The 223,218-nt window shown below is 61.9% G+C and carries 216 protein-coding genes, 3 tRNA genes, 1 other RNA gene and 2 pseudogenes (2 of these 222 running past the window's edge); 129 read left to right on the forward strand and 93 right to left on the reverse strand.

All coding sequences use genetic code 11. The features are described from left to right. Positions 1-144 carry the beginning of a pyrimidine/purine nucleoside phosphorylase gene (gene ppnP, locus ACXJKE_RS07185; protein WP_457279904.1) on the reverse strand. It extends 183 nt beyond the left edge of the window, so only the first 144 of its 327 coding nucleotides appear in the window; it begins with the start codon at positions 142-144; the stop codon falls past the left edge of the window. Between the two features lie 230 nt (positions 145-374). Here ppnP and ACXJKE_RS07190 point away from each other — a divergent pair, with 230 nt between their 5' ends. Both ACXJKE_RS07190 and ACXJKE_RS07195 read left to right on the forward strand, forming a co-directional pair. Further along, complete coding sequence (locus ACXJKE_RS07190; protein ID WP_457279905.1) at positions 375-950, forward strand: RNA polymerase sigma factor; 576 nt, start codon at positions 375-377, stop codon at positions 948-950. Beyond that, positions 950-1,720 (forward strand): anti-sigma factor, encoded by a 771-nt coding sequence (locus ACXJKE_RS07195; protein WP_457279906.1) that lies wholly within the window; start codon positions 950-952, stop codon positions 1,718-1,720. Before ACXJKE_RS07190 ends, ACXJKE_RS07195 begins: the two co-directional genes overlap by 1 nt. A 75-nt stretch (positions 1,721-1,795) precedes the next feature. Here the strand turns inward: ACXJKE_RS07195 and ACXJKE_RS07200 are convergent, their stop codons facing one another. Together ACXJKE_RS07200 and ACXJKE_RS07205 are read right to left on the reverse strand one after the other, a co-directional pair. Next, a complete protein-coding gene (locus ACXJKE_RS07200; RefSeq protein WP_457279907.1) occupies positions 1,796-2,503 on the reverse strand; it encodes a glycine zipper 2TM domain-containing protein in 708 nt (235 codons plus the stop codon). 216 nt (positions 2,504-2,719) lie between these two features. Then, entirely contained in the window at positions 2,720-3,064 is a 345-nt protein-coding gene (locus ACXJKE_RS07205) for an ArsC family reductase (RefSeq protein ID WP_457279908.1), read from the reverse strand. A gap of 190 nt (positions 3,065-3,254) precedes the next feature. Between ACXJKE_RS07205 and pip the strand changes: the two genes are divergently transcribed. From pip to ACXJKE_RS07255, 10 genes are all read left to right on the forward strand, one after another. Next, positions 3,255-4,226 (forward strand): prolyl aminopeptidase, encoded by a 972-nt coding sequence (gene pip, locus ACXJKE_RS07210; protein ID WP_457279909.1) that lies wholly within the window; start codon positions 3,255-3,257, stop codon positions 4,224-4,226. Between the two features lie 133 nt (positions 4,227-4,359). Further along, on the forward strand, positions 4,360-5,670 hold the full coding sequence (gene folC / locus ACXJKE_RS07215) for a bifunctional tetrahydrofolate synthase/dihydrofolate synthase (protein WP_457279910.1): 1,311 nt from the start codon (positions 4,360-4,362) through the stop codon (positions 5,668-5,670). 91 nt (positions 5,671-5,761) lie between these two features. Continuing rightward, positions 5,762-6,553: an SPOR domain-containing protein gene (locus ACXJKE_RS07220; protein ID WP_457279911.1), complete on the forward strand. Its 792-nt coding sequence runs from the start codon at positions 5,762-5,764 to the stop codon at positions 6,551-6,553. A gap of 22 nt (positions 6,554-6,575) precedes the next feature. Further along, entirely contained in the window at positions 6,576-7,061 is a 486-nt protein-coding gene (locus ACXJKE_RS07225) for a CvpA family protein (RefSeq protein WP_457279912.1), read from the forward strand. Positions 7,062-7,095: 34 nt separating this feature from the next. Next, positions 7,096-8,616 carry an amidophosphoribosyltransferase gene (gene purF / locus ACXJKE_RS07230; protein ID WP_457279913.1) on the forward strand — a complete coding sequence of 507 codons (1,521 nt, stop codon included), beginning with the start codon at positions 7,096-7,098 and terminating at the stop codon, positions 8,614-8,616. 2 nt (positions 8,617-8,618) lie between these two features. Further along, positions 8,619-9,833 carry an O-succinylhomoserine sulfhydrylase gene (locus ACXJKE_RS07235; RefSeq protein WP_457279914.1) on the forward strand — a complete coding sequence of 405 codons (1,215 nt, stop codon included), beginning with the start codon at positions 8,619-8,621 and terminating at the stop codon, positions 9,831-9,833. 16 nt (positions 9,834-9,849) lie between these two features. Next, the gene (gltX, locus tag ACXJKE_RS07240; protein WP_457279915.1) at positions 9,850-11,244 is read left to right on the forward strand and encodes a glutamate--tRNA ligase; all 1,395 of its coding nucleotides are present in this window, start codon (positions 9,850-9,852) and stop codon (positions 11,242-11,244) included. A gap of 74 nt (positions 11,245-11,318) precedes the next feature. Beyond that, positions 11,319-11,394, forward strand: a tRNA-Ala gene (locus ACXJKE_RS07245). Positions 11,395-11,477: 83 nt separating this feature from the next. Next, a tRNA-Glu gene (locus ACXJKE_RS07250) sits at positions 11,478-11,553 on the forward strand. Positions 11,554-11,657: 104 nt separating this feature from the next. Then, positions 11,658-11,734, forward strand: a tRNA-Asp gene (locus ACXJKE_RS07255). Between the two features lie 122 nt (positions 11,735-11,856). Here ACXJKE_RS07255 and ACXJKE_RS07260 read toward each other — a convergent pair. Both ACXJKE_RS07260 and ACXJKE_RS07265 read right to left on the reverse strand, forming a co-directional pair. Continuing rightward, the gene (locus ACXJKE_RS07260) at positions 11,857-12,987 is read right to left on the reverse strand and encodes an ABC transporter substrate-binding protein (RefSeq protein ID WP_457279916.1); all 1,131 of its coding nucleotides are present in this window, start codon (positions 12,985-12,987) and stop codon (positions 11,857-11,859) included. Positions 12,988-13,124: 137 nt separating this feature from the next. Next, the gene (locus ACXJKE_RS07265; protein WP_457280958.1) at positions 13,125-14,111 is read right to left on the reverse strand and encodes a Bug family tripartite tricarboxylate transporter substrate binding protein; all 987 of its coding nucleotides are present in this window, start codon (positions 14,109-14,111) and stop codon (positions 13,125-13,127) included. A 270-nt stretch (positions 14,112-14,381) separates the two neighbouring features. Between ACXJKE_RS07265 and ACXJKE_RS07270 the strand changes: the two genes are divergently transcribed. The 11 genes from ACXJKE_RS07270 to ACXJKE_RS07320 all read left to right on the forward strand — a co-directional run bounded on the left by ACXJKE_RS07270 (position 14,382) and on the right by ACXJKE_RS07320 (position 27,370). Next, complete coding sequence (locus tag ACXJKE_RS07270) at positions 14,382-14,876, forward strand: Lrp/AsnC family transcriptional regulator (RefSeq protein ID WP_457279917.1); 495 nt, start codon at positions 14,382-14,384, stop codon at positions 14,874-14,876. A gap of 295 nt (positions 14,877-15,171) precedes the next feature. After that, positions 15,172-15,750 (forward strand): sigma-70 family RNA polymerase sigma factor, encoded by a 579-nt coding sequence (locus tag ACXJKE_RS07275; protein WP_457279918.1) that lies wholly within the window; start codon positions 15,172-15,174, stop codon positions 15,748-15,750. Between the two features lie 99 nt (positions 15,751-15,849). Then, entirely contained in the window at positions 15,850-16,917 is a 1,068-nt protein-coding gene (locus tag ACXJKE_RS07280) for a FecR family protein (RefSeq protein WP_457279919.1), read from the forward strand. A 175-nt stretch (positions 16,918-17,092) separates the two neighbouring features. Beyond that, positions 17,093-19,486 carry a TonB-dependent siderophore receptor gene (locus ACXJKE_RS07285; protein ID WP_457279920.1) on the forward strand — a complete coding sequence of 798 codons (2,394 nt, stop codon included), beginning with the start codon at positions 17,093-17,095 and terminating at the stop codon, positions 19,484-19,486. 92 nt (positions 19,487-19,578) lie between these two features. Beyond that, positions 19,579-20,892 carry a lysine N(6)-hydroxylase/L-ornithine N(5)-oxygenase family protein gene (locus tag ACXJKE_RS07290; protein ID WP_457279921.1) on the forward strand — a complete coding sequence of 438 codons (1,314 nt, stop codon included), beginning with the start codon at positions 19,579-19,581 and terminating at the stop codon, positions 20,890-20,892. Positions 20,893-20,913: 21 nt separating this feature from the next. Beyond that, on the forward strand, positions 20,914-22,152 hold the full coding sequence (locus ACXJKE_RS07295) for an MFS transporter (protein WP_457279922.1): 1,239 nt from the start codon (positions 20,914-20,916) through the stop codon (positions 22,150-22,152). Beyond that, positions 22,142-22,747 (forward strand): GNAT family N-acetyltransferase, encoded by a 606-nt coding sequence (locus tag ACXJKE_RS07300; protein WP_457279923.1) that lies wholly within the window; start codon positions 22,142-22,144, stop codon positions 22,745-22,747. Before ACXJKE_RS07295 ends, ACXJKE_RS07300 begins: the two co-directional genes overlap by 11 nt. Further along, positions 22,744-24,627, forward strand: a complete 1,884-nt coding sequence (locus ACXJKE_RS07305; protein ID WP_457279924.1) for an IucA/IucC family protein — start codon at positions 22,744-22,746, stop codon at positions 24,625-24,627. The genes ACXJKE_RS07300 and ACXJKE_RS07305 overlap by 4 nt, the downstream gene beginning before the upstream one ends. Further along, positions 24,624-25,448 carry a siderophore ferric iron reductase gene (locus ACXJKE_RS07310; protein ID WP_457279925.1) on the forward strand — a complete coding sequence of 275 codons (825 nt, stop codon included), beginning with the start codon at positions 24,624-24,626 and terminating at the stop codon, positions 25,446-25,448. Before ACXJKE_RS07305 ends, ACXJKE_RS07310 begins: the two co-directional genes overlap by 4 nt. A gap of 75 nt (positions 25,449-25,523) precedes the next feature. Further along, entirely contained in the window at positions 25,524-26,678 is a 1,155-nt protein-coding gene (locus ACXJKE_RS07315; protein WP_457279926.1) for an aromatic ring-hydroxylating oxygenase subunit alpha, read from the forward strand. A 32-nt stretch (positions 26,679-26,710) separates the two neighbouring features. After that, complete coding sequence (locus ACXJKE_RS07320; protein ID WP_457279927.1) at positions 26,711-27,370, forward strand: DUF1345 domain-containing protein; 660 nt, start codon at positions 26,711-26,713, stop codon at positions 27,368-27,370. Positions 27,371-27,420: 50 nt separating this feature from the next. On the opposite strand, the gene ACXJKE_RS07325 is transcribed toward ACXJKE_RS07320, so the two are convergent. The 4 genes from ACXJKE_RS07325 to ACXJKE_RS07340 form a co-directional block, all read right to left on the reverse strand. Beyond that, positions 27,421-27,591, reverse strand: a complete 171-nt coding sequence (locus ACXJKE_RS07325; RefSeq protein ID WP_457279928.1) for a hypothetical protein — start codon at positions 27,589-27,591, stop codon at positions 27,421-27,423. Further along, positions 27,588-28,541 carry a DMT family transporter gene (locus ACXJKE_RS07330; RefSeq protein ID WP_457279929.1) on the reverse strand — a complete coding sequence of 318 codons (954 nt, stop codon included), beginning with the start codon at positions 28,539-28,541 and terminating at the stop codon, positions 27,588-27,590. The genes ACXJKE_RS07325 and ACXJKE_RS07330 overlap by 4 nt, the downstream gene beginning before the upstream one ends. Beyond that, entirely contained in the window at positions 28,538-29,059 is a 522-nt protein-coding gene (locus ACXJKE_RS07335) for a methylated-DNA--[protein]-cysteine S-methyltransferase (RefSeq protein WP_457279930.1), read from the reverse strand. The genes ACXJKE_RS07330 and ACXJKE_RS07335 overlap by 4 nt, the downstream gene beginning before the upstream one ends. A gap of 215 nt (positions 29,060-29,274) precedes the next feature. Next, on the reverse strand, positions 29,275-30,783 hold the full coding sequence (locus ACXJKE_RS07340) for a DNA-3-methyladenine glycosylase 2 family protein (protein WP_457279931.1): 1,509 nt from the start codon (positions 30,781-30,783) through the stop codon (positions 29,275-29,277). A 243-nt stretch (positions 30,784-31,026) separates the two neighbouring features. On the opposite strand from ACXJKE_RS07340, the gene ACXJKE_RS07345 reads away from it, so the two are divergent. The 3 genes from ACXJKE_RS07345 to ACXJKE_RS07355 all read left to right on the forward strand — a co-directional run bounded on the left by ACXJKE_RS07345 (position 31,027) and on the right by ACXJKE_RS07355 (position 35,171). Next, positions 31,027-32,412 (forward strand): phosphomannomutase/phosphoglucomutase, encoded by a 1,386-nt coding sequence (locus ACXJKE_RS07345; RefSeq protein ID WP_457279932.1) that lies wholly within the window; start codon positions 31,027-31,029, stop codon positions 32,410-32,412. A gap of 324 nt (positions 32,413-32,736) precedes the next feature. After that, the gene (gene waaC / locus ACXJKE_RS07350; RefSeq protein ID WP_457279933.1) at positions 32,737-33,795 is read left to right on the forward strand and encodes a lipopolysaccharide heptosyltransferase I; all 1,059 of its coding nucleotides are present in this window, start codon (positions 32,737-32,739) and stop codon (positions 33,793-33,795) included. Continuing rightward, positions 33,792-35,171: a 3-deoxy-D-manno-octulosonic acid transferase gene (locus ACXJKE_RS07355; protein ID WP_457279934.1), complete on the forward strand. Its 1,380-nt coding sequence runs from the start codon at positions 33,792-33,794 to the stop codon at positions 35,169-35,171. Before waaC ends, ACXJKE_RS07355 begins: the two co-directional genes overlap by 4 nt. Here the strand turns inward: ACXJKE_RS07355 and ACXJKE_RS07360 are convergent. The 10 genes from ACXJKE_RS07360 to ACXJKE_RS07405 all read right to left on the reverse strand — a co-directional run bounded on the left by ACXJKE_RS07360 (position 35,168) and on the right by ACXJKE_RS07405 (position 46,723). Further along, on the reverse strand, positions 35,168-35,611 hold the full coding sequence (locus ACXJKE_RS07360; protein ID WP_457279935.1) for a hypothetical protein: 444 nt from the start codon (positions 35,609-35,611) through the stop codon (positions 35,168-35,170). The two genes, ACXJKE_RS07355 and ACXJKE_RS07360, sit on opposite strands and share 4 nt — an antisense overlap. A gap of 77 nt (positions 35,612-35,688) precedes the next feature. After that, positions 35,689-36,711 carry a cupin-like domain-containing protein gene (locus ACXJKE_RS07365; RefSeq protein ID WP_457279936.1) on the reverse strand — a complete coding sequence of 341 codons (1,023 nt, stop codon included), beginning with the start codon at positions 36,709-36,711 and terminating at the stop codon, positions 35,689-35,691. Between the two features lie 56 nt (positions 36,712-36,767). Next, positions 36,768-38,129, reverse strand: coding sequence for a TolC family outer membrane protein (locus ACXJKE_RS07370; RefSeq protein WP_457279937.1), 1,362 nt, complete (start codon positions 38,127-38,129; stop codon positions 36,768-36,770). A 66-nt stretch (positions 38,130-38,195) separates the two neighbouring features. Further along, positions 38,196-38,558 carry a rhodanese-like domain-containing protein gene (locus tag ACXJKE_RS07375; RefSeq protein WP_457279938.1) on the reverse strand — a complete coding sequence of 121 codons (363 nt, stop codon included), beginning with the start codon at positions 38,556-38,558 and terminating at the stop codon, positions 38,196-38,198. Positions 38,559-38,621: 63 nt separating this feature from the next. Continuing rightward, positions 38,622-39,305 (reverse strand): protein-L-isoaspartate O-methyltransferase family protein, encoded by a 684-nt coding sequence (locus ACXJKE_RS07380; RefSeq protein ID WP_457279939.1) that lies wholly within the window; start codon positions 39,303-39,305, stop codon positions 38,622-38,624. A 62-nt stretch (positions 39,306-39,367) separates the two neighbouring features. Next, entirely contained in the window at positions 39,368-42,598 is a 3,231-nt protein-coding gene (locus tag ACXJKE_RS07385) for an efflux RND transporter permease subunit (protein ID WP_457279940.1), read from the reverse strand. Positions 42,599-42,610: 12 nt separating this feature from the next. Then, a complete protein-coding gene (locus ACXJKE_RS07390; RefSeq protein ID WP_457279941.1) occupies positions 42,611-43,804 on the reverse strand; it encodes an efflux RND transporter periplasmic adaptor subunit in 1,194 nt (397 codons plus the stop codon). After that, the gene (locus ACXJKE_RS07395) at positions 43,801-44,502 is read right to left on the reverse strand and encodes a TetR/AcrR family transcriptional regulator (protein WP_457279942.1); all 702 of its coding nucleotides are present in this window, start codon (positions 44,500-44,502) and stop codon (positions 43,801-43,803) included. Before ACXJKE_RS07395 ends, ACXJKE_RS07390 begins: the two co-directional genes overlap by 4 nt. Positions 44,503-44,675: 173 nt before the next feature. Beyond that, on the reverse strand, positions 44,676-45,452 hold the full coding sequence (locus ACXJKE_RS07400; RefSeq protein ID WP_457279943.1) for a YdcF family protein: 777 nt from the start codon (positions 45,450-45,452) through the stop codon (positions 44,676-44,678). Between the two features lie 74 nt (positions 45,453-45,526). Beyond that, positions 45,527-46,723, reverse strand: coding sequence for an acyl-CoA dehydrogenase (locus ACXJKE_RS07405; protein WP_457279944.1), 1,197 nt, complete (start codon positions 46,721-46,723; stop codon positions 45,527-45,529). 138 nt (positions 46,724-46,861) lie between these two features. Here ACXJKE_RS07405 and ACXJKE_RS07410 point away from each other — a divergent pair, with 138 nt between their 5' ends. The 3 genes from ACXJKE_RS07410 to msrA all read left to right on the forward strand — a co-directional run bounded on the left by ACXJKE_RS07410 (position 46,862) and on the right by msrA (position 48,830). Further along, on the forward strand, positions 46,862-47,755 hold the full coding sequence (locus tag ACXJKE_RS07410) for a LysR substrate-binding domain-containing protein (RefSeq protein WP_457279945.1): 894 nt from the start codon (positions 46,862-46,864) through the stop codon (positions 47,753-47,755). A 135-nt stretch (positions 47,756-47,890) separates the two neighbouring features. After that, positions 47,891-48,169 (forward strand): hypothetical protein, encoded by a 279-nt coding sequence (locus tag ACXJKE_RS07415; RefSeq protein WP_457279946.1) that lies wholly within the window; start codon positions 47,891-47,893, stop codon positions 48,167-48,169. A 118-nt stretch (positions 48,170-48,287) separates the two neighbouring features. Further along, positions 48,288-48,830 carry a peptide-methionine (S)-S-oxide reductase MsrA gene (gene msrA, locus ACXJKE_RS07420; protein WP_457279947.1) on the forward strand — a complete coding sequence of 181 codons (543 nt, stop codon included), beginning with the start codon at positions 48,288-48,290 and terminating at the stop codon, positions 48,828-48,830. Positions 48,831-49,130: 300 nt separating this feature from the next. Here the strand turns inward: msrA and ACXJKE_RS07425 are convergent, their stop codons facing one another. Then, positions 49,131-50,114, reverse strand: a complete 984-nt coding sequence (locus tag ACXJKE_RS07425) for a succinylglutamate desuccinylase (RefSeq protein WP_457279948.1) — start codon at positions 50,112-50,114, stop codon at positions 49,131-49,133. A gap of 181 nt (positions 50,115-50,295) precedes the next feature. Here ACXJKE_RS07425 and ACXJKE_RS07430 point away from each other — a divergent pair, with 181 nt between their 5' ends. Continuing rightward, positions 50,296-50,565 carry a hypothetical protein gene (locus ACXJKE_RS07430; protein ID WP_457279949.1) on the forward strand — a complete coding sequence of 90 codons (270 nt, stop codon included), beginning with the start codon at positions 50,296-50,298 and terminating at the stop codon, positions 50,563-50,565. Between the two features lie 69 nt (positions 50,566-50,634). Here the strand turns inward: ACXJKE_RS07430 and ACXJKE_RS07435 are convergent, their stop codons facing one another. Genes ACXJKE_RS07435 through ACXJKE_RS07445 form a run of 3 tightly spaced genes read right to left on the reverse strand, consistent with a single transcriptional unit; the run spans position 50,635 to position 53,282 of the window. After that, positions 50,635-51,549, reverse strand: a complete 915-nt coding sequence (locus ACXJKE_RS07435) for a metal ABC transporter substrate-binding protein (protein WP_457279950.1) — start codon at positions 51,547-51,549, stop codon at positions 50,635-50,637. 36 nt (positions 51,550-51,585) lie between these two features. Then, complete coding sequence (locus ACXJKE_RS07440) at positions 51,586-52,488, reverse strand: metal ABC transporter permease (RefSeq protein ID WP_457279951.1); 903 nt, start codon at positions 52,486-52,488, stop codon at positions 51,586-51,588. Further along, a complete protein-coding gene (locus ACXJKE_RS07445) occupies positions 52,488-53,282 on the reverse strand; it encodes a metal ABC transporter ATP-binding protein (protein ID WP_457280959.1) in 795 nt (264 codons plus the stop codon). The genes ACXJKE_RS07440 and ACXJKE_RS07445 overlap by 1 nt, the downstream gene beginning before the upstream one ends. Positions 53,283-53,608: 326 nt before the next feature. Here ACXJKE_RS07445 and ACXJKE_RS07450 point away from each other — a divergent pair, with 326 nt between their 5' ends. The 11 genes from ACXJKE_RS07450 to ACXJKE_RS07500 all read left to right on the forward strand — a co-directional run bounded on the left by ACXJKE_RS07450 (position 53,609) and on the right by ACXJKE_RS07500 (position 63,179). Beyond that, entirely contained in the window at positions 53,609-54,169 is a 561-nt protein-coding gene (locus ACXJKE_RS07450; RefSeq protein ID WP_457279952.1) for a Fur family transcriptional regulator, read from the forward strand. Beyond that, positions 54,166-54,822, forward strand: coding sequence for an ATP-binding cassette domain-containing protein (locus ACXJKE_RS07455; protein ID WP_457279953.1), 657 nt, complete (start codon positions 54,166-54,168; stop codon positions 54,820-54,822). Before ACXJKE_RS07450 ends, ACXJKE_RS07455 begins: the two co-directional genes overlap by 4 nt. Beyond that, complete coding sequence (locus ACXJKE_RS07460) at positions 54,819-56,036, forward strand: ABC transporter permease (RefSeq protein WP_457279954.1); 1,218 nt, start codon at positions 54,819-54,821, stop codon at positions 56,034-56,036. Before ACXJKE_RS07455 ends, ACXJKE_RS07460 begins: the two co-directional genes overlap by 4 nt. A 7-nt stretch (positions 56,037-56,043) precedes the next feature. Further along, positions 56,044-56,328 (forward strand): hypothetical protein, encoded by a 285-nt coding sequence (locus ACXJKE_RS07465; protein ID WP_457279955.1) that lies wholly within the window; start codon positions 56,044-56,046, stop codon positions 56,326-56,328. 79 nt (positions 56,329-56,407) lie between these two features. Next, positions 56,408-56,989, forward strand: coding sequence for a DUF3299 domain-containing protein (locus tag ACXJKE_RS07470; protein WP_457279956.1), 582 nt, complete (start codon positions 56,408-56,410; stop codon positions 56,987-56,989). Further along, on the forward strand, positions 56,970-57,401 hold the full coding sequence (locus ACXJKE_RS07475; RefSeq protein WP_457279957.1) for a hypothetical protein: 432 nt from the start codon (positions 56,970-56,972) through the stop codon (positions 57,399-57,401). Before ACXJKE_RS07470 ends, ACXJKE_RS07475 begins: the two co-directional genes overlap by 20 nt. A 79-nt stretch (positions 57,402-57,480) precedes the next feature. Beyond that, positions 57,481-59,571, forward strand: coding sequence for a TonB-dependent receptor (locus ACXJKE_RS07480; protein WP_457279958.1), 2,091 nt, complete (start codon positions 57,481-57,483; stop codon positions 59,569-59,571). Positions 59,572-59,631: 60 nt separating this feature from the next. Beyond that, positions 59,632-60,594, forward strand: a complete 963-nt coding sequence (locus ACXJKE_RS07485) for an AEC family transporter (RefSeq protein WP_457279959.1) — start codon at positions 59,632-59,634, stop codon at positions 60,592-60,594. Between the two features lie 21 nt (positions 60,595-60,615). Continuing rightward, positions 60,616-60,978 (forward strand): DMT family protein, encoded by a 363-nt coding sequence (locus ACXJKE_RS07490; protein ID WP_457279960.1) that lies wholly within the window; start codon positions 60,616-60,618, stop codon positions 60,976-60,978. Between the two features lie 388 nt (positions 60,979-61,366). Continuing rightward, a complete protein-coding gene (locus ACXJKE_RS07495) occupies positions 61,367-62,014 on the forward strand; it encodes a DUF47 domain-containing protein (protein ID WP_457279961.1) in 648 nt (215 codons plus the stop codon). A gap of 127 nt (positions 62,015-62,141) precedes the next feature. After that, positions 62,142-63,179 carry an anion permease gene (locus tag ACXJKE_RS07500; RefSeq protein WP_457279962.1) on the forward strand — a complete coding sequence of 346 codons (1,038 nt, stop codon included), beginning with the start codon at positions 62,142-62,144 and terminating at the stop codon, positions 63,177-63,179. A gap of 140 nt (positions 63,180-63,319) precedes the next feature. On the opposite strand, the gene ACXJKE_RS07505 is transcribed toward ACXJKE_RS07500, so the two are convergent. After that, a complete protein-coding gene (locus tag ACXJKE_RS07505; protein WP_457279963.1) occupies positions 63,320-63,796 on the reverse strand; it encodes a hypothetical protein in 477 nt (158 codons plus the stop codon). Between the two features lie 7 nt (positions 63,797-63,803). Further along, entirely contained in the window at positions 63,804-64,340 is a 537-nt protein-coding gene (locus ACXJKE_RS07510; protein ID WP_457279964.1) for an N-acetyltransferase family protein, read from the reverse strand. Positions 64,341-64,550: 210 nt separating this feature from the next. Here ACXJKE_RS07510 and rpsP point away from each other — a divergent pair, with 210 nt between their 5' ends. The 7 genes from rpsP (at position 64,551) to hisC (ending at position 69,989) form a co-directional block, all read left to right on the forward strand. Beyond that, on the forward strand, positions 64,551-64,811 hold the full coding sequence (gene rpsP / locus ACXJKE_RS07515) for a 30S ribosomal protein S16 (RefSeq protein WP_457279965.1): 261 nt from the start codon (positions 64,551-64,553) through the stop codon (positions 64,809-64,811). Between the two features lie 35 nt (positions 64,812-64,846). After that, positions 64,847-65,455: a ribosome maturation factor RimM gene (gene rimM / locus ACXJKE_RS07520; protein WP_457279966.1), complete on the forward strand. Its 609-nt coding sequence runs from the start codon at positions 64,847-64,849 to the stop codon at positions 65,453-65,455. A gap of 58 nt (positions 65,456-65,513) precedes the next feature. Next, a complete protein-coding gene (gene trmD / locus ACXJKE_RS07525; RefSeq protein WP_457279967.1) occupies positions 65,514-66,293 on the forward strand; it encodes a tRNA (guanosine(37)-N1)-methyltransferase TrmD in 780 nt (259 codons plus the stop codon). A gap of 142 nt (positions 66,294-66,435) precedes the next feature. Beyond that, complete coding sequence (gene rplS, locus ACXJKE_RS07530; RefSeq protein WP_077595343.1) at positions 66,436-66,801, forward strand: 50S ribosomal protein L19; 366 nt, start codon at positions 66,436-66,438, stop codon at positions 66,799-66,801. 66 nt (positions 66,802-66,867) lie between these two features. Then, entirely contained in the window at positions 66,868-67,575 is a 708-nt protein-coding gene (locus tag ACXJKE_RS07535; RefSeq protein WP_457279968.1) for a CoA pyrophosphatase, read from the forward strand. Positions 67,576-67,869: 294 nt separating this feature from the next. After that, a complete protein-coding gene (locus ACXJKE_RS07540; RefSeq protein WP_457279969.1) occupies positions 67,870-68,898 on the forward strand; it encodes a CobD/CbiB family protein in 1,029 nt (342 codons plus the stop codon). Next, positions 68,895-69,989: a histidinol-phosphate transaminase gene (hisC, locus tag ACXJKE_RS07545; protein WP_457279970.1), complete on the forward strand. Its 1,095-nt coding sequence runs from the start codon at positions 68,895-68,897 to the stop codon at positions 69,987-69,989. The genes ACXJKE_RS07540 and hisC overlap by 4 nt, the downstream gene beginning before the upstream one ends. A gap of 37 nt (positions 69,990-70,026) precedes the next feature. On the opposite strand, the gene rsgA is transcribed toward hisC, so the two are convergent. From rsgA to ACXJKE_RS07560, 3 genes are read right to left on the reverse strand one after another with little or no spacing between them, the layout of a single operon-like run. Further along, on the reverse strand, positions 70,027-71,010 hold the full coding sequence (gene rsgA, locus ACXJKE_RS07550; RefSeq protein ID WP_457279971.1) for a ribosome small subunit-dependent GTPase A: 984 nt from the start codon (positions 71,008-71,010) through the stop codon (positions 70,027-70,029). Then, positions 71,007-71,327, reverse strand: a complete 321-nt coding sequence (locus ACXJKE_RS07555) for a 4a-hydroxytetrahydrobiopterin dehydratase (RefSeq protein ID WP_457279972.1) — start codon at positions 71,325-71,327, stop codon at positions 71,007-71,009. The genes rsgA and ACXJKE_RS07555 overlap by 4 nt, the downstream gene beginning before the upstream one ends. Next, positions 71,324-72,613 carry a M48 family metallopeptidase gene (locus ACXJKE_RS07560; RefSeq protein ID WP_457279973.1) on the reverse strand — a complete coding sequence of 430 codons (1,290 nt, stop codon included), beginning with the start codon at positions 72,611-72,613 and terminating at the stop codon, positions 71,324-71,326. Before ACXJKE_RS07560 ends, ACXJKE_RS07555 begins: the two co-directional genes overlap by 4 nt. Positions 72,614-72,648: 35 nt before the next feature. On the opposite strand from ACXJKE_RS07560, the gene orn reads away from it, so the two are divergent. Together orn and ACXJKE_RS07570 are read left to right on the forward strand one after the other, a co-directional pair. Continuing rightward, positions 72,649-73,212, forward strand: coding sequence for an oligoribonuclease (gene orn / locus ACXJKE_RS07565; RefSeq protein ID WP_457279974.1), 564 nt, complete (start codon positions 72,649-72,651; stop codon positions 73,210-73,212). Between the two features lie 380 nt (positions 73,213-73,592). Next, the gene (locus ACXJKE_RS07570) at positions 73,593-75,536 is read left to right on the forward strand and encodes a DEAD/DEAH box helicase (protein ID WP_457279975.1); all 1,944 of its coding nucleotides are present in this window, start codon (positions 73,593-73,595) and stop codon (positions 75,534-75,536) included. A 204-nt stretch (positions 75,537-75,740) separates the two neighbouring features. On the opposite strand, the gene ACXJKE_RS07575 is transcribed toward ACXJKE_RS07570, so the two are convergent. The 5 genes from ACXJKE_RS07575 to ACXJKE_RS07595 form a co-directional block, all read right to left on the reverse strand. Further along, entirely contained in the window at positions 75,741-76,637 is an 897-nt protein-coding gene (locus ACXJKE_RS07575) for an NAD(P)-dependent oxidoreductase (RefSeq protein ID WP_457279976.1), read from the reverse strand. Positions 76,638-76,706: 69 nt separating this feature from the next. Next, positions 76,707-78,065 carry an NAD(P)H-dependent oxidoreductase gene (locus tag ACXJKE_RS07580; protein ID WP_457279977.1) on the reverse strand — a complete coding sequence of 453 codons (1,359 nt, stop codon included), beginning with the start codon at positions 78,063-78,065 and terminating at the stop codon, positions 76,707-76,709. 19 nt (positions 78,066-78,084) lie between these two features. Then, entirely contained in the window at positions 78,085-78,660 is a 576-nt protein-coding gene (locus ACXJKE_RS07585; protein ID WP_457279978.1) for a hypothetical protein, read from the reverse strand. A 15-nt stretch (positions 78,661-78,675) separates the two neighbouring features. Next, complete coding sequence (locus tag ACXJKE_RS07590) at positions 78,676-79,548, reverse strand: phytanoyl-CoA dioxygenase family protein (RefSeq protein WP_457279979.1); 873 nt, start codon at positions 79,546-79,548, stop codon at positions 78,676-78,678. A gap of 30 nt (positions 79,549-79,578) precedes the next feature. After that, positions 79,579-80,265, reverse strand: coding sequence for a GntR family transcriptional regulator (locus tag ACXJKE_RS07595; protein WP_457279980.1), 687 nt, complete (start codon positions 80,263-80,265; stop codon positions 79,579-79,581). A gap of 136 nt (positions 80,266-80,401) precedes the next feature. Between ACXJKE_RS07595 and ACXJKE_RS07600 the strand changes: the two genes are divergently transcribed. Next, a complete protein-coding gene (locus tag ACXJKE_RS07600) occupies positions 80,402-81,292 on the forward strand; it encodes an alpha/beta hydrolase (RefSeq protein WP_457279981.1) in 891 nt (296 codons plus the stop codon). Here the strand turns inward: ACXJKE_RS07600 and ACXJKE_RS07605 are convergent. From ACXJKE_RS07605 to ACXJKE_RS07620, 4 genes are all read right to left on the reverse strand, one after another. Then, complete coding sequence (locus ACXJKE_RS07605; RefSeq protein ID WP_457279982.1) at positions 81,289-81,678, reverse strand: tautomerase family protein; 390 nt, start codon at positions 81,676-81,678, stop codon at positions 81,289-81,291. The two genes, ACXJKE_RS07600 and ACXJKE_RS07605, sit on opposite strands and share 4 nt — an antisense overlap. A gap of 73 nt (positions 81,679-81,751) precedes the next feature. Further along, on the reverse strand, positions 81,752-82,729 hold the full coding sequence (locus ACXJKE_RS07610) for a GMP reductase (RefSeq protein ID WP_457279983.1): 978 nt from the start codon (positions 82,727-82,729) through the stop codon (positions 81,752-81,754). A 226-nt stretch (positions 82,730-82,955) separates the two neighbouring features. Continuing rightward, on the reverse strand, positions 82,956-85,970 hold the full coding sequence (locus ACXJKE_RS07615; RefSeq protein WP_457279984.1) for a VIT domain-containing protein: 3,015 nt from the start codon (positions 85,968-85,970) through the stop codon (positions 82,956-82,958). Positions 85,971-86,048: 78 nt separating this feature from the next. Continuing rightward, the gene (locus ACXJKE_RS07620; RefSeq protein ID WP_457279985.1) at positions 86,049-86,774 is read right to left on the reverse strand and encodes a hypothetical protein; all 726 of its coding nucleotides are present in this window, start codon (positions 86,772-86,774) and stop codon (positions 86,049-86,051) included. A 233-nt stretch (positions 86,775-87,007) separates the two neighbouring features. Between ACXJKE_RS07620 and ACXJKE_RS07625 the strand changes: the two genes are divergently transcribed. The 3 genes from ACXJKE_RS07625 to ACXJKE_RS07635 all read left to right on the forward strand — a co-directional run bounded on the left by ACXJKE_RS07625 (position 87,008) and on the right by ACXJKE_RS07635 (position 91,407). Beyond that, complete coding sequence (locus tag ACXJKE_RS07625; protein WP_457279986.1) at positions 87,008-88,357, forward strand: NAD(P)/FAD-dependent oxidoreductase; 1,350 nt, start codon at positions 87,008-87,010, stop codon at positions 88,355-88,357. Between the two features lie 154 nt (positions 88,358-88,511). Next, positions 88,512-90,956 (forward strand): UvrD-helicase domain-containing protein, encoded by a 2,445-nt coding sequence (locus ACXJKE_RS07630; RefSeq protein ID WP_457279987.1) that lies wholly within the window; start codon positions 88,512-88,514, stop codon positions 90,954-90,956. Positions 90,957-91,005: 49 nt separating this feature from the next. Next, complete coding sequence (locus tag ACXJKE_RS07635) at positions 91,006-91,407, forward strand: hypothetical protein (protein WP_457279988.1); 402 nt, start codon at positions 91,006-91,008, stop codon at positions 91,405-91,407. On the opposite strand, the gene ACXJKE_RS07640 is transcribed toward ACXJKE_RS07635, so the two are convergent. Continuing rightward, positions 91,400-92,557 (reverse strand): ABC transporter substrate-binding protein, encoded by a 1,158-nt coding sequence (locus tag ACXJKE_RS07640; RefSeq protein WP_457279989.1) that lies wholly within the window; start codon positions 92,555-92,557, stop codon positions 91,400-91,402. The genes ACXJKE_RS07635 and ACXJKE_RS07640 overlap by 8 nt on opposite strands. A gap of 185 nt (positions 92,558-92,742) precedes the next feature. Between ACXJKE_RS07640 and ACXJKE_RS07645 the strand changes: the two genes are divergently transcribed. Then, complete coding sequence (locus tag ACXJKE_RS07645) at positions 92,743-93,579, forward strand: IclR family transcriptional regulator (protein WP_457279990.1); 837 nt, start codon at positions 92,743-92,745, stop codon at positions 93,577-93,579. Positions 93,580-93,600: 21 nt separating this feature from the next. On the opposite strand, the gene ACXJKE_RS07650 is transcribed toward ACXJKE_RS07645, so the two are convergent. The 4 genes from ACXJKE_RS07650 to ACXJKE_RS07665 form a co-directional block, all read right to left on the reverse strand. Continuing rightward, complete coding sequence (locus ACXJKE_RS07650) at positions 93,601-94,320, reverse strand: iron dicitrate transport regulator FecR (protein ID WP_457279991.1); 720 nt, start codon at positions 94,318-94,320, stop codon at positions 93,601-93,603. After that, the gene (locus ACXJKE_RS07655; RefSeq protein ID WP_457279992.1) at positions 94,317-95,153 is read right to left on the reverse strand and encodes a BPSS1780 family membrane protein; all 837 of its coding nucleotides are present in this window, start codon (positions 95,151-95,153) and stop codon (positions 94,317-94,319) included. The genes ACXJKE_RS07650 and ACXJKE_RS07655 overlap by 4 nt, the downstream gene beginning before the upstream one ends. Positions 95,154-95,290: 137 nt before the next feature. Continuing rightward, the gene (locus ACXJKE_RS07660; protein ID WP_457279993.1) at positions 95,291-96,241 is read right to left on the reverse strand and encodes a homoserine kinase; all 951 of its coding nucleotides are present in this window, start codon (positions 96,239-96,241) and stop codon (positions 95,291-95,293) included. A gap of 48 nt (positions 96,242-96,289) precedes the next feature. Further along, positions 96,290-96,637, reverse strand: a complete 348-nt coding sequence (locus ACXJKE_RS07665) for a hypothetical protein (protein WP_457279994.1) — start codon at positions 96,635-96,637, stop codon at positions 96,290-96,292. Positions 96,638-96,790: 153 nt separating this feature from the next. Between ACXJKE_RS07665 and polA the strand changes: the two genes are divergently transcribed. Together polA and ACXJKE_RS07675 are read left to right on the forward strand one after the other, a co-directional pair. Continuing rightward, positions 96,791-99,622, forward strand: a complete 2,832-nt coding sequence (gene polA, locus ACXJKE_RS07670) for a DNA polymerase I (protein WP_457279995.1) — start codon at positions 96,791-96,793, stop codon at positions 99,620-99,622. 33 nt (positions 99,623-99,655) lie between these two features. Beyond that, positions 99,656-100,669 (forward strand): M28 family peptidase, encoded by a 1,014-nt coding sequence (locus tag ACXJKE_RS07675; protein ID WP_457279996.1) that lies wholly within the window; start codon positions 99,656-99,658, stop codon positions 100,667-100,669. Positions 100,670-100,724: 55 nt separating this feature from the next. On the opposite strand, the gene ACXJKE_RS07680 is transcribed toward ACXJKE_RS07675, so the two are convergent. The 4 genes from ACXJKE_RS07680 to ACXJKE_RS07695 all read right to left on the reverse strand — a co-directional run bounded on the left by ACXJKE_RS07680 (position 100,725) and on the right by ACXJKE_RS07695 (position 103,337). Continuing rightward, positions 100,725-101,663 (reverse strand): methyltransferase domain-containing protein, encoded by a 939-nt coding sequence (locus ACXJKE_RS07680; protein ID WP_457279997.1) that lies wholly within the window; start codon positions 101,661-101,663, stop codon positions 100,725-100,727. A gap of 25 nt (positions 101,664-101,688) precedes the next feature. After that, positions 101,689-102,111, reverse strand: coding sequence for a hypothetical protein (locus ACXJKE_RS07685; protein ID WP_457279998.1), 423 nt, complete (start codon positions 102,109-102,111; stop codon positions 101,689-101,691). 52 nt (positions 102,112-102,163) lie between these two features. Next, on the reverse strand, positions 102,164-102,685 hold the full coding sequence (locus tag ACXJKE_RS07690; protein WP_457279999.1) for a thiol-disulfide oxidoreductase DCC family protein: 522 nt from the start codon (positions 102,683-102,685) through the stop codon (positions 102,164-102,166). Between the two features lie 79 nt (positions 102,686-102,764). Further along, positions 102,765-103,337, reverse strand: a complete 573-nt coding sequence (locus ACXJKE_RS07695; RefSeq protein WP_457280000.1) for a GbsR/MarR family transcriptional regulator — start codon at positions 103,335-103,337, stop codon at positions 102,765-102,767. 97 nt (positions 103,338-103,434) lie between these two features. Between ACXJKE_RS07695 and ACXJKE_RS07700 the strand changes: the two genes are divergently transcribed. From ACXJKE_RS07700 to ACXJKE_RS07730, 7 genes are all read left to right on the forward strand, one after another. Further along, positions 103,435-104,340 carry an AraC family transcriptional regulator gene (locus ACXJKE_RS07700; protein WP_457280001.1) on the forward strand — a complete coding sequence of 302 codons (906 nt, stop codon included), beginning with the start codon at positions 103,435-103,437 and terminating at the stop codon, positions 104,338-104,340. A gap of 158 nt (positions 104,341-104,498) precedes the next feature. After that, positions 104,499-105,299, forward strand: coding sequence for a fumarylacetoacetate hydrolase family protein (locus ACXJKE_RS07705; protein ID WP_457280002.1), 801 nt, complete (start codon positions 104,499-104,501; stop codon positions 105,297-105,299). 139 nt (positions 105,300-105,438) lie between these two features. Beyond that, complete coding sequence (locus ACXJKE_RS07710; RefSeq protein WP_457280003.1) at positions 105,439-106,350, forward strand: dienelactone hydrolase family protein; 912 nt, start codon at positions 105,439-105,441, stop codon at positions 106,348-106,350. A gap of 511 nt (positions 106,351-106,861) precedes the next feature. After that, the gene (locus tag ACXJKE_RS07715) at positions 106,862-107,698 is read left to right on the forward strand and encodes a ZIP family metal transporter (RefSeq protein ID WP_457280004.1); all 837 of its coding nucleotides are present in this window, start codon (positions 106,862-106,864) and stop codon (positions 107,696-107,698) included. A 165-nt stretch (positions 107,699-107,863) separates the two neighbouring features. Next, on the forward strand, positions 107,864-108,088 hold the full coding sequence (locus ACXJKE_RS07720; protein ID WP_457280005.1) for a hypothetical protein: 225 nt from the start codon (positions 107,864-107,866) through the stop codon (positions 108,086-108,088). Between the two features lie 418 nt (positions 108,089-108,506). Further along, the gene (locus ACXJKE_RS07725; RefSeq protein WP_457280006.1) at positions 108,507-109,769 is read left to right on the forward strand and encodes an FAD-dependent oxidoreductase; all 1,263 of its coding nucleotides are present in this window, start codon (positions 108,507-108,509) and stop codon (positions 109,767-109,769) included. A gap of 379 nt (positions 109,770-110,148) precedes the next feature. Beyond that, positions 110,149-110,331 carry a hypothetical protein gene (locus ACXJKE_RS07730; protein WP_457280007.1) on the forward strand — a complete coding sequence of 61 codons (183 nt, stop codon included), beginning with the start codon at positions 110,149-110,151 and terminating at the stop codon, positions 110,329-110,331. Between the two features lie 128 nt (positions 110,332-110,459). Here ACXJKE_RS07730 and ACXJKE_RS07735 read toward each other — a convergent pair whose 3' ends face one another. The 4 genes from ACXJKE_RS07735 to ACXJKE_RS07750 all read right to left on the reverse strand — a co-directional run bounded on the left by ACXJKE_RS07735 (position 110,460) and on the right by ACXJKE_RS07750 (position 114,045). Continuing rightward, positions 110,460-110,852 carry a hypothetical protein gene (locus ACXJKE_RS07735; protein WP_457280008.1) on the reverse strand — a complete coding sequence of 131 codons (393 nt, stop codon included), beginning with the start codon at positions 110,850-110,852 and terminating at the stop codon, positions 110,460-110,462. Positions 110,853-110,923: 71 nt separating this feature from the next. Further along, complete coding sequence (locus tag ACXJKE_RS07740; RefSeq protein WP_457280009.1) at positions 110,924-111,823, reverse strand: sulfurtransferase; 900 nt, start codon at positions 111,821-111,823, stop codon at positions 110,924-110,926. Positions 111,824-111,833: 10 nt separating this feature from the next. Further along, complete coding sequence (locus ACXJKE_RS07745; RefSeq protein ID WP_457280010.1) at positions 111,834-112,829, reverse strand: DMT family transporter; 996 nt, start codon at positions 112,827-112,829, stop codon at positions 111,834-111,836. Between the two features lie 97 nt (positions 112,830-112,926). Further along, positions 112,927-114,045 carry an aromatic ring-hydroxylating oxygenase subunit alpha gene (locus tag ACXJKE_RS07750; protein ID WP_457280011.1) on the reverse strand — a complete coding sequence of 373 codons (1,119 nt, stop codon included), beginning with the start codon at positions 114,043-114,045 and terminating at the stop codon, positions 112,927-112,929. 278 nt (positions 114,046-114,323) lie between these two features. Between ACXJKE_RS07750 and ACXJKE_RS07755 the strand changes: the two genes are divergently transcribed. From ACXJKE_RS07755 to ACXJKE_RS07780, 6 genes are all read left to right on the forward strand, one after another. Continuing rightward, complete coding sequence (locus ACXJKE_RS07755; RefSeq protein ID WP_457280012.1) at positions 114,324-114,584, forward strand: exodeoxyribonuclease VII small subunit; 261 nt, start codon at positions 114,324-114,326, stop codon at positions 114,582-114,584. 53 nt (positions 114,585-114,637) lie between these two features. Beyond that, on the forward strand, positions 114,638-115,558 hold the full coding sequence (locus ACXJKE_RS07760; protein ID WP_457280013.1) for a polyprenyl synthetase family protein: 921 nt from the start codon (positions 114,638-114,640) through the stop codon (positions 115,556-115,558). 65 nt (positions 115,559-115,623) lie between these two features. Further along, positions 115,624-117,525: a 1-deoxy-D-xylulose-5-phosphate synthase gene (gene dxs, locus ACXJKE_RS07765; RefSeq protein WP_457280014.1), complete on the forward strand. Its 1,902-nt coding sequence runs from the start codon at positions 115,624-115,626 to the stop codon at positions 117,523-117,525. Positions 117,526-117,784: 259 nt separating this feature from the next. After that, entirely contained in the window at positions 117,785-118,864 is a 1,080-nt protein-coding gene (locus tag ACXJKE_RS07770; RefSeq protein ID WP_457280015.1) for a TRAP transporter substrate-binding protein, read from the forward strand. Between the two features lie 261 nt (positions 118,865-119,125). Continuing rightward, entirely contained in the window at positions 119,126-120,205 is a 1,080-nt protein-coding gene (locus tag ACXJKE_RS07775) for a TRAP transporter substrate-binding protein (protein ID WP_457280016.1), read from the forward strand. 224 nt (positions 120,206-120,429) lie between these two features. Continuing rightward, positions 120,430-121,509, forward strand: coding sequence for a TRAP transporter substrate-binding protein (locus tag ACXJKE_RS07780; protein ID WP_457280017.1), 1,080 nt, complete (start codon positions 120,430-120,432; stop codon positions 121,507-121,509). A 205-nt stretch (positions 121,510-121,714) separates the two neighbouring features. Here the strand turns inward: ACXJKE_RS07780 and ACXJKE_RS07785 are convergent, their stop codons facing one another. The 5 genes from ACXJKE_RS07785 to ACXJKE_RS07805 all read right to left on the reverse strand — a co-directional run bounded on the left by ACXJKE_RS07785 (position 121,715) and on the right by ACXJKE_RS07805 (position 127,565). Beyond that, positions 121,715-122,212 carry a hypothetical protein gene (locus tag ACXJKE_RS07785; protein WP_457280018.1) on the reverse strand — a complete coding sequence of 166 codons (498 nt, stop codon included), beginning with the start codon at positions 122,210-122,212 and terminating at the stop codon, positions 121,715-121,717. A gap of 104 nt (positions 122,213-122,316) precedes the next feature. Further along, a complete protein-coding gene (locus ACXJKE_RS07790; protein ID WP_457280019.1) occupies positions 122,317-123,858 on the reverse strand; it encodes a TRAP transporter large permease in 1,542 nt (513 codons plus the stop codon). A gap of 47 nt (positions 123,859-123,905) precedes the next feature. After that, positions 123,906-124,445, reverse strand: a complete 540-nt coding sequence (locus ACXJKE_RS07795) for a TRAP transporter small permease subunit (RefSeq protein WP_457280020.1) — start codon at positions 124,443-124,445, stop codon at positions 123,906-123,908. 165 nt (positions 124,446-124,610) lie between these two features. After that, positions 124,611-125,672 (reverse strand): selenide, water dikinase SelD, encoded by a 1,062-nt coding sequence (selD, locus tag ACXJKE_RS07800; protein ID WP_457280021.1) that lies wholly within the window; start codon positions 125,670-125,672, stop codon positions 124,611-124,613. A gap of 126 nt (positions 125,673-125,798) precedes the next feature. Further along, positions 125,799-127,565, reverse strand: coding sequence for a hypothetical protein (locus ACXJKE_RS07805; RefSeq protein ID WP_457280022.1), 1,767 nt, complete (start codon positions 127,563-127,565; stop codon positions 125,799-125,801). Between the two features lie 393 nt (positions 127,566-127,958). Between ACXJKE_RS07805 and senA the strand changes: the two genes are divergently transcribed. Next, the gene (senA, locus tag ACXJKE_RS07810) at positions 127,959-129,215 is read left to right on the forward strand and encodes a selenoneine synthase SenA (protein ID WP_457280023.1); all 1,257 of its coding nucleotides are present in this window, start codon (positions 127,959-127,961) and stop codon (positions 129,213-129,215) included. 35 nt (positions 129,216-129,250) lie between these two features. Here senA and ACXJKE_RS07815 read toward each other — a convergent pair whose 3' ends face one another. Continuing rightward, complete coding sequence (locus ACXJKE_RS07815) at positions 129,251-130,363, reverse strand: substrate-binding domain-containing protein (RefSeq protein ID WP_457280024.1); 1,113 nt, start codon at positions 130,361-130,363, stop codon at positions 129,251-129,253. A gap of 333 nt (positions 130,364-130,696) precedes the next feature. Here ACXJKE_RS07815 and ACXJKE_RS07820 point away from each other — a divergent pair, with 333 nt between their 5' ends. The 7 genes from ACXJKE_RS07820 to ACXJKE_RS07850 all read left to right on the forward strand — a co-directional run bounded on the left by ACXJKE_RS07820 (position 130,697) and on the right by ACXJKE_RS07850 (position 135,812). Continuing rightward, positions 130,697-131,443 carry an ABC transporter permease gene (locus ACXJKE_RS07820; RefSeq protein WP_457280025.1) on the forward strand — a complete coding sequence of 249 codons (747 nt, stop codon included), beginning with the start codon at positions 130,697-130,699 and terminating at the stop codon, positions 131,441-131,443. Beyond that, positions 131,440-132,129 carry an ABC transporter ATP-binding protein gene (locus ACXJKE_RS07825; RefSeq protein WP_457280026.1) on the forward strand — a complete coding sequence of 230 codons (690 nt, stop codon included), beginning with the start codon at positions 131,440-131,442 and terminating at the stop codon, positions 132,127-132,129. Before ACXJKE_RS07820 ends, ACXJKE_RS07825 begins: the two co-directional genes overlap by 4 nt. Then, positions 132,126-132,971: an extracellular solute-binding protein gene (locus ACXJKE_RS07830; RefSeq protein WP_457280027.1), complete on the forward strand. Its 846-nt coding sequence runs from the start codon at positions 132,126-132,128 to the stop codon at positions 132,969-132,971. Before ACXJKE_RS07825 ends, ACXJKE_RS07830 begins: the two co-directional genes overlap by 4 nt. Before the next feature lie 137 nt (positions 132,972-133,108). Then, positions 133,109-133,882: a molybdate ABC transporter substrate-binding protein gene (locus ACXJKE_RS07835; RefSeq protein WP_457280028.1), complete on the forward strand. Its 774-nt coding sequence runs from the start codon at positions 133,109-133,111 to the stop codon at positions 133,880-133,882. A gap of 224 nt (positions 133,883-134,106) precedes the next feature. Then, the gene (locus ACXJKE_RS07840; protein ID WP_457280029.1) at positions 134,107-134,487 is read left to right on the forward strand and encodes a DUF2946 family protein; all 381 of its coding nucleotides are present in this window, start codon (positions 134,107-134,109) and stop codon (positions 134,485-134,487) included. A 209-nt stretch (positions 134,488-134,696) separates the two neighbouring features. Next, on the forward strand, positions 134,697-135,269 hold the full coding sequence (locus ACXJKE_RS07845) for a YcnI family copper-binding membrane protein (protein ID WP_457280030.1): 573 nt from the start codon (positions 134,697-134,699) through the stop codon (positions 135,267-135,269). A 57-nt stretch (positions 135,270-135,326) separates the two neighbouring features. Then, positions 135,327-135,812: a copper chaperone PCu(A)C gene (locus ACXJKE_RS07850; protein WP_457280031.1), complete on the forward strand. Its 486-nt coding sequence runs from the start codon at positions 135,327-135,329 to the stop codon at positions 135,810-135,812. A 15-nt stretch (positions 135,813-135,827) separates the two neighbouring features. On the opposite strand, the gene ACXJKE_RS07855 is transcribed toward ACXJKE_RS07850, so the two are convergent. Together ACXJKE_RS07855 and crcB are read right to left on the reverse strand one after the other, a co-directional pair. Continuing rightward, positions 135,828-136,991: a helix-turn-helix domain-containing protein gene (locus ACXJKE_RS07855; protein ID WP_457280032.1), complete on the reverse strand. Its 1,164-nt coding sequence runs from the start codon at positions 136,989-136,991 to the stop codon at positions 135,828-135,830. A gap of 127 nt (positions 136,992-137,118) precedes the next feature. Further along, positions 137,119-137,505: a fluoride efflux transporter CrcB gene (crcB, locus tag ACXJKE_RS07860; RefSeq protein ID WP_457280033.1), complete on the reverse strand. Its 387-nt coding sequence runs from the start codon at positions 137,503-137,505 to the stop codon at positions 137,119-137,121. A gap of 48 nt (positions 137,506-137,553) precedes the next feature. Here crcB and ACXJKE_RS07865 point away from each other — a divergent pair, with 48 nt between their 5' ends. Further along, positions 137,554-138,270 (forward strand): aspartate/glutamate racemase family protein, encoded by a 717-nt coding sequence (locus tag ACXJKE_RS07865; RefSeq protein WP_457280034.1) that lies wholly within the window; start codon positions 137,554-137,556, stop codon positions 138,268-138,270. A 12-nt stretch (positions 138,271-138,282) separates the two neighbouring features. On the opposite strand, the gene ACXJKE_RS07870 is transcribed toward ACXJKE_RS07865, so the two are convergent. The 3 genes from ACXJKE_RS07870 to ACXJKE_RS07880 are packed head-to-tail and all read right to left on the reverse strand — an operon-like array spanning position 138,283 to position 141,094. Then, entirely contained in the window at positions 138,283-139,578 is a 1,296-nt protein-coding gene (locus ACXJKE_RS07870; RefSeq protein ID WP_457280035.1) for a TRAP transporter large permease, read from the reverse strand. Positions 139,579-139,598: 20 nt separating this feature from the next. Next, positions 139,599-140,108 carry a TRAP transporter small permease gene (locus ACXJKE_RS07875; protein ID WP_457280036.1) on the reverse strand — a complete coding sequence of 170 codons (510 nt, stop codon included), beginning with the start codon at positions 140,106-140,108 and terminating at the stop codon, positions 139,599-139,601. A gap of 2 nt (positions 140,109-140,110) precedes the next feature. Continuing rightward, complete coding sequence (locus ACXJKE_RS07880; RefSeq protein WP_457280037.1) at positions 140,111-141,094, reverse strand: TRAP transporter substrate-binding protein; 984 nt, start codon at positions 141,092-141,094, stop codon at positions 140,111-140,113. Positions 141,095-141,215: 121 nt separating this feature from the next. Here ACXJKE_RS07880 and ACXJKE_RS07885 point away from each other — a divergent pair, with 121 nt between their 5' ends. The 11 genes from ACXJKE_RS07885 (at position 141,216) to ACXJKE_RS07935 (ending at position 153,999) form a co-directional block, all read left to right on the forward strand. Continuing rightward, the gene (locus ACXJKE_RS07885) at positions 141,216-142,169 is read left to right on the forward strand and encodes a LysR family transcriptional regulator (protein ID WP_457280038.1); all 954 of its coding nucleotides are present in this window, start codon (positions 141,216-141,218) and stop codon (positions 142,167-142,169) included. A 121-nt stretch (positions 142,170-142,290) separates the two neighbouring features. Beyond that, positions 142,291-143,556 (forward strand): ABC transporter substrate-binding protein, encoded by a 1,266-nt coding sequence (locus ACXJKE_RS07890; protein WP_457280039.1) that lies wholly within the window; start codon positions 142,291-142,293, stop codon positions 143,554-143,556. Positions 143,557-143,591: 35 nt separating this feature from the next. Further along, positions 143,592-144,458: a branched-chain amino acid ABC transporter permease gene (locus tag ACXJKE_RS07895; RefSeq protein ID WP_457280040.1), complete on the forward strand. Its 867-nt coding sequence runs from the start codon at positions 143,592-143,594 to the stop codon at positions 144,456-144,458. A gap of 2 nt (positions 144,459-144,460) precedes the next feature. Continuing rightward, positions 144,461-145,477, forward strand: coding sequence for a branched-chain amino acid ABC transporter permease (locus ACXJKE_RS07900; protein ID WP_457280041.1), 1,017 nt, complete (start codon positions 144,461-144,463; stop codon positions 145,475-145,477). Further along, complete coding sequence (locus ACXJKE_RS07905) at positions 145,474-146,184, forward strand: ABC transporter ATP-binding protein (protein WP_457280042.1); 711 nt, start codon at positions 145,474-145,476, stop codon at positions 146,182-146,184. Before ACXJKE_RS07900 ends, ACXJKE_RS07905 begins: the two co-directional genes overlap by 4 nt. Positions 146,185-146,186: 2 nt before the next feature. Next, entirely contained in the window at positions 146,187-146,891 is a 705-nt protein-coding gene (locus ACXJKE_RS07910) for an ABC transporter ATP-binding protein (protein ID WP_457280043.1), read from the forward strand. Positions 146,892-146,941: 50 nt separating this feature from the next. Next, a complete protein-coding gene (locus tag ACXJKE_RS07915; protein WP_457280044.1) occupies positions 146,942-147,709 on the forward strand; it encodes a putative hydro-lyase in 768 nt (255 codons plus the stop codon). Positions 147,710-147,758: 49 nt separating this feature from the next. Beyond that, on the forward strand, positions 147,759-148,721 hold the full coding sequence (locus tag ACXJKE_RS07920; protein ID WP_457280045.1) for a TRAP transporter substrate-binding protein: 963 nt from the start codon (positions 147,759-147,761) through the stop codon (positions 148,719-148,721). A gap of 18 nt (positions 148,722-148,739) precedes the next feature. Further along, entirely contained in the window at positions 148,740-149,342 is a 603-nt protein-coding gene (locus ACXJKE_RS07925) for a hypothetical protein (protein ID WP_457280046.1), read from the forward strand. Between the two features lie 68 nt (positions 149,343-149,410). Then, a complete protein-coding gene (locus ACXJKE_RS07930; protein WP_457280047.1) occupies positions 149,411-153,043 on the forward strand; it encodes a hydantoinase B/oxoprolinase family protein in 3,633 nt (1,210 codons plus the stop codon). A 410-nt stretch (positions 153,044-153,453) separates the two neighbouring features. Continuing rightward, entirely contained in the window at positions 153,454-153,999 is a 546-nt protein-coding gene (locus tag ACXJKE_RS07935) for a DinB family protein (RefSeq protein WP_457280048.1), read from the forward strand. A gap of 117 nt (positions 154,000-154,116) precedes the next feature. Here the strand turns inward: ACXJKE_RS07935 and ACXJKE_RS07940 are convergent, their stop codons facing one another. The 13 genes from ACXJKE_RS07940 to gyrA form a co-directional block, all read right to left on the reverse strand. Then, positions 154,117-154,677 carry a ComEA family DNA-binding protein gene (locus tag ACXJKE_RS07940; RefSeq protein WP_457280049.1) on the reverse strand — a complete coding sequence of 187 codons (561 nt, stop codon included), beginning with the start codon at positions 154,675-154,677 and terminating at the stop codon, positions 154,117-154,119. A 129-nt stretch (positions 154,678-154,806) separates the two neighbouring features. Continuing rightward, complete coding sequence (rfaD, locus tag ACXJKE_RS07945; protein ID WP_457280050.1) at positions 154,807-155,811, reverse strand: ADP-glyceromanno-heptose 6-epimerase; 1,005 nt, start codon at positions 155,809-155,811, stop codon at positions 154,807-154,809. A gap of 27 nt (positions 155,812-155,838) precedes the next feature. Continuing rightward, positions 155,839-156,786: a D-glycero-beta-D-manno-heptose-7-phosphate kinase gene (gene rfaE1, locus ACXJKE_RS07950; protein ID WP_457280051.1), complete on the reverse strand. Its 948-nt coding sequence runs from the start codon at positions 156,784-156,786 to the stop codon at positions 155,839-155,841. Positions 156,787-156,887: 101 nt separating this feature from the next. Continuing rightward, positions 156,888-158,033, reverse strand: a complete 1,146-nt coding sequence (lapB, locus tag ACXJKE_RS07955; protein ID WP_457280052.1) for a lipopolysaccharide assembly protein LapB — start codon at positions 158,031-158,033, stop codon at positions 156,888-156,890. Beyond that, the gene (locus tag ACXJKE_RS07960; RefSeq protein WP_457280053.1) at positions 158,023-158,307 is read right to left on the reverse strand and encodes a LapA family protein; all 285 of its coding nucleotides are present in this window, start codon (positions 158,305-158,307) and stop codon (positions 158,023-158,025) included. Before ACXJKE_RS07960 ends, lapB begins: the two co-directional genes overlap by 11 nt. Before the next feature lie 63 nt (positions 158,308-158,370). Continuing rightward, positions 158,371-158,685: an integration host factor subunit beta gene (locus ACXJKE_RS07965; protein ID WP_348043247.1), complete on the reverse strand. Its 315-nt coding sequence runs from the start codon at positions 158,683-158,685 to the stop codon at positions 158,371-158,373. Positions 158,686-158,748: 63 nt separating this feature from the next. Beyond that, positions 158,749-160,434, reverse strand: coding sequence for a 30S ribosomal protein S1 (gene rpsA, locus ACXJKE_RS07970; RefSeq protein WP_457280054.1), 1,686 nt, complete (start codon positions 160,432-160,434; stop codon positions 158,749-158,751). Between the two features lie 150 nt (positions 160,435-160,584). Beyond that, complete coding sequence (locus ACXJKE_RS07975; RefSeq protein ID WP_457280055.1) at positions 160,585-162,573, reverse strand: bifunctional 3-phosphoshikimate 1-carboxyvinyltransferase/cytidylate kinase; 1,989 nt, start codon at positions 162,571-162,573, stop codon at positions 160,585-160,587. A gap of 11 nt (positions 162,574-162,584) precedes the next feature. Continuing rightward, positions 162,585-163,463: a prephenate dehydrogenase gene (locus ACXJKE_RS07980; RefSeq protein WP_457280056.1), complete on the reverse strand. Its 879-nt coding sequence runs from the start codon at positions 163,461-163,463 to the stop codon at positions 162,585-162,587. 33 nt (positions 163,464-163,496) lie between these two features. Next, positions 163,497-164,579: a prephenate dehydratase gene (pheA, locus tag ACXJKE_RS07985; RefSeq protein ID WP_457280057.1), complete on the reverse strand. Its 1,083-nt coding sequence runs from the start codon at positions 164,577-164,579 to the stop codon at positions 163,497-163,499. 83 nt (positions 164,580-164,662) lie between these two features. Next, on the reverse strand, positions 164,663-165,769 hold the full coding sequence (gene serC, locus ACXJKE_RS07990; protein WP_457280058.1) for a 3-phosphoserine/phosphohydroxythreonine transaminase: 1,107 nt from the start codon (positions 165,767-165,769) through the stop codon (positions 164,663-164,665). After that, complete coding sequence (locus tag ACXJKE_RS07995; protein WP_457280059.1) at positions 165,766-166,341, reverse strand: DUF2059 domain-containing protein; 576 nt, start codon at positions 166,339-166,341, stop codon at positions 165,766-165,768. Before ACXJKE_RS07995 ends, serC begins: the two co-directional genes overlap by 4 nt. Then, positions 166,341-168,989 carry a DNA gyrase subunit A gene (gyrA, locus tag ACXJKE_RS08000; RefSeq protein ID WP_457280060.1) on the reverse strand — a complete coding sequence of 883 codons (2,649 nt, stop codon included), beginning with the start codon at positions 168,987-168,989 and terminating at the stop codon, positions 166,341-166,343. The genes ACXJKE_RS07995 and gyrA overlap by 1 nt, the downstream gene beginning before the upstream one ends. Positions 168,990-169,241: 252 nt before the next feature. Between gyrA and ompA the strand changes: the two genes are divergently transcribed. The 7 genes and pseudogenes from ompA to ACXJKE_RS08035 all read left to right on the forward strand — a co-directional run. Continuing rightward, positions 169,242-169,880: an outer membrane protein OmpA gene (gene ompA, locus ACXJKE_RS08005; protein WP_457280061.1), complete on the forward strand. Its 639-nt coding sequence runs from the start codon at positions 169,242-169,244 to the stop codon at positions 169,878-169,880. A gap of 66 nt (positions 169,881-169,946) precedes the next feature. Beyond that, a complete protein-coding gene (gene ubiG / locus ACXJKE_RS08010; protein WP_457280062.1) occupies positions 169,947-170,654 on the forward strand; it encodes a bifunctional 2-polyprenyl-6-hydroxyphenol methylase/3-demethylubiquinol 3-O-methyltransferase UbiG in 708 nt (235 codons plus the stop codon). Between the two features lie 81 nt (positions 170,655-170,735). Beyond that, entirely contained in the window at positions 170,736-171,401 is a 666-nt protein-coding gene (gene gph, locus ACXJKE_RS08015) for a phosphoglycolate phosphatase (RefSeq protein ID WP_457280063.1), read from the forward strand. Positions 171,402-171,413: 12 nt separating this feature from the next. Next, positions 171,414-171,800: a transfer-messenger RNA gene (ssrA, locus tag ACXJKE_RS08020) on the forward strand. A 173-nt stretch (positions 171,801-171,973) separates the two neighbouring features. Further along, the gene (locus ACXJKE_RS08025) at positions 171,974-173,212 is read left to right on the forward strand and encodes a tyrosine-type recombinase/integrase (protein ID WP_457280064.1); all 1,239 of its coding nucleotides are present in this window, start codon (positions 171,974-171,976) and stop codon (positions 173,210-173,212) included. Positions 173,213-173,439: 227 nt separating this feature from the next. Further along, positions 173,440-175,335 (forward strand): sensor histidine kinase, encoded by a 1,896-nt coding sequence (locus ACXJKE_RS08030; protein WP_457280065.1) that lies wholly within the window; start codon positions 173,440-173,442, stop codon positions 175,333-175,335. 67 nt (positions 175,336-175,402) lie between these two features. Beyond that, positions 175,403-175,695, forward strand: a pseudogene (locus tag ACXJKE_RS08035) (16S rRNA pseudouridine(516) synthase); the annotation flags it as partial. 96 nt (positions 175,696-175,791) lie between these two features. Here the strand turns inward: ACXJKE_RS08035 and ACXJKE_RS08040 are convergent. Next, the gene (locus ACXJKE_RS08040) at positions 175,792-176,469 is read right to left on the reverse strand and encodes a hypothetical protein (protein ID WP_457280066.1); all 678 of its coding nucleotides are present in this window, start codon (positions 176,467-176,469) and stop codon (positions 175,792-175,794) included. 176 nt (positions 176,470-176,645) lie between these two features. Here ACXJKE_RS08040 and ACXJKE_RS08045 point away from each other — a divergent pair, with 176 nt between their 5' ends. Beyond that, positions 176,646-177,188 (forward strand): molybdopterin-dependent oxidoreductase, encoded by a 543-nt coding sequence (locus tag ACXJKE_RS08045; RefSeq protein WP_457280067.1) that lies wholly within the window; start codon positions 176,646-176,648, stop codon positions 177,186-177,188. A 797-nt stretch (positions 177,189-177,985) separates the two neighbouring features. On the opposite strand, the gene ACXJKE_RS08050 is transcribed toward ACXJKE_RS08045, so the two are convergent. After that, positions 177,986-178,696, reverse strand: a complete 711-nt coding sequence (locus ACXJKE_RS08050; RefSeq protein ID WP_457280068.1) for an alpha/beta hydrolase — start codon at positions 178,694-178,696, stop codon at positions 177,986-177,988. A 9-nt stretch (positions 178,697-178,705) separates the two neighbouring features. Continuing rightward, positions 178,706-180,346 (reverse strand): AAA family ATPase, encoded by a 1,641-nt coding sequence (locus ACXJKE_RS08055; RefSeq protein ID WP_457280069.1) that lies wholly within the window; start codon positions 180,344-180,346, stop codon positions 178,706-178,708. A 268-nt stretch (positions 180,347-180,614) separates the two neighbouring features. Between ACXJKE_RS08055 and ACXJKE_RS08060 the strand changes: the two genes are divergently transcribed. Beyond that, positions 180,615-181,361, forward strand: coding sequence for a pseudouridine synthase (locus tag ACXJKE_RS08060; protein WP_457280070.1), 747 nt, complete (start codon positions 180,615-180,617; stop codon positions 181,359-181,361). A 79-nt stretch (positions 181,362-181,440) separates the two neighbouring features. Continuing rightward, on the forward strand, positions 181,441-182,034 hold the full coding sequence (locus tag ACXJKE_RS08065) for a molybdopterin-dependent oxidoreductase (protein WP_457280071.1): 594 nt from the start codon (positions 181,441-181,443) through the stop codon (positions 182,032-182,034). Positions 182,035-182,152: 118 nt separating this feature from the next. Here the strand turns inward: ACXJKE_RS08065 and ACXJKE_RS08070 are convergent, their stop codons facing one another. After that, on the reverse strand, positions 182,153-182,959 hold the full coding sequence (locus tag ACXJKE_RS08070; RefSeq protein WP_457280072.1) for an alpha/beta fold hydrolase: 807 nt from the start codon (positions 182,957-182,959) through the stop codon (positions 182,153-182,155). 141 nt (positions 182,960-183,100) lie between these two features. Between ACXJKE_RS08070 and ACXJKE_RS08075 the strand changes: the two genes are divergently transcribed. From ACXJKE_RS08075 to ntrC, 9 genes are all read left to right on the forward strand, one after another. After that, positions 183,101-184,117 (forward strand): YVTN family beta-propeller repeat protein, encoded by a 1,017-nt coding sequence (locus tag ACXJKE_RS08075; protein ID WP_457280073.1) that lies wholly within the window; start codon positions 183,101-183,103, stop codon positions 184,115-184,117. 226 nt (positions 184,118-184,343) lie between these two features. Beyond that, positions 184,344-185,201 carry a polysaccharide deacetylase family protein gene (locus ACXJKE_RS08080; RefSeq protein WP_457280074.1) on the forward strand — a complete coding sequence of 286 codons (858 nt, stop codon included), beginning with the start codon at positions 184,344-184,346 and terminating at the stop codon, positions 185,199-185,201. 5 nt (positions 185,202-185,206) lie between these two features. Beyond that, positions 185,207-186,163: a sterol desaturase family protein gene (locus ACXJKE_RS08085; protein WP_457280075.1), complete on the forward strand. Its 957-nt coding sequence runs from the start codon at positions 185,207-185,209 to the stop codon at positions 186,161-186,163. A 123-nt stretch (positions 186,164-186,286) separates the two neighbouring features. Next, a complete protein-coding gene (locus ACXJKE_RS08090) occupies positions 186,287-187,213 on the forward strand; it encodes an EI24 domain-containing protein (RefSeq protein ID WP_457280076.1) in 927 nt (308 codons plus the stop codon). A 24-nt stretch (positions 187,214-187,237) separates the two neighbouring features. Next, a complete protein-coding gene (locus ACXJKE_RS08095) occupies positions 187,238-188,062 on the forward strand; it encodes a competence/damage-inducible protein A (RefSeq protein ID WP_457280077.1) in 825 nt (274 codons plus the stop codon). Between the two features lie 224 nt (positions 188,063-188,286). Continuing rightward, positions 188,287-189,702 (forward strand): type I glutamate--ammonia ligase, encoded by a 1,416-nt coding sequence (glnA, locus tag ACXJKE_RS08100; protein WP_431097519.1) that lies wholly within the window; start codon positions 188,287-188,289, stop codon positions 189,700-189,702. Positions 189,703-189,884: 182 nt separating this feature from the next. After that, positions 189,885-190,418, forward strand: coding sequence for a hypothetical protein (locus ACXJKE_RS08105; protein WP_457280078.1), 534 nt, complete (start codon positions 189,885-189,887; stop codon positions 190,416-190,418). A gap of 41 nt (positions 190,419-190,459) precedes the next feature. After that, complete coding sequence (gene glnL, locus ACXJKE_RS08110) at positions 190,460-191,569, forward strand: nitrogen regulation protein NR(II) (RefSeq protein ID WP_457280079.1); 1,110 nt, start codon at positions 190,460-190,462, stop codon at positions 191,567-191,569. Between the two features lie 94 nt (positions 191,570-191,663). Beyond that, the gene (gene ntrC / locus ACXJKE_RS08115; protein WP_457280080.1) at positions 191,664-193,187 is read left to right on the forward strand and encodes a nitrogen regulation protein NR(I); all 1,524 of its coding nucleotides are present in this window, start codon (positions 191,664-191,666) and stop codon (positions 193,185-193,187) included. Between the two features lie 229 nt (positions 193,188-193,416). Here ntrC and xth read toward each other — a convergent pair whose 3' ends face one another. The 7 genes from xth to ACXJKE_RS08150 all read right to left on the reverse strand — a co-directional run bounded on the left by xth (position 193,417) and on the right by ACXJKE_RS08150 (position 199,976). Beyond that, positions 193,417-194,193 (reverse strand): exodeoxyribonuclease III, encoded by a 777-nt coding sequence (gene xth / locus ACXJKE_RS08120; RefSeq protein WP_457280081.1) that lies wholly within the window; start codon positions 194,191-194,193, stop codon positions 193,417-193,419. A gap of 42 nt (positions 194,194-194,235) precedes the next feature. Further along, a complete protein-coding gene (locus ACXJKE_RS08125) occupies positions 194,236-194,826 on the reverse strand; it encodes a DUF4337 domain-containing protein (protein WP_457280082.1) in 591 nt (196 codons plus the stop codon). A 44-nt stretch (positions 194,827-194,870) separates the two neighbouring features. Next, entirely contained in the window at positions 194,871-195,353 is a 483-nt protein-coding gene (locus ACXJKE_RS08130) for a dihydrofolate reductase (RefSeq protein ID WP_457280083.1), read from the reverse strand. 5 nt (positions 195,354-195,358) lie between these two features. Continuing rightward, positions 195,359-197,248 carry a M48 family metallopeptidase gene (locus ACXJKE_RS08135; RefSeq protein ID WP_457280084.1) on the reverse strand — a complete coding sequence of 630 codons (1,890 nt, stop codon included), beginning with the start codon at positions 197,246-197,248 and terminating at the stop codon, positions 195,359-195,361. Beyond that, positions 197,245-198,075 (reverse strand): thymidylate synthase, encoded by an 831-nt coding sequence (locus tag ACXJKE_RS08140; RefSeq protein WP_457280085.1) that lies wholly within the window; start codon positions 198,073-198,075, stop codon positions 197,245-197,247. Before ACXJKE_RS08140 ends, ACXJKE_RS08135 begins: the two co-directional genes overlap by 4 nt. 70 nt (positions 198,076-198,145) lie before the next feature. Continuing rightward, the gene (locus tag ACXJKE_RS08145) at positions 198,146-199,567 is read right to left on the reverse strand and encodes an FAD-binding oxidoreductase (protein WP_457280086.1); all 1,422 of its coding nucleotides are present in this window, start codon (positions 199,565-199,567) and stop codon (positions 198,146-198,148) included. Positions 199,568-199,583: 16 nt separating this feature from the next. Then, positions 199,584-199,976, reverse strand: a complete 393-nt coding sequence (locus ACXJKE_RS08150; RefSeq protein WP_457280087.1) for a DUF2069 domain-containing protein — start codon at positions 199,974-199,976, stop codon at positions 199,584-199,586. A 58-nt stretch (positions 199,977-200,034) separates the two neighbouring features. Here ACXJKE_RS08150 and ACXJKE_RS08155 point away from each other — a divergent pair, with 58 nt between their 5' ends. The 4 genes from ACXJKE_RS08155 (at position 200,035) to ACXJKE_RS08170 (ending at position 202,385) form a co-directional block, all read left to right on the forward strand. Beyond that, the gene (locus ACXJKE_RS08155; protein WP_457280088.1) at positions 200,035-201,249 is read left to right on the forward strand and encodes a YihY family inner membrane protein; all 1,215 of its coding nucleotides are present in this window, start codon (positions 200,035-200,037) and stop codon (positions 201,247-201,249) included. Between the two features lie 145 nt (positions 201,250-201,394). Continuing rightward, positions 201,395-201,631 carry a hypothetical protein gene (locus tag ACXJKE_RS08160; protein WP_457280089.1) on the forward strand — a complete coding sequence of 79 codons (237 nt, stop codon included), beginning with the start codon at positions 201,395-201,397 and terminating at the stop codon, positions 201,629-201,631. 338 nt (positions 201,632-201,969) lie between these two features. Beyond that, on the forward strand, positions 201,970-202,158 hold the full coding sequence (locus ACXJKE_RS08165; protein WP_457280090.1) for a DUF3606 domain-containing protein: 189 nt from the start codon (positions 201,970-201,972) through the stop codon (positions 202,156-202,158). Further along, positions 202,155-202,385: a hypothetical protein gene (locus tag ACXJKE_RS08170; protein ID WP_457280091.1), complete on the forward strand. Its 231-nt coding sequence runs from the start codon at positions 202,155-202,157 to the stop codon at positions 202,383-202,385. The genes ACXJKE_RS08165 and ACXJKE_RS08170 overlap by 4 nt, the downstream gene beginning before the upstream one ends. A gap of 63 nt (positions 202,386-202,448) precedes the next feature. On the opposite strand, the gene ACXJKE_RS08175 is transcribed toward ACXJKE_RS08170, so the two are convergent. Next, positions 202,449-202,817, reverse strand: a complete 369-nt coding sequence (locus ACXJKE_RS08175) for an Mpo1-like protein (protein ID WP_457280092.1) — start codon at positions 202,815-202,817, stop codon at positions 202,449-202,451. Positions 202,818-202,976: 159 nt separating this feature from the next. On the opposite strand from ACXJKE_RS08175, the gene ACXJKE_RS08180 reads away from it, so the two are divergent. After that, positions 202,977-203,354: a thioredoxin family protein gene (locus ACXJKE_RS08180; protein WP_457280093.1), complete on the forward strand. Its 378-nt coding sequence runs from the start codon at positions 202,977-202,979 to the stop codon at positions 203,352-203,354. On the opposite strand, the gene ACXJKE_RS08185 is transcribed toward ACXJKE_RS08180, so the two are convergent. The 3 genes from ACXJKE_RS08185 to ACXJKE_RS08195 are packed head-to-tail and all read right to left on the reverse strand — an operon-like array spanning position 203,347 to position 206,759. Further along, entirely contained in the window at positions 203,347-204,639 is a 1,293-nt protein-coding gene (locus tag ACXJKE_RS08185) for a cytochrome P450 (RefSeq protein ID WP_457280094.1), read from the reverse strand. The two genes, ACXJKE_RS08180 and ACXJKE_RS08185, sit on opposite strands and share 8 nt — an antisense overlap. Further along, the gene (locus ACXJKE_RS08190; protein WP_457280095.1) at positions 204,636-205,442 is read right to left on the reverse strand and encodes an alpha/beta fold hydrolase; all 807 of its coding nucleotides are present in this window, start codon (positions 205,440-205,442) and stop codon (positions 204,636-204,638) included. The genes ACXJKE_RS08185 and ACXJKE_RS08190 overlap by 4 nt, the downstream gene beginning before the upstream one ends. A gap of 3 nt (positions 205,443-205,445) precedes the next feature. Beyond that, positions 205,446-206,759, reverse strand: coding sequence for an O-acetylhomoserine aminocarboxypropyltransferase (locus ACXJKE_RS08195; RefSeq protein WP_457280096.1), 1,314 nt, complete (start codon positions 206,757-206,759; stop codon positions 205,446-205,448). A 171-nt stretch (positions 206,760-206,930) separates the two neighbouring features. On the opposite strand from ACXJKE_RS08195, the gene ACXJKE_RS08200 reads away from it, so the two are divergent. The 5 genes from ACXJKE_RS08200 to ACXJKE_RS08220 all read left to right on the forward strand — a co-directional run bounded on the left by ACXJKE_RS08200 (position 206,931) and on the right by ACXJKE_RS08220 (position 210,459). Next, a complete protein-coding gene (locus ACXJKE_RS08200) occupies positions 206,931-207,386 on the forward strand; it encodes a CBS domain-containing protein (RefSeq protein ID WP_457280097.1) in 456 nt (151 codons plus the stop codon). A gap of 161 nt (positions 207,387-207,547) precedes the next feature. Next, positions 207,548-208,738: an MFS transporter gene (locus ACXJKE_RS08205; protein WP_457280098.1), complete on the forward strand. Its 1,191-nt coding sequence runs from the start codon at positions 207,548-207,550 to the stop codon at positions 208,736-208,738. Positions 208,739-208,804: 66 nt separating this feature from the next. Then, the gene (locus tag ACXJKE_RS08210; protein WP_457280099.1) at positions 208,805-209,572 is read left to right on the forward strand and encodes a hypothetical protein; all 768 of its coding nucleotides are present in this window, start codon (positions 208,805-208,807) and stop codon (positions 209,570-209,572) included. Between the two features lie 75 nt (positions 209,573-209,647). After that, positions 209,648-210,043 carry a hypothetical protein gene (locus ACXJKE_RS08215; RefSeq protein ID WP_457280100.1) on the forward strand — a complete coding sequence of 132 codons (396 nt, stop codon included), beginning with the start codon at positions 209,648-209,650 and terminating at the stop codon, positions 210,041-210,043. After that, positions 210,040-210,459, forward strand: a complete 420-nt coding sequence (locus tag ACXJKE_RS08220) for a hypothetical protein (protein WP_457280101.1) — start codon at positions 210,040-210,042, stop codon at positions 210,457-210,459. Before ACXJKE_RS08215 ends, ACXJKE_RS08220 begins: the two co-directional genes overlap by 4 nt. Before the next feature lie 114 nt (positions 210,460-210,573). Here ACXJKE_RS08220 and ACXJKE_RS08225 read toward each other — a convergent pair whose 3' ends face one another. Continuing rightward, positions 210,574-211,794 (reverse strand): polyhydroxyalkanoate depolymerase, encoded by a 1,221-nt coding sequence (locus ACXJKE_RS08225; protein ID WP_457280102.1) that lies wholly within the window; start codon positions 211,792-211,794, stop codon positions 210,574-210,576. Positions 211,795-211,963: 169 nt separating this feature from the next. Here ACXJKE_RS08225 and ACXJKE_RS08230 point away from each other — a divergent pair, with 169 nt between their 5' ends. Continuing rightward, entirely contained in the window at positions 211,964-212,620 is a 657-nt protein-coding gene (locus ACXJKE_RS08230; protein ID WP_457280103.1) for a glutathione S-transferase, read from the forward strand. A 327-nt stretch (positions 212,621-212,947) separates the two neighbouring features. Here the strand turns inward: ACXJKE_RS08230 and ACXJKE_RS08235 are convergent, their stop codons facing one another. Continuing rightward, on the reverse strand, positions 212,948-213,370 hold the full coding sequence (locus ACXJKE_RS08235; protein ID WP_092130677.1) for a cupin domain-containing protein: 423 nt from the start codon (positions 213,368-213,370) through the stop codon (positions 212,948-212,950). A 309-nt stretch (positions 213,371-213,679) separates the two neighbouring features. Between ACXJKE_RS08235 and ACXJKE_RS08240 the strand changes: the two genes are divergently transcribed. The 3 genes from ACXJKE_RS08240 (at position 213,680) to aroC (ending at position 215,974) form a co-directional block, all read left to right on the forward strand. Further along, positions 213,680-214,126 (forward strand): hypothetical protein, encoded by a 447-nt coding sequence (locus ACXJKE_RS08240; protein ID WP_457280104.1) that lies wholly within the window; start codon positions 213,680-213,682, stop codon positions 214,124-214,126. A gap of 34 nt (positions 214,127-214,160) precedes the next feature. Next, on the forward strand, positions 214,161-214,763 hold the full coding sequence (locus tag ACXJKE_RS08245; RefSeq protein WP_457280105.1) for a hypothetical protein: 603 nt from the start codon (positions 214,161-214,163) through the stop codon (positions 214,761-214,763). 113 nt (positions 214,764-214,876) lie between these two features. Beyond that, positions 214,877-215,974: a chorismate synthase gene (aroC, locus tag ACXJKE_RS08250; protein ID WP_457280106.1), complete on the forward strand. Its 1,098-nt coding sequence runs from the start codon at positions 214,877-214,879 to the stop codon at positions 215,972-215,974. Between the two features lie 130 nt (positions 215,975-216,104). On the opposite strand, the gene ACXJKE_RS08255 is transcribed toward aroC, so the two are convergent. Next, the gene (locus ACXJKE_RS08255; protein WP_457280107.1) at positions 216,105-216,989 is read right to left on the reverse strand and encodes a DMT family transporter; all 885 of its coding nucleotides are present in this window, start codon (positions 216,987-216,989) and stop codon (positions 216,105-216,107) included. Between the two features lie 144 nt (positions 216,990-217,133). Between ACXJKE_RS08255 and ACXJKE_RS08260 the strand changes: the two are divergent. Beyond that, positions 217,134-217,292: pseudogene (locus ACXJKE_RS08260) on the forward strand (short-chain dehydrogenase); the annotation flags it as partial. A 271-nt stretch (positions 217,293-217,563) separates the two neighbouring features. On the opposite strand, the gene ACXJKE_RS08265 reads toward ACXJKE_RS08260, so the two are convergent. Then, the gene (locus tag ACXJKE_RS08265) at positions 217,564-218,376 is read right to left on the reverse strand and encodes an IclR family transcriptional regulator domain-containing protein (RefSeq protein WP_457280108.1); all 813 of its coding nucleotides are present in this window, start codon (positions 218,374-218,376) and stop codon (positions 217,564-217,566) included. Positions 218,377-218,569: 193 nt separating this feature from the next. Between ACXJKE_RS08265 and ACXJKE_RS08270 the strand changes: the two genes are divergently transcribed. The 5 genes from ACXJKE_RS08270 to ACXJKE_RS08290 form a co-directional block, all read left to right on the forward strand. Further along, on the forward strand, positions 218,570-219,538 hold the full coding sequence (locus ACXJKE_RS08270) for a shikimate dehydrogenase family protein (RefSeq protein ID WP_457280109.1): 969 nt from the start codon (positions 218,570-218,572) through the stop codon (positions 219,536-219,538). Between the two features lie 27 nt (positions 219,539-219,565). Beyond that, positions 219,566-220,777 carry an ABC transporter substrate-binding protein gene (locus tag ACXJKE_RS08275; RefSeq protein WP_457280110.1) on the forward strand — a complete coding sequence of 404 codons (1,212 nt, stop codon included), beginning with the start codon at positions 219,566-219,568 and terminating at the stop codon, positions 220,775-220,777. 117 nt (positions 220,778-220,894) lie between these two features. After that, positions 220,895-221,770: a branched-chain amino acid ABC transporter permease gene (locus ACXJKE_RS08280; protein WP_457280111.1), complete on the forward strand. Its 876-nt coding sequence runs from the start codon at positions 220,895-220,897 to the stop codon at positions 221,768-221,770. Beyond that, complete coding sequence (locus ACXJKE_RS08285) at positions 221,767-222,774, forward strand: branched-chain amino acid ABC transporter permease (RefSeq protein ID WP_457280112.1); 1,008 nt, start codon at positions 221,767-221,769, stop codon at positions 222,772-222,774. The genes ACXJKE_RS08280 and ACXJKE_RS08285 overlap by 4 nt, the downstream gene beginning before the upstream one ends. Beyond that, a protein-coding gene (locus ACXJKE_RS08290) for an ABC transporter ATP-binding protein (protein WP_457280113.1) crosses the window boundary here: on the forward strand, positions 222,771-223,218 show its 5' portion. The gene runs 311 nt beyond the window's last position; only the first 448 of its 759 coding nucleotides appear in the window; the start codon lies at positions 222,771-222,773; its stop codon lies beyond the right edge, outside the window. The genes ACXJKE_RS08285 and ACXJKE_RS08290 overlap by 4 nt, the downstream gene beginning before the upstream one ends.

The raw sequence follows: 223,218 nt of genomic DNA on the forward strand, positions 1-223,218 counted from the left end.
GAAGGTCAGGGTGGCCGGCAGGATCACGCCCACCGACTTTTTGGTGCCGTCGGCCAGCGTGATGCCGTGGCTCACGCATTTGCCGTCAAAGTAGACGTTGGCCTTGGTGGTCACGCTGATGTTGTCGATTTTTTCGGTAGGCATGGGAAGGTGCTGAAAAGAGACTGAAAGAGGCGAAAAGAGACGAAAAGAGACGAAAGGGGCTGTTCCGGGCTGCGGAAAAGCACCGCGTGGCGCCAAAACCGTTGATTTTAGGTCACCCGGAGCCTTTCGCCGGGCCCGCGGTGAATCCGGTTGGCCCTTTGTGGCGTATCCCCAATGCCAGCCGCCTGCCGGTGTTTCCCGATAGCCACCAATACCTGACAATGTTCTTCATGAAGCCAGAAAGCCCGGACAGACAATTGATCGCGCTGATTGACCGCGTGGCCCAGGCCGATGAGTCGGCCCTGCGGGAGCTGTATGAGCTGACTTCGTCCAAGCTCTACGGTGTCGCGATTCGTGTGGTGACCAACCGTGAATGGGCCGAAGACGTGTTGCAGGAGGCCTTCTTCAACATCTGGCGCATTGCTGGCGACTACAAGGCGACCCTGTCACCGCCCATGGCCTGGATGGCGCTGGTGGTGCGCAGCCGCGGCCTGGATTTTTTGCGGCGCCGGGCTTCGGACCGGGCCGACCTGATGCAGGAACTCGACGACGTGATTTCCGACACGGTGGCGGGCGACTCGCCCAACCCGATGGACACGACCCAGGCCAGCGAACAGGCCTGGGCTTTGCATCAGTGCCTTGGCAAGCTGGAGCACAAGCAGCGCGAAGTGGTGAGCCTGGCGTATTTGCGGGATTTGAGCCATGGTGAGCTGGCCGAGCAGCTCAAACTGCCTTTGGGTACTGTCAAAACATGGATCCGGCGCGGGCTGGAGCAGCTTCGCGGTTGCATGGCGAGGTTTGCCTGATGAATTTACAAAGTAATCCCGCCCTGATGGAGCAACTGGCGGCCAGCTACGCGCTGGGCACCTTGCGCGGCGGCGCGCGTCGCCGGTTTGAGACGTTGGCACGCGACAACGCCACTTTGCGCGCGGCGGCGCTGGTCTGGCAAAGCCGGCTGTCGTCGGTGGCTGAGCTGCAGCCGCGGGCGGCGCCCAGCCCCGCCGTGTGGAAACGCATTGAAAATCTGGTCAGGGCCGACAAGGAGGCGCGGGCCATGCAGGCGGCGCGGGCCGCTCCGGGTGCCATGGGTTGGTGGTCCAGCCTGGGCCTGTGGCGCGGCGGGGCCGTGGCGGGCGCACTCGCGACTGCGGCGGCGGTTGTCGTGGGGCTGAACGTGAACGGCCGGCTGAGCGGGCAGGTGAGCGAACTAACCGCCAAACTGACAGCCACGCCCGAGATCGAATACGTGGCCGTGCTGACCGATGACAAGGCTTCGGCGTCGCTGCTGGTGACGTTTGACCCGAAGAACAAAACACTTTCGCTCAAGCGTGTGGGCAGCTTCAGGGAGCAGCCCGACAAGTCCCTGGAACTCTGGGCCTTGCCGCCCGGCGCGGCGCCCAAATCACTGGGCGTGATGGGCGCAGACCCTGTGGTTCGGCTGACCGCCGCAGGCACTGACATGCGCCAGGTACCGACGCTGGCGATCACCCTGGAGCCCAAGGGTGGTGTGCCGCCTGGCAGCGGGCCGACCGGGCCGGTGCTGTTCAAGGGCGCGCTGATTGAAACGCCCAAATAGCAACAGTCGAATATTCGCGGACAGCAAAAAGGGGCGTTGCAAACGCCCCTTTTTTTGGTTCTGCCGGACCGCGATTTAACGCCAGTGACGGTGGCCACCGTAGCCCCGGCTGTAGCCGAAGTTCAGCGACAGGCCGATAGGTGCGTAGTACGGCTGGTAGTAGGGGCGGGGGTAGTAAGCCGGGTAAACCACCGGCTGCTCCACGTAAGTCACGGCAGGCTGGACATACACCGGCTGGGGCGCCGGTTGCACATAGGTCTGGGGCTGCTGCGGCGCGGACTGGAAGGTCTGCGGCGCAGGGGCCATGGCGCCGACCGGCGTGACCTGCAGGCGCACATACTGGCCCGGGTCGGTGGCCATTTGCGTGCTGTACTGCGTGCCCTGGTATTCGTACACCACGTTGTAGTGGCTGGGGCGGTTTTCGTAATAGGTTTGCGTTGTGCACTGCTGCACGTTTTGAACCTGGTTGTTTGAGCCTTCGATGCGGTCGCCAACGATGGCGCCGCCCACCAGCCCGATCATGGTGGCAACCGCACGGCCGCCGCCATTGCCGATGGCGTTACCGGCTGCACCGCCCGCGAGGGCACCCATCAGCGCACCTGCGCCCGAGTTCGGTTGCTGGACAACGACGGGTTGGTTGCTGCAGACCTGGCGCGGTACGGCCACTTGCTGCACCACCGGCGTGCTGGAAATCACCCGGGCCAGGATGTCCATGGCGGAGGCGGGTACAGCTGCCAACCCGGAGGCGGCGGCCAGAGCAGAGAGAACAAGCGCTTTTTTCATGATTCGACCCTTTTCAGCACGTGGCTGAAGTTGCACCGCCAAAGGGCTCACCCTGGTCGGGTGATGGCTCGGGTGGCAAGCGTAATTTTAGTAAGTCAGAGTCATTTTGGGGCGCGGAGTTCGGTAAATCGACGGTAAAGCTGCCCTTTTAACCCCTTTAAGGTCCTCTGGAGGCAAAACAGGCTGCAAAACGTAACCGATCGGCCTGCTGTGCGTTCAAACCCTCGCAGCCCAGCCTGGTGCGTCAAAACCGACTGTGATGTCCTTGCCCCAGTCCACCACGGGCCGCTTGATGACGCTGGGATTGGCCAGCATCAGCGCTTGGGCGCTGGCGCTGTCATGCACGTTGGCCTGTAGCGCCGGCTCCAGCTTTCGCCAGGTGGTGCCCTGGCGGTTTAGCAGCTTTTCCCAGCCTGCCGCCTGGGCCCATCGCGCCAACTGGTCGGGCGGCACGCCCTGCTTCTTGAAGTCGTGAAACCGGTAGTCAACACCTTGTTCGCCGAGCCATGCGCGGGCCTTTTTGACGGTGTCGCAGTTGGGGATGCCGTAAAGAATGATCATGGCCCGATTTTCGCAGATTTAAGAGAAATAGGCCTTTCGGCCAAGCGGGACTTGCGCCAGCAGCTATCAAAATGGTAGCGTTTCTGCGAAGGCAGGCAAGGGCCCGGGCGCGTAAGCGGGCCTTTTGGCAAGGCTGGAATAATGAAGAGCGCCGACCGGCCCAACCTTTTTTGTATGGATGCCTTGCCTCATGACCGCTGCTTCAGCCACGCGCACTGCCCCCGCCGTTCTTTACCCGCCCCTCGAACCCTTCCGCACGGGCATTCTTGAAACGGGTGACGGCCATTGGGTGTATTGGGAGTTGTGCGGCAACCCCAAAGGAAAGCCGGCGGTGTTTTTGCATGGTGGTCCGGGCGCGGGCTGCTCGCCAGAACATCGCCGCCTGTTTGATCCCGAACGCTATTGCGTGCTGCTGTTCGACCAGCGCGGCTGCGGCCGCTCCCGCCCCAGTGCCTCGCTGGACAACAACAGGACCTGGCACCTGGTGGCCGACATCGAGCGCTTGCGCACCCTGCTGGGTGTGGAGCGCTGGCTGGTGTTCGGCGGCTCCTGGGGTAGCGCACTGGCGCTGGCTTATGCGCAGGCCCATCCGGCCCGGGTGTCGGCGCTCATCGTGCGGGGCATTTTTGCGCTGCGCCGCGCCGAGCTGCTCTGGTACTACCAGGAGGGTGCGTCCTGGTTGTTCCCTGATTTGTGGGAAGAGTTCGTCAAACCCATTCCGCAGGCGGAGCGCGGCGACCTGATTGCCGCCTACCGCAAACGCCTGGTGGGCGCCGACCGGGCTGCGCAACTGGCGGCTGCCCGCGCCTGGAGCCTCTGGGAAGGCCAGACGATTACGCTGTTGCCCGACCCGTCTTTTACCGCCCAGCACGGCGACGACGCCTTTGCCCTGGCGTTCGCGCGCATCGAAAACCATTATTTTGTGCATGCCGGCTGGCTCGAGGAAGGCCAGCTGATTCGCGATGCGCACAAGCTGGCCGGGATTCCCGGCGTCATCGTGCAGGGCCGCTACGACGTGGCCACGCCGGCCAAAACCGCGTGGGACCTGCACCGCGCATGGCCCGAGGCTGAATTCCATATGGTGGACAACGCCGGGCACGCCTTCAACGAGCCCGGCATCCTGCGCCAGCTGATCGCCGCGACGGACCGTTTCGCCAAATAGCTCGAACACCCCCGTTGACGCTCACTGCGTGTAGCGTCCTCCCCCCTTGCAGGGGGCGGCGCCTGCGACCGGCAAAGCCGGATCGCGGCCCCTGCTGAAAGGAAAGGCCAGCTACGCGACAATGCTGGGCTGTATGCAAAATTTGAAAACACTTGAAGATTGGCTGGCTTACTGCGAGCACCTGCACCCTGTCGGCATCGACATGGGCCTGACGCGCATCAGCGCTGTGGCCAGGCGCATGGGCCTGGCCTTTGACTGCCCCATCATCACGGTGGCCGGCACCAACGGCAAAGGCTCGACCTGCGCGATGCTTGAAGCCATCTTGCTGCAGGCCGGCTACCGCACCGGCGTCTTCACTTCGCCGCACCTGGTGCATTTTGAAGAGCGTTGCCGGGTGCGCGGCGATATCGTGAAGGCTGACGAGCTGGTTGCGCAATTCGCGCGCGTCGAGGCGGCGCGCACGCAGGGCGGTGACGCGATTTCGCTGACCTACTTTGAATTCACCACCCTGGCCATCCTGCAGCTGCTGGCCGACGCAAAGCTGGATGTCGTCATCCTCGAAGTCGGCCTGGGCGGGCGTCTGGACGCCGTGAACATGCTGGACGCGGACTGCGCGGTGATCACCAGCATCGACCTGGACCACATGGAATACCTGGGCCCTGACCGTGAAAGCATTGGCCGCGAAAAGGCCGGCATCATGCGCGCCGGCAAGCCGGTCATCGTGAGCGATCCGGTGCCGCCGCAAAGCATCATTGACTACGCCGCCGCAGTGGGTGCTGACTTGTGGCGTTTCGGCACCGACTTCAATTTTTCGGGCGACAAGCAGCAATGGGGCTGGGCAGGGCGTGGGCGCCGCTATGCCGGCCTGGCGTATCCGGCCTTGCGCGGCGCCAACCAGCTTGTCAATGCTTCAGGCGTGCTGGCGGCGCTGACGGCCTTGCGTGAGCGCCTGCCGGTGACGGCCCAGGCGGTGCGCAACGGCTTGTCAATGGTCGAACTGCCGGGGCGCTTTCAGATCGTGCCCGGCCAGCCCAYGCTGGTGCTGGATGTGGCGCACAACCCCCATTCGGTGGCCGCGCTGGCTGAAAACCTCGATGCCATGGGCTTTTACCCCTGCACGCACGCGGTGTTCGGTGCCATGGCCGACAAGGACCTGGCGCCCATGCTGGCACGGGTGGCGCCGCTTATCGACAAGTGGTATTTCACCGATTTGCCGACGCCGCGGGCCGCTTCTGCCGAGGATTTGCAGGCCAGGTGGACGGCGGCCAATACCCGGCCTGATGCAAGCGCCGGCACTTACAAATCCCCCGAAGCGGCGCTGCAGGCGGCGGTCGGGGCCGCAACCCCCGCTGATAGAATTGTCGTGTTCGGCTCCTTCTACACGGTGGGCGGCATTTTGAAGGACGGTGTGCCGCGTCTTTCGGCCCCGCACCTGGCCGCCTGAGACCTGACAAGCGGCCCGCAACGCGTTCAAAAAAGGGCCGTCAGCCCGCGTTCACCGTTAACGTCACCCCTTATCGGATCCAAGCCACACCATGCCGTTTTTCAACTTCCGCCGGGGCGGCTCCAACGCTGCCTCCAATGCCGGGTCAGCCGCTCAAACGGAAAGCGTGGAAGTGATTCGCAAGCGCGCCAAACACCGGCTGATCGGTTCTGCCGTGCTGGTGCTGATCGGCGTGTTGGGTTTCCCGCTGCTGTTTGACACCCAGCCCAGGCCCATTCCGGTCGATATCCCGATTGAAATTCCCGGCAAAGGCACGGTCAAGCCCCTGGTGATTCCCGGGCCCGGTGCCCCGGCAGCCACTTCCGCGTCCGCCCCCAAGGTGGCCGACAAGCCCGCCGAAAAAGTAACCGCTGACGCCAGCCTGGCGCCCAGGGAAGAAATTCTTTCATCAAAACCGGCCCCAGCCCTTGCTGCATCTGCGCTAGCAGCTATCAAAAATGAAGCAAAACCGGAAGCCAAACCTGAGGTGAAGCCCCCGGTCAAACCGGAACCCAAGCCGGCCAAGCCCGCTGCGAACGACGACGCCACACGTGCCGCCGCACTGCTGAACGGCACCGCCGCGCCGGCCGCCAAACCGTCTGCCAGCGAGGCGGATGGCCGTTTTGTGGTTCAGGTCGGCGCGTTTGCCGATGTGGCCAAGGCCCGCGAAGCGCGCCTGAAGGTGGAAAAGGCGGGCCTCAAAACCTATACACAAGTGGCGGAAACCAAAGACGGCAAGCGCATCCGGGTCCGCGTGGGCCCGTTTGCCACCAAGGCCGAGGCCGACAAGGCGGCGACCAAGATCAAGGGCCTTGATTTACCCGCTGCCATCCTGACCTTGTAATGGGTACTGCCCCGGTGGTGTCGTGACGGCTGTTGACTGGATTTTGCTGGGAGTGCTGGGTTTTTCCATGCTGTTGGGCGCATGGCGCGGGCTGGTGTATGAGGTGTTGTCGGTGCTGGGCTGGGTGGTGTCGTTTTTTGTGGCGCAATGGTTTGCGCCCGACCTGGCCACCCGCTTGCCGGTGCAGTCTGCTTCTGACCCGGTGCGTTATGCGGCGGCGTTTGTGCTGATCTTTATCGCCGCCGTGTTCGCAGCAGGGCTGCTGGCCTTTGTGGTGAAGAAGCTGGTAGCTGCCGTCGGCCTGGCGCCTGTGGACAGAGTATTCGGAGCCGCTTTTGGTGTGTTGCGCGGAATTGTTTTGCTGCTGGCGGCGACCGTTGTGATCGACATGACGGCGCTGAAGTCCAGCAGTTGGTGGCGGGAATCAAAGGGCGCGCCGGTGTTGACGGCCACGCTCAAAGCCCTGAAGCCGGTATTGCCCGAACAGTTTGCCAAGTATTTAATTTAACTTTGAAGAGTCAACTCATCATGATCGGAACACCATGTGCGGGATAGTCGGCGTCGTCAGCAAAGCCCCGGTCAATCAGCTGATTTATGACGGACTGCTGCTTTTGCAGCATCGCGGCCAGGATGCCGCAGGCATCGTCACGCAGCAGGGGCGCAAGTTCTACATGCACAAGGCCAAGGGCATGGTGCGCGACGTGTTCCGCACCCGCAACATGCGCGCGCTGCCGGGCACGGTGGGCCTGGGCCAGGTGCGCTACCCCACAGCAGGCAACGCCTACAGCGAAGACGAAGCCCAGCCGTTTTACGTCAATGCGCCCTTCGGCCTCGTGCTGTCGCACAACGGCAACCTGACCAATGCGGCCGAGCTGAAGGCCGAGCTCTTCAACACTGACCACCGTCACATCAACACCGACAGCGATTCTGAAGTGCTGCTCAACGTGCTGGCGCATGAGCTAGAAAAAACCACACGCGGCCTGCCGCTCAAGCCGGTTGATGTGTTCGCCGCAGTGCGCGGTGTGCACAAGCGCGTGAAGGGCTCTTATGCCGTCGTCGCGCTGATCGCCGGCCACGGCCTGCTGGCGTTTCGCGACCCCTTCGGCATCCGCCCGCTGTGCATCGGCCGCGGCGAGAATGAAAACGGCACGACCGTCATGGTGGCCAGCGAATCGGTGGCGCTCGAAGGCACTTCGCACCAGTTCGAGCGCGACATCGCCCCGGGCGAAGCCGTGTATGTAGACATGGAAGGCGTGGTGCACGCCGAGCAGTGCGCACCCAACGCCAAACTCAACCCCTGCATCTTCGAATTTGTGTACCTGGCGCGTCCTGACTCCGTGCTGGACGGTATTTCGGTCTATCAGGCCCGCCTGAACCTGGGCGAGACGCTGGCCAAACGCGTGGTCTCTACCGTGCCACCCAGCGAGATCGATGTGATCATCCCGATCCCCGAATCCAGCCGACCGAGTGCCACGCAGCTCGCACACTTGCTGGGCATTCCTTACCGCGAAGGTTTCGTCAAGAACCGTTACGTGGGCCGCACCTTCATCATGCCGGGGCAGGGCGTGCGCAAGAAGTCCGTGCGCCAGAAGCTCAACGTGATTGCCAGCGAGTTCAAGGGCCGTAACGTGCTGCTGGTCGACGATTCCATCGTGCGCGGCACCACCAGCCGCGAGATCGTGCAAATGGCGCGTGACGCCGGTGCGCGCAAGGTCTACCTTGCCAGCGCTGCGCCGCCCGTGCGCTTTCCCAACGTGTACGGCATTGACATGCCTACGCCTGATGAGCTGGTGGCCCACGGCCGCACGATTGAAGAAATCCGTGAAGTCATTGGCTGCGACGCGCTGATTTACCAGGACGTGGAAGGCATGAAGCGCGCCATTGGCTCACTCAACGGCAAGCTCGACGGCTTTGACGCCTCCTGCTTTGACGGCGTTTACATCACGGGCGACGTGACTGCAGAGACCATCGCCGCGATGAATTCCCAGCGCGCCGACACCGCCGGCGAAGAAGGCGACGTGGACGTGTCCCGCCTGGCATTGCCCAATCCGCAAGAAGCCTGAGCATGACGAAAAGAAAACTGCCTGACAACCTGCACCGCGATACGCTGGCCGTGCGCGTGGCGTTGGAGCCCAGCCAGCACGGCGAAAACTCCGAAGCGCTGTACCTGACCAGCGGCTTTGTGCAACCCGATGCCGAGACCTCGGCACGGCGCTTTGCCGACCCGACAGAAGGCTACACCTACGGCCGCACGTCCAACCCGACGGTCACAAGCTTTGAACGCCGCCTCGCCGCGATGGAGGGCACCGAAGCCGCCATCGGCGCCTCGACCGGCATGGGCGCGATCCTGATGATGTGCATGGGATTGCTGAAGTCTGGCGACCACGTCATTTGCTCGCGTTCGATGTTTGGCTCGACGATCGCCCTGATAGGCCGCGAGTTCGGGAAGTTCGGCGTTGAAACCACGTTTGTGTCGCAGACCGACGTGAGCGAGTGGAAGGCCGCATTGCGACCCGGCACCAAGCTGCTGTTTGCTGAAACCCCGACCAATCCGCTGACCGAAGTCTGCGACATCCGGGCGCTGGCTGATCTGGCGCACAGCGTGGGCGCCTTGCTCGCGGTGGACAACTGCTTTTGCTCACCGGCCCTGCAACGCCCGGTGGAATTCGGCGCTGACCTCATCATGCATTCGGGCACCAAATACCTGGACGGCCAGGGCCGTGTGATGGCGGGTGCGCTCTGCGGCTCGTCCAAACTCATCGTTGATGTGTTTGGCCCGATCGTGCGCACCGCCGGCATGACGCTCGCGCCCTTCAACGCCTGGGTCGTGCTCAAGGGCCTGGAGACATTGAACATCCGCATGCAGGCACAGAGCGCCAACGCGCTGGCCGTTGCCAGGTGGCTTGAAACGCAGCCTGCGGTGGCGCGCGTTTATTACCCTGGTCTTGAATCGCATCCCCAGCATGAGCTGGCCATGCGTCAGCAATCGGGACTGGGTGGCGCAGTGCTGTCGTTTGACGTGCTTGGCGACACACCGGAAGCGGCACGCGCCAATGCCTTCAAGGTGATCAACAGCACGCAGGTGCTCAGCATTGCGACCAACCTGGGCGACACCAAGACCATCATCAGCCATTCAGCCACCACCTCGCACGGGCGCCTCAGCGAAGAGCAGCGCCAGGCCGCCGGCATAGGCCAGGGCCTGGTTCGCGTGGCCGTTGGGCTGGACCACGTAGACGACATCAAGGCCGACCTGTCCCGCGGCCTGAGCCTTATCGTATGACTGCATGACTGCCCCAATGACCCAAAAGACAAGAACCCGTTTCGCCCCTTCCCCGACCGGATTCATCCACCTCGGCAATATCCGCTCAGCGCTTTACCCCTGGGCTTTTGCCCGTGCCACCGGCGGCGACTTCATCCTGCGCATCGAAGACACCGATGTCGAACGTTCCAGCCAGGAAGCCGTCGACGTGATCATCGAAGGCATGCGCTGGCTGGGCCTGAACCACGACGAAGGCCCGTTTTTCCAGATGCAGCGCATGGACCGCTACAAGGCTGTGCTTGCGCAGATGCAGGTTGATGGCCTGGTCTACCCCTGCTACATGAGCGTGGCCGAGCTCGACGCCCTGCGTGAAAAGCAGATGGCCGCCAAGGAAAAACCACGCTACGACGGCACCTGGCGTCCTGCGCCCGGCAAGACCCTGCCGCCCGTGCCCGAAGGCGTGCAGCCCGTGCTGCGCTTCAAGAACCCGCAGGGCGGCAGCGTGGTGTGGGACGACAAGGTCAAGGGCCGCATCGAGATCAGCAACGACGAACTCGACGACCTGGTGATCGCGCGGCCCGATGGCACGCCGACTTACAACTTCTGCGTGGTGGTCGATGACATCGACATGGCCATGACCCACGTGATTCGCGGCGACGACCACGTGAACAACACGCCGCGCCAGATCAACATCTTCAAGGCCCTGGGTAAAGAGCCGCCGGTGTACGCCCACCTGCCGACCGTGCTCAACGAGCAGGGCGAAAAGCTCAGCAAGCGCAACGGCGCCAAGCCGGTGACTCAGTACGCCGCCGAAGGCTATTTGCCGGACGCCATGGTCAATTACCTGGCGCGCCTGGGCTGGAGCCACGGCGACGACGAAATCTTCAGCCGCGAGCAGTTCATTGAGTGGTTCAACCTCGATCACCTTGGCAAGAGCGCCGCGCAGTTCGATGAAGCCAAGCTGCGCTGGGTCAATGCCCAGCACCTGAAGGCCACTGCAGATGACACGCTGGCAACGCTGGTGCAGCCTTTCCTGGCAGCCCAGGGCATTACCGGCGTGGACCCGGTATGGGTGACGCGCGGCTGCGGGCTTTTTAAAGACCGCTGCAGCACGCTGGTAGAGCTGGCCGGCTGGCTGCAACTGCTGGTGACCGGGGGCAAACCGAGCGCTGAAGACATCAGCACGCACGTCACGGAGGCGGTGCGTCCGGCCATTGCAAAACTGAGCAGTTCGCTGGTGGCCTGCGAGTGGACCAAGGCCGCGATCTCGGCCGCCATCAAACAGGTGCTGGCCGACACGGGCCTGAAGATGCCGCAGTTGGCAATGCCCGTGCGCGTGTTGGTCATGGGCACGCCGCAAACCCCGTCGCTCGACGCGATTCTGGAGCTCATGAAACGCGAAGATGTGGTCTCCCGGTTGAAGCTTGTTTGAGGATTTGAAATAGGCCAATTTTTCGGGCTATAATTCAAGGCTCGACAATTGCAGGGAAACCTCAATAACTTGACGGGGGTATAGCTCAGCTGGGAGAGCGCTTGCATGGCATGCAAGAGGTCAGCGGTTCGATCCCGCTTACCTCCACCAAAAGTTAAAAGTTAGTCGGGAAGAATTTGAAGTTTTGTGGGTCCGTGTGAAAGCAGGGGCTCATCCGGAAGTTCCAAGGTTTTGACCCTATCGTCTAGAGGCCTAGGACACCACCCTTTCACGGTGGCTACAGGGGTTCGAATCCCCTTAGGGTCGCCAGAATTCATCACACCTTGCGTGTGATGCCCAAGGCGCAAGTTGACAACCGCCGGCCCGCAAGGGCCAAGCGACTTGGCTCGAAAGAGCGAATGTTGTCACTACCAGGAGTGGTAGTTCAGTTGGTTAGAATACCGGCCTGTCACGCCGGGGGTCGCGGGTTCGAGTCCCGTCCACTCCGCCAATATTGATAAGGGTTAGCAGGTAAGTATCTGCTAACCCTTTTCTCTTTTCCGGCCCTTGTTTCCTGACTGCGTCCTCAAGATTTGGTGAGTGGCGCAAAGCAGCGGTATCGACCCTGCCTTTCTATTGCCGGATTCTTCCGTTTCCGCTGACGATCGTCATCTCCACGAAGCGCGAACCATTGCGCATCCCCGGGCGAAATCCGATGACATATCCTCCCAGGTCAAAGCTGTCCAGTCCATCCAGAGCGGAAGCAAAACCTTCACGGGTCACACGCGAGCCTTGCCGTCGGGCCGCTTCAACAATCACCTTGGCCGCGATGAAGCCTTCCATCATTGCGTAGCTGATCGGGACATCCTGCGCTCCGGCCGTTGCCGCGATGTCGTTGAACTCCTTGGAAAGCCGATTTGTCAGTTTGTAGGGACTGGGCGTGACCTGAGCGATCGCGATGCCTTGCATTTGCTCGTCAGAAAGCCGTTTCGCCATCTGCTCAATGTCCGCGCCCGAGTGTGCAAACAGCTGAGCCGTTCCTCCGGCCGAGCGGTACTTCTCAATAAAACCGGAAGCTGCGCCTCCACTTGCAATCATGATGATCGCCTGCGGCGAGGCTTGCAGCATGGCGTCAGCGGCGGCAGTCACGCGGCTGGTCCCGGCGTCATAACCCGCCGTTTGCACGATCCTGGCCTTGGCATTCGCCGCTGCTTCCTGTGCGGCGGCGATGAGTGGCGCAGCACCGGGGCCGTTTTCGTAAACCAAGCCAAGCCTGGTGATTCCGACTGTCGCCAGGTGCGCCGTGATTCTCGCAAGTTCGTCCCGCAATGTGGCGCGCACGCCATAAAGTTGCGGAACGTCCAGATTCAGTTCGGTCGCGCGGAAGCCGACCAGCACGATGTGCTCGCGCTCAAATATGCCCGCGCTGACCAGCTGGGCGATATTGCGGCTTCCAAAATAGCCGGCAAGCACCACGGGCTTGTCCTCGGCCAGAAGCGCGCGCGTTTGGGTGAGTGTTTCATCGGGGCGTCCAGCGTCGTCGCGGCGCGCCAGGATGAAGGTGTTTCCGTTGACCCCGCCCGCCTTGTTCACGGCGTTGAAATGCAACTGCATTCCAGCTGCATAGGCGCGGCCCTGGCTCGCGTCAATGCCGGTCAACGGCGCCACCTGACCGACTACAAGCTGCGCGGCCAGTACGGACGACGCTATACCGCTTGCGATAACCAGGCCCGCCAGGCGGGAAATCAACTGACCAGTTCTCATTTCCAGTTTCCTTAACGCGGTCCAACTCGCACGTGCAACGCTTTCACCTGTCAAGCCTGAGGCTGTAGATAGTGAATCCAGCCCCACGGGTAACAATCAATCGGAGAAGGCCACGAGGTCCTTGCCGGCCGCCACTTTCAATCGATCCGGATGTTGGAACGCAGGGCGATCACGCGCATGCGGGGCAGCTCGTTTTCGATGCGCGCAGCAACCGTGGCAGCGGGCTCCCAGGCGTATTCGAGTCCGTTCGCGACGAGTTTTTCGCGAAGCTCGGGATCCTTCATCGTCTCGGCCAGCGCCTTCTGCAGCTTGGCTTTTACATCCGCCGGCACCCCCTTGGGCGTGGCAATGGCCAGCCAGGAATCGGCCGAGAAACCTTTGAAACCGCTCTCCGCCACAGTCGCCACCGTGGGCATTTGCGTCGCGCGGCTTTCGCCGGTGACGGCGATGGCTTTGATCCTCGGCTTCGCCGCCTTCAGTTGCGGCAGCGCCGCCGCGACGGTGTCAATCGAGAAGGGGATTTGGCCGGCCATCAGGTCGGTCATCGCTGGTGCGCTGCCTTTGTAAGCGATGTGCTGCAGCTTGATGCCAGCGGCGCTCCAGAGCATTTCACCGGCGAAGTGCCCTGTGGTGCCGTTGCCGAACGAGCCGTACACGTACTTGTCCGGTGCGCGTTGCACCGCTGCGATCAGCTGCTTCAGGTCGTTGACCGGGACATCGGAGTTGGCCAGAAGAACAAGGGGAACGCGCGCCACCATCCCGACAGGCTCGAAACTCTTGATCGGGTCGTAAGGCAGCTTGGGCATGAGTGCCGGGTTGACCGTGAAAGTGGATCCCGAGCTGATAAGCAGCGTGTAGCCGTCCGGCGCCGCCTTGGCGACGAATGCGGCACCGACGATGGTGCCGGCGCCCGGCCGGTTGTCGATGACCACAGGTTGCCCCAGGCGCTCACCCAGCTTCTTGGCGACCAGCCGTCCGGCGATGTCGGTGGCGCCGCCCGGCGGAAAAGGAATGACCAGTTGGACCGGCTTGGACGGATAGCCCTGCGCGTGAACGCTGGCCCATGGGGCCAGCAAGACCAGCGCCATGGCCAGGAAGAAGCGCTTCTCATACCTTGGGTTCATCATCGTATTGCTCCTCTTTGATACGGCATGGGCCGCGTTGATCAACCGTTGCGAAACAGGAAACTGCAGGCATTGCGTTTCGACGTATCCAGAATCCCAAGCGGCAAAGTTGGAGGGCATGTCGGAAATCCGCTTGAGGAGTCAAGGAAAGTCTATCGCTGAGGCCGCGCAACAGGGTTGCAACATAATTGACTTTTAAGATCAGTTATTCGAATAATTAGATTTGAAAACTTGGAGAAGTGTGTGATTAAAGAAAAAAGAGAAATAAAAGTGCGTTTACAGAATGAAACAACTGCCCCGCGGCCTGACCTGGACCGGGTTGATCGCGTGATCCTGCGCCTGCTCCAGCGCGATGCATCGATCTCCAATGTGGCACTGGCGGCCAAGGTGCACCTGAGCCCCGCAGCCTGCCTGCGTCGGGTGGAGCGCCTGAAATCGATGGGCCTGGTACAGCGCATCGTCGCGCTGCTCAATCCTGCTTCGCTGAACCTTGGCATGCTGGTCGTGATCGGCGTGGTGTTGGACCGGTCCACACCGCAGTCCTTCGCCGACTTCGAAAAAGCGGTGCAGAAGGTGCCGGGTTGCCTGGAATGCGTGGTGGTGACGGGCGAGTTCGACTACTTCGTCACCGTCCGCACGCAGGACAACGAATCGTTTAACCGCCTGCATGCCGCGGAGCTGCTCTACCTCCCGGGGGTGCGGCAGATCCGCACCTTCGTCGTGCTGAAGCAGGTGCTCTCAACGACGGAACTGCCTGTTATGTAGTTTTCAGGGTGTTGACAATCCCGATGAAGGTTGAAGCACACCCGACCATAGACAACGCGCATTTCCTCGCTTCCTTCTTGCGATGTCTCGGGTCCTTGAGACTCGCATGTGATTCAAGAGCTGCTGTTCAATAAGGCCGTGTGGCATCAAGGTAATGGTGCTCCACGATGAAGCCGGTAGCGCGCTTCGGTCATAATGAGAATAATTCCCATCTACGACGCGCGCCTGGTCAGCCACCGCCACATCTCGTCTGCCGCTTGAAGGGATCCGTCACCTCCATGGCAATGACCGACCTGTGCTTGAGCGCTATTACCAAGAACTGCTGAACTTCTGTTCCCGCACGGTGCGAAACCGCGATGCTGCGGCTGATGTCGTGCAGGAGAGCTATGCGCGCGTCCTGGCGGTGCAGCATTCCGGCCAGGCGGTGCCCGAGCCGCGCGCACTGCTCTACCGCACAGCACGCAACCTGCAGATCGACCAGCACCGCCGCAGTGAAGTGCGCGGCGATGCGCTGCATCCCGATGCCGAGGCCTCGGCCGCCGAGCTCGAGAATCTCGCGGCGCCGCTGGCCTGCGAGCCCGATGCTGCGGCGTCTTCCGCGCAGGGGGTGAACGCCCTGCTGGCCACGATTGATGCCCTGCCTTTGCGCTGCCGCGAGGCTTTTATCCTGCACAAGTTTGACGGCCTGCCGCATGCGGAGGTGGCCGAGCAGATGGGCATCTCGCGCAAGATGGTCGAGCAGCACATCAAGCTGGCCATGGACGCCTGCAGGCGTTGCAAAGACGCGCTCGACGGGGCACCCGCCACCGCCGGCCCAACTTCTACCCCCATCTCTACCCCGGTGCTCCGACGAAGAAAACCCGCCCGCGAATGACTTTCGGCTTTCGAATGAATTTTTATTTGTATTCTTGCTTTCCCGGCATAGGGTTTCGGCTTGTTCGTGCGTCTACATCCAAGAGCCGATAAGCACACCATGAACATCCCGCCGCCAGCCCACCCGCCAGCCGCACCGTCCACAGAGCCCGACGAAGCGGCGCTGGACTGGTTCGTGCGGCATACCGGTGGGCAGCTTGGGGCGGCGGACGAGGCTGCGTTCCTGGCCTGGCTGGCGGCGGACAGCGCCCACGGCGCGTCCTTTGCGCGCCACCAGCGTGACTGGCGTTTGCTCGACGCGCTGCCGGCAGATGGCTTGCGCACGCTGAGGCAGAACCTCGCCGACGACAAAGCCGCTGCCGCCGTCCGTACCGCGCCACGCCGGCGCGCCTGGTGGCAGGGGCTGTCTGCCTGGGTGCCGCAGGGCGCACTGGCCGCCGTGGCATTGATGGTTTCCTGCGGGGGCTATATGGCCTGGAGCCTCTGGCAGCAGCAACCGGTGTTCGAGCAGAGTTTTGCCACCACGCGAGGCCAGCAGCTGGAGGTGGTCTTGCCGGAAGGCAGCCGCCTGAGGCTGGACACCCTGACCACCGCCGACGTCACGCTTTACCGTGAGCGCCGTGAAGTGCGCCTGCCGCAGGGAGAGGCAATGTTCCAGGTCAAGGGTGACCCGGCGCGTCCTTTCGATGTGCTGGCCGGGCCTTTGCGCATCACGGTGGTCGGCACGCGGTTTTCTGTGCGCTACACGCCCGGTGTGCCGGGCCGTGCGGGTGTGCAGGTTGCGGTGGAAGAAGGGCGTGTGCGCGTGGCGCGCGCCGAACGGTCCGCTACCGATGCGGCGGTTGAGCTGGTCGCCGGCCAGCAGATCGCGAGCGACATGTCGGGATTGCTGGGCGCGGTGTCTGCCTTGCCCGCAGCCGGGATTGCGCCCTGGCGTGAAAGCCGCGTCAGTTTTGACAACACGCCTCTGAACCAGGCTCTGGCCGAGTTCGAGCGTTACGGCCCGGTGCATCTGACGGTGCGGGAGCCGGCCGTGGCCGCGCTGCGCGTGACGGGCACGTTCGACCCGCGGCGGCCGGGCAACTTCGCCCGCATCCTGCAGCAGGTCTTGCCCGTGAAGCTGCGCGAGCAGGGCGGCGAGGCCGAGATCGTCTCTGCCGGTCATTAGTCATTCGCCGTTAGCCACTAACTATTAGTTATCGGCTTGAGCTGCCTGGCCTGCTGGCCGAAGCAGGTGACATCAGGACACAAAAAAACTTTTGTGCCCGACCTAGGGTTTCCCAGAGCCCACGCGTCTACATGAGAAGGATTCTTATTTAAACCTTCTCCCGGAGATTGCACGCATGCCTCGTTCCCGCTTCCATCTACCCCCGTTGGCCCTGGCTTTGGCCCTCGGAAGTACGGTGGCTTTTTCCCAAAACACCGGCAGCACGCGTGCCGCCATACCGGTACAGGTCAGCATTGCGGTGCAGCCCCTGGCCCAGGCGCTGAACGACCTGGCGCAGCAGGCCCGGCTTGAGTTGATGGTGCAGCCCGCATTGGTGGCGGGCAAGACGGCGCCGGCTGTGTCTGGCCGTTTGACGCCGCAACAGGCGCTGGACAGGCTGTTGGCCGGCAGCGGCCTGGCGGCGACCATCGACGGCAATGTGTTTGTGGTCAAGCCTGTTTCAACGTCATCGGGCGCGGCAACCTTGCCGCTGGTGACCGTGACGGCCGGCGCGGAGCAGGAAACGGCCACCAGCGGCGGCAATGGCTACGTCGCCAAGCGCAGTGCCTCGGGTTCCAAGACCGACACGCCCATCATCGAGACGCCGCAGTCGATCTCGGTGGTGACCAAGCAGCAGCTGGAAGACCAGAAACCGCGCAGCGTTTCCGAGGCCTTGAATTACTCGCCGGGCGCCTTCACAGGGCTGGTGGGCGCGTCCAATCGCTACGACTACGTGGCGCTGCGCGGCTTCAAGGACAGCAGCGTAGACAGCACCCTGCTTGACGGGCTGCGTATGTTGAGTGACCAGGGCAGCTATACCTCGATGCAGGTGGATCCTTATTTCCTGGAGCGCATTGACGTGGTGCGGGGCCCTGCGTCTGTGCTGTACGGACGCGCGTCGCCGGGCGGCCTGGTGGCGCTGACCAGCATGACACCGCAGTACCAGCCTTACCGGGAAGTACAAGTCACCATCGGTAACCGCAACCGCCGGGAAGCGGCTGTCGATCTTTCGGGGCCCATCGACAAAGACGGTGTGATGGCCTTTCGCCTGTCGGCACTGACGCGCTCGCTCGACTCGCAGTTCAGCACAGTCAAGGAAGAGCGCCAGGCGATTGCTGCATCCCTGGCGATCAACCCGTCAAACGACACGCGCCTGTTGCTGCAGGCTTATCTCCAGGATGACCCGGAGGGCAGCTATCACAGCGGGGTTCCGGCGGACGCCAGTCTCAATGCCAATCACAACGGCCGCCTGATTTCGCGTTATTTCTTCGATGGAGATTCCAGTGTCGAGAAATACCAGCGCAAGCAACGCTTCCTCGGCTACCAGTTCGAGCATGCCTTTAACGATGCGTGGAAGTTCCGGCAGAACTTCCGCCACGTGACGGCGAATACCACGCTGCGCCAGATCTACGGTTATGGCTGGGCCAGCGCCAACGAGTTGACGCGCTACTATTCCGGCGCCACGGAGTCGACACGCGGCAACACCATCGACAACCAGCTTGAAGGCCACTTCCAGACGGGCGCGCTCAAGCACACCCTGCTGACCGGGCTGGACTACCAGAAGCGCCGCGTCAGCGGGAGCTGGGAGTCGGGCAGCGCGCTGCCGATCAACGTGTTCAATCCAGGCTACGGCGCACCGGGCCTGACCGGCGTGACCAGCGACCCTATCGATCGCCAGCTCGAGCAAACCGGCCTCTACCTGCAAAACCAGACGGAGCTGGACCGCTGGCGCTTCACGCTGGGCGGCCGCATGGACTGGGCCAAGGCCTCCAACCAGTATGGCTCGGGAAATCCGGCGCAGTGGAGCGGCTCCAAATTCACCAAGCGGGCCGGCATTGTCTATCTGTTTGACAACGGCGTTGCGCCCTACGTGGGTTATTCGGACGGCTTTAATCCCAGCCTGCGCAATGACCGGCAAGGCAACAACCTGCCGCCCGCGGAGACCAAACAGCTGGAAGTCGGCATACGCTACCAGCCCAAGGACTCCAACACCTTGCTGTCGGCGGCGGTGTACGACCTGTCGCAGAAAAATGTCGCCACACGCCCGGTAGGCGCCACCTACTTTGAACCTACCGGGAAGGTGCGCTCGCGCGGCCTGGAACTGGAGGCCCGTTCGCAGCTGAGCCGCAAGGTCTCGGTGATGGCGAGCTACACCTATACCGACATGAAGTTCACCGAATCGTCGGACGGCTTCACCGGCAACACGCCGTACCAGGCGCCGCGCCATATGGCCTCGGTCTGGGGCGACTGGAACTTCTCGCAGGGCTACACCATGGGTGCGGGCGTGCGCCATGTGGGCTCGAGCTGGGTCGACAACGCCAACAGCATGAAGGTGCCGCCCTACACGCTGGTGGACCTGATGCTGCGCGTCGATCTGGCCCAGCTGAATCCGTCGCTCAAGGGCGCCAACCTTCGCCTGAGCGTCAATAACCTCCTCGACAAGACCTATGTGGCGTCGTGCCTGAGCCAGCAGTACTGCTACTGGGGCGACGCGCGCAGCGTCAACGCGACCGTGACGTATCAGTGGTAGGAACGCGGCCCGGTGCGGTAGTCAGCGGCGGGCATTCTTTTGATCACCATGCGCCACCGGATGGCGCACCAGAAATCAGGGAGTTCAGTGCAATGAAAAATGATGTCTATGACTTTATTGCGATCGGGCTTGGACCCTTCAATCTGAGTCTGGCCTGTCTGGCGGAGCCGATCACCGGGGTGAACGCGGTTTTTCTGGAGCGCAATGCGGAGTTCAACTGGCACCCCGGGATGCTGATTGACAACACCACACTGCAAAACCCCTTCCTGGCCGACCTGGTGAGCCTGGCGGACCCCACCAGCTGCTTCAGCTTTCTCAACTACTGCAAGGAAGAAGGGAAAATCTATTCGTACTACTTCCGCGAGAGCTTCTACCTGACGCGGGCTGAGTACAACGCCTACTGCCGCTGGGCGGCGGCGCGCCTGTCCAACGCGCGCTTCGAATATGACGTGCAGGAGATCGTCCACGACATCGAGAACGGCTGCTATGTCGTGACCGGTGTGCAAGGCCCGCAGCGCGAGCCTTTTGTCATGCGCTGCCGCAAGCTGGTGCTGGGCGTTGGCTCCAAGCCCCGTTTCCCACAATGTTGCGCGCCGGGCGGGCATCGCTACCTGCATACCGCCGACTACATCACCCGCAAGGCCGAGCTGCAGAAGAAGCGCTCCATCACCATCGTCGGCAGCGGCCAGAGCGCGGCCGAGGTCTACCACGACCTGCTCAAGGACGCCGACGGGCACGACTACAGCCTGACCTGGATCACCCGCTCTTCGCGCTTCTTCCAGATGGAGACCACCAAGCTCACGCTGGAGATGTTCTCCCCGGACTACATCGATTACTTCTACAACCTGGCCGATGGGAAGAAGGAGCGCATCGTGCGCGCGCAGGACAGCCTGTACAAGGGCGTCAATGCCAGCCTGATCAACCAGATCTATGACCTGCTGGACGACAGGCGAAAGCAGGGGCCGCTGCGCACGCACCTCATTACCAATTGCGAGTTGCAGGGGTGTCGCTACGACGCCGGAAGCGACAGCTACGAGATCGAATTCCGCCAGCTTGACTGCGACGCACGTTATGCGCATCGCAGCGAGGGGCTGGTCTTCGCCACGGGCTACCGCGAGAACATCCCGCCTTTCGTTGACGGCATCCGCCACCGCCTGCGTTGGGACGAACAAGGCCGCTATCGCCTCGCGCGCAATTACGCCGCCGATTTCAACGGCAACGAGATATTCGTGCAGAACGCCGGCCAGCACACCCACGGCATGACCAACCAGGACCTGGGCATGAGCTGCTACCGCAACTCCTACATCCTGCGCGAACTCACGGGCGTGGAGCACTACAAGATTGAGCGTCGCGTCGCGATCCAGGATTTCACTATTCCGTCCACAGCGGACTTCGTCCTGCTCTGAGGCCTGAGGCGCACAACAAACATGAACCTGAGATTTCACATCATTACGATGACGGTACTGGCCGTTATCAGCGACGCCATCCTGATTCCCTTCTACCCGCAGTTTTTCAGCGCGCGCTACGGTATCGACAGCCCTGTTCACGTGGGCGCCTACGTGGCGGCGATCTCCATCGCCGTGATGTGCACCCTGCCATTGTGGGCACGCGTGGCACGCCGCGTCGAACCGCTGCACCTGCTGGTCTACACGCAGTTTGCCGCCGGCACCTTCAGCCTGCTGAGCGACTGGGCGCCTACCGTGGAGATCTACTGGATACTGTCGATGCTGATGTTCATGTGCAAGAGCAGCTACCTGCTGATGTACCCGTACATGATGCGCCTGACCCCCAAAGAGCAGCATGCGGCCACCATTGGCATTCTGTCGGTGGTAGTCCACTTCGGCGCCATCTTCGGCGCGGTGGTGGGCGGCTTTGTGCTACAGACCTGGGGGCCGCGCGCCAGCATTTTTGCCATGGCGGCCGGCGACTATTTTCAGATGGCCGTCTGCTTCTACCTGATCCGCAGCGGAAAGATCATTCGCGTCAACACCGGGGAGCAGGCAATGGCCGAAGCCACCGAAGCGCGCCGCGTCGGGCTGCTGGCCCGCCTGCCCATCCTGAAGCTGGCGCTGGTGATGCTGATGTTCGACTTCAGCGCCTACCTGATCCGCCCCTTCTTCGCGCTGTACTGGCAGAAGATCACTGGCAACGACAGCGAGCTGCTGTCGGGCATGGCCTTCGCCATACCAGGTGTGGTGGCCATCGTCGCGCTGCGGCTGCACGCCTGGATAAGGGCGCGCGGCGGCGACCTGCCCGACCACACGGTAGGCAACCTGCTGCTGGGCGCGGCCGGTCTGTTGCTGCATGCTGCGCCCGATCCTTTTCTGGTCGTGCTGGGGCGCGTGCTGTATGGCTGGGCCTTCTTCCAGATCATCGTCAAGCTGGAGGTCAACCTGTTCCGCCTGTCCACGCCGCAGCGCTATGCGCAGGACTACAGCATCACCAATTTCTTCCAGAACATGGGCGTGTTGCTGTCCTCGTTTGCGGGGGGCGCGATTGTCAATCGCTATGGGCTGCATGTGCCCTTTCTGCTGGCGGCCGGCGGCTTTGTCCTCACCGCACTACTGGATCGCCTGATCCTCAAAGTGCCCAGCGCCGGACATCTGGATGAAACCGGAAGCGTCACAAATTCTTCATCTTTAAAGGAGCCCGCCCATGCCAACTGACACGCTGCACCGCCGCGCCGACGCCGTGCAAAGGCCGTACTGCGACGAGACGGGTTTTGTGTTCCGCCCGTTGCGGATACCGGAGGACATCCCGACTTTGCACCGCTGGTTCATCCAGGAGCGTGCCGCCTTCTGGCTGATGCAGGACAAGACCGAGGACGAAGTTCGTGAGGCCTACCAGCGCATGATGGATTCCGGCACCGCCACACCCTACATCGGCTGGCACGAAGGGCGACCGGCTTTCCTGGCTGAGTGCTACGACCCCGCGCAGGACCGCATCAAGGCCTTCTACACGGTGCGGCCCGGCGACCTGGGCATGCACATCTTTATCGGCCCGCCCCAGCAGCGCATCGCCGGGCACTCGCGCACTGTGTTTTACGCGCTGATGCGCTTCATGTTCGAGCACCTGGGTGCGCAGCGCATCGTCGTGGAGCCCGACGCCACCAATCACAAGGTCCATGCCTTGAACCGGTCGGCAGGCTTTGCCTACGACCGTGATGTGGTCTTCCCCGAGAAGATCGCCAGCCTCGCCTTTTGCACACGGCGGGATTTTGAACAGGCTACGGCCGCCACCTTAGAGGAAGTCCATTCATGAACGTCACCATCGCCCACCAGATCGCGCACGACCCGGCCCAGTTCGCCGCCCACCTGACGCCGGAGGTCTGGGCTCAGGCCAACCGCCTGCTGTTGCGCAAAGCCATTGCCGAATATGCCCATGAGATCATCATTGAACCGGAGCAACTGCGTGCAGGGAAGGGTGGCTTCGCGTTGTACCAGGTTTGCTCCGACGACGGCGCCGTGTGCTACCAGTTCGAGGCCCAGCGCCTGGCCTTGCGCCATTGGTACATCAAACCGGAATCCATCCGCAAGCTGGTGAACGGCGCAGACCAGTCGCTGGACGCGCTCCAGTTCATCATCGAATGCCGCCAACGTCTGGGCATACGTGATGAGCTGCTGCCCATCTACCTCGACGAGATCAGCAGCACGCTCTTCGGTAGTGCCTACAAGCGCATGAAGGCAGACGCACCCAGCAGCGCCCAGCTGGCCGACGCCACCGACTTCCAGACCATTGAGGTCGCCATGACCGAAGGCCATCCGGGTTTTGTCGCCAACAACGGGCGGCTGGGCTTCACCGCGGCCGACTATCAGGCCTACGCGCCTGAGGCCGGCTCGGAGATTCGAGTCATCTGGCTGGCCGTGCACAAGGACCATGCGGCTTTCTCCAGCATCTCCACGCTCAGCTACGAACAGCTGCTGGCCGAAGAGCTGGGGCAGGAGACCGTGGACGGCTTTACCCGTGAAGTGGCAGCGCTGGGCGTCGATCCAGTCGACTACAACTTTATGCCGGCCCACCCGTGGCAGTGGTTCAACAAGCTGTCGATCGCCTTCGCCGGCTATGTTGCCCAGCGCAAGATCATCTGCCTGGCTTATGGCCGCGACAACTACATCGCCCAGCAGTCGATCCGCACCTTCTTCAACACCAGCGACCGCAGCAAGCGTTATGTGAAGACTTCGCTCTCCATCCTGAACATGGGCTTTATGCGCGGCTTGTCGCCTTATTACATGTCGGGCACACCGGCTATCAATGAGTTCATCAAGGACCTGGTGTCGGGCGATGCCTTCCTGCGCGCGAACGGCTTCACCATCCTGCGAGAGGTCGCGTCAATCGGCTTTCGCAACCACTATTACGAAGCCGCGATACCGGTCGACACCCCCTACAAGAAGATGTTCTCGGCGCTGTGGCGCGAGAGCCCGCTGCCTTTGCTCAAACCGGGCGAACGCCTGATGACCATGGCCGCGCTGCTGCATGTCGACAAAGACGGCCATGCCCTGCTACCCGAGTTGATTCGCCGTTCCGGCCTGAGCACAAAGGCCTGGCTGAAAAGCTATCTGGCGTCCTACCTGACGCCGCTGCTACATTGCTTCTACAAGCACGACCTGACCTTCATGCCGCATGGCGAGAACCTGATCCTGGTGCTCGACAAGCATGTGCCGGTGCGCGCCATCATGAAAGACATCGCCGAGGAATGCGCCATCCTCAATATCGAAGCGAAGGCGCTGCTGCCGGAGCGCGTCAACCGACTGGCGGTCGATGTGCCCGACCACTTCAAGCTGCTGGGTATCTTTATCGACGTGTTCGACGGCGTGCTGCGCCATATCAACCAGGTGCTGGTGGAAAACGCCTGCTGCAACGAGGACGACTTCTGGCAATCGGTGGCCGACTGCGTGTCTGACTACGAAGACGCCCATCCCGGGATGGCCGAAAAGTTCGCGCACTATGACATGTTTGTGCCCGAGTTCCTGCATTCCTGCCTGAACCGCCTGCAACTCGGCAACAACGTGCAGATGGTCAACCTGGCCGATCCCGCTTCCAGCCTGAAGATGGCCGGCAATCTCGTGAACCCGATTGCCGGGCTCCGCCGCCGCGCCGCGCACCGGGCCGAGGCAGAACCGGTTGCGGAAAGCGTTGCATGAGCTTTGACATGCGGGCGGAGGACACGGTGCGCGACGGCGCGCCGCTGCAGGCGTGGGCGTCCGCGCCCAACGCTGACCTCGCCCGCGTGTTGCAACTGGCCGGGCGCATCGCACCCTCGCTGCGCGGCGAGCAGGGCGATGCACCGCTGCCCAGCGCACTGCGTCATGGCGACGACGCAGCGGCCAGGCCGGGTCCGTTGCGGGCGCTGTGCGGGCACTGGGCAGAGGCCTACCCCGAAGCCGGCGCGCACTATGTGGCGCTGCGTTGTTGGGGCCTGGCGATCTGGCAGCCGGTCTACTTGAGCGTGATCGCCGCGCATCTTGATACGCATGTCCCGCGGCTGGCTGGCCTGGCACAACCCGTGGTGGACGGGTTTCCCAGCGGCTTTCAATTGCCGGTGCACGCGCCCATGAAGGCCGCGACGCTGCCTTCACGCATCCACCTGGCATCAGGCGAGCTGCGCGAACTGTGCCAATCCACGCGCGCGGCACTGATGCCGTTGGTGACCCTGCATGCCCGCGCCGCTGACCGGTTGCAGGCCGAGTGTGTGTTGGGCGCGCTGCTGCTGGTCCATCGCAGCACCCCCGCCTTGGGGGATGCCGAAGTTGCGGCGCTCGGAGAGGAATGGCTGGTGCAGCTGGGTATTGCCGGCGGCTGCGGCTTTTTTGCCTACCGGGCGCGTGACGGGACGCCCGCGCTCGCCCTCGACCGCAAGGTGTGCTGCCACTACTTTCGCCGCCATGACGGCGAGAAATGCAGCACCTGCCCCAAGCTCCCGCTCGACAAGCGTATCGCCCGATTGCTGGCTGATCCTTCGTAGTCCGGGCCATTGATTCCGCGATGCGGCTGTGCCTTTCTCAAGGCCGGTATGCTTCGCCACGCCCTGGAGAGTTCCATGAACGATATCGCACGCCTGGTGCATGTCATGCCGGCCGATCCGCAGCTGCCCGTAGGCGCGTATTTCGACGAAGCCCTGTTCGCGCGAGAACAGGCCTTGATCTTCAACCAGTCCGCCCGCTACCTCGGCCATGAAAAAGCCGTGCCGCAGGTCGGCGACTGGCACCGGCTCGCGCAGGAAGGCGGAGGCCGCGTGCTGGTGCGTAATCCGCAGGGCGTGGAGCTGTTGTCCAACGTCTGCCGGCACCGGCAGGCGCTGATCCTGGGCGGTGAAACCGGCAACGTCAGCGGGCCGGCCAACCCCAAAGGCAACCTGTCGGCTGCCGGCGGGAACATCGTCTGCCCGCTGCATCGCTGGACTTACAACAGCAGCGGCGAGTTGCTGGGCGCGCCGCAGTTCGAGCAAAAACCCTGCAAGAACCTGCAGCGTTTTCCCTTGCGGAACTGTCACGGCCAGCTGTTCGAAGGCCCGCGCGACCCGGCTCAGGATATGGCGCCGCTGTTCGAGCGGCCCGAGTTCGATTTTTCGGATTACCTGCTCGACCACGTGGAAATTCACCAATGCAACTACAACTGGAAGACCTTTATCGAGGTCTATCTGGAGGACTACCACGTCGCGCCTTTCCATCCCGGCCTGGGCAGCTTCGTCAGTTGCGACGACCTGAGCTGGGACTTTGCCGACTGGTACAGCATGCAGCGTGTCGGTGTGCATGAGTCGCTTGGTGCGCCGGGCTCTGATATTTACAGTACCTGGCACGACCGTCTGCTGAATTACCGCACCGGCACCCCGCCCGACTTCGGCGCGGTTTGGGTGACTTACTTCCCCACTCACATGATCGAGCTGTACCCGCATGTATTAGTCCTCTCCACGCTTTATCCCAAAGGGCCGCAGGACACGGTCAATGTGGTGGAGTTTTACTATCCCGAAGAGATCGCCGCCTTCGAACGGGAGTTCATCGAAGCGCACCGCGCCGCCTACATGGAAACCGCCCGGGAAGACGACGAGATCGGCGAGCGCATGGATGCGGGCCGGCGCGCGCTGCTGGCGCGCGGCGTCTCGGACACCGGGCCCTACCAGTCGCCGCTGGAAGAGGGCATGCAGCATTTCCACGAGTGGTACCGGCGGACCATGGGTGCCTCATCTCCCCCTTGAAGCCGGGATGCCGCTAGCCTCACAATGCAGCCATGCGCAAACATTTCTCCGAAACCACGGGCCCGCAGCGGCTCACCCTGGGCCTGGTGGCCGGGCTGATTGTGGCGGCGCTGCCGCTGCCCCTGGGCTGGCAGTTTTGCGGCTTGCTGGGCTGGTGTGCCGGCGTCGGCGTTTATCTGTGGCTGGCCTGGTGGCTGTGCGTGCGCTTTGACGCCAAACGAACGCGCGAACGTGCACAGGCTCAGGACGAACCCAGCGTGGTGCTGTTTTTACTGATGCTGCTGGCCACCATGGCCTGCGTCGCCGCCATTACGTTGATGATGCAACAGGCAAAAAACCTGTCGGGTATGGAGCGCACGCTGCACATCGTGCTCTCCGTTGCGGCGCTGGCTGCCTCCTGGCTGTTCATGCAGACGATTTACGCGTTTCGCTATGCCCATCGCTATTACCACGAAGAAAAACTCGGAGAGCCCGATGGACCCGGTCTGTGTTTTCCCGGCGGGCTGGATCCGGACTATTTCGATTTTTTGTACTACGCCCACGTGGTCGGCATGACCTCACAGGTCTCCGACGTGCAGGTCACCTCGCGCGAGATGCGCCGGCTGACGCTGGTGCACAGCGTGCTGTCGTTCGGCTTCAACATGCTGATCCTGGCGCTCAGCATCAATGTGGTGGCGGGCGCGCTGCAATAAGCGGCCGCAACGCCCATGTACTCAGGCCCGGCGCACAGGTTCCTGGCTTCCTATATTCGAAGCAACTGCTTCTTCAGCGCCATCTTTTCCTTCTTGCGAAGGCTCGCTTCAGACTTGCGGTGTGAGCCGGCCTTACGCTGCGCCGCCGGGGCAACCAGCGGGTTGCGCGGCTTGGGCGCGGTCAGCTTGATCTTCAGCTTGGTCTTGCGGGCCGACGTCATGCCTTCTGCTGTTCAGGTTTGCGGCCCAGCTTGAGCAAGCCGGTTGACAGCGCGGTGCCGATCACAATCACCACGGCGCAGATCACCATCCACGCCGTCACATGCTCACCGAGGAAGATCACGCCGTAGATCACCGCAAACACCGGCACCAGGAAGGTGACCGACAGCGCGCGCGGCGGGCCGGCGTTTTCGATCAGGCGAAAAAACAGGATGTAGGCCAGCCCGGTGCAGACCACGCCTACGGCCAGCAGCGCCAGCCAGGCATGCGCGCCCGGCATCTGCGCCGGCCACAGCCAGGCGGCGGGCAGGGCCAGGCCGAGGGTTGCGCCAATCTGGCTGCCCGCCGCGGTGACCAGCGGCGGCATGCCTGACAGATAACGCTTGGTGTAGCTGGCGGATATGCCGTAGCAAATGCAGGCAAAGAGGCAGGCCAGCACGGCCCACCCTGGCGCTACGCCTGAAGCATCGGGCTTGAAGGTGGCTTTGTCCCAGGCCAGCATGGCTACGCCGGCAAAACCCACGAAGAGGCCCAGCACGCGTGAGGCATTGGGTTTGTCTTTCAGCCAGAGCCAGGCCACCAGGGCGCCGAACATCGGCACCGTGGCATTGAGGATGGCCGACAAGCCGGTGGTGATGGACAGCAGGGCAAACGAAAAGCACGCAAACGGGATGCCCGAATTCAGTATGCCGATGAAGAAAATCCGTTTCCAGTTTTTCTTCAGGTCAGGCAACAGGCCGCGCAACCATACGATGGGCAGCAGGAACAGCGCCGCAATGCCCACGCGCACTGCGGCGGTGGGCAGGGGACCGAACTCCACCGTGCTGATGCGCATGAAGAGAAAGGAAGAGCCCCAGATGGCCGCCAGCATCACAAAATCGGCAGCCCAGTTTTTGGGCTTGGTGAGGGCCGCACCCACCGGCGCGGCGATACCGGAGGGACTGGAACTCACAGCGTGCTCTCCTGAAGTGCGCCTTCGAGTTTAAGCAAGGCGGTTTTGCGGTGCAGGCCGCCTGCGTAGCCTGTGAGTGAGCCATCGGAGCCCAGCACCCGGTGGCAGGGCACGATCACGCTGACCGGGTTGCGCCCGACTGCTGCGCCCACGGCGCGCACGGCTTCCGGCTTGCCGATACGCTGGCTCACCTGGCCATAGCTGAGGGTGCCGCCCTGCGGGATGGCCAGCAGCGCTTGCCACACCGACTGCTGGAAGGCCGTTCCGTGCCCCAGGTCCAACGGCAGGTCAAATTCGGTGCGTGTGCCGGCATAGTATTCCGTGAGTTGCTTGATGGTCTGCTTGAGCACCGGGTGGTCCGGGTCTTCGCGCCACACATAAGGTTTCACGAGTTGCGGCGGCAGGTGACGCTGGCCGGCAAACCAGGTGCCGGCCAGGCCTTTGTCAGTCGCGGCAATGATCATTTCCCCCAAGGGGCTGTGGAAGGTCGTCTGGACGATGGAGTTGTCGAATTTCATCTTGTTCACCTTTGAATGGTTTCGAGTTTCTGCCTTATGAGGTCCTTTTTGGGCCTGAATAGGCGGCTTAAGCTGACTTGTCTCTTTTGCGGGCAAAGACTGGCTCGATCATTCACCGGCGATGTTCGCGCCAAGGCGCTGGACCGTCCAATGAAATCGAGGCGCTGCATTCATTCCCCGAACGCATGAATCGCCATGTTGTCGCTGTTGCGCCGTCAGCCGGGACGCTCCAGTGTGCCGCTCCAGGCGCGGATCACCGCGTAGCTGCGCCAGGGTTTCCATGCATCCGAGGCCAGTTCAGCCTCCCGTGCCGGGTTCTTTTTTTCCTGCACACCCAGTGCCTTGTGCAGCGCCACATCGCCTGAAGGAAACGCATCGGGCCAGCGCAATGCCCGCATGGCAATGTATTGCGCCGTCCAGTCACCGATGCCGGGCAACCCTTTCAGCGTAGTCACCGTCGTGTTGATGTCGGCGCCACTGTGCAATTGAAGGCGTTTTTCTGCCACTGCTTGCGCGATTCCCACGATGGCGGCCTGGCGCTGCCTGACGATGCCCAGTTGCCCGAGCGCGTCGCCGCTGACCGCGGCCAGCACGGCCGGTGCGGGGAAAAGGCGCGTTAGCTGCGGCCACGGTGTTTCCACCCGTTCGCCAAAACGGTCCACCATGCGCTGCGCCAGCGTGCGTGCGGCGGCCACGGTGATCTGCTGGCCCAGCACGGCGCGCACCGCCAGCTCGTAGCCATCCAGCGCGCCTGGCACTCGCAGGCCGTCGCCTTCGGGGAAACTATCGTGCAGTACGCTGTTGATGGTGGCCGGATCAGCGTCCAGGTCAAAGGTGGTGCGCACGCGGCGTATCACCAGCGGCAACACTTCGCGCAGCGAATCGCTGACGCGCAGCACCAGCTGCGAACGGCTTTCGTCAAAGCTTGCGAGCAGCCAGCCGGCATGCAGCTTGCCGCCCGACTCGATGCTGAAAGTCCGGCGCAGAGCGGGCTGCGCAGCGTCCGCGTCAATGAATTCAATGGCGCTGATGCAGCGCTTGCTGAAGAAGGCCAGCATGGCCTGCACGTCATAGGGGGGGCGGTAGCCCAGCCGCACGATGACGCCTTCACCCACCTCGCCGACCCGGGCCGGGCCCTGGCGTCGCAACTGCGTGGGGTTGAGTTTGTAGTGCTCCACAAAGGCAGCATTAAAGCGCCGCACGCTGGCAAAACCGCTGATCAGCGCAATCTGCGTGATGGGCAGATTGGTGTCGGCCAGCAATTGTTTGGCGGTGTGCAGCCGGTGCGTCTGCAGGTATTGCATGGGCGAGACCCCGAACTGTGCCTCGAAAATCCGCCGTACGTGGCGGTCGCTCACGCCCAGCTTGGCAGCCAGCTTTTCTACAGAAGGTGCTTCCTCGGTCCACACCTCGGGCTCATCCAGCAGGCGCGCCGCCTGGTGCGCCAGGATGTAGGACGCATCCTGTATTGACCACACCACTGAATGCGGCGCCAGCTCGGGCCGGCAGCGCAGGCAGGGACGAAAGCCCGCGCTCTCGGCCTGGGCCGCGTGGTGAAAGAAGCGGCAGTTTTCGCGTTTGGGGGTTTTCACGCTGCAGACCGGACGGCAATAGATGCCGGTGGAGGTCACACCGGTGAAAAAACTGCCGTCAAACCGGGCGTCCCGCGCCTTGAGGGCGAGGTAGCAGTCGTTGTCGGCAAGAGGGGTGGTTTCGCGGTTCATGAGGGAAATGATACGCCGCAGCAGGCTGTTGACTAGCCGTTTTCGGACATGTCCCTTTGGCCGAAAAAGCCTTCAAAATTCTTGTCCAGGCTAGCCGTTTTTCGCCTCGTTGGAGACCGGTTAGATACCACTTTGCCGAAGCTTTCCATAGTCTGAACGGGCCCCCTGGAAACGGTGGCGGCCTACAGTTCGCGAAAGGACCGCCCCCTACAATCAAACCCATCAAATTGAAGGATCTCGCCGATGCAAATCAACCCGTCCATCTTCAAGGCCTACGACATCCGCGGTGTCGTGCCCTCCACCATCCATGAGGAAATGGCCGAGGCGCTGGGCAAGGCTTTTGGCATGGCGGCGCTGGCCGAAGGTGAGAAATCCGTGGCGGTAGGCCGTGACGGGCGCCTCAGCGGGCCATCGCTCAGTGCGGCGCTGATGCGCGGCCTGGCCGCGGTGGGGCTGGAAGTGATCGACGTCGGCATGGTGACCACCCCCATGCTGTACTTTGCGGCCAGCACCCTCACGGCTTCCGGTATCCAGGTCACAGGCAGCCACAACCCCAAGGACTACAACGGCTTCAAGATGGTGCTGGCAGGCCGCGCCATTTATGGCGAAGAAATCCAGGCGCTGCGCCGCGCGATGGAAGGCGAGACATGGGTGTTGCCGTCCCAGGCCGGTGCCATTCGCCAGGTCGATGTCGAAACGGCCTACCGCGACCGCATCGTGTCCGGCATCAAGCTCGAGCGTCCGCTCAAAATCGTTATCGACTCTGGCAACGGCATAGCCGGCGCTTCGGCGCCTGCGATCTTTCGTGCGCTCGGCTGCGAGGTGACCGAACTCTTCAGCGAGGTGGACGGCAATTTCCCCAACCACCACCCCGACCCCAGCAAGCCCGAAAACCTGCAGGATTTGATCAAGGCCCTGCAAAGCGGCAAGGCCGAACTGGGCCTGGCCTTTGACGGTGACGGCGACCGCCTCGGCATCGTGACCAAAGACGGCCAGAACATTTACCCCGACCGGCAGATGATGCTGTTTGCCCGCGACGTGCTCTCGCGCGTGCCGGGCGGCACCATCTTGTTCGACGTGAAATGCTCGCAGCGCCTGGCGCCCGAGATCGAGGCAGCCGGCGGTGTGCCGCTGATGTACAAGACCGGCCATTCGCTGATCAAGGCGAAGATGAAAGAAGTCGATTCGCCGCTGGGCGGCGAAATGAGCGGCCATATCTTCTTCAAGGAACGCTGGTACGGCTTTGACGACGGCACTTACGCCGGCGCGCGCCTGCTGGAAATTTTGAGCCGCGTGCCCGACGCCGGCATCGTGCTCAATGCCCTGCCTACCAGCTTCAGCACGCCCGAACTTAACGTGGCCTGCAAGGAAGGCGAGCCGCACACGGTGGTGGAGGCCTTGATCAAATCCGCGAAATTCGCGGCGCCCGCAAAAATCTCGACCATCGATGGCGTACGCGTTGACTGGCCCGACGGCTTTGGATTGATCCGTGCGTCCAACACCACGCCGGTGCTGGTGCTGCGCTTTGAGGGCCACACCCAGCAGGCACTGGAGCGCATCGAGGCCGACATGCTGACCTTGTTACGGAGCGTGAAGCCCGGCGCCAGCTTCGCTGCCGCCGCTCACTAGGCCCACCCCCGTCCAAGCTCACTACGTGTAGCTTGTTCCCCCCTCAAGGGGGCGGCGCCTGGGGCCGGCAAAGCCGGACCCTCGGCCCCACTGGTGAAATACCCCCCGTTAGTTACGCCCATCGGACTCTTCAAGCCAGCGGGTGCCGCGGAACCGGCTTTGCCGGGCCGCAGGCGCAGTCCCCTGCAAGGGGAAAAGGGCTACACGCAGTGAGCCCGATAGGGGTGTGCCAATTTCTCGGCTTTGCCAGACCGCAGGCGGGCGGCCCCCTCGGGGGGCAGCGACCCCCACGAAGTGGGGGAGCGTGGGGGTCTAAAATGCTTCATGAAAATTTTGCTGGTCAAGCTGTCCTCCCTCGGCGATGTGGTGCACACCCTGCCGGTGGTGCGGGACATCCATGCCGCGCTCCCGGACGCGCAGATTGACTGGGTAGTGGAAAAGGCCTTTGCCCCCTTGCTGGCGCGCCACAAAGGTCTGCACCGGGTGATTCCCTGTGAGATCCGGCGCTGGCGCAAATCATTCTGGACGCTGGCCACGCGAAACGAATGGCGTGCCTTCCAGCGCGACCTTCAACGTGAAGCCTATGACGCCGTCATCGACCTGCAGGGCTTGACCAAGTCGGCGCTGGTGGCGCGGCTTGCCACGGTGGCGCCCGGCGGCAAGCGCTATGCCCTGGCCAACCAGACCGAGGGCTCGGGCTATGAGGCGCCTACCCGCTGGATGGCCGACGTGGCCATCACCCTCCCACCGCATATTCACGCGGTGCAGCGCTCGCGCGAGCTGGCGGCGCGTGCGCTGGGCTACACCCTGAAAGGCGCACCGGATTTTGGATTAAAAATGCCTGCAGCCAATGAGGGACGGGCGCAAGCAGCTCCTGAAAAGATAGCGCCTGCAGCTTCGAAAGGCCGGGTGGTGCTGGTCCACGGCACCTCGCGCGCCGACAAGGAGTGGCCGCTGGATCACTGGATCACTCTGGGGCGGCGCCTCCATGCGGCCGGCTACCCGGTGGCACTGGCGCACGGCAACGCACACGAGCTGGCCACCAGCCAGGCCATTGCGCAGGCGCTGGCCAAAACCGCCGCGGACATCGCCCTGGTGCTGCCGCTGCTGCCGCTTGACGCGCTCACTGAAGCGCTGGCGCAGTGCGCCGGTGTCATTGGTGTCGATAGCGGTGTCAGCCACATTGCCGTGGCACTGGATTTGCCGCATGTTCAGATCTACAACTTCGACACGGCGTGGCGCACCGGCCCCGGCACCCTCGGCCACGGGGGGCGGCAGGTCAGCGTGTTTGCGCGCCCGGCACCCACGGTGGAAACCGTCTGGCAGGCCTGGCTGGCTTGCTGGGCGGTGAGCAGCCCCGCAAGCGCCGGCGGGGCGAAATGAGCGCGCTGGCCCTGAAACTTTATTCGCTGCTGATGTGGCTGGGCCAGCCGCTGCTGCGCCGCAAGCTGGCGCGCCGCGGCAGGCAGGAGCCCGGCTACCTTCAGGCGGTGCAGGAACGGTTTGGCCACTATACCCAGCCGGTGGAAACCGCCTCTGAGCTGGTCTGGCTGCATGCCGTTTCGCTCGGCGAAACACGCACTGCGGCCATGCTGCTCAAGGCGCTGCGCGCGCAACACCCCGGCTTGCGTATTTTGCTGACGCACGGTACGGCCACGGGGCGCGCCGAGGGCGTGGCCCTGCTGCAGCCCGGCGACGTGCAGGTGTGGCAGCCCTGGGACAGCCCAGGCGCAGTGGCGCGGTTTTTTGATCACTTCAAACCACGCCTGGGCTTGCTGATGGAAACCGAGATCTGGCCCAACATGGTGGCCGCAGCCCAGACGCGTGCCATGCCGCTGGTGCTGGTCAATGGCAGGCTGTCTGAAAAGTCCCTGCAGCAGGCGTTGAAAATGTCGCCGCTGTCGTTTCCGGCCTACGCGGCGTTGTCTGCGGTGTATGCCCAGACCGATGACGACGCCCGGCGCTTTCGCCAGGCGGGTGCTGCGGTGAGTGGCGTGTTTGGCAACCTGAAGTTTGATGCCTCTCCTGACGACGCCCAGCTGGAAAAAGGCAAGGTCTGGCGCCGGGCGCTCGGGCTGCCGGTGCTCATGTTTGCCAGCTCGCGTGAAGGCGAAGAGCAGGAGTTTTTAAAGCAATTAAGTGCTGCAGCCCAATCTGAACAAGCGCAGACAGCTATCAATTTTGTAGCATATGAATCGCGGGAAGAAGCGCACAAGGAGGGGCCGGGAAGCCAGTTCAGGGTGTTGCTGGTGCCGCGCCACCCGCAACGGGTCAACGAGGTGGAGGCGCTGGTGCAGCAACACGGCCTGCGTGTCTCGCGCCGCTCGCACTGGCCCGAGGCGGCAAGCGGCCCGGCCGTGAACGACGATGCCTTGCAGGCGGATGTATGGCTGGGCGACTCACTGGGTGAAATGGCGCTGTATTACGCGATGAGCGATGTCGCGCTGCTGGGCGGCAGCTTCGCGCCGCTGGGCGGGCAAAACCTGATCGAGGCGGCTGCCTGCGGCTGCCCGGTCGTGATGGGCCCCCATACCTTCAACTTCACCGAAGCCGCCGAGCTGGCCATCGAGGCCGGTGCAGCCCGGCGCGTGGTGGACATGGAGCAAGGCGTGCGCGCCGCGAGAAAGCTCATCGATAAACCCGAAGCACGCGCTGCCGCGGTGGCCGCCGGGCTGGCTTTCGCCGACAGCAACCGCGGTGCGACGGTGAAGACGGTGGATGCGCTCCAGACCTATTTAAGTGGCTTTAACGGCACCTAGGCCGCCTGGTCGTCAATGAGCTCCAACAGCTCAATTGCACTTTTGGCGCGCGCATCCGTGCCGTTAGCGAGTGGTGCAATGCGGTGGCGCATTGAGTGGATGAACGCATTGAGTGTTGCTTTGACCGAGGCTCCAAGATATGTGTCGTAACCTTTTTCAGGGACGAATGAGCCACCAAGATCTATTAATGACTCCATAACTGCTCGCTGCGCCCACTCTTTCCCCTTCATGAGAATCTGTTCAATCTCCGGAAGGACACCCAAGACGACCGGATAGTACGTACCCCTGTGGTTGTTTCCAGTTGCCCAGAGAAGCGCATCGTAGGCGTCATTTGCGGTCGATTCGTCGTATGCATTCCAGAGCGCGTCGAGCGCGGCTTCCACGCTACCGGCAGCGTTGGAGTCCGGCTGGGGAAAGTGATCGAGATCGAGCGGCTTCATGGCTGTTTTGGTGGTCCAGCGATTGACATCAACACGGGGGCAAGTGACGTTTTGCTGAAAGGCGTTCGTTCGATGGCCTAGCGCTTGCCCAGCACCTGATGACAAGTGCAATTTCCCCACGCATAAAGGCGCAGGTGATGCGCCCAGTCGCGCAGCGTGGCCCAGGTGCCGCCGGTCGCCACTTCATACGGCGTCAGGCCAAACATGCCCAGGCTGATGGAGGGCTCCACTGACACCACCGAGTGCCAGGTTCGCTTGGGGATGAACAGGGCATCGCCGGCTTCAACGCGGGCGTGGTAGCCATGGGCTTTTTCGAAGGAGGCGAGTTCGCGGACTTGTTCGGGCAGGCGCGAGACGTTGACGTCGCTCAGCGTGGCACCCCAGTCGTATTTGGCGGCCGGGCACATGTGCTGGCGCTGGTCGGGTGAGAAAAGGATGAACTCCTTGACGCCCTGGAGCTGCACAAACCAGTTGTGCGGGAAGTCGTTGTGCAGTCCGGTCACGGTATTGGCCGGGCCCATGAACACATATTCCCAGGTCATGCGGCCGGGCCACAGGCTCTTGATGAGCAGGTCGCGCCGCAGCTCGGGGTATTTTTCGAGAATGTCCCACTGCGCCAGGTACAAGGTCGTCGGCTTGAACGACTGCATGTGGGCCCAGTTCAGGTGAAAGCGCTCGCCGGGTTTGTAGCTGTCCCGCACCGGCTTGGGCAGCAGGCCGGCCATGGGGTCCGGCGTGCGTTGCGCCGACTTGCCGAGTTCCCGCAGGTAGGGCGCGACCGGAAGGAAGGGGCGGCCCTTGGTCACGCCCTGTTCGACCAGGCCATCGGTGAACTTGACCGGCACCTCGGCGCCCTTGCCGGCACAGACGTCGGCGAGGAATTCAAACGACCATTTTTTCCAGGCCGGCCAGTGATGGATGCCGCCCTTGACCAGCACGGGTTTGTCAAACGGTTGCTGGCGGCCCGCGCGCTTGAGTTCTTCCCAGGTGGTTTCCTCGATCAGCTCGAAGCTGGGGCCTTTGGGGATGTGTACCGGCGCATCGGTCACGCGTTCAGCCTCTATCGGCAAGGGCAGGGGATTGTGTGCGGGCATCAACATGGAAATTCTGGCCCCGGGCCGGGCCTTTGTTGGAGTGTTGTGAAGCGTACCGCGATTTACCTGGCCAGCAGTGCGTTGATTTTTTGCAGGTCTTCCGGTGTCAGCGTGCCATTGGCCTGGCGCAGTTTCAGGTCGCCCAGCAGCACGTCGTAGCGCGCTTTGGCCAGGTCGCGTTTGGTCTGGAACAGCTGGCTCTGCGAGTTGAGCACGTCGATGTTGATGCGAACGCCGACCTGGTAACCCAGCTTGTTCGCATCCAGTGCGCTCTGGCTTGACAGCTCGGCGGCTTCCAGCGCTTTCACCTGGCCCTGGCCCGACTGCACGCCGAAAAACGCGGTGCGCGTGGCCTGGGCCACGGTGCGGCGCGCACCTTCAAGGTCGCTTTGCGCCTTGTCTTTCAGCGAGAGTGTTTCGCGCACGCGGTTTTGCGTCGCAAAACCGGCGAACAGCGGCACGTTCAGCACCACACCGATGGTGGTTGTGTTGGTGCGAAAGGCAAACGGCGGGATGGTGGTGGCCGTGCCCGACGGGTTGCGCGTCACGTTATAGCTGGCCGTCGCGTCCAGCGTCGGCTTGTGGCCGGCTTCGGCTTTTTGGACTTCCAGATCGGCGATCTCCAGCCCGCTTTGGGCCAGGCGGATATTCGGGTGCACTGCTTCGGATTGCTGCACCCAGGTATTCACATCGGCGGGTTCTACGGCCGGCAAATTGACGGGCGCGAGCAAGGGCTTGGGTTGCGTTTCGGGTTTCCCGACCAGCGTGTCCAGCGCGATCTTCTTGACGCGCAAATCGTTTTCGGCGGCGATCTCCTGGGCGATGACCAGGTCGTAGCGTGCCTGCGCCTCGCGGGTGTCGGTAATGGTGGAGGTACCCACTTCAAAGTTGCGCTTGGCCGACGCCAGTTGCTCGGCCACTGCGGCTTTTTGCGCCCGGACAAACGTCAGCGTGTCCTGCGCGGCCAGCACGTCGAAGTACGCCTGGCTGGTGCGCACGATCAGGTCCTGGTTGGCGGTTTCGAGTTGCGCCTGGGACTGCTCGACCTGCCGGGATGCCTGCTGGTAGGTGGCCCAGTTGGCCGGGCGGTACAGCGGCTGCGAAAGGTTGAGCGTGGCGTTTTGCGTATTGAAGCTGCGGTCTATCACCGGTGCGGTGTTTTCAAAACTGGTACGCGACGCGCCCGCCGAGATGCCGGCTGTCGGCAAGATGCCGGCCTTGGCCTGGGCGGCCCTGGCGAGGTTGGCGTCGTACTGGAGTTTGGCGGACTGGTAGGCAGCGTCGAAGGCGCGGGCCGAATCATACAGCTCCACCAGGCTCTGGGCCTGCGCGGCCGGGGCCGCCATCATCAGCGCCGCAGTGACGGCGATCGACAGGGGCAACATCGACAGGCGTAGCGCCGGCGGTTTCTTGGGCGTGGTCATAAAGGTCCTGAGGAATGAGTGAATCGGCGATGTGGAGGTGAATACGGTGTGCAGCGGCGGCAAAGGTCAGTACACAGGGACCGACGGGTCCACCTGCTGCGACCAGGCGTCAATGCCGCCCTGCAGATTGACGACCTCGGTGAAGCCGCTTTGCGTCAAAAAGTTGGCCACCTGCAGGCTGCGCATGCCGTGGTGGCAGAGGCAGGCGATCGGCTGGCCGGTGCCGGCTCCGATTTCCTGCAGCTCAGCCAGGCGCGTGGGTATTTCCCGCATCGGGATGTGCACCAGCCTGAAGCCGTCCTCCCTGACCGAGGCCGTCTGCAGTTCCCAGGGCTCGCGCACGTCCAGCACCACAGGCAGGGCGGGCGCGCCTTCCCCGGCGTTGTTGCGCCACTCGGCGAAGTTGGCGGGGCTCAGTTGGGGAATCATGGTCGGCTGTCCTGCGTTGGAATGCGTGCTTGGCGTTGGTGAAGTCGTGTACGGCGCCCAGGCTCAGAAGCTGAATTTCGAAGGTTCAGGGAAATTCAGCAGGCGCGGCGCCACGGTGTCCCAGGCCTGGGTGGTGCGCCAGGCGTCTTCGGCCACGCGTGTGACCAGGGTGGCGCGCATCATCGGCTCAAAGCCCACGATGGCGCTCAGGCGGCCGCCCACCTTGAGCAGGGACAGCAGCGAAGCCGGTACTTCGGCGACCGAGCCGCTGAGCACGATCACGTCAAACGGTCCACGAAGCGGGTCGTTGCTGGAAACGGCCTGGGCGATTTTTGCGGCGCCGTCGCCGGTGCGCACTTCGGCGTTGTAAAGGCCCGCCCTTTGCAGGTTGTCGCGTGCGGTCTGCGCCAGCTTGGGGTCGATCTCCAGCGTGATCACCTGCTGCGCGCGGTGGGCCAGCAGTGCGGCCATGTAGCCGGAGCCGGCGCCGATTTCCAACACCTTTTCATGCTTTTGCACGGCCAGTTCCTGCAGGATGCGGGCTTCCACCTTGGGCGCCAGCATGCACTGGCCGAGCCCGCTGCCCAGCGGGATTTCCATGTCGACAAAGGCCAGTGCCTTTTGGGCGGCCGGCACAAAGTCTTCGCGCTTGACCACGGCCAGCAGGGAAAGGACCTGGTTGTCCAGCACTTCCCAGGGGCGGATTTGCTGCTCAATCATGTTGAATCGGGCTTGTTCGTAGTTCATGGCGGACCTGTAAGTTGGCGAAATGGGGGAGGGTGAGCTGTACACGAGATAAACCTTTGATTTTAACGGTCGCCCATGACGGCGGCCGGCGTTGCAGCAGGCATGTCCGCGGGGTCTTGCGGCGGTGTTTTGGGGCCGAATTTGCGCTTGAACCACTGGCCCAGGTCGTCCAGGTAGCAATACGTCACCGGCACCACCACCAGGGTCAGCAGCGAAGAGGTGATGACACCGCCGATCACGGCCTGGCCCATGGGCGCACGCTGCTCCGAGCCCTCGGTCAGGGCAAAAGCCAGCGGCACCATGCCGAAAATCATCGCCAGCGTGGTCATCAGGATGGGGCGCAGCCGCACCTTGGCGGCGTGCAGCAGCGCATCGCTGCGGTTCATGCCCGGAACGCGGTGGCCATCCACGTCGACCTGGTCGGCACGCATACGAATGGCAAAGTCCACCAGCAAAATGGCGTTCTTGGTCACCAGCCCCATCAGCATCACCACGCCGATGATGGAAAACATCGAGAGCGTGGAGCGGAACAGCAGCAGGGCCAGCACCACACCGATCAGGGTCAGCGGCAGCGAGGTCATCAGCGCCATCGGCTGCAAAAAACTCTTGAACTGGCTGGCCAGGATCATGTAGATGAACAAAATGGCCATCACCAGTGCCGACACCGCGTAGCCAAAGGATTCGGCCATGTTCTTGGTGGAGCCGCTGAACTGATAGCGATAGCCGGGCGGAAAGCTGAAGTTTTCCAGCGCGGCCTTGATGTCGTTCGACACCTCGCCGGCCGAGCGGTTGTAGACGTTGGCGTTGATGGCGACTTCGCGTGCCATGTCGCGCCGGTTGATCTGGTTGGGCCCGGTGGATTCCTTCACGGTGGCCACCTGGTTGAGCCGGACCATGTGCGCGGCGCCGTCGGCACTGCTGCCGGGCGTGCTCATGAAAGGCAGGCGCTCCAGGTCTTGCGGCGCGTTGCGCGCATCGGGTGCCAGGCGCACGTTCACGTCGTAGGTCTGGTCGTCGGGCGCGCGCCAGTTGCCCACCGTCTGCCCGGCCACCAGTGTGCGCAATGAGGCAGCGATCTGCGACACCGACAGGCCCAGGTCGGAGGCTGCGTCGCGCCGCACATCAATTTCAATCACCGGCTTGTCGGCCTTGACGCTGGAGTCCAGGTCCACCAGGCCGGGGATGCCGCGGATCTTGTCGTTGATGGCGCGCGTGAGGCGTTCCAGCTCTTTCAAATCCGTCCCCTGCAGCGAGAACTCCACCTGCTTGTTGCCGCCCACCGCGTCGAGCAGCCCGACGTGCGTCACGGTGATGCCTGGCACCTGCTTGAGGCGTTCGCGCAACACGCCCGACATTTCGTCGACGCTGCGGGTGCGTGCCTTGCGGTCCACCAGGCGCACGTAAATGCTGGCGTACATCTTGCCCTGGGCGTTGCCGGTGTTCAGGGTGGCCAGCGTGTACTTCACTTCGGGGAATTCGCGGATGATGGCTTCCACCTGCCGCGCCTTGGCTTCGGTGGTTTCCAGCGACGAGCCCACCGGCGTGTAGAAGTTGAGTGAGGTTTCCGAGAAGTCGGCCTTGGGCACGAACTCGGTGCCCAGCAACGGCACCATGAAAATGCTGGTGATAAAAATCACCAGTGCCAGTGCCAGGGTGGCCAGCTTGTGTCCCAGCGACCAGCGCAGGATGCCCTGGTAACTGTTGCTCAGCGAGTCGGTGGCGTGGTCGAACCAGCCGGTGACGCGGCCTATGGTCTTGTCGTAGAAAGTGACGGGCGCATGGCGTTTGCCGTGCGCTTCGATGGAAGGGTCGTGCCAGATGCTGGAGAGCATCGGGTCCAGCGTGAAACTCACGAACATCGAGATCAGCACCGCCGCCACGATGGTCACGCCGAACTCGTGGAAGAACTTGCCGATGATGCCGCCCATGAAGCCGATAGGCAGGAACACGGCGACGATGGAGAACGTGGTGGCCAGCACGGCCAGGCCGATCTCCTGCGTGCCGTCCAGCGAGGCCTGGTAGGGGCCCTTGCCCATCTGCACATGCCTCACGATGTTCTCGCGCACCACAATCGCGTCGTCGATCAGCAGGCCCACACACAGCGACAACGCCATCAGCGTGATCATGTTGATGGTGAAGCCGAACAGGTTCATGAACAAAAAGGTGCCGATGATGGAGATCGGCAGCGTGAGCCCGGTGATCACCGTGGAGCGCCACGAGTTCAGGAAGAGGAAAACAATCAGCACCGTCAGCAGCGCGCCTTCAATCAGCGTGCGGCGCACGTTTTCCACCGCCACGCGAATCGGCCGCGAGCCGTCGGTGATCAGCTCCAGCCGGGCGCCGGGCGGCAGTTGCGGCTGGATGTCCTTGATGGCCTGATTCAGGCCATCCACCACGGCAATGGTGTTTTCGTCCTGCGCTTTTTGCACCGACAGCAGCAGCGTGCGCTGGCCGTTGTACAGCGCCAGGCTGTCGATCTCCTGCGCGCCGTCGGCAATGCGCGCCACCTGGTCCACCGTGACCGGCGCGGCGCCCTTGCGCGCCACGATGATCTTGCCGAAGTCTTCGGGGCGCTTCATGCGTGCATCGATCTTGACGACCCGCTCCTGCTGCAGCGAGCGGATGGCGCCCACCGGCAAATCCTGGTTTTCGTTGCGCACGGCATTGACCACCTGGTCGGCCGTGATGCCCAGCGACTCCATGGCCTGCGGATTCAGGTAGACGTTGATTTCGCGCTTGGTGCCGCCCACCAACGTAACGGAGCCTGCACCGCGTACGTTCTCCAGGCGCTTTTTCAAGACCTGGTCGGCCCAGTTGGTCAGCTCCACGGCCGACATGGCATTGCCGCTTTGGGCATTGGGCAACACCGCAACGGACCAGATCGCCCGGCTTGCCGGGTCGAAGCGCAGCACGCGCGGCTCTTTCACTTCGTCCCGAAAGTTGGGGCGTATGGCGGCGATTTTTTCGCGCACATCTTCGGCGGCGCGGCGCCCGTCGACGTAGAGCTGGAACTCCATGATGACGACCGACTGGCCTTCGTAGCTGCGCGAGGTCAGCGCGTTGATGCCGGCGATCGAGTTGACGCCTTCTTCAATTTTTTTGGTGACTTCGCTTTCAACGATCTCGGGCGAAGCGCCCGGGTATTCGGCGGTGATGACGACCACCGGAAAGTCGATGTTGGGGAACTGGTCGACGCGCATGCGCTGGTACGAAAACAGCCCCAGCACCACGATGGCCAGCATGACCATGGTGGCGAACACCGGGTTCTTGAGGCTGACCTGCGTGAACCACATGCGCGCGAGTCCTCAGGGCGCCGGCTTGGCCGGTGCACTGGCTGCTTGCGCCGCAGCCGGAAGTTGTGTGAAGCGCACCTTGGTGCCCTCACGCAATGCGCCGATCTCGCCGCGAATCACCACCGCGCCGTCGGCCAGGCCCTTGACGGCGACCACGCTGTCTTTGCCGGCGGTGCCGCGAGCGCCCAACTCGACGCTCTTGTGCACCACCAGGTCGTTTTCCACCGCTTGCACATAAGGCGTGGGTTTGTCGGTGCGCACGGCGCTGACCGGCACCGACAGCAGCGAAGCACTGGCCGTGCCCAGCGTGCCCTGCGCAAACAGCCCCTGGCGCAAGGGTGGCGCGCCGGCGTCGCCTGCTGCGCCCGGGTTGTCGATGCTGAGGTAAGCCATCACGCTGCGGCTGCCGGCCTGCGCCGTGGGATTGATGCGCACCACTTTGGCCGTGACGGGCTGGCGGCTGCCTTCAATCTGCAGCTGTGCGGTCTGGCCCACACGCACGTCCATGGAGTCGGTGGCGCTCAAGGTGGCTTCCAGCTCGAGCCGGCTCAGGTCCACCACCTCGACGATTTTGGTGTCGATGCCCACGCGCTCACCGGGTTGGGCAAGGCGCTGCGACACCTGGCCGGAGATGGGGGCTTTCAGGATTGTGTCGTCCACCGATTTGGCCGCGACCTCGGTGGCAGCCATCGCCGCCTTGTAGGTGGATTGCGCGGCGTTGAGGTTGGCCAGCGAGGTATCGAGCGCGGTCTTCGAGATGAAACCCTGGTCAACCAGCGCCTTGTTGTTGTCGTACTGGCGCTGCACCACATCCACCTGTGCCTTGGCCGACTCGGCCTGCTCGCGGGCCTGGCGCACGCGTGACTGGTATTCGGTGGCGTCGATGCGCGCAATCACCTGGCCGGCCTTGACCACGTCGCCTTCGCGAACCGTGAGGCCCTGCAGCTCGCCGGCCACGCGCGCCTTGATGACGGCGGAGTTGACGGCCTTGAGCGAGCCCGACACCGGCAGCCCCTGAACCACGTCGCGCGTTTGCGCCTTGACCACATCGGTGGCGGCCAGTTCGACCTGCCCCATGTCCTTGACGGCGGTGCTTGCGGCAAGCGCCTGTTGCTGGGCCTTGCGTGCGGACAGCGCACGCAGCACGCCGCCCGCGATGAGCAGCACGATGAGTCCGGCGACCCCCCACTTGACCCATCGCTTCATGCTGCGGCTTTCCTGTTGGACTGTGCGGCGGCGCCGGCCGGTGCGGAGATGCCGTTCAGGATGGTTTCCACCTGGAAGGCGATGTATTTTTGCGGATCCAGGTCTGCGTCGCTGCTGATGCAGATGCCGGCGGTGTGCCTGGACAGGATCAGGAAAATCATCGGAGCGACCACCAGGTAAACCGCATAGTCCAGGTCCATGGGCCGGAACTCGCCGCGGTCCATGCCGCGTTGCAGGATGCTGCGGATCAGCCCGTGGCCCGGCATGATGACTTCTTGCTGGTAGAAGGCCGCGATGTCGGGGAAGTTCTTGGCCTCGCTCATCATCAGCTTGGTCAGGCCCGAGGCGCGCGTCAGGCCCACGCGCTCCCACCAGCTGTTCATGCAGTAAGCCAGCAATTCAGGGGTGGTGCCTTCAAAGGTGTCCAGCTCGGCGCGCCATTCCGTGAAGCGGCCCGAGATGTTTTCGCGCACCACGGCCTTGAACAGTTCTTCCTTGCTCTGGAAGTAAAGGAACAATGTGCCTTTCGATACCCCTGCGCGGGCGGCCACTTCTTCGGCGCGGGTGGCGGCAAAGCCTTTTTCCACGAACAGGTCAAGCGCGGCGTCCAGCAGTTCGCCGGGGCGTGCTTCCTTGCGGCGCTCGCGTTTGGCTGCGACCGCGGAGGTTTTGTCGCAAAATAATTTGGAAAGTGACATAGTTACTGACTGACTGGTTAGTAATATATCTGCTTACTTTCCGACCGTCAACCAAAACCGCCTAGGCTACACCGAGGCGGGGGAGCCGGTAGTGCCCTGAAAGGTAAACCCGCGGTAAAGCAGCCGGGTCTGCCGCGGGCCCAGGCGAAAGGGGCCCGCGAGAGGCCGGCTGTCTAAACAGGCGTGAACCGACCGACCATCAGCGCCAGCCATTCGCGCAGTACCTGCTGCGACACCATAAGGCCCGATGCGGAAGGTACCCATTCCATCAGGTCGTGCTGTGCCGGCTGCACCTGACCCATGGGGGCGGGCGTCACCGTCAGGCCGGCACGCTCAAAAGCCCGGACAGCGCGCGGCATGTGCCAGGCGTCGGTGACCAGCGCGATGCGCTGCACACCGCTTTGCTGCAGCAGCGGCGCCAGCAGGCGGGCATTGCCCCAGGTGTCGCGCGACTGGGCTTCGTTCCAGCGCAGCGTCATGCCGTAGTCCTGCTGCACCATGCGTGCGGCCACCACGGCTTCGGAATCGGTCTGTGCGCTGCTGGCCGCCCAACCCATGCCGCCGGTAAAGGCCAGCGGCAAGCCCGACTGCCGCGCCAGCCACACACCGTAGCGCAACCGCGCCGCTGTGTGCGCGCCTGGCTGGCTGCTGCCGTATTCAGCTGCTTCAGGCAGCACGCCGCCGCCCAGCACCACGATGGCCTGCACCTTGTGGGCCTTGAGGTTGGCCACCGGCATGGCGGCAAACTGCGGCAGCACGGTGCGCGCCAGCCATACGGCCGTGCCGTGGCAGCTGAGCAGCGCCAGCAGCAGCACCGAAAAGGTTGCCAGCGCCAGCCCGGCTTTTTTATTACGCCAGGCCAGCACCAGGCCCAGCAAGGCCAGCAACAGCAGCAAGGCTGGCGGGAGCGCCAGGCTGGTGAGCAAAGGCTTGAGCGCGCCGAATTCCATGCGTTGTATTTATTTGCTATGAAAAATATAGCTGCTTGCGCACGTCCTGATTGGGTTGGAGCCCTGAAAGGTCATCAATAAAAGGCTTGCAGGCCGGTCTGGGCACGGCCCAGGATCAGCGCATGCACGTCGTGCGTGCCTTCGTAGGTGTTCACCGTTTCGAGGTTGATCATGTGGCGGATCACATGGTATTCGTCATGGATGCCGTTGCCGCCGTGCATGTCGCGCGCCAGGCGGGCGATGTCCAGCGCCTTGCCGCAGCTGTTGCGTTTGATCAGCGAAATCATTTCCGGCACGGACTTGTCTTCGTCCATCAGCCGGCCCACGCGCAGGCAGCCCTGCAGGCCCAGCGTGATCTCGGTCTGCATGTCGGCGAGCTTCTTTTGAATCAGCTGGTTCTGCGCCAGCGGACGGCCGAACTGCTGGCGGTCCATGGTGTACTGGCGGGCGCGGAACCAGCAGTCTTCCGCCGCGCCCAGAGCGCCCCAGGCTATGCCATAGCGCGCCTTGTTCAGGCAGCCGAAGGGGCCCTTCAGGCCGCTCACGTTGGGCAGCAGGTTGGCCTCGGGCACAAACACGTCGTCCATCACGATCTCGCCGGTGATCGAGGCGCGCAAGCTCATCTTGCCTTCGATCTTGGGGGCGGAAAGGCCCTTCATGCCCTTCTCAAGCACGAAGCCGCGGATGCTTTCCTGGCCGCCGACCTTGCCGTCGGGGTCTTCCAGCTTGGCCCAGACGATGAACACGTCGGCGATCGGGCTGTTGGTGATCCACATCTTGGCGCCCTTGACGATGAAGCCGCCGTCGACAGGCTTGGCGCGCGTCAGCATGCTGGCGGGGTCAGAGCCGTGATTGGGCTCGGTCAGGCCAAAGCAGCCGACCCATTCACCAGTGGCCAGCTTGGGCAGGTATTTTTGTTTTTGCGCTTCGCTGCCATAGGCGTTGATCGGGTGCATGACGAGCGAGCTCTGCACGCTGATGGCGCTGCGGTAGCCGCTGTCGACGCGTTCCACCTCACGCGCGACCAGGCCGTAGCTCACGTAATTGAGGCCGGCGCAGCCATAGCCTTCAATGGTGGAGCCCAGGAAACCCATGGCGCCGGCTTCGTTCATGATTTCGCGGTCGAACTTCTCGTGGCGTGCGGCCATCAGCACGCGGGGCTGCAGTTTTTCCTGGCAGAAAGCGTGGGCGGCGTCGGCAATGGCGCGCTCGTCTTCGCTCAGCTGCTCCATAAAGAAAAACGGGTCTTGCCAGTTGAATTGGGTTTTCATGGGTTGTCTCCGAAAAAGGTGGCTTGGTTTGCAGTGTAGGGCGCGTGGCTGGGATGCCCGCAGGCAGCACGATTGTTTGACAAGCATGAATAGTTGTCTAATATCAAATATCGATCCAACGATATAAAAAACATATTCATGGAATTTCGTCACCTCCGCTATTTCCTTGTCCTGGCCGAAGAGCTGCATTTCGGCCGGGCGGCCCGGCGCCTGTCGATTTCCCAGCCGCCGCTGTCGCTGAACATCCAGCAGCTTGAAGCCTCGGTCGGCGCCAAACTGCTCACGCGCAACAGCAAATCGGTGCAACTCACCGCCGCCGGGCAGGCCTTTGTGCCGGCGGCGCGCGCCTTGCTGGATCAGGCCGCGCAGGCGGCTGGCCATGCACGCGACGTGGGGCAGGGCATGGCCGGCAGTCTGGCCATCGGCTTTTCAGGAACCATGTTGTACAGCGGCCTACCCAAGATCCTGGAGCGCTTCCAGGCCGAACACCCGCTGCTGCGCCTCACGCTGAAGGAACTCAACTCCAGCGAGCAGTTGATCGAGCTGGCGCATGACCGGCTGGACCTCGGCTTTGTGCACACCACACGCGTGCCGCCCGAGTTGTCGCAGGTGCTGGTGTCCAGCCAGGCCTTTGTCGGTTGCCTGCCCGCGGGGCACGCGCTGGCGCGAAAGCGTTCGATATCGCTGCAGCAGTTACAGGGCGAACCCTTTGCCGTGGTGTCGCGCACCGTCTCGCCCGACTACCACGAACGCATCCTGGCAATCTGTACTGAAGCCGGTTTTTACCCGGAGATCCGCTACGAACTGCGGCATTGGCTCAGTGTGGTGTCGCTCGTGTCGCAGGGTATGGGCGTGGCGCTGGTGCCGGCTGCGCTCAGGCAGTCGGCCATGGCGGGGGCGGCCTTTGTGCCGCTGGATGCCGCCACCACACCTTATGAAACGCATTGCCTCTGGAAAACCGCACGCGACCACCAGGCGCTGGCCGCGTTTGTGAAGGCGGTGCGCGCAATCGCCCCGGCGGCGAAGGCATGAAGATTCCATCCCGCCCAGGTGCCCTGGCGAATGACCTTGGTAAAAGTATGTCCACCGCTGGGGGCGTAAAGCTGTCACCATGGGGCAGTTCATAGTCTTCAGGAGAACGGCATCAACCCGTATATCTGGTGTGCGGTGGGTGCCCTTCTCGGCGGAGCTGCCTGCCTGCTCGCGGGCACCCGCGAAAAAATCCTCATCCTCGAAAGTATCGGCGTCGGCATGTTCGGCGCTTTCATCGGCGGCGACTTCGTGGCTGCCCTGCTCAGCAAGGGCGCCACCAACGACAAGGTCTTCAGCATGGGTTCGCTCGGCCTGGCTGTGGCCGGCGGGCTTGTGGCGCTGGCCCTGCTGCGGCTGATGCGCCGTGCAATCGGCCCCCAGCACGTCACCAAAGGCCCGCGCCGGCGCGACTGAGCCGGGCGCGTTTCCGCTTCGTTTCAGGGGGCCATGTGCAGGCCTCTGCGCAGGCCCGCGGGTCGCGGCGTAAGATTGCCGCTCCCCGTACGACCAACGGATTTCAGCGGAGATTTCCATGCCTTCTTCCCCCCAAACCATCACGCTCGGCGGCGGCTGCTTCTGGTGCACCGAGGCGGTGTACGTCAAGGTGCGCGGTGTTACCGACGTGGAGTCGGGCTACAGCAACGGCCAGGCCGCACGGCCCAGCTACGAAGAGGTCTGCACGGGCCGCACCGGCAGCAACGAGGTCGTCAAGCTCACCTACGACCCGGCCGACATCACGCTGCGCGAGATCCTCGAAATTTTCTTCGTCATCCACGACCCGACGAGCCTGAACCGCCAGGGCAACGACGCCGGCACGCAATACCGCAGCGGCATCTATTACTCAACGCCGGAGCAGAAGGCGGAGATCGACGACTTCATCCGTCAGGTCAGCCAGGATAAAACCTTTGGCAAACCCATCGTCACCGAAGTGCTGCCGCTCGAAAACTACTGGCCCGCCGAGTCCTACCACCAGGACTATTTCGAAAACAACCCCAACCAGGGTTACTGCGCGTTTGTGGTCGGCCCCAAAGTCGACAAATTCCGCAAGACCTTTGCGTCACGTGTGAAGGATTGAATGGATGGTTGCGGTCGCTATCAAATAAATAGCTGCTGGCGCAGTTCAGTATTGGGCTGCGGCCACTTTTGATACTGAGAAATCGTGTTTTTGGCGGCTTTGGCCGTCTGAAACCAACCTTTTCGGGTTTTCAAACGGGTTTTAGCCCGTTTTGACGCAAAAAAGCCCTTCGTTTAACCATCAAATTGGCCTGAAAGCCAATAGGGGTAGGCGCAAGCAGCTATTAAATAGATAGCAATGTCGGCACCTTGCGGCAAGCCGTAGCCACCCCGCAACGGCGCTGGCCCGGCCCATCCGCGCTCAAACCCGCCGCTGCGCGAAATAGAACCACTCCTGGCCCACTTCGCCTCGTGGATTCGGAAACACCACAAAACCGTCCGCCGGTGCGGCAACAGGTGCGCCGCCATTTCGCGTGCCAATCGCCTCGCCGGCTTTCACGGCGTCGAAGCTGCGCCACTCGCGCGTGAAGGTGTCGCCCGCATGCTCGCGGTCCACCACGTCAACGAGCCGCAGGATCTCGCGCGTCATCGGCACCGGTGCGGGCTTCTGCGTAATCAGCCCCAGCAGGCCCAGCGTCTGCTGAATTGCATGCCGCGCCACCTGCACCGCCTGCGGGTCGTCGTGCTGGCCGCATTCCAGCGTCACGCCGTAGCCGCCGCGTGAACGCATGTATTCGGTCGTGCCCACGCCGTAGTTCGGGTCGGTCACCAATGTCTGCGCGCGGGCGCCCCCCGCAGCGCCCGCAGCCGTTGCCGCGCGCCGCTGCACGCCCCGGGCGTACGTCTCCAGCCAGCCTTCCACGATCCGGTGCGGCCCGGTGTGCAGCGCCAGTTGCATTTCTTCCGCGGCATGGTCAAAGGGCTCCAGCGCCCCCGTGTTGTTTTGCGGGCCAATCATCACAAACGGCGCGCCGCCCGTGTGAAAAGAGTGCAGGTCCAGCAGCACATCATGCGCATCCAGCAGCGGGCACAGCACGTTCGCGATGCGGTCCTCAAAGTCCTGGGGAATCGCACTCGGCGCCATATTGCGGTTGAGGTTGCGCTCACCCATGCGCTGCTTGAGCCGGTAGGCCAGCGGGTTGGTCACGGGCACAAAAGTCACGGTGCCGCGCTCAATGCCCAACTGGCCGTTGTCGATTTCTTCCAGCAGCTGCGTGATGGCGCGCGTGCCGCAGGTCTCGTTGCCATGCACGGCGCCGGTGACCAGCAGGCGCGGACCGGGGGCGAGGCCATGGTAGGTGTGGGCACGCAGGTGGGTGGGGTGTTGGGCAGGAATGGAAGTCATGGGTAATGCACCGCTGCAGGTGTGGCGTTCATGGCTTGGTTATACAGCGGTTTGGAAGGGAAGGTGAAGCATCCGGGGGCGTTGCTATTTGTTGCCAATGGGCATGCCGTGCGGCGAAGCTTCCTGCCTATGATGGCGGCGTTTCCAGACCTTGCTCAACCCATATCGCTACGGAGGCAACATGGACGCCGACCTTGAAGGCTTGTCGCGTGAACAACTCATTGTGGAAGTCAAAAAGCTCCGCCAGGGCATTCGCGAGCACCGCGACAGCACAGGCCATGAGCTGTGCTGGCATCATCCGGCGCTGTGGGCGCTGCTGCCGGAGAAGAGCGACCCGGTGCCCGTTGTACCCGACTGGCCGCAGTTCTTTCGCGGCTGTATCCGTTACCGCCAGTCGTTTGATGAACAGTTGCCGGATGCGCCCCGAAGCAATCAACCCTATCGCGACTGAACGCTTCACAGCTTTGCCCGGAGGCCAGCGCGGCCAACGAGCCGTTCCACGATGCCGGTTCATTCCAACTCAGTTCTGCCTGATCCCCGCCACCAGTTGTGTCACGTTGTGCCGCATCAGCGTGAGGTAGCTGTCAGCTGGGCCACCAGCTTTTGACAGGGCATCGACATACAGCGCGGGGCCGGGTGTCACACCCGCGTCCTTGCTCAGTTGGGCGAGCAGCTTGGGGTTGCTCATGTTTTCAAAAAACACGGCCTTGATTTTTTCGCGCTGGATCTGCCGGATCAGTTGGGCAACTTCCTTTGCGCTGGGTTCGGCTTCGGTGGAGATTCCTTGTGGCGCCAGGAAGCTGACCTGGTAGTGCGCGCCGAAATAACCGAAGGCGTCGTGTGAGGTGATGACCTTGCGTTTGGCAGACGGGACGGCGCTGAGCTGTTCTTTGGCCCAGGCGTCCAGCGCCTGCAACTCCTTCACGTAGGTTTCGCTGTTGTCTTTGTAGGTGGCTGCACCTGCGGGGTCGAGCCGGGCGAGGGCTGCGGCGATGTTGCGCACGTAGATCACGACGTTGGTTGGATCCTGCCAGGCGTGCGGGTCGGTTTCTTTTCCGCCTTTTTCACCGGGCATGGTGCGGGCCTTCACGCCTTGCGAAGCCACCGCCACCGGGCCCTTGTAGCCGGCGGACTTGACGAGTTTTTGCGCCCACGGTTCAAAGCCCAGGCCGTTGCTGACCAGCAGTTTGCTTTGCAACAGGTTTTTGGCGTCAGCGGGTTTGGGTTCGAACACATGCGCGTCTTCATCGGGGCCGACCAGGGTGGTGACAGCCACGCGTTCACCGCCGACCACACGGACGAGGTCGCCGAGGATGCTGAAGCTGGCGACCACAGGGATCTTGTCGGCGGCCATGCCGGCGGTGGCGGCGGACAGCAGTGCAGCCCCCACCAGGGGTGTCAGCAGTTTGCGTAGCATGTGTTGGATGGATGTCATGGAAGGCTCCGGATTGGTAAAACAAAAAAAGTGGACTCAGGCAACACGATGCGCACGTGCGAATGTGCGCGGCAGCCAGCCGCTGGGCGCCAGCAAGAGTGATGCAAAGTACAGCGCGCCGGCGCAGCCGATGATGGTCGGGCCCGAAGGTGTATCGAAGTGGTAAGACAGCAGCAGCCCGGCATAACCTGCCGCCATGGCCTGTGCGCCGGCATTGGCGAGCTGCGCGGGCAGGGTGTCATGCCAGAGGCGCGCCGACACCGCGGGCAGCATCATCAGGCCGACGGCCATCAGCGTGCCCAGTGTCTGGAAGCCGGCCACGAGGTTGATGACGACCAGCATCAAAAAGCCCTGCTGCCACGCCCATTTGAAAGAGGCGCTGCGGCCCGTTGCAGCCAGGAACACCGGGTCAAAACTTTCGAGCACCAGGCCGCGGTAGGCTGCCGCCAGCGCGACCAGGCTGATGCTGGCCACGCCGGCCACCAGCAGCAGGCCCGGCGTGTCGACGCCCAGCGCGCTGCCGAACAGAATGTGCAGCAGGTCAAGCTGCGTGCCGTGGCCGGAAATGAGCGTCACGCCCAGCGCCAGCGCCACCAGGTAAACGGCAGCCAGGCTGGCGTCTTCTTTCAGCGTGGTGGCGCGGCTGATGAAGCCGGCCAGCGCGGCCACCAGCATGCCGGCCAGTACGCCGCCTGCTGCCATGGCCGTGAGCGACAGGCCGCACAGCATGAACCCGATGGCGACACCCGGCAATATGGCGTGGCTGAGCGCGTCACCCAGCAGGCTCATGCGCCGCAAGGTCAGGAAAACGCCCAGTGGTGCGGCGCTGAGCGATAGCGCCATCGTGGCCACCAGCGCGCGGCGCATGAACGCATATTCGGCGAACGGCGCAAACAGAATGGCCCAGGCACCGTGAAGGGCGTGCTGCGCGGCTTCCATCACGCCGCAGCCTTGTGCAGCAGGGGCTCGTGCAATGCCACTGGTGTGGCTACTGCCTTGTCGTCGATGCGGCAGGCTTCGGCGCTTTCGTCCCATGCTTCTGCCATCGCGCGGGCGCGCGCCAGGTTGCCTTCGGTCATGACCTGTGCGGTGGGCCCCCAGGCGACGGCTTCGCGCGCCAGCAGGAGTGTTTGCGGAAAATGCGCCCGCACCTGGGCATCGTCGTGCAGCACGGCAATCACGGTGCGCCCCTGGGCATGCCACTGGCGAATCAACGCCAGCAAGGCGGCGGTGGTCTTGCTGTCTATTGCGTTAAAGGGCTCGTCCAGCAGGATCAGGCGGGCGTCCTGCACCAGCAGGCGGGCAAACAGCACGCGCTGGAACTGCCCGCTGGAAAGCGTGCCAATGGGCCGCGCTTCAAAACCCTCCAGGCCAACGGTGCGCAAGGCCGCGCCGACGGCGGCCCACTGCGCCTCACTGACGCCGCCCCACGCGCCCTGCGAAGGCCAGCAGCCGAGCAGCACGGCGTCGCACACGTCCATCGGAAAGCTCCGGTCCAGCTCAGCCTGTTGCGGCAGGTAGGCAATGCGCGCGCGCGGCGTTGCCGTGGTGACCTGTCCGCCCGAACGGGGCAGCAAACCCATGATGCTTTTGCACAGCGTGCTTTTGCCGGCGCCGTTGGGGCCAACAACCGCAGTCAGCGAACCCGCCGCGAAGTGACCGCTGACGTGGTGCAGCGCCGGATGCTGCCGGTAGCTGACGGTGAGGTTGTCCAGCGCGACCATGGCGCTCACCATGGCGCTATTTCCGCCGAAGCCCAGGCGACCGCCATCCAGAGCAGCGCCACGGCTGGCAACACCGCGAGCACCCGGCGCCAGGCCGGCCAGGTGAGGATGCTGCGGCGGCGCGGAGGCTGTGGGGGGAAGGGAGGAGGTGAAGCTGGCAAGGGAGTCGTCTTTACAAACAAGCGGGCCGGGAAGTCATCAAAAGCCACTCGGTTGCGGTAATAATGCAACTGAATTGCTGTATAGTCTAATGCAACATTGTTGCGTTATGTGCGCGCATTGCGAAAATACACCGCGCGCTCTTTTGCCAAACTCTTTCCGAACGGCTTCATCCCATGGCATCCGTCCACCCTGTCAGGCGTTCCAAAACCGAGCCCGGTATCACCGCCGACGCGGACCCGATTGATGTGCTGTTGTCAGCCCACGGCCTGCGCCGCACCAGCGCTGCGCGTCTGGTGCTGGGCTGGCTGCTGGCCCACCCGGACACCAGCTACACGCACGCGCAACTACAGGCCGCGTTGGGCGGCGACGATGATGCCGGCGAAGGCGTGACACTGGATCGCGTCACGCTGTACCGGCTGATCGACCGGCTCACGCAGGTGGGTTTGCTGCTGTGCCGCGTGGACGCCAACCGCGTGCGGCGCTACCAGGCCATGCCGAGCAGCGTGCACGCCATTCCCCACTTTGAATGCCAGAGCTGCCACCGCGACAGCCCCTTGTCGGGCGCGTTGTCGGGCAAGCGTTCGGGTGCGCTCAAGGCCAGCACCAAAGACCTGGAACGCGCCGCGCAAACCGCGCTGGAAGCATTGAAGGCGCTGGGTTACCAGGGCATGAGCATGGACTTTGCCGTGCGGGGCGTGTGCGCCGACTGCGCCAACGGCACGGCTTCTTCATGATCAGCACCCGCCAGCTGGCTTACCGCTACACCAATGGTCCCGAGCTGCGCTTTGCGGACTTGGACGTCGCGCAGGGCGGCACCTTGCTGCTGCGCGGTGCGTCGGGCTCGGGCAAATCAACCTGGCTGGCGCTGGCGGCAGGTTTGCTGGCGCCCAGTGAGGGCGACATCACAGTGGCCGGCCAGTCCATCAAGGCATTGGGCGGACGTGCCGGCGACGCGTGGCGGGCAAAAACCATTGGCTTTTTGCCGCAGAAGCTTCACCTGAGCGCAGCGCTGACGGTGCAGGGCAACCTGGCCATGGCGCAGTGGGCCGCCGGCCAGCCGGATGACGAAGGCCGCATTGCCGAGGCGTTGGCCGCGCTGGATGTGCAGGCGCTGGCGCAGCGCAAGCCGGCGCAGCTTTCGGGCGGGCAGGCGCAGCGTGTGGCACTGGCACGTGCGGTGCTGCTGAAGCCGCGCGTGATCCTGGCCGATGAACCCACGGCCAGCCTGGACGACGACGCGGCCGCTGCGTCGCTGGCCTTGCTGCAAAGCGCGGCGCAGCAGCAGGGCGCCACGCTGGTGATTGCCACGCACGATGCGCGTGTCCAGGCCTTTTTTAAAGACGAAAAAGGCCTGCAGTCCTTATTGGTCGAGCGCAAGCAGCTATGAAAACGATAGCATTCAAAACCGTTGTGTTTTCATGGCGCTACCTGTGGTCGCGGCCGCTGGCGGCAGCGCTCAACCTGCTGCTGCTCACCCTGGGGCTGGCTTCCATCACTTTTCTGCTGCTGGTCAGCCACCAGATCAGCCAGGCGTTTGACCGTGACGTGGCCGGCATTGATGTGGTGGTGGGCGCCAAGGGCAGCCCGATGCAGCTGATTTTGTCGGGCGTGTTTCACCTCGACGTGCCGACGGGCAATGTGCCGCTGGCGGCGGTGAAGGAGCTGGAAAAGCATCCGCAGGTCGCCAAGGTCATCCCCATCAGCCTGGGCGACAGTTTTCGCGGCTTTCGCATCGTGGGCACCACGCCCGACTACATCCACCATTACGACGCGCAGCTGGCGCAGGGCGCGCTGTGGTCCAGGCCGATGCAGGCCGTCATTGGTGCGCAGGTGGCGCAGCAAACCGGCCTGAAAGTGGGCGACAGCTTTACCGGCACGCACGGCCTGGGCGGCGGCGGTGAAGAACACAAGCTGAGCCCCTACGTGGTGTCGGGCATCCTGGCCAGCAGCCGCACGGTGCTGGACCGCCTGGTGCTGACGGCTACCGAGTCTGTCTGGCAGGTGCATGAAACCGACACGGCACTGGACGACGACGACCGCAAGGTGCTGGAAGAAGAGCGCGAAATCACGCTGGCACTGATCCAGTACAAGACGCCGCTGGCGGCCGTGACTTTTCCGCGCTACATCAATAGCAGCACCGAGATGCAGGCTGCCGCGCCGGCGCTGGAAATCACGCGCCTGCTGAGCATGGTGGGTGTGGGCACCGACGTGCTGCGGGCGCTGGCCGGCGTGCTGCTGCTGACGGCGGGCCTGAGCGTCTTCATTGCGCTGTGGGGTGCCGTGCGTGAGCGCCGGGCCGACCTGGCGCTGCTGCGCATGCTGGGCGCGCCGCCGGCCCGCGTGGCCGGCCTGCTGCTGTGCGAAGCGCTGTGGCTGGCGTTGCTGGCAACCATGCTGGGGGTGCTTGCGGGGCAGGGGCTGACGGCACTGCTGGCCTGGGCGTTGCAACTTGAAAAATCTGTCCTGATCGGTGCGCTGTCATGGCCGGTCGAGCTGGTCAGTGTGCCGGTACTGGCTTTGGGGGTGGCGCTGGCGTCTGCGTTGCTGCCCGCCTGGGAAGCCTACCGGGTCAGTGTGTTTGAACTTCTCCAATCAAGGTAACCTTCTTATGACAAACCTCTCTTCCATCAAAAAATTCCTCACCCTGTCTCCTGTTGCGGCCACGTTTGCGGCGGTGGCCCTGAGCGCCACGTTTTCGCTGGCCCATGCGCAGCACAACGACAAGGAAACCAAGGAAGACATCCAGCGCCACCGCGCCATGGCCGCCGCCCACGAAAACGCCGCCAAATGCCTGGAATCGGGCAAGAAAGACGAAGTTTGTGAAAAAGAGCTGCAGGCCGCTTGCAAAGGCCTGGCTGTCGGCAAATACTGCGGGATGAAACACGTTCATTGACGTTCATTGACGTCCACTGACGTCACCGCGACGCCCCTGAAGTGGCCTCACCTTTTTTCTGGATTTTCTGGAGTACTGCATGACAGCCTCTTTTCGCCCTCGCACTCCAAGCCTTTACGGACTGAGGTGGGCATTGGCCTGCAGCACGCTGCTGGCCGCTACAGGCCTTTCGGCGCAAACGCTGTCTTCACCGCTGGCGAATGGCGGCAAGCCTGCCGCGGCAGGGCCGGCGTTTGACATACCGGTCGGACAGGGCGCGGGCGTGCATGGCGCCAACAGTCCGTTTCCGCCGCTGGCAGCCCGTACGGATGTGGTGCCCTGGTCGGTGCTGACGGCGGTGAAAACCAAAAACGAGAAAAACCGCATCCTTCCGGTCTTCACCCTCGACCAGATGGCGCTGAACCAGAAAACCCAGCGCATCCAGGGTTTCATGATGCCGCTGGACCCGGGCGAAAAGCAAAAGCATTTTTTGCTGTCGTCAGTGCCGCTGACCTGCGCCTTCTGCCTGCCCGGCGGGCCCGAGAGCATGGTCGAAGTCAAAACCAAAACGCCGGTGAAATACAGCATGGAGCCGGTGGTGGTGGAGGGGCGCTTCCTCGTCCTCAATGACGACTCTTACGGCCTTTACTACCGCATCACGGATGCCACCAGCGTCAAGTGAGCGTCGGGGTCTGAGTCGCGCCCGGGCCCTGGCCTGGCTGCTGGCCGCCACGCTATTGCTTGCGCAACTGCTGGGGCTGATGCACGGCGTGGTGCACAGCCCGCAGGCGCACATCCATTCACATTCGAATATGCATCATGACGGCCACCATCAGGGACACGCCGCTCTTGCGCATGTGGAAGAAGAGGGAGAGAGTGAAGGCGGCTGGCTGGCTTCTCTGTTTTCCTCGCATGACGGCGATCCGGATTGCCGCCTGTTTGACCAGGCCAGCCACGGCCAGGCGGCGCCCACGCTTCCCCTGCTGAGTTTGCCGCTGGTGCTCTCCAGCGTGGCATTTGACATCTCCCGCGGCGAAGCACTCGCCCGCTGGGCGGCGCTGTTCGACGCGCGCGGCCCGCCTTCCACTCGCTGAATCTCCCCGTTTTTCTGTGCGCCGGCCACCTGGCCAGGGCGCAGCTTTGCCCTCTTGTTTTTCGATTCAGCGAGTCATCATGAACCCACCTTTTATCAGCCGCGCGCTCTGCGTCGCGGCGACGCTCTCCTGCGGCCTGGCGACTGCCCAGACCGCCTCGCCAGCATCTGCCCCCAGCCTGAAAGAAGTCACCGTCACCGGTAACCCGCTGGGCGCTACTGATTTGATAGCGCCTGCCGCACAGTACTCGGGCGCCGGACTGCTATTGCGATCCAAAACCACACTCGGCGAAACGCTGGACGGCGTGCCCGGTGTGAGCAGCACCTACTTCGGCCCGAACGCCAGCCGCCCCATCATCCGCGGCCTGGACGGCGACCGCATCCGCATCCTGGGCAACGGCGGCGCGACGCTGGACGCCTCCAGCCTGAGCTATGACCACGCGGTGACGTCCGACCCGATCAGCATCGAACGCGTGGAGGTGCTGCGCGGCCCCGGCGCATTGCTGTATGGCGGCAGTGCGGTGGGCGGCGTGGTCAACGTGATCGACAACCGCATTCCGCGCGAGCCGCTGTTTGACGAGAAAGGCGGTGTCGGCGGCAAGGTCGACCTGGGCCTGGCCACCGGCAACCGCGAGAAAAGCAGCGGCGTGTTGCTCGAAGGCGGCAACAATCGCTACGCCCTGCATGTTGACGTGTTCAGCCGCGAAACCGGCGACGTGAAGGTGCCCACCGACCTGGCTTGCAGCAAGGGCGGCGTGAACACCATCACCCACCGCATCTGCAATTCGGACAGCAAAGTGCGCGGTGGTGCGGCGGGCGGCTCGGTGTTTTTTGACCACGGCTACCTGGGCGCGTCCGTCAGCACCTACCGCAGCAACTACGGCACGGTGGCCGAGGACGACGTGACGATCGACATGAAGTCCAACCGTGCGGCGCTGGAAGGCGAGGTGCGTAACCTGGGCGGTTTCATCCAGAGCGTAAAGGGCCAGCTGAGCCACACCGACTACGAACACACCGAATTTGAAGGGCCCAACCCCGGCACGGTGTTCAAGAACAAGGGCAGTGATTTCCGGCTGGAGGCCCGCCATGCGCGCATCGGCAACCTGGACGGCGTGATCGGCTTTCAGGCCGAGAACAACAAGTTTTCGGCCGACGGCGCCGAGGCTTTCGCGCCTTACAGCAAGACCTCGCAGAACGCCATGTTCGCTTACGAGGAATACACCACCGGCTGGGGCAAGCTGAGCTTTGGCGGGCGTCTGGAGTCGGTCAAGGTGGAGTCGCTGGGCAACCCGCTGGTGGCGCGCTTTGCACCATTGACGCGCGACTTCACGCCGCATAGCTATGCGCTGGGTGCCTTGTGGAACGCGGCGCCGGGCTGGCAGCTCACCAGCAACCTGGCCTATACCGAACGCGCGCCCAAAGACTACGAGCTCTTCGCCCAGGGCCCGCACGTAGCGACCAAAGCCTGGGAAAGCGGCGACGCCACATTGGGCAAGGAGAAGTCGACCAGCCTGGATGTTGGCGCGGCCTGGAAGTCCGGCGCCAACAGCTTTGCGGCCAATGCCTATGTGCACCGTTTCAAAAGCTACATCGGGTTGCTGGCCACGGGCAACAACTATGGGCAGGAAGACGGCGCGCTGAACCCGGCCGACCTGGACGGTGACGGCGTGGACGACAACGACCCGGACAACAAGCTGCTGCCGGAGTTTGCTTACACCGGCGTGCGCGCCCGCTTTGTGGGCCTGGAGGCCAGCGGCAACATCCGCCTGATCGAAGGAGCCTCCAGTCTGGACCTGGCCTTGCGCGGCGATGTGGTGCGTGCCACCAACCTCAGCAACGGCCTGCCGTTGCCGCGCATTGCGCCGGCACGCATGGGGGCAAGCCTGGTGTGGGCCCACGGGCCGTGGGGCAGCAGCATCGGCTTTGACCATTCGATGGCGCAAAACCGTGTGGCCGCCGGCCAGCGTGCCACGTCGGCCTACACGCTGTGGAACCTGGCGGCCACCTATCGCATGAAGGCAGGCGTGAGCAACATCCTCTGGTATGCGAAGGTGGACAACCTGACCAACCAGCTGGCCTACAGCGCGGCCTCGGTACTGACGACCACGGCGTTTCCCAAGGCGCCGCTGCCGGGGCGCAGCCTGAAGGTGGGCATGCAGCTCGCTTTTTAAGCGGGGCCACTACGTAAAACACGCAGACTCGCTGACCGCCCGCGCGCTAAGATTGTGCGGATGAACCAGCTTGTCTTCGTGTCCCTGCTTCCCGTCGTGTTGTTGATTGCTACAGGTTTCATAGCTGGTCGCGCACAGTGGATAAGGCCCGAAGCGATAAAAGACCTTTCAAACCTGATCTTCCTGCTGCTTACGCCGGCTTTGTTGTTTCGCACCATGAGCCGGGTGCATGTGGAGGAACTGGACTTCAAGCCGGTGCTGGCTTACTTTCTGGCGGTCGTGGTGCTATTTGGCGGCACCTTGCTGCTGCAGGGCTTTAACCGCCGCGCAGCGGTGCTGGCGCTGGCCAATACTTTTTCGAACACCGTGATGATCGGCATTGCGCTGATCGGGCTGATGTATGGACCGCAAGGTCTGATTACGCTGTTCACGTTGGTCTCGGTGCATTCGCTGGTGCTGCTGACCAGCGCCACGGTGGTGCTGGAGCTGGCGGTGGCGCATGAACAGAAGCTGGGCACGTCTGATGAAGTCACCACTGCGCCGCGCCACCCGGTGGCCACGGTGTTGATGGCCGTGAAAAACGCGTTGCTGCACCCGGTGCCGTTGCCCATCATTGCCGGCCTGCTGTTTGCGCAAACCGGCCTTGCGATTCCCGTGGTGATCGACAAGCCGCTGGAACTGCTGGCCAATGCCTTCGGTCCGCTGGCGCTGGTGCTGGTGGGCGTGACACTGGCCAATACGCGTGTGGGTGAGCACTGGCGGCCGGCGCTGGCACTGGCGGGCGTGAAAAACCTGCTGCACCCCTTGCTGGTGTTTGGCCTGTGCCGCCTGCTGGGTGTGGGCGGCGTGCCGATGGCCGTCATGGTGGTGGCTTCGGCCCTCCCCATTGGCGCCAATGTGTTTTTGTTTTCCCAGCGCTACAAGGTGGCGGAAGACCTGATTACTGCCAGTGTCGTGGTGTCTACCGCGCTGGCCCTGGTGACGCTGACCATTGTGCTGCTGCTGGTCGGGCGGTTTGTCTAAATCTCATTCACGGAGCCATTGATGCAGTTCCTCCAGTCCCTGCCGGTATCGGCGCAAACCATCGGCCTGCTCCTGCTTTCCAACGTGTTCATGACCTTTGCCTGGTACGGACACCTGAAAAACCTGGCCACCTCGCCCTGGTATATCGCAGCGCTGATCAGCTGGGGCATCGCACTGTTTGAATACCTGCTCCAGGTGCCCGGCAACCGCATCGGCTTTACCCAGTTCAGCGTCGGGCAGCTCAAGATCATGCAGGAGGTCATCACGCTGAGCGTGTTCGTGCCTTTTGCAGTGTTCTATTTGAACGAGCCGTTGAAGCTTGACTACCTGTGGGCGGCGCTGTGCATGGTAGGCGCCGTCTACTTCATCTTCCGCAGCGCTTGAATCTTCGGTATTGGTATTCGGCTGTTTGGTATTCCTGTCCCACCCCTTCTGGATGCGCCGAGGAGCGCAGGGCCAGACGGATCAGGGATCGCGATTGTCTGAGCGAAGTGCAACGTAGCGAGTTCGAGCGAGACCCCGTCTGGACCGAGCACCGCAGGTTGCCCGAAGCGAAGCGCAGGGACGCAGACAGCAGGGTCGCCTTTTCTTTTGCTTACTTTTCTTTTGGCGAAGCAAAAGAAAAGTGAGTAGCCGCCGGGCAACCCCCGGCCAGCCGCCTAAGCAGAAAATCCAGTGCCCAAACACCCAAATCGCTCCGAAATCCGAGGCGGTTAAACTTCCGGCAGTCACAAAAACGTCATACTTTTGACATATTTCCTGAGGAACTGACATGCTGTTTGGCAAATTGCTGCCGCGCGAAGGCAATTTTTTCGAGATGTTCAACCAGCATGCCGAACGCATCGTCGAGGCCGCCCATGCGTTTTCGAACCTGGTTGCGAACTACGCGGACGTGCAAAAGCGCGAAGCTTTCAACCGCGAAGTCGACCACGCCGAGCGTGCCGCCGACCGCATCACGCATGAAGTCAACCGGGCGCTGCACAAGACTTTCATCACGCCCATCGACCGCGAGCAGATCCACAAGCTGATCAACACCATGGACGACGTGGCCGACCTGATCCAGGATTCGGCCGAAACCATGGCGCTTTACGACGTGCGCCACATGACCGACGACATCGTGCGGCTGACCGACCTGAGCGTCAAATGCTGCGAACGCCTGCAGGACGCCGTGGCGCTGATCGAAAAAGTCAGCGATGCCGCGACGGCTGAAGCCGCCCTGAAAACCTGCGAGGAAATCGACAAGCTCGAGTCCGACGCCGACCGCGTCATGCGCTCGGCCATGAGCCGGCTGTTCCGCGAAGAGCCCGATGTACGGGAAGTGATCAAGCTCAAGGCGGTGTACGAACTACTGGAAACCATCACCGACAAGTGTGAGGATGTGGCCAACCTGATCGAGGGCATCGTCCTCGAGAACTCCTGAAGATGGCAGCCCCCACGCTCCTCGCTTCGCGTAGTTCGCTGCCCCCCGAGGGGGCTGGCCTTGCTTGGGGCGGCCCTGCGCTGCGTCCCGGCGCGTTCGTTTCCCTAGCTACCTCATTGGGATAAATATGCAAACCGTACAGGCCGCCCTGTGGGTGGTGTTCCTGCTGGTCTTCCTGGCCATTGCGTTCGACTTCATGAACGGCTTTCATGACGCGGCCAACTCGATCGCCACGGTGGTGTCGACGGGCGTGCTCAAGCCGGGGCAGGCGGTGCTGTTCGCCGCTTTCTTCAACTTCCTGGCGTATTTCATCTTCCACCTGAGCGTGGCGGCGACCATCGGCAAGGGCATCGTGATGCCGGGCGTGGTGGACACGCATGTGGTGTTTGGCGCGCTGATGGGCGCCATCACCTGGAACATCCTCACCTGGTTCTACGGCATTCCCAGCAGCTCTTCGCATGCGCTGATAGGCGGCATCGTGGGGGCCGTCATCGCCAAGGCCGGCGCCAGCGCGCTGATCGCCTCGGGCGTGTTCAAGGTGGTGGCCTTCATTTTCGTGTCGCCGTTGCTCGGCTTTTTGCTGGGCTCGCTGATGATGGTGGCGGTGGCCTGGGTGTGTCGCAGGACGACCCCGTCGAAGGCCGACCGATGGTTTCGCCGGCTTCAGCTGGTCTCCGCCGGCGCTTACAGCCTGGGGCACGGCGGCAACGACGCGCAAAAGACCGCCGGCATCATCTGGCTGCTGTTGATCGCCGCGACGACCAGCAACGTGCAGGGTTTGCCGGTCTGGATGATGGCGACCACGGAACACCTGCCGATCTGGGTGGTCATCGTCTGCTACATCGCCATCGGCTTTGGCACCATGTTCGGCGGCTGGCGTATCGTGAAAACCATGGGCCAGAAGATCACCAAGCTCAAGCCCGTGGGCGGCTTCTGCGCCGAGACTGGCGGCGCACTGACGCTGTTCCTGGCGACCGGGCTGGGTATTCCTGTTTCCACCACGCACACCATCACCGGCGCCATCGTGGGCGTAGGCTCCACGCAGCGCGCTTCAGCCGTGCGCTGGGGCGTGGCCGGCAATATCGTCTGGGCCTGGATTTTCACGATCCCGGCTTCAGCATTCGTGGCAGCAATCGCGTACTGGGTCAGTCTTCAGGTTTTCTGATCGCGCCACGCACTGAGCATGCGTCGTGGCCTCTCTTTAATCAAGCCGGGGCCGCGGAACTGGCTTTGCCAGGCCGCAGGCGCAGCGGCCCCCTCGGGGGGCAGAGAGCTACACGAAGTGAGCGACCGTGGGGGCCATATTCACTGCGATATCTTCTTGGCCTCTTCGACTTGGTATTCAAAGTAGCGCTGGAAGCTGAACACGATGCTGGACATCAGTGAGATGGTGCCGAACAGCAGGGCAAACACCACCGCGCCTATGGTCAGCCAGTTGGTGTTGCCCGCCTGGGTATCGGGCGTAGCCGTGTTGTGCAGCGCGTTCCATTTGTCGGTCGACATCAGGCCGTAGTAAATCGCGGTGAGCGCCGTACCGGCCAGCGTAAAGCCCAGCAGCGGAATCAGCACCCAGGCGAGGTGATCGTCCTGCCCATAAAGCCGCACACGTTCCACGCCCCACCAGCCCAGCGCGGCGGCGATGGGGTGCAGCCAGGCCCAGATGTCGCCCAGGCCGAACAGGTAGAGGCGGTGCACGCCGAGCTGGCCGGCTGCGAAGGCGAGCCAGGCGGCGAGGGTTTTGTTTTTGGGCGCTTTAGGGGCTGTGGAGGCGGTTGCTTGCATGCGGCGATTATGCGGCGGGTGCATCCACCGGCGGCTGCGTGTCACCTGCGCCCAGGGTCTTTTCCATGATCACGATGTCGCGCCAGGCGCCGAACTTCCAGCCGCAGGAGGCAATGGTGCCGACCTCTTTGAAGCCAAGCGAGCGGTGTACGCCCACCGAGCCGGCGTTGGCCGAATCACCGATCACGGCCATGGCCTTGCGTACGCCCACCGCTTCAAGCCGTGCCAGCAACTCGGCCAGCAACGCACGGCCCAGGCCCTTGCGGTGCAGGTCAGGCGCGAGGTAGATCGAGTCTTCCACTGAAAATCGGTAGGCCGGGCGGGGCTTGAACCAGTTGCCGTAGGCAAAGCCGGCGATTTTTCCATCCTCTTCGGCGACCAGGTAAGGCAGGCCCTTGGACAGCACGTCGGCCCGGCGGGCGGTCATGTCGGCCACGCTGGGAGGCTCGGTTTCGAAGGTGCCTGTGCTGTGCAATACGTGGTGGCTGTATATGGCCGTGATGGCGGAAATGTCTTCTTCGCGGCTGGGGCGGATGAGGGGCATGTCGGTGGTGGTTTCGGAGACAGGAGAATGGGTGTGCGGGGGGCTTCAGGAGCGGGGTAGGGGTGAATTTGGGCAAAAACCGTTCGGCAGGCTATAATCTCAGGCTTTGCAGCAATTCGCTGGCCGGGTGGCCATGTCGTGTGTCTCAAGCGCTGCAGAACATTGGGGTATCTACCTTACCGGTAAGCCCCACCACCCGAAGGATAAATCATGGTCGTCATTCGACTTGCACGCGGCGGTTCCAAGCACCGTCCTTTTTTCAATATTGTTGTGGCTGACAAACGCGTTCGCCGCGACGGCCGTTTCATCGAGCGCATCGGGTTTTACAACCCGATTGCCAAAGGTGGCGAAGAAGGCCTGCGCATTGCGCAAGACCGCCTGACCCACTGGATCGGTGTGGGCGCCCAGCCGTCTCCTACCGTTCTGCGCCTGGTCAAGCAAGGTGCTACGGCTGCTGTCAAAACGGCCTGAAGAACTCGGTCTGATTTAGACTGATTTAGAGATTGATGCAGCCCGGCCTTCAGTCGTCGGCAGGCTTGACACCCTCAAGCCTTCCGCACGACGCCATCGAAGTCGGGCGCATCCTGGATGCATGGGGCGTCAAGGGCTGGGTGAAAATCCTGCCGCACAGCACCGATCCAGAAGCGCTTTTCGCGGCCAAATCCTGGTTTTTGCAGGCGCCTGACGCCAAATTCCGCCCGGGGTTTACCGTGTTCTCCGGCACAGTCACGCTCAGCGTCGACGAAGCCAAAGTCCACTCCGATTCCGTCGTCGCCAAGTTCATGGGCCTTGATGACCGCAATGCGGCCGAGGCCTTGCGTGGCGCGCGTATCTTCCTGCCACGCAGCAGCTTTCCCGCCGCCTCCAAGGATGAGTACTACTGGGTCGACCTGATCGGCCTGAACGTGGTCAACCGCGAAGGCGTGCCATTGGGCCTGGTGCGTGACCTGATGGCCACCGGCCCGCACTCTGTCCTGTGTGTGGAGTACACCGTCCAGCAGGAAGACGGCACGAGCGTGACCGCCGAACGCATGATTCCGTTTGTTTCCGTGTATGTCGACGCGGTGGATATCGCCGGCAAATGCATCACGGTTGACTGGCAGCCGGACTACTGATTTTTGTAGCCCAAAGGGGCTGTTGCCCCGAAGCGCCGGGCTCGCACACAATAGCCCCATGCGCTTCGACATCATCACACTTTTTCCCGAGCTTTTTGCGCCCTTCCTGGTCAGCGGCGTGACCCGCCGCGCCTACGAATCTGGCCTCGTCGAGGTGAAGCTCTGGAACCTGCGGGACTTTGCCGACGGCAACTACCGCCGCGTGGACGACCGGCCTTTCGGCGGCGGCCCCGGCATGGTGATGATGGCTGAGCCGCTGGCGCTGTGCCTTGAAAAAATACAGGCTGACCGTGCTGCGAGCGGTGCGCCCAAGGTTCCCACAGTGCTTTTTTCTCCCGTGGGCAAGGCTTTGGACCATGCCGGCGTTGAAGGCTGGTCGGCCGGCGCCGGTGCGGTGTTGATCTGCGGCCGCTACGAAGGGCTGGACCAGCGCTTCATCCAGGCCCATGTTGACTTGCAGATCAGCCTGGGCGATTTTGTGCTGTCGGGCGGGGAAATTGCCGCCATGGCCTTGCTCGATGCGGTGTCCCGGCTGCAGCCCGGGGTGCTTAATGACGAGGGCAGCCATCAGCTGGACAGCTTTAATCCTGCACTCGACGGCTTGCTGGATTGCCCCCATTACACGCGGCCCGAAAGTTGGCGCGGCCAGCCTGTTCCGACCACCCTGATGTCTGGAAACCACGCCCACATTGAGCGGTGGCGGCGCGAACAGCGCCTGGCGCTGACGCAGCGCCAGCGCCCAGAATTGGTGCAAATGGCACGGCAGAGTGGGAATTTGAGCGAAAGTGACGAGGCTTTTCTGGCCGATTTGGTCGAAAACCCGGACAAAGACGCTTGAAAAAGCACTGACTTGCTATAATCAAAGGCTTTTCGATCCTCTGGCGGCCACTGCAACCATCTGAATCATCTTCGGGTGAATCCATGGATTTGCGGTCTTTAGCGTAGCGCGTGTATGAGCGAAGAAGTTAGATGGAAAAATCATGAATCTGATCCAGACCCTTGAGCAGGAAGAAATCGCCCGCTTGAACAAGACCATTCCCGTTTACGCTCCCGGCGACACCGTGATCGTCAGCGTCAATGTGGTGGAAGGTACGCGTAAACGTGTGCAGGCTTTTGAAGGTGTGGTGATTGCCAAGCGCAATCGCGGCCTCAATTCCAGCTTTATCGTTCGCAAGATCTCCAACGGCGAAGGCGTGGAACGTACGTTCCAGGTTTACAGCCCGCTGATCGCGAAGATTGAAGTCAAGCGCCGTGGTGATGTGCGCCGTGCCAAGCTGTACTACCTGCGTAGCCGCAGCGGCAAATCCGCACGTATCAAGGAAAAGCTGGGCGCCAAGGCTGCCTAAAAGCACCTCCGCCCTGAAAAGCCGCTCTGTCGAGCGGCTTTTTTTTGCCTGCTAACCTCTCACCCCATGAACAACACCCGGCCCCTGCCGAAGTTTGACCCGCGCAGCATCCCGGTGCTGGGCATTGATGACCATCTGGCGGGGGTCCCTTCGGCGCACCTTTCACCGGAGGCCCTGCGCCAGCGTTTTCGGCATCCGCCTGTGTGGACTCCCGAACACAGCGTCGAAAAGAAATTTACCGATCGCACGCCCGCACTGGCTGCGGTGCTGATTCCGCTGGTCATGCGGGACGAGCTGACGCTGCTGCTGACGGAGCGGACCACCAACCTGTCCACGCACTCGGGCCAGGTCGCCTTGCCGGGCGGCCGCACGGACGAGACCGACCGCGATGCAGTGGACACCGCGCTGCGGGAAGCGCACGAGGAGGTGGGCTTGCCGCGCGACCATGTGGAGGTGCTGGGCACCTTGCCGACCTACGTCACCGGCACCGCTTTCATCATCACGCCGGTCGTGGCGCTGGTGAGGCCCGGCTTCGTGCTGCAGCCCAACCCCGGTGAAGTCGCAGATGTCTTCGAGGTGCCGTTGGGCTACCTGATGAACCCGGCCAACCATCGCCGCCACGAGATGGAATTCGACGGCGCCCTACGCCAATGGCTTTCCATGCCGTACTCAGACCCCTCCATGGAAGGTGATGGCAACGAGGCCAGGGAGCGCTATATCTGGGGCGCGACGGCTGGCATGCTGCGTAATCTCTATCGTTTTCTAGTTGCGTAACACCCCCGTCCGGGCTCACTTCGTGTAGCCTGTTCCCCCAAAAATTGGTACACCCCTGTCCAAGCTCACTACGTGTAGCTTGTTCCCCCCTCGAGGGGGCGGCGCCTGCGGTCTGGCAAAGCCAGTCCCGCGGCCCCACTGGTGAAATACCTCCACCACTGGTCGCACCCATCGAATTCTTCAAACCAGCATGAGCCGTGGAACCGGCTTTGCCGGGCCACAGGCGGGCGGCCCCCTCGGGGGGCAGGGAGCTACACGAAGTGAGCGACCGTGGGGGCCACGTTATGATTCCTCATGAGCTTTTTTGCCGTTTTGTTTGCACTCATCATCGAACAGGCCCGTCCGCTGGCCCGCGGCAACTGGATTCATGCGGGATTTCGGGGCTGGGCCCGCTGGACCAACCGCAGCCTGGATGCCGGCAAACCGCACCATGGCTGGATCGCATGGACGGTCGCCGTGCTGGTGCCGGCGCTGGTCACCTTCCTGATTCACTGGCTGCTGTGGACCATCAATCCCGTGCTGGCTTTTGCGTGGAACGTGGCAATCCTCTATGTCACGCTGGGCTTCCGGCAGTTCAGCCACTACTTCACGGACATACGCGATGCGCTGGATGACGGCGACGAAACGACAGCGCGCGAATTGCTGGCGCAGTGGCGCCAGGTCGATGCGAGCGAGCTTCCACGCAGCGAAATCGTCCGCCACGTGATTGAATATTCGGTGCTGGCCGCGCACCGCCATGTGTTCGGCGTGCTGGGCTGGTTTTCGGTGCTCGCTGCGCTGGGGCTGGGGCCCGCAGGCGCCGTGCTCTACCGCATGAGCGAGTTCGTTTCACGCTACTGGGCCTATAAAAGAAGGACCGCCGCCGCGGCAGGCGAGGGCGCCAGCACGGCGTTGCAGCTCGCCGCAAGCCGAGCCTGGGGCGTGATTGATTTTGTGCCCGCCCGTGTCACCTCGCTGGGCTTCGCGGTGGTCGGCAGTTTTGAAGACGCCATTGATGCCTGGCGCAACTACACGCATCGGTTTCCGGTTGGCACACCTTCGGCCTCTGAAAACCGCAACGACGGGATCATCCTGGCTGCTACGTCCGGTGCCGTGAACGTGCGCCTGGGCGGCGAAGCGCTCAAGACCACGTTTTCGGCGGACACCTCGCAAAGTTTCCAGGCGGGTGGCCTGGACGCGGAAGACGGCATCGCCACAGAAGCCACGCCTGGCCGGGAGCCCGAAGTGGCGCACCTGCGAAGCATCGTGGGGCTGGTGTGGCGTTCCGTGGTGCTGTGGATGGTCTTGCTGGCGCTGCTGACCCTGGCACGCCTGCTCGGATGAGCGGCAGCCCGCCTTCCGCCTTGCCTTCCGGGCAATCCTTCTGGAGCCCTGCGGTGCGCGGGCTTGTTCCGTATGTGCCGGGGGAGCAGCCCGGCGTTGCGGACCTGGTCAAGCTCAACACCAACGAGAACCCATACCCGCCATCGCCCCGTGTCGTTGCCGCCATCACGGCCGCGGCGCAAAACGGCTTGCAGCTTTATCCCGATCCGCAGGCCAACGCGCTCAGGCGGGCGATTGCCGGCAACCACGGCATAGATCCTGATCAGATCTTTGCCGGCAATGGTTCGGATGAAGTGCTCGCGCACGCTTTCTGCGCATTTTTCCGCCACGGCCAGCCGCTGCTGATGCCGGATGTCAGCTACAGCTTTTACAAGGTGTACTGCGGGCTCTATGGCATTGAGGTTGGGCTCGTGCCGCTGGATGCGTCCCTGCGCATCAATGTGGCGGATTACACCGCGCCATGCGCAGGCGTGGTGATTGCCAACCCGAACGCACCCACCGGCACCGGCCTGCCGCTGGCGCACATCGAGCAGCTGTTGCTGCGGCACCCCGAGCGGGTGGTATTGGTGGACGAGGCCTATGTCGATTTCGGCGGTGAGACCGCCATCAGTCTGATTGCGCGCTATCCCAATTTGTTGGTGGTGCACACGCTGTCCAAGTCGCGCTCGCTGGCCGGATTGCGTGTTGGTTTTGCGGCCGGCCAGCGCCACCTGATCGAAGCCCTTGAGCGGGTGAAAGACAGCTTCAATTCCTATCCGCTGGATCGTCTGGCCATCACCGGCGCCGTGGCCGCTTACGAGGACCGTGCTTATTTTGAAGCGACCTGCACGGCCGTGATCCAGAGCCGCGATCTGTTAAGCCGGCAGCTGCAAGGACTGGGCTTTGAGGTCCTGCCTTCGCAAGCCAACTTCGTGCTGGCTCGCCATCCTGACCACGACGCAGCGGCCCTCGCGATCGGCTTGCGCGAAAAAAACATCCTGGTGCGCCATTTCAGGCAGCCGCGCATCGACCAGCATTTGCGCATCAGCGTGGGCACGCCGGCGCAATGTGAGGCGCTGGTGCAGGCCTGCCGCGAGCTGCTCAAGGCCTGACGTTGTTGCCCGGCCGGGCGCTGCCCGTCAATTCCCGTCAATAGCGGGGTTGCGACAGCTCGGCAAAAAGTTCGCTATACAAACGATAGCGACTCGCGCTGATTCCATCTGGGCTGGGCCCCGATTTGACCACTGAAATAACGCCACAACCCGGCTCATGCAGGTGGGTGCAGTTGTAGAACTTGCAGTCCTGGGCGTGTGCCTTGAGGTCGGGCATGTAGTTGGCCAGCTGCATTGGGTCAATGTGGTGCAGCCCGAACTCCTGAAAGCCCGGCGAGTCGATCAGCGCGGTACTCCTCTGGCCGCCCGTGCCGGTATTTACCCAGTACAGGGTGGTACTGGTGGTGGTGTGTTTGCCTGAATTGAGGGCCTGCGATATTTCCGCCGTCAGCACCCGTGCATCGGGCACCAGCAGGTTGGTCAGGCTGCTTTTACCGGCGCCTGAAGGTCCCAGTACCAGCGTTTTTTTGTCCCGCAGCAAGTCTGTCAGTTCCTGCAGTTCCGGGTGCGGGGCATCGGCCGGCCCGCTTGTCGCTGTTTTGGGTTTGATGGCCAGCGAGAGCATTCTGTAGCCCATGGCCCGGTAGGGCGCCAGCTTGGCCCAGGCGCGCCCGAAAGGCTCGGTGAGGTCGCTTTTGTTCAAGGCGATGATGGGGGTGATGCCCTCGGCCTCAGCGGCAATCAACGCGCGGGTCAGCTGGCTTTCCGAAAACTCGGGCTCGGCTGCGATGAGGATCAGCACCTGGTCGAGGTTGGCGGCGAAGGATTTGGTGCGCATCTCGTCCTGCCGGTAAAACAGGTTGCGGCGCTCTTCAATTTTCTCGATGGTGCCTTCGTCTTCGGAAGGCAGCCAGCGAATGCGGTCACCCACCACGGCCTGGCTTTTCTTGCCGCGCGGGTGGCAGATCACACGCTCGCCGGTATCGGTCTCCACCAGCACGTGCCGGCCAAAGCCCGCCACCACCAGCCCGGGCCGCGTGCCCGCGACGGGAGCGGCGGCTGGGCGTGCCGGTTTGCTCAAGCCAGCAAGGCGTCAACCTTCGACGCGCAGAAAAAATCACTGACAGAGACACCCTCGACATCGTGCGTGTTGAAGCGCACGGTGCATTTGCCGTAGCTCACGGCCAGGTCGGGGTGATGGTCTTCGGCATTGGCAATGAAAGCCAGCGCGTTCACGAAGGCGATGGTCTCGTAGTAGTTCTTGAAGGCGTAGGTTTTTTCCAGTGAGCCGTCGATCAGGCGCCAGCCCAGGGCCTGCTCGCCATTGAGCTTGCTCAGCTGGGTGACGATTTCCGTGGCGCTCAGGGCACGGCGGTTTTGGTGGATCGGGTTGCTCATGTCGCGGTGCTTTCAACAGAAGGAATCATGCGGCCCAGCCGTTCGGAGGCGGGCGGATGCGAATAGTAAAACTTCACAAATACCGGGTCGGGCGTGAGGGTGCTGGCATTGTCCTGGTAGAGCTTGAGCAAAGCGCTTTGCAAATCCTTGCCGTCGGTTTGCGCCACGGCATAGGCATCGGCCTCGAACTCATGCTTGCGCGAGAACTGGGCGAACACCGGGGAGACAAAGAAGCTGAAGAGCGGCACTACCAGCAAAAAGAGCAGCAGTGCCAGCGCGTCGTTGGCGCCGGTGAGGTTGGGCCGCACGCCCAGGCCCGTGTAGAACCACACCTGCGACGACAACCAGCCCAGCAAGGCAAACCCGGCCAGGCTCATGGCAAACATCGAAACGATGCGTTTGATGATGTGCTTGTGCTTGAAATGGCCCAGCTCGTGCGCGAGCACGGCGTCAACTTCACCGGGGTTGAGCTGCTTGAGCAGGGTGTCGTAAAACACCACGCGCTTGGCCGCGCCGAAGCCGGTGAAATAGGCATTGGCGTGGGCCGAGCGTTTGCTGCCGTCCATCACGAAGAGGCCTTTCGCCGCAAAGCCGCAGCGCTGCATCAGGGCCGTCACGCGCGCCTTCAGCGTTTCGTCTTCGAGCGGTTTGAACTTGTTGAACATCGGCGCGACGACGGTGGGGTAGAGCACCAGCACCAGCAGGTTAAAGCCCATCCAGGCGCCCCAGGCCCACAGCCACCACAGGCTTCCCGCGCTGCCCATCAGCCACAGGATGAGCGCCACGATGGGCAGGCCGATGACGATGCCGACCAGCGTCGATTTCACCAGGTCGGCCAGCCAGAGCTTCAAGGTCATCTTGTTGAAGCCGAAACGCTCTTCAATGCGGAAGGTGCTGTAAAGGGTGAAGGGCAGGTCGAGCAAACCGCTGATGAGGCCAAAAGCGGCCAGCAGGATCAGCTGCGGCACCAGCGCGCCCCAGGCGGTCAGGCCGGAACCGGCGATGGCCTGGTTCAGCGCGTCGATGCCGCCCAGCAGCGTCCAGCCCAGCAGCACGGCGGCGGCGAAGGCCATCTCCAGCATGCCGAAGCGCGCCTTGGCAATGGTGTAGTCGGCTGCCTTCTGGTGCGCCTGCAGCGAAATCGTGGCCGCAAAAGCGGCGGGCACTGCATCGCGGTTTCGGGCCACATGGCGGATCTGCCGCGAAGCCAGGTAGAACTTCGTGAGCAGCCCCAGCACCAGAAAGGCAGAAAACACCCCGGTGAAAACAAGCGAATAGTCGGTCATGGCTGGCAGTTTAGGCGATCAGCGAGAATCGCAAGATGCCTGAAACTGAACCCCTACTCAAAAAATCAGACCAGAACCTCGTCTGGCTGGACTGCGAAATGACCGGCCTCGACCCGGAAAAAGAGCGCCTGATCGAAATCGCCGTCATCGTCACGGGTCCGCAACTCACGCCGCGCATCGAAGGCCCGGTTCTGGCGATCCACCAGACCGACGAGTTGCTGGACCAGATGGACAACTGGAACAAGGGCACCCACGGGCGCAGCGGCCTGATCGACAAGGTCAAGGCCAGCACTGTGGACGAGGCAGATGCCGAAGCGCAGATTCTGGCTTTTTTGGCCCGATACGTTCCCAAGGGTGTTTCGCCGCTGTGCGGCAACACCATCAGCCAGGACAGGCGCTTCCTGGTCAAGTACATGCCCAAACTCGAAGCCTTCCTGCACTACCGCAACGTTGACGTCAGCACCTTCAAGGAACTGGCCAAGCGCTGGAGTCCCGAGGTTTACAGCGCCTTCAAAAAGCGCCAGAGCCATACCGCCCTGGCCGATGTGCATGAGTCGATTGACGAGCTTGAGCACTACCGGCAACACTTTCTGAAGTGAACGTGGCTTAAGCCTTTTTTGGGATTTGGCGAGGCAGGACGGGCGCAAGAAGCTATTGAAATGATAGCAAATCAGCGTGCATGCGGCTGCGGCAGGAAGCCGCAATGGACTCGTTTGGTCAGGGGGACTGGTAGAAACCCGCAAAGCACGCTATAATCGTGGGCTTGCAGTGCACTGGGTGCCCTGCATTTGTACATCTACCTCACACTTTTGACTCCAATAACGGAGTCACCGCTTCGGGCACATTTCTGCTGCCTGGACCGCATATTCGTTTGATGGTTGATGTTTTATTAACCATGAACGAATCCTCCGCATCGCGGGGGTGAAGTTTCCTGTTCCCTCGCCAAAAGCGTTGCGCACAGGTGATTAGTGAGAAAAACATGACTGACTCTTTTGAGGCTCGTGGCGACGTTTTGCCCGACACAAATATTGATACCGCCGCTGAAGCCGTGATCCACGTGATTCCGGATTTTTCTTCGGACGAGCCCTCGATGGCTCCCACCTCCCTGGAAGCCGTAGTAGCCGAACCCAATGGTTTCGTGAAGCTGGGCCTGGCCAAGGAACTCCTGCAAGCTGTCGCCGACATGGGTTTTACCCAGCCGACGTCCGTGCAGATGGCCACCATTCCCAAGGCCATGCAGGCCCTGGACCACGACGCCAAAAGCGACCCCAAAGCCAAATTCACCGACCTGCTGGTTTCCAGCCAGACCGGTAGCGGCAAGACCGCAGCCTTCCTGCTGCCCGTGTTGCACACCCTGCTGAAACAGCAGGAAGAAGCCGAGCGTTTTGAGCGCTCCGAATTTGAACGCCTGAGCGCCGAAGCCGTCGCCCGTGGCGAAGCACCCCTGAAAAAACCCAAGCGCAAAGACCCGACCAGCCCGCGCAACTTCAAGGCTGCCACGCCCGGCGCACTGATCCTGTGCCCTACGCGTGAATTGGCCCAGCAAGTCTGCGCTGACGCAATCGACCTGGTTCGCCATTGCCGCGGCCTGCGCATTGCCAACGTGGTGGGCGGTATTCCTTACCAGTTGCAAATTGCCAAGTTGCAAAATGCCGACCTCGTGGTGGCCACCCCCGGCCGCCTGCTCGACCTGCAGCGCAGCATGCAGATCAAGCTGGACCAGGTGCAGTTCCTGGTCGTTGACGAAGCCGACCGCATGCTGGACCTCGGCTTTGCCGATGACCTGACCGAAGTCAACCAGCTCACGATCGAGCGCAAGCAAACCATGATGTTCAGCGCCACGTTTGCGCCGCGCATCATGCAACTGGCCACGCGCGTCATGCGCCAGCCGCAGCGTGTTGAGATCGACTCGCCGCATGAAAAACATGCGTCGATCACCCAGTCGCTGCTGTGGGCCGACAACATGACCCACAAGCGCAAGCTGCTGGATCATTCGCTGCGCGACACCACCATGAACCAGTCGATCGTGTTTGCCTGCACCCAGGTTGAATGCGACGGCCTGGCCAACGACCTGGTACAGGAAGGTTTCAGCGCTGTGGCGCTGCACGGCGCGCTGGGCCAGGGCCTGCGCAACCGCCGCCTGATGGCTTTCCGCGATGGCCGCGTCCAGATCCTGGTCGCGACCGACGTGGCTGCTCGCGGCCTGGACGTTCCGTCGATCACCCACGTGATCAACTACGGCCTGCCGATGAAAGCCGAAGACTATGTGCACCGCATTGGCCGCACCGGCCGTGCCGGCCGCGAAGGCCAGGCGATCACGATTGCCGAATTCCGCGATCGCCGCAAGATCCAGGACATCGAGCACTACATGCAGCAGAACCTCAAGCCCAGTGTGATCGCCGGTCTGGAGCCGCAGCAGCGCTTTGCCCCGACCTCCGACCGCCCCCGCGGCAACTTCGGTGGTGATCGCGGCGACCGCGGTGGCCGCAGCTTCGGCGGCGGCGGTGGTGATCGTGGCGGCTATGCTGGCCGCAAGCCCGCAGGTGGCTTTGGTGGTGGCGCTGGCGGTGGCGGCTTCGGCGCTCCTCGCCACAACGACCGTGACGACCGCGCTCCCTTCCAGGGCCGCGCTCCTGGACCACAGGGTGGCTATGGCGACCGTTCCGGTTTCAATGACCGCGGCCCGCGCCGCCAGGATGACCGCGGCTTCGGCGGCGGCAACAACACCGGTTTCGCCCCGCGTGAAGACCGCAACTTCGCTCCGCGCAACGAAGGCTTTGCTTCCCGCAACGAAGGCTTTGCACCGCGCCCTGACTTTGCCAACCGCAAGCCCGGCGGCTTTGCCAAGCCAGCTGGCAAGGTATTTGTGCCCCGTGATGCGGCCAAGAAGTCCGGCAAGTTTTCCAAGCCAGCGCGTGACTGAACGTTAAAAGACGGTCCCTGGTGACCGCCTCAGAAAAATGCCGCTTCGGAGCAATCTGCAGCGGCATTTTTCATGGGAGTGGCCGATCCGCACCATACGAATTGCTATTAATTTAATAGCTGCTTTCGCTTGCTGGTATTGGCTTTCTGGCGATTTTTATGAGAAATGACAGGTGCCTTTGTATGCCTGCATGGGCAGCACAACTCAGCTCATGCCATTGCGGCTGGCCAGCTCGACAAAAAGCGCCGACTGATCGAGATCGGTCAGGCCGTTTTCAACGCCTTCGGCATAGAGTCGCTCAAAGAGTGCCGTGACCGGCGCTTCAAAGCCGATCTCCTGTGCGGTGGCCAGCGCATTGCGCATGTCCTTGAGCTGGATATCCATGCGGGCGCGCGGCGCGAAGTCGCGCTCGAGCATGCGCTGGCCGTGCAACTGCAGCACGCGGCTGTCGGCAAAACCGCCGGTAATCGCTTCCTTGACTTTCGCCATGTCGGCCCCGCCGCGCGCGGTGAACAGCAGCGCCTCGGCCACCGCGCCTATGGTGATGCCCACAATCATCTGGTTGGCCAGCTTGGTGAGCTGGCCGCTGCCGTGCGGGCCCACGTGAACGGCGTGGCCGAGGTGCGCCAGCACGGGCAGGGCGCGGGCGAAGTCTTCTGCCTTGCCTCCGGCCATGATGGCCAGCGTGCCGCTTTGTGCGCCGCCGGGGCCGCCCGACACCGGTGCGTCCACATGGGCGATGCCCAGTGCACCCAGGCGCGCCGCATGGTCGCGTGCTTCGCGCGGCTGGATGGAGGCCATGTCCAGAAAGAGCGCACCCGGTTTCATCGCGGCGGCCACGCCCTGCGTGAACAGCACGTCTTCCACGACCGGGCCGCTTTCAAGCATGCTGATGACGATGTCGGCTGCGGCCACCGCGGCACTGGTTTGTGTATGTGGCGTGGCGCCTAGCGCCGCCAGCGAGTCGGCCTTGCCCGGCGTGCGGTTCCATGCCTGCAGTGTGTAGCCCGCTTCGCACAGGCGCCTGGCCATGGGCAGGCCCATGATGCCCATGCCCAAAAACGCGATACGGGGCAGGGGCGTGTCACTTGTGATGGTCAATTCATGTCCTCGGAATGGCGTTGAACCATCATGAAGGAACCGGCGGGTAGAAGGCTGTCAGGCAGCTTTCTAGGCGGCTTTTTTCAGCGCCGGCGCAAACATGCTTTCCATCTCCTGGCGCACTTTCCAGGCGTGGGTCGATGTGTCCATCGCCACATCGGCCCAGCTCAGACTCTGGCCTTTCTTGACCGCACGCACGACCTTGACGTTATGCGCCAGGCCCAGCGGCAGCCCGCCCATCTTCATGGAAGTATCGGCCGGCAGCAGCTTGCCCCACACGGTGTAGCCGCCTTCGCCGTCCAGCATGTCACCGGGCTTCAGGTCGCGTTTGGCGGTGGCCACCACGTCGGCGTTCCAGCAGGTCGCCACGCCGGTGGGCTCGCCGCGCAGCGCGACGCTGGCGACCGACACGCCGACTTCCAGCCCGATCAGGTGCCAGCGTTTGTACAAGGTGAAGTAGCGCCCGCTCGGGTCGGTGTGCGCGTTGTATTCCTCAAAGCAGTTCTTGATGTAGTCCGTTTCGGCCTCTACCGTGACCCAGACGCCCATGCGGATGTCATAGGGAATTTTTCGGCCATTGGCTTCGAGTGACGAGATCACTTCGACCATGCCCTTGCGCTCGAGCACGCCACCTTCGCTGATGGGGCGTGTCACGTAGGGAATGTCTTCCACGCTGGCCGGCGGGTAAAGCAGGCCATTGCTGGGCACGGTCAGGCCCGTGGCGTTGGCCACAGCAGTCGATTCGATGGAGGGCTTGGAGCCGTCGAGAAAACTGTTGAACATCTTTGGGTTGAGCCCTCCGCGCGCGGCCTGTTCGGGCGTGAGGCCGTAGTTGCCCCACACGGTTTCGGGTGTTGATTCGCAAAAATGCGGCAGCCATTTGTGGCCGCGTCCTGCCGCCACCACCGGGAAGCCGCAGGTGCGCGCCCAGTCCACCAGGTCGCAGATCAGCGCCGGCTGGTCACCGAAAGCCAGCGAATACACCACGCCGGCCTCTGCGGCCTTGCGCGCCAGCAGCGGGCCGCAAAAGGCATCGGCTTCTACCGTGACGTTGACCACATGCTTGCCGTGTGCAAAGGCTTTCAGGCAATGCTCTACCGCCGCGATCGGATTGCCGGTGCATTCCACAATGATGTCGATCTGCGGATGCGTCACCACTGCCTGCCAGTCGTCGGTGATCCAGGTTGCTCCTGTTTTGATAGCTGCTTGCGCAGATTTTGCCTGGGCTAGAGCCGGATTCCAACCCACACGGGCGAGGTTGGTGCGCGCCGCGTCAGGCGACAGGTCGGCAATCGCCACCAGGTGTACGCCAGGCGTCCGTGGAACTTGCGCCAGGTACATGGAGCCGAATTTGCCGGCGCCTATAAGGCCGATGCGCACCGGTTTGCCTTCGGCCGCGCGCTGCTGGAGTTTGGAGTAAAGGTTCATGGATGAGCGGTCTTGCTGATTAATTTCGATAAATCTTGTTTGCTTTTGGACCGAAGACGACGGGGGTTGTCATCTCAGGTAATTCCAACTTGCGCAGTTCGTTAAGGTCTCTGTAATGACTCGTGCTGGATTCCGTGCATTCGATGTATATGGGTTTTTTTTCTCCCACGCGTACTACGACGCCTGCTTCTTTTTCAGGGAATCGCGCAGAGGAAAATTGGTACACGGTGTACGACGCTTGGCCGATTTTGAAATGAAGGTTATCTGCACCTGTCCAACCATTCGGGCTACGTACGGAAAACTGAAACGCTTCCCTGGCGTGCATTTGGGTCGTAGCTGGATATGTCAGCTCGGGAGTCTGACCTAGTTTGCCAAAACGGTATTGCATGTAGGCATTCGCGGATGTCTGGGCAGATGTGCGGCAGATCGACATGTGTTTATCGCTTTTCCCCGCGATTGGGCACGACAACACGACCAGTTCATGCGTTTCGCAATGAGTGCCTGGACCACCGAGTTCCTCCTCGGCAGTTGCGGGTGACGCAATAAATTGGCCAATTCCGAAAGCGATACAAGCCAAGCGATTCATATTCATCATCAGTTCTGCCAATGGTTACGCAGCCAATTTCAGTTCTTCCATCGAGGTTTGCAGCGCGCTCGCCGGCACGCCGTCCTTCCACGGCAGATCCACCGGGTAGTCTTTGAGCAGGCAGTCGTCGGGCAGGCATTCGATCGGCGTGAAGTCGCGGTGCGCGATGTATTCGGGGCGCTTGTGGCGGCGGATGTGGTTGCTGATGGCGCACAGGCTCAGGTAAACGCTTACCCGGTTGAAGGGCGAAAGGTTGCTGCCTGAGGCGTGCACCAGGCAGGAGTGAAAAAGGATCATCGAGCCGGCCGGGCCCTTGGGGCTGACGATGCCGCCTTGCTTTCCACCGGCGCGCTGCACCAGCTGGCGGATCAAATCGTTGTCCACCGTCCAGAGCGGGTAGCTGGTGGTGGTGAGGTCGTGTTTGGCATCGACCACGCCCTTTTTGTGGCTGCCGGGGATGAACATCAGCGGGCCGTTGTGCTCGGTCACGTCGTCCATGAAGATGGCCACGTTCATCGCGCGCTCGGTCGGCATCATGTCGTCGTTGAGCCAGGTGCCGTAGTCCTGGTGCCACTGCCACACGTCGCCTTCAAAAGCCATCTTGCCGTTGATCTTGAACTGGTGCATGTAGAGCTTCTCGCCCAGCAGATCTTCCACCGGCTCGATCATGCGCGGGTGCCGCGCGAGCCGCGCGAAAGGTTCGCTGTACATGTGCGCGGCGAAGTTGGTACGCACCGAGTCCTTGCCCTTTTCGCGCACGTTGTAGTCTTCGCGCCGGCTGTAGAGCTCGGGCACGGCATCGTTGAGCGCCCGGGTTTCTTCGGGTGTGAAGAGGCCGGGGAAAAACAGGTAGCCGTCGCGGTCGAATTGCGCAAGTTGCTCCGGGGTCAGTTTCATCGCATGTCTCCTGGTGTGTGTTGTCGGGTGTCAGGGCGCTGCGCGAGCGCCGGTTTGGCTGAGTGCGCTGGACAGCAGGTTTGCCAGGTTGTGGCCCGCTTCCTCGCCATGCTCGCGGATCAGCGCTTCGGCCTGGGTTTCATCACCGGCCGCGATGGCCTCGGCAATGGCTTCGTGCTCATCCCAGATCGATTCGCGCATGGTTGATACCTGCAGCACAGCACCCATGGCGCGGCGGATGTGGTGCCAGTGCAGCTGCGCGCTCTGGGCGATCAACGGGTTGCCCGAGGCGGCGTAAATGGCCGCGTGAAATTGCGCGTCGGCCGCCATCATGGCCTTGACGTCGCCGCCCCGCGCGGCCTTGCGGCCCTGGCTGATCAGTTGCGGGTCGAGCCGGCAGCGGCCTTGCGCGGCCAGCCGGGCGGCCAGCGCATCGAGTGCACTGCGCACCTGGTAGATCTGTACCAGCCAGGCCACGTCCAGTGGCGCCACCAGCACGCCGCGCCCCGGGGCGTCCAGTACAAAGCCGTCCTTCTTCAAAAGGCGCAAAGCCTGCAGTACCGGTTGTCGCGACACCGCGAGTTGCTCGGCAATGTCTTCCTGCATGATGCGCGCACCCGGTGCCAGCGAGCCTTCGCTGATGGCGTCCAGCAGGCTGCGGTAGACCTGGTCGACGAGGTCGGGCGTGGATTCGATTTTGATCAGTTGTTGCGTCATATTCGTACTCTGTATACAGAATACACTGTGATCGAAGACCTGAAATTTCGGGTTTACCCGTAAATGGCTGCGGGCGGCCGGGCTGTGCCAAGATGGCACCCATTGAAGCCGTTTTGACACTTTGAGGAGAAGAACAATGACCCAGCCCGATCCCGCCTGGCTTGACCGCATGTACAACAACCGGGCTCTCGTGCCGGACCACGGGGTGTATTTCACGCGCTGGGCTGACAGCTCGCAAGCCATTCGCAAGCGCGTGCCCTGCCAGATCGATATTCCCTATGGCAACCATGCGGGTGAAATGCTCGACGTGTTTCCGGCGGGTGATTTCGCCACCCATGGCGGCACCCAGGGCCAGGCCGGTGCGCCGGTGCTGGTGTTCATTCACGGCGGGTACTGGCGGTCTCTCGACAAGGCCGACCATTCCTTTGTGGCGCCGGCCTTTACGCAGGCCGGCACCTGCGTCGTGGTGCCGAACTATGCGCTGTGCCCCGCGGTGACCATTCCCCAGATCACGATGCAGATGGTGGCGGCGCTGGCCTGGACCTGGCGCCACATTGCCCGCTACGGCGGGGATCCGTCCCGCATCACGGTGGTAGGCCATTCAGCCGGCGGACACCTGGCTGCCATGTTGATGGCGTGCGACTGGCAGGCCTATGCCCGCGACCTGCCGGCAGACCTTTTGAAAAATGCCCTGTCGATTTCAGGCCTGTACGACCTTGAACCCATGCGCCACACCCCTTTCCTGAAGGATTCGCTGAAACTCACGCCTGAACAGGTGCTCAAGGCCAGCCCGGCCCTGCTGCCGGCGCCGGGCCGCGGTACCTTGTACAGCGTGGCGGGTGCCGACGAAAGCGCGGAGTTTCTGCGCCAGAACGTGTCGATCCAGCAAGCCTGGGGCGCCGGGGTGGTGCCGGTTTGCGAATCCCATCTGGGGCGAAACCATTTCAGCATCCTGGAGGCGCTGACGGAGCCGTCTCACCGCCTGCACCAGCTTGCATTGCAACTGCTGGCGGGTAGCCGGTCCTAGATATCGACGTCGTACTCCAGCACCACGTCGGACGCCGGCAGGCCGCCCCGGATCGCCCAGTTTTCGCGTGACGCCTCACGCAGCAGCACTTTCACGTGGTCTGCGGGAATGCCGCACAGCCCGAGTTTTTGCACGATGGCCTGGTACAGGGCGCGTTTTGTTTCCAGGGATCGCCCGACGAAACAGTCGATCGTCACCAGCGTGTAGCGGTCGCCTTTGTCGGGCGGCGCACGAAAGCGCTGCGGCTCATGGACAACCAGCCGGATGGAGGTCGTCCAGAGCGGCACCTTCAGCGCAGAGGTCAACGCCTCCTGGACGGCGTCCATGAGGGCTGCTTCTTCTTCGCCGGAATAGGGCCGGCGTACTTCAATGGCTGCGGTGGGCAAGGGGAGTGGGTCTCTTCAGGAACAACGCTTATTGTCGCCGGAGCCGGCCTCGCTACTATTTGTTACCGTCGACCTACATCAGCAGGTGTTCACCCGCGTTGTCGCCGCCCAGGGTCACATAGTTGACCTTGCGGATGTCCAGCAGCTTCGTGCCGCCGGCGTAGCTGATGGAGCTCTGGATGTCTTCTTCCATCTCGCGCAAGGTATCGGCCAGCGTGCCCTTGACCGGCTCCAGGATGCGCTTGCCTTCGACGTGCTTGTACTCGCCCTTGTTGAAGTCCGAGGCGCTGCCGTAGTATTCCTTAAAGAGCTTGCCGTCCACTTCGACGGTCTTGCCCGGGCTTTCTTCCAGGCCCGCCAGCATGGAGCCGATCATCACCATGGTCGCGCCAAAGCGCACCGACTTGGCGATGTCGCCGTGCTCGCGAATGCCACCGTCGGCAATGATGGGTTTGGTCGCCACGCGAGCACACCACTTGAGCGCCGACAGTTGCCAGCCGCCGGTGCCGAAACCGGTTTTCATCTTGGTGATGCAGACCTTGCCGGGGCCGATGCCGACCTTGGTCGCGTCGGCACCCCAGTTTTCCAGATCGATCACCGCTTCGGGCGTGCCCACGTTGCCGGCGATCACGAAGGACGCAGGCAGCTTCTGCTTGAGGTAGGCGATCATCTTCTGCACCGTGTCGGCATGGCCGTGCGCGATGTCGATGGTGATGTAGTCGGGCACCAGGCCCTCGGCGGCCAGGCGGTCCACCGTGTCGTAGTCTGGTTTTTTCACGCCCAGGGATATCGAGGCGTAGGCGTCGCGGGCTTTCATGTCTTTCACGAACTGCACGTTGTCCAGGTCGAAGCGGTGCATCACGTAGAAGTAGCCATTCTTTGCCATCCAGGCGCAGATCTCCTCATTGATGACCGTCTTCATGTTGGCCGGCACCACCGGGATGCGAAAGCTGCGGCCGCCCAGCGTCGCGCTGGCGTCGCACTCAGAACGGCTTTCCACGCGGCATTTGCGCGGCAGCAGCAGAATGTTGTCGTAGTCGAAGATTTCCATGATTCCCAAGCCTTTGAAAAAACTGTTGAAGAACAGAAGGCGCTTGGACTGGACCGGCTTGCTGGCAGGCGCTTGCGTGGGCAAGGCTGAAACAAAAAACCGGGCGCAATTGCTTGGGCCCGGTGATTGATTTTATGCGCCTCTCAAGCGGGCGTTACCCCGCAAAGCGGTATAGCCTTTATATGCATAGTGGCATCTTGATAGCCTGGGCTTGAGGCGCCAGGCGTCAGCGCACTTCGACCTCGGCCACGCGCACGGTTTCCTGGCCGCGCGCCAGGCGCAAGGTCGTCCACTCATCACGTGCCTGCGGCGTGCCGAACCCGGTGGTAACGCGCACCATCACCGTGGTGCCAGCCGACAGCACCTGCTGACGATGTCCGTAGAACTGCGCTTGCACGGTGTACTTGCCGGTTTTGGCGGTCTTTAGCGAAAACTCCTCCGGCCCGTAACCGCCCCTGGCGTCGGGGCTCATCGCGCCGCCCTGATGGGTCAGCCGGTTGGCATAGCTGGCCCTTTCACCGTTCGGGTCGCTCACCCACATATCGATGTCCGTGTCGTCGGTATCCCAGGCCATGACCACGCGCAGGGCCAGCGGCAGGTTGCGGCGCAGGCGCGTGTCGACAAGGCTCATGTCCAGCGCCGGCTGGCCGCTGGCGACGGACTGGGCGGCAATCGCGTTGAGTTCAGCCAGCGCAATCATGTTGATGCCGGCGAAGCGGCCGTTCCAGGGCTGCGACACCACTTCCCACAAGGCGTTGACGGCGCGCTGCGGCTGGCCGCTCTCGGCCAGCGCCAGGCCCAGGTCGCGCCAGGATTGCGGCTCGTTGGGCGCCAGTTCGCTGATGCGCTCGAACACCGGCACGGCCAGGTCGTTGCGGCGCGCCTGCACCAGGCGATAGGCATAAAGGCGCAGCAACTGGCGGTTTTCCAGGTTCATCTCCGCCAGGTTGGAGAGCGCGCGCAGCCCCAGCTCCGGCAGGCCGCGGTCAAAGAACACGCCCGCTGCATCCATGTAGAAAGAGCTGCTGCTGAGGTAGGCGGCGCGTTCGTCGAGATAGACGCGGTAGAGCTCGTCCTTGCCGGCATTCTGCAGGCGCTTCATGTAGGGCGCGTCGGGCACCCAGGCCTGCAGCGCGATGGTGGCTACGGGCGCGGCGGCAACCGCCTTGGCACTGCGTTTGTCCATGACGTCGGAGCGTGCTTCGGCCATCACGGCCGGTGCGGCTGCGGGGGCTGCAGCGGCAGGGGCCGCAGGGGCGAAGGAAAGTGGTGCTGCGGGTGCGCCCTGGGCCTGCTCGCGTGAGCGCGCTGTGCCGGCCAGACTGCCGAGGCCGCCCTGGCTGATGTGCTTCTCGGCCTTGGGCTCCGCATGTTTGGGTGCTTCCTTGGGAAAGTCCCTGCCCCACCAGCGCTGCTTCTCGTCAAACTGCCTCACCATGGCCTCAATGTGTGCCTGCCGCGTCTGCGCGGCCTGTGCGAGTTGTTGCTGGCCCAGCCGCGCCACTTCATCCGCCAGCTCGGGCGGGGCAGGGAGGTTGTAGCGTGCATAGTCGGTGGCCAGCTCCAGCACGATCAGCGAGCTGTTGGGGCCCACGACGCCGTGCGCCGCCGCGATGCGCTGAAGTTCTGCGCTGTGCAGGCCGGCATTTTCAGCCAGCTCGGCGCTGCGCCATTGGGCCCACTGCTGGCCGGGCCAGTGGCCGCTGACCGGCTTGGCGCTGACCTGCAGCGCCAGTGTGCGCTTGCGGCCGTCCGGGTGCGCCAGCGTGATGTCGATGCGGGCGGTGCTGTCCAGCAGCTCGCCGGCCACCGAGACGCGGCCCTGGCTGATCCGCGTTGTCGGCGTCACGAGTTGCCGCGCGGACAGGCTGTCCAGCTTCTCAATGCGCCAGCCGTGCATCAGCATGGCTTGCGCGCCCTCTTCGGGCGATTGCAGCGCAGCATCGACCAGCGCACCGCCGGTGCGGTCGGCCAGCCTGGCCAGGCGCGCCATGTCGGCGGAGGCTGCGCCGTTGATCACCATCACCGGTGCCGTGTGGGTGTAGCGAATGAGTTTTTTACCGTCCGTCATCAGGCCGTCGGTCACCATCAGGGTGGTGTCCACGTCGGCGGGAATGGGCAGGTCGTCAAAATTGCTGGAGCCGTCGAAGGGCTCTGCGCGCAATGCATCGGCCAGTTCACCGAAGCGGCCCGGCGTGACGGTGAAGCTGCGCACAGCCTCGGCCTTGTTACGCACCACGAGCAGGCTGAGCTTGACGGGCTTGCCCAGCTTGCGGAAGTAAGCCTCCAGCACCGGCAGCACCCGGGCCTGCGCGGCGGCCGAAGCCGATGCGTCCCACACCAGCGCGATGTGTGCAGGGGCGGGCCGTCTCACCAGCTCATCGCGCACGTCGAGTTGCCCGGCAAAGAACGGCTTGCCGGCAGATTCACCGACCATGACCTGCGGCTTGCCGGTGCGGCGCAGCGCCACCTGAAGCCAGCCCGCAGGGCCCTGGGGCGCCTGCCAGTGCGTTTTTTGCAGGGCCAGTTCTGTGCCGGTGGCGCTGGCGTTCAGCTCGGTGCCGGCGGGCGCCTGCAGCAGTTCCACGTCCCGGTGGGCTGCGCCATGGGCGCGCACCTTCACCTGCAATTGGCCCACGCTTGACGCGAACACCAGCGGCACCCTCAGTACACCCGCATCGCGCTGGCGCGGCAGGGTCTCGTTGAATGTGATGAGCACGCGGCGCTCCCCCTGGGCCGGGATGGGATAAACGCGCAGCTTGTACTGGTTGCCGGCGGCGGCTTCCAGCAGGCCCGGGTCTACGCGCCGGCGGCGTATGTCTTCAAAGATCTCCTGTCCTTTGGCCTTGGGTACAGGTACTGCGTCGCGCAATTGGCCGTTGATATCCAGCGCGAAGCCGGTCACGACCTGGCCCTCCTGCAGTGGGAACTGCAGCTCGCCTTCGAGCACGCGGGGGTTGGGGTTGAAAAGGCGCAGCTCGACGCTGGTGCGGGCCTGGTCGCCGAACAGATCGACTTCGATGGAAACGGCCCGCAGCTGGATGGGCTGGCCTGCATGGTTCACAGCGATGACCGGCGGCCGCCAGTCGGGCGGCGGCGCGAACTTTCCGTTGGGGAAAGGCTGCGGCATCGGGCTGAGCGCCAGCGCCTGCAGGCTGAAGCAGGCTGCGGCGGCGGCCTGAAGGATGCGGGCGGCAGTCAGCCGGGTGAACCCGCGAAAGACGTGAAAGCCGTTTGGCATGAAAACCCCTTTTGTTGTTGGCGATGCACCGTGAAACGGCGCGCGCAACACAAAGGGGTTAAATGACGCCAAATATTTTTAAGGCACGCAGCGCGACTGCGCCGCGGCCACCACCAGGCCTTTTTCGTTTTCCACCCAGCCCACCACGCGCATACGGTCCGGGTTGGCGCCCTCTGCAATGCTCATGGAGCGTGCATCAAAGAACCGGTTTTGCTCTGTTTTTGATAGCTGCTTGCGCCCGTTCCAATTGGTCTGGAGCACGTTTCGAATCAAATTCCGCTCGACCGGGGAACCTTCGGTGCCGGCCGGCAAGGTTTCGACCAGGGCAAGCCAGGCTGTCCATTGGCGGCCCTTTGCGGCGGCCGGGATGGGCTTGAGCTCGATGGAAGCGCCCAGGTAGCCGCTGAGCGGCAGACCATGCGCGACACGCAGGGTGGCGCCCTTGATGGCTTTGATGGGCGAGGTGGTGGCCAGGCTCTGTGCGGGCACGGCCTGGCGCAGCGCCTCCAGCCGTTGCAATCCTTCGCTTGCGGCGACGGCGGACAGCGGGGCGTCGCTGCCCTTGTCGCCCGGAACTACCCAATCCAGCGCAACCTGGCCGGCCGTGGCTTGCGGAGTGGCCGGGTCGGCCCAGCAGGTGTCGCAGTTGGCATTGATAAAACGCTCAAGCAGCATCACCGGCCGGCCCTGGCCGTCGCTGGAGCAGGACGACTGCGCACGCGCCATGCCGGCAAAACCGAGGCCCACCGCCAAAAGGCTGGCGGCCAGCCAAGCAGGCCCTGATGGGCCCAAACCTGTAGTCATGAAAACCCCAAATATGGCTATGTTCGCAGAAGCTGCGGCCGGGCGGGGATTTACGGGTTTCCCGGTCGCAGTCCGGCGTATACCCGGCGGGTGCAGAAGAAACTGAACCATACAATTTCAAAAGAGGCAAAGTTGAACGCGCGGCGCGAGCGGTGTTACCCTGCGCGCAGTCTTTCACAATTGCAGCGGCGTGCCTGACATGCCGTTGCGCGAACCCATAGCCAATGCCTGCCATGAACGAAATCCCCGCTTCTGCATCTACTTCCACCTGTGACGTACTGATTGTGGGCGGCGGCCCGGCCGGCTCCACCATTGCAGCCTTGCTGGCCGCCCAGGGGCGCGACGTGGTGCTGCTCGAAAAAGCGCACCACCCGCGGTTCCACATCGGTGAATCGCTGCTTCCGGCCAATGTGGAGCTTTTCGAACGCCTGGGGGTGCGCGACCAGGTTGACCGCATCGGCATGCCCAAATGGGGCATCGAGTTTGTTTCACCCGAACACGCGCACTGCAGTTACATCGAATTCGCCGACGCCTGGGACAAATCGATGCCTTCGGCCTGGCAGGTGCGGCGCTCTGATCTCGACGAACTGTTGTTTCGCAACGCGGCGACGCGTGGGGCAAAAACGCTCGAAGGCTGCACCGTGCGCGATGTGGTGTTTGACGCGGAAGGCGCCACCGTTCAGGCGGAGCTGGAGGGCGGCGCGAAGCGCAGCTGGCGGGCCCGCTTCGTGGTGGACGCTTCCGGGCGCGACACGCTGCTGGCGAACAAGCTGCGCTCCAAAGCCAAGAGCAAGGAACACAACAGTACGGCGCTGTTTGGCCATTTCACGAATGTCGAGCGGCTGCAGGGAAAGCGCGAAGGCAATATCAGCATCTGCTGGTTTCCGCACGGCTGGTTCTGGTTTATTCCGTTGGCCGACGGCACCACCAGTGTCGGCGCGGTGTGCTGGCCGTATTACCTGAAGTCGCGCGAAAAGCCGCTGCGCGAGTTCTTCATGGACACCATTGCCCTGGCGCCGGAGCTGAAACGGCGTCTTGCCAATGCCACGCTGGTCGATGACGCCGTGCATGCCACCGGTAATTTTTCGTACAGCAGCACCCACGCTACCGGCGACCGCTACCTGATGCTGGGCGATGCATTCACGTTCATCGACCCGATGTTCTCGTCAGGTGTTTACCTTGCGATGCACAGCGCTTTTGACGGTGCCGAGCTGGTGGCAACGGCGCTTGACCAGCCGGCCGACCTGCCCGCTGTGCGCAAAAGCTTCGAAGCCATGATGCGCAAGGGCCCGAGCGAGTATTCGTGGTTCATCTACCGCGTGACCAACCCGACCATCCGGCACATGTTCATGCACCCGGCCAACCCGCTGCGCGTCAAGGAAGCCCTGCTGTCACTTCTGGCGGGAGATATTTTCGGCAAGACGCCGTTCTGGGGACGGCTGCGCATGTTCAAGGCGATCTATTACGGTATTTCGCTGGCGAATTTCCGCCGTACCTGGGACGGCTGGAAGCGCCACCGCATGGCCATCCGCGACGTAGGAGCGCTCAAGGGCGAGACCATCCTGAAGACGGACGGGAGCTAGAGCCCCCACGGTCGCTCACAACGCGCAAGCTCCCTGCCCCCGAGGGCTGGCAAAGCCAGACCCGCGGCCCCGGCTGGTGAAGAAAAATCTGCCTCGGGCGGACGGGGAGCATCCCGGCACAGTGCCGGAGCCGGTGTTCTTTCTACAATGGGGGATGTTCCCAGAAGTCCCCACAGAAGTCTCCAGTTCCCCTCTGCTGCAAAACCTTAACCCGGAGCAACTCGCAGCGGTCACGCTGCCCAATACGCATGCGCTGATCCTGGCCGGTGCCGGGTCCGGCAAGACCCGTGTGCTGACCACACGCATCGCCTGGCTGCTGCAAACCGGCCAGGTGTCGCCCGGCGGCATTCTGGCTGTCACCTTCACCAATAAAGCCGCCAAGGAAATGATGGCGCGGCTGTCGGCCATGCTGCCGGTGAATGTGCGCGGCATGTGGATAGGCACCTTCCACGGCCTGTGCAACCGCTTTTTGCGCGCGCACTACAAGCTGGCCAACCTGCCGCAGAGTTTCCAGATCCTCGATACACAGGACCAGCTTTCGGCCATCAAGCGCCTGTGCAAGCAGTTCAATGTGGACGACGAACGTTTTCCGCCCAAGCAGCTGATGTGGTTTATTGCCGGCAACAAGGAAGACGGCCTGCGCGCCAAAGACGTGCAGGTGCGCGATGAGGAAGGCCGCAAGAAGGTCGAAATTTATGCCCTGTATGAAGAGCAGTGCCAGCGCGAAGGCGTGGTGGATTTCGGCGAACTCATGCTGCGCAGCTACGAACTGCTGCGTGACAACGCGCCGGTGCGCGAGCACTACCAGCGGCGCTTTCGCCACATCCTGATCGACGAGTTTCAGGATACCAACAAGCTGCAATACGCGTGGATCAAGATGCTGGCAGGGCAAGGGCCCGATGCGATCCAGGGCACCGGCGCGATGCCGGGCGGCTCAGTGGTGGCGGTGGGTGATGACGACCAGAGCATCTATGCCTTTCGCGGCGCGCGTGTGGGCAACATGGCTGACTTTGTGCGCGAGTTCGAGGTGACACATCAGATCAAACTCGAGCGCAACTACCGCAGCTTCGGCAATATTCTTGATTCAGCCAACGAGCTGATCAGCCACAACAGCAAACGCCTGGGCAAAAACCTGCGCACCGAAGCGGGGCCGGGCGAGCCGGTGCGTGTGTACGAGTCGACCAGTGATTTTGCCGAGGCCCAGTGGTTTGTGGATGAAGTGAAGCAACTGGTACGTGACGGCACCGAGCGCAAGGAGATCGCGCTGCTTTACCGCAGCAATGCGCAAAGCCGGGTGATGGAAACCGCGCTCTTCAACGCCGGTGTGCCTTACCGCGTCTATGGCGGCCTGCGCTTTTTCGAGCGCGCTGAAATCAAGCATGCGCTGGCTTACTTGCGCCTGCTGGAGAATCCACACGACGACACCAGCTTCATGCGTATCGTCAATTTTCCGCCGCGCGGAATTGGCGCGCGCAGCATTGAGCAGTTGCAGGACATCTCGCGTGCGGCCGGCTGTTCGCTGTACGACGGCGTGAGCGCTGTGCCGGGCAAGGCGGGTGCGAACCTCGGCGCCTTTGCCGCCAAGATCCAGGTGCTGAGCGAGCAGACCACGGGGCTGACGCTGCGGGAGATCATCGAGCTGGTGCTGCAGCACAGCGGCCTCGAAGAACACTACAAAACCGAAAAGGAAGGCCAGGACCGGCTGGAGAATCTGGCCGAACTGGTCAACGCTGCGGAGTCTTTCGTCAGCCAGGAAGGCTTTGGCCGCGATGCGGTGGCGCTGCCGGTTGACGAACTGGGCGCGCGGCTCACGCAGTCACCGGCCAGCCAGGGGCTGGACCCGTCCGCGCCGCTTGTCAGCGAGCCTTTGCCCGAGGCCCTGGCGCCTGACACCGAGACCGGCGAGACGTTGTCGCCCCTGGCGGCCTTTCTTACGCACGCCGCGTTGGAGTCGGGCGACAACCAGGCCCAGGCCGGGCAGGATGCGGTGCAGCTCATGACCGTGCATTCGTCCAAAGGGCTGGAGTTTGACTGCGTCTTCATCACCGGCCTGGAAGACGGCATCTTTCCGCACGAGAACTCGATGAGCGACCGCGACGGTCTGGAAGAGGAACGCCGCCTGATGTATGTCGCGATCACGCGCGCGCGCAAGCGCCTGTATCTCAGTCATTCGCAAACCCGCATGCTGCACGGCCAGACGCGCTACAACCTCAAGAGCCGGTTTTTTGACGAGTTGCCCGAAGCCGCACTCAAGTGGATCACGCCGAAGAACCAGGGTTTTGCGTCGGGCATGGGCTCCGGCGGATGGGCTGGTGCTAGCAATTCAGGAGCTGGTAGCGCACGTGGAGATTGGGCTAGCGGCGTTTTTTCTTCAAAATCCGGCAGCGCAGAGCGTTTTGCCAACCCGCCCGTGCCGCCTCAGAAGAATGCGCCTTCGCATGGGCTCAAAAGCGGCATGGAAGTGTTCCATGCCAAGTTCGGCGAAGGAAAAGTGCTGATGCTGGAGGGCAGCGGCGACGATGCGCGCGCACAGATCAACTTCACGCGGCACGGTGTGAAGTGGCTGGCCCTGAGCGTGGCCAAATTGACGGTGGTGTAGTTGCCGCGCCGCGCGCGGCATTTTGTTGAATTCAAACTGACGGGAAAAAATGACAGAGACAAATTCCGAAACCGGAATCGAGACCGGAAAAAATGAAGGCACTGAAAATCCTGAAGGCTCGTCAGCGATTTACGTTCCGCACCAGGAATTCCGCACCGGCCTGCCGCACGGCCGGTTCCGCGTGATCGTGAATCCGGAGCGTGCACAAAAATACGTCAAGCACCGGCTCTTTGTGGTCGGCATTTCCTTGCCCCTCCTGGGCATCGGTGTGGTGCTTTCCATGTACGGCTACCTCTGGGTGGGCCTGCCGATGGTCGTCGTCGGCGTGTTGATGCACAGGGTTATCAAGGCCCATGCGCCCAAGATATTGCTGCACCTGGCGCTCAGTGACGCCAAGACCTACGAAGAAGCGATGGAGTACGAAATACTCGAAGTGCGCCGCGCTACTTGAGCAACCTGCCGTCGCGGCCGATCACGGTCACTTCAACAAACTTCGAGCCGACACGGTTCTCCGGCGAAAAGCTGACCTTGAAACCTCCTGCGTCGTAGCTGTTCATCTTCTCCAGCTGGGTGATGATTTTCTGGCGCGTTGGATCGGCGCCGCTGCGGCGCATGGCTTCAACAAGAATCTTGGCCGCAATGAAGGACTCCATGCTGGCATAAGAAACCACCTTGTCCGGCTGGTATTTGGCCATCAGGGTCTGGAACTCGCGGGCCACCGGCGCCAGGGTGGAATAAGGGTAGGGCATGACCTGGGAAATGCCGATACCGCGGGCGTTGTCCTCTCCGGCATTTTTCAGCAGTTCCTTGAAATTCACCACCGAGATACTGAACAGGCGAGCCTTGCTGCCTTGCGCCCGCATCTTCCTGATGAAAGCGGCGGAGGCACGGTTGACTGAAACCATGATGATGGCGTCCGGATTGGCAGGGGTGATGGCCGAGACCGCTGCATCAACTTCCTCGGGCTTGGTGCGGTCATAGTTGCCCGTGGCCACGGCCGTCATACCCAGTTTTTTCAGCGCGCTTTCCGCACCTGCCAGGCCGCTTTTACCGAAGGGGTCGTCTTGGTACATCACCGCGAAGCGGCGCAGGCCAATGGTGTGCAGGTGTTCCACCATGCGGGCAGTTTCGTCGGCGTAGCTGGCCCGGATGTGAAAAATCAGGGGGTTCACCGGGTCGCGCAACTCTTGAGCACCCGTGTAGGGCGCCAGCAGGGCAATGCCCGCTTCCTCAAGCACCTTGTTCTTGTTCAGGGCCAGCACGTTGCCGGTTCCGACAAAACCGAACAGGGCCAAAGGCTTTTCCTCTGCCAGAAGTTGACGCGTCAGGGCCAAGGTCTGGTCCGGTTTGTAGCTGTCATCCTTCAGTGCGACGCGTATCTTGCGGCCATAAATGCCGCCGTTGTCGTTGACATAGGCGAAATATGCAGCACCGCCGGCTACGTATTCGTTACCGGTTCCGGCTATGGTGCCCGTCAGCGGTGCCACCTGCCCGATCACCAGATCTTCGCGTGCCGGCGCCGCCTGCCCGGACAGGACAACCGACAGCAGGGCGGCCAAGCTCATGGCTTTGGCCATGAGATGTATTTTTTTGTTTTCCATCAGTCTTCCTGGTTAATTAAGATTACTTACTTGTTCTGCATTGCAGAACTGTTTGCTTGATCATTCATCCAAATTGTGAAACATTAAGATACATTTTTGATAGTGGATTTCCCTCGGGTGATGAGTGCAATGCTGTCTGGGTGCCACAATCCCTGGACTTTTTATTCCGCAATGCAGAACTAGCAATGTCTCAATCTCCTGTTCCCGGCAGGCCGGCTCCCGGAGCGGTCAGCCCTGTTCATGCCAAGGAAGATCGGCACTTTGTGACGGCATTGGCACGCGGCCTGGATGTGCTCAGTGCTTTTCGCTCGCGAGACCGGTCCTTGGGCAACACGGAACTGGCACGCCGTTGCGGCCTGCCCAAGTCAACGATTTCGCGTTTGACCTATACGCTGACCAAGCACGGCTACCTGGAGCATGCGCAGGACGCCAGCGGCCGCGCCGGTTATCGGCTGGGTAGTGCGGTACTGGCGCTGGGAAGCGCCATGCTGGCGCGCATGGACATGCGGCAGCTCGCCAGGCCGTTGATGCAGGATCTCGCCGACAGTTCGCAGGCCATGGTGTCGTTGGGGATACGCGATCGCCTGAGCATGATTTATGTGGAAAACTGCCGCAGCGAATCTGCGCTCACGCTCAGCCTGGACGTGGGTTCGCGCATTCCACTGGCCAGCACTGCGATGGGGCGAGCCTACCTGTGCGGCTGTTCGGATAAGGAGCGTGAGACCCTGCTTGAGCGTATTCGGGTCCAGGACGAGGAAGCGTGGCCTAAAACCCGCGAGGTGATGGCGCTGGCGCTGGCGCATTACCGCGATCACGGCTGCTGCGCCTCTTTTGGTGATTGGCAGAAGGACGTTAACGCTATTGCTGCTGCATTCCGGCCTGCGGGCAGACGCTCCGTCATGGTGGTGAGCTGCGGTGGCCCGGGGTTCAATCTTTCGCCGCATTTCCTGATGACGCAGGTGCAGCCGCAACTGGTGGCATTGGTCAGGCGGCTGCAAGACGCATCCGGCGATGCCTTGTAGGCAGCGCTGGCGCGGCCGGAATCAGTAGGTCATTTTTCCGCTACCGTCCTTGATGCCTTTCCTGCCTGCAATTTGCCAGGAGGTCCGCTGATCGATCAGGCCGGCGAGGAATTCCAGTTCCTCGTCACTGTGATTGATCGCGTTGGCGGGGGTGAGGCGGCGGCCGTTTTTGGGCTCCACTTCGCCCCAGAATGACTGGTGGTAACTTGACTGTGACACGGTCTTTTCCCCGTTCGACTCCATGTCAACCGTACCATAGCAGTTGCAGAAATAGCTGCGGTTGCCCTGGTCGGCGAAGACCTCGGCATAGACGCCCGTGCCGCGTATGCCGGCCGTCAGCGTGGGCAGGACAATGGCGCGGCTGCTGCCCTTGCCCCAGACGCTGACCACGGCGCCCGTGAGCAGGCGCAGCAGGCTCACGGTACTGAGCGAGCTGCCGCGTTCCACCTTCATCATGGAGTTCTCACGCACCTGGAATGCCGAGTTGCCGATGACAAACATCAGGTTGGAACCCGGGCCCGTCTGTATCTGGTCGCCGGTGAGGATGGTTTGGCCGGTCTGCAGCCGGTTGCCGTTGAGCAGGGCATCGCCCCGGAGCTCGACGATGTTGCTTCGCTGCTGGGCCATAGCGGCCGGCAATCCCCCCATTGCCACCCAGGCGGCTGCCGCCTTGAGCGTGTCACGCCGTTGAAACCACAAAATTTCCTGTTCGGTACGGCCTTGCAGCTGGTGCTGGGTCATGAAGAATCTCCTGGGGTAGCGGGGTCGTTGTTGGTGTTTTCCGGGTTATTGGCGCCGTCCGGCGAGTCACCGGGTAGCGTGGCCACGAAGCTATCACGAAACGTGAAGTAAATCGAGGTGGAAAACATGGCTGCAATGAGCAAGCCCAGGGGCATCATTGCCGCGGCCATGAACTCGGCGCTGCCTGTCAGGCCGGCAAGCACGCTCAGCACGATGGCCATGCCCATGGATACGCCGAGCCAGCCCAGCCCGAACATGAGGAAGGCCCCCGCGTTGCGAACGCAGGCGACAACGCTGAAAAAGAGGCTTTTGACCGGAGAAATGCCGTGCCAGTGAACCAGGGCGGGTGCGTGCCAGAACAGCAGCAGCACCGGCAGGTACAGCAGCAGGGACACCGACATGTTCTTGGCCATGGCCAGCTGGAACTGCGGCGTCATCATCGCCTCGCGGCTCGCGTCGGCGGCAACCGGGGGATCCACCAGCATCGGTACGATCCAGTTGATCAGCACGCAGAACGCCGCATAGATCGCGCCAAGGACAAGCATCGCGCCCAAGCGCTCGCGTCCCGCGCGAAAAGCGCTGAGGAGCACCGTGGGCATGGGAAATTTTCCCTTCACGGCTTCCTGTGTGGCGGCCATCAGGCCCAGCATGGCAGCGGGAACAATCATCAGCGCCAGGATCAGTCCGAAAAACGGCAGCAAGGAAAGCACCGTGACTGCGGCCAGGTACAGGAAAAACAGGCCCGACATGGCCAGCGGCTGCTGCATGAAAGTCTTGATGCCCAACCTGACCCAGGTCATGCCGGTGCTTGCGGGAACAATATTAAGTTTCATGGTCTTCAGCGGGAAAAGAGAGCCGGACGAAACCGGGCGATTGCAGAAGGGCAGTTTGCCTGAAAGCAGCGATGCTTGGCGCTGGCCCTCACACAGGCCTTGGCCGAAGGGCAATCAGGCCCGCGGGGTGGCTTGGGCTAGAGGACGTATGGGTGCGTGAGCCGCTCGCGCAGGACACGCTCGAAATGGCTGGGGTCGTGCGGCTTGAGCACTGCGGCTTCGCGGGGCAAATGCCAGTCCCACAGCCGCGATAGCCAAAAGCGCAGGGCTCCGGCGCGCTGCATGGCTGGCAGGAGCCTGCGCTCCTGCGGCGTCAGGTGACGCACGCTTTCGTAAGCCTTCATGAAAGCCGCCGAACGGGTTTCGTCCTGCGCACCGGTTTCCAGGTCTATGCACCAATCGTTGAGGCATACACCAATGTCGAACAGGAAGGTGTCGCAGCCGGCGAAGTAAAAATCAAAAAAACCGGTGAGCCTGCCGTCTTCGAACATCACGTTGTCGCGAAAGAGGTCGGCGTGTATGGCGCCGCGCGGCAGGCTGCCAAAGGCGGATGAAGCCGCTACATGGTTCTGGTAGGCCAGCTCGCCCAAAATAAGGCTGCGCTGCTCGGGTGTTATGTAGGGCAGCACGACCGGAACGGTCTCGTTCCACCAGGCCAGGCCCCGCAGGTTGGGCTGGCGCCGCGGGTATTCGAGGCCTGCGAGGTGCATGCGTGCCAGTGTTTCCCCGACGCCTGCGCAGTGGCCGGCAGTAGGTGCCAGCTCACTGTGGCCGCGCAGCTTGTTGACGACGGAGGCCGGTTTGTCCTTCAGGCGGTGAAGAATGTTCCCTTTGGGGTCGGCTGCCGGATCTGGCACCGGAATACCGTGCGCCGCCAGGTGCTTCATCAAGTGCAGGTAAAACGGCAACTGCTCGAATGTCAGGCGCTCAAACAGGGTCAGTACATACTGGCCCTGGTCGGTGTCGACAAAGTAGTTGGTGTTTTCGATGCCGCCTGCGGCACCTTTGATATTTTGCAGCTGCCCCAGATTCAGGGCGTTCAAGAACGCTGCAGCCTCGTCAAACGAGACTTCGGTATATACGGCCATGCCTGAAACTGGATCCTGGAGTTCTTGGAGTACGTGGAGCTGCGAAAATCAGAACTTCAGCACGTTCCAGACGCGTGAGCCGTTGGTGTCGTTGTTGGTCGACGCGGGGGCGGTGCCCCGGGCGCCTTCTGCGGGCTTGATTTCGTAAGCCGCACCGCCGACTTTGGGCTGGACCAGGATTTGCTGCGTTTCGCCGCCCACACGGAGTTCGTCGATCCGGCTGCCCGCGTCTTCAGTGCGAATGCGCTGGATCGCCTTGTCCGGCCGGCCTGCAGGCGCCGGGGCCTCCGCGGTCACGGGCGGCACTGCGTTTTGTGCAGGCGCTTGAGCCATGGCCGCAGCCAGCGGCAGCACCGCAAACGCGGCGGCAAGAAGAGGGCGGAAAGCGTGGTTCATGCCTGCATTGTAGGCCGCAGGGCCCGGCCGACAAGCCCGGCATGTCGTAATAAGGGGGCTGCGGCTGTAGGCGGAAAGCTTCCCCACAGGCCAGCGCGGGGCGCTATCGGCGCCGCGGGCAGCGGCGGGCCGATATCCCCGACAATCGGCTTCATGAGTACCGACAAAAAAACACTGCTGCTGGTGGACGGCTCCAGCTACCTGTACCGCGCCTTTCATGCCATGCCCGACCTGCGCGCCAACCCGGGCGACCCGGCCAGCCCGGCCACGGGCGCCATACGCGGCATGGTCAACATGATGCAAAAGCTGCGCAAGGACGTGCGCGCTGACTTCGCTGCCTGCGTGTTCGATGCCAAAGGGCCGACATTTCGCGATGCGCTGTACCCTGAATACAAGGCCCAGCGCTCACCCATGCCCGACGACCTGCGTAGCCAGGTCGAACCCATCCACGAAGTAGTGCGCCTGCTGGGCTGGAAAGTGCTGGACGTGCCCGGCGTGGAGGCCGACGACGTGATCGGAACGCTCGCCTGCATGGCTTCAACTCAGGGGATCGAAGTCATCATCTCCAGCGGCGACAAGGACTTGAGCCAGCTGGTCGACGAAAACATCACCGTCATCGACACCATGAACGACCGCCGGCGCGACCTGGCCGGGGTGGAGGCTGAATTCGGCGTACCGCCGCGGCTCATGGTGGATTACCAGGCCCTGGTCGGCGACGCGGTCGACAACGTGCCCGGCGTGCCCAAGGTCGGCCCCAAGACGGCCGTGAAGTGGCTGCTCGAATACGGCTCGCTTGATGCGCTGGTGGCACGCGCCGGCGAGATCAAGGGCGTGGTGGGTGAGAACCTGCGCCAGTCACTCGATTGGCTGCCCAAAGGCCGTGAGCTGCTGACCATCAAGAAGGACTGCGAACTGGACGGCTACATCCCCGGCCTGCCCGCCCTGGATGCCATCACCATCGGCGGCCAGCAGACGGAACCCCTGAAAGCCTTTTATGAAAAGTATGGTTTCAAAGGCCTGGTCAAGCAGATCGAAATCGAAAGCACGCCGCCGGAATTGATTGGCGGACCTGAAGGCAGGCACAAGCCCGTGCCCGCCGGCGGTCCAGGCGGCCGTTCGGATTCGCCGGGCCTGTTTGACGAAGCGCCCCTGACCGATACGCCACCGGCCGAACGCGCCAGCAACCTGAACTACGACACGGTGCTGACCTGGGAAGCGTTTGATCGCTGGCTGGCAAAGATCGAAGCGGCAGAATTGGTGGCGCTGGACACCGAAACCACCTCACTCGACGAAATGCTGGCGGAAATCGTCGGCCTGAGTTTCAGTGTCACGCCCGGCGAGGCGGCCTACATCCCGCTCACACACGATTACCCTGATGCACCCGCCCAGCTGCCGCGCGACGATGTGCTGGCGCGCCTGAAACCCTGGCTGGAAAACCCGAGCAAAGCCAAGCTGGGCCAGCACGTCAAATATGACCGCCATGTGTTTGCCAACCACGGCGTGGAAGTGCAGGGCTATGCGCACGACACCATGCTGCAAAGCTATGTGCTGGAAGTGACCAAGCCGCACGGCCTGGCCAGCCTGGCCGAGCGGCATGTGGGCCGCAGCGGCATCAACTATGAAGACCTGTGCGGCAAGGGCGCGCACCAGATCAAGTTCAACCAGGTCGACATCGCCAAGGCCGCCGAATACTCCTGTGAAGACTCCGACCAGACGCTGGACGTGCACCGTGTGCTGTGGCCGCGGCTGGAGGCCGACGAGAAACTGCGTTTTATCTATGAACTGGAAATGCAGAGCAGCGAAACGCTGTACCGCATTGAGCGCAACGGCGTGATGATCGATGCGCCCACGCTGGCCGCGCAGAGCCACGAGCTGGGCCAGCGCATCATTCAGCTGGAAGCCGAGGCCTATGAGATCGCCGGTCAGCCCTTCAACCTGGGCAGTCCCAAGCAGCTCGGCGAGATTTTTTTCGACAAGCTCGGCATGCCGGTCATCAAGAAAACCCCCAGTGGCGCACGCAGCACCGACGAGGAGGTGCTGGAAAAGCTGGCCGAAGACTACCCGCTACCTGCCAAGCTGCTGGAGCACCGCTCGCTGAGCAAACTCAAGGGTACCTACACCGACAAGCTCGCGCAGCTGGCGTTGCCCCGTACCGGCCGCGTGCACACGCATTACGCGCAGGCCGTCGCGGTCACGGGGCGGCTTTCCAGCAACGACCCCAACCTGCAGAATATTCCCATTCGCACGGCAGAAGGCCGGCGCGTACGTGAGGCCTTTATCGCGCCTGCAGGCAGCGTGATCGCCAGCGCTGACTATTCGCAGATCGAGCTGCGCATCATGGCGCATCTGAGCGGCGATGAAGCACTGCTGCGCGCCTTCACCGACGGCCTGGACGTGCACCGTGCCACGGCCGCCGAGGTGTTCGGGGTGGCGGTCGACCAGGTCAGCAGCGAGCAGCGCCGCTACGCCAAGGTCATTAACTTCGGCCTGATTTACGGCATGAGCAGTTTCGGGCTGGCGCGCAACCTTGGCATCGAAACCAAGGCCGCGGCGGCCTACATCGACAAGTATTTTCAGCGCTATCCCGGCGTCAAGAACTACATGGACCAGACCGTGGCGTTTGCCCAGGAACACCACTACGTCGAAACCGTATTTGGCCGGCAGCTGTACCTGGCGGAAATCACCGGCGGCAACGGGCCACGCAAGAAGGCCGCGGAAAGGCAGGCCATCAACGCGCCCATGCAGGGCACGGCGGCCGACCTGATCAAGCTCAGCATGAACAAGGTGCAGCAGGTGCTTGACGAAGAAAAGCGCGCCACCAAAATGATCATGCAGGTGCACGACGAACTGGTGTTTGAAGTGCCGGAGGCAGAGGTCGAGTGGCTGCGTACCGAGATCCCGCGCCTGATGGCCAGCGTCGCTGAGCTGAAAGTGCCGTTGCTGGCGGAGATTGGCGTTGGGCCCAACTGGGACAAGGCACATTAAGCCGGCTCCATTTTCCCTGCGATGGGGCTGTGTGTGAGGCGGGGCTGGAAAATCCTCGTCGCTGGTGTTGTCCTGCCCTTGCTGATGGCTGGCGCCGCGGCAGGCTATGCCTGGTACCGGTTGACCCAGCCGTTTGTGCCGGCTGGCGAGACGCCAGCACCTGCTTCGCAAACGGCATCCGCCGCGAGACTGAAGCAACTGGTCTACAAACTCTCCACCGATTTTCCGAACCGCACGTTCGATAACGGAACCCGGCTTGAAGGTGCTGCCGTCTATCTGGAGTCACAGCTTTCCGGACTGGGTCTTCAGGTGGAGAGCCAACGCTTCACGGCCAAAGGCAGGCCATACCGCAACCTGGTCGTGAAGCTGGGTCCTGATACACCTGAGGTGATGGTGGTGGGTGCGCACTATGACGTGGCTGGTGAGCAGCCCGGCGCGGACGACAATGCCAGCGGCGTGGCGGGCCTCGTTGAGCTGGCACGCTTGCTCAAGGGCCAATCTTTCCGCCAGCGGGTAGAACTGGTGATCTACACGAATGAAGAGCCTCCTTTTTTCCGCACACCTTACATGGGCAGCGCCATTCACGCCCGGTCTCTCGCAGAGTCCGGCAAGCGCGCATACCTCATGTTGTCGCTCGAGTGCATCGGCTACTTCAGTGATGAGCCGGGAAGCCAGGACCATCCCGTGCGGCTTCTCAATGCGATCTACCCCACTACCGGAAATTTCATTTCACTGGTGGGTTTCTACCAGGACGGCGACATCGCACGCCAGGTCAAGGCGGCGATGAAGTCGGCCTCCGACCTGCCGGTGTATTCCATCAACGCGCCGGGTTTCGTGGTGGGTGTCGATTTTTCAGACCACCTCAATTACTGGAACGAAGGCTATGTGGGAATGATGGTCACCGACACGGCTTTCTACCGGAACAAGGCCTATCACACGCCGCAGGACACCGCAGACAGGCTGGATTACCGGCGCATGGCGAAAGTCGTCGATGGAGTGCGCGCGGTGGTCATGCAGCACGCTGCAGTCGCGGGGTCGGCACGTTAGGTTTATTGCCCCCTGCACCTTGTTTTGTTACGCAATGATGGGTGTTGTGACAGGTTTAGTGCGATGCTTGGTCATCGGCAGTTTTGCGCGCGGTAACCATGTAGTAGCCGAACCCCGGCAACCACACGCCCAGCAGGAAGGCTGCATACGATGCGACGATGTGACCGCGGCGCAGCGGCGACAGGCGAAAGCGGGCGCGCCAGAGTTCACGCAAGGCAAAGCGCGTGGCGAACAGCGGAATCTGCAATGCACTCGGCGCCAGGCGCAGGCTGATGTCCTGAAACCGGATGTCGGTGAAACCCTGGCTTGCAAGCGCAGTGTGCAGCGCGTCTTTCTCGGCCAGCTCGTTCACAGCCCAGTGATGGCACCACAGCCTGTAGATTCGTTCCATGAATCCGGGCAGGGGTTTGTTGTTGCGCCGTAAGGCGTCGGCAATCACCAATGTGCCGCCGGGACGCAACAAGCGAGCCGCCTCACGCACCAGCGCGCGCTTGTCGGCGCCGGGCGCGTGGCAGGCGCTTTCCAGTGCGTAGACCCCGTCGTAGGCACCCGTGCGCAAGCCGGTGTCCACATAGTCGGCCAGGTGAAAGCGGACCTGGTTGGGCAAGGCCGCGGCCTGGTTGAGTTCGGCTCCCTGCACGATTTGCCGCGCCACCAGCGTGACGGCGTCTACCGTGCTGTGCTTACGGGCTTTGACGATGGACCTCGCCGTGGCACCGGCGCCGCAGCCCAGGTCGGCCAGCCGGACGGCGCCATTGGCTGGCAGGGCCAGCCGGTGCAGTACTTCCAGGTTCATGCGCTCCAGCATGGCTTCGCGGCCCAAGGGGTTGACCTTCCAGGACCAGTAGCCGAAGTGCATGTTCATGCCGGGGCTCCAGGCGCGGTAGTCGTCGGCCACGGCGTTGTAGTAAGACCTGATGTCCGCCAGCCGTGCTTCGCCTTCTTTGGCCGGCTGGGTGATGACGCGACTGGTGGCAGGCGTTGCGGTGATCATTTTGATTCTCCGTTCATGAGCCTCTTCAGGCGGGCCAGCCGGCCGTGGAGGATTCATCGGATACAGCGGATTCGGCGGGCTTGGCGATCCGGGCGCCCTGCACATGGGTGGCCAGCTCTTTCGCAGCCAGCCATTGCCGCACCTGCATCCACACATTGCGCGAAATGATCGCCACGGTGACAAACACGCCCGCCAGCACCAGCCACAGCGAACGCCGCACGGTGTCGATGACGCTGCTGCGGTCATTGAATTCGCCGAAGGTCAGCATCAGCAGCAAGGTGCCGGACACCGCCAGCAGGTAGGCGCAGCGTATCCAGAACTCGGCCCCGCCGTCGGCGTCGCACAGCATGCGCAGCACCTTGTAGAGGATGGGCTTGAGGTAAGTGATCGCAACGACCGGGCCGACCAGCGCGATCAGCAGGGAGACAAAAAACAGGTTGGCACTCATGATGATTTCCTTTCGTTTGCTCGGATGGTTGGGTGAGTGGTGATGGAACGGCTTAGCGTGAGCAGCTTCCGGCGTCGCAGCGCGCCAGGACCGAGCGCTCGGCCGCGCGCCGCACAGCGCCTTCAAACAGCAGGCGAACGAAGCCGCGCGGGATGCGGTGGCGGTTGCGTGCCAGCACCGGGTAGCCCCATTCGGCCAGCGGGCGCAGCAAGGGCATGCGCATGGCCGAGCTGACCCAGCCCAGGCCGACGGCTTCGTAAGCCAGCCGGAACACCTCGACGCCCTTGAGCACGCGGCCGTCCGCAGTGCGTGCATGGATGAGGTCCAGCAGGTCTTGCGTCGTGGCGCCGGCAGGCACATCGGCGAAGTCCGGCGCCGAGACATCGGCAAAGCGCAGATGGCCTTCGGTGTCGCGCAGCATGAGGTTGCTCATTTCTGCATTGCAGAGCGGGCAGGCGGATTCGTAGAACAGGGTCAGCGGATAAATCGTGGGATCCAGCCCGGCCTTGAAGCTGTCGTAACGGGTGTTGCCCAGGTCGGGAACGCTGCGGCTGGTTATGCGGGCGCTTGTCATATTTCTCTCCTTTAGAAATTTCAGTACAAACAGAAATCAATAGTCAAAAAAAGGGCCAAAGCTGGCCAGGTCCTCTAAATCAAAAAGTGGGCGGTAAAAGTTCGGAGGGGTCCATGAGTTTCGCGTCGCTGTCGCCTCGCACGAACTTCTGCACGCTGGCGCCCATGCGCAGCACCTTTTCAAGCGTGGTGGGTGACAGCCGCAGCATCTCGTCGGCCCACAAGCCCAGGGATTCCATCAGGCGCAGCGTTTCCCGTACCCGGTCCTGGGCATCGGCGGACTCGGCCTCAAAGCCGTCTTCCTTCACCAGCTCGCGCAACATGCGCACGGTCGGGTCGAACTCGCGTTCCTTGCGTTCGCGCACCACGGTGCGAAAGAGTTCCCAGACGTCGAGCGAGGTTTCGTAATAGTCGCGCCTGTCGCCCAGCACATGGGTCGCACGGATCAGGTTCCAGTTCAGCAGTTCCTTGAGGCTGGTGCTGACATTGGAGCGCGCCACTTCCAGCGTATCGGCGATGTCTTCGGCATGCAGCGGGCGGCCGTGGAAGAAAAGCAGGGCGTGAATTTGTGAAACGGTGCGGTTCACGCCCCAGGCGGTGCCCATTTCTCCCCAGTGGACGACGAATTTGCGGGCGACGGGGCTGAGTTCCATGGCTCTGAATATACGCCGTCTGAAATTTCTGTCAATACAGAAATAAATGATTCTGAAAAGAAACAACAGCAAAAGCCCAGGCCCGAGAATACGGCGCATGACAGACATCAAGACCTACGGCATGTCCGAGCGGGCCGACCACCTCGACTTCGACATCCGGTCCCAGCTGGTGCGGCCGCCGCTGGTGCGCCCGCACCGGCACGAGTATTTCCAGATCCAGATCAGTCTGCAGGGCGACACCGAACAGAACGTGGCCGGCACGGTGCGGCCCTTCCGGCGCGGCTATTTGAGTTTTATCCTGCCTTACCGCGTGCATGTGATCCCGCACCCGGAAGGTTCGCGCTACGTCATCATCAATATGTCGCAGCAGTTTTTGCGCCCCGGCCTGGACGTAGACCCGCTGGACCTGGAGGACGTGCCGTTGACCCGCGCGCCTGAGCTCGCGCCTTTCCTCTTTCAGGAACACGCCGACTTTTATTTTTCAGAAGCCGAGTTGCCCGAAGTCGAGGCGCTGCTCGAAAAACTGGCGTTTGAAAACGCCAACCGCCGCTTCGGCTCCATTGAGATCATCCGCGGCCTGATGCTTCAGCTCATCGGCCTCGTATGCCGCAAGTACGAAGCCGACCTGCTACGCTTTTCCGCCAGCCAGGCGCAACAGGGCAGCCGCCGCGCCAGCCTGCAGCGCGCGGTGCGCTACATCCGCGAACACCTGGCCGGCGAGGTCACGCTGGCCGATGCGGCCGCGGCCGCCTTCCTGTCGCCCAACTATTTGGCGCACCTGCTCAAAAAAGAAACCGGCAAGACCTTCACCGACCTGGTGACCGAACGGCGCCTGGAGTTCGCACAAGAGCAACTGGCGCACAGCAGCCAGCGCATCGCCAGCATCGCCCATGCCTCGGGCTTTGCCGATGAGGCCTACTTCGCGCGGCGATTCCGTCAGCGCTTCGGCCAGACGCCCAAGGCCTACCGCGACAGCGTGCGAGCAAAAATCTCCGGCGCCTGATCCGTCCGCATCTGCTGCGGTGCAGCAGCACTGCATTGAATCGTCCGGTAAATGCGTAATTGCGTCCTCCTGTAGAAGCCATGCCCGTCCTAAGCTTGATGGTTGGAGAAAAAACGCTGACAACAAGCTCCAGCTTTTATCAATCCCAGGAGACACACATGACACAACCAGACATGAGCAAACGCGGAATTCTGCAGACAGGCGCCCTGATGGCGACGGGCGCCGTCGTCGGCTGCGCCACGCCCGGCACGGCGGCCAATGCGCCGGCCACGCCTTTCACGGTGGCTGAGACCTACATCCCCATTGCGGGCAGCGCCGAGATGTTTCCGGTGCGCCGCATTTACTGCATAGGCCGCAACTACGCAGCACATGCGATCGAGATGGGCTCCGACCCGAGCCGCGAGCCGCCATTCTTTTTCCAGAAGCCGACGGATGCGATCCAGGTGGTGCCGCCGGGCAAGGTTGCCGACCACCCGTACCCGACACTGACCAAAAACTACCACTATGAAGTCGAACTCGTGGCGGCGCTGGCCAAGGGCGGGCGCAACATCCCGATGAGCGAGGCGCTGGATCGTGTTTATGGTTACGCGCTCGGCCTGGACATGACGCGCCGCGACCTGCAGCGCGGCATGGGCGACCAGAAAAAGCCCTGGGAAATCGGCAAGAGCTTTGACCGCTCTGCTCCCATTGGCCCCATCCACAAGGTCGCGCAGACCGGCCACTACACCAAAGGCTCGATCTGGCTCAAGGTCAACGGCCAGGTCAAGCAGCAGGCCACGCTGAACCACATGATCTGGTCGGTGGCCGAGCAGATCTCCAAGCTGTCTGAAGCCTTTGAGCTGTTCGCCGGCGACATCATTTACTCGGGCACGCCTGAAAACGTCGGCCCGGTGGTCAAGGGCGATGTCATTGAATGCCATATCGACGGCCTGCCGGAGCTCAGCGTCAAGATTGTTTAAGGGCAGGCCGCTGACGGGGAGGGGCGGGGCAAGGGAAAACACCCGTGTCATCGCCCCGCGGTGGCAAGAACTTCCGGGGCCGCATAGACTCCGACTGTTTGCCTTTTGACAACCTCCAACAATCTACTGAGGAACCGCCATGCTTGAACACGACCAGAAAAAAGACTTCGACGCCCTGCTGCCCGGGCGGTCCACCGAAGCCGGCGCCAGCCGCCGCACCGCGCTCAAAACGGCCCTGGGGGTCGGTTATGCCGCCACCGCCATGCCCATCATGGCGCAGACCGCCATCAAAACTTCCTCAGAAGGCCTGAAGACCGGCGAAACCACGTATGAAGTCAACGGCTTCAAGGTGCCCGCATTCTTTGCAGCGCCCGCCGGCAAGACCAACCTGCCAGTGGTGCTGGTGATCCAGGAAATTTTTGGCGTGCACGAATACATCGCCGACACGGCCCGGCGCTTTGCCAAAGCCGGCTACCTGGCGATTGCACCCGAGCTCTATGCGCGCCAGGGCGACCCGAGCAAGTACAACGAAATGGCCAAGCTGATGGCTGAAGTCGTTTCCAAAGTGCCTGACGAACAGGTCATGGCCGACCTGGACGGCGCCGTGAAGTGGGCAGCCGCTAACGGCGGAAACGCCAAAAAAGTCGGCATCACCGGTTTTTGCTGGGGCGGCCGCATCACCTGGCTGTATGCCGAGCAAAGCAAGAACGTCAAAGCCGGCGTGGCCTGGTACGGCCGCCTGGTAGGCCAGCCGTCAGCGCTGACGCCCAAGCACCCGCTGGATCTGGCCGCCAACCTCAAGGCGCCCGTGCTGGGCCTTTACGGCGGGCAGGACGGTGGCATCCCGCTGACCACCGTCAACCAGATGAAAGACGCGCTGGCCGAGGCCGGCGCCAAGGGCAACAAGGCCGCAGCGGCTTCCGAGTTTGTGGTTTACCCGCAAGCACCTCACGCCTTCCATGCCGACTACCGCCCGAGCTACCGCAAGGATGCGGCAGATGACGGCTTCAAGCGCGCGCTCGAATGGTTCAAAACCCACGGCGTGGGTTAAAAAGCACCCCCGTCCAGGCTCACTGCGTGTAGCCTGTTCCCCCAAAAGTGATGCACCCCTGTCCAAGCTCACTACATGTAGCTTGTTCCCCCCTCGAGGGGGCGGCGCCAGCGGCCCGGCAAAGCCGGTTCCGCGGCCCCTGCTGGTGAAATACCCCACACTGATTGCGCCCTGAACCCTTCAAGCCAGCATGAGCCGCGGGACTGGCTTTGCCAGACCGCAGGCGGGCGGCCTCCGAGGGGCTGGAGCCCGCGGCTCCAAGCCTGCCTGCGCAGGCTTGGACGGGCGACAGAGGCGAAGCGTCCCGCGAGCCGCGGCCTGCAAGGCCTCGGGAGCTACACGCAGTGAGCGACCGTGGGGGCTAACCACTTGACAGGCTTGATAAGATTGAAACAACCCCGGCCGCAGGCATTGGATGCCGCGCCCGGGGTTTGTCGTCTGTGGTGTAACCTCTGCGGATAATTTTGAGTGATTTCGGGCCTTAGCCCAATAAATACGAGCGCAAGCAGCTATGACTTTGATAGCAATCCTGGTGGGGACCCTGGCTGCAGGCATTGGCAGCGTGTGGCTGGCGGCGCTGCTCAGCTTTGGTGTGCTGGCCCGCTACACCCAGCACATGCTCAGCCTGGCGGCCGGTGCGTTGCTGGCCACGGCCTTCATGCATTTGCTGCCCGAGGCTTTTGAAAGCCAGGCCGGGGCCAAGGAACTGTTTGCCACCTTGCTGGTCGGGCTGGTCTTCTTTTTTCTGCTCGACAAGGCCGAGCTGTGGCATCACGGCCATGAGCACCATGGCGGCGAGCACCATGGCCCCGAGGCGGCGGCGCATGCACACCATGACCATACGGAACACGTCCATGCCGCGCACAGCCACCACGACCACACGCATGGCGAAGCCAAAAGCGGCAGCTGGGCAGTGCTGGCCGGTGACAGCGTGCACGCTTTCGGCGACGGCATCCTGATTGCGTCGGCCTTCATGGCCGATTTGCGGCTGGGCGTGGTCGCCGCGCTGGCGGTGCTGGTGCATGAGGTGCCCCACCACATGGGCGACCTGGTGGTGTTGCGCCAGACCTCCAACAACCGCCGCGCCGCCTTCATCAAGGTGTCGCTGGCCGGCGCCGTCACCGCGCTGGGCGGCGTGGTCGGCTATGCGCTGGTTGACCAGCTGTACGACTACCTTCCGTTTTTCCTGATCATGGCGTCCAGCAGCTTCATTTACGTCGCGCTGGCCGACCTGATTCCCCAGTTGCAAAAGCGCGTCACTGCCCGGGAAACCGTGGCGCAAATCGCCTGGCTGGCCATCGGCATTGGCCTGGTCACGCTGATCAGCGGCCTTGCGCACCACCATTGAGCGGCAAGGCGCAACTGCGGTTGGGGCTGTTGTCAGACGGCGCCTGACAAGTACAAGGCCTGGCGACCTATAGGCGGGTTTCGGGCGGAGCGGGAAGATAAGGCCAAGCATCCTTTTGATGCTCCGTTGCGTTGTGCAAAACACTGTGCAAAAGGCAGGCCCGCCATGAACTTCCACTCAGACTCCACCACGGTTTCCAGCGCCTTCCGCCCCTCGGCCTACGATGTCAGCGGCGAGTTGGCTCATGAAGCGCCACAGCGCAAGCCGCGAAGCTTTCGCCGTCCGCGCGCAGCCGCGTACATCGCTTTTCTCATTACCGTTTTCGCCAGCATGGCGGCCGCCGCTGCGCTGGCAATCCATGACATGCCTTTGATGGTGGTGGGCCTGTGATGAGCGGCGCGCGCAAGCGGCCGGGCAATGAAGAGCCCGAACCGACGTCGGAGGCGGACCTGCCGTCCGATGGCCGGGACGAAAAGGGTGAAGCAATGATCCGCGACCTGCCCAGACGGGCGGAGCCGCCGCAGTCTCTGCAGCCGCCTGGCAAGTTGCCCATGGCACCGGAAAAGGGAAGCAGGAAGTAGCTATGGCCACCAACCCCAATGTTCCTCCACCCGAACCCCTGCCGCCCCTGGACACCCCGCCGGATCCGGGCGAAGTGCAGACCACCCCCATGCCAATGACGCTGAAATAGGCGAAAACAGCTCCGCAAGAGATGTTGACAGGTCTGGGCGGTGGCTGCCCAGCCTGGAGCTTGCAAGGGCCATCAAGCCTGGATATGGTCGGGGGATTTTCATCCCCGGGAGACACCATGGCCGACGTAATGAATGCGCGCTGCTGCATCGCCGGCGGCGGCCCGGCCGGCATGATGCTAGGCCTCTTGCTGGCACGCGCAGGCGTGCAGGTGCTTGTGCTGGAAAAGCACGCTGACTTCCTGCGTGACTTTCGCGGCGACACCGTGCATCCCTCCACCCTCGAAGTGATACACGAGCTGGGCCTGCTGGAGAAATTCCTGGCGCGCCCGCACGATCAAGTGAGCGAGCTGCGCGCCGTGGTCGGCAACACCGAGCTCGTGCTGGCCAGCTTCAGGCATTTGCGCCTGCGCTGCAAATTCATCGCGATGATGCCCCAGTGGGAGTTTCTGGATTTTGTGCGCGATGAAGCGGAGCTGTACCCCGGTTTTCGCCTGATCCAGAACGCCGAAGTGACCGGTGTGATCCAGCAGGGCGGCGTGGTGACGGGCGTGGAGGTCGCCACGCCCGACGGCGCTTTGCAGGTGATGGCGGACCTCGTGATCGGCGCCGATGGCAGGCGGTCCACGGTGCGCAGTTCGGCGGGGCTGGTCGTGCGCGATCTGGGTGCGCCTATCGATGTGCTGTGGATGCGCCTGCCCAAGATGCCGGGCGATCCTTCCACGACGGGGGGACGCATTACCAACGGCATCTTCCTGGCCATGATTGACCGCCGTACTTACTGGCAGTGCGCCTATGTGATTCCCAAGGGCGGCATCGAGGCCGTTCGCTCGCAGGGACTGGAGGCTTTCCGGGCAGATGTGGTGAAAGTGGCGCCGCTCTTTGCCGACCGCATAGCCACCCTGGCCAGTTGGGACGACATCAAGCTGCTGAGTGTCACGGTGGACCGGCTGGAGCACTGGTACAAGCCCGGCCTGCTGTGCATCGGCGACGCTGCACATGCCATGTCGCCTGTAGGCGGCGTGGGCATCAATCTGGCGGTGCAGGATGCCGTGGCGGCGGCCAACATTCTGGCTGCGTCCCTGGCAAACCCGCAGCTGGACGGGGCCGCGCTGACACCCTTGCTGGCGCAGGTGCAAAAACGCCGGCTGTTTCCCACACGTGTCACGCAAGCGGTGCAGGTCGCCATCCAGAACCGCCTGCTCAGCCCGGTATTGGCGGCGCGGGGACTCGGCGGCCCGCCCATGGCGCTGCCCTGGCCGCTGAAGTTGATGCGTCGCTGGCCCCTGCTGCAGGCGCTGCCGGCCTACGCGGTCGGCGTGGGCGTACGGCCTGAGCATGTGCGGTCACCTGCGCAGCCGGTGACTGCCGATACCGGCTGAATGATTGTAATTGCTATTGATTTGATAGCTGGTTGCGCTTTTCCAATAAGGCTGGAAGGCCATTTCTTCTTGAGCTCTTGAAAATTTTCGGGGGCGGTCCTGATCTGCATCCGCCTTCTTTTCCAGTGAGGGGACTTGAACACTGGCGTCCGCAGGAAGGGCAAAAAGACAAAAAGAAGACGATTTGTAGGTTTGCTCCTACGCCATCCACAGGCATTGCCTACATTGCGCGGCAGGCGGGGTCCCTACAGTGAATAAGGCAGGCACAGGTGCGTAGCAGGTGTGCAAGCGCCGCAAACCCCCCCCAATCCCACTCAATAGTCTGCACCTCGCAACGGCTTTCCTGCCGCAAGCAGAGCTGACTTTCAAGGAGACCGTCATGAAAACCACCGCAGAGACACTTCACTCCCACAGGCCCGAACCCAGCCCCTCGAAAGGGCGCCTGGGTGACCGGCCGGACAACGGTTCACGGAGCAGTCGCGGTGCCGGCCCTTCGTCGGGCTCACGCCTGGACAATCCGCACAAGCGCATCCGGCTGTCCGGCCACGCGCGCGCGCATTGATGCAGGTTTTTTCATCAAGCGTTCGCGTGCGCATCAGGCGAAAAACGCTTACAGCCCTGTGGGACACCGTCTCATGGGGTAAGCCCGATGTTCCGGGCTAAATTGAATTCCGGCTGACGTTCAGCCACTCACCGTTCAGCCATTTCATCTTCAAAAAAGGAAACCGACATGCACGCATCCAAATTCAAACCTGCTGCCCTTACCGCCGTTGCCCTGGCCGCTTTGTTGGCACTGGGAGCCTGTGGCAAAAAAGTGGAAGACACCGGCGCGTCGCCTTCGACACCTGCCGCCTCACCTTCGACCACACCTTCGCCGTCGACCACGCCATCCCCCACCGGCAGCAGCTCTTCGATGGGTACGTCCACAACCGGTAGCACCCCATCGGGAACCAGCACGTCCCCGATGACAGGTGACGCGGCGACGCCTGGCACGGCAGCGAGCGCTCCGGCCAAATAATCGAACCTGAAAATCCGGCATTGACCGGTATTTTTTGAACGGGTTCTGCGCGGCCGCTTCAACAAGAAGAAAAACCTGCACGCTGGAAAGCGTGCAGGTTTTTGTGTTTCTGGCGGCGCCGCGAAGCTGGGCGGCCTCAGCCCTGTGCGACCGGATGCGCCGGGTCGCTGCACCAGTCGCTCCAGCTGCCGGCATAGAGCCCGCTTCTTCCGAGGCCGGCCAACTCCATGGCAATGATGTTGGGGACAGCGCTGACGCCGCTGCCGCAATGGTGCACCACGGTGGCCGGGTCGCGGCCCGCCAGCAGGGCTTCAAACTCGGCCTTGAGTTGGGCTGCCGGCTTGAACTTTCCGTCGGGCCCGAGATTCTGGCCGAAGGGGCGGTTCAATGCGCCGGGGATGTGGCCGGCCACCGGATCCAGCGGCTCCACCTCGCCCTTGAAACGCGGCGTGGCGCGCGCGTCAATCAATGTCTGTGCCGGGCGGCCCAACTGGCTCGCCACGGTCTGGGCCGATACCAATGTGGCTTTTTCGGGTGCAAGAAGGAAGTTGGCCTGGAAATGCGCTGGTTCTTCGCCGCTGTTGACGGCGCCGCCGGCGGCCTGCCAGGCTTGCAGCCCGCCGTCGAGCACCGCCACGTTTTCATGGCCGGCCCACTTGAGCATCCACCAGAGGCGCCCGCAGTAGTTGGCGCCGTTGCGGTCATACACCACCGCCTGCATGTTGTTGGCAAAGCCGACGCTGGAAAGCCAGGTGGCGAACTTCTCGCGGTTGGGCAGCGGGTGGCGTCCGCCCGACGCGGGTGCATCAGCGCCGCTGGCGGTGATCACGCCATGGGCGCCCGCCACGCCGTGCTTGGCGCTCAATGCGGTGTCCAGGTTGGCATACACGGCGCCGGGAATGTGCGAGGCGAGGTACTGCTCGTGCCCCACGTTCGGCTTCATCAGGTCAAACGTGCAGTCGAAGATGCGCAGGGGCTTGGCCGATGCAATCAGGGCCTGCAGGTGTTCGGCGGAAATCAGGGTGGTGTAGCTCATGGAAAGCTCCTTAGTGTTCTTCGGCGGGGGCGTTGGGCGCGGCACGTGCACGCAAAACCGTCGCGGCAATCGCGCTCACGATGATGAGGCCCATGCCGGCCCAGCCGATCAGGGGGATATTGTCGCCAAACAGAATCAGGCTGTAGATAGCCGCGAACACAATGCCTGAGTACTGCAGGTTGGCCACCATCAGCGTGCCGCCATGGTTTTCAGACATGGAATAAGCCTTGGTCATGGACAGCTGGCCCAGCGAAGCCAGGATGCCGATGGGCGGCAGCCACAGCGCGTGTTCCCAGTTCCAGGGCGTGATGCCCATGACGCACATGCCGAGCGCGCCGGCAACCGCCGTGCCCACAGCAAAGTAAAACACGGTGCGTGTTTCGGGCTCGCCCATGCGCGATATAGCCATGACCTGCATGTAGGCAAAGGCGGCGCCCAGGCCCGACATCAGGCCCACCAGCCCGGCAAAGGTCTGGTTCTGGTCGATGGCAGGGCGCAGCAGCATGACGACGCCGGCAAAGCTGGCGAGGATGGCCATGACGAGAGGCCCCTGGCTGGAAAATAGAGCCCCCACGCTTGCCGCTTCGCGTGCTGCGCTGCCCCCCGAGGGGGCGCTCGCGCCTTGGGGCGGCCCGGCGGCGCTCAGCGTGTCATTTGCCTTCGGCGGCGCCCAGGCCATCAAAGCGCCGCCGACCAGGAAGGCTGCAATCCACACGCTGCTCATGTAGTTGAGCGTCATGGCGGTCGCCAGCGGCAGATGGGCAATGGCGTAAAACCAGGCCGACAGCGACATCACGCCGATCACGCTGCGCCAGGCGTGCATGGCAGGGTAGCGGGTGGCCAGGGTGATGCCGCGCGCGCGCGCGTAGGCAGCCATGAAGACGATGCCCAGGATGCCGCGGTAGAACACCAGTTCGGCGCTGTTGAAGTGTTCCGACGCGTACTTGACGCAGACCCCCATCGTGGCAAACAGGAAGGAGGAAAGAATCATCCAGACGGCTTGCATCGATTTTCAGGGTAAGGAGTTATGAGGGGTAAAAGAGGCTGGGATCCGCAATGGCCGTGCGCAAGCAGCTATCAAATAAATAGCAGTTCCGGTGCTGTCAGATCATCTGCGTGGTTTTGCTGGCGCCCATTTCGCGGCGATACCACTCGTGAAAGTGCTGCATGCCGTCTTCCATGGGGCTTTGGTAGGGGCCGAACTCGTTGTCGCCGCGCACCATCAGGGCCTTGCGGCCGGCATCCATGCGCAGGGCGATTTCGTCGTCTTCCACGCAGGTTTCCATGTAGGCGGCCTGCTGCGCCTCGATGAACTCACGCTCGAATGCGCAGATTTCTTCAGGGTAGAAAAACTCGACCACGTTGAGCGTCTTGTCGGGGCCCTGCGGATGCAGCGTGCTGACCACCAGCACGTGCGGATACCACTCAACCATGACGTGCGGGTAGTAGGTGAGCCAGATGGCGCCGTATTTGGGCGGCACACCCTTGCGGTACTGCAAGACCACGTCGTGCCATTTCTTGTAGGTGTCGGTGCCGGGCTTGCCCAGCTTGTCCGACACACCCACCGTCTGCACCGAATAGTTTGGCTCGAGCTGCCAGCGCAGGTCGTCGGTGGTGACAAAGCCGCCCAGGCCGGGGTGGAAGGGGCCGACATGGTAGTCCTCCAGGTAGACCTCGATGAAGGTTTTCCAGTTGTAGTTGCACTCGTGCAGGTGCACCTTGTCGAGCTGGTAGCCGGAAAAGTCGAGATCGGCATAGGTGGCCAGCTGCGACATTTCGGCGGCGACGTCACGGCCGGTGTCCTCGAACACCAGGCCGTTCCAGGTCGTGGTCTTGTAGCGGTTCAGGTTCAGGCAGGGGTCGATCTCGAAGTGCGGTGCGCCTATGAGCTCGCCCGAGGTGTTGTACGTCCAGCGGTGAAGCGGGCAGACGATGTTGCTGCCGGTGTTGCCGCGGCCCTGCAGCATGGTGGATTGGCGGTGCCGGCAGACGTTGGAGATCAGCTCGATGCCGGAGGCATTACGCACCAGCGCCCGGCCTTCGCCCTCATGCGGCAGGGCGTAATAGTCGCCCAGGTTAGGCACGGCCAGTTCATGGCCCAGGTAGCGCGGGCCGCGGGCAAACAGCTTTTGCTGCTCCCGCTGGTACAGGCCCGCATCAAAGTAACTGGAAATGGGGAGCTGGCTGGTGGCCTGCAGGAGACGGAGGCTGAGATCAGACATGCAAATTTCGGTGAACATGCCCCTGCGCCAAGGCGGTGGAGGCTGTTGACAAGCGGGTAGGCAGGCTGAGCGACAGCCCACGGAGAAAACAAGGCCGGATATCCCGCAGCAGGGGCACTGCTGTTATCGAGAACTGTTATCAATTGTACCCGCGCAGTCTTTTTTGCGGGTCTTCGCACGCCGCCGCCGGATAATAGAGATGTATGGATTCGTAGTCCCGGGCGCCGGGGTCGCAACCTGCCTGCAACGGCCTAAAATCAGCCTTCATCCAAATCACCATGGCCAAAAGTCCCTCGTCCACCGCTGCTGCTTCCGCCTCCGCTGTTCCGGCATTGCCCGCCAGCTATGAGGCCGCATTGCAGGAACTCGAAGGGCTGGTTGACAGCCTGGAGTCCGGGCAGCTGCCGCTGGACCAACTGCTTACCGGCTACCAGCGCGGTGCGCAGCTGCTGAAGTTCTGCAGGGACAAGCTCGAAGCCGTGGAAACCCAGATCAAGGTGCTGGAAGGCACGGAACTCAAGCCGTGGGTGCAGGAATAACCGGCGCATTGCAGTCAGAACATTCCTTCACCCCAAAAAAAAGAGACCCACGATTGAACGCCCCTGAAAAACTGCCCCTGTTTACCTTGAGCGCCTGGAGCGCCGGGCAGCTTGCCAATGTCGAGAGCGCCTTGTCGCGCTGGGTTGCCTGTCCCAGCGACGCGCCTGCGCCTGCGGGCCTGGGCGACGCCATGCGTTATGCCGTGCTCGACGGTGGAAAACGCCTGCGGCCGCTGCTGGTCATGGCAGCCTGTGAGGCCGTGCAGGGCAATGCGCAAGCCGCCCTGCGGGCTGCCTGCGCAGTAGAACTGATCCACGCCTATTCGCTGGTGCACGACGACATGCCCTGCATGGACAACGATGTGCTGCGCCGCGGCAAGCCCACGGTGCATGTCAAGTTCGGCCAGGCCCAGGCACTTCTTGCTGGCGACGCCCTGCAGGCGCTGGCATTTGAATTCCTCACCCCCCCCGATGATTCAATCGATGCGGCAACACAGGCTCGCCTGTGCCGCATGCTGGCCCAGGCGGCCGGTTTTCAGGGTATGGCTGGCGGCCAGGCCATTGACCTGGCCAGTGTGGGCCTGCCGCTGACGTCCGTCCAGCTGCATGAAATGCACCGGCTGAAAACCGGTGCGTTGCTGCAGGCCAGCGTGATGATGGGCGCGGCCTGTGGTGCTGCAACGCCGGCCGCGCAAGACGCCTTGCGCGATTACGGCGCCGCCGTCGGCCTGGCTTTCCAGGTGGTTGACGACATCCTCGACGTCACCGCTGACTCCGCCACACTGGGCAAGACGGCCGGCAAGGATGCCGCTCAGGACAAACCCACCTTCGTATCACTGATGGGGCTGGAAGACTCCAAAGCCTATGCGCAGCAGTTGCTGGGCAAGGCGCTGCGCAGCCTGGACGCCAGCGGGCTGGGTCACACCGATGCCCTGCGTGCACTGGCGGATATGCTGGTGAACCGTCATCATTGAAACCGTCACCAGGATTGAATACCGCGGACCGGGAAACCGGCCTTGCCATAAACAGCGACACCACGATGTACCCATTGCTTGAAACCATCAACAGTCCCGCCGACCTGCGGAGCCTGCCCCGTGTTGACCTGAAACCCCTGGCCGACGAACTGCGTGCCTACGTGCTTGACAGCGTTTCAAAAACCGGCGGCCACCTGAGTTCGAACCTGGGCACGGTGGAGCTGACGGTCGCTTTGCATTACGTCTTTAACACCCCCGAAGACCGCCTGGTATGGGACGTGGGCCACCAGACCTATCCGCACAAGATTCTTACGGGCCGACGCGAGCGCATGGACAGCCTGCGGCAGTTTGGCGGCTTGTCGGGCTTTCCGCGCCGCGACGAGAGCCCCTACGACACCTTCGGAACGGCCCACTCATCGACCTCGATTTCCGCCGCACTGGGCATGGCGCTGGCCGCCCAGCAAAAAGGCGAAGACCGCCATGCGGTGGCCATCATCGGCGACGGAGCCATGAGCGCCGGTATGGCCTTCGAGGCCCTGAACAATGCGGGCGTGCATGACCACTGCAAGCTGCTGGTGGTGCTCAACGACAACGACATGAGCATCAGCCCGCCGGTGGGCGCACTGAACCGTTATCTGGCCCAGCTGATGAGCGGGCGTTTTTATGCATCCGCCAGGCATATGGGCAAGCAGGTGCTGCGCGTGGCGCCGCCGCTGCTGGAACTGGCCAAACGCCTGGAGTCGCATGCCAAGGGCATGGTCGTGCCCGCCACGCTGTTTGAAAACTTCGGCTTCAATTACATTGGCCCCATCGACGGCCACGATCTTGAGTCGCTGGTTCCTACGCTGGAGAACATCAAGCACCTGATGGACACCAAGGGCGGCCCGCAGTTCCTGCACGTGGTCACCAAAAAAGGCCAGGGCTACAAGCTCGCCGAAGCCGACCCCATTGCCTACCACGGCCCCGGCAAGTTCGACCCGGCCATGGGCCTGCAAAAGTCCAGTGCACCGGCCAAGCAGACCTTCACGCAGGTCTTCGGCCAGTGGCTGTGCGACATGGCCGAGCACGACAGCCGGCTCGTCGGCATCACCCCGGCCATGCGTGAGGGCTCGGGCATGGTTGAATTCCACAGGCGCTTTCCCGAGCGCTACCACGACGTCGGTATCGCCGAGCAGCATGCGGTAACCTTTGCCGCCGGCATGGCCTGCGAAGGGCTCAAGCCCGTGGTTGCAATTTACTCCACCTTTTTGCAGCGCGGCTACGACCAGCTGATCCACGATGTGGCCCTGCAAAACCTGCCTGTCGTGTTTGCGCTGGACCGCGCCGGCCTGGTCGGCGCCGATGGCGCCACGCATGCAGGCGCCTATGACATTCCCTACCTGCGCTGCATTCCCAACATGAGCGTGGCCTGCCCCGCCGATGAAAGTGAATGCCGCATGCTGCTGAGCTCGGCCTTCGAGCAAAACCATCCGGTGGCTGTGCGCTACCCGCGCGGCGCCGGCGCCGGCATCCAGCCGGGAACCGGCCTTGAAGCACTGCCCTTCGGCAAAGGCGAAGTCCGCCGCGAAGGCGCGGGTGTTGCCATCCTGGCTTTCGGCACTTTGCTATACCCAGCCCTGCAAGCCGCTGAAAAATTGGGCGCGACGGTAGTCAACATGCGCTGGGCTAAACCGCTGGATATCGAGTTGCTGCTCAAGGTCGCAGCCACCCACCAAGCCCTGGTGACAGTGGAAGAGGGTGCCATCATGGGTGGCGCCGGCAGCGCAGTCAGCGAAGCCCTGCAAGCCGCAGGTGTCAACAAACAGGTGCTGCATTTGGGCCTGAAAGACGAGTTCATCGAACACGGCGATCCCGCAAAACTGCTCGCCCTCCAAGGCCTCGATGCCGCAGGCATCGAAGCGTCCGTGAGGGCGCGGTTTTCTGCTCTGCTGGGAACCGGCAAGCCCACCCTAAAGTCGGTAGCTTAGGCAAGACTCTTAAAGCCAGCATGAGCCGTGGAACCGGCTTTGCCGGGCCACAGGCGGGCGGCCCCCTCGGGGGGCAGGGAGTTACGCGAAGCGAACGACCGTGGGGGCCACATCTGTTCAGCTTCCCGTCAGCTCTTCAAGGGTAAACCCGGCCGGGTCGAGACCCCCTCATTTTTAGAATTCCCAAAGACCTGCAAAACGGTCTGACTGGTGCCTGAGCCCAGTGGAATTTTCATTTTTACCTTTCGGAGTCAACCTGATGGATCGTCGTTCACTCATCAAACACGCCGGCGTTGCCGGTGTTTTGGCAGCAGGCGTTGCGCCGGCTGTTCACGCACAGGCCGCTGTTCGCTGGCGCCTGGCATCCAGCTTCCCCAAATCGCTGGACACGATCTATGGAGGTGCTGAAACGTTTGCCAAGCATGTCAAGGCGATTTCAGGCGGCAAGTTTGAAATCTCCGTCCATGCTGCAGGCGAACTGATGCCCGCGTTTGGTGTGGTCGACGGCGTGCAGCAAGGCTCCATCGAGGCAGCCCATACGGCGCCTTACTATTTCTTCGGCAAGGACGAAACCTTTGCCATCGGCGGCGCCATTCCTTTTGGCCTGAACAGCCGCCAGATGAGCGCCTGGACCTTTGAGGGCAACGGCTTGAAACTGATGCGCGAGTTCTACGCCAAATACAACATGATCAGCTTTCCGTGCGGCAATACCGGCGCGCAAATGGGTGGCTGGTTCCGCAAGGAAATCAAGTCCATTGCCGACATGAAGGGCCTCAAATTCCGCGTCGGCGGTTTTGCCGGCAAGGTCATCGAGCGCCTGGGCGGCGTGCCGCAGAACATTCCCGGCGGCGAGATTTACCAGGCGCTGGAAAAAGGCACCATCGACGCTGCCGAATGGATCGGTCCCTACGATGACCAGAAGCTGGGCTTCAACAAGGTGGCACCCAACTACTACTACCCCGGCTGGTGGGAAGGCGGCCTGCAGCTGGACCTGTACATCAACCAGAAAGCCTACGACGCGTTGTCGCCCGAATACAAGGCGATTGTGGAAGCGGCCAGCGCCGCCGCACACGTCGACATGCAGGCCAAATACGACACCAAGAATCCGACGGCCCTGAAGCAGCTGGTGGGTGCTGGCGCCAAGCTCCGGCCGTTCCCCGCCGATGTCATGAACGCCGCTTTCAAGGAGTCGATGAAGCTGTATGAAGAGCTGTCGGCCAAAAATGAAAACTGGCGCAAGGTCTATGCGGACTATTCGAAATTCCGCGGCGACCAGAACCTGTGGTTCCGTTTTACCGAGGCGACCTTCGACCGTTTCATGCAGAGCCAGAAGCTGTAAAGCCATCAACTTGATCAGATAGGGGGCGAGCGGCTTGCAACTGGCAAGCCGCTCGCTGAAACGTTTTCGTCAAAAAGCCGCCTGCCCAGGCGGCTTTTTTGTGCGCGATCTACGGGTAAAAACGGGGTGTTTTTATGCAAAAGAGTGACAAAGTATCCATGCTCCGCCGATTCAATCAAGGCAATGCAATTCAACAGTTGTAGCAGGCCGAACCGATCTGGCAGATCAACGCAAAATTCGATAACTTCAGGAGAGAGTTTTATGGATCGTCGCTCACTTATCAAAAACGCCGGTATTGCCGGTGTGCTGGCGGCAGGTGTAGCACCTGCTGTTCATGCGCAGGCTGCCGTTCGTTGGCGCCTGGCCTCCAGCTTCCCCAAGTCCCTTGACACCATTTTTGGTGCCGCCGAAGTATTTGCCAAAGCCGTCAAGGCCATGTCGGGCGGCAAGTTCGAAGTGTCGGTTCATGCCGCTGGGGAATTGATGCCCGCTTTTGGCGTGGTCGACGGCGTACAGCAAGGCTCTGTCGAGGCGTGCCACACGGCCCCCTACTATTTCTTCGGCAAGGATGAGACCTTTGCCCTTGGCTGTGCCATTCCCTTCGGTCTGAACAGCCGTCAGATGAGCGCATGGATGTACGAAGGCAACGGCCTGAAGCTGATGCGCGAGTTCTATGGAAAATACAACATCGTCAATTTCCCCGGCGGTAACACCGGCGCGCAGATGGGTGGCTGGTACCGCAAGGAAATCAAGTCGCTGAAAGACATCAAGGGCCTGAAAATGCGCATCGGCGGATTCGGCGGCAAGGTCCTGGAGCGCATCGGCGGTGTGCCGCAGAACATTCCCGGTGGCGAGATTTACCAGGCCCTCGAAAAAGGCACGATTGACGCCGCCGAATGGGTGGGACCTTACGACGACCTGAAACTGGGCTTCAACAAAGTCGCTCCGTTTTACTACTACCCCGGCTGGTGGGAAGGCGGCCCCGAGCTGGACTTCTTCATCAACAACAAGGCTTTTGACGCCCTCACCCCTGAGAACAAGGCCATTGTGGAAGCAGCTGCAGCCCAGGCCCATGGCGATATGCAGGCCAAATACGACGCAAAAAACCCGGGTGCGCTCAAGCAGCTCGTGGGTGCGGGTACCAAGCTCCGTCCATTCCCGACCGACGTGATGAACGCTGCTTTCAAGGAGTCCATGGCGCTTTACGAAGAGATCAGCGCGAGGAACGAAAACTGGAAGAAGATCTACGCCGACTACTCCAAGTTCCGCGCCGAGCAGAACCTGTGGTTCCGCTTCACGGAAGCCACGTTTGACCGCTTCATGCAAGCCCAGAAACTCTGAACCCGGCCCATCGGTCATCCCGAAAGCCGCCTCTTGCAGGCGGTTTTTTTACGTCTGTCCCGATACTGTAAAACCGGGTTGGGCAAGTGGTGTGAAATGCTGACAAAATAGATCTCCGCCCTCTTGCTCAAAAGCGCGGCTTGCATAGCCGTCGATTGCCAGCTGGGCGCCCCGCACGTCCATTCGGACCGCAAACCCGACCACCCTTCAGGAGATAGCATTTAATGGATCGTCGTTCACTTATCAAAAACGCCGGCATTGCCGGTGTACTGGCCGCCGGTGTGGCACCTGCTGTTCACGCGCAAGCGGCCATCCGCTGGCGCCTGGCTTCCAGTTTCCCCAAGCCGCTTGACACCATTTACGGCGGTGCCGAAGTGTTCGCCAAGAAGGTCAGCGAAATGACTGGCGGCAAATTCCAGATCAGCGTCCACGCCGCCGGCGAATTGATGCCTGCTTTTGGTGTGGTCGATGGTGTCGGCCAGGGTTCCGTGGAAATGTGCCACACCGTGCCTTACTACTACTTCGGCAAGAACGAAGCGTTTGCCATCGGCGCAGCGATTCCATTCGGCATGAACTCGCGCCAGATGTCGGCCTGGATGTACGAAGGCAATGGCCGCAAGCTCATGAATGAGTTCTACGCCAAATACAACCTGGTGAGCTTTCCTGGCGGCAACACGGGCACCCAGATGGGTGGCTGGTTCCGCAAGGAAATCAAGACCGTGGCTGACCTGAAAGGCCTGAAGTTCCGTATTGGCGGCTTTGCCGGCAAGGTGGTGGAGCGTCTCGGCGTGGTTCCGCAGAACCTGCCTGGCGGTGAAATCTACCAGGCACTCGAAAAAGGCACGCTAGATGCCGCAGAGTGGGTGGGCCCTTACGACGACCAGAAACTGGGCTTCAACAAGGTGGCTCCGTTTTACTACTACCCCGGCTGGTGGGAAGGTGGCCCTGAGATTGATTTTTTCGTCAACAACAAGGCGCTGGAAGCCCTGCCCGCAGAGTACCGCGCGATCATCGATGCCGCCGCTTCACATGCGCACATCGACATGCAGGCCAAGTACGATGCACGCAACCCGACCGCACTGAAACAGCTGGTGGGCGCCAAGACCAAGGTCTTGCCCTTTCCCAAGCCCGTGCTCGATGCCTCGTTCAAGGCGTCGATGGAGTTGTATGCCGAGCTGGCCGAGAAGAACCCTGACTGGAAAAAGATATACACCGACTACCGTGCTTTCCAGAAGGACCAGATCCTCTGGTTCCGCTTCGCCGAGTCGCGCTTCGACACGTACATGCAGGGTGTCACCTTATAAGCCCCCACGCTTTTCACTGCGTCTTCGACTTCGTGTAATGCGCTGCCCCCCGAGGGGGCCGCTGCGCCTGCGGCCCGGCGAAGCCGGTTCCGCGGCCCCTGCTTGAAAGGGAAATCAGTGGTTCCCCGTTTTCCCGGGAAATAAAAAACCGCGACATGTCGCGGTTTTTTTTCGCCTGCCTTTCCGGCGGCAGTGAGCCGTGCCCTCAGCGTTGGCTGCGAAAGGTCTTCAACTCGCTTACCAGCCGTTCAAATTCCGCGACCATCTCGGGCGATGCGGCGTAGAACACCGCGAACTTCCCCATCAAGGTACGCACATACAGACGTGGTGCGATCAGCCATTCGAGTCCGCGCACGCGGATCAGCTTGCCGTAGGCGAGTTCGCGCAGCTCCATGTGCTTGTCCCAGACCCAGCTCTGGTAGAGGCCTTGTTCGTCGAGGCGCGTGACGCTGCGCAGGATGTGCCACCACGTGTAGCCCACCATCAGCAGCCCGGCGATGAACCACCCCCCGCCGGCAGCCGCGCCTGAGGCCCTCCCAGCCAGCCAGGCCTGGACAAAAGCCGCGGCCAGGGCCAGCACGATGGCGGTGGCCAACACCTTGAAGGGCACGGAAAACGCCTGCCCCGAGATGCTCCCACCTGTCGGGGTGAACTTGAAGGGCGGTGGGCCGAAATAGGTGCTGGGGGCGGGTACGGGGTCCATGGAGTGCTCGCGGTATGGAAAGGAAAAACTGACAGTATGGGCTGCCAATAAAAACGCCCCTCGCGAAAGGGGCGTTGGACGCTGGCCTGGAAGGCTGCGATCGGTTATTTGGTCTTGAACAGTTCGTCGAGTTTTTTCTGTTCGTCATCGGCATTCGGCTCCGCCGGCGGGGCCAGCGGGTCTGTGCCTGCTGCACCGCTGGCCCCGCCCGCGGGCGGGGTCGCGCTCTCGTCGACGGGGATCTCGATCTTGACCTTGTCCAGGTCGACCACCTCGGGTTTGTCGAGGAAGATCGTCACCGTTTGCGGCACGAAGATGACGATCGCCACCAGAATCAGCTGCATCGCCACCCAGGGAATAGCGCCCAGGTAAATGTCATTGGACTTGATCGGCTTGGGAATGCGTCCTTCCTTGAACAGGGTGTCGGCGATCCCTCGCAGGTAGAACAGCGCAAAGCCGAAGGGCGGGTGCATGAAGCTGGTCTGCATGTTCACGCACAGCAGCACGCCGAACCAGATCAGGTCGATGCCCAGCTTGTCGGCGACGGGGCCCAGCATGGGCAGGATGATGAAAGCAATCTCGAAGAAGTCGAGGAAAAAAGCCAGGAAGAAGATGAACAGGTTGACGGCGATCAGGAAGCCGGTCTGGCCGCCAGGCAGGCCGCTGAGCATGTGCTCGACCCACTTGGCGCCGTCCACGCCCTGGAACACCATCGAGAAGACGCGTGCACCTATCAGGATGAAGACCACCATGGCTGTCAGGCGCATCGTGCCGCTCATGGCTTCCCAGATCAACGCCGGGGTCAGGCGTTTGTGCATGGCCGCCAGGATCAGCGCACCCACCACACCCATGGCGCCGGCTTCGGTTGGCGTGGCAATGGCGGTGTTGATGCCGGGCAGGCCACCCATGGAGCCGAGCACGGCAAAAATCAGGATGGCCGACGGGATGATGCCGCGCAGGCATTTACCCCACAGCGCCCAGCCGTTGAGCGTGCGCGCGGTTTTCGGAACGCCGGGAACATGGTGCGGCTTGAACACGCCAAGCATGAAGGTGTAGCCCGCGAAGATCAGCACCTGCAGGATGGAGGGGCCCCAGGCGCCCTTGTACATGTCACCGACGGAGCGGCCCAGCTGGTCGGCCATGACGATCAGCACGAGTGACGGCGGCACCAGCTGGGTGATGGTGCCGGAGGCCGCCAGCACGCCGGTGGCGTAGCGCATGTTGTAGCCATAGCGGATCATCACGGGCAGCGAGATCAGCGCCATGGCGATCACCTGGCCAGCCACAGTGCCGGTGATCGCGCCCAGGATGAAGCCGACGATGATCACCGAGTAGCCGAGGCCGCCCTTGGCGGGGCCGAACAGCTGGCCCATGGAGTCCAGCATGTCTTCGGCCAGGCCGCACTTTTCAAGGATGGCACCCATGAAGGTGAAGAAGGGAATGGCCAGCAGCAGCTCGTTCGACAAAATGCCGAACATGTTGAGCGGCAGGTTGGACATGAAGCTGGCCGGAAACCAGCCCATCTCGATGGCCAGGAAGCCCGAGGCCAGCCCGAGGGCGGCCAGCGAGAAGGCGACGGGAAAGCCGATCAGCATGATCAGCACGAGGCCCGCGAACATGATCGGGGCAAAATTTTCCATCTGCATGGGGTAGTCCTGAAAGTATTTTTATGGGAACGAGCGATGCAAACGGATCACTGAACCGGTTTTTCGTAGTGCGTATCCATCTCGAATTTGCCCTGGAGATAGCAGATGCGCTTGATGATTTCCGAGAGGCCCTGTACGAACATCAGACCGAAGCCCAGCGGCAGCAGCAGCATCGCGGGCCAGCGGATCAGGCCGCCGGCGTTGCCTGAGACTTCACCTGAGCGCAGCATGCTCACGAACAGCGGCCAGCTCAGGTAGGCCAGCAGGCCCATCACGGGAAGCAGGAAGATGGCCAGGCCGAAGATGTCTACATACACCGGCCCGTTGCCCTTGAGCTTGCCGTAAATGATGTCGACCCGCACGTGCTCGTTGAGTTTGAGGACCACAGGTGCGCCCAGCATCACGGTGGCGGCGAACAGGTACCACTGGATTTCAAGCCAGCCGTTGGAGCTGATGTCCAGGCCGTAGCGCACAAAGGCGTTGCCGGCGGAAATCATCGCGGCAAGCAATACCGTCCAGGCGGCGATCTTGCCCAGTCGCGTGGTCAGCCAGTCGTAGGCCAGTGCGAGTTTGAGGAGTGCGGACACGGGATGTCTCCGATAAGTTCTTTTGAATGAGAAAGTACCCACCCGGGTACGTCGAGGCATGAATGGTACGACGGATGCCACCCGCAGCACTGAATAAAGACTGACAAAAAATTTCCGGGTTTACCCTAGGGTTTTACGGCTTGTGCCAGACTCTCGCGCATTTTTTCAGCGTACGGCCAGCCCGTGGCCGGCGGTGACGTCCCCGATGACCGCTGCCTCGGCAAAGCCTTGGGCGTGGAAAATTGCCAGAACCTCGGCGGCGCTGTCTGCATTGCAGGACACCAGCAGGCCTCCGGAGGTTTGCGGGTCACTGAGCAGGGCTTTGTCAGCTTCGGCAAAGGTTGCGGGCAAACTCACTTCATTTCCATAACTGGCCCAGTTGCGCCCCGAGGCGCCCGTCACACAACCTTGTGCTGCGAGTTCGCGCGTGCCACTGACCAGCGGCACGCGCTGCCAGTCGATGCGCAACTGGACGCCGGCCCCGCGGGCCAGTTCCAGGCCGTGGCCTGCCAGGCCAAAGCCGGTGATGTCGGTGAGCGCATGTACGCCTTCCATGCGTGCCAGCTCGATACCCGGCTTGTTGAGCTGTGTGGTGAGCGCGATCATGCGGGCATAGCCTGCGGCGTCGAGCTGTTCCTTCTTCAGTGCCGCAGAAAGAATGCCGATGCCCAGCGGTTTTCCCAGCACCAGCACGTCCCCGGCCTTGGCACCGGAATTCTTCTTGACCCGCGAAGGGTGCACCAGGCCCAGCACCACCAGGCCATAAATCGGCTCGACCGAGTCGATGGTGTGCCCCCCCGCGATCGGGATGCCCGCATCGCGGCAGACGTCCTGCCCGCCGCGCAGGATCGCGCCTATGGTCTCCAGCGGCAGCACATTGATGGGCATGCCCACCAGCCCGAGCGCCATGATGGGCGTGCCGCCCATGGCATAGACGTCGCTGATTGCATTGGTGGCGGCGATGCGGCCGAAGTCGTAGGGATCATCGACGATGGGCATGAAGAAATCGGTCGTCGCGATCAGCGCCTGCTCGTCATTGAGCAGGTAAACAGCCGCGTCGTCGGCGGTTTCAATGCCTACCAGCAGCTGCGGCGGAATCGGGAGGTTGCTGGAGTTTTTGAGAATTTCACTCAGCACGCCAGGCGCAATCTTGCAGCCGCAACCGCCGCCATGCGACAGGCTGGTGAGCCGGGGTGGGGTGCCCGGAAGTGTTTCAGGGGCGTTCATGGCGTGCTTTCAATGGCGTTCCCGCGGTACCGGCGGTGCGCGGGGCAGCCAGTTTAAAACAAGGGGGTTTTCTCGAGCATTTCACCTGCTGCCCTCAGGCGCAACCCCGGCCGCGCTCCTGGCGCTTCAGTTGTCCTTGTCGGCCTTCAGTTCGCCTTTCACCGCGTCATACACAAACAGCTTTTTGGCCAGACCGGGCTGGTAATTGAGCATGTCAATCAGGAAGCTCAAGGCTCCGAGGTTATTGCCGAGGCGATCGACCGATCCCGCCATGTGGGCCTGCTGCTCATTGGCACCAGGTTTGAGCATCTGTTCCACGAGTTCGCGCATATGCATTACCGCCAGGGCTGCCTGGTCTACCCCCAGCATGGACAGCACGCCCTGCATCTGCGCGAGCTGCCCTGGTACCACGGCCAGGGGTTTTTTGTCCTCCGGCGTGCGGAAAAAGCTGTCGAGGGATTTTTCCAGCACACCCAGGGCCACGCGCAGTTCACCCACCACGCTTCCCATGGTCTGTTTGTCGTTGACGCGTTGGTACAGCTCCTCCATCCACGATTCCGGTGGTTGTGGCTGTCCGCCCGTCCTGGCGCTTTCAAGCCGCTCCGCAAGCCGGGCTGTCCGGGCCCACAGGCGCGGGTCGTTGGGGTCGAAATCGTCAAACACGGCTTCCAGGTACAGCACCGCGGTTGCCACCTCCAGCGCCAGTTCGGGGCTGGGGGCCTGACCCGAACTGACCGTCGAGGCGATCACGCGCGTCAGCGACCGCGCCATCGGCTCGCTCGGTGGATGCAGTTTGACCAGTGAATCCGTCACCAGGCTGAACTGGTCGTTCAAGGATTTGAACTTGCTCAGGTCTCCGGCGGTGGCTGCAGACCATGTTTCCTTTGCCGAGCTGATGCGCTTGCGGGCCTGCGCGATCAGGGCCGGGGCGAAGCGGCCGAACTGGACCGACTCATAGTCCACCGGCTTGAACCGTGTCAAGCCATAACTTGAACGAACCGCCGACAGCACCGGCGCGTCGCTGGAGCGTGGGACTTTCGCCTGGGAACACAGGAAAAGCAGATCTTCCGCAAGCCGGGCCGACGCCTCCGTACCCTTGGCCAGCCAGACATACTGCAGCAGGATGCGCAGGGTTGCACGCTTTACATAGAGATCGATCTTCAGCAGGCCTTTTGCCAGTGCTTCGAAATACGCCGCTGCAATTTTCCAGAAGGTCCTGGGCTCAATGCCGGTCTGGCCCTGGGCGAACCCCAGGCAGACATCGCTGAGGCTTTGCGCGGCTTCCGCGTCACCGGTCCGGATGAGGGTCAGCATCAACCGGTCCAGCAGCTGCCTGGATTCCCCGCCGTACGCCCTGGCATCGACAGTGATATTGAGGACCGGCTCTATCCAGCGCCACTGGAACACCCAGAGATCCGCCGGATGGACGCGGTCGGCGCCAACCAGGCCCTGGATGTCGCGGTACTGGGGGAAAAGTGACACCGCAGACACCGGTTTGCCGGCCAGCACGTCTTCGAGGTAATGCGTCAGGGAAAAACCGGCCAGTTCGATTTTGGTCGCAGCGTCCTGTGTGCATTGCCCCGGTGTCTGGATGAATTTTTGCACCGCCGTTTCCATGGCCCGCAGCACCAGCGCAGGCGCGCTCATGCCGACCATCTCCAGCGCGCCGACCGCCTGGTGCAACTGCTGGCGGGCAGTACGTAACTGACCGGCATCCAGTGCGGCGAGATCGGAGTTGCTGACGCCTTCAGCCTCCCGCAAAAAGCGTTTCAGGGCTTTGTTGGAACCTTCCAGCGACTTGCGGAGTTCTTCCAGCACCCACGCCAGGGGCCCGAGGTCCAGGAGCGTCATGTCGAGCTCGGCGGGCGATGAGTTCAGATCGTGTGGTTGCATAAGTGGCGTGCTGGTGAGTGAGTCAAGGGGCGGGGTCAAGGGGCAGTCGATGCGTCCTCCAGACACCCGCAGGCATTCTCAAGATACGGGGCGACTGGCCGGAGTCTATCCGTGTACTTGTTGTTACAAAAGGGGGTAAGTCGCCGTGGCGCGACACCTTGCCATCAATATTTCGTCGGGTTGGCAGGCCCCCTTGTTTGTCCTCGAGCCCAGTATGCAACCTAAACACTTATGCGCGCTAGCCGGTCGTCCGTCTGCTATTCTGGTCTCAATCGGCGCGCGGCTTTGATGGTGTCTTGTTTGTGTCCATTCGTGTCAGTGCTTGCCAGACTTTGTGCGGGTTCAAGACGCTACACCTTTTCATTACTCCCGCCAGCAATCATTTTTTTCGCGATGGACCGCCAGATCGATTCGCCCCTCATGCGCAGCGCCGGCCGTGACGTCCTGTCGCTGGCGCTGATGGATGCCCGCAATCACACCTTGCGGATTTTTGGCCAGTACCAGCAGGCGCTGGAATCCGTTGGTTTTGCCGTGCCGGCCTCCCCGCTGCTGAGCCCTCCGCTGTGGATGCTCGGCCACGTCGGCTGGTTCCAGGAATGGTGGATCGGCCGCAATGTGCAGCGTGCACAGGGAATACGCTGCGCACCGGGGCACACCCGCCTCGCTTCGATGGAACCCAATGCCGACCGCTGGTGGGACCCTGCGAGTGTTCCGCACAGCCAGCGCTGGTCGCTTGACCTGCCCGATGTGGAAGTTTGCCGTGCCTATCTGCTCGACACGCTGGAAAGCACGCTGGAATTACTGGGCAAAGCCGGGGAGGACGGCGACGCGCTCTACTTCTACCGCCTGTGCCTCTTTTATGAGGACATGCAGGCCGAAGCCTTGACCCACGCCGCGCAGATGCTGGGTGTGCCTATTGAGAAGGATTTGTTGCAAGCCTTCACACCCCCGCCCATGGCACTGCGGGGCGCGCTGTTGATCCCGGCTACCACCTGGAAAATGGGCTCTGCCGCACCATCGGGCACTGCAGGTTTTGTTTTTGACAACGAGCTGGCACAGCACGACATCAGCGTGCCCGAGTTCGAGATCGACGCGCAGCCGGTGAGCTGGGCGCAGTTCGTGGAGTTTGTCGATGACGGCGGCTATGACCGGCCCGAGTTCTGGCAGCCCGAGGGATGGGAGTGGTTGCAGGCCATCGTCAAAAGCGAAGGCAGGCGCGGTCCGCGTTACGTTGAACAGATTGGTGTGGCCAGCGGCGCCGTAATGCTGACCCGCTTTGGCAAGGCCATGCGCATGCTCGGCAACCAGCCGGCCATGCACATGAGCTGGTGGGAAGCTGACGCCTGGTGCCGCTGGGCCGGGCGCCGCCTGCCCGCAGAAGTGGAATGGGAAACCGCTGCGTGCACGGCCGCCCGCAGGGGCTTTCGCTGGGGCGACGTGTGGGAGTGGACGGGCACGACCTTTCGTGCTTACCCGGGTTTTGTGCCCGGTCCTTTCGCCGCCTATTCCGAACCCTGGTTCGGCAGCCACAAGGTGCTGCGCGGCGGTTCGTTCGCCACGCGTGCGCGCCTGAAGCATCCCCGCTACCGCAACTTCTGCCTGCCCGGGCGGGACGATATTTTCTGTGGATTCAGGTCCTGCGCGCTATAAAAAGAATAGCTGGTAGCGCTAGTCCTGAAAGGGTTTCAGGCACTTTTCGCCAATTTTTCCTTGCGGTATGTCCACCAGGGCAAGGTGGCGCGCAGGGACAGCACCTTGCCGCTCTGGGCCGTTTCGCCGCTGTAGCCGGGCAACTCTTCCAGCGTGGCCTGCCAGTCGCGGCTCTGGAGCTCCTTGAGCAGTGCCTGCACCTGCGGCGTGGGCAGTTCGGACTTCAGGCACACCAGGTGGTAGCACTCCTGCGCCAGCGGGATGAAGCCCAGGCCGTTCTCGCGCGCTGCCGTTTCAATGCCAAGGCCGGCATCGGCGACATTGCTGGCAATCGCCTGGGCCACGGCCGTATGGGATGGCTCCTGGCTCTGGTAGCCCTGGATATCTGAAGTCGCCACACCGGCTTTGCCCAGCAGTTCGTCCAGCAACACGCGTGTGCCGGTGCCTTCCGCCCGGTTCACGTAACGCACGCCCGGCCTTGCCAGGTCGGTGATGCCGGCAATCTGCAGCGGGTTGTTTTTGGCCACGATCAGGCCCTGCATGCGATGGGCGAAACCGATCAGCTTGTGCAGTCCGGGCTTGAGCAGGTTGCGGTAGGTCAGGGCCGTCACGGACTGACTGCCAGGCTGGTCCAGCGTGTGAAATCCGGCCATCATGCAGCGCCCCGCGTTCAGGGCGGCAATGGCGTCCACGCTGCCCATGAAGCGGATGTCCAGGTGCAGCCCGCGCGGGCTCGCCTGTTCGCGCAACGCAGAAAGCGCTGCGTCGTGGCTGGCATAGAGCGTGAGCACATGGGCGTTGTCGTCAAAGGCGGTGGAAAAAGCCCGTTCGATGTCGCCCCGCAATGCTTCGATCTGGGGCGCCAGCCGAGCCTGTGCCTGCCGCTCGGCCCAGAGCAGTTTCTCTCCGAATTCCGTGAGCCGTGCCCGCTGGCCCTTGTCCCAGACGATCAGTGTTCGTCCCAGGGTCTGCTCCCAGTCTTTGAGTGCACCCCACACGTGGCGGTACGACAGGTCGAGCGCCTTGGCGGCTTTGGAGATGGAGCCTTGTTCACGCACCGCATGGAGCATGTCCATCAGCGGATTGCGTATCAGGGCGTTTTTGCCCCGCTGTGGCGTGAGCAGGTAAGAGAGTTCGACTTTATGCATGGCGAGGCGGTAAGTGCACTGATTATGAGTGCACAGGTCAGCAGCGACGGGCGAAGGGCGGGCCGCGCTGCGAAGCGGGGATCAGCCTATGCAAATCAATTCATAGCGATGATTCCCGATATAAATCAAGGACTTGGGCGCTACGATTGGTACTGCGATCCGGAAGTATCGAAACATGAAAGCGCGTATTCGTAACCCATGGCAGCGTTGCAATCCTTGCGAAGGCGTATAGCCTTCGCTGCGGCTTGCGCCTCGCCCTGGGCACGAATCCATCACTTTCATTGTGTTTCGCTACTTCCGGATTGCAGTACCAGTGCCCCGCAGATCTCCCACATGAACACCTTCTCAGACAGCGCCGCCACGGCATTCACGCTCATCACCTCGCTCGATCCCATGCTGGCCAGCATCGTGGCCCGTTCATTGGCCGTGAGTGCCTGCGCCTGTCTCATTGCCTGCAGCGCTGGCCTGCTGCTCGGTGCGTGGCTGGGTGTGTCGCGTTTTCGCGGCCGCGGTGCGGTTCTGGCTGTGCTCAACACCGCGCTGGCCCTGCCCTCGGTGGTGGTCGGGCTGGTGGTGTACCTGTTGCTCTCCCGAACCGGCCCCCTCGGCTTCCTGGGCTGGCTGTTTTCCTTCAAGGCCATGGTGCTGGCGCAGGCTGTGCTGGTGCTGCCGGTCGTCACCGCGCTGGTTCGCCAGACGATTGAAGATGCCGACCGTTCTCATGGCGAGCAATTCCAGTCGCTGGGTGCGGGCCGCTTCGTGCGAGGCCTCATCCTTCTGTGGGACGAGCGTTATGCGTTGCTGACGGTGCTGATCGCCGCGTTCGGCCGGGCGATCTCGGAGGTCGGCGCGGTGATGGTGGTGGGCGGCAACATCGACGGCTTCACGCGCGTGATGACCACCTCGATCGCGCTGGAAACCAGCAAGGGCGATTTGCCGCTGGCGCTTGCGCTGGGCATCGTGCTGCTGGGTGTGGTGCTGCTGCTCAACATCCTGATAGCCTTGGTGCGGCGCTGGCGCGAGCAGTTCGACGACCGCCTGCCGGATGTGGCCCTGGCCACCGGGGGCGCACAGCCATGACGCAGGTTTTCAACCTGCACGCCATCGGTGTGCAGTTCGGCCAGGTCCATGCGCTCAGCGGCTGCAGCCTGCGTATCAAGGCCGGCGAAAGGCTGGCACTGGTGGGCGCCAACGGCAGCGGAAAGAGCACGCTGCTTCGGACCCTCAACGGCCTGGTACGGCCTTCTGCCGGCAGCTTTCAACACGACGTGCAATTGCGGCAGGCCATGCTGTTCCAGCGGCCTTACATGCTGCGCGCCAGCGTGCTGAACAACGTGGCACTCGGACTGTGGCTGGGTGGTGTGCGCTGGAAAGAGGCCAAAGTCCAGGCATTGGCTGCCCTGGAGCGCGTGGGGCTGGAAGACCTGGCTACACGCAATGCCAAGGCGCTGTCGGGCGGGCAGCAGCAGCGTGTGGCGCTGGCGCGTGCCTGGGCGCTCAAGCCGCAGGTCCTGTTGCTCGACGAGCCCACGGCCAGCCTGGACCCCACGGCCAAGCGCGAGGTCGAGCGCCTGATGGCGGAATTTGCCGATGCCGRCATGACACTCATTTTCAGCAGCCACAACCTGGGGCAGGTCAAGCGGCTGGCCAGCCGGGTGATTTACCTTGAGCACGGCCGGCTGGTAGCCGACTTGCCGACTGCGGCCTTTTTCACCGGTCCTGTCCCCGCAGCGGCAGAAGCATTTTTAAAAGGAGAACTTGCATGAACAGCTTGAGCATGGTGTCGGGAATTTTCGGGTCGATCAGGGCTTTGGCGCTTGTCCCGCTTGCGCTGGCAGCTACTGTTTCGATAGCACAAACCAGCACTATCGTGATGGCGTCAACCACCTCGACCGAGCAGTCAGGCCTGTTTCCCTACCTGCTGCCCGAGTTCAAAAAAGCCACGGGCATTGACGTGAAAGTAGTCGCTGTCGGCACCGGCCAGGCTATCGATATGGGCCGCCGGGGTGATGCTGACGTGCTCTTTGTGCACGACCAGGTGGCGGAAGAAAAAGTCGTGGCTGAGGGCTTTGCCATCAAGCGTTTTCCCGTGATGTACAACGACTTCGTGCTGATCGGCCCCGCAGCTGATCCAGCCAAAACCAGGGGCAGGGACATTGTCGAAGCGCTGAAAAAACTCAGCGCCGCCAATGCCGGTTTTATCTCTCGCGGTGACAAGAGCGGCACGCACGCCGCCGAACTTCGCTACTGGAAAGCCGCGGGCGTCGAGACGCCGGGCGACAAGCCTGCGTTTGCCAACTACAAGGCTTGCGGCTGCGGCATGGGCCCGGCGCTCAACATCGCGGCCAGCAGCGGCGGCTATGTGTTGGCCGACCGCGGCACCTGGCTGTCCTTCAAAAACCGCGGCGACCTGGTCGTGCTGGTCGAAGGCGATACCAAGCTGTTTAACCAGTACGGCGTGATGGTGGTGAACCCCGCCAAGCATCCGCAGACCAAAGTGGTGGAAGCGCAGAAGTTTGTGGACTGGGTGATTTCACCAGCTGGCCAGAACGTGATTGCCGGCTACAAGATCAATGGCGAGCAGCTGTTCTTTCCAAACGCAAAATGAGTTCCCCCCTGTCCAGGCTCACTGCGTGTAGCCTGTCCTCCCCTCCAGGGGGCGGCGCCTGCGGCCCGGCGAAGCCGGTTCCGCGGCGCCTGCTGGTATGGATTGCTGCTGCGGTTGTTTTTTCAGGAGGCTTGACTATGGCGCATGCCCAATCGCCCGCAGCATCTGCTGAAGGCGCCGCGCCGCTGCGCGTGTATGCGGCGGGCAGCCTGCGCGAAGCGCTCACTGAAGCCGCGCGCGCGTATGAAACCCGCACGGGCGTGAAAACCCAGCTGACCTTTGGCGCCTCTGGCCTGCTGCGCGAACGCATCGAGAAGGGTGAGCCGGCGCAGGTGTTTGCCTCGGCCGACACGCAGCATCCCCAGCGCCTGTATGCCGCAGCGGGAAGTTCATGGGCGCAACCCACGCTCTTCGTGCGCAACCAGCTGTGCGCGTTGGCCGTGCCGCAGCTCAATGCCGATTCGGGAAAGTTGCTCGACCTGATGCTGGATCCCGCCGTCAAGCTCGGCACCTCCACGCCCAGGGCGGACCCGTCGGGCGACTATGCATGGGAAGCGTTCCGCAAGGCGGAAGCACTCAAGCCCGGTGCTTACACGGCACTGGACGCCAAGGCACTCAAGCTCACCGGTTCGCCCGAAGCGCCCCAGCCTCCAGCAGGCCGGGGGGTTTATGAGTGGCTGGTTTCGGAAGGGCGTGCTGATCTGTTCCTGACTTATTGCACCAATGCTGTGGCGGTTCGCAAGGACCTGCCGCGGATGAATGTGGTGCAGATGCCGGCGGCTCTACAGGTGAGTGCGGCCTACGGTTTGACTGCGCGAAGCGGGGATGCTGCTGCTGGGCAGTTTGCTGCCTACTTGTTGACGCCGGAAGCGCAGGAGGTGTTTCGGCGGTTTGGTTTTGGGGCGCCCTAGCAAGACACCCACCCCCGTCCAGTCTCACTGTGTGTAGCCTGTTCCCTCCTCGAGGGGGCGGCGCCTGCGGTCTGGCAAAGCCAGTCCCGCGGCTGCCCGCTTGCACTCATTAATCCAGCATGAGCCGCGGAACCGGCTTTGCCGGGTCGCAGGGCGGGCGGCCCCCTCGGGGGGCAGCGACCCACACGAAGTGGGGGAGCGTGGGGGCTACATATAATCACCCCGTGCCCCACCACCCCGTATCCCGCTCGACCCTTCCCGTATGGGAACGCCTTGCCGCCTGGCTGGCTTTCCTGGCCGTGGCGGCGGCGTTGTGGGCACCGGTGTCCATGCTCGCCCAGGACGTGCGCAGCGGCAAGCTGAGCGGCATTTGCAGCGTCAACACCGCTTCGTCTGATGCCGGCATGGACTCCACCGATGGCAATGCAGCCTCCCCAGGCCAGCGCTGCGACCTGTGCGGCTCAGCAGGGCTGGTGCTGCCACCTCTACCGGTAGCAAGCGTTTCCTGTGTCACCGGTACCACGGTTGCGGTGGCGGATATTCCGGCAACCACCGGCACTGCCATCTCCGGGCTGCCTTTCAGCCGCGCACCTCCCGCACTTTGAACTGAACCGCCTCTCGCTGGAGGCCTCAGGCATCCCGCGCACGGGCCTTGCGGCCGGCGCCGTGCCATCGTTCATTTCAGCGTGCACTTTCACGAGCCATTTCTGCGCACCCGTGCGCTCCGTTCGGCATGGCGCTCGCTGCGCTGGCTGGCCCTAATTTCAGCCGCAAATCCTGGTGCCTTTAATTTTCAATCCTGTAAGAATCAATCATGAAATACCCAAATGCTATTAAAACCATAGCTGCTTGCGCTCGTCCCTATTGGGCTGGAGCTATCTTTATTGCTGTATCCCTGCCTGCCACCGCACACGTCACCCTGGAATACCAGGTCGCCAATGCAGGCAGCTACTACAAGGGCACATTCAAGGTCGGGCATGGCTGCGGGAATTCACCCGTCAAACAGATCGTGGTCACCATCCCCGCGGGTGTGCAGGGTGCCAAGCCCATGCCCAAAGCAGGCTGGACGCTGGAGGTTACACGCGAGAAGCTGGCGCAGCCGCTGCTGGACCACGGCAAAACCGTCACCGAAGACGTGTCGCGAATCAGCTGGACGGCTAAAACCCCCGCTGACTATCTGCAGAACGACTGGTACGACGAATTTGTGCTGCAGGCCAAACTGCCTGCACAAGCGGGCATGTTGTATTGGCCGGTAAGCCAGGTTTGCGAGACCGGCAAGGTTGACTGGGCCGAAGTGCCTCAACCGGGAAAAAAATTGTCCGATCTCAAAAACCCTGCTGCCGCGCTGGAGCTGATGTCGGCGGGTGGTGGTGAGCACAATCACTGAGCGAGCCCTGTAGTCTTGGTTTCAGATTCAATTCACTGCTTCAAGGAGCATTTACACATGACATCCGCAAAATTCTCAAAAGCCGTGTTGGCATTTTCGATGGCACTGGCCAGCATGCTCGCCCTGGCCCAGACGGCCGCCGTCAAGGTCGATGGGGCGTGGGCGCGCGCTACTGTGCAAGGGCAAAAAGGCACGGGGGCTTTTATGAGCCTCACCGCCAAAGATGGGGCCCAGCTGATCGGCGTGTCGTCGCCGGTGGCGGGCGTGGCTGAAGTGCATGAAATGAAAATGGACGGCGACGTCATGAAAATGCGGGCCGTGCCATCGCTTGATTTGCCTGCCGGCAAAAAGGTCGAGCTCAAGCCAGGGGGTTACCACGTCATGCTGATGGACCTCAAGGCACCGCTGGCCAAAGACAGCACAATCCCCGTGACCCTGCTGTTCAAGGACGCCAAAGGTGTGGAAAGCAAGCTCGAGCTGAAGCTGCCGGTTGCCACCGCCGCACCGGGAGCAGCCGGTGCCACGGCCGAGCACAAGCACTGATTTGTGTTTGCCGGGTTAGCTGCGTTTGCCCGAGCCCAGGCGGCGGTAAACCGTGGCCCGGCTGACGCCGAGCGCTTTTGCGGCCTGCAGCACATTGCCGCGTGAATCGGTCACTGCCTTGCGGATCAAGGCGGTTTCGAGTTCCTTCAGCGTTCGCGACGCGGCGCCTGAAGGCGGCAGGCTGGTTGCAGGGGGCGGCGAGTCTCGGCCGGGCAACTGCGGCAGCGCATGCAGGCGCAGGCCCGTCCAGAGCGGCACCTCCAGGATGCCGCCATTCACTGGCGCCTGGCGCTGCGCCGCGTCAAACAGCATTTCGAAGGGCATGGCAAAGAGATCGTTGCAATGCGGCGCCATGCCTGCGGTGAAGCCCAGCTGCGAAATCATCTGCCGCGCCGCCTGGTTGGCGCCAGTGACGCAACCATCGGTATCCACGCACACCAGCCCATCGGTTTCATCTCCCAGCGTGCGGCCCGGCCAATTCAGCCGGATCAGCAATGCATGGGGCTTGCCCAAAGTGAGCGCGTTCTCTATGCTGCGCGCGGATTGCGCGACGAGGTGTTTGAGCTCGGGCCTCTCGACCACTTCGATGCCCGTCAGGTCCAGCATGCCGGCGCAGCGGCCGTCGGGGCCGAACAAGGGCGCGCCGGCACAGCTGTAGACCGAGGTGGCTTCAAAAAAATGCTCACCCCGATGCAGCCACACCGGTTGCAGTTCGGTCAGCGCTGCGCCGATGGCGGTAGTGCCCACTTGTTGTTCCGAAAGGTCCGTGCCGATGCGTGTGATCATGTCGGCGCGGCGGTCGCGCCGGTCGATGGGGCCATTCACATTGATGACCACGCCGGCCTGGTTGGTCAGGATGGCGAAGTAGCGCGTGTCGGCAATGGCCTGGCCCAGCTTTTCCAGCACAGGCGCCGCAGCCTGCACCAGCCGGTGGTTGGCTTCCAGGGTGCGCCGCAGTGCGGTGGCAGAAACCATGTCGAAGGAGGGAGCCTGCTCCGGCCGATGGCCCTGGGCCAGGCAGCGCATCCAGGACCGCTCTATCCAGTTCTCAACCAGCGGCGCGGTGCCTGCTGGCAGTGGATCGCCGTGAAGAACTGCCTGGCGAGCGTGTCCGATGCGCGCCAGCCTGTCTTGCCCGCCCGTCGCCGGGGCGGAGTGAAAAGGGGTCATGGATGCCATGGTGCATTGTGGCCAATTCCTGCGGCACGTGCAGCGTGCGATGCGGATGGCCGTGCTCCTGCAATATAGGACAGGCAAACCGGAGTGATTACTTTTTTTCTGGGTGGAAAGTGGCCGGAATCGATTCTTAGCGTGCGCCAGCAGCTATAAAAAACATAGCGGTTTTGAGGCCGGCCACGGTCATCAGCAGGGATCCCAGCACGTGTACGGTGGCCGTAAGCGCGGCCAGCCCATAGCGCGCTTCCATCAGGAAGATCACCACTTCGGCCGAAAACGAGGAAAACGTGGTGAGGCCGCCCAGGAATCCGGTCACCAGCGCCAGCCGCCACACTGGGTCCAGCTGCGGCATGGACTGGAAGCCGGCGATGCAGATACCAATCAGGTAGCCACCAATAAGATTGGCCGCAAGGGTGCCCCAGGGAATGAGGCCGCCCGGCGTCAGCCACAGGCCGAGGCCCCAGCGCGCCAGCGCACCGATTGAAGCTCCAATGGAAATCGCGATGACGTTCAGCATGACGGTAGTGGCGGCGGTGAGTTGGTTGTTTGGCGGGAGAATAGAGCCATGACTTTAACCTCAGCACCCGCTTTCAGCGAGCCTTCGGGCTTTCTGGGGGTGGTAATGCTCGACACGCGCTTTCCGCGGCTACCGGGTGACATCGGCCACCCCGACGCTTTTGGCGTGCCCGTTCGCCAGCGGGTGGTGCCGGGAGCCGGGCCCGGCAAGATTGTGCAGACCGCCGCCGGCCTGCGTGCTGCGGGTGTGCTGCCGGCTTTTGTGCAGGCGGTGCAGGCCCTGGCGAGCGAGGGTGCGCTGGCCATCACCACCAGCTGCGGTTTCCTCGTGCTGCTGCAGGACGAATTGCAGGCGGCCGTGCCGGTTCCTGTTGTCACGTCCAGCCTGCTTCAATTGCCGACGCTGCTTGCACGCCACGCCAGGGTGGGCGTACTGACCATCAGTTCAGCGGCGTTGGGCGCAGAGCATTTGCGTGCAGCGGGTGTGACTCATGAACGCTTGGCGGATGTGGTGGTGCAGGGGGTCAATCCTGACGGTGAATTCGCCACCGCTATTTTGGGGAATCGCCAAATCATGGTCATGGAGAAGGCGTGCGGTGACGTGGTGGCAGCGGCAATCGCTCTCCGTCAGCGTGAGCCTACCCTCCAGGCGGTAGTGCTTGAATGCACCAACTTGCCGCCGTATCGCCAAGCGATTGAAGAGGCCACCGGCTTTAAGACCTGGGCGCTGACCGACGATGAACGGCTGCTGCGCCCGTGGAGATGAGCGCCGCTGGCCTCACATCTTGCCCGGCAGCCAGGTGGCGATCTGCGGGAAGAACCAGAGCAGCAATACCATGCCGCACATGAGGAAGAAAAACGGCAAGGTCACTCGCGCGATGTAGGTGATTTCCTTTTTGGTCATGCCCTGGAGCACAAACAGGTTGAATCCCACGGGCGGCGTGATCTGCGCCATCTCGACCACGATGACGATGAAGATACCGAACCAGATCAGATCCAGTCCGGCTGCCTGTACCGTGGGCAGGATGACGCCCATGGTCAGCACCACCATCGAAATGCCGTCCAGGAAGCAGCCCAGGACGACGTAGAAGATGCTCAGCACGATGATGAGCATGAAGGGGCTAAGACCGAGGCTGGAGACGAATTCGGCCAGGTGGCGCGGCAGCCCGATGTAACCCATGCTCAGCGTCAGGAACGCGGCGCCGGCCAGGATCAGCGCGATCATGCAGTACAACCGCGTCGCACCCAGCAAGGATTCCTTGAAGGTGTTCCAGCTCATGGATCTCTGCACGACGGCCAGCACGAGCGAGCCGACGACGCCGATGGCTGCGGCTTCGGTCGCGGTGGCCACACCGGTATAGATGGAACCCAACACGGCGCCGATCAGGAGTACGACCGGAATCAGGTGGCGTGACTCGTAGATTTTTTCGCCAAAACTCATCGCGGCATCGGGCGGCGGGATCTTGCCTTTGTTGAGCAAGGCCCAGACGACCAGGTAGCCTGAGAAAAGAGAAGCCAGCAACAGGCCGGGAAAAACACCCGCTATGAACAGGCGGGCAATCGACACGTCGGCGCTGACGCCATAGACGATCATGATGATGGATGGCGGGATCAGAAGGCCCAGCGTGCCGGCGCCCGCGAGGGAGCCTATCGTGATGTCTTCCGGGTAACCGCGTTTGGCCAGCTCCGGCAGAGTCATCTTGCCGATGGTGGCGCAGGTTGCCGCTGAGGAGCCAGAGACCGCGGCAAAAATGGTGCAGCCGATGACGTTGGTGTGCAGCAGTCCGCCCGGTAGCCGGCTGACCCAGGGGGCGAGGCCCTTGAACATGCTTTCGCTGAGCTTGGTACGAAACAGGATTTCTCCCATCCATACAAAAAGGGGCAGGGCCGTCAGTGTCCAGCTTGAGGAAGACCCCCAGATGGTCACCGCCATGGCGTCGCCCGCGGCTCGCGAAGAGAAAAGCTGCATGCCTATCCAGGCCACACCCGACAGCGTGAGGCCTATCCAGACACCGGAGCCCAGAATCAGGAAAAGCGAAAGTATCAGCAGCGAGGTGATGGCGAGATCGGACATTGAAGCTCTTTTGTTCTTGCTTATTCGTGATGCAGCGCTTCGTCGCTGCTGGCCTGGGTGCGCCGGCCTCTGATTTCCAGCACCAGTTCATCGATGAATGCGATCATCAGGATGACGGCACCTACGCCCATGGTGATCTGGGGAATCCATAGCGGCGTAGCGTCATTCCCGGTGGAAATGTCGTGGTAGGCATAGGAGTTGACCGACAGCATGACGCTGTACCAGGCGAACAGCATCGAAAGGGCGCTAGCCGCGGCCAGGGCCCAGATTTCCAGCGCGCGCCGGGCGCTGCCACGAAGGCCGTTGAGGATCAGCGTGACGCGGATGTGCTCACCCTTCTTGAGGGTGTGGGCCAGCGCCAGAAAACCGCTGGCAGCCATGCAGTAACCGGCATACATGTCGGTCCCGCGCAGCGACCAGGCGAACTGGCGGTCGAGGACGCCGGCCAGTACCGACACCAGCGTACCGATCATGAACAGGGCGCCCAGCCATGCCGCACCGCCATACAGCGCATCGAGCATGCGGCGCATGGCTATTTCTTCGCTGCGTTGGATTTTTCGAATGCAGACAGCAGGGCTTCACCCTCGGGGCCGGCGCGTTTGATCCAGTCTGCCTTCATGATGCTGCCCACCTGGCGCAGGTCGGCTACCAGCTTGGGCGAGGGCGTCATGATCTTCATGCCTTTTTCGGCCAGGGCTTTTTTGTAGAAGTCGTTCTTCTCCTCGCTGACTTTCCAGCCACGGGTCTCGGCATCCGCAGCGGCCTTCAAAACGGCAGCCTGGGTAGGTGCGTCCAGCGCCTCAAAGGATTTTTTGTTCACGATGACGGCGTTCTTGGGCAGCCAGGCCTGCACGTCATACCAGTACTTGATGCTTTCGTAGGTCTTGGTGTCGTAGCCGGTGGAGCCCGAACTCATGTAGCTGTTGACGACGCCGGTTGCCATAGCCTGGCTCAGCTCCGCGGCCTGAACGGTCACGGGTTGCGCGCCGACCAGCTCGGCAATCTTGCTGGTGGCCGGGCTGTAAGCGCGCCACTTGAGGCCTTTCATGTCGGCGACGGCGGTGATTTCCTTGTTGACGTAGATGCCCTGGGGAGGCCAGGCCACGGTGTAGAGCAGCTTCATGCCTTGCGCGCCCAGCAGTTTTTCAAGCGCCGGCTTTTGCGCTTCGGCCAGCTTGTGTGCCGAGGCGTAGCTGGAGGCCACAAAGGGCAGGCCGTCTGCACCAAATATTGCGTTCTCGTTCTCGAAGTTGACTAACAGGATCTCACCGATCTGGGCCTGGCCGCCTTGCACCGCACGCTTGATTTCGTTGGCCTTGAAGAGCGAGGCGTTGGCGTGCACCGTGATCTTGAGTTTGCCGCCGCTGGCCTTGTCGACGTCTGCCGCGAACTGCGTCAGCGTTTCCGTGTGGAAGTTGCTGGCCGGGTAGGCCGCGGGCAAATCCCACTTGGTCTGGGCGAAGGCGTTGGCGCCGAAGGCGAGAGCGGCGGCCACCAGGGTGACTTTGAATTTCATGAAAAGCTCCAGGACAAGGAATTAGTAAGTAGTAATAGGATAGACGCAAATCCCGCGCCAGTTCACCGGGCATACCCCGAAAAGCCGGCGCCTACCTGTTTTGCGACCTTGAGGCCCCGCCATGAACCTGCGTTTTGTTGAAGCTTTCTATTGGGTTGCCTCGCTCAAAAGTATCTCGCGCGCCGCGGAGAAGCTCTACCTGACGCAGTCTGCCATGTCCAGCCGGATCGCCACACTGGAAGAAGAGCTGGGCATCCTGCTGCTGGACCGGCGCGACAAGCAGTTCAAGCTCACCGTCGCGGGCGCGCGTTTCCTGGTCTATGCGCAAAAGCTGCTGGAGCTGCAGCGCGAGGTCAAACACGAGATGGGTTCGGGTGCGGCCATGGCGGTATCGATGCGCATAGGCGCCATCGAATCGGTGTTGCACTCCTGGCTGATTCCCTGGCTCGAAAAGCTCCGCGTAGACCACCCCGGGCTGGAGCTGGAGCTGACGGTGGAAACCACGCCCATCCTGATGGACCAGGTGCAGCGCGGCACGCTGGACCTGGTCTTCGCCGCGTTGCCCGCTTCGGCGGACGGTGTGCGCAACCAGGCTTTGCCGCCCATGGATATGGCTTTTGTGGGAAATCCGGCGCTGCATAAAAAAAGAAATTACCGGCTGGATGAACTCGCGGAAATGGAATTGCTGACGTTCCAGAAAGGCTCGCAGCCGCACGTCACGCTGGTCGACCTGTTCAAGCAGAACCGCATGGAGCCCAAAAAGGTGCATGCCATTTCATCCATTTCCGCGATGGTCCAGCTGGTGCAGGGCGGCTTTGGCGTGGCCCTTCTGCCGCGCATCGCAGTGCAGCGCCTGACGGGGTTCGCCAGCCTGAAATTGCTCACCTGCGACACCCGTGTGAAGTCGTTGCCGATCCACGCGAGCTACCGCACCGACCCGACTTCATCGGTGGTCGAGACAGTGGTCAGGTCGGCCGTGCAGTTTGCCGCGGAGAGCACGGGAGCCGGCACCAAAACGGGTCGCAAGCCGGCGGCCAGGGTTGCAAAAACAGGCAAAAAAGGTGCGTCAGGGTAAATACCAATCATCGAAAAAATCGATGACGTAAGCAAAAAATTACTTGTTTGATTTCGTCATTTGCTAATCGCACACTTCGTCACATGTCATCCAACCGTCATGTTTTTACGAGGAGTGCGTCATGAAGAAATCTTGGTGGGCCAAAGTGGCCGCAGTGTTGTTGTCAACCGGCATGGCCTTTGGCGTGCATGCACAGCAAGAGATAAAAATCGGTGTGCTTTATCCGCTCACCGGGCCTGCCGCATCCGTGGGGGCCGAGCTGCGCAGCGCGCTGGAACTCGCCGCCGACATCATCAATAACGGTGCGCCCGGTGTTTCCGAGCTGCCGCTGTCTGCCGGCAAGGGCTTGCCCAACCTCAAGGGCGCAAAAATCAAGCTGGTGTTTGCCGACCACCAGGCCAACCCGCAGACTGGCGCTACGGAAGCCGAGCGCCTGATCACGCAGGAAAAAGTCGTGGCACTCGTGGGCGCCTATAACAGCGCCGTCACCGCCACGGCCAGCCAGATCGCCGAGCGCGCCGGCATCCCTTTCCTGAACCCTGAATCGTCGTCGGCATCGCTCACGCAGCGCAACTTCAAGTGGTTCTTTCGCACCACGCCGCATGACGACCTGTTTGTGCACAACGCCTTTGATTTCCTGAAAGAACTCGAAGCCAAAAAAGGCATCAAGGCGGGCGTGGTCGCCAGCCTCAACGAAAACGGCTTGTGGGGTACGGAAACCACCAAGCTGCAGACCAAACTCGCGCCCGAGTTCAAGCAGAACCTGGTCAAGCAGGTGATGTACCCGGCCAAGACCACGCAGCTGACTTCGGAAGTGCAGACGCTCAAGGCCGCCAATCCCAACCTGGTGCTGCAGTCGTCCTACACGGCCGATGCCATCCTGTCGATCAAGACCTACAAGGAACTCGGCTTTTCGCCGGACATGATCCTGGCGAACAACGCGGGCTTCACCGATACCGATTTCATCAGGACACTCGGCAAGGACGCCGACTACATCATCACGCGTGAAGTCTGGGCGCTGGACCTGGCCAACCGCAATCCTCTGATCAAGCAGGTCAACGACCTGTTCAACAGCCGCTACAAGATCAACTTCACCGGCAATTCCTCGCGCACTTTCACCGGCCTGATGGTGATGGCGGACGCCATCAACCGCGCCGGTTCCACCGAACCCGAAGCCATCCGCAAGGCGCTGGCCGCCACCGACATGCCCGGCAGCAAGCTGATCATGCCGTGGAAGGGTGTGAAGTTCGATGCGACCGGCCAGAACACCCTGGGCCAGGGCATCCTGGTGCAGATCATCGGCGGCAAATACAACACGGTCTGGCCGTTCGACATGGCCTCGCGTGAAGTGACCTGGCCCATGCCCAAGTGGGACCAGCGCAAATAAGCCGCGAGTTTTGACCTAAAAGCCAAGAGACAACCATGACTACGGAAATATTGCTTCAGACGCTGGCCTCCGGCGTGCTGATCGGGCTGATTTACGCGCTGGTGGCTATCGGCCTGACCATGATTTTCGGCGTCATGGACATCGTGAACTTCGCGCACGGGGAATTCCTCATGCTGGGCATGTACTCGGCCTTCTGGCTGTTTTCCCTGTATGCGCTGGACCCCATGCTCACCTTGCCGCTGACAGTGATCATGCTGTTCGGCTTCGGCGTGCTGCTGTACAAACTGGTGATCGTGCGCATCATCAACGCGCCCATGCTGTCGCAGATTTTCACGACCTTCGGCATCATGATCCTGCTGCGCGGCGTGGCCCAGTTCCTCTGGAAACCGGATTTCCGCTCCATCGAGAATTCGGCGGTCAGCGGAACGGTCAAGCTGTTGGGCGTGCAACTGGGCAAGCCGCAGCTGGTCGCCGGTGTAGGGGCCGTCGTGGTCACCGGCCTGATTTACTTCTTCCTGAACAAGACCCGGCTCGGTGCGGCGCTGGAAGCCACCGCCTCTGACAAGGAAGCGGCCCGTCTCATGGGCATTGATTCGCACAAGATGTTCTCGCTAGCCTGGGGCATAGGCGCGGCCTGCGCCGGCGCAGCCGGGGTGCTGCTGTCAACCTTCTTCCCGATTTTTCCGGACGTTGGCGCTAGCTTCATCCTGCTGGCTTTTGTGGTGGTCAACCTGGGCGGCTTCGGCAGCGTCTCGGGCGCCTTCTGGGCCGGCATCCTGGTCGGCGTGATCGAGGTCATGGGCGGCCTGCTGCTCGGACCGCAGTACAAGACGGCCATCGTGCTCGTGCTGTTCCTCGGCGTGCTGATGTTCCGCCCGCAGGGTTTGATGGGCAAGGCATGATCATGAAGCAACTCATTTTTGTTATCGCCGCTCTGGCGCTTGCCTTGGCCGTCCCCGCGGTCACGGATGCCTCGCACCTGAACATGGCGATCCTCATCCTCATGGCAGCCCAGGTGGGTGTAGCCTGGAACATCGTGGGTGGCTATGCGGGACAGGTGTCCCTCGGCCATGCGGCTTTCTACGGACTTGGCGCCTATGTCTCGACACTGCTGCTGATCAAGTTCGGCATCAATCCCTGGATAGGCGTGCTCGCCGGCGGTTTGGTGGCAGCCTTGCTCAGCCTGGGGTTTGGCTGGTCCTGCTTCCGGCTCAAGGGCCACTACTTTGCGATGGCCACCATCGCGGTGGCCGAACTGGTGCAGATTTTCTTCACTGAGTGGGATTACGGCGGTGCGGCGGTCGGGCTTTACGTGCCGATGGACAAACAAGGCTGGCTCTGGCTGAACTTCGCTACCAAATTGCCGTACTACTGGCTGGCACTGGGACTGCTGATCATCACCTTGGGCGCGAACTGGTGGATAGAGCGCAGCTACCTCGGCTACTACTTCAGGGCCATCAAGGATGAACCCGACGCGGCCCGCAGCATCGGCGTGAACATCGCCCGCTACAAGCAGGTCGCACTGTCGGTCAGTGCTTTCCTCACGGCAGTCGGCGGCAGCCTGTATGCACAGAAAGAACTTTATATCGATCCGAATTCGGTGCTCTCGACGGCGCTCTCCATCAAGATGGCGCTGGTATCCATTCTTGGAGGTGTGGGCACCTTGTTCGGTCCGGTTGTGGGTGCCGTGGTGCTGACCAGCATCGAGGAATTCACCCGCATTGCCTTCGGCGGTACGGGCCGCGGCACTGACGTCATCATTTATGCGAGCCTCATCATCGTGATCGCAGTCTTTTATCCCACGGGCCTCATTGGCTGGCTGCGCAGCTTCCGGGAGCGCCGCGAGGCACGCGCCGATGCATCGCGGCAGATGGCGGTGCCCACCGCCACCGTGCAGAACGCCGGCGAGGAGGCCGTATGAAGTTGCTGGAAGTCAAACAGGTCAGCAAGCGTTTCGGCGGGCTGGTCGCCAACCAGGATGTGTCCTTTAGCGTGGACACCGGACAGGTGGTGGGCCTGATCGGTCCCAACGGCGCCGGCAAGACCACCATGTTCAATTGCGTGGCGGGGTTTTTCGCTCCCACATCGGGCAGCATCATGCTGGGCGGCCGCGACATCGCAGGCCTGCCGCCTGAAACATGCGCCCGTGCCGGTGTGGCACGGACTTTTCAGATTGCGCGCACCTTCACCAGCATGACGGCCTGCGAGAACGTGATGACCGCGGCCATGCTGCTGCAGCACAACGTTGCGAAGGCACGCCAGGCTGCCATGGACTGGCTGGCTTTTGCCGGGCTTGAACGCTTTGCCGACCGGCCTGCCGCCAGCATGACCATCAGCGAGCAGCGGCGCCTGGCCGTGGCGCGTGCGCTGGCCATACAGCCGCGCATCCTGCTGATGGACGAAGTGATGGCGGGCCTCAATCCGTCGGAAGTTCGCGAAGCGGTCGACGTCGTTCTCAAGATCCGGGACAAGGGCATTGCGTGCCTGATCGTCGAGCATGTGCTGGAAGGCATCATGCCGATCGCCGACAAGATCGTCGTGCTGGACCGCGGCGTGAAGATCGCCGAAGGCACGCCGCAGCAGGTGTCGAACGACGCTGCCGTGATTACCGCCTACCTCGGGGACTGAAGATGCTTGAAATCAAAAACCTCAAGGTCTGCTACGACGACGTGCTGGCCATCTCCGACGTCAGCCTCCAGGTCGAGCCCGGCAAGATCGTCGCGCTGGTAGGCGGCAACGGCAACGGCAAGTCCACCACCTTGCGCGCCGTGGCAGGCCTCAATGCCGCCGCAGCGGGCAGTATTACCTTCAACGGTGAGCCGGTTCACCGCATGCCGGCGCACAAACGCGTCCCGTTAGGTCTGTCGCTGGTGCCGGAAGGCCGGCGCCTGTTTCCCCGGCTGACAGTGCTTCGCAACCTGGAGCTCGGTGCCTTTACGCGCACGGACAAGCACGAGGTGGCGCGGGGCATTGAAGAGATGCTGCAGCTGTTCCCCATCCTCAAGGAGCGCGCCACACAACTGGCCGGTACCATGAGTGGGGGCGAGCAGCAAATGCTGGCCATCGCCCGCGGGCTGATGGCCCGGCCCAAGCTGCTGATGCTGGATGAGCCTTCGTGGGGCATCGCGCCCAAGTTTGTGACCAAGGTGCTGGAGGTTATCCAGCAGGTCAATGGCACAGGTGTCTCGATATTGCTGGTGGAACAGAACCTGCAAAAGGCCTTGGGCATCGCGCATTACGGCTATGTCATCCAGACTGGCCGTATCGTGATGCAGGGCAAGGGTCATGAGCTCCTCAATGATGACCGGATCAAAAAGGCCTACCTGGGCCTTTGACGGAAAAGCCGCTGTATCACCCTATTTTTCCAATCAAGCTTTACCCTGCCATGAACAAGATTTTTGATCGTCCCGCCGACCTCCGGATGGCCAGCCGTTGCGGCGAGTTTGCCCTGCCCACCGCGGGACACGCGAACGGCCATATCCAGGCCAACCTCATGATCGTCCCCCAGGCCCAGGCCTTTGACTTCCTGTTGTTCTGCCAGCGCAATCCCAAGCCCTGCCCATTGGTGGAGGTTCTGAAGCCGGGCGCCACGGAGCCTTTGTGTGCACCGGGGGCGGACATCACGACCGACATTCCGGGCTATCGCGTTTACCGTGACGGCGAGTTTGTCGAGGAGCGGGACGAGATCCGTTCGATCTGGAAGGACGACTATGTGGCCTTCCTGATCGGCTGCAGTTTTTCTTTCGAGGCCGCGGTCACCCAGGCCGGCATTCCCCTGAGGCATGTCGAGCAGGGCCGCAATGTCTCGATGTTCCGTACCAGTCTCCAGTGCCAGCCCGCTGGTGTGTTCAGCGGTGAAATGGTCGTCACCATGCGGCCCATCAAGAGCCGCGATGTGGCAAAGGTGGTGGAGATTTCTGGCCGGTTTGACGTTGCGCATGGTGCGCCCGTTCACATCGGCAATCCGGAGGCGATCGGCATCACCGACCTGTCGCGACCGGATTACGGCGATGCAGTCGACATCAAGGATGATGAAATCCCGGTGTTTTGGGGTTGCGGCGTCACGCCGCAATGGGTTGCCCAGAAGAGCCGACTGTCGATGTGCATCACCCATGCGCCGGGCAAGATGTTTGTGACGGACCTGAAAGGGTGAGTTCCATGCACCCGCCGCCGGGCTAATTCTCAACTCCCAAGGAGTTCCCATGAAAGCAGTTTTAATAGCCGTGCTCGTCACGGCGGGGGCAGCGCACGCCCAGACAACCTGGAAGCTGGCCACGGGCTACCGGGCAGAGTCCTTCCATACGCAGAACCTCCTGCAATTTGGGCGCGATGTGGATCTGGCCACGCGCGGACAGCTGGTCATACAGGTGTACCCCAACAACACCCTGGCCAAGCTGGCGGACATCAGCGCGGCCGTGCAGCAGGGAAAGGCCGAAGCGGGCGAGACCATCCTGGCGAGCATGGTCAAGGAAATTCCGCTGGCTGGCGCGGACTCCATTCCCTTCGTCGTGGCCTCCTACAAGGACGCACAACGCCTCTGGAAACTACAGCGGCCAGGCCTTGAAAAGCATTTCACCGAGCATGGCATGAAGCTCCTGTACGCAGTGCCGTGGCCGCCGCAAGGCCTGCATTCGAACAAGCCGGTGCGGGGCCCGACGGATTTTCGGGGCACCCAGATGCGCACCTACAACCAGACCACCATGCGCATCGCCGAAATGCTGGGTGCCAAGCCGGTGGATGTGGCCATGGTCGATGTGGGCAAGGCATTGGCCGAAGGCCGGATGGACAACATGATCACGTCGGCGCTGACCGGCGTGGAGAACAAGGTTTGGGGCCCGATCAAGTATTACTACGAGATCAATGCCTGGTTCCCCAAAAACGCGGTGTTTGTGAACAGCAAGGTCTTTGATGCACTGAAGCCCGAGGCGCGCGCTGCCGTGCTCAAGGCGGCAGGCGAGGCGGAAGTCCGCGGCTGGCAGGCCAGCCAGGCGCTGGCGACCAGCGCGACCGAGGAATTGCGCGCCAACGGCGTGAAGATAGAACGCATTCCCCCCGAACTGGACACTGAGATCAAGCGCATGGGCGAGAAGTTCTCGCGCGAGTGGATACGATCGGTGGGCAATGAAGCCAATGATATTTTCGTGCCGTACTACATGCCGCAATAAGCACAGGCTTCGAATCGCATGAAAACTCCTTCTGCATCCATCGCCGCCTACCTTCATGCCAAGGATGGCAACCGGCCTCACCTGCTGGCGCAAGCCTTTACGGACGATGCCCTGCTGCAGGTCACCGTCCACACCGGTGCGATCTCGTTTCCCCCGGTGTCACGGGGAAGGGACGCCATCGGCGAGGTGCTGGTGCGCCGTTTTGGCCAGTCCTACGAGAATGTCTACACCTTCTGCCTGAGCTCGCCGCCGGAGGCCGACGCGCAGGTGTTTTGCTGTGACTGGCTGGTTGCCATGACGGAAAAGGACAGCCGCGCCGTGCGGGTCGGGTGTGGTCGCTACGATTGGTGTTTTTCGCCGCCTTCATGTCTGGCGGAAAGCCTTTCAATCACCATCGCGAGCATGCAGACCCTGCCGGCCTCGCACACTGACGAGGTCATGGATTGGGTCGCCGGTCTTCCCTATCCCTGGTGCCCGGCTTCAACGGCCCTGCGGGGCGCGCCGGACATCCAGCACCTGGCGCCGGTACTTGGGTACATTGGCAGGGCGCAGATGGCCAATTTTCCGGACAAGAGATCCCGGCCGGCAACGCCTCACAGCGTCGTGCCAAGCCAGGTCTGACAGCAGCAAGATCAATAAGATCCATAGAGATCAGCAAAGAACACGTTAACTCTGAAATCAAAAAAATTATGCAAGACACCACTTCAAAACCGGGCGGCGACCGTTGGCAATTCTGGATAGACCGCGGCGGCACCTTCACGGACATCGTGGCCAAGAAGCCCAATGGTTCGCTGGTCACGCACAAGCTGCTGTCGGAAAATCCGGAGCAGTACCGCGATGCGGCGGTCGCCGGCATCCGCCACCTGCTGGGCCTGAAAACGGGCGAGCCGATACGCGCCGACGTGGTGGACTGCGTGAAGATGGGAACGACCGTGGCGACCAATGCGTTGCTGGAGCGCAAGGGTGAGCCGACCTTGCTGGTGACCACGCGCGGCTTTCGGGATGCCCTGCGCATTGCCTACCAGAACCGCCCCCGTCTGTTTGACCGCCACATCGTGCTGCCCGAGTTGCTTTACAGCGCGGTGGTGGAGGCCCAGGAGCGTGTGGGCGCGCAAGGCGAGGTGCTTCAGGCGCTCGACGAAGTGCTATTAAAAAAGGAGCTGCTTGCGCAGTACCAGAAAGGGCTGCGAAGCCTTGCAATTGTTTTTATGCATGGTTACCGGTTCACGGAGCATGAAAAGGCCGCCAAGCGCATCGCGACCGAGGTGGGTTTTACCCAGATCAGCACCTCGCATGAAACCAGCCCGATGATGAAGTTTGTGAGCCGCGGCGACACCACGGTGGTGGACGCCTACCTCTCCCCCATCCTGCGCCGTTATGTGGAACAGGTCGCCAGTGAGATGCCGGGGGTACGGCTCTTTTTCATGCAGTCTTCCGGTGGGTTGACCGATGCGCATGTATTTCAGGGCAAGGACGCCATCCTGAGCGGCCCGGCGGGCGGCATTGTGGGCATGGCCCGCACGGCCGCAATCGCCGGCCATGCCAAGGTCATAGGCTTTGACATGGGCGGCACCTCGACGGACGTGTCGCATTACGCCGGGGAGTTCGAGCGCGAATTCGAAACCCAGGTCGCCGGTGTGCGCATGCGGGCACCCATGATGAGTATCCACACCGTGGCGGCGGGCGGCGGCTCCATCCTCAAATTTGACGGCGAGCGCTTCCGGGTTGGTCCACAGAGCGCAGGCGCCAACCCAGGCCCCGCCAGTTACCGGCGCGGTGGCCGCCTGGCGGTGACCGATGCCAACGTGATGGTCGGCAAGGTGCAGCCGCGCTACTTTCCGAAGGTATTTGGTCCCAATGCCGATGAGCCGTTGAGTTACGAGGCGGTAGAGACCCAGTTCAACGAACTGGCCGGGCAGACCGGGCGCAGTGCCGAGGTGGTGGCTGAAGGCTTCATCAACATCGCGGTCCAGCAGATGGCCAACGCCATCAAGAAAATTTCAGTGGCACGCGGCTATGACGTGACACGCTACACGCTGCAATGCTTTGGCGGTGCGGGCGGGCAGCACGCCTGCCTGGTGGCCGATGCGCTGGGCATGACCAAGGTGTTTGTGCACCCGCTGGCGGGGGTGCTGAGCGCTTATGGCATGGGCCTGGCCGACCAGAATGTGATTCGTGAGCAGGCGGTGGAGCTCAAGCTCTCGGCCGCCGTGCTTCCGGAAATTGCCGACAAGCTCAACGCGCTCGCTGCGACGGCAGAGGCCGAGCTGCAGCGCCAGCAGGTCAGCACCGGCAGCATCACCACGCATCACCGCGTGCATGTGCGTTATGAAGGCAGTGACTCCGCGCTCATCGTGCCCTTCGGTACGCTGGACGAGATCGAGTCCGGGTTCGAAGCCGCTTACCGCCAGCGCTTTGCCTTCCTGATGCAGGGCAAGGGCCTGGTGGTTGAGGCCGTGTCGGTAGAGTCCGTGGTGGCAGGCGACGCGCCTGCCGAGCCGCGCCACACCACGCATGAGCCGCGCGAAGTACCTCGCCGCGAAACCGTGCGCATGTACTCCGGCGGCCAGTGGCATGACGCCGCGCTGGTGGTGCGTGAAGATCTGCGGCCGGGCGACATCATCTCGGGGCCGGCCATCATTGCCGAGAAGAACGCCACCACGGTCGTGGAACCGGGTTGGGAAGCCGCGCTGACGGCGCTGGACCACCTGGTGCTGGACCGCCGGGCCGAACGCGCCGTGAAGTTTGCGGCGGGCACCACGGTAGACCCTGTGCTGCTGGAGGTCTTCAACAACCTCTTCATGAACATTGCCGAGCAGATGGGCCTGCAGCTGCAGAACACCGCTTACTCCGTCAACATCAAGGAGCGCCTGGACTTCAGCTGTGCACTGTTTGACACCGAAGGCAACCTGATCGCCAATGCGCCGCATATGCCGGTGCACCTGGGTTCCATGGGCGAAAGCATCAAGACGGTGATTCGCGAGAACGCCGGAAAGATGCAGCCTGGTGATGTGTATGTGCTGAACGACCCCTACCATGGCGGCACGCACCTGCCCGACATCACCGTCATTACGCCGGTCTACCTTGGTGCGGCGACACAGCCGACGTTTTATGTCGGTTCGCGCGGACACCATGCCGACATCGGCGGCACCACGCCGGGCTCCATGCCGCCGTTCTCGACATTGATTGAAGAAGAGGGCGTGCAGATCAACAACGTCAAGCTGGTAGAGCGCGGTGTGCTGCGCGAGGCAGAAATGATTGCGCTGCTCAAAAGCGGCAAATACCCCAGCCGTAACCCGCAGCAGAACATGGCCGACCTGAAAGCGCAGATCGCCGCCAATGAAAAGGGCGTGCAGGAGCTGCGCAAGATGGTGGACACCTTCAGCCTGGAGGTGGTGCTGGCTTATATGCGCCACGTGCAGGACAACGCCGAGGAGTCGGTGCGCCGCGTGATCACGCGCCTCAAAAATGGCGAGTTCACCTTGCCGCTGGACAACGGAGCCCAAATCAAGGTGTCCATCCGTGTTGACGTCAAAGGACGCAGCGCCGAGATCGACTTCACCGGCACATCGCCGCAGCAGACCAATAACTTCAACGCGCCGACGGCGGTGTGCATGGCCGCAGTGTTGTATGTGTTCCGCACCCTGGTTGACGACGACATCCCGCTGAACGCGGGCTGCCTGAAGCCGCTCAAGGTCATCATCCCGCCGGGCTCCATGCTCAACCCGAACCCGCCGGCTTCGGTGGTGGCGGGTAATGTGGAAACCTCCACCTGCATCACCAATGCGCTTTATGGCGCGCTGGGTGTAATGGCCGCCGGCCAGTGCACGATGAACAACTTCACGTTCGGCAATGCACGCCACCAGTACTACGAAACCATTTCGGGTGGTTCGGGTGCCGGCGGAAAGCTGGATGATGCGGGCAAGCTGGTGTCGGGTTTTGACGGCACCTCTGTAGTGCAGGCACATATGACCAATTCGCGGCTGACCGACCCGGAGGTGCTGGAATTCCGCTTCCCGGTGCGGCTGGAAAGTTATGAGATTCGCCAGGGCTCTGGTGGTGCGGGCCGATGGCAGGGCGGCAATGGCGGGGTGCGCCGTGTGCGCTTCCTGGAAGCCATGACGGCCAGCATCCTGTCAAACGGGCGCAAACACGGCGCCTTCGGCATGGCCGGGGGCCAGGCCGGGCAGGTCGGGCAAAACGTTGTGGTCCGGGCGCAAGGCCAGATCGAAACACTGGGCCATATCGGCCAGGCCGAGATGCAGCCCGGTGATATTTTTGAAATCCATACGCCGGGCGGCGGCGGCTTCGGGAAAGCTTGATGCCAATCACGGGCCGGTGTATGCCGGCCTGCTTCCCAAGCGGAGCGACCGCGCAGCTGTGACGGGTGGGTAAAGCGCCTGCCCGTTCACGCGTGCGCCTGATCGTCATTCGCAAAGTCATCTGCTCAGCCGCCCGTAACACTTGGGGCTGGCTTTAGTACCTGCAAACGGCTCGACGCTGTGCATCGCGGACGCGCCGTAAACCGGACCTCCCTCCCGTTTAGCACTATCTTTTTTTGCACTGCAACGATCGGCCATCGCCAGGACAGTGGAAAATCTGCAGTGGAGCCAGCGCACCTTGTGACGGGGGCAGGCAGGCTTTTAGGGGTGCGGAATGCCGTAATTTCAAATGAAATCCGGCCCTGGGCCAATCAGCACGAGCGCGAGAAGCTATCAATTCAGGAGCATGTATGACCGGTGCATTTTCCGACAACTACCGACTTCTGGCCCAGTACAACCGCTGGATCAATGAACGGCTGTATGGCGCGTGTGAAACCCTGTCGGATGAGGAGCGCAAGCGTGACCGTGGTGCCTTTTTCGGCTCGATCCATCACACGCTGGGCCATCTTGTCCTGGCCGACCAGGTCTGGCTCAGGCGCTTTGCGCAGTGCGGTAATGAGAACGGAATCCATTTCACGTCGCTGGGCGCTGAAGTGCTGGACATGCCGCAGGCCTACACGCTGGACATGGTGCTCTACGAAGACTGGGCCGGACTGAAAGCCAAACGGCAGCAGCTCGATGGCGCCATCGAGCAGTGGGCTGCCGACATGCCTGAGGCATACCCGGCCATGACCATGCGGTACGCCAACTCGAAAGGGGTGCAGCGCGAACACGTGGTCTGGAAGGCCCTCACGCATTTTTTCAATCACCAGACACACCATAGAGGGCAAGCCACGGCACTGGTCACGCAGGCCGGCGCCGCGGTGGGCGTGACGGACCTGATTGCGCTGGTGTAGAGGTCTTTAAGGTGCTATGAAATAGATAGCTGCTTGCGCTCGCCCCTAAAGGGCTGGAGGCAAAATTTGGCAATAAAAAACCCGCTCCAGGCGGGTTTTTTTATGGATGCGGGCCAATTACTTCTTGGCAGCGCTTGCAGCAGGCTTGGCCGCTTCAACCTTGACTTCGGTTTTGGTTTCTTTTTTGGTGTCCTTCTTGGCGTCTTTTTTGGACGTTACCGCCTCTTTGGCATCTTTGGCCGATTCCACCACGGCGTCTTTGGTCGCGATAGCCGCGCCCTTGACTGCATCCTTGGTGGCGATGGCTGCGTCTTTGGCCTTTTCGGTGACCGGCTTGTCGGCCTTCTTGCTGGTTTTGGCGTCCGCTTTGGCTTCGGCCTTGGTTTTTGCCTTCGCATCTGCGGCGGCCGGGCCGGTATAGGCGGCACCGCCAACGGTCAGCCCTGCGGCGGAGAACTCGGCTGCGCGTTTTTCTCCCACGCCTTTGACGCGGGTGATGAAGTCATCCCAGTTTTTGAACTCGCTTTTCTTGCGCTCGGAGATGATCAGCTTGGAGGTGACGGGGCCGATGTGTTTGATGCCGTCGAGTTCGGCCTCTGTGGCTTTGTTGACGTCGACCGCAGCAAAGGCTGCAACGAGAGACATGGCGGCGAAAAACGCCAGTACTTTCTTGAACATGGAAATCTCCTCAGTGGTGAGTGGCGAAGCGCGTTATGCATCCTGTGAATAAGAATGCTGTGTTTATAACGGCCCGGTTTCACACGGGGTTGACCTGCCTGATGCGATTGGGTTGGGGAACCTCAAGCCTCAGCGATTCTTGCCCAGCCACTGCATGTAAGCAGTTACACCCGCTTTCACATCAGCAAACACATGGTCACACCCAGCGGCACGCAGGGCGCCGAGGTCGGCCTGCGTGTAGCTTTGATATTTACCCACCAAGGCTGGCGGGAAGGTGATGTAGTCGATGAGCCCGCCGCGCACGGCATCTTCCAGGCTCAGCGCCGCAGCATCCTGCCCTTTGCGCAAGGTGTTCACGACGGCGAGCGCGACATCGTTGAAGGGCTGGGCCTTTCCGGTGCCAAGATTGAAAATGCCGGATTGTTCTGGATGGTCAAAAAACCAGAGGTTCACGGCCACCACATCGTCGATGAAGACGAAGTCGCGCATCTGGCCGCCGGCGCCGTAGCCGCCGTATTCGCCAAACAGCTTGACCTTGCCTTCGGCCTGGAACTGGTTGAACTGGTGAAAGGCCACGCTGGCCATACGGCCCTTGTGCTGTTCGTGGGGGCCGTAGACATTGAAGTAGCGAAAGCCCGCAACCTGGGTGGCTGCGCCTTCAAACCGGTTGCCGAGTTCACGCCGCAGGCGCTGGTCAAAGAGCAGCTTGGAGTAGCCGTAGACGTTGAGTGGTCGTTCGAATTCGGGCGATTCCCTGAACGTGTCGGATCCGCCGTAGGTGGCGGCCGACGAGGCATACAGCAGGCGTGTTCCCTGGTCCTGGCAGGCATGAAACAACTCGCACGAAAGCGTGTAGTTGTTGTCCATCATGTACTTGCCATCGGGCTCCATCGTGTCGCTGCAGGCGCCTTCGTGGAACACTGTCTCGACCTGACCATAAGCGCCTTCGGCAAAGAGGTCGTAGAAGTCGTCGGCATCCACGTAGTCGGCGATCTGCAGGCCGGCCAGGTTGCGAAATTTGTCGCCTTCGGTCAGGTCGTCGACCGCGATGATGTCGTCGATGCCGCGGGCATTGAGGCCCTTGATGATATTGCTGCCGATAAAACCCGCAGCACCCGTGACTACTACTTTCATGATGATTCCTTTAACCTGAGGCGCAATTTAATGCGCGGCAAACAGTTCGTCGTAACTGACCGTTGCGGTACCGAACTTGCCGACCACAATGCCGCCGGCACGGTTGGCGATGGGCACCGCATCACGAAGGCTCATGCCCGTGGCCGCCATGGCAGCCAGTGTGGCGATCACCGTATCGCCGGCGCCGGTGACGTCGAACACCTCACGTGCCACGGCCGGTACATTCAGCTCACCCTGGGCGTCAAACAGGGTCATGCCTTCTTCGCTACGTGTCAGCAGCAGGGCATCAAGATTGAGTGCGGTGCGCAGGTTGTGGGCTTTGGTGCGCAGCTCGGCTTCGTCGCTCCAGGTGCCGATCACGTGCTCGAGCTCGGCGCGATTCGGCGTAATGATGCTGGCGTTTTTGTAGCGTGCGTAGTCCGCCCCCTTGGGGTCGACCAGCACCACCTTGCCGGCAGCGCGCGCCTGGGCGATCATCAGCACGATATGCGCGAGGCCACCCTTGCCGTAGTCGGAAAAAAGCACGGCGTCGTGCTGCGGGTGCAGTTTTTCAAAGGTGGCGGACTGGGAGGCGAGCACCTCGTTTTCCGGCGTGTTCTCGAAGTCGAGCCGGATCAGCTGCTGCTGGCGGCCAATGACGCGCAGCTTGACCGTTGTTTTGAGCCGTGCATCGCGGCCGAAGTAAGGGGCGATGCCGGTTTTTTCGACCAGCGCCTCCAATTGGTGGCTGGCCTCATCATCGCCCACCACGGTCAGCAGCGAGGCTTGCGCGCCCAGCGTGACGATGTTGTAGGCCACGTTGGCCGCGGCGCCTATGCGTTCCTCGGTGCGCGTGACACGTACCACGGGCACCGGGGCCTCAGGCGAGATGCGGTCTACCGCGCCGTACCAGTACCGGTCGAGCATGGCATCGCCCACCACGAGGACACGGGCTTTGGCGATTCGTTCAGCGGATAGTGTGAGAGTAGTGGTCATGTCTGTCTGTATTCAAACCAGAACAGCGTGGAACCGGCTTCGCCGGGCCACAGCTGTTGCCCCCTGCAAGGGGGGAGGAGGCGAAGCCTCCACGGGGGTGTTCATAATTCTTCTATTCGGCGGGTCGGGTAGCTGTCCCAGGCCTGGCAGCCAGGGCAGTGCCAGAAGTGCTGCGTGGCTTCAAAGCCGCACGCGGCACAACGATAGCGCATCAACGGCTTGGTTGCCTGACCCAGCGAGCGCTGCACCAGTGCGTGATGATGCGCATCCTGGAGTTGTTCCCCTTCTATCCACTTGCCGGCGGCCACCAGGGACGCCTGGCGTTCCATATGCCTGGCATACCACTGGCGTGCCGACGCAGGGTCTTTTTCCAGTTTGACGATGGCTTCAACCACGTCAATGGACGGCGTGTTGGCGTAACTGGTCTTCAGCAACTCCAGTGCGGCGGCTTCCTGGCCGCTTGCGTGGGCGATATTGGCAAGCAGGCCGGCGGCAAGTGGCAGGCCTTGCGGTGCCAGGTCTTCCAGCTTCTGCAATGTGCGCAAGGCATCCTGGGACTTGCCGAGCTGGTGCTGCAGTTTGGCCAGGTCAATCAGTGGGCGGGCCGACACCGGGGCCATGGCGACAGCCTGCTGCAATGTCTCCAGGGCCTGGCTTGTGTCGCCTGCCGCTGCGGACGCAATGGCCTGCTCGCAAAGGTAATGCGCCTGCCGGGCACTGAAGCTGCCATGGCTGGAGGTACCCAGCCTGGCGGCGATTTCGGTTGCGTTAGGCCAATCCCGCGAGCGTTCATAAATGGACAGCAACGCAAGCCGGGCCTCTTCCTCGAACGGCGTTCCCTCCAGTTTGCGCAGCGCGATTTCGGCACGGTCGAGCAGGCCGGCTTTGAGGAAATCCAGGGCCAGTGCATGCTGGGCGCGGTCGCGCTCCGGTTGCGTCAGGTCGCCGCGCGACATCAGGTGTTCGTGCACCCGCACGGCGCGCTCGTATTCGCCGCGGCGGCGGAACAGGTTACCCAGGGCGAAGTGAAGCTCGGACGTGTCGGGGTCGTTCTGTACGGCTTCGATAAAGGCGTCAATGGCCTGATCCTGCTGCTCATTGAGCAGAAAATTCAGGCCCTTGAAGTAGGCTTTGGGCGCCTGGCGGTTTTCGATGCGCAGTTGCCGCAAATCCAGTCGCGAAGCCAGCCAGCCCAAGGTAAAGGCGATCGGAAACCCGAGCAGGACCCAGGTGAAATCAAATTCCATGGTGGAGGGTGGAGGGGTCTTCGGTCACGGTATGGGGGCCCATGGTGGAGGAGGCATATTTCGCCGATCTGCGCTTTTTCCACCAGCGCGGCATCATGACAAGAATACCGAGCGCCAGCCCGCAGGCGAAGACACTCAGGACAACCAGCACCAGAGGTGCTCGCCACATCGTGCCAAAGAAAAAATTCACCGAAACCGTTTGCTGGTTATTCAGTGCAAAAGCAAACAGCGTAAAAAAAATGGCTGCCTTGAGCAGCCACATGAGGTATTTCACTTGGTCGTCCCCCGTGGTGGTCTCGCGATTGTAGCCAGACCACCGGGGGAAAACAGCAAGACCTTACTTCGGATCCGTGACCGCCAGGAGCTCCTGGGTACGGGCATCCACTGCTTCCCGCAACGCCTTACCCGGCTTGAAATGGGGCACCCGTTTTTCAGGGATGGCCACGCTTTCACCGGAACGCGGATTGCGGCCCATGCGAGGCGGGCGGCGGTTGATGGAAAAACTGCCAAATCCCCTGATTTCAATGCGGTGGCCGCGCACCAGGGCGTCGCTCATGGCATCAAGAATCGTCTTGACGGCATATTCGGCGTCGCGGTGCGTCAGCTGGCTGAATCGGGCTGCCAGTTCTTCGACAAGATCGCTTCGGGTCATGGATAAAGTAGCTGTACAGCGATGCAATCCGCCAGGGGCGCATCACACCGCTGCACGGTCGCCTTACTTTTCGTTGTTGTCCAGCTTGGCGCGCAACAGGGCGCCAAGGTTGGTCAGGCCAGCGCTTTCACGCGAAGACTGCTGGCTCAGGGTTGCCATGGCTTCCTGCTGGTCAGCGTTGTCCTTGGCTTTGACCGACAGCTGGATGTTGCGGGTCTTGCGATCCACATTCACCACGACTGCGGACACTTCGTCGCCTTCTTTCAGCACGTTGCGCGCATCTTCGACGCGGTCACGGCTGATTTCGCTGGCGCGGAGGTAGCCGATGATGTCTTCGCCGAGATCGATTTCAGCGCCCTTGGCATCAACAGTCTTGACCTTGCCGGTCACAATCGCGCCCTTGTCGTTGATCGACACGAACGTGGTGAACGGATCGGAATCCAGCTGCTTGATACCCAGGGAGATGCGCTCGCGGTCGACGTCGACTGCCAGAACGATCGCTTCGACTTCCTGGCCCTTTTTGTAGTTGCGAACGGCGGCTTCGCCGGGTTCGTTCCACGAGAGGTCGGACAGGTGCACGAGGCCGTCGATGCCGGCAGCCAGGCCCACAAAGACGCCGAAGTCGGTGATCGACTTGATGGGGCCCTTGACGCGGTCGCCGCGCTTGGTTTCCTGTGCGAACTCTTGCCATGGGTTGGCCTTGCACTGCTTCATGCCCAGGCTGATCCGGCGCTTGTCTTCGTCGATCTCGAGGACCATGACTTCGACTTCGTCGCCCAGCGCCACGAGCTTGCTCGGTGCCACATTCTTGTTGGTCCAGTCCATTTCGGACACGTGGACCAGGCCTTCGATACCTGGCTCGAGTTCAACAAATGCACCGTAGTCGGCGATGTTGGTGATCTTGCCGAACAGGCGCGTGCCTTGTGGATAGCGGCGGTTCACGCCCATCCATGGGTCGTCGCCCATCTGTTTCAGACCCAGCGAGACACGGTTCTTTTCGGTGTCGAACTTCAGGATCTTGGCCACGATTTCCTGGCCAGCCGTCACCACTTCGCTTGGGTGACGCACGCGGCGCCATGCCATGTCGGTGATGTGCAGCAGGCCGTCAATGCCGCCCAGGTCAACGAACGCGCCGTATTCGGTGATGTTCTTGACGACGCCCTTGACGGAGGAGCCTTCCTTCAGGGTTTCCATCAGCTTGGCGCGTTCTTCGCCCATGCTGGCTTCGACCACGGCACGGCGTGACAACACGACGTTGTTGCGCTTGCGGTCCAGCTTGATGACCTTGAATTCCATGGTCTTGTTCTCGTACGGAGACAAGTCCTTGATGGGGCGGGTGTCGATGAGCGAGCCGGGCAGGAAGGCGCGGATGCCGTTGACGAGGACGGTGAGACCGCCCTTGACCTTGCCGCTGGTCTGGCCGGTGACGAATTCGCCGGACTCCAGGGCTTTTTCCAAGCTCATCCACGAGGCCAGGCGCTTGGCCTTGTCGCGGGACAGCAGGGTGTCGCCATAGCCGTTTTCGACGGAGTCGATGGCCACGGAGACAAAGTCGCCGACCTGGACTTCGAGTTCGCCCTGGTCGTTTTTGAATTCTTCGAGCGGCACATAGGCCTCGGACTTCAGTCCGGCGTTGACGACGACGTGGTTGTGGTCGATGCGAACGACTTCAGCGGTGATGACTTCACCGGTGCGCATTTCAGAGCGCTGGAGCGATTCGTTAAATAGATCGGCAAAAGATTCAGACATGATTTTCCTCATCCACACAACAGGGTTCCAATAGCGGAATTGCTATTGTTTTTATAGCTGCTTGCGGCGGTTGCTTGCGGCCAGACGTTGAATAAGGCTGCGGGTTACGTTAATGAACCTGCTGACCAAGCGCAGGGTGCGCGTCGGGGGTCAGAAGGGCCGGGTGCCTTGCCACCAGTCAATCACCTGATCAACCGATTTTTCAATCGACAGATAGGAATTGTCCAGGGGACGGGCGTCATCAGCAGGCTTCAAAGGGGCGGCTTTTCGCGATGAATCGCGGGCGTCACGTGCCTCTAAATCTTGCTGAATCTCGCTGATTATAGCTGAATTTCCCTTTGAAATCAACTGCTTATGCCGTCGTTCAGCGCGGTGCCGGGCGCTGGCCGTCAGGTAGATTTTGAGCGGCGCATCGGGAAAAATGACGGTTCCCATGTCCCGCCCGTCTGCTACCAGCCCGGGCAACTGCCGGAAACTGTGTTGCAGGGTCAGCAGCGCAGCGCGAACCTGGGGATGGGCCGAGACCCGGGAAGCGGCCATTCCGGCAGCTTCGGAGCGGATGGCTTCTGACACATCTTCCGCCCCGAGGAAAATCCGGTCGCCCTGAAAGCGAACCGGCATGGTGCGGGCGATTTGCGCAACAGCCGCCCCGTCGTCGAGCGAAACGTCGGCACGCAAGGCGGCAAATGCGCTCAAGCGATACAGGGCGCCGGAGTCAAGATAGTGGTAGCCGAGCCGTTGGGCCGTCAAAGCTGCCAGGGTACCCTTGCCCGAGGCAGTGGGGCCATCGACGCAAATCACCGGAATATGGTTGACATCTGCTCTGGCCACCGTGAACAGGGCCTCGAAGTAGTCCGGAAATGTTTTGCCGACACATTTGGGGTCAAGAATCCGGATGGGCAACCGGGCCGGATTGAAAGCGGCCAGCGAAAAACACATGGCTACGCGGTGATCGTCATAGGTGTGAATGGGCGCGGTTTTCCATTCGCCGGGCCGGGGCGGCGTAATTTTGAGATAGTCCGCCCCTTCCTCCACCGTGGCGCCGAGCTTTTGCAACTCGCAGGCCATCGCGGCGATGCGGTCGGTTTCCTTGACGCGCCAGCTGGCGATGTTGCGCAAGGTGGTGCATCCCTCGGCATACAGCGCCATCACGGCCAGCGTCATCGCGGCATCGGGAATATGGTTGCAGTCCAGATCAATCGCCTTGAGCGGCCAAGCACCGCGCGAGATGCGCAATGAATTGGGCGTGCTGTCGATTTGCGCGCCCATCATTCGTGCGGCCTCCACGAAACGAATGTCGCCCTGGATGGAGTCGGCCCCGACCCCCAAAACTTCTATGCCATTTTGGCCTGCAGAGCCCGATGCTATTGCGCCAAGCGCTATGAAATAGCTAGCAGAGGAAGCGTCGCCTTCAACATGGATTTCTCCGGGCGACTGGTAGCGGCTGCCGGCGGGGATGATGAACTGCTCCCAGCCTTTACGCTGCACGTCAATGCCGAAACGTTCGAGCAGCTTGAGCGTGATTTCAATGTAAGGCCGTGAAATCAGCTCCCCCACGACCTCAATGCAGATGTCGTCGACAGCCACAATGGGCAGAGCCATCAGCAGGGCGGTCAGGAACTGACTGGAAACATCTCCGCGCACCCGGATGGGCTCTTTCAGGTTCAATTGGCCGGAACGCAGGCGCAGGGGCGGAAAACCTTCATTTCCCAGGTAGTCGATGGAGCAGCCCAGCTGCCGGAGGGCATCAACCAGGTCGCCGATAGGCCTTTCGTGCATACGGGCCACGCCCGACAGCTCAAATTCTCCGCCCAGCAAGGCCAGAGCGGCCGTCAATGGACGCATGGCAGTACCGGCATTGCCCAGAAACAGCTTGACCGGTGTGTGAACGTTGCGGCCGCCAAGGCCGGTGATCATCGCGGTGCTGCCCTCTTGTTTTACTTCGCAGCCAAGCAGCCTGAGCGCCGTCAGCATCACGGCGGTGTCGTCAGACGCCAGGAGATCGTGAACTGTGGTTTCCCCGTGACTCAGGGCGGCCAGCAACAAGACGCGATTGGAAATGCTTTTGGATCCGGGCAGGCGGACAGTGCCTCCCGCTCCACTGAGGGGCGGAATGTCCAGGAACTCGATGTCGAACATGAATCGCAGGTTTATTTATGCGATTTTTGAGAAGAGATGCGCCAGTTGGCGCGCGTCTCGCTGGCTTGCTCAATGAGCGCTTCCAGGCCGTCGCCGTTGCTGCTCGAAATGAGTACTTCGAGGGACTGCAGGGTCTGCTGAAAGATCTTGGACTGCGCCAGCAACTCTTCGCGGTTGGCAATCAGGATGTCGCGCCACATTTTCGGATCGCTGGCAGCGATGCGTGTGAAGTCGCGAAAGCCGGGCCCGGCCAGGGACATGTAGTCCTTCCCGTGCTCCTGTCCGGTAATGCCGTTGATCAGTGCAAAGGCGATCAGGTGGGGCAGATGGCTGACTGCGGCGTACGCAGCGTCATGTGCCTGCGGCGACATCTTGAGGACATGGCAGCCCATGGCGGTCCATACGTCGGTGGCTTTTTGCAGCTGGACCGTGAAAGTCCGCTCTATGGGGGTCAGGATGACCTGCTTTCCGTTGTAGAGGTCGACATCGGCGTGTTCGACACCCGACACCTCTTTGCCGGTAATGGGATGGCAGGGAACGAAAGAGCCGACGTTACCCTGCAGGACCCGCCGTGCGGCATCGACCACGTCGCGCTTGGTGGAGCCGACATCCATGATCAGGGTGTTTGGGCCAACAAGATGCCGGATCGCCTTGAAGGTGGCTTCGGTTGCAGAAACCGGCACCGCCAGCAGGACAATGTCAGCTCCGGAGACCGCCAGCAGGGCGGAAGGAGCCTCTACGTCAATGACACCCATCTGGCGTGCGCGCTCGGTCGTCGAAGGCGACTTGCTGTAGCCCACCACGCGTTTGACCAGACCGGCGCGCTTGAGAGCCAGCGCAAAAGAACCGCCCATCAGGCCGCATCCAATGAGACCTAATTGTTCAAACATGTCGTGGTACCAGGAGTTTTGTGAGTTCGTGCATTAATCGCTGACAGGATAGGTTCCGAGAACCTTGTAAAAGGCGCACATTTGTTGCAGGTCAGCCAGTGCCGCCTTGACGTGGTCCTGCGACGGATGGCCTTGCAAATCGATATAAAAATAATATTCCCACTGGCCGGAGCGTGCCGGGCGCGATTCAAAGCGGGTCATGGAGACGCCGTGAGCTTTCAACGGCATCAGGATGTCATGGACGGCGCCGGGGCGGTTGGGTACGGAGACCACCAGGCTGACACAGTCTTTGCCGGAGAGGGGCGGGGAGGGTAGTGTTTGCGGCAGGCACACTACGGCAAAGCGCGTGCGGTTAAACGCGTCGTCCTGAATGGCGTGGGCGGCCGTATACAGGCCAAACTGGGTGGCGGCCCGATCACTGGCAATGCCGGCCCATGCAGGGTTGGTGGAGGCAAGGCGTGCACCTTCCGCATTGCTGGAGGCTGCCCGGCGCTCCACATTGGGCAGGTGCGTGGTCAACCAGCCCTGGCATTGGGCCAGGGCCTGGGGGTGTGCATACACGGCTTCGATACCTTCCAGGGACTCGGAAAGCCGCAGGAGGTTGTGGCGCACCATCAGGCTGATCTCGCCAACGATGTGCAGGGGAGAGTTCAGGAACAGGTCGAGAGATCGGGACACGACGCCCTCGGTCGAGTTTTCGACCGGCACAACCCCGTAGCTGGCGCTGCCGGCAGCCGTTGCACGAAAAACCTCGTCGATGCTGACACAGGGAACATGCTCGATGCTGGCGCCAAAAAACTGCAGCGCTGCCTGCTCGCTGAAAGTGCCGGCGGGACCGAGGTATGCCACACGCACCGGAGATTCCAGTGCCAGGCAAGCCGACATGATTTCACGCCATACGGCAGCAACATGTTCGTTTTTGAGCGGCCCTTGATTGGCTTGCTGGATCTGCTCAATAACCTGGGCGACGCGGTCCGGGCGGAAGAAGGGCGTACCCTCGCGCTTCTTGACTTCGCCGACCTGCTCCGCGACTTGGGCGCGGCGATTCAGCAGGGCGAGCAGTTCTCGGTCCAGTGCATCAATCTGTACGCGTAAATCTGCAAGATGGGTGGTCATGTCAGAGACCACCCGGCCATGCGGCGGGCGCTGCAGACCTGCCGGAAAGGCGAACCATAATGAGGGCGAAAAAACATTTCATCCTAGGCGTGTTTTTGTTCGAATTCTCGCATGTACTCCACCAGTGCCTGGACACCGGCCAGTGGCATGGCGTTGTAAATGCTGGCGCGCAGCCCTCCCACTGACTTGTGACCCTTGAGCTGAAGCAAGCCCCGTGCCTTGGCACCTGAGAGAAACGCGTCGTTCCGTGACTCGTCCCGCAAGAAAAATGGAACGTTCATCCGGGACCGGCAGTTTTTGTCGACCTTGTTGAGATAAAACTGCGAGCCGTCAATGGCGTCATACAGAAACTGCGCCTTGGTTTTGTTGCGCGCTTCCATTGCGGCAATGCCGGTAGCGCCGCCTTCTTGCTGGCGCTTGAGCCACGCGAAGGTAAGGCCTGCAATGTAGATTGCGTACGTGGGGGGCGTGTTGTACATGGACTGGTTGTCCGCTACGGTCTTGTAGTCAAAGGCGCTGGGGCAAATCGCCAGCGCACGGCCAAGCAGGTCTTCCCGGATGACCACCAGCGTGACACCTGCAGGCCCCAGGTTTTTTTGTGCACCACCAAATGCCAGGCCAACGAGAGACCAGTCAACCGGCCGCGATGCTACATGAGAGGAAAAATCGATGACCAGTGGCGCATCGCTTCCCAAGGCCTTAAGGTCTGGAAGGCTTTGAAACTCCACACCGTGGATGGTTTCATTGGTGCACAGGTGGACGTAGCTTGCGTCCGGCCGCAGCTTCCAGCCGGACGGAGGTGGTAGCAGCGTGTGCCCGTTGTCTGCATTGCTCGCAGCGACCTGGACATCGCAATACTTGCGTGCCTCTTTTTGCGATTTTTCACTCCAGCTGCCTGTTACCACGAAATCGGCCGAACGACCCTGCGAGACATTGAGGGGAACAATGGCATTTTCGGCAAGTCCGCCGCCCTGCATGAACAGGATCTTGAAGTGGGCCGGAATGGCCATCAGCTCGCGGAAATCGGCCTCCGCGTTTTCATAAATGGAAATGAACTCCTTTCCACGGTGACTCATCTCCATCACGCTCATGCCGCTGCCGTGCCAGTCCAGCATTTCGCCCGCCGCCTGCCGCAAGACCTCTTCGGGCAGGTTCGCCGGGCCAGCGGAAAAATTGAAAGGACGGGTCATTTCTTGGCGGGCGGCTTGCCTGCTCCCGGCGCGGGGCCGGTGCCAATGATCTTCAGCGCCACGTCGTCGAACTGCTTGGCACGTGCGAGGACGTCGGCACGCGAGGCTTCTACCAGCTTTTGTACAAAGACATTGCCCAGCTCGGGCGCCGTAGCCTGGTATTTCTTGACGGCAGGTGATTCAAAAAAAGCAGCAAGCTGCTGGAGTTCTTCCTGTGTGAACCGTTCTGCATACGCAGGTACCAGCGATTCGGCGCTGACTTTGCTAACCTGCTTGCTGATCAGCTGGCTCGCATCATCGGCATATTTCTTGAGTTCGGCGTTAAGTTCTTCAGACGCTTTTGGCTGCTTGGCTTTGGGAACATTTGCCTCCATTTTTGGAGCCCATTTAACAATGAGTTCCTGCGCCGTGGTGCCCGCAAGCTGGTTCACCAGCCGGTCAAGCTCCGGCCCTTGCTGCAGCGCGACCACTTTTTTGGCCAGCTCTGTTTTCGGATCTGCTGCTTGCGCGTGAACAGCCGTGGCGCCGCAGGCCATGGCAGCGATCGTGATAGCGGTAAGGAAGTTTTTCATCAGGTACTTTCGATGTTGGGGGTGTCTGTGCCGGTACCGGTTTCAGTATCGGGGTCATCCAGCGTGGCATCGTTTTCGACGATGCGCTGAAGGCCGCTTAATTGTGAACCTTCATCAAGGCCGATGAGCGTAACGCCCTGTGTAGCCCTTCCCATTTCCCGGATTTCGCTGACGCGCGTACGGACCAGCACGCCCTTGTCGGTGATCAGCATGATTTCATCGTCCACGTGAACCAGCGTGGCCGCAACGACCTTGCCGTTGCGCTCACTCTGCTGGATGGCGATCATGCCCTTGGTGCCGCGGCCATGACGCGTGTATTCGGTAATGGACGTGCGCTTGCCATATCCGTTCTGGGTGGCTGTCAGCACACTTTGCTGCTCGTCTTCGGCCACCAGCATGGCGATCACGCCCTGGCCGTCTTCCAGCATCATGCCGCGCACGCCGCGCGCATTGCGGCCCATGGGCCGCACATCGTTTTCGTCGAAGCGCACGGCCTTGCCGCCGTCGCTGAACAGCATCACGTCGTGCTTGCCATCTGTCAGTGACGCGCCTATGAGGTAATCGCCCGCATCGAGGTCCACGGCGATGATGCCGGCTTTGCGCGGGTTGTTGAACTCGTCGAGGGCGGTTTTCTTCACGGTGCCCATGGAGGTGGCCATGAAGACGTACTGATCAGCCGGGAAGCTGCGCTTTTCGCCCGTGAGAGGCAGGACGACGGTGATTTTTTCACCTTCCTGCAGGGGGAACATGTTGACGATGGGACGCCCGCGCGAGCCGCGCGAACCGGCGGGTACTTCCCAGACTTTGAGCCAGTAGAGCCGGCCGCGATTGGAAAAGCACAGGATGTAATCGTGCGTGTTGGCGATGAAGAGCTGGTCGACCCAGTCGTCTTCCTTGGTGGCGGTGGCCAGCTTGCCGCGGCCGCCGCGCTTTTGCGCCCGGTATTCCGACAGCGGCTGACTCTTGATATAGCCGGTGTGGGAAAGTGTCACCACCATATCTGTGGGGGTGATCAGGTCTTCAGTACTGAGATCAAACGAACTGTGCTCGATCTGGCTGCGGCGAGCGCCGAGCTTTGTCTGGCCGAATTCCAGCTTGATGGCTGTCAGTTCTTCGCCAATGATGATGGACACTCGCTCAGGCTTGGCCAGGATGTCGAGCAAGTCGTCGATCTCGGCCATGACTTCCTTGTACTCGGCCACGATCTTGTCTTGCTCCAGGCCGGTCAGGCGTTGCAGGCGCATCTGCAGGATTTCCTGTGCCTGCGTTTCCGAGAGGCGATACAGCCCGTCGTTGCCCATGCCAAACATCTTCTCAAGGCCGTCGGGGCGGTAGTCATCGGCGTTGACCACGCCGCCATCGGCACGCGTGCGGGTAAGCATTTCGCGCACCAGGCTGCTGTCCCAGGGGCGCAGCATCAGCTCAGCCTTGGCGACGGGAGGCGTGGGGGCGTTGCGGATGATGGCGATGAAATCGTCAATATTGGCCAGGGCCACTGCCAGGCCTTCCAGTACGTGTCCGCGTTCGCGTGCCTTGCGCAGCGTGAACACGGTTCGGCGCGTCACGACTTCACGGCGGTGCGACAGGAAGACCTGGATCAGGTCCTTCAGGTTGCAAAGCTTGGGCTGGCCATTGACCAGCGCCACCATATTGATGCCGAAGGTGTCCTGCAGCTGGGTCTGCTTGTACAGATTGTTCAGCACCACTTCGGGCACTTCGCCGCGCTTGAGTTCAATCACCAGGCGCATGCCCGACTTGTCGCTCTCGTCCTGGATATGGCTAATGCCTTCGATTTTCTTCTCGTGCACCAGCTCGGCCATGCGCTCCTGCAGCGTCTTTTTGTTGACCTGGTAGGGGAGTTCGTCGACGATGATGGACTGGCGTTGGCCCTTGTCGATGTCCTCGAAGTGGCACTTGGCGCGCATGACCACCTTGCCGCGGCCGGTGCGGTAACCGTCCTTGACGCCGTTGATGCCGTAAATAATGCCGCCCGTGGGGAAGTCTGGGGCGGGCACGATCTCCATCAATTCGTCAATGGAGGCCCCCGGGTTCTTCAGCATGTGAAGGCAGGCATCGACAACCTCATTGAGGTTGTGGGGAGGAATGTTGGTCGCCATACCCACAGCAATGCCGCCTGACCCGTTGACCAGCAGGTTCGGCAAGCGGGTCGGCATGACCAGCGGTTCCTGCTCGCTGCCGTCGTAGTTGGGGCCGAAATCGACGGTTTCCTTGTCAAGGTCGGCCAGCAGCTCATGGGCAATTTTCGACAGACGGATTTCGGTGTAGCGCATGGCCGCAGCGTTGTCACCGTCGACAGAGCCGAAATTCCCCTGGCCGTCAACCAGCAGGTGGCGCAAGGAAAAGTCCTGGGCCATCCGCACAATGGTGTCGTAGACTGACTGGTCGCCGTGCGGATGGTACTTACCGATCACATCGCCGACGATACGCGCTGACTTCTTGTAAGGGCGGTTCCAGTCGTTGTTCAGCTCGTGCATGGCAAAAAGCACGCGCCGGTGTACCGGCTTGAGGCCATCCCTTGCATCAGGCAGGGCCCGCCCAACGATCACGCTCATCGCGTAGTCGAGGTAGCTTCGCCGCATTTCCTCTTCAAGACTGATGGGCAGGGTTTCTTTAGCGAACTGGGTCATGAGCGGCCTGGTTGGGATTTCGAGATTCTTGAAGGAAACCGCTGATTTTAAGGCCGGAGTTTAAAGCGATGGCCTGTGGCGGGACAGCAACAAATGCTGAAGAATCTTAAGTCTGTGTCAGACGAAGCCGATAGCGTGCTTGAAGGTTCAGGCAGGTGTGGCACAATCGATGTAACGCTTTGAGTGATGGTCACTCACGGCGTGTAAATTACTAATCGCAGCCAGTCTGCGGCTTTTCTCTAGAGGAGAACCATGAAGAAACTCAACAAAGTGGCAATGTTGTTTGCTTCCGCAGCGCTTGTTACCGCCGCTGGTGCACAAACTATCGACAACTGGAAAAACGGTTCCAACGAACTGGTCTGGAAAAACGGTACCAACGAACTGTGCTGGCGTGACGCCAACTGGACGCCTGCTACTGCAGCGCCTGGTTGCGATGGCGCAATTGCCCCTGCGATGGCTCCTGCTGCTCCTGCAGCCGCTGGTGCTCCTGCTGCCGCTGCAAAGCCAGCTGCTCCGGTTGCTCCTCCTGCCGCAACGAAAGTTACCTACGCTGCTGACGCATTCTTTGACTTCAACAAGTCAGTGATCAAGCCAGAAGGCAAAGCTAAGCTGGATGACCTGGTCGGCAAGATCAAGGACATCAACCTGGAAGTCATCATTGCCGTGGGTCACACCGACTCCGTTGGTAGCGATGCTTACAACCAGAAGCTGTCGGTCCGCCGTTCGGAAGCCGTCAAGGCATATCTGGTGTCCAAGGGCATCGAGAAAAACCGCGTCTACACTGAAGGCAAGGGCGAGAAACAGCCAGTTGCTGACAACAAGACCGCCGAAGGCCGCGCGAAGAATCGCCGCGTGGAAATCGAAGTGGTTGGCACCCGCGCCAACAAGTAATCCTCTGGGATCGCTTAAAAAACCGCGCTACGGCGCGGTTTTTTTATGCCTCAACGATAATGCCTCATGTCTATCAGCGATAACTTCGACCCTGCCGAACTGGCGAAATTCTCAGATCTGGCCCACCGCTGGTGGGACACCGAGAGTGAATTTCGCCCCCTGCACCAGATCAATCCGCTCCGCCTGGGGTGGATAGAAGACCTGGTTCCCCTCAAAGGACTGCGCGTATTGGATGTTGGATGCGGTGGCGGCATTCTGGCCGACGCCATGGCGCGCAAAGGCGCCGATGTCCTGGGCATTGATCTGGCCACCAAAGCCCTCAAAGTCGCCCAGCTTCACGCTCTTGAGGCTCAAACCGAGGGGGTTCAATACCGCGAAATCAGCGCAGAAGCTCTTGCGGCTGAGAAACCTGGCAGTTTTGATGTGGTGACCTGCATGGAAATGCTGGAGCACGTGCCTGACCCGTCCTCCATCGTCAAGGCCTGCGCAGCACTGGTTAAACCCGGCGGATATGTGTTTTTCTCCACCATCAACCGCAACGCCAAAGCCTTTCTGTTCGCCATTGTGGGTGCTGAATATGTGCTGAACATGCTGCCCCGAGGTACCCATGAGTACGCCAAACTCATCAAACCCAGCGAACTCGCTGGCTATTGCCGTGCTTCGGGCCTTTCGTTAGAGCAAACCCGGGGCATGGAGTACAACCCCCTGACGCGTCACTACTGGCTGAGTGCGGACACCAGCGTTAATTACATGCTGGCCACGCAGAAAAACTGAAATTCGGGCTGGGTTTCGCGCTCAGACCCCGAATCCTGCCCTGATCCCGTCTTTGTCCTCTCATTAGTTAGTGTCCCAGACATGTTCAACAACATAGCCGCCGTCCTGTTCGATCTGGACGGCACTTTGATCGACAGCGCCCCCGACTTGGGCGCCGCCGCCGACAAAATGCGCACAGACCGGGGGCTTGAGTCGCTCCCCCTGGCGCTTTACCGCCCCATGGCCGGCGCCGGTGCACGCGGCATGATCGCCATCGCTTTCGGCCTCACACCCGACGATGCCCGTTTCGCCGACCTCAGGGAAGAGTTTTTCCGCAACTACGAGTCACGCATGACCGAAAACACCTCGGTGTTTGACGGGGTGGCCGAACTCATTGCGCAAATCAGGCAGGCTGGCCTGAAATGGGGAGTGGTCACCAACAAATCAGCCCGGTTTACCGTGCCGCTGACCAAAGCCATGCCACTCTTTAGCACCGCCCAGACCATCGTCAGCGGCGACACCACCCCGCATGCCAAGCCGCACCCGGCGCCGTTGCTGGAGGCTGCCCGCCAGCTTGATGTCGCGCCTGAACGCTGTATTTACGTCGGCGATGATGAGCGCGACATCGTCGCAGGCCGCGCGGCGGGCATGCCTACCGTGGCCGCCGCCTACGGTTACCTCGGCAAAACGGCTGACACCGACGGCTGGAAAGCCGATGCCACCATCGCCGCGCCCGGCGCCCTCTTGAATTTGCTGCGAATGGCGTAAACTAGGCCTCCTGGGGCTGCATTGGTTTCGACGTGGGTTCGGACGCGGTGTGGTGCATGTCGAGCTGAGTGTGCTCGTAAAACAGATTCAAACAAACTAACTGCAAACGACGAACGTTTCGCACTCGCTGCTTAATTGCCAGTGAGCTTTACAACAGCAGGCCGATGGGCTGGGCAAGGGGTGTTTAGCGCAAGTTAAACGCTCCCGGCTGTAAAGATAATTTCATCGGCTGGCTCCGGGCTGGGTACCTTAACCCGGGGCAAGAAAATAGGGTGCTGGCGTCCTGTGTAGCGTGCGACTGCGCGACACAGGTGGCGAGACTCAAATCAGACCGCTAAACATGTAGATCTGCCCGAACAAGGCTTGCGGACGGGGGTTCAAATCCCCCCAGCTCCACCATATATCAATCTGGCGTAGTCCAGAGAAGTCCAAAAAGACCGGTTTTCTCCTCTAAAGCCGGTCTTTTTTTGTCTGTACTCGTCCAATACGATTTATTGACATCCCGATTCAAAAGGGGGAACAATGCGGGGAACAAAACCCGATTTTCGGGTGTTCAAGGATTCTGTTCCCCCATGTTGACTGAAATTCAATGCCGTAACGCGCAGTGTCCCCCGGAGCGCGCGCGTGTCCGCTTTACTGATTCGGGGGGCCTGTACCTCGAGGTTGCGCCGAACGGGTCCCGCCGCTGGTTTTGGAAGTACCGGCGCGACGGAAAAGAGGGGCGGATGGCCTTTGGCAGCTATCCGGACGTGTCCCTTAAAGCCGCACGAAACGCTCGCGACGCAGCGAAGGCGCAGAAGGCAATCGGGGTCGATCCTGTCCAGGCCCGAAAGGTCGCTAAGTTGACGGCAGGCAATCCGAGCGGCGAGTCCTTTAAGGTCGTGGCCCTGGAATGGTTCAACAAGCAGAAGCCGTTGTGGAGCGAAGGGCACGCGACCAGGTCTCTACGCCAGCTCGAGCGCGATTTGTTTCCCTGGGTGGGGGAACGACGGATGAGGGACATCGGCCCGACCGAACTTCTCGCGACGCTGCGCAAGACCGAGGAGCGCGGCGCCATTGAGACTGCCGACCGGGGCTTGATGCTCTGCCGGCAGGTCTGGCGGTACGCCGTCGCAACCGGCCGGGTGGACCGAGACATAACGGGCGACCTAAAAGGAGCTCTAACCCCTTACCGCGGAACTCACTTTGCTGCCATCACAGACCCAGTCCAGTTTGGCGACCTGCTGCGTGCCATCAAACTTTACAAAGGTGGACCGATTGTGCGTGCAGCCCTGCAGCTAGCTCCGCTGCTATTCCAGCGCCCAGGTGAGCTGCGCGCAGCGACCTGGTCTGAAATTGATCTGGAAGAGGCTCTTTGGACCATTCCGGCGGAGCGAATGAAGCGCGGAAAAGACGGCAAGGAGTTTGGCGACCCGCACTTGGTGCCGCTGTCACGCCAGGCCGTAGAGATTCTGAAAGGCCTTCATGGATACACCGGGCACGGCGTGATGGTGTTCCCAGGTGAGCGAAGCCACGAGCGGCCTATTTCTGAAAACAGCGTGCGCACTGCGCTGATCACCATGGGCTATTCATCAGACATTCACACTTGGCACGGCTTTCGAGCAACGGCGCGCACCATGTTGGCTGAGCGCCTCGAGATCGACCCGCTGATCATTGAAGCCCAACTCGCGCATGCCGTGAAAGATGCAAACGGTCGGGCCTACAACCGCACTCAGTACCTGAACCAACGACGGAACATGATGCAGGCTTGGGCTGATTACCTAGACAAGCTGCGAGAGGGGGTCAAAATCGTTCCCCTGCTGGCGGCTTAGCCGCTCGCTAAGTCGGGGATATCTAGGGAGTCGTGAGGTTCTTGCGACAACCGCTTCAGCGACCGCAGCGATTCTACTTTCGCGGAACTAATACCAACAATGGCATGGGAAAGCAGGCAACCAGCACTGCCACAATGAGCGCATACTGGTTGATGATCTACACCACGACATGACATGAATGCAGCAGAACGCCTGCGCTTGCGCAAACCCGGCACCCTGCCACAGCCATGACCTCACCCGCCATTAAGCTGGGGTTCCGCGCGCGGATCATTCTGCTGCTGGTGGCGCTCGCCACGCTGCTTCCGGCCACAGTCGCAATGGGTTTCCTGTTCAAGCAGCGCGACCATGACATCGCCCAGGCCAGGTCCAACCTCGCCGCGCTTGCGCGCAGCGCGAGCAATGACCTGCGAGCCAAAATTCAGGGAACCCATCAATTGCTGTTCGGGCTTGCCCAGTCGCGCGCGCTTGATGTGGAGGATCGCGACGCCTGTTCGGCCTACCTTGCCGAAGTGCTGAAGCAGTATCCGCAGTACACCAGCATCCTTACGGTCAAGCCCAATGGCGACATGCACTGCGACTCGCTGCGCACCGGCCGCAAGCTCAACCTGGCCGACCGCGCCTATTTCCAACAGGCCATGGCATCCACCGAAACGGCGCTGGAGCCTGTCCTTGGCCGCCTAACCGGCATCGGCGTGGTGGTGGTGGCGCAGTCCTCGCGCGACCCTCAAGGCAAGGTTCGGTTCGTGCTGCTCGCGTCCATCGACCTGGATCAGTTCTCGCGTGAGGTCGTGGCGGCACAGCCCTACCCCGACACCGCCATTACCCTGTTTGACCGCGCCGGTGTCGTGATGACCTCCCGCAGCTCGCGCGTCGGCGTGCCGCGCACCAACCGCCCCGTACCAGGAAGATCTTTGGCCGATACCGTCCTCGGCCGGTTCGCCCTCAAGGGTCATAACGGCGATATAGCCGAGTTCGCTGGCCCGGCGGGGGTGCGGCGGGTCTGGGCCCTGGGTACGCTGCCGCCGCCATGGGACGCAGGGATCCTGATCGCGCTGGGCGTGCCGACCCAGGACCTGGCAGCCGACGCCGAGCACCGCGCGCGGATTGTGCTTGCGGGCGTAGTGGGTGCAGCGCTGCTGGCGCTGCTGCTGACCTGGTCGCTTGTAGAGCTGGGGGTCCGCCGCCCGCTGGGCCGGATCATGAAGGGCACGGCCCGGTTCCGGAACGGTGACTTGGGCGCGCGCATCGGACCGCCCTACCCGCGCGGTGGAATCGGCGATTTGATGCGCGCCCTGGACAACACCTCCAACGAAGTTCAGACGCATCAGCAGGAGATCCAGCATCTCAATGACGGGCTGGAAGAGCGTGTGCGGGTCCGCACGGCGGAGCTGGAAATCGTCAACCAGGAACTGCAGGCGTTCTCGTATTCGCTGGCGCACGACATGCGCCAGCCGCTGATCACCATCAGCGGGTTCTGCGGTCAGTTGCGCAGCACGTTGCAGCCCGGCGCAAGCGAGTTGCAGGACCACTGCCTGGAACGCATCCAGGCGGGCGTGCAGAAGATCAACGAATTGTCGGACGCCATGGCGTCCCTGGCTCGTCTCTCATATCCCCACCTGGCGAGTGGCGCGGTGGACATCAGCGCGATCGCCAACGCCGCGCTTGTGGCCTGCCAGCAGCGTGATCCCGACCGCCTCGCCAACATCCATGTTCAAGCCGGCCTTCAGGCCATAGCGGATCCGGCTATGCTGACGCTCGCCATCGGTCATCTGGTCGAAAACGCCTGGAAGTTCACGAGCGGACAAGCCCGCGCGGAGATTTCCGTCGGTTGTGCACGCTATCCTGATGGCACACTGATCTTCCATGTCAAGGACAATGGCGTCGGGTTCGAGATGGCTCATGCCGGCAAGCTGTTCAGCGCCTTCCACCACCAGCATCTTCCGTCGGATTTCCCGGGCACCGGGATCGGTCTGGCGATTGTGCACAAGATTGTCACGCGGCACGGCGGTAAGGTCTGGGCAGACTCCACGCCGGGAGAAGGCACCACGTTTTACTTCACGCTGGGTACTGCACCACGTAGCCCTCCGGCGGCTATGTCGGACCCGGTCTCGGCCCTCGAATGAGAAAGTCAAATGGCCACCAGCTGCCGCACGCCGTTGGCTTCCATGTCCTTACCCTGGCCGCGCGCCCCCGGTGGACGACAAGCAGGTGGCCAAACTGCTGGCCGGCGTTGTGCTGGATGACGACCCCAAACCCGTTCGAGCTGCGGCCTGCGAGAAAACCGGCGACAACCAGTTAAGCCTGACCTTGACGGAAGGCAAATACCACCAGGTCAAGCGCATGGTCGCCGCCGTGGGCAACCGGGTGGAAGAGATCGGCGGCTTGCACCGCTCGCGTATCGGTTCGCTGGATCTGCCGATCGACCTGAAAGCGGTGAATGGCGCTGGTTGACGGTGCAAGACCTGACCCGCATCGCGGCCTGAGTACCGCCCTGCGCCAAATGCCGTCGGGGGGGTGAAGCAGCAGAGCCTGGCATTCCTTTGCCAATGCAGGATGCCCGGCACATCCACTGGCTCTGCCTATCGCAGTTCGGCTGGGCGGGTGTTGGACTGTATGAGAAACGAGTCATGCCAGTGATTGGGCATGCTGCTGGTGTGATCCTGGTCCCTGAGTGTGCGGATGCGGCGCTGTTGCGCCAGCGTTTTTTTCAGGCTGATGCGGGCGACTTCGAGGATCGCTTCTTCACGCTTGAGATGCCGGGCTTTTGTGGCCTCTTCGCCGAAAAATTCATTGCGAAGTACGTCGGGGTCCGGCAGCATGGACGGGTTGAGCACCGCGTAGGAAATGCCGCACTGCGCCAGCAAATTCCTTTTCAGGCTTCTGGCTTTTTGGGGGAGTCCGAAGGACTTGGGTACGTCCACGCAGCCGACTACGTGGCCGTCGCTCGCGCAAACTGAAAATGTGCAGGTGGTGTTCTGAAGCAATTCATACCAGTACAGGCTGTTTTCACTGGCATTGGGCCTGGTGAAACGAGTTACCGGCGTCTTGACCAGGACATGGTGATCGTCAAAAGTGCTGTTCATCCAGTGCCAGGTTCGCAGTTCTTCGCTATTCATCAACACTCGCGCATGCAGGGGCCAGTGTTTGGGAATGCGGCGTTTCCCCGGGTTTACCCATCGCGACCACAACCTGTACCATTCGTAGATGCGCTCCATACGGGGCTGCTCTACTGGCGACCATTCTGAGTTTCTGTGCATGACGAACTCCTGGTTGTTACGGGTTTTTACAATGTGCGCTTATTTACGTACCTTGTATTGAAATTCATCAGATTAATTGGCAATTTGTTACCAATTATTAAGATTGCGTGACTTATTGAACATAGGCCCATCGCTGAATTGGCCCCGTGAAACTTGCAAAAAGAGGAGTGCAATCAATGGATAAACGCAAATTTATGGGTGTGGCGGCATGGGGAGCCGTCGCTTTGCCTGAGCTGGCGCAGGCACAGCTGGCGCCCAAGGCGCTCCGAGGTCCGACATTGTTGACCGTCAGTGGGCTAATAGGTGCGGGCAACCGCGGCGCCCTCGATACCGCGCTTGACCAGATGATGGCCAAGCAGAAGATCAAATTCGACAAGGCGCACGCCTTTGACTTTGCCGCACTCACCGCGCTGCCGGCCGTCACCATCAAGCCGACGCTGGAATACGACAGCAAGCCGCACACCCTCAAGGGCCCCTTGCTGGCCGATGTGATGAAGGCCGCCGGCGTGAAGTTGACTGACAGGACGACGCTTTTCCTGCGCGCGGTAGACGGTTATGCCGCCCAGGTCACCGCCGCCGAGGCCGGCAAATACCGCTTCATCGTTGCCACTCACCTGGATGGTCAGCCCATGGCGCCGGCTCCCACTGGGTTGAAGAGCGAGAGTCGTAGCCCGGTTCTTTACCGCGTAGGTGTGGCGCCCGCAGCCGACTTGACATAAAGCGCAGCGACTGGCACCAAAGGGTGCAGCCAGGCCGGGTTACGCTAGTGTGGATGAATACAACTCTCTGTTTAATCTATTCAGAGGATGTGATCGTCAAGCTCGCTGCCTAGAATCGCCTGCTGGGGCTTCCTGTCTATTCTGTTGGCTGAATTTCCTGTTGCTAGCCCCTCGCTCCAACTGGCCGCTTTCGTGGTAGTTGAATTCAAACACTAGGTGCTTACCGCGCTTAAGCACCTGTTGCTACTTTTCGAGCGCGCCAACTAGGAGAGTTACATGAAATTTTCATTTGTAATGGCAATTTTCTTTGGGCTTTTCTTGTCAGCCTCAAGTAGCTTTGCCGATGCAGTTGATGTATGAACTTCATCGTTTCCCCGAGTAAGGGGTTGCTGGTAGTTCAACAAGAAAAACCGGGATGACCCGGTTGCCGCTGTATTACAAGTCCCCTCACACCGGGATGGGGCCTTGTGGAGGGATTCAGCGGCTATCGCCTCCTCAATATGGACGAATATGGACAAGCTGTTTTGCCTTCCGGGGAGTGCGCCGCTAGAAATCGTCGTAACGGTTTCGCACTTGTCTAAACCTATGGTTCGGAAAATACTCGTTCTAAATAGCGGGGGAACAAAAGGGGGAACTGACGATGGTTGATCGAATAGAAATGTAGATGGAGCGAGGGCTCCAAGACATCTTGCGGTAGTCCCCAGCCCATAACGACCAAGGCCGCTTGCTGAATTTCAGCAAGCGGCCTTTTTCATGGCCTGGCGCACATTCGCGGCACAGGGTATGCCGACGGCTTTTCATTTGGGCGTCAGCGGCCCCAAAAAAAACTCCATCGCCAGCGCCACCACAGGAGGCTCAATCCGGTGCGGGCCATTGAAGTCCACCGTGGTGACGTCATAACCCGCAGCTTTGAGCTTTTCCGCGTGGGGGTGTGCGCTGGTCTCTATCGGCAATTGCGCGTCTTGCAGACCATGCGCGATGAAGATGCGGGGCGTGCCTTCTTGTGTGAAAACCGACATGAAACCGCCTGAGAAAACAATCACATGGCTGGCGATGTCGCCATTGGTGACGCCTGACGAGAGTGCGTAACTTCCGCCGTCGGAAAATCCGGCGAAAGCCAGATGGGTCGGGTCTATCGCAAACCTTGAAGCGACTTCCGCCAGGGCCTTGTCCAACCGTTCCAGGTCAGGGCCGTTGCCGCCTATGACGATGTCCCAGGTCGGAAACTGCGACTGCGGCAGCAACAGCAAGAACCCCCGCTGCTGTACATGCTCGATGAGGAAGGGCCGCACCTTGTCGGCGCTGCCGCCTGCGCCGTGGAACATCACCAGCAGAGGCGCAGGCGCATCGGGCCTCAGGCCGTCGGGCACGATCAGTACGGCGTCGCGCTCTTCGGCAATGCCCAGGTTGTACCGGCCCGCAGGCAAGGGGTTTTGATGGGGCCGTGGGCCGGGGCGAAATGAAAGCCGTCCCAACAGCGCGCCACCCAGAAGCGACATGTCCAGCATGGTTAGTCTTTAAGGTGTCTGACCGATGCAGCGAAAAGCCGCGCACTGCGCAAACGCGTCTTCGCTTAGCGGCTCGCTTTTGCCCTTGCAGAACTTCGAAGTCAACTTGAGCAACTCCTTGATATCGCGCCCGCTGGCGGCGGCGTAGGTCACGGTCAGCTTGGCGACCAACTCGTCGGGCAACTCGGCGTTGAACTGCTGCCCCAGCGACTTCCACAGTTGCGCGGCCTTCTCTTTCGTCGGCGTCTCGAACTGGATGATGGCAATGCAGCGCGACAAAATGGCATCGTCAATATCGGCCACGCGATTGGTCGTCATGAAGAGCAGGCCGTTGAAGTACTTGAGCGTGCGCAAAAACTCGGCCACGATGGCGTTGTGCTGCAGGTCGTTGTCGCGTCGGCGGATGTAGACATCGGCCTCGTCCAGCAGCAACACCGAATCCCAGCGGGCCGCACGCTGCAAAATCTTCGACAGATTGGCTTCAACCGAGTCGGCCGTCACGCCGAGCTGGCCTGAATGCACGCGGTACAGCGGCTTGCCCACCACCTCGGCGTACACCTCGGCCGTCAGCGTTTTGCCCAGGCCCGGTGCGCCCTTGCACAAGATGGTGGTGCCGCCGGATTTGCCTTCGACGATGTCTTCCATCAGAAAGTTGCGGTCCGCCGTGAGGATGTCGATCAGGTCGCGGTGCGCCTGCGGCAGCACCAGCTTGTCGCGCAGCTGCGGCTTGTAGCGGTACTCACGCACGTTCTGCACATGCACCCACAGATTGCGATGCCAATCCAGGTGAAAGAGATGCAGGTAGCAGTGCAGCGGCACCCGCTCAAAGCCCTCGGCGATGCCGCTTTCGCGCCAGAACGTCGCGTCAGCGGTGGTGTCGAACTGCCGCTCCAGCAACTCCTCGTCGTTCACGCAGCGCGCGTTGGTGCCGGCCTGCAGCCGCCGGCATTCCAGTTGCGGCCGGGGGCTGTCGTCCGACATCCAGGCCGCGCCCGAGATGGTGAACTGCGCGCCGAACTTCGGCTGCAATTGCATGAAGCGTTTGGCGTGCGCTTCGTATTCGGCCTTGAACTCGGCACATTCCTTGTAGAAACCGTCGCCGGTCATCAGTTCGGGGATGGTGTGGTTCTCGATGTCGTCAGCATAAAAACTGATGCCGTAGGTCATACCGGTGCGCCGCATGCGCGGGTCGGTGATGGGCTCGCGCCCAGCGGCCTGCACGGTGTTGGCCAGAAGGCCGATGACCACGTAGGCCGAGCCGTCGGTGGGCTGCACATAGCGCATCGAATGCACCAACCAGGGCAGCAGCACGCCGTCTTTGCCGCGTTTGTAAAGCCAGCCATCGATCATGTCGCGCGATAGCCAGGCGATCAGGCCCGGGATCAGCAGCTCCAGGCTCGGGATCTTGCGCGCAGCCGGCGCGGCGTGGATGTTGTCCAGCGCCAGCATTTGAAACATCAACTCGCGCTCGTTGGCCGCCCGGCACAGGCCGTACAGCGTATTCAGCGTGGTGAGGTCAAAAAGGCGGCTGGGTACCACGCGTTTGCCGCGCGACATGCCGTGCTCGCTCAGGCGCCGGGCCAGCGGCGACTCCGCGTTGATCATCCCCAGCAAGGTGTTGGCCAGGGATTCCGGTATTTCAAATTCCATGAGTCTCTTTCGCCGTCTCTCTGCCGTTGTCTGTTTTTTGACCGTTTTCCGAAAAAGATCATAGGACGCCGGCCCCTGGAATCGCTTGACCGCAGTCAACAGGCAGAGCGATCTGGCTTGACTTGGGGAGGCCATGGCTGAAAACGCGCGCACAGCTGGCCGGTGTGGCTCGAAACGGCCAAAGTGGCAATTCTGGCCATTCGGCCTGCGGTTTCCCCGGCTGCCTGCCCGTCGCTGCCTCCCGGCGACAATACGTCCCATGGCAAGCATGCAACTTCAAGAAATTCTCTTCTCTCAGGGCTTTGGCACGCGGCGCGTGTGCGCGGGGCTGGTTCAACAGGGTTTTGTGGCTGTAGCGGGCGTCCCTTGTGCGGAACCAGCTATGGAATTTATAGCAGAGGGGCTGCACTTCACGGTGCAGGGCGTGGCCTGGGAGTACCACGAGAAAGCCTACCTGATGCTGCACAAACCGGCGGGCTACGAATGCTCGCAAAAGCCCAGCACCTACCCCAGCATCTACACCCTGCTACCGGCGCCGATCCGTCAGCGCGGCGGTGGCGCAGCGGCCGGCGTGCAGGCGGTGGGCCGGCTGGACCAGGACACGACCGGCCTCTTGCTGCTGTCGGATGATGGCAAGTTCATCCACCGCATGAGCTCGCCCAAGCAGCATGTGCCCAAGGTGTATGAGGTGCGGGCCAAACACCCGGTCGATGACAAGCAGGTGGCAAAACTGCTTGCCGGCGTGGTGCTGGACGACGACCCCAAGCCCGTGCGCGCCGCAAGCTGCGAAAAGACCGGCGAGAACCAGCTTAGCCTGACGCTCACCGAAGGCAAATACCACCAGGTCAAGCGCATGATTGCCGCGGTGGGCAACCGGGTGGAGGACGTGGGCGGCCTGCACCGTTCACGCATTGGTTCGCTGGATTTGCCGCCTGACCTGAAACCCGGCGAATGGCGTTGGCTCACGGCGCAGGACATGGCCAGCATTTCAGCGCCTTCGGTCAAAACCCCCTGAAACCGGTAAAAAACCTGATCCAGACGCGGCGGCAAGCGGTTACGCTGCCAGCTTCGCAAAAAGCAAACCCGGAGGAAACATGAACCCACGTCGTCAATTCCTGAATGCCGCCGCAATCGGTGCCGTGGCCGCACCGTCGCTGGCCTTGGCGCAACACGCGCCCAAAGCGTCGCGAGGCCCGATCCTGTTGACCGTCAGCGGGCTGATCGGTGGGGGCAACCGCGGCGCCTTCGATCCGGTGCTCGACCAGATGATGGGCAAGCAGAAAATCCAGTTCGACAAGGCCCATGTCTTTGACTTTGCCGCACTCACGGCGCTGCCGGCCGTCACCATCAAGCCGACGCTGGAATACGACAGCAAGCCGCACACCCTGAAAGGCCCCTTGCTGGCCGATGTCATGAAAGCTGCCGGCGTGAAGTTGACCGACAAGACGACGCTTTTCCTGCGCGCCGTGGACGGCTACGCAGCCCAGGTCACCGCCACCGAGGCTGGCAAATACCGTTTCATCGTTGCCACCCATCTGGACGGCCAACCCATGGCGCTGGGCGGGCTGGGACCGCTTTGGGCGGTGTATGACGCGGACCGCTTTCCCGACATGGCTGCCAAGCCGCTGCCGGCGCGCTTTGCCTGGTGTCCCTGGGCGACGTACCACATCGAAGTCAAAGAGGCTTGAGCAGCACCTGCGTCGCGTTGAAATGACGGTTCAGGCCTTGTTTTTAAATGAAATCGGCCTGTAAACCAATAGGGACGAGCGCAAGCAGCTATGAAAAACGTAGCGACTACCAAACGGCTCAATCGATGTCTTTGAGAAAGTCAGCGATCGCTTCAACCGTTTTTTCAGGCTGGTCGCGCTGGGGTGAATGCCCACAGGCGGCCAGCCTCAGTTGCCGGGCATGAGGTGCTGCCAGCGCAATTTCGTCCAGCTGCCGCATGCTGCCGTACTCATCCTCAAGCCCCTGGATGAGCAGCAACGGCGCTGCAACGCGCGCACAGTCCGACCGGATGTCAAAGCTGCGAAAGGCCGGCGACAGCCAGACATCGTTCCATTGCCAGAAAGCGACGTCCACATCAGCGTGGTAACGAGCCAGGCGCTCGCGCAAACCTCCTGATTCAAACGCGGTTCTGGCCTGGGCAATTGCCTGGACCGCGATGTCTTCGACCAGCACGTGCGGCGCCATCGCGATGCAGGCCGAAACCGGGTGGCGGCTGGCGTGGAGCAGGGCGATGCTGGCGCCATCGGAATGGCCGAGCAATACGGGGTTTTCAACCCGCAGCGTATCCAGCAGCGCGGGCAACACCTCCCAGGCCTCACGGTGCATATAGTCGGGCAGTAGCCGGCCGGTGCGTTGGCCGTTCTGCTCTGCCGGTTCACCGCGTACGTTTGGTACGGGCTCTGACTGCCCATAGCCGCGCCGCGAATACACCATACCCGACCGTCCGGTTGCCGTGCACACCGCCTGGGGCCAGTCCAGGCCGCGCTGCGTCCAGAGGCTGACCGAGCCCAGGCCTTCATGCAGGAAAACCACCGGAGCGAGGTCGGTGCGCCCGGCGATGTGCCTGACTTCCAGGCGCATGCCGTTGATCTCCATCAAGTTCATCGTTGCATCGTAAAGGATGTAAACGATTGGGCGAATCTGGCGTTGGGAAAAGGGGCCGCAGAGGACTTTTGGGTACCTTTAGGCATTTGCCACGGCTGACGCCCGGTACACTAGCCGGTTGCACGTAGAAAGACCGTTTTTGTGAATGTTTTCGTCCGTTTTGCCGCCGCCTGGCTGCTTGCCCTTGCCGGTTTGGCATGTTCCACCGCCTTTGCCCAGACGGCCGCCGCTGGTGCCGTACTTTCGGGAATCACAACGCCTGTTTTTGTGCTGAACTCGCTCGAAGACAGTGTCAGCGTGATCAACCCGGCCACCTGGACGGAAACCAAACGCATTGCCACCGGCAAGCAGCCGCACCACCTGTACCTCACGCCCGATGAAAAATCGGTGATTGTTGCCAACGCGCTGTCGGACTCGCTTACCTTCATCGACCCGAAAACCGCTGAAGTGCAGCGCACGGTGCGCGGCATCATCGACCCGTACCAGTTGCGCTTTTCACCCGACATGAAATGGTTTGTCACGGCCGCCAACCGCCTCAACCACATCGACATCTACAAGTGGGACGGCAAGGACATCACGCTGGCCAAGCGCGTGGCCACCGGCAAGACGCCGAGCCATCTGTGGATCGACACCAAAAGCACCACGATTTATTCGACCATGCAGGACAGCGACGAGCTGATCGCCATCGACCTGCCCAGCCAGTCCGTCAAGTGGCGTGTCAAGACCGGCTCCATCCCGGCCGACGTGTACGGCACAGCCGACGACAAGCACCTGCTGGTGGGCCTGACCGGCGGCGACGCCGTCGAGGTGTATGACGTGAGCGGCGCGCAACCGCAGCGAACCAAGGTCATCAAGACCGGCGCCGGCGCGCACGCGTTCCGCGCCTTCGGCGACAAACGCCATGTGCTGGTCAGCAACCGCGTGGCCAACAGCATCAGCAAGATCGACCTGCAGACCCTGGAAGTGGTGGACAACTACCCCGCGCCGGGCGGCCCTGACTGTATCGACGTGAGCCGTGACGGCAAGCAGATACTGGTCACATCGCGCTGGGCACGCAAGCTCACGGTGATCGACGTGGCAAGCCACAAGATCGTGCGCCAGGTCAATGTTGGAAAGAGCCCTCATGGCGTCTGGACGCTTGACCACGCACCACGCTGAGCCCCCACGGTCGCTCACTGCGTGTAACTCCCGAGGCCTTGCAGGCCGCGGCTCGCGGGACGCTTCGCCTCTGTCGCCCGTCCAAGCCTGCGCAGGCAGGCTTGGAGCCGCGGGCTCCAGCCCCAAGGGGGCCGCTGCGCCTGCGGCCCGGCGAAGCCGGTTCCGCGGCCCCGGCTTGGTTGGAGAGTCCCCAACGACCGCCGCTACGGCTGTTCTGTTGCAGACGATGCTTGCTATCGTTTTTGTAGCTGCTTGCGCAAATCCTGTATGGGCTGCAGGCAAAAACAATGCACAAAAATCCGCACAAAACACGCCGCAGCAGGCCGAGGCGGCCTGCAAACCCGTCTACCTGACGCTGGACACTGGCCACATGGCTGTTGCGCCGTTGATGGCTGAGGTGTTGAACAAACACAAGGTCAAGGTCACGTTCTTTGCCGCCAATGAGCGCACGCAAACCGGCGATGGCAGCCTGGGCACACAGTGGGCGGGCTGGTGGAAGGCGCGGGCGGGCGAAGGCCACGAATTTGCCTCGCACACCTGGGACCACGTTTATTGGCGGGGCGATGTACCCGGCGCACCTGGTGCACCGGTGCAGTTCAAGATGCGGCCTTCTGCGGGCCCGCAGGCAGGCAAGGACTTCACCTGGACGGCGAAGCAGTATTGCGAAGAAATCGGCAAGTCCAGCAAACGCCTCGAAGAAATAACCGGCAAAAAAACACTGCCGCTTTTTCGCGCGCCGGGCGGCAAAACCTCGCCCGCGCTGCTGGCGGCGGCCAAGTCCTGTGGCTTTGAGCATGTGGGCTGGTCGCCCGCCGGTTTCCTGGGTGATGAGCTGGCCAGCGAGAGGTTCGGCAATGATTTCCTGCTGAAGAAGGCGCTGCGCGACATCCGCTCCGGCGACATCCTGCTGGCCCACCTGGGCATCTGGTCACGCAAGGACCCCTGGGCACCTGCTGTGCTGGAGCCGCTCATCACCGGCCTGCAGTCGCGGGGCTTTTGCTTCAAAACCCTGGCTGAACATCCCCAGTACAAAGACTGGATTGCGTCGCAGGCCGCTCCGGCGTCTGCCAGGCCTTCAAAATAAACCACATGGACTGGTTCAGCGATCTCTTTTCAATGGCGCAGCAATGGTTGTTTGAGTCGGCCGTACAACCGGCCATGTTTGCGCTGGGCATGGGCAACCTGCTGGAAGACGGCTACGACGCCACCGCCTGGTTCATGGTGGGCGTCATCCAGGTGCTGATACTGCTGGCCATCGTCGGCCCGCTGCAGCGCTGGCGGCCGGTAGAGCCCGTGCTGGATCGGGCCACCATACGTACTGATGTGCTCTACACCCTGATCCACCGGCTGGGCCTGTTTCGCATCGCGCTGTTTTTCACGCTGGATCCCTGGTTTGACGAGGCTTTTGGCGCGTTGCGCACTGCCGGCTACGGTACTTTCCATTTAGACCAGCTCTGGCCGGGCGTGACGGACAACGCCCTCGTCAGCTTCGCGATTTACCTGGTGGTGTTTGACTTTGTGGCGTACTGGACGCATCGCGGCCAGCACCAGATCGAGTGGTGGTGGCGCTTGCATTCGCTGCACCATGCGCAGCGGCAGATGACGATGTGGAGCGACAACCGCAACCACCTGCTGGACGACATCCTGGTCGACTCCATCGTCGTGCTGGTGGCTCAGCTTATCGGCGTGGCGCCGGGGCAGTTCATCGCCATCGTGGCCTTTACGCAGCTCAGCGAAAGCTTTCAGCATGCCAATGTGCGGATGTGGTTCGGGCATGTGGGCGAGCGCCTGTGGATCAGCCCGCGCTTTCACCGGTTGCACCACAGCATCGGCATTGGCCACGAAAGCCATGGCCCCAAAACGCTGGGGGGCCACAACTTCGGCGTGCTGCTGCCCTGGTGGGACATGCTGTTCCGTACGGTGAATTTTGAGCAGCGCTATGACCCGACGGGCATTCGCGACCAGGTCGAAGCCAACCGTGAGTACGGCAAAGGTTTCTGGTCGCAGCAATGGATGGGCCTGAAACGCCTCTTCGGCAAAGCCTGAGCGTGCCTGGGTCTTAACCCAGCATGAGCCGTGGAACCGGCTTTGCCGGGCCACAGGCGGGCGGCCCCCTCGGGGGGCAAGGAGTTACACGCAGTGAACGACTGTGGGGGCTACACTTTCAGCATGAGCAAACTTCTTGACGCCTTCTGGCGCGCCGCGATGTATTGCCTGCACCCGCGGGTCATTGTGCTGTCGATCCTGCCGCTGGTGATCATGGGTGTGGTTTCGCTGACCCTGGGCTACTTCTTCTGGGACAGTGCTGCGGAAGCCATCCGCGTGCAACTTGGGAGCTTCGAGCTGGTTGATGCCATGGTTCGCTGGCTGGAGGGATTGGGCTTGAGCCAGCTGCAGTCTGTACTGCCCAAGGTGCTGCTCCTGCTTTTGATCATTCCCGTGATCATCATCGTCTCGCTGCTCTTTGTGGCACTGCTCATGACGCCGGCCATGGTGGCCCTGGTGGCTGAACGGCGCTTTCCCCAGATGGAGCGCAAACGGGGCGGTTCACTGTTCACCAGTTTGTTCTGGTCACTGGGCTCGACCTTGCTGGCCGTGGTGGCGCTGGTCGTTTCGATTCCGCTTTGGCTGATTCCCCCGCTGATCCTGGTGCTGCCGCCGCTGATCTGGGGCTGGCTGACTTACCGTGTCATGTCTTATGACGCCATGGTGGACCACGCCAGCAGTGAAGAGCGGCGCCAGATATTCAAGGAGCATCGCCTGCCGCTGCTGGCGATCGGTGTGTTCAGCGGCTACCTCGGTGCGGCTCCCAGCCTGCTGTGGGCCTCGGGCGCGATGTTTGTGGCCATGGCGCCCATCCTGGTTCCGGTGGCGATCTGGATCTATACGCTGGTGTTTGCGTTTTCCTCGCTCTGGTTTGCGCACTACACGCTGTCGGCCCTGGAACAGCTCCGCAAGAAAAACAATGCCCTGGCGCCCGACCCGCTTGCGCAAGCAGCTATTGAATCGATAGCAAATGAACTGGCCCCCGATGCCCTTCCCGGGCCGGCGCCCAGCTTCGGTTCGCTGGGCGGAAAGCCCGAATCACAACCCTGAACCCGTTACCTGACAAGCCTGAACATGACCCCACAATTCGGCCTCATCATCGTCGGCGACGAAATCCTTTCCGGCAAACGCGCCGACAAACACCTGCCTAAAGCCATTGAACTGCTGGGCGCGCGCGGCTTGCAGCTGGCCTATGCCGACTATGTGGGCGACGACCCGGCGCGCATCACGGCCACGCTGGCGCGCGCCTTTGCCGCCGCGCGTGAACATGGCGACGTGGTCTTTTCCTGCGGCGGTATAGGCGCCACTCCTGACGACCACACCCGGCAGTGCGCCGCCAAGGCCTTGGGCCTTGAGCTCGCGCTGCACTCCACGGCCAAAACCCTGATCCTGGAGCGCATGGCCGATGTAGCCAAAGAGCAGGGCATACCTTATGAGCCTGACCGCGACGACAACATCCACCGGTTGAACATGGGCGTGTTTCCGGTCGGCGCGGAGATTATTCCGAACCCCTATAACAAGATACCGGGCTTCACCTGCCGCGCAGGGCAGGGGGCCGTTCACTTTGTGCCCGGTTTCCCGGTGATGGCCTGGCCGATGATCGAGTGGGTACTCGACAACGGCTATCCGCACCTGCACCAAAAGTCGGCTTACACCGAAAAATCAGTGATCATTTTTGGGTCTATGGAAGCCATGCTTACCCCCCTTATGCTCGACATTGAAGCGGCGCATTCCGGCGTCAAGGTATTCAGCCTGCCGAGTGTGGACCACCCCGAATATGGCCGGCATATTGAGCTGGGAGTGAAAGGCGCCCCCGAAGCGGTGAACCGGGCCTATCCCGCCATGCTGGCAGGGTTGCACAAATTCGACCTGAAATTTGGCCCCGAATTGGTGCGTTAAATAATGGCCCCAAATGTGTGCGGTTTGCGATGCGCACCTAATTGGTGCGATTGTTGTCAGGTGTTTTTTGTATTTTCGGCCGTACCAAGGCGGGAAGTGAAGCCAGATCACGGCACAATCCGGGGCTTGGCAGGAAACTGAAGCGCCAATGTCTGTGGCACAAAAAGTGCATTCGACAGCCCGAATAGATTTTTCAACCACCCATCCAGCAACAGGAGATTTTGATGGCAAAGACCGTCGCAGACGTCATGAAAATGGTCAAGGAAAACGAGGTCAAGTTTGTTGACTTCCGTTTTACCGATACCCGGGGCAAAGAGCAGCACGTGACCGTGCCCGTGTCCCACTTTGACGAAGACAAATTCACGTCGGGCCATGCATTCGACGGCTCCTCAATTGCCGGCTGGAAGGGCATTGAAGCCTCCGACATGCAACTGATGCCTGACCCAAAGACGGCCAACATCGATCCGTTCTTTGAAGAAACCACGCTGTTCATGAGCTGCGACGTGCTCGAGCCTGCTGACGGCAAGGCCTATGACCGCGACCCGCGCTCCATCGCGCAGCGCGCAGAGGCTTACCTCAAGGCTTCCGGCCTGGGCGACACCGCCTACTTCGGTCCCGAACCCGAGTTTTTCATTTTTGACGACGTGCGCTGGAACACCGACATGTCGGGCACCTTCTTCAAGATCGAAGAATACGAAGCGCCCTGGAATTCGGGCGCCAAGCTCGAAGGCGGCAATCGCGGCCACCGTCCTACCGTCAAGGGTGGTTACTTCCCCGTGCCTCCTGTCGACAGCACGCAAGACATGCGCGCCGAGATGGCCCTGATCCTCGAATCGCTGGGCATCCCCGTTGAAGTGTTCCACCACGAAGTGGCCGGCGCTGGCCAGAACGAAATCGGTACCCGTTTCAGCACGCTGGTTCAGCGCGCCGACTGGACGCAAGTCCTGAAATACGTCGTGCAGAACGTGGCTAACGCCTACGGCAAAACCGCCACCTTCATGCCCAAGCCTGTTGTCGGCGACAACGGCTCCGGCATGCACGTTCACCAGTCCATCTGGAAAGACGGCAAGAATCTGTTTGCCGGCGACGGCTATGCAGGCCTGTCTGATTTCGCCCTGTACTACATCGGCGGCATCATCAAGCACGCACGTGCCCTGAACGCCATCACCAACCCAGGCACCAACAGCTACAAGCGTCTGGTTCCTGGCTATGAGGCACCGGTCAAGCTGGCTTACTCGGCCAAAAACCGCTCGGCGTCGATCCGCATTCCTTACGTCGCCAACCCCAAGGGCCGCCGTATCGAAGCGCGTTTCCCCGATCCACTGATGAACCCGTACCTGGGCTTCTCGGCCCTGATGATGGCCGGCCTGGACGGCGTGGAAAACAAGATCCACCCGGGCGAAGCCGCCACCAAGGATTTGTACCATCTGCCACCCGAGGAAGATGCGAAAGTGCCAACCGTGTGCCACAGCCTCGACCAGGCACTGGACGCCCTCGACGTGGGCCGCAGCTTCCTGACCAAGGGCGGTGTGTTCACCGACAGCATGATCGACGCCTACATTGAACTGAAGATGGGTGAAGTGACCCGCCTGCGCCAGGCGACTCACCCGATCGAATTCGAGATGTACTACTCCCTGTAATCAGGAGGGCGAAAGCCCAACCGCCTACTGTTTATTTACACAGTTTGTGGTCAAAAAAGGACGGCATATGCCGTCCTTTTTTATTGCCCCGGCAGGTTGTGGGTTTGCTGGCTTTGTATTTTTGCGCCTTTGCCGCATACTGATAGACCGTCCTTCGCCCTTTCTGGGTATCGGGAGTTCCTATGAAACACACCTTATTGCTTTCTACCTTGTCGTTGCTGCTGGCTGGCGCGGGGAATGCTGCATGGGCGCAGCAGATTTACCGCTGCGCGGGCATCGGAGGCGCGGCCCCTGAATACATCAACAACGCAAAAGATGCCCAAACCCGGAGCTGCAAACTGCTGTCCGGCGGCAATGTCACGGTGATGCAGAGCACGCCAGTGCCCAAAGCGGCGGTTCGCGTGGCTGCGGCCGCAGGCTCCAGCGGCCCGCGCACTGATGGCAGCTCCGAACAACGGGCCCGCGACAACGATTCGCGCACCATCCTTGAGTCCGAACTGAAAAAGGCCGAAGCCAAGCTGGCCGAGCAGCAAAAAGAATTCAACAACGGCGAACCTGAAAAACAGGGCATTGAAGGCCGTAATTACCAGCGCTACCTGGACCGCGTGGCAGAGATGAAAGACAGCATCGCCCGTAACCAGAGCGACATTGCCGGCCTCAAGCGCGAAATTTCCCGCTTGCCTGGCCCGCCGCCTGCTGCGCTCGTCGCCAATTAAACCAACGCGGCAAGTCGCGGCAAGCCGGCTTCTGGAGGAAAATGGATGGCTTGAACAAGCCCTCCATCCGCGCCGCTTTATCGTCCGTCCCGGTCACCGGACTTCCCCCCCGTTTTCAGGCGTTTGACCTGCTGGCCACGCTGGTGGCCGTGGTGCGCACCAACGGCACCGTGGTGTTTGCCAATGCCGCGCTGGAAGACGCGCTGGGCACCTCGCGGCGGACCATTGAAGGCTCACAGCTCCCCGATTGCTTTACCGAGCCGCTCATTTTGCAAAATGCGCTGGAGGGCGCGGGCAGCAATGAATTTGCCGCCCTGCGTTACGACGCGTGGCTCAGGCGCCTGAACCACGAACCGCTGCCCGTGCATGTGGTGGTGGCGCAGACCGACACCCCGGGTGAGGCGATTGTGGAGCTGCTGCCGCTGGAGCAGCAAGCCAAGCAGGAGCGCGAAGAACGCCTGATCGACCAGGCGCAGGCCAACAAGGAGTTGATCCGCAACCTGGCCCACGAGATCAAAAACCCGCTGGGCGGTATTCGCGGCGCTGCGCAGCTGCTGCAGATGGAAATCGGCAAGGACCTGACCGAGTACACCCAGGTCATCATCCATGAGGCAGACCGCCTGCAGACGCTGGTAGATCGCCTGCTGGCCCCGCACCGCCGCCCGCACCTGGTGGGCGATGTCAATATTCACGAAGTGTGTGAGCGCGTCCGCTCCTTGATCCTGGCGGAGTTCCCAAAAGGTTTGAGGGTTACGCGCGACTACGACATCTCGATTCCTGATTTCCGCGGAGACCGCGAACAGCTCATTCAGGCGGTGCTGAACATCGCGCACAACGCCGCGCAGGCTTTGGCGGAACGGGTCGCGGCGGGCAATGCGCACATCACTTTCAGGACAAGAATCGCCAGGCAGGTAACTTTTGGCAAGCAGCGCTATCGCTTGGCATTGGAATTGCATGTTATCGACAATGGACCGGGTGTGCCGGACTCCATCAAAGACCGCATCTTCTATCCGCTGGTATCCGGGCGGGAAGGTGGTTCGGGGCTGGGGCTGACATTGGCGCAAACCTTTGTCCAGCAACACCACGGTTTGATTGAGTGCGACAGTGTGCCGGGCCGTACAGATTTCAAGCTGCTTATACCGCTGCCTTGAAATGTGTTCTCAGCCATGATTGATACATAACGCGATCGTGCAGAGGGTTCCAGAAAGCCCTGCATTGAAAGCACGAAAAAAGGGACTGCACTACATGAAACCGATCTGGATCGTTGATGATGACCAGTCCATCCGGTTTGTTCTGGAAAAGGCCCTGCTCCGCGAGGACCTTCCTACGCGCAGTTTCACCAATCCCCGCGAAGTTCTTGCCGCACTGGAAAGCGCGACGGAGGATGAAGGGCCGCAAATTCTTGTGAGCGACATACGCATGCCGGGCGGCTCTGGCCTCGACCTGCTCGAAAAGGTCAAGCAAAAGCTCCCCGGCCTGCCGGTCATCATCATGACCGCATTCTCCGACCTCGACAGCGCCGTGTCTGCCTTCCAGGGCGGCGCCTTCGAATACCTGCCCAAGCCGTTTGACCTGCCCAAGGCGGTAGAACTCATTCGCCGTGCAGTGGAAGAAAGCCAGCGCGAAGAGGTGGCTGAAGAGCGCATGGCCTCCGCGCCCGAAATGCTCGGCCAGGCGCCAGCCATGCAGGACGTGTTCCGCGCCATTGGGCGCTTGAGTCAGAGCATGGTGACCGTGATGATCACCGGTGAGTCAGGCTCGGGCAAAGAGCTGGTGGCGCGTGCGCTGCACAAGCATTCGCCGCGCGCCAATGGGCCCTTTGTGGCCATCAATACCGCGGCCATCCCCAAGGATTTGTTGGAAAGCGAACTGTTCGGTCATGAGCGCGGCGCGTTCACCGGCGCGCAGACCATGCGGCGCGGCCGCTTTGAACAAGCTGAGGGCGGTACGCTCTTTCTCGATGAAATCGGCGACATGCCGTTTGACTTGCAGACGCGCCTTTTGCGTGTGCTGAGTGACGGCCATTTCTACCGCGTCGGCGGGCACAACGCCGTCAAGGCCAATGTGCGCGTGATCGCTGCCACTCACCAGGACCTGGAGCAACGCGTCAAGGAGGGCGGCTTCCGCGAAGATCTGTTCCACCGACTCAATGTGATCCGCCTGCGCCTGCCCGCACTGCGTGAGCGGCGCGAAGACGTCTTCATGCTGACACGCCACTTCCTGCAGCAAAGCGCCAAGCAGCTCGGTGTGGAGCCCAAGCGGATTTCCGACCTGGCGCTGCAGCAGCTCAGCAACTTTGGTTTCCCCGGCAATGTGCGCCAGCTCGAAAACATTTGCCACTGGCTCACCGTCATGGCGCCGGCGCAGGTGATTGAGCCCAAGGATCTTCCACCCGAAGTGCTGGGCGTTATCCCTGAGTCGGGCAAAACCCAGGCGCTGGCCGAGAAAGCGGGTGCTGCCAAAGTAGAGTGGACAGCAGGCACCGGCGCCGAAAAAGCGCCTGCCAGCCATGTGGCTGAAGCTGCCGTGCTGGTGCCGTCAGGCCCTGGCCTTGAGCAAAGCTGGGAAAGTGGTCTTGAAGCAGAAGCCCTGGCATTGCTGGCGACCGGTCGTAGTGACGTGTGGGATGTGCTGACCCGGCGCTTTGAATCCAAACTGATCCAGACCGCACTGGTCAATACACGCGGGCGCCGCATTGAGGCCGCTCAAAAGTTAGGCATAGGCCGCAATACCATCACGCGCAAGATTCAGGAACTCAATCTGGAGTGAATGTGGCCCCCACGGTCGCTCACTTCGTGTAGCTCCCTGCCCCCCGAGGGGGCCGCCCGCCCTCCGGCCCGGCAAAGCCGGTTCCGGGGCTCATGCTGGCTTGAAGAATTCAGTGGCGTAACCAGCGGGGGTTTTCACCAGCAGAGGCCGCGGGACTGGCTTTGCCAGACCGCTGGCCTCGCCCCCTGGAAGGGGGGAACGGGCTACACGAAGTGAGCCTGGACGGGGGTCAACCAATCTCCACGGTGACCGGCGCGTGGTCGCTGGGCTTTTCCCATTTGCGGGGCACGCGATCTATGGTGCAGCCTTTGACTTGCGGCTTCAGGGCGTCGCTGACCAGGATGTGGTCGATGCGCAGGCCGCGGTTCTTCTGGTAACCGAGCATGCGGTAGTCCCACCACGAAAAGCTTTTGAGCGGCTGCTCGAACATGCGGAAACTGTCGGTCAGGCCCAGCGCCACCAGCTGGCGGAAATGTTCACGCTCTTCCTTCGTGTGGTGAATGGTGTCGCGCAAGCCCTCCGGGTCGAACGAATCCTGGTCTTCCGGTGTGATGTTGAAGTCGCCCAGCAGCACCAGTTGTGGGTGGGCTGCCATCTCCGCGCGCACATAAGCCTGCAGACCTCCCAGCCAGCGCATCTTGTAGGCGAACTTTTCGCTGCCGGGCTCCTGCCCATTGACGAAATAGCCGTTCAGCACGCGGATGGGTCCCGCAGGGCCATCCACCGTGGCGGCAATGACGCGTGAATGCTCGTCTTCAAAGCCGACGATGTTTTTCACCACGTCGCGCAGCGGCGTGCGCGACAGGATGGCCACGCCGTTGTAGGTTTTCTGGCCAAAAGCAACGGCTTCATAGCCGGCGGCCTTGAGCGCCTCCAGCGGGAACTTGTCGTCCGTCATCTTGAGCTCTTGCAGGCACAGCACGTCGACAGGATTGGCCGCGAGCCAGTTCAGCACATGCGCAAGCCGCGCAGTGAGGGAGTTCACGTTCCAGGTGGCAATTTTCATGATTTAGTGCTCCAGCCCAATAAGGACGTGCGCAAGTAGCTATCAAATATGTAGCAAGGCAAATACGCCGATGACCAGCCCCACACCGGCCACGACGAACATGCCGTATTCAAGCCACTTCTTGCGGGTCAGCAGCGCGATGGCCGCCAGGGCAATGGCCACCTGCAGCACGGTGGTGGCCTGCGCCCATCGATGGTGCTGGTGCATCTGCTCATCGGACGATTTGTCCCAGGTGGTGGCTTCGGCTTCGAGCTTCTCCGCGCCGACCTTGATCTCGTTTTTTTCTTTTTCGTAGCGGTCTATCTTGCCCTGGTAGCCGGCTTTTTTATCCTCAGGCGCCAGGTCGCGGGCGAGTTCCGCCAGCGACTGCTTGGTGCTTTTCGACTGGAAGTAATTCCACTGGTTGGACGCCTCCGTCTTCTTGATGGCCGCGTTGTTTTTATAGAGGCCTGCATTGGCCTGTGTGGCGCCGCCCATGTAGGCAAAGATGGCACCTATGGTGGCAATGATGGCCGTGATGACCGCGATCTGCGCGATCATGCCGCCGTTGTCGTGGCCGCCGTGGCCGCCTTGAGCCGCATGCTCGAGCTCATGGTCGTGGGGCCCGTGTACGTGAAATCCGCCTCCTGACATATCTGTTTCCCTCGTGTGTGTGTTGTTATCTGTTATGGATGGTTTTATTTTTGGTAGGTGATGAAGCTGAACTTCATTCCGTTGGCCGACACGTGATTTTCACGTGCGGCCTCCCGCCATTCGGGCCCCAAGGGCGGCGCGTAGGCGTCGCCCTCAATAGTTTCGGCGATCTCTGTGACTTCTATGCGATCTGCCAGCGGCATCGCCTGCGCGTAAATCTGCGCGCCGCCCAGGATCCACACCTCGGCTGAAGATGCGCACAGCGCCAGCGCGTCGGCCAGGCTCGCGGCCGTTTCGGCGCCGGTGTCTTTCCAGTCAGGCTGCCGCGTGATGACGATGTTGGTGCGGCCGGGCAGCGGGCGGAATTTCACCGGCAATGAATCCCAGGTCTTGCGGCCCATGATGACCGGCCAGCCGGTCGTCAGGCGCTTTAAGCGCGCCATGTCTTCCGGCAGGCGCCAGGGGATGGTGTTGTCGCGGCCAATCACGCCGTTGGCGGCGCGGGCGAAGATCATGTGGATTTTCATGGTGTTCAGAGGGAATCGATCCGGATGATATCCAGATTCAGGGGCCTGGCCGGCGCGATGATCGCGCTGCCGGGAACTGCTTGCAGTTGCTTGAGCAGGCGTGGATTGAGCGCCTCGGAGGTATAGACAGTGTGCACCATCGCCAGTTGGTCGGGCGGTGTGACGGCCTGAAGGTAGTCCTGGTAACGCGAGCGAAGCGCGTCTTCGCCAAGGCCGGTTGTGTGGGCTTGCTCATGGTCAATCCGCACCACGAGGATATTCACGGTATGAGACAGGCCTGCCGCGTCGGGCAGGTCCAGCTGCACGGCCCAGCAGCCGTCGGTCAGTGATTCACCCGCCAGCACCTCCGCCAGAAGCGGCGCCGCACCGGGTGCGATGGCGCGTACAGGGCGGCACAGAAGGGCCTCCCACAACTGCTCGTACAGCGGCGTCAGCCTCCTGTGCGTGTAGCGGCGGCGTATGACGGCTTCACGTGCGGCCTTCGGGTCGCCGTGCGATGCGAGATAGCCGCAAATAACGTTCTGCGCCCCGAGGGCGATGCGTTTGTCCAGCCGGATCGATTGCCGCAATTCCTCGACGCCGGCGTTGTCGCCTCTTTCGAGCAACGCCAGGCCGAAGTAGAACCGGGCCATGGCCATTTCGGGATGGCGGGYGGCCGCTGCAGACAGCAGGGCCAGGCTTGAGTCGTCGCTCTGCAACTGCTCTTGCACAATCGCCGTCGCCAGTTCGGTCTGGGCGGGCGTTTGTTCGGAGAAGAGCACATGCACCCCACCGGCCACCAGCCACCGCATCCGCAGGTGGTCGAATCGCCAGTCGGCCTGCGTGTTTTTCTGCCAATCCTCATTGCAGGCCGACAAAACCCGGGCCCATTCCTTGCCGAGAAGCATGTCTCCGGCGCAGGGCGAGCTTTCAACCGGCGGCGGCTCGACCTGCAGGCCGAGCGCCGCCGCACGTTCATGCAGCGGCGGGTGGGTGTCTTGCGCACGCCGTGGGCGGCTGGCTCCCTCCGCGAGCGCCTGCGGCATGAAGCTGCCATGGGCCTCGACAAAATCGGATGTCAGCCCCCAGAAGTTGCCGGGCGCTTGCGCCGATTGCATGCGCAGGTTGCTCAATTGCGTGGGCAGTTTCCGGGCCAGAAGAAAAGAAATAAATTCCAGCCTGGCAAGAGCGTCGGTGAGGTGGCGCGCTGAGGAAGTCCGCGCTGCGACGGCGTCGGCCTCGAATTCACACTGGCGGGACCAGCTGGATGATCGCGAGACAAAGTAGGGAACAAACCAGGACGCGATGGCCTTCAGCCCCCCATCCACGAAGCTGTCGTTGCCTTGCATGTGAAGGTAGTGGTCCCATTTGGCCCGCACCCTGTAGATCCAGTGACCCAGACGCCCGTGGTTGCGGGAAAAGTGCCCCAGCTCGTGCGCGATGACGGCTTTCACTTCGTCCTTGTTCAGCATCTTCAGCAAGGGGACACCCAGTATGAGAGTGCGGCGGCTGCCAAACAACGACAGGAAGCCGCCGGTTTGATAAGCCGCCGCGTTCAGTTCGTTGTCCAGCACGATGCGGTGGATGCGCGGCGCCGCGGCGCTGGTACACAAGCCGTCCACCATCTCAAAGAGCGCGGGTGCTTCTTCACGGCGAATGGTGTGCCGGCCAACCGTGCCGGGCGAGGGCTGGACCAGCCACCACAGGAAGAGAAAGGCCGCGAGGCCAAACACCGCGGCAAAACCGGGTCCCCAAATGGCGGCCTGAAGCATCACGAAGGGCGCGATCGGCAAGATGACCACCGTCACAAAGATCAGCTCCGAGGCCAGAGCCAGCAGTGTGAGTGAAAACCGTTGCCGCGAATTGAACGTGGAAGCCGGCGCTGCGGAGGGAGCGCCTGCCTGCACGGATGTCACACCGCTACCGGCGCCTTGATGGCGTCGTGATGCTGATACTCGAGAAACTCAAAATCTTCAAACTGATAGTCAAAGATCGATTCGGGTTTGCGCTTGATCTGCAGCGTGGGGTAGGCAAAAGGCTTGCGGCTCAGCTGCAAGGCCACCTGCTCATGGTGGTTGCTGTAGATGTGGCAGTCGCCACCGGTCCAGATGAAATCACCCACACCCAGGCCGCATTGTTGCGCCACCATGTGGGTGAGGAGAGCGTAGCTGGCAATGTTGAAAGGCACGCCCAGGAAAATGTCAGCGCTGCGCTGGTAGAGCTGGCAACTCAGTTTGCCGGGCTGACCCTGGACTTCAGATGGCGCCACATAGAACTGGAAAAACGCGTGGCAGGGCATGAGCGCCATCTTGGAGAGGTCGGCCACGTTCCAGGCGCTCACGATGATGCGGCGCGAATCAGGGTTGGTCTTCAGCGTCTTGATGACTTCGCTGATCTGGTCGATGTGGCCGCCATCCGGCGTTGGCCAGCTGCGCCATTGCACGCCATAAACCGGGCCCAGGTCACCGTCTTCGCGCGCCCATTCGTCCCAGATCGTGACGCCGCGTTCCTTGAGCCAGTTGTTGTCGCTCGATCCCTGCAGAAACCACAGCAGCTCATGCACGATGGATTTGAGGTGAACCTTTTTGGTGGTCACCAGCGGAAAGCCCTCATTCAGGTCAAAGCGCATCTGGTAGCCGAACACGCTTTTCGTGCCGGTGCCGGTGCGGTCGGCCTTGAAGGCGCCGTGGGTGTCCACATGGCGCATGAAATCTTCATATTGAGAGCGGATGGGGCGGGTCATTTACAACCAGTCGGCTTGGGGTCAGGAGGGGGGCGGGGGCCGGCGGGGCGGCGTGCGGCCAAAGGTTTAATTATGCCTTTAGCACCCGTCCCGGGTTCATCAGGTTATGAGGGTCCAGGCCCTGTTTGATGGCGCGCATCATGTCCAGAGCCACAGGTGATTTGTGCTTGGGCAGCGTGTTGACCTTGAGGCTCCCCACACCGTGTTCGGCCGAGATCGAGCCCCGGTAGCGGTCCACCGCTTCGTAGACCAGGGCATTCATGGGCGTCTCCTGCTCGTTCAGGAAACGTGCCTGGTCTTCATTCTCCGGCGCCTGCACGTTGTAGTGCAGGTTGCCGTCGCCCAGGTGGCCGTAGACGACCATGCGCGCGCCGGGAAAACGCGCGAGCAGCAGGGCATTGGTTTCAGTCACGAATTCGGGGATGCGCGACACGTTGATCGAGATGTCGTGCTTGATGTTCAGGCCCTCTTCGGCCTGCGCCATCGGGATGCTTTCACGGATATGCCACAGTGCGTGCGCCTGCGCCATGCTCTCGGCGACGACCGCATCGGCGACACAGCCTGCTTCCATGGCGGCTTCCAGCAAGCGTTCGAAGCATTCACGCGCATGGGCTTCGGATTCGTTGTCCGAGTTCTCCAGAACCACGCACCAGGCGTGCTCTTGCCAGAAAGGCACGCGTTGTTGCGGGAAGTGCCTGGCCACCAGGCCCAGTGCGAACTGGCCCATGACTTCGAAACCGGTCAGGCCGGAGCCCAGGTGCTCATGCGCCAGGCCCAGCAGCTGTACGGCGGCCTCAAGCGACGGCACGGCCGCAAAGGCGGTGAGCTGGGATTTGGGCATGGGATACAGCTTCATGATGGCGCCGGTGATCACGCCCAGCGTGCCTTCGCTGCCGATGAACAGGTGGCGCAGGTCGTAGCCGGTGTTGTCTTTTCGCAGGCCAGAGAGGCCGTCCCAGATTTCGCCCTGCGCGTTGACGACTTCCAGGCCCAAGCAGAGGTCGCGCGTATTGCCGTAGCGCACGACCTGGGTGCCGCCGGCGTTGGTGCCGAGGTTGCCGCCAATGGTGCAGCTTCCTTCCGAGGCCAGACTCAGGGGAAACAGGAAACCGGCTTTTTCGCAGGCTTCCTGCAGGTTTTGCAGCACGCAGCCGGCATCGACCGTGATGGTCAGGTTGCCGGCGTCCAGCGTGCGCACCTTGTTCATGCGTGTCAGGCTGAGCACGACCTGCGTGCCGGTGTCGTCGGGTGTCGACCCTACCACCATGCCGGTATTGCCGCCTTGCGGCACGATGCTCACGCGTGCTGCGGCGCAGGCTTTCACCACGGCCGCGACTTCAGGCGTGGAGCCAGGACGCACCACGGCCAGGGCCTTGCCGGTTTCGCGCCTGCGCCAGTCCTGTACCCAGGGCGTCAGGTCGCCATCAATCAGGACATTGGGTGCGCCGACGATCTGGCGCAGGGACTCAATCAGTTGGGTGTGTGTGCTCACGATGTTCGGCTTCAGGTTAAGGGGTTGATGGATTTGAGGCGCTGGAAGCGGTGGAGGCGTTTTTCAGCCGCACCCGCACATGCATCGCGCAGGCGACAAACAGCGTGAGGCACAGCAGTACCTCGATGAAGGCCAGGTAGTTGCCGGGGGCGCGGTCGCTCCAGGCCCGCACCACGCCTTCGGTGAAATAAAGCCACACCAGCAGGCTGACCCAGCGGTAGGTGTACATGCGGTTTTTCATGATGCCGGCCAGCGGGATGCACAGCGGCAGCACTTTGAGCGCCAGTAATGAGCCGCCCGGGCGTATGGGCGCCAGCCACATTTCCCAGGCCAGGCCCAGCACGATAAGGCCCAGCAGGCTGGCCAGCGCGAGCCGGCGGGTGATGTCAATTTGCGTTGTTTTGTTCATGGTCATGGGAACCCGCTGGACCGTCAACAGGTTCAAGGTCAGTGGCATGATACCGGGGATGAAATTTCAGCAATATCTCGAGGACCTCTTGAGCGACCTGTCGCGCTTTCCATGGCGCGGCACAGCGCTCACGCTGCGTGACCGTTTCCGGGAAGACCACATGGGCCTGACCGCCAGCAGCCTGACCTTCACCACCTCGATCGCGCTGGTGCCGTTTTTTACGGTGGCGCTGGCCATCTTTACGGCCTTCCCGATGTTCTCGAAGTTGCAGGGCGCCCTGCAGGCCTGGCTGATTCAGAGCCTGATCCCCGACAACATCGCCCGCCAGGTGCTGGGTTACCTGACGCAATTCAGCCGCCAGGCCAATAAGCTGGGCATCGCGGGCCTGGCCGTGCTTCTGGTCACGGCCATCGCGCTCATCCTGACCATTGACCGAACGCTCAACGGTATCTGGCGCGTCAAAAAGGCGCGGCCACTGACGCAGCGTGTGCTCATTTATTGGGCTGCCATTACCTTGGGGCCGCTGCTGCTGGCGGCCAGCCTGGCGGTCACTTCTTATGTGCTGTCGGCCTCGGGCGGCCTGGTGGGCGCTTTGCCCGTCAGCCTGCGTTTTCTGCTCAGCGTTCTGCAGTTTTTCCTGGTGGCGGGGGGCATGGCGGCGATGTACCGCTATGTGCCCAATACCTACGTGAAGTGGTCGCATGCCTGGGTAGGGGGCCTGTTTGTGGCTGCGGGCATTGAGGTGGCCAAACGCGTGCTGAGCCTGTATCTGGGCGCCGTGCCGACCTATTCGCTGGTGTATGGCGCGTTCGCTACCTTGCCCATCCTCCTTGTATGGATTTATGTGTCCTGGGTCATCGTGCTGATGGGCGCTGTGATTGCCGCGTACCTGCCCAGTCTCCTGGCCGGAGTGGCCCGTCGCGGCAGCGCGCATGGCTGGCATTTCCAGCTGGCCATTGAAGTGCTCCAGCAGTTGCACCGGGCACTGGCTACCCCGCGCAAGGGCGTCAGCGCTTCGCAGCTGGCCGAGCTGCTTCAGGTGGACGGGCTGCAGCTGGAGCCGGTACTGGAAACACTGGTTGCCCTGGACTGGGTAGGCCAGCTCAATGAAGCCGAGGGCGAGGTAGAAGCCCGTTACCTGCTGCTGGCCGATCCCGACGCCACGCCGCTGGAGCCGCTGATACAGCAACTTTTGCTGGACAAAGCCGAAGCGGTCCAGGGCCTCTGGGAAAAGGCCCGGTGGCCGGCCATACGGCTGCGCGACGCGCTGTAAACCGCCAACTCCGACCCGCCAATCCCCGCACAGCAGGTTTCGGGGCTAGTCCATCCGGACTAAAAACCAGTCGCTGTTTGGGGATATTTGTGCCTGCCGGCGTGTTGTAACAAAATCTGATTTTTGATTTTTTCACGCACTGACAATGCCATCAAAAACACCAGCCAGGGAAAAATTGGACGGCGCCATTGCCCATGAACGGCAGGCGCACCAGGAAGCCCGACAGATCTACGAAGAGCTGACGGCGAAAATGTGGGCCTACCAGACCGGCAAGGGCCCGGCGCCCACCAATAAAGACTTCGAAATGTGGAGTCAGGCCGTGGAGCAGCGCGTCAAGGTCAAGCAGTTGGGCATCCGGGTAGACGGCGAGTCCGGCCTTTAATTTTTTTGCGTCGCGCCTTCGCGGCGGGTCAAGCGCATACCCGCGTCGTTTTGCCCTCCTGACGTGGCCTCCTTGCGATTTGGCAAGACTCCGCTTCAGCCCAAATGCGTGCCAGGAGGCAGGTTTGAGCCCGTTTTCAAGCCTGATTGCCTCATCCTGCAAAAGCCGTTCGGGGGACGTAAGCCTTGTAAGAATTTTTATGCTGCACCGCACAAATTTTCGCCCGTTAGGCCTTCAGGCGCGCGGGAGGAATTCTTACAAGACCATCTTTATGCTTACGCCACGATTCTCTCCATCTGCTGCAATCCCCTCAATTGACAACCAAGCTGGAGAGAACCGTGACATCACCATCGAACCTGATCGCCGACCCGGCCCTGACAAACGAGCCCATCAACATCAACGAGGAAGCCTCCCTGAAATACTGGGTCAGCGCACTCGATTGCAGCGAGCTTGAACTGCGTGTTGCCGTGGCGGAAGTAGGCCCTGCCGCCAAAGACGTGAGCACTGAGCTCGGGCGGTCTTTATGAGTGCCGCCATTCCCGATGCGCCCGGGCCGCTCGCGGTGCGGGTGAAGGAGCCGTCAGCAGGTCTTTTTTACTGGGTGGTCACGCAGCTGTCAGCCCAAGAGCACATGGCGGACCTGCGCATTGAAGGCTCCGACCACCCGTACCCCACGCATGAGGCGGCGTTGCAGGCAGGTGCGGCATGCCTCAAGGCGTTAAAAACCGGCCCTTTGCAGTCACTGGACTCCTGATAAAGCCCGATAAGGTCCGTTAGAGCCCATTGTGGGAGGCTAAGGCCACGCCTGGAAACGGGCTCAGTTGCCTTTGATGCGCCGCAAGGCCTGAACCCACATGTCGCGGTACATGACCCAGTCTCCCATGAAGCTGTAGAGTGGCCGCTTGAACGAGGCGGGCCGGTTCTTTTCGAACCCAAAATGCCCGATCCAGGCGAAGCCGTAGCCGCACAGCAGGCCGGCCAGCAGCCACCACGGGTTGCGGGTCATCAGCAGCGCCGCCAGGCAGAGCAGCGTGAGGCTTGAGCCTGCAAAGTGCAGGCGGCGGCAGGTCGGGTTGCGATGCTCGCCCAGGTAGAAGGGGTAAAAATCCGCGAAAGACGCAAAGCTGCGGGGATCAACGGGTGTCGTGGCGCCGGTTTCCGCCGAATCGGGGCTGATGGCATTCATGGGTTTGTCTCCTGCGCCGGATATCCGGTGGTGCGCCTCATTTTGCGACGCTGGCCATAATAGTCAATCCATGGCCGCCAGCCCTCGTCACACCCTTTCCGCGCTCCTGCCTGCATGCCAACCGATCTGCTTCCAGAAACTCCCCATGGTGAACCGCCTGTGACGACGCCCCCCGCGCGATGGGTAATTTGCCTCTGCGCGGACTGGTGCGGCCTTTGCCGCGACTACGGTGTCGTCTTCTCGGAAATGGCCTTGCGCTATCCGGAAAGCCGGTTTGTCTGGCTGGACATTGAAGACGAAGCCGAGCTGGTCGGAGACCTGGAAGTGGAAACCTTTCCCACGCTGCTGATTGCCGATGCGGGCGGCACGCACTTTCTGGGCCCCTTGACGCCGCATGCGCAAACCCTTGCACGCCTGCTGGACTCGCTGGAGCAGACCAACATCAGGGCAGTGCCTCATTTGCCATCCACGCAGGCACTGTTGCGGGCGCTGGAAACGGCGCCGCACCGCGTGGGCACGCAACGCCAGGTCAGGTAGCCGTCGTTGAAAACGGCGCCTTCAGAAAACCCCTGAAGCGCGCACGGCCGCCGCGTGTGGGGCTGGCGGTCAAACGGTATTGCGGAAAGCGCTGCAGAAAGCGGCCAATGGCAATGCGGCCTTCAAGCCGCGCCAGGCTGAGCCCGGCACACTGGTGAATGCCGAAGCCGAAGGCCAGGTGGCGGTTGTCCTGGCGTGCCAGGTCCAGGTGTTCGGGCTGGGCAAACTGCGCCGGGTCCCGGTTTGCCGCGCCAATGCACAGCGTCAGCAACGCGCCTTCGGGCAAGTCCACACCGCCTACCTGGCAGGCCTTGAGCGCACGACGGTTGCCCAGCTGGTTGGACGGCTCAAAACGCAGGAATTCATCGATTTCAACAGTCAAATCGGCCTGCAGCCCTTTATTGATGGGCGCGAGCAGCTCCAGTTTTGATAGCAAAAACTGCTTGGCCTGCGGCCACTCCTGCAGCAGCACCAACGCGTTGCCGATGAGATTCGTCGTGGTTTCGTGGCCGGCGTTGAGGATGAACACGCAGTTTTGCAGCAACTCGGTTTCGCTGAGTCTTTCGCCCGACACTTCTTCGCCGATCAGCCGTGTCAGCACATCGTGTTCCGGGTCGCCCGGGTGTTTGCGCCGGTCCGCCACCAGGTCCTTGAGGTAGCCGGTGAAGTCCCGCACGCTGCTATTGCCCAAGGCTTCCTGTTCGGGCGTCAGTTTGGGCTCCAGTGCGCCGAGTATGGCCAGCGACCAGGTGCGCAGCGGCGCCCGGTCGGCATGCGGCACGCCCAGCAGGTTACCGATGATCTCCACCGGGATCGCTGAAGCGAAATCTTCAATCAAATCACCGCCGCCCCGGCTTTCGATCGCATCCAGCAGGCTATCGACCAGCGTGATGAGCCCGGGCTCCATATCGGCAATGGCGCGCCGCGTAAGGGCGCCCATGATGAGTTTGCGAACGCGCGTGTGAAGCGGCGGGTCGTTGAACACCAGGCTGGTGGTGTGGTGTTCAAACAGGGCCGAGCCCGCTCCGTACTTGGGCTCGAACTCCACCTTCTTGTCCGAGCTGAAGGTTTGCGCATCGCGGTACACCGCCACCAGGTCGGCGTAACGCGTGAGAAACCAGGAGCCATCCGGCATGCGCTTGACCGGCTCGGTTTCGCGCAGCACTGCATAAACCGGATAGGGGTTGGCGTAAAAATCCGGCGGCAAGGCGCGCAGGTCGAAGCTGGCGGCGATTTCCTGCGCACGTTGCGTCATCATCGGCGGCGTGGCCGTCAGCACGCTCATGGCTTGATGAAATCCTTCAGCGCAAACAAGACCCCTTCGGGTGCCTCGGTCATCATCTGGTGGCCGGCCTGCACCATCACCGTTTTGGCGTTTTTGGCTTTGGCCTGCAGCGGCGCCGCCATTTTGGGCAAGGTCATGGAATCGTTCTTGCCCAGGATGAACAGCACCGGGCACTGTACTTTTTCGATGGCCGCTTCACCGCCGGTGTAGTCGTCGCAGGCCTTGAAGCCGCGGTGGAACAGGTTGACCCGGGTATTGCTGGCCAGCACCCGTTTCATGAGTGCCTTCGACCCCCCATACAGCCAGGTACCCGGGCCCAGCGACGAGGGCGGCGGCGCCAGCATGGAATGCGAGAAGGTGTTGACCATGTCGATGGCCTTCATCGGCTGGTTCAGCGCGTTGTCCAGCAGCGCCGGGGAAACCTTCATCGGCGCGGCGGTTCCCACCAGCGCCAGGTGTGTCACCCTTTGCGGCGCGACGGACGCCGCGTGCAGCGCCGTGAGGGAGCCAAAGCTGTGGCCCACCAGCGCGGCAGTTTTGACGCCAGCCGCATCGAGCAACGCGATCATGAAACCAGCGGCCTCTTCGACCGACTGCGGTGGCTCACCTTCGCTTTTGCAATGGCCGGGCAAGTCCGGCGCCAGCACGTTGAAGCCGTGGTGCGCGAAGTAGCGGGTCTGCAAAATCCAGATGCTGTGGTCGTTGAGCACGCCGTGGACAAACACCACAGTGGGTTTGGCCGCATCGAAAGGTTTGCCGCCGGTGTAGCAATAAGTTTTATGGCCGTTGACGTCGAGGTACATGCTTCAGGCCCCCGCTTTCACGCCGGCTTTTTCTGCCGCCTTGAGGGCGCGTTTGAGGTCGTCCAGCAGGTCGTCCGGATCCTCCAGACCAATCGACAGGCGGATCGTGCCCTGTGTGATGCCGCCGGCTGCCAGTGCCTCGTCGCTCATGCGGAAGTGCGTGGTGCTGGCAGGGTGGATCACCAGGCTGCGGCAGTCGCCTACGTTGGCCAGGTGGCTGAAGACTTTCAGCGCTTCGATGAAGGCCTTGCCCTGTTCACGGTTGCCCTTGATGTCGAAGCTGAACACTGAGCCGGCGCCGCGCGGCAGCAGCTTTTTGGCCAGTGCGTGGCTGGGGTGCGATTCGAGCATCGGATGGCCCACGCGCGAGACCAGCGGGTGGGCGGCGAGAAACTGCACCACTTTTTCGGTATTGCCCATGTGCCGCGCCATGCGAAGCGGCAGGGTTTCAATGCCTTGCAGAATCAGCCATGCCGTGTGCGGGCTCATGCAGGCGCCGAAGTCGCGCAAGCCCTCACGCCGCGCGCGCAGCAGGAAGGCGCCCACGGTGCTTTCCTCGCTGAACACCATGTTGTGAAAGCCTTCGTAGGCCTCGGTCAGCTCGGAAAATTTGCCGGACTTTTCCCAGTCGAAACTGCCGCCATCCACCACCACGCCGCCGATCACCGTGCCGTGGCCACTCAGGAACTTGGTCGCCGAGTGGTAGACCAGGTCGGCGCCGTGGTCAAAGGGCTTGATCAGCCAGGGCGAGGTGAGGGTGGAGTCCACCAGCAGCGGCACGCCGGTGTCATGGGCAATGCCGGATACCGCTTCGATGTCCAGGACGTCGAGGCCCGGGTTGCCCACGGTTTCACCGAAGAAAAGTTTGGTGTTGGGCTGCACGGCGGCGCGCCAGCCATCCAGGTCGCCGGGCTTGACGAAGGTGGTGGCTATGCCGAAACGGCGCAAGGTGTAGTGCAGCAGGTTCTGGCTGCCGCCGTAAAGCGCGGTGCTGGCGACGATGTGCGAGCCGGCGCCCATCAAGGTGGCAATTGCCAGGTGCAGCGCAGCCTGCCCGCTCGACGTAGCAATCGCGCCTATGCCGCCTTCCAGGGCCGACACGCGCTGCTCCAGCACCGCATTGGTCGGGTTGCTGATGCGTGAATAGACATGGCCCGCGCGTTCGAGGTTAAAGAGGCTGGCCGCGTGGTCGCTCGATTCGAAGACGAAAGAAGTCGTCAGGTGAATCGGCACGGCACGCGCGCCGGTGGATGGGTCGGGCGCGGCGCCGGCGTGCAACGCCAGGGTGTCGAAGCCGGGGTCTGAGTAACCGGGCATGGGTTTGTCTCCAGTCAGAAAAAAGTGGCGGTGCGCCGGGCAATCGCAGGAGCCCGAACAGATTCTTGCAACCTGCCGTTTGATTGTGGGCTATATTTAAACTGAATTCCCTGTTGCCGCGCTGTGGTGGGACAATGAGGGCCGGCAAGCAGCACAACCGAGGAGATGGCCATGAAGGTTCTAGACATACTGCGCGTGAAGGGCAACACGCTTTACACCGTCCAGCCTGACGAACCCCTTGCCAAGGCGGCCCAGATCATGGCCGAAAAAGACATCGGCTCACTGGTCGTCATGGAGCATGGTGACCTGGTCGGCATGCTGACATTTCGCGAAGTGATTGTCTGCATCGTCAAAAACGGCGGCGAGATCGGCAGCACGCTGGTGCGCACCGCCATGGACGACCACCCGCTCACCTGCACGTCGGAGACCGAACTCGACGAAGTCCGCCGCATGATGCTGGAACGCCACGCGCGCTACATGCCCGTGATGAACCAGAAAGTCATGATGGGCGTGATCAGCCTCTACGACGTGGCCAAGGCCGTGGTGGACAGCCAGAACTTCGAAAACAAGATGCTCAAGGCCTACATCCGCGACTGGCCGGAAGAAGACGGCGCCGACCGCAGCTGACACGAGTGGTACGGGCCTGATGGCGTTCTTTGCATAAAAGATGCCGCCAGCCCAATCAGCCCAATCAGCCCAATCAGGAAGAGCGCAAGGCGCTATCAAAATAATAGCCAGATGCGCTAGGTATCTGGCCTGCTTTGCGGGGCAAGGCGATGGGAGCAGGGGTGCGCGACAACGCCAACAACGCCAACGGCCAGCTGTTTTATAGCTCCCTGTTCCTTTCCAGGCTTGCCGACCAGATACTGCTGTTCCTGGTTCCTCTGGTGGTTTTCGAAATCACGGGAAGTGTGGCCTGGTCAGGTATCGCCTTCACGGTAGAGACGCTCCCCCGCTTCCTGGCTTTTCCCGTGTGCGGCGCGCTGTGCGACCGGGTTTCGCCTCTCAAGCTTTTGCGCATCAGCCAGCTCTACCGCGCGCTCGTGTGCATCGGCGGGGCGGCCGCTTTTCAGTGGTTGGGCGGCATTGGCTGGTTGATTGCCCTGTCGGCGGTCTGCGGTGTGCTGACCACGCAGGGCCTGATGGCCCGCGAGGTCATGCTGCCGCAGATATTCAGGCAGCACCGCTTTGAAAAAGTGCTGGCCCATGCGCAGATTGCCGACCAGCTCGGCATGGTCCTGGGCCCCGTGCTGGCGTCACTGCTGCTGCGCTGGATGCCGTGGCCCGCGGTGGTGGCGGCCACCGCGGCGCTCTTTTTGCTGGCCGATGGCGCCGTGACCTTGTGGCGCCGGAAGAACCCGGTTGAGCTGGCCGCGCCCGAGACCGCCCCGGACCATTGGCTGCTGCCCATCCGCACCGCGTTTTCGCAGGTGCTGCACCTGCCGGGCCTGAAAAAAGTGATCGCGCTGGCGGCTGGCGTCAACCTGGTGATCGGCGTGACGCTCGCCACCTCGGCCGCGATGGTGACCGGGCTGCTGCAGCGCTCTGCGGGCGATTATGCGTTGCTGCAAACGGCCGGCGCCATTGCCACCGTCATCATCCTGCTGTTCATCGCCCGCACTGTGCTGCCCTTGCGCACCCTGGGCCTGGTGTCATACAGCGTGATGTTGGCCGGCGGCTTGCTGACGGGGCTGGCCGGCAGCTTCTGGGTGTACACCGCCGGTTTCTTGCTGGTGATCGGCTTTGACAAGATGTTCAACGTCTATATCCGCAGCCTGCGCCAGAAACTGATTCCACCGCGCGACCTGGGCAAGACTACTGGCGTGATCGTGATGCTCAACAATTTGTCGCAGCCGCTGGCGGGGATGCTGGTGGGGGTGTTTGCAGGGGTGATGGAGGGGCGCGGGGTGATTTTGGGATTGGTGGGGGTGATGGGCTTGATTGGGATTTTGGTTGCCTGGATGAGGCGAGGCGATTAAATTGCAATCCATGCGCAAATTCTGGTCCTGCACCGCAGTCAAACCTTAACGACCGGAAGCAGCGCCATGCGTCTCTTTGTCACCATCATCGCCTTTGCGGGCATTGCCCTGTTTGGGACCGCCTTTGTCGCATCCTATGTCAATCCAGGCCTTGTCGAGACCATGGCGCGCGATGCGATCCGAATGGAAGTGGAGCGCAGAGTGAGCGAACGAATCGAAGCACTGGACGGCGGCAAGCTCGCGGAAATGGCAAAAGGCCTTTCTGGCAGGAATTCATCGGAGATCGCCGAACTCAAACGCAAGCTGGCTGAAGGTCTTCCTCAAAAGGTTGCCGCTGTCGCTGCGCAAATGAGAAATATCGATTGCGAGTGCCGCAAGGCGATCGAAAAATCCATGACCGGGATTCTTGAGCGCAGAACCGCCGATCTGTCGCGCATCAACGAGCGGCTCGAACTTCTGATTCGCACCCAGTACATGGGTGTGGCGGAATCACTGACGCGAGAGTTCCGTATTTTTACCGGCGCAAACGCGCTTGTCTTTTTGTTCCTGGCCATTGCCGCAGCTCTTCGCAAGCGCGCCGGGCTGCAACTTGTGCTGCCGACGGTGGTGCTGCTTGGGGCCGCAGGATTGGTTGGGTATCTGTACCTCTTCCATCAGAACTGGCTGCACACTGTTCTCTTCTCGGACTATGTTGGCTTGGGGTACTTCATCTATTTGGGGCTTGCAATCGCCTTGCTCACGGACATTGTGTTCAACAGGGCGCGCCTTACGACGCGGCTAATCAACGCCATATTCAGTGCTGTTGGGTCCAGCTTGCAGGCAGTGCCATGTTGAGAAATGACCTGACTACAGTATCGAACAAACGTGTGCCGCAAAGCCGCATCTAGCATTTCACCTCAAACAGCAGTCATGGACCGTACAGAATTCTTCTTCGCGCTATCCGGCATGGTTGTCGGCGTGTTTGTGGCCGCGACGGGATGGCCGGAGACATTCGACAAGATATTCCTGGGCGGCGCTGTTGCGCTTGGGGTTGCCGGTTCTGTGTCTGTCTCATTCATCCTTCATCGCCTAAGTGCCGGTCATCGCGATATCTACAACGAGATCGGCGCTAACCATGAAGACTTGTCGTGGGGCATTGGTGACGCTTTTGGCCGATTCAAAAAATTCTTGCGCAGTTCACGCCACCGGGAGCTTGATGACGGTTTTCTCAGTACCGCTGTGGTGGTGGGCCGCACGAGCTGGCGTTTAAGTTTTGTGCTGGCGGGAATTGCCTTGTTCTTTGCGCTCAGGAGCCTGGTCGGATGACTCCGACGCTAGGTGTCGCCGACATGGGTGAGAAATACTATGTCTGGGAAATCATCTCGTACGCATGGACCGAGATCGGAATCGAGGACACCGAATGCCGGCAACTTGTGCTGAAAGGCAATATCTCGGCGGATGACCTCAAGCTCGTCGATCGAATCATCTTCAGGGATGTCTGCGCCTCGTTTGCCTTTGACACATTCCTGATTTTTCCGCTCATGCTGTGGATGATCATGCCGGACTGGGGATACGAAGAGAAGTACCTCAAGAAGCGCATGGAGCGCTGGTACGCCCGGCCATATTGGATTCACTTTCTGAACCCAATGCGGTGCCTGGGCTATCCGCTTGCCGTGCTCATGGCGCTCAAGTACCGATCGATGCTGCGCAGAGTTGTGTTGAATGGGCACGATGACGTCTAGGCAGGGCATCGGACTCTGCCGGCAAGCGCTCGCTCACGGTTCGACTTGGCGCTATTAATTCAGGAGCTGCTTGCGCCCGATTCCATTGGCCTGGAGGCCGATTTCGTATGAATTTCAGCCCATGCTCGAGTGAATCATCTCCCGAACCCGCGGATAAATCTGCTGGTTCCACTTGCGCCCGCTGAACACCCCATAGTGCCCCACGCCGGTCTGCACATGGTGGGTTTTCATGTAGGGCCGGATGCCGGTGCACAGATCCTGCGCCGCAACCGTTTGCCCTACGGCGCAGATGTCGTCGCGTTCGCCTTCAACGGTCATCAAAGCCGTACGGCGAATGGCGGCAGGTTTGACGAGGCGGCCGCGATAGCTGAGCTTGCCGAGCGGCAGGTCGTAGGTCTGGAAGACTTTTTCGACCGTTTCGAGATAGAACTCGGCTGGTAAATCGTTCACGGCCAGGTACTCGTCATAAAACACACGGATGATGTTGGCCTTTTCCACATCACCGTCCACGAGGTGCTGGTACATGTCCTGGAAGGATTTTTTGTGCCGGTCCAGGTTCATGCTCAGAAAAGCGCTGAGCTGCACAAAACCCGGATACACGCGGCGCATGTAGCCGGCGTGCGGAAGCGGCACATGGCTGATCAGGTTTTTCTCGAACCACTCAATCGGTTGGCTGGTGGCCAGGGCGTTGACGCCTGTCGGGTTCACGCGGCAGTCCACGGGGCCGGCCATCAGGGTCAGGCTGCGTGGCTGGGCCGGGTCATCGTCTTCAGCCATGATGGCGGTGGCCGCCAGTGCCGCCACGCAGGGCTGGCATACCGCCACCACATGGGTGCCGGGGCCAATGGCCTGGGTGAAGCGGATCATGTGGTCGATGTAGTCGTCCAGCGCAAACGGGCCGTGGCTTAGGGACACATCGCGCGCGTTGTGCCAGTCGGTGATGTACACGTCGTGGTCTTGCAGCAGGGTGCGCACGGTTTCGCGCAGCAGCGTGGCAAAGTGGCCCGACAGCGGCGCTACCAGCAGCACCGGCGGCTGAAAGGGCAGGCCTGCAGGCGTTTCCTTGCGAAAGCGCAGCAGAGTGCCAAAGGGCATGGACAGAACGGTTTCCTCCGTCACGGCAAGTTCGCGCTCGCCCACCTTCACTGAACTGATACCGTAGGCCGGCCGGGTATGCGTCAGCCGCAGGCGTGAAAACACCTCCATGGACGCCGAAATCTTGCGGAGCAGGCTGCCTTCGGTTTTACCCAGCCAGAATGCCGCGCTACCGCCTTGGGCGAACAGGCGAAACGGCGACAGCAGGTCGGACTGGGTTTGGTAGGCCTGGTAAAGCATGGTTGTCCTGACATGAATCGGAATTCGTTGTCTCTTTGTCTCTGCCAGTCCATGCAGGCAAGTTACGGGCCAGTCGGAGCCGAAAAGCGCAGGCTGGCATAAGCCTTGCGGGAGTTCATGCATCCATCCTGCTAGCCAGCAGGGCCTTTCCGGTTCAAGGAGCATGTGCATGGCCAAAGCCATCCTGACGATCAGCAGCAAGAACTACGGAGCGTGGGCCCTGCGCGGCTGGCTGCTGGCGAAGTTCGCGGGGCTGGAATTCACCGAAAAAGTGATTTCACCGGACGACCCGGCGATGAAGGCCGAAATGCTGCTGCTCTCGTCCAGCATGCTGGTGCCTTCGCTGCAGCACGGCAACGTCAAGGTGTGGGACACCCTGGCGATTGCCGAATACCTCAATGAAATCAAGCCTAAAGCCCAGTTGCTGCCCGCGGACATCAAGGTACGGGCGCATTGCCGTGCGGTGTGCGGCGAAATGCATTCAGGCTTTGCCTCCATGCGCGCGGCGCTGCCGATGAACATCAAGGCGCATTTTTCGGGCTTCAAGGTCTGGTCCCGCGCGCAGGCCGATATTGACCGCGTGCTGGAAATCTGGAAGGAATGTCTGGCCACCTATGGCGGCCCCTACCTGTTCGGCAAGCAGCTGTCGGTGGCCGACGCCATGTATGCGCCGGTGGTGACCCGATTTCTCACTTACGACGTGCCGCTGGACAAGGCTTGTACGGCGTATTGCAAGCGCATCATGGAGTTGCCGGCGATGAAGGAGTGGGTGGCTGAGGCTCGGAAGGAGCCGGATGACATTGATGAGTTGGATGCGGAATTTTGAACACCCCCGTCCAGGCTCACTGCAGAAATAGGCCCGCCCCCTTTCAGACTCACTTCGTGTAGCCTGCTCCCCCCTCATGGGGCGGCGCCTGCGGTCTGGCAAAGCCAGTCCCGCGGCCCCCGCTGATAGTGCCCAAAGAATTCTTCAACCCAGCATGAGCCGTGGAACCGGCTTTGCCGGGCCACAGGCGGGCGGCCCCCGAGGGGCTGGAGCCCGCGGCTCCAAGCCTGCCTGCGCAGGCTTGGACGGGCGACAGAGGCGAAGCGTCTCGCGAGCCGCGGCCTGCAAGGCCTCGGGAGCTACACGAAGTGAGCGACCGTGGGGGCGCTATTTCCAGGGGGTGGGTGGTGGAATTTCGCAGACCGGGTCTACGTCTATAGATTTGAAGTCCGCTGGCCCGACGATTTCCAGGTATTCCATGTCGGGGGAGTAGTCGAACAGGAAATGCTTGATGCCTGGTCGCTGGTGCACCACGTCGCCGGCCTCGACCAGGGTTTCCTTGTCTTCGTACATAAAGCGGGCCCAGCCCTTGGTCATGATGACGATCTGGAAATCTGCCTCATGACGGTGCCATCCCGTGCCTGTTTCTGGTGCCATATTCGCCTTCACAAGGTGCGCGATGACTTTGCCGTTGGTCGCGTCGGCAATGCCAAGGTCACGGTACAGGAAAAAATCGCGCAAACCACCGGAGACAAACTGCGTGTCGCCAGGCTTGACATGGGAAAACTTGGTCGCGGTGCGGTCCAGCATGGGGTGCTCCTGTTCAATCAAGACATCCAATTCAGGATTGGTGCGGTGCAGCAAGCATGAAGTGTTCCAGAGTGTGTACGGCAGGCGCTACACCGCTGGCTGCACAGCCAGGGCGACAGGGAGAGTGGCCGGTTGCAAAGCTATAGTTCAGGAGCGTCTAAATCCACCACCCATCCGACTCCAAGGCGTTTGACATGTGGCTCAAGCTCATTCGTTTCCTCAAGGGGGAGCAGAGGCCTGACCCTTTCTTCAAGCGAGGGCCGGGCTTGATCGGTTTTGTTGACACTTTCACCTTAGAAGACACTGTCCATGCGTCCATCGTTGAAGACCCGAAAGCCCATTGACCAACTCAAGCCGGAAGACCTCATCGCTTTTCCCATCTGGGAGTTCGCAAGCGACGAGGAAGGGGATGAAGAGCAGGACGAAACCTGGGTTCGTCCCCATCCGGCGAAGATGATGGGTCCAGACCTTTACGCCCTGTCCGTTGCAGCTGATTTCCTTGCTTCCTCAGGCCAGACGTTCACCGGCTTTGTTGGCGTGACCACAGCTGGCGATCTCGAGTTTGGGCATGGGGTGCTGCTGCACGAAAACGACCACATCTTCGTTCCCTCGGCCGAGTACCCGCAAGCAAAAAAAGAACGCAAGGCGGTTGCGGCCACGCTGCGCATGAAAGAGTCTCAGGTCTTCCCGCTCAAGTTCACATTACGTGTTCTTCTGCAGGGCGAAGTTGCACCGCGCCACGGAGAGTTCGCGTAGTCGCAGTGCCGGCAAGCAACCAAACGCTCGCATCATGTCTGTTCTGGATCGACCATTCTTCAATCTGTCTGTGATCAGGGCACCGGTCGCCGATGTTGCACAGGCGTTTGATCGCTATCCGCCAATGCGGGTTCATAGCAGCCCAACCCCGTTTGTCTTGCCAGAACAGCCGTACACGGAAGACAAAGACGCGTCGCCGCTCATTCTGTGGTCACCGGCTAACGCCCCTGGGCTAACGGTTTTTATGCCTCACCTGTCTGCGGGAGATGGTTACGTGCCAGCCTATGCGCAGTCGACGTTTCGCTTTGATGTAATTTCCGTTCGAAGTACGGCTGATGATTGCAAGAAGGACGCGCTCAATGAGTTCTCGGCTTATTCCCAAGGCGCTTTGTTGCGCTTTGTACGCGTTATGAGTGACAACCCGGGTTGGGACTTCTATCAAAAGGGAGATCCTTTGTCCTTCGAAAACCTGGAAAAGTATCAGCAGCGATTAAAGCGGAAACGATTGCAGCGAGGCGATGTGCTTGCCTACATTGAATCCTGGGGAGCTCCAATAACATCGGCAATGTTCTGGCGCAGCGACTTTTCCGCTGTTACCTTCTTGCCGAAAGGGCCGGCCCCTTCGGCATTGGTCTGACATGACCACGAGAAACCAGCGCTACCCACACTCCGGGTTTGTCCGGGCGTGTCAACGGCGGGCCTGAATCAGGCTGTCCGCGCTCCCTCAGCCCCCTCTGGGATAATCCCCCCATGAGCGGAAATACCTTCGGAACCCTATTCGCAGTCACCAACTTCGGTGAATCCCACGGCCCGGCCATTGGCTGCGTGATTGACGGCTGCCCGCCCGGCATGGACTTGAGTGAGGCCGACATTCAGGGCGACCTGGACCGCCGCCGGCCAGGCACCAGCCGGCATGTGACCCAGCGCAATGAGCCCGATGCTGTCGAGATCCTCTCCGGCGTGTATGAGGGCAAGACCACGGGGACCCCCATCTGCCTCCTGATCAGGAACACCGACCAGCGCAGCAAGGACTACGGCAACATCCTGGAAACCTTCCGCCCAGGCCATGCCGACTACACCTACCTGCACAAATACGGCCGGCGCGACCCGCGTGGCGGCGGCCGTGCCTCCGCCCGCCTGACGGCCCCCATGGTGGCTGCCGGCGCGGTGGCCAAGAAGTGGCTGGCTGAAAAATACGGCACCACCTTTCGCGGCTGCATGACGCAGATTGGCGACATCGCGATTCCGTTTGAATCGTGGGAACACGTGCCGGGCAATCCGTTCTTCGCGCCGGTGGCTGACGTTTCGAAACTGGAAGACTACATGGATGCGCTGCGCAAGGCCGGCGACTCCTGCGGCGCGCGCATTCGTGTCACGGCGTCCAGGGTGCCGGTGGGCCTGGGTGATCCGCTCTTTGACAAGCTGGACGCCGACATTGCTTTTGCCATGATGGGCATCAACGCCGTCAAGGGCGTTGAAATCGGCGCCGGCTTTGCCAGCGTCACGCAGCGCGGCACCACGCACGGCGACGGTCTGTCGCCAGAGGGCTTTCAGTCGAACAACGCCGGCGGTGTGCTGGGCGGCATCAGCACGGGGCAAGACCTGGAGGTGTCCATCGCCATCAAGCCGACGAGCTCGATCATCACACCGCGCCAGTCGATCGACACCGCGGGCAACCCCTCCGAAGTGGTGACGAAGGGCCGGCATGACCCTTGTGTCGGCATTCGCGCCACGCCGATTGCCGAGGCCATGCTGGCCCTGGTGGTGATGGAGCATGCGCTGCGTCAGCGTGCGCAGAATGCGGATGTGGTGGTCGCCACGCCCAACATCATGCGAAGCCGCAAATAAATCTGCTGCGCGGCCCGATCTCGCATCTGCGGTCCTCACCGTACGGTGTGTACGGCCCCGGTCTTCGACGCGACCTCGGGCCGCTCGCCACGATTTCTTTACGACTTCGCGCCGGTGCGTGCCTTAAGCTTTATGGCTCAGGTGGCGCAGCCCGAAACGGGTTAAAGCCCGTGATCAGCGCGGTGGCCGACAGCACCAGCACGCAACCGGGCAGCATGCTGATCGTCACCGGCTCCCCCAGAAACAGCCCGCCCCAGGTCACGCCGAACAGCGGAATCATGAAGGCCGCCGACGTGGTGGCGCTGGCCGGAATCTCGCGCATCAGCCGCATGCTGATCCAGTACATAAACCCGGAGGTAAACGTGCCCAGCACCGTAACGGCAGCCACGGCGCCCGGCGTCAGGACAGCCGAGGGTGCGGCGATCCCGCCCGGTATGAGCAGGATCAGGGCCGCGGCCACATGCACCACCGCTGACGAGGGCAGCGGCGAATAGGCCATGGTGGCGCGTTTCATGAGGATGGCACCGAAGCCGTAGCTGGCCGACGCGGCCACACAGGCCAACGCCGCCAGCACGACCCGGGGCGTGACGGCGACGGGCCCCAGTTGCACCAGCAGCGCGACGCCGGCAAAGCCGACCGCGCAGCCGAGCAGGCGGATGCGGGTGAGTTTTTCCTCACCTGCCAGCGCGGCGGCCATCACGCCGAAGAGCGGCACCGTGGCATTGAGCACCGCCGAATAGCCCGACGGGATGACCAGCGCGGCCCAGTTGTACAGCACAAAGGGAACCACCACCGACAGCATGCTCAGCAGCGCCAGCCGGGGCCACGCCTCGCGCGGCGGCCATTGGCCGCGCAGCCTGCTCATCAGCAGGCCCAGCACGATCGAGGCCAGGACGCAGCGGGTGGCCGCTACCACCCACGGCCCCAGGGCGGGGCTGGCGATACGCAGCAGGGGAAATGATGCGCCCCAGAGGGCGGACATCGCGATGAGCTGGAGGAAGTGTCGGGTTTGCATCAAACGCCGCTCGGGCGGCAACAAAAGCGGCAATGGAAAAGATGGCTGCCTTGATTGTGCAAGATTCGGCCCGACGCTGCAGCGGCCCGCAAGGCATGGCCGGGGTGAAGGCGCGGATTTTTCCTACACCGCGCCAGGTGCGGGCCGCTCGTCATCAAGGACTTCGGCAAGAAGACCGACATGAGGCGGCCGGCGCAACCTGAGGAGTTGTCACCTGCTTATGTATTTCTGGCTTCTCCTGTTTGTTCCAGTTATGTCACGGGGATTGTTTTACCGGTGACGGGGAGTGTTGGGGCGGTTTGATTTTTTCGTAAAAAAAGGCTTTTGACTAATGGGAGTGGGCGCGAGCAGCTATTGAATTGATAGCGCCTCTTTGAGGCCGGATGTTGCTCCGGCTATGCGCCTTCTTCTGAGATCTGCTGGCCGGGGGTAGCCCGGCGGCTACTCACTTTTCTTTTGCTTCGCCAAAAGAAAAGTAAGCAAAAGAAAGTTACTTGCATGCCGGGCAACCCCCGGCCAGCCACCCTCAGCAAAGCGCGCATCGCCAGAGCAAGAACCGCCCTGGCAGATGCACTCAAATCAGGTTTCTCATCGCCTGCGCCGTCTCCCGCAACACCGATAAAACCCGTCCCCCCGCATCCTCACTCGACTCATGCCCCATGGGCATGGTCACGCTGAGCGCGCCTGCCACTTCCCCGTGCCGGTCCCGCAGCGGTACGGCAATACCGCGGTAATTGAGTTCCAGCTGCTGCTCGGAAATTGCCCATCCTTGCGCCCGCACGCGCGCCAGTTCTATCCGCAGGCGGTCCTTGCTGGCGATCGTGTACGAGGTATAGGCCTTGAGTTCGTGACTGGCCAGCCAGGTTTCCAGCCAGGCGGGGTCGCGCATCGACAGCATTAAAAGGCCTGCAGCCGTGACCTGGGCCTGCACGCGTGAGCCCAGCACGTAGCCGGTGTTCATGGCGCGGCTGGAGCCGTTGCGGGCGATGTAGACGATGTCGTCGCCGTCCATCACGCTGACGTACGCGCTCTCCTGCGTTCCGGCGGTCACGCGCTGCAAAAAGGGCTGCACGATGCGCGGCAGGCGTGCCGACTCCAGGTAGGACTGGCCCAGCCTGAGCACACGCGGTGTCAGCCAGAAGAGCTTGCCGTCGCCGGCGACATACCCCAGGTGTTCCAGCGTCAGCAAATAGCGGCGGGCGGCCGTTCGTGTCATGCCGCAGCGCGCCCCGGCCTGGCTGGCGGTCAGGCGTGGGTTGGCGTCGTCAAAACATTCGATGACGGACAGGCCTTTTTCCAGCCCGGCAATCCAGTCCCGCTTGTCCAGCGTGGAAGGGCTGGGGCCCTGCAATGTAGAGGGTGAAATGGGGAGTTTGGCCGCGGTCATTTGCTGAAGTATTCACAACACGGTGTCAACGTAGGCGTAGGTCAAACCCTTGTTTCGTTCGATCATCGATCTTAAATGATCGATAAACGATCAATCGAGTAATAAACCTGTTGGGGTTCCTGGGGCTAGCTACTAAAGTTCACACCGAATCTGGCAATTTCAATCGATTATCGAACGTTTCAGGCAATCCAGCATGTTTTCCACCATTCAGGGCAATACCGATGTGTATCTGATCCCCGGCGATCCGGTCGGGCAGGTGCGTGCGCCGGAGGTGTTCAACCTGATCTTCAAGACGCTGGGTATTGATGCTGTCCTTGTCCCGGTGCATGTGGCTGCCGGGGACATCCAGGCTTTTGTGAAGGCCGCTTTCCTGGCCAGGAACGTCAAAGGCATGCTGCTGACCATTCCGCACAAGGCCGAAGTGATGAGCCTGCTCTCGCATTGCAATGACGCGGGCCGGGTAGCCGGCGCGGTGAATGGCATTCGCCGTAACGCAGCCGGTGAACTGGAAGGCGCCTTGTTTGACGGCAAAGGTTTTGTCCTGTCGCTGGACTATTTCGGTGTGGCCTACGCCGGCAAGCGCGTGTTGATACTGGGCGCAGGCGGCGCGGCTGCCGCGATTACCGCTTCACTCGCAATGGCGGGCAGCCAGGCGCCAGCCGCCATTTCGCTCTATGACCCGGCGCCCGGCAAGGCGCAGGTGCTGGCCGACCAGATTGCCGCCGCTATGCCGCTGTCAAACGCAAGCATCGCGGCTGTGAGCAGCGGCGACCCGTCGGGCCATGACGTGGTGGTGAATGCCTCACCGCTGGGGCTCAGGGCCGATGATCCCCTGCCGTGCGATGTGTCCCGTATGGCGCCGCACGCGGCCGTCATGGACATCCTCATGAAGAACCAGCCGACGCCGCTGGTTCGGGCTGCCCGCGAGCGCGGTCTGGCCGCGCAGCCCGGATTTGAGATGCTGATCCAGCAGGTGCCGGACTACCTGGATTTTTTTGGGCATGCCGCAGCGGCGCAGGCCGTTCGCCGCGATGCCACCTTTATCCGCGGGCATTTGTACCCCGCCACGATGGCCGGTGAAATCAGGCGCCCCTTCCAAACCACACCATCTGACAGTGTTCCCATCCCAGGAGTCGGGGAAGCACGACTCGCATCACCTTGATTTTTTAACCCCCCAGAGGAGACAACCATGAAAAAACGATTCGCTCTCAAATTGATAGCTGCTTGCGCGCTCACAGTAAGCGCTAGCGCCGGTTTTGCGCAAGACGTCATCAAAATCGCCAACATTGTCGAGCTGTCCGGCGGCGGCGCCACGGCAGGCACCAACTTCAAGAACGGCGTTGAGCTGGCCGTCAGGGAAATCAATGCCAACGGCGGCATCCTGGGGAAGAAAATCCAGACAACCACCGCTGATACGCAAAGCAATGCGGGCGTGGCCAAGGGGCTGACGCAAAAGGCCATCGATGATGACGCGTTTGCCATCTTCGGCCCGGTGTTCTCCGGCTCCATCATGGTCAGCATGGCCGAATCACGACGCGCCGAGGTGCCCAACTTCACCGGGGGCGAGGCAGCCAGCATCACCGAGCAGGGCAACCCTTACGTGTTTCGCACCAGTTTCACGCAAGCCACTGCCATGCCCAAGGTGGCACGCTACATCAGTGACCAGGCCAAGCTCAAAAGCATTGCCGTCATTTATGTGAACAACGATTTCGGCAAGGGTGGCATGGACTCGATCAGGAAGGCCCTCGCCAATTCGCCGACCAAAATCCTGAGCGAGATCTCCACCGAACCCGGCCAGGTCGACTTCTCCGCCGCGGTGCTGCGTGCCAAGCAAAGCAATGCAGACGGCGTGTTCGCCTATTCGAACGAAGAAGAGTCGGCACGCTTGCTGCGCGAGCTGCGCAAGCAGGGCTGGAACAAACCCATCATCGGTGAAACCACCCTGACGGGCCAGAAGGTCATTGAGCTGGCCGGTGAGGCTGCCAACGGCGCGATTGCCCACGTAGGCTTGACGGTGGATGCGCCGGTGCCCGCCATCCGCGCCTTCAAGGCCAAGTTCGAAAAAGACTACAAGTACATCTCCGACCACAACGGCATGAAGGGCTACTCCGGTGTCTACGTGCTCAAGGCCGCCATCGAAAAAGCCGGCAAGCTGGATCGCAAGGCCGTGGCTGCGGCCATGAAGGGCTTGAAGGTCAACACCGACAAATACCCCGGCGCGCTGATGTACACCGAGTTCGACAACAAGGGCGACCTCGACCGCATGAGCTTCATGGTGGAAGTCAAAAACGGCAAGCAGGAAGTCATTGACATGGTTCCCCCGCTTGGCCTGGCCACCCGGGACGTGAGCAAGACCCTTCCTTTGGCACCTGCTGCGGCCAAGCCGGCCGCGAAGAAGTAACTGAGTAACTGCAACCTCGGCCGGCCATGCGGGGCCGGCCGCTCATGGGGCAGGGCGCAAGCCCTTCCCATTGAGAACTCCGCTGAATGCAACCGACTTTCTCCATCGGACCTTCCCATGACAGACTTTCTCCAACTCTTTTTCTCGGGCCTGGCCACCGGCAGCATTTATGCGCTGGCAGCCCTGGGCTTTACCTTGCTGTGGCAGGCCTCGGGAACGATCAACTTTGCGCAGGGTGAATTTGTCATGCTGCCGGCCTTCATGATGCTGGCCTTCATTTCGCTGGGCGCACCCATGCTGGTGAGCTTTGTGCTGGCGGTGCTGCTGGCCGTGCTGCTGCTGGGCTGGGTCTTCAAGCGGGGGGTGGTGGATCCGCTCTTCAAGTACGGCATGATGCCCATCGTCGTGGCGACCATCGGGCTTTCCATTGCCCTGCGCAATGGCGTGCGCGCCGGCTACAGCGCCGAAGCCCATCCTTTTCCGAGCCTGTTTGCCGACAAGTTGTTCAACATCGCCGGCGTCACGATAACGCTGCAGGACATCGGCACTTTTGCGCTGGCCCTGATCATCGTGATGGCGACACAGGCTTTCCTGGCCAAAACCGTCACGGGCCGTGCCATGCAGGCCGTGGCACAAAACACCGAAAGTGCTTCGGTACTGGGCATCAATGTGCCGCGCATGATTTTCTACACCTTCGCCATCAATGCCGTGCTGGCGGTGGCGGCGGCCCTGCTGGTCACGCCCACTTACCTTGCCAAGTTCGACATGGGCGAAGGCCTGGGTACGAAGGCTTTTTTCGCCGCCATCATCGGCGGCTTCAACAACTCGCGCGGCGCCTTGCTGGGCGGGCTGATCGTAGGGGTATGCGAGAACCTGGCTGCCGCCTATATTTCACCGGCCTACAAGGACGCCGTGGCGCTGGTTATTTTTATGGTGGTGATTCTCTTCAAGCCACAAGGCCTGCTGGGTAAAAAAGAGGAGCGCAAGGTATGAAGCTCGCCAACAACAAATTTGCCCTGGTATTGACGGTTCTGGCCGCTTTGCTGGTACTGGCAGTGCCGCAGTTCCTGAAGAGCTACGGCATCTACCTGCTGACCTACTGGCTGGTTTTTATCATTGCCACCATGGGACTGAACCTGACCATTGGCTACGCGGGCCAGAAATCGCTGGGCCACGCGGCCTTCTTCGGTATTGGCGCCTACACCGTCGCCATCCTGATGAAGGCGGGTGTCAGCTTCTGGCTTGGTTTGCCGGCTGCCGCACTGATCTGTTTTGCCGTCGGGCTGATCCTGGGCTTCCCGGCGCTGCGCGTGCAAGCCATTTACCTGGCATTCGCAACGCTGGGTTTTAACACCGCCATCTGGCTGGTCATGCGCAATGAAGAGTGGCTCACCGGAGGCACCTTCGGCATCAACAACATTGCACGGCCGTCCCTCTTCGGTTATTCGCTCGAAGGCAACCTGCCTTACTACTACTTTGTACTGGCCGTGACGGTCATCCTTTCGGGCCTGCTGTGGGGGTTGCTGCGCTCACCCTGGGGCAAAGCTTTCACGGCCTTGCGCGACAACCCGATACGGGCCGAGAGCCTGGGGGTGGATATCCGCAATTACACGCTGCTGAGTTTTGCCATTGGCGCGGCTTACGCCGGCATCGCCGGTGCGCTGTTTGCATCGCTGGTGCAGTTTATTGAGCCGGGGCCCTTCACCGTGGCCGCGTCCATCATGATGTATCTGATGGTGGTGGTCGGCGGTGCGGGCTATTTCCTGGGCCCCATCGTGGGCGCCGCGGTGGGGGTGGTGCTGCCGGAATGGCTGCGCGATGTGCCGCTGGTGTCCAACTGGTATTTGCCGATGTTCGGCGCTGCGGTGGTGCTGTTGATGGTGTGGCTGCCCGATGGGTTGCTCAGCATTCCTGACCGTATCCGTGCCAAGCGCGCAGCGCGTGAGGCGTCCCAGGCACGTGCGGCTGCAGCCAGCCGGATCGGAGCGGCATCATGACAAACGCATTGTTAAAAGTTGCCGGGCTCAAGAAGGCCTATGGCGCCATTCAGGCTGTGGGCGGGGTCTCCTTTGAAGTCATGCCGGGGGAAATCTTTGGTGTCATCGGACCCAATGGCTCGGGTAAAACCACCATGTTCAACAGCGTGTTGGGCCAGATCAGCCCCGATGCCGGCACGATCGAACTCAACGGCAAAACCATTACCGGCCTGTCACCGCTGGAGCTCAGCCGGCGCGGCGTGGGCCGCACCTTCCAGACGCTGCAGGTGTTTGGAAAGATGACGGTGCGCGACAACCTGATCGTGGCAGCCCAGGAGCACAAGGGCAGCCTGCTCGGCCGCATGTTTGCGCCCGGCGACTCGGGGCTGGGCGACAAGGCCGATGCGCTCATCGACCAGTTCCGCATCCGCCATGTGGCTGACAAGCTCGCCGGCACCTTGAGCT

The sequence above is a fragment of the Polaromonas sp. P5_D5 genome, assembly GCF_054049435.1.

Coding starts and splice junctions, on each gene's coding strand:
- ACXJKE_RS07190 (WP_457279905.1), top strand. CDS start 375: ATGAAGCCAGAAAGCCCGGACAGACAATTGATCGCGCTGATTGACCGC.
- ACXJKE_RS07195 (WP_457279906.1), top strand. CDS start 950: ATGAATTTACAAAGTAATCCCGCCCTGATGGAGCAACTGGCGGCCAGC.
- ACXJKE_RS07200 (WP_457279907.1), bottom strand. CDS start 2,503: ATGAAAAAAGCGCTTGTTCTCTCTGCTCTGGCCGCCGCCTCCGGGTTG.
- ACXJKE_RS07205 (WP_457279908.1), bottom strand. CDS start 3,064: ATGATCATTCTTTACGGCATCCCCAACTGCGACACCGTCAAAAAGGCC.
- pip (WP_457279909.1), top strand. CDS start 3,255: ATGACCGCTGCTTCAGCCACGCGCACTGCCCCCGCCGTTCTTTACCCG.
- ACXJKE_RS07220 (WP_457279911.1), top strand. CDS start 5,762: ATGCCGTTTTTCAACTTCCGCCGGGGCGGCTCCAACGCTGCCTCCAAT.
- purF (WP_457279913.1), top strand. CDS start 7,096: ATGTGCGGGATAGTCGGCGTCGTCAGCAAAGCCCCGGTCAATCAGCTG.
- ACXJKE_RS07235 (WP_457279914.1), top strand. CDS start 8,619: ATGACGAAAAGAAAACTGCCTGACAACCTGCACCGCGATACGCTGGCC.
- gltX (WP_457279915.1), top strand. CDS start 9,850: ATGACCCAAAAGACAAGAACCCGTTTCGCCCCTTCCCCGACCGGATTC.
- ACXJKE_RS07260 (WP_457279916.1), bottom strand. CDS start 12,987: ATGAGAACTGGTCAGTTGATTTCCCGCCTGGCGGGCCTGGTTATCGCA.
- ACXJKE_RS07265 (WP_457280958.1), bottom strand. CDS start 14,111: ATGAACCCAAGGTATGAGAAGCGCTTCTTCCTGGCCATGGCGCTGGTC.
- ACXJKE_RS07280 (WP_457279919.1), top strand. CDS start 15,850: ATGAACATCCCGCCGCCAGCCCACCCGCCAGCCGCACCGTCCACAGAG.
- ACXJKE_RS07285 (WP_457279920.1), top strand. CDS start 17,093: ATGCCTCGTTCCCGCTTCCATCTACCCCCGTTGGCCCTGGCTTTGGCC.
- ACXJKE_RS07290 (WP_457279921.1), top strand. CDS start 19,579: ATGAAAAATGATGTCTATGACTTTATTGCGATCGGGCTTGGACCCTTC.
- ACXJKE_RS07295 (WP_457279922.1), top strand. CDS start 20,914: ATGAACCTGAGATTTCACATCATTACGATGACGGTACTGGCCGTTATC.
- ACXJKE_RS07300 (WP_457279923.1), top strand. CDS start 22,142: ATGCCAACTGACACGCTGCACCGCCGCGCCGACGCCGTGCAAAGGCCG.
- ACXJKE_RS07305 (WP_457279924.1), top strand. CDS start 22,744: ATGAACGTCACCATCGCCCACCAGATCGCGCACGACCCGGCCCAGTTC.
- ACXJKE_RS07310 (WP_457279925.1), top strand. CDS start 24,624: ATGAGCTTTGACATGCGGGCGGAGGACACGGTGCGCGACGGCGCGCCG.
- ACXJKE_RS07315 (WP_457279926.1), top strand. CDS start 25,524: ATGAACGATATCGCACGCCTGGTGCATGTCATGCCGGCCGATCCGCAG.
- ACXJKE_RS07320 (WP_457279927.1), top strand. CDS start 26,711: ATGCGCAAACATTTCTCCGAAACCACGGGCCCGCAGCGGCTCACCCTG.
- ACXJKE_RS07325 (WP_457279928.1), bottom strand. CDS start 27,591: ATGACGTCGGCCCGCAAGACCAAGCTGAAGATCAAGCTGACCGCGCCC.
- ACXJKE_RS07335 (WP_457279930.1), bottom strand. CDS start 29,059: ATGAAATTCGACAACTCCATCGTCCAGACGACCTTCCACAGCCCCTTG.
- ACXJKE_RS07340 (WP_457279931.1), bottom strand. CDS start 30,783: ATGAACCGCGAAACCACCCCTCTTGCCGACAACGACTGCTACCTCGCC.
- ACXJKE_RS07345 (WP_457279932.1), top strand. CDS start 31,027: ATGCAAATCAACCCGTCCATCTTCAAGGCCTACGACATCCGCGGTGTC.
- waaC (WP_457279933.1), top strand. CDS start 32,737: ATGAAAATTTTGCTGGTCAAGCTGTCCTCCCTCGGCGATGTGGTGCAC.
- ACXJKE_RS07355 (WP_457279934.1), top strand. CDS start 33,792: ATGAGCGCGCTGGCCCTGAAACTTTATTCGCTGCTGATGTGGCTGGGC.
- ACXJKE_RS07360 (WP_457279935.1), bottom strand. CDS start 35,611: ATGAAGCCGCTCGATCTCGATCACTTTCCCCAGCCGGACTCCAACGCT.
- ACXJKE_RS07365 (WP_457279936.1), bottom strand. CDS start 36,711: ATGTTGATGCCCGCACACAATCCCCTGCCCTTGCCGATAGAGGCTGAA.
- ACXJKE_RS07370 (WP_457279937.1), bottom strand. CDS start 38,129: ATGACCACGCCCAAGAAACCGCCGGCGCTACGCCTGTCGATGTTGCCC.
- ACXJKE_RS07375 (WP_457279938.1), bottom strand. CDS start 38,558: ATGATTCCCCAACTGAGCCCCGCCAACTTCGCCGAGTGGCGCAACAAC.
- ACXJKE_RS07380 (WP_457279939.1), bottom strand. CDS start 39,305: ATGAACTACGAACAAGCCCGATTCAACATGATTGAGCAGCAAATCCGC.
- ACXJKE_RS07385 (WP_457279940.1), bottom strand. CDS start 42,598: ATGTGGTTCACGCAGGTCAGCCTCAAGAACCCGGTGTTCGCCACCATG.
- ACXJKE_RS07390 (WP_457279941.1), bottom strand. CDS start 43,804: ATGAAGCGATGGGTCAAGTGGGGGGTCGCCGGACTCATCGTGCTGCTC.
- ACXJKE_RS07395 (WP_457279942.1), bottom strand. CDS start 44,502: ATGTCACTTTCCAAATTATTTTGCGACAAAACCTCCGCGGTCGCAGCC.
- ACXJKE_RS07400 (WP_457279943.1), bottom strand. CDS start 45,452: ATGGAATTCGGCGCGCTCAAGCCTTTGCTCACCAGCCTGGCGCTCCCG.
- ACXJKE_RS07405 (WP_457279944.1), bottom strand. CDS start 46,723: ATGAAAACCCAATTCAACTGGCAAGACCCGTTTTTCTTTATGGAGCAG.
- ACXJKE_RS07410 (WP_457279945.1), top strand. CDS start 46,862: ATGGAATTTCGTCACCTCCGCTATTTCCTTGTCCTGGCCGAAGAGCTG.
- msrA (WP_457279947.1), top strand. CDS start 48,288: ATGCCTTCTTCCCCCCAAACCATCACGCTCGGCGGCGGCTGCTTCTGG.
- ACXJKE_RS07425 (WP_457279948.1), bottom strand. CDS start 50,114: ATGACTTCCATTCCTGCCCAACACCCCACCCACCTGCGTGCCCACACC.
- ACXJKE_RS07430 (WP_457279949.1), top strand. CDS start 50,296: ATGGACGCCGACCTTGAAGGCTTGTCGCGTGAACAACTCATTGTGGAA.
- ACXJKE_RS07435 (WP_457279950.1), bottom strand. CDS start 51,549: ATGACATCCATCCAACACATGCTACGCAAACTGCTGACACCCCTGGTG.
- ACXJKE_RS07440 (WP_457279951.1), bottom strand. CDS start 52,488: ATGGAAGCCGCGCAGCACGCCCTTCACGGTGCCTGGGCCATTCTGTTT.
- ACXJKE_RS07450 (WP_457279952.1), top strand. CDS start 53,609: ATGGCATCCGTCCACCCTGTCAGGCGTTCCAAAACCGAGCCCGGTATC.
- ACXJKE_RS07455 (WP_457279953.1), top strand. CDS start 54,166: ATGATCAGCACCCGCCAGCTGGCTTACCGCTACACCAATGGTCCCGAG.
- ACXJKE_RS07460 (WP_457279954.1), top strand. CDS start 54,819: ATGAAAACGATAGCATTCAAAACCGTTGTGTTTTCATGGCGCTACCTG.
- ACXJKE_RS07465 (WP_457279955.1), top strand. CDS start 56,044: ATGACAAACCTCTCTTCCATCAAAAAATTCCTCACCCTGTCTCCTGTT.
- ACXJKE_RS07470 (WP_457279956.1), top strand. CDS start 56,408: ATGACAGCCTCTTTTCGCCCTCGCACTCCAAGCCTTTACGGACTGAGG.
- ACXJKE_RS07475 (WP_457279957.1), top strand. CDS start 56,970: ATGCCACCAGCGTCAAGTGAGCGTCGGGGTCTGAGTCGCGCCCGGGCC.
- ACXJKE_RS07480 (WP_457279958.1), top strand. CDS start 57,481: ATGAACCCACCTTTTATCAGCCGCGCGCTCTGCGTCGCGGCGACGCTC.
- ACXJKE_RS07485 (WP_457279959.1), top strand. CDS start 59,632: ATGAACCAGCTTGTCTTCGTGTCCCTGCTTCCCGTCGTGTTGTTGATT.
- ACXJKE_RS07490 (WP_457279960.1), top strand. CDS start 60,616: ATGCAGTTCCTCCAGTCCCTGCCGGTATCGGCGCAAACCATCGGCCTG.
- ACXJKE_RS07495 (WP_457279961.1), top strand. CDS start 61,367: ATGCTGTTTGGCAAATTGCTGCCGCGCGAAGGCAATTTTTTCGAGATG.
- ACXJKE_RS07500 (WP_457279962.1), top strand. CDS start 62,142: ATGCAAACCGTACAGGCCGCCCTGTGGGTGGTGTTCCTGCTGGTCTTC.
- ACXJKE_RS07505 (WP_457279963.1), bottom strand. CDS start 63,796: ATGCAAGCAACCGCCTCCACAGCCCCTAAAGCGCCCAAAAACAAAACC.
- ACXJKE_RS07510 (WP_457279964.1), bottom strand. CDS start 64,340: ATGCCCCTCATCCGCCCCAGCCGCGAAGAAGACATTTCCGCCATCACG.
- rpsP (WP_457279965.1), top strand. CDS start 64,551: ATGGTCGTCATTCGACTTGCACGCGGCGGTTCCAAGCACCGTCCTTTT.
- rimM (WP_457279966.1), top strand. CDS start 64,847: ATGCAGCCCGGCCTTCAGTCGTCGGCAGGCTTGACACCCTCAAGCCTT.
- trmD (WP_457279967.1), top strand. CDS start 65,514: ATGCGCTTCGACATCATCACACTTTTTCCCGAGCTTTTTGCGCCCTTC.
- rplS (WP_077595343.1), top strand. CDS start 66,436: ATGAATCTGATCCAGACCCTTGAGCAGGAAGAAATCGCCCGCTTGAAC.
- ACXJKE_RS07535 (WP_457279968.1), top strand. CDS start 66,868: ATGAACAACACCCGGCCCCTGCCGAAGTTTGACCCGCGCAGCATCCCG.
- ACXJKE_RS07540 (WP_457279969.1), top strand. CDS start 67,870: ATGAGCTTTTTTGCCGTTTTGTTTGCACTCATCATCGAACAGGCCCGT.
- hisC (WP_457279970.1), top strand. CDS start 68,895: ATGAGCGGCAGCCCGCCTTCCGCCTTGCCTTCCGGGCAATCCTTCTGG.
- ACXJKE_RS07555 (WP_457279972.1), bottom strand. CDS start 71,327: ATGAGCAACCCGATCCACCAAAACCGCCGTGCCCTGAGCGCCACGGAA.
- ACXJKE_RS07560 (WP_457279973.1), bottom strand. CDS start 72,613: ATGACCGACTATTCGCTTGTTTTCACCGGGGTGTTTTCTGCCTTTCTG.
- orn (WP_457279974.1), top strand. CDS start 72,649: ATGCCTGAAACTGAACCCCTACTCAAAAAATCAGACCAGAACCTCGTC.
- ACXJKE_RS07570 (WP_457279975.1), top strand. CDS start 73,593: ATGACTGACTCTTTTGAGGCTCGTGGCGACGTTTTGCCCGACACAAAT.
- ACXJKE_RS07580 (WP_457279977.1), bottom strand. CDS start 78,065: ATGAACCTTTACTCCAAACTCCAGCAGCGCGCGGCCGAAGGCAAACCG.
- ACXJKE_RS07585 (WP_457279978.1), bottom strand. CDS start 78,660: ATGATGAATATGAATCGCTTGGCTTGTATCGCTTTCGGAATTGGCCAA.
- ACXJKE_RS07590 (WP_457279979.1), bottom strand. CDS start 79,548: ATGAAACTGACCCCGGAGCAACTTGCGCAATTCGACCGCGACGGCTAC.
- ACXJKE_RS07595 (WP_457279980.1), bottom strand. CDS start 80,265: ATGACGCAACAACTGATCAAAATCGAATCCACGCCCGACCTCGTCGAC.
- ACXJKE_RS07600 (WP_457279981.1), top strand. CDS start 80,402: ATGACCCAGCCCGATCCCGCCTGGCTTGACCGCATGTACAACAACCGG.
- ACXJKE_RS07610 (WP_457279983.1), bottom strand. CDS start 82,729: ATGGAAATCTTCGACTACGACAACATTCTGCTGCTGCCGCGCAAATGC.
- ACXJKE_RS07615 (WP_457279984.1), bottom strand. CDS start 85,970: ATGCCAAACGGCTTTCACGTCTTTCGCGGGTTCACCCGGCTGACTGCC.
- ACXJKE_RS07620 (WP_457279985.1), bottom strand. CDS start 86,774: ATGACTACAGGTTTGGGCCCATCAGGGCCTGCTTGGCTGGCCGCCAGC.
- ACXJKE_RS07625 (WP_457279986.1), top strand. CDS start 87,008: ATGAACGAAATCCCCGCTTCTGCATCTACTTCCACCTGTGACGTACTG.
- ACXJKE_RS07630 (WP_457279987.1), top strand. CDS start 88,512: ATGTTCCCAGAAGTCCCCACAGAAGTCTCCAGTTCCCCTCTGCTGCAA.
- ACXJKE_RS07635 (WP_457279988.1), top strand. CDS start 91,006: ATGACAGAGACAAATTCCGAAACCGGAATCGAGACCGGAAAAAATGAA.
- ACXJKE_RS07640 (WP_457279989.1), bottom strand. CDS start 92,557: ATGGAAAACAAAAAAATACATCTCATGGCCAAAGCCATGAGCTTGGCC.
- ACXJKE_RS07645 (WP_457279990.1), top strand. CDS start 92,743: ATGTCTCAATCTCCTGTTCCCGGCAGGCCGGCTCCCGGAGCGGTCAGC.
- ACXJKE_RS07650 (WP_457279991.1), bottom strand. CDS start 94,320: ATGACCCAGCACCAGCTGCAAGGCCGTACCGAACAGGAAATTTTGTGG.
- ACXJKE_RS07655 (WP_457279992.1), bottom strand. CDS start 95,153: ATGAAACTTAATATTGTTCCCGCAAGCACCGGCATGACCTGGGTCAGG.
- ACXJKE_RS07660 (WP_457279993.1), bottom strand. CDS start 96,241: ATGGCCGTATATACCGAAGTCTCGTTTGACGAGGCTGCAGCGTTCTTG.
- ACXJKE_RS07665 (WP_457279994.1), bottom strand. CDS start 96,637: ATGAACCACGCTTTCCGCCCTCTTCTTGCCGCCGCGTTTGCGGTGCTG.
- polA (WP_457279995.1), top strand. CDS start 96,791: ATGAGTACCGACAAAAAAACACTGCTGCTGGTGGACGGCTCCAGCTAC.
- ACXJKE_RS07680 (WP_457279997.1), bottom strand. CDS start 101,663: ATGATCACCGCAACGCCTGCCACCAGTCGCGTCATCACCCAGCCGGCC.
- ACXJKE_RS07685 (WP_457279998.1), bottom strand. CDS start 102,111: ATGAGTGCCAACCTGTTTTTTGTCTCCCTGCTGATCGCGCTGGTCGGC.
- ACXJKE_RS07690 (WP_457279999.1), bottom strand. CDS start 102,685: ATGACAAGCGCCCGCATAACCAGCCGCAGCGTTCCCGACCTGGGCAAC.
- ACXJKE_RS07695 (WP_457280000.1), bottom strand. CDS start 103,337: ATGGAACTCAGCCCCGTCGCCCGCAAATTCGTCGTCCACTGGGGAGAA.
- ACXJKE_RS07700 (WP_457280001.1), top strand. CDS start 103,435: ATGACAGACATCAAGACCTACGGCATGTCCGAGCGGGCCGACCACCTC.
- ACXJKE_RS07705 (WP_457280002.1), top strand. CDS start 104,499: ATGACACAACCAGACATGAGCAAACGCGGAATTCTGCAGACAGGCGCC.
- ACXJKE_RS07710 (WP_457280003.1), top strand. CDS start 105,439: ATGCTTGAACACGACCAGAAAAAAGACTTCGACGCCCTGCTGCCCGGG.
- ACXJKE_RS07715 (WP_457280004.1), top strand. CDS start 106,862: ATGACTTTGATAGCAATCCTGGTGGGGACCCTGGCTGCAGGCATTGGC.
- ACXJKE_RS07720 (WP_457280005.1), top strand. CDS start 107,864: ATGAACTTCCACTCAGACTCCACCACGGTTTCCAGCGCCTTCCGCCCC.
- ACXJKE_RS07725 (WP_457280006.1), top strand. CDS start 108,507: ATGGCCGACGTAATGAATGCGCGCTGCTGCATCGCCGGCGGCGGCCCG.
- ACXJKE_RS07730 (WP_457280007.1), top strand. CDS start 110,149: ATGAAAACCACCGCAGAGACACTTCACTCCCACAGGCCCGAACCCAGC.
- ACXJKE_RS07740 (WP_457280009.1), bottom strand. CDS start 111,823: ATGAGCTACACCACCCTGATTTCCGCCGAACACCTGCAGGCCCTGATT.
- ACXJKE_RS07745 (WP_457280010.1), bottom strand. CDS start 112,829: ATGCAAGCCGTCTGGATGATTCTTTCCTCCTTCCTGTTTGCCACGATG.
- ACXJKE_RS07750 (WP_457280011.1), bottom strand. CDS start 114,045: ATGTCTGATCTCAGCCTCCGTCTCCTGCAGGCCACCAGCCAGCTCCCC.
- ACXJKE_RS07755 (WP_457280012.1), top strand. CDS start 114,324: ATGGCCAAAAGTCCCTCGTCCACCGCTGCTGCTTCCGCCTCCGCTGTT.
- dxs (WP_457280014.1), top strand. CDS start 115,624: ATGTACCCATTGCTTGAAACCATCAACAGTCCCGCCGACCTGCGGAGC.
- ACXJKE_RS07770 (WP_457280015.1), top strand. CDS start 117,785: ATGGATCGTCGTTCACTCATCAAACACGCCGGCGTTGCCGGTGTTTTG.
- ACXJKE_RS07775 (WP_457280016.1), top strand. CDS start 119,126: ATGGATCGTCGCTCACTTATCAAAAACGCCGGTATTGCCGGTGTGCTG.
- ACXJKE_RS07780 (WP_457280017.1), top strand. CDS start 120,430: ATGGATCGTCGTTCACTTATCAAAAACGCCGGCATTGCCGGTGTACTG.
- ACXJKE_RS07785 (WP_457280018.1), bottom strand. CDS start 122,212: ATGGACCCCGTACCCGCCCCCAGCACCTATTTCGGCCCACCGCCCTTC.
- ACXJKE_RS07790 (WP_457280019.1), bottom strand. CDS start 123,858: ATGCAGATGGAAAATTTTGCCCCGATCATGTTCGCGGGCCTCGTGCTG.
- selD (WP_457280021.1), bottom strand. CDS start 125,672: ATGAACGCCCCTGAAACACTTCCGGGCACCCCACCCCGGCTCACCAGC.
- ACXJKE_RS07805 (WP_457280022.1), bottom strand. CDS start 127,565: ATGCAACCACACGATCTGAACTCATCGCCCGCCGAGCTCGACATGACG.
- senA (WP_457280023.1), top strand. CDS start 127,959: ATGGACCGCCAGATCGATTCGCCCCTCATGCGCAGCGCCGGCCGTGAC.
- ACXJKE_RS07815 (WP_457280024.1), bottom strand. CDS start 130,363: ATGCATAAAGTCGAACTCTCTTACCTGCTCACGCCACAGCGGGGCAAA.
- ACXJKE_RS07820 (WP_457280025.1), top strand. CDS start 130,697: ATGAACACCTTCTCAGACAGCGCCGCCACGGCATTCACGCTCATCACC.
- ACXJKE_RS07830 (WP_457280027.1), top strand. CDS start 132,126: ATGAACAGCTTGAGCATGGTGTCGGGAATTTTCGGGTCGATCAGGGCT.
- ACXJKE_RS07835 (WP_457280028.1), top strand. CDS start 133,109: ATGGCGCATGCCCAATCGCCCGCAGCATCTGCTGAAGGCGCCGCGCCG.
- ACXJKE_RS07845 (WP_457280030.1), top strand. CDS start 134,697: ATGAAATACCCAAATGCTATTAAAACCATAGCTGCTTGCGCTCGTCCC.
- ACXJKE_RS07850 (WP_457280031.1), top strand. CDS start 135,327: ATGACATCCGCAAAATTCTCAAAAGCCGTGTTGGCATTTTCGATGGCA.
- ACXJKE_RS07855 (WP_457280032.1), bottom strand. CDS start 136,991: ATGGCATCCATGACCCCTTTTCACTCCGCCCCGGCGACGGGCGGGCAA.
- crcB (WP_457280033.1), bottom strand. CDS start 137,505: ATGCTGAACGTCATCGCGATTTCCATTGGAGCTTCAATCGGTGCGCTG.
- ACXJKE_RS07865 (WP_457280034.1), top strand. CDS start 137,554: ATGACTTTAACCTCAGCACCCGCTTTCAGCGAGCCTTCGGGCTTTCTG.
- ACXJKE_RS07870 (WP_457280035.1), bottom strand. CDS start 139,578: ATGTCCGATCTCGCCATCACCTCGCTGCTGATACTTTCGCTTTTCCTG.
- ACXJKE_RS07875 (WP_457280036.1), bottom strand. CDS start 140,108: ATGCGCCGCATGCTCGATGCGCTGTATGGCGGTGCGGCATGGCTGGGC.
- ACXJKE_RS07880 (WP_457280037.1), bottom strand. CDS start 141,094: ATGAAATTCAAAGTCACCCTGGTGGCCGCCGCTCTCGCCTTCGGCGCC.
- ACXJKE_RS07885 (WP_457280038.1), top strand. CDS start 141,216: ATGAACCTGCGTTTTGTTGAAGCTTTCTATTGGGTTGCCTCGCTCAAA.
- ACXJKE_RS07890 (WP_457280039.1), top strand. CDS start 142,291: ATGAAGAAATCTTGGTGGGCCAAAGTGGCCGCAGTGTTGTTGTCAACC.
- ACXJKE_RS07895 (WP_457280040.1), top strand. CDS start 143,592: ATGACTACGGAAATATTGCTTCAGACGCTGGCCTCCGGCGTGCTGATC.
- ACXJKE_RS07900 (WP_457280041.1), top strand. CDS start 144,461: ATGAAGCAACTCATTTTTGTTATCGCCGCTCTGGCGCTTGCCTTGGCC.
- ACXJKE_RS07905 (WP_457280042.1), top strand. CDS start 145,474: ATGAAGTTGCTGGAAGTCAAACAGGTCAGCAAGCGTTTCGGCGGGCTG.
- ACXJKE_RS07910 (WP_457280043.1), top strand. CDS start 146,187: ATGCTTGAAATCAAAAACCTCAAGGTCTGCTACGACGACGTGCTGGCC.
- ACXJKE_RS07915 (WP_457280044.1), top strand. CDS start 146,942: ATGAACAAGATTTTTGATCGTCCCGCCGACCTCCGGATGGCCAGCCGT.
- ACXJKE_RS07920 (WP_457280045.1), top strand. CDS start 147,759: ATGAAAGCAGTTTTAATAGCCGTGCTCGTCACGGCGGGGGCAGCGCAC.
- ACXJKE_RS07925 (WP_457280046.1), top strand. CDS start 148,740: ATGAAAACTCCTTCTGCATCCATCGCCGCCTACCTTCATGCCAAGGAT.
- ACXJKE_RS07930 (WP_457280047.1), top strand. CDS start 149,411: ATGCAAGACACCACTTCAAAACCGGGCGGCGACCGTTGGCAATTCTGG.
- ACXJKE_RS07935 (WP_457280048.1), top strand. CDS start 153,454: ATGACCGGTGCATTTTCCGACAACTACCGACTTCTGGCCCAGTACAAC.
- ACXJKE_RS07940 (WP_457280049.1), bottom strand. CDS start 154,677: ATGTTCAAGAAAGTACTGGCGTTTTTCGCCGCCATGTCTCTCGTTGCA.
- rfaD (WP_457280050.1), bottom strand. CDS start 155,811: ATGAAAGTAGTAGTCACGGGTGCTGCGGGTTTTATCGGCAGCAATATC.
- rfaE1 (WP_457280051.1), bottom strand. CDS start 156,786: ATGACCACTACTCTCACACTATCCGCTGAACGAATCGCCAAAGCCCGT.
- lapB (WP_457280052.1), bottom strand. CDS start 158,033: ATGGAATTTGATTTCACCTGGGTCCTGCTCGGGTTTCCGATCGCCTTT.
- ACXJKE_RS07965 (WP_348043247.1), bottom strand. CDS start 158,685: ATGACCCGAAGCGATCTTGTCGAAGAACTGGCAGCCCGATTCAGCCAG.
- rpsA (WP_457280054.1), bottom strand. CDS start 160,434: ATGTCTGAATCTTTTGCCGATCTATTTAACGAATCGCTCCAGCGCTCT.
- ACXJKE_RS07975 (WP_457280055.1), bottom strand. CDS start 162,573: ATGTTCGACATCGAGTTCCTGGACATTCCGCCCCTCAGTGGAGCGGGA.
- ACXJKE_RS07980 (WP_457280056.1), bottom strand. CDS start 163,463: ATGTTTGAACAATTAGGTCTCATTGGATGCGGCCTGATGGGCGGTTCT.
- pheA (WP_457280057.1), bottom strand. CDS start 164,579: ATGACCACCCATCTTGCAGATTTACGCGTACAGATTGATGCACTGGAC.
- serC (WP_457280058.1), bottom strand. CDS start 165,769: ATGACCCGTCCTTTCAATTTTTCCGCTGGCCCGGCGAACCTGCCCGAA.
- ACXJKE_RS07995 (WP_457280059.1), bottom strand. CDS start 166,341: ATGAAAAACTTCCTTACCGCTATCACGATCGCTGCCATGGCCTGCGGC.
- gyrA (WP_457280060.1), bottom strand. CDS start 168,989: ATGACCCAGTTCGCTAAAGAAACCCTGCCCATCAGTCTTGAAGAGGAA.
- ompA (WP_457280061.1), top strand. CDS start 169,242: ATGAAGAAACTCAACAAAGTGGCAATGTTGTTTGCTTCCGCAGCGCTT.
- ubiG (WP_457280062.1), top strand. CDS start 169,947: ATGTCTATCAGCGATAACTTCGACCCTGCCGAACTGGCGAAATTCTCA.
- gph (WP_457280063.1), top strand. CDS start 170,736: ATGTTCAACAACATAGCCGCCGTCCTGTTCGATCTGGACGGCACTTTG.
- ACXJKE_RS08025 (WP_457280064.1), top strand. CDS start 171,974: ATGTTGACTGAAATTCAATGCCGTAACGCGCAGTGTCCCCCGGAGCGC.
- ACXJKE_RS08030 (WP_457280065.1), top strand. CDS start 173,440: ATGACCTCACCCGCCATTAAGCTGGGGTTCCGCGCGCGGATCATTCTG.
- ACXJKE_RS08040 (WP_457280066.1), bottom strand. CDS start 176,469: ATGCACAGAAACTCAGAATGGTCGCCAGTAGAGCAGCCCCGTATGGAG.
- ACXJKE_RS08045 (WP_457280067.1), top strand. CDS start 176,646: ATGGATAAACGCAAATTTATGGGTGTGGCGGCATGGGGAGCCGTCGCT.
- ACXJKE_RS08050 (WP_457280068.1), bottom strand. CDS start 178,696: ATGCTGGACATGTCGCTTCTGGGTGGCGCGCTGTTGGGACGGCTTTCA.
- ACXJKE_RS08055 (WP_457280069.1), bottom strand. CDS start 180,346: ATGGAATTTGAAATACCGGAATCCCTGGCCAACACCTTGCTGGGGATG.
- ACXJKE_RS08060 (WP_457280070.1), top strand. CDS start 180,615: ATGCAACTTCAAGAAATTCTCTTCTCTCAGGGCTTTGGCACGCGGCGC.
- ACXJKE_RS08065 (WP_457280071.1), top strand. CDS start 181,441: ATGAACCCACGTCGTCAATTCCTGAATGCCGCCGCAATCGGTGCCGTG.
- ACXJKE_RS08070 (WP_457280072.1), bottom strand. CDS start 182,959: ATGAACTTGATGGAGATCAACGGCATGCGCCTGGAAGTCAGGCACATC.
- ACXJKE_RS08080 (WP_457280074.1), top strand. CDS start 184,344: ATGCTTGCTATCGTTTTTGTAGCTGCTTGCGCAAATCCTGTATGGGCT.
- ACXJKE_RS08085 (WP_457280075.1), top strand. CDS start 185,207: ATGGACTGGTTCAGCGATCTCTTTTCAATGGCGCAGCAATGGTTGTTT.
- ACXJKE_RS08090 (WP_457280076.1), top strand. CDS start 186,287: ATGAGCAAACTTCTTGACGCCTTCTGGCGCGCCGCGATGTATTGCCTG.
- ACXJKE_RS08095 (WP_457280077.1), top strand. CDS start 187,238: ATGACCCCACAATTCGGCCTCATCATCGTCGGCGACGAAATCCTTTCC.
- glnA (WP_431097519.1), top strand. CDS start 188,287: ATGGCAAAGACCGTCGCAGACGTCATGAAAATGGTCAAGGAAAACGAG.
- ACXJKE_RS08105 (WP_457280078.1), top strand. CDS start 189,885: ATGAAACACACCTTATTGCTTTCTACCTTGTCGTTGCTGCTGGCTGGC.
- glnL (WP_457280079.1), top strand. CDS start 190,460: ATGGATGGCTTGAACAAGCCCTCCATCCGCGCCGCTTTATCGTCCGTC.
- ntrC (WP_457280080.1), top strand. CDS start 191,664: ATGAAACCGATCTGGATCGTTGATGATGACCAGTCCATCCGGTTTGTT.
- xth (WP_457280081.1), bottom strand. CDS start 194,193: ATGAAAATTGCCACCTGGAACGTGAACTCCCTCACTGCGCGGCTTGCG.
- ACXJKE_RS08125 (WP_457280082.1), bottom strand. CDS start 194,826: ATGTCAGGAGGCGGATTTCACGTACACGGGCCCCACGACCATGAGCTC.
- ACXJKE_RS08130 (WP_457280083.1), bottom strand. CDS start 195,353: ATGAAAATCCACATGATCTTCGCCCGCGCCGCCAACGGCGTGATTGGC.
- ACXJKE_RS08140 (WP_457280085.1), bottom strand. CDS start 198,075: ATGACCCGCCCCATCCGCTCTCAATATGAAGATTTCATGCGCCATGTG.
- ACXJKE_RS08150 (WP_457280087.1), bottom strand. CDS start 199,976: ATGAACAAAACAACGCAAATTGACATCACCCGCCGGCTCGCGCTGGCC.
- ACXJKE_RS08155 (WP_457280088.1), top strand. CDS start 200,035: ATGAAATTTCAGCAATATCTCGAGGACCTCTTGAGCGACCTGTCGCGC.
- ACXJKE_RS08160 (WP_457280089.1), top strand. CDS start 201,395: ATGCCATCAAAAACACCAGCCAGGGAAAAATTGGACGGCGCCATTGCC.
- ACXJKE_RS08170 (WP_457280091.1), top strand. CDS start 202,155: ATGAGTGCCGCCATTCCCGATGCGCCCGGGCCGCTCGCGGTGCGGGTG.
- ACXJKE_RS08175 (WP_457280092.1), bottom strand. CDS start 202,817: ATGAATGCCATCAGCCCCGATTCGGCGGAAACCGGCGCCACGACACCC.
- ACXJKE_RS08185 (WP_457280094.1), bottom strand. CDS start 204,639: ATGAGCGTGCTGACGGCCACGCCGCCGATGATGACGCAACGTGCGCAG.
- ACXJKE_RS08190 (WP_457280095.1), bottom strand. CDS start 205,442: ATGTACCTCGACGTCAACGGCCATAAAACTTATTGCTACACCGGCGGC.
- ACXJKE_RS08195 (WP_457280096.1), bottom strand. CDS start 206,759: ATGCCCGGTTACTCAGACCCCGGCTTCGACACCCTGGCGTTGCACGCC.
- ACXJKE_RS08200 (WP_457280097.1), top strand. CDS start 206,931: ATGAAGGTTCTAGACATACTGCGCGTGAAGGGCAACACGCTTTACACC.
- ACXJKE_RS08210 (WP_457280099.1), top strand. CDS start 208,805: ATGCGTCTCTTTGTCACCATCATCGCCTTTGCGGGCATTGCCCTGTTT.
- ACXJKE_RS08215 (WP_457280100.1), top strand. CDS start 209,648: ATGGACCGTACAGAATTCTTCTTCGCGCTATCCGGCATGGTTGTCGGC.
- ACXJKE_RS08220 (WP_457280101.1), top strand. CDS start 210,040: ATGACTCCGACGCTAGGTGTCGCCGACATGGGTGAGAAATACTATGTC.
- ACXJKE_RS08225 (WP_457280102.1), bottom strand. CDS start 211,794: ATGCTTTACCAGGCCTACCAAACCCAGTCCGACCTGCTGTCGCCGTTT.
- ACXJKE_RS08230 (WP_457280103.1), top strand. CDS start 211,964: ATGGCCAAAGCCATCCTGACGATCAGCAGCAAGAACTACGGAGCGTGG.
- ACXJKE_RS08235 (WP_092130677.1), bottom strand. CDS start 213,370: ATGCTGGACCGCACCGCGACCAAGTTTTCCCATGTCAAGCCTGGCGAC.
- ACXJKE_RS08240 (WP_457280104.1), top strand. CDS start 213,680: ATGCGTCCATCGTTGAAGACCCGAAAGCCCATTGACCAACTCAAGCCG.
- ACXJKE_RS08245 (WP_457280105.1), top strand. CDS start 214,161: ATGTCTGTTCTGGATCGACCATTCTTCAATCTGTCTGTGATCAGGGCA.
- aroC (WP_457280106.1), top strand. CDS start 214,877: ATGAGCGGAAATACCTTCGGAACCCTATTCGCAGTCACCAACTTCGGT.
- ACXJKE_RS08255 (WP_457280107.1), bottom strand. CDS start 216,989: ATGCAAACCCGACACTTCCTCCAGCTCATCGCGATGTCCGCCCTCTGG.
- ACXJKE_RS08265 (WP_457280108.1), bottom strand. CDS start 218,376: ATGACCGCGGCCAAACTCCCCATTTCACCCTCTACATTGCAGGGCCCC.
- ACXJKE_RS08270 (WP_457280109.1), top strand. CDS start 218,570: ATGTTTTCCACCATTCAGGGCAATACCGATGTGTATCTGATCCCCGGC.
- ACXJKE_RS08275 (WP_457280110.1), top strand. CDS start 219,566: ATGAAAAAACGATTCGCTCTCAAATTGATAGCTGCTTGCGCGCTCACA.
- ACXJKE_RS08280 (WP_457280111.1), top strand. CDS start 220,895: ATGACAGACTTTCTCCAACTCTTTTTCTCGGGCCTGGCCACCGGCAGC.
- ACXJKE_RS08285 (WP_457280112.1), top strand. CDS start 221,767: ATGAAGCTCGCCAACAACAAATTTGCCCTGGTATTGACGGTTCTGGCC.